At 67.0% G+C, this 219,941-nt stretch carries 184 protein-coding genes, 2 pseudogenes and 2 riboswitches; of the genes and pseudogenes, 93 read left to right on the top strand and 93 right to left on the bottom strand.

Features of this window, described 5'->3' with window-relative positions; genetic code table 11:
- Nucleotides 1–12,446 (bottom strand): non-ribosomal peptide synthetase (locus P0Y43_RS16105; RefSeq protein ID WP_275638270.1); only part of this gene is annotated, 12,446 nt, incomplete at its 3' end.
- A gap of 393 nt (nt 12,447–12,839) precedes the next feature.
- Between P0Y43_RS16105 and aac(6') the strand changes: the two genes are divergently transcribed.
- Nucleotides 12,840–13,292, top strand: coding sequence for an aminoglycoside 6'-N-acetyltransferase (aac(6'), locus tag P0Y43_RS16100; RefSeq protein ID WP_275638269.1), 453 nt, complete (start codon nt 12,840–12,842; stop codon nt 13,290–13,292).
- 344 nt (nt 13,293–13,636) lie between these two features.
- On the opposite strand, the gene P0Y43_RS16095 is transcribed toward aac(6'), so the two are convergent.
- Nucleotides 13,637–14,599 (bottom strand): SDR family NAD(P)-dependent oxidoreductase, encoded by a 963-nt coding sequence (locus tag P0Y43_RS16095; protein ID WP_275638268.1) that lies wholly within the window; start codon nt 14,597–14,599, stop codon nt 13,637–13,639.
- 124 nt (nt 14,600–14,723) lie between these two features.
- On the opposite strand from P0Y43_RS16095, the gene P0Y43_RS16090 reads away from it, so the two are divergent.
- A complete protein-coding gene (locus tag P0Y43_RS16090; RefSeq protein ID WP_275638273.1) occupies nt 14,724–15,635 on the top strand; it encodes an AraC family transcriptional regulator in 912 nt (303 codons plus the stop codon).
- Nucleotides 15,636–15,909: 274 nt separating this feature from the next.
- Here P0Y43_RS16090 and P0Y43_RS16085 read toward each other — a convergent pair whose 3' ends face one another.
- Nucleotides 15,910–16,809, bottom strand: coding sequence for a helix-turn-helix domain-containing protein (locus P0Y43_RS16085; RefSeq protein WP_275638267.1), 900 nt, complete (start codon nt 16,807–16,809; stop codon nt 15,910–15,912).
- Nucleotides 16,810–16,961: 152 nt separating this feature from the next.
- Here P0Y43_RS16085 and P0Y43_RS16080 point away from each other — a divergent pair, with 152 nt between their 5' ends.
- From P0Y43_RS16080 to P0Y43_RS16070, 3 genes are all read left to right on the top strand, one after another.
- Nucleotides 16,962–18,320, top strand: coding sequence for a glutamine synthetase family protein (locus tag P0Y43_RS16080; RefSeq protein WP_275638266.1), 1,359 nt, complete (start codon nt 16,962–16,964; stop codon nt 18,318–18,320).
- A 117-nt stretch (nt 18,321–18,437) separates the two neighbouring features.
- Nucleotides 18,438–19,526: a polyamine ABC transporter substrate-binding protein gene (locus tag P0Y43_RS16075; protein WP_275638265.1), complete on the top strand. Its 1,089-nt coding sequence runs from the start codon at nt 18,438–18,440 to the stop codon at nt 19,524–19,526.
- A 14-nt stretch (nt 19,527–19,540) separates the two neighbouring features.
- Nucleotides 19,541–20,836, top strand: coding sequence for an NAD(P)/FAD-dependent oxidoreductase (locus P0Y43_RS16070; protein ID WP_275638264.1), 1,296 nt, complete (start codon nt 19,541–19,543; stop codon nt 20,834–20,836).
- A 59-nt stretch (nt 20,837–20,895) separates the two neighbouring features.
- Here the strand turns inward: P0Y43_RS16070 and P0Y43_RS16065 are convergent, their stop codons facing one another.
- The gene (locus P0Y43_RS16065) at nt 20,896–21,213 is read right to left on the bottom strand and encodes an AtuA-related protein (RefSeq protein ID WP_275638272.1); all 318 of its coding nucleotides are present in this window, start codon (nt 21,211–21,213) and stop codon (nt 20,896–20,898) included.
- Between the two features lie 2 nt (nt 21,214–21,215).
- Nucleotides 21,216–21,440: pseudogene (locus P0Y43_RS16060) on the bottom strand (acyclic terpene utilization AtuA family protein); the annotation flags it as partial.
- Between the two features lie 311 nt (nt 21,441–21,751).
- Between P0Y43_RS16060 and P0Y43_RS16055 the strand changes: the two are divergent.
- Nucleotides 21,752–23,752 (top strand): peptidase U32 family protein, encoded by a 2,001-nt coding sequence (locus tag P0Y43_RS16055; protein ID WP_275638263.1) that lies wholly within the window; start codon nt 21,752–21,754, stop codon nt 23,750–23,752.
- Nucleotides 23,753–23,855: 103 nt separating this feature from the next.
- Here P0Y43_RS16055 and P0Y43_RS16050 read toward each other — a convergent pair whose 3' ends face one another.
- From P0Y43_RS16050 to P0Y43_RS16010, 10 genes are all read right to left on the bottom strand, one after another.
- Entirely contained in the window at nt 23,856–24,686 is an 831-nt protein-coding gene (locus P0Y43_RS16050) for a Ku protein (protein WP_275638262.1), read from the bottom strand.
- A 2-nt stretch (nt 24,687–24,688) separates the two neighbouring features.
- Nucleotides 24,689–24,829, bottom strand: a complete 141-nt coding sequence (locus P0Y43_RS26945) for a PSPA7_2676 family Cys-rich small protein (protein WP_345774566.1) — start codon at nt 24,827–24,829, stop codon at nt 24,689–24,691.
- A 79-nt stretch (nt 24,830–24,908) separates the two neighbouring features.
- Nucleotides 24,909–25,814 carry an SDR family oxidoreductase gene (locus P0Y43_RS16045; protein WP_275638261.1) on the bottom strand — a complete coding sequence of 302 codons (906 nt, stop codon included), beginning with the start codon at nt 25,812–25,814 and terminating at the stop codon, nt 24,909–24,911.
- Between the two features lie 131 nt (nt 25,815–25,945).
- Nucleotides 25,946–27,088: a carboxylate-amine ligase gene (locus P0Y43_RS16040; RefSeq protein ID WP_275638260.1), complete on the bottom strand. Its 1,143-nt coding sequence runs from the start codon at nt 27,086–27,088 to the stop codon at nt 25,946–25,948.
- Nucleotides 27,089–27,095: 7 nt separating this feature from the next.
- Entirely contained in the window at nt 27,096–28,049 is a 954-nt protein-coding gene (locus P0Y43_RS16035) for a class I SAM-dependent methyltransferase (RefSeq protein ID WP_275638259.1), read from the bottom strand.
- A complete protein-coding gene (locus P0Y43_RS16030; RefSeq protein WP_275638258.1) occupies nt 28,049–29,386 on the bottom strand; it encodes an iron-containing redox enzyme family protein in 1,338 nt (445 codons plus the stop codon). The genes P0Y43_RS16035 and P0Y43_RS16030 overlap by 1 nt, the downstream gene beginning before the upstream one ends.
- A gap of 248 nt (nt 29,387–29,634) precedes the next feature.
- Nucleotides 29,635–29,799, bottom strand: a complete 165-nt coding sequence (locus tag P0Y43_RS16025; RefSeq protein ID WP_275638256.1) for a general stress protein — start codon at nt 29,797–29,799, stop codon at nt 29,635–29,637.
- 156 nt (nt 29,800–29,955) lie between these two features.
- Nucleotides 29,956–31,233, bottom strand: a complete 1,278-nt coding sequence (locus P0Y43_RS16020) for an NTP/NDP exchange transporter (RefSeq protein WP_275638254.1) — start codon at nt 31,231–31,233, stop codon at nt 29,956–29,958.
- A gap of 4 nt (nt 31,234–31,237) precedes the next feature.
- Entirely contained in the window at nt 31,238–32,146 is a 909-nt protein-coding gene (locus P0Y43_RS16015) for an aldo/keto reductase (protein WP_275638252.1), read from the bottom strand.
- Nucleotides 32,147–32,261: 115 nt separating this feature from the next.
- Nucleotides 32,262–33,140 carry a Dyp-type peroxidase gene (locus P0Y43_RS16010; RefSeq protein WP_275638251.1) on the bottom strand — a complete coding sequence of 293 codons (879 nt, stop codon included), beginning with the start codon at nt 33,138–33,140 and terminating at the stop codon, nt 32,262–32,264.
- Between the two features lie 173 nt (nt 33,141–33,313).
- Between P0Y43_RS16010 and P0Y43_RS16005 the strand changes: the two genes are divergently transcribed.
- The gene (locus P0Y43_RS16005) at nt 33,314–34,204 is read left to right on the top strand and encodes a bile acid:sodium symporter family protein (protein ID WP_275638250.1); all 891 of its coding nucleotides are present in this window, start codon (nt 33,314–33,316) and stop codon (nt 34,202–34,204) included.
- Nucleotides 34,205–34,278: 74 nt separating this feature from the next.
- Here P0Y43_RS16005 and P0Y43_RS16000 read toward each other — a convergent pair whose 3' ends face one another.
- Nucleotides 34,279–34,743, bottom strand: a complete 465-nt coding sequence (locus tag P0Y43_RS16000; RefSeq protein ID WP_275638249.1) for a sterol desaturase family protein — start codon at nt 34,741–34,743, stop codon at nt 34,279–34,281.
- A gap of 450 nt (nt 34,744–35,193) precedes the next feature.
- Here P0Y43_RS16000 and P0Y43_RS15995 point away from each other — a divergent pair, with 450 nt between their 5' ends.
- Nucleotides 35,194–35,907, top strand: a complete 714-nt coding sequence (locus P0Y43_RS15995; RefSeq protein ID WP_275638248.1) for an MgtC/SapB family protein — start codon at nt 35,194–35,196, stop codon at nt 35,905–35,907.
- Here the strand turns inward: P0Y43_RS15995 and dksA are convergent, their stop codons facing one another.
- Genes dksA through P0Y43_RS15980 form a run of 3 tightly spaced genes read right to left on the bottom strand, consistent with a single transcriptional unit; the run spans nt 35,908 to nt 38,238 of the window.
- On the bottom strand, nt 35,908–36,312 hold the full coding sequence (dksA, locus tag P0Y43_RS15990; protein ID WP_275638247.1) for an RNA polymerase-binding protein DksA: 405 nt from the start codon (nt 36,310–36,312) through the stop codon (nt 35,908–35,910). It lies immediately after the preceding gene.
- Nucleotides 36,313–36,337: 25 nt separating this feature from the next.
- A complete protein-coding gene (locus P0Y43_RS15985; RefSeq protein WP_275638246.1) occupies nt 36,338–37,675 on the bottom strand; it encodes a dihydroorotase in 1,338 nt (445 codons plus the stop codon).
- Nucleotides 37,676–37,677: 2 nt separating this feature from the next.
- The gene (locus P0Y43_RS15980; RefSeq protein ID WP_275638245.1) at nt 37,678–38,238 is read right to left on the bottom strand and encodes a carbonate dehydratase; all 561 of its coding nucleotides are present in this window, start codon (nt 38,236–38,238) and stop codon (nt 37,678–37,680) included.
- Nucleotides 38,239–38,436: 198 nt separating this feature from the next.
- On the opposite strand from P0Y43_RS15980, the gene P0Y43_RS15975 reads away from it, so the two are divergent.
- Complete coding sequence (locus P0Y43_RS15975) at nt 38,437–38,937, top strand: GNAT family N-acetyltransferase (RefSeq protein ID WP_275638243.1); 501 nt, start codon at nt 38,437–38,439, stop codon at nt 38,935–38,937.
- Here the strand turns inward: P0Y43_RS15975 and P0Y43_RS15970 are convergent.
- Entirely contained in the window at nt 38,927–39,862 is a 936-nt protein-coding gene (locus P0Y43_RS15970; RefSeq protein ID WP_345774565.1) for a helix-turn-helix transcriptional regulator, read from the bottom strand. The two genes, P0Y43_RS15975 and P0Y43_RS15970, sit on opposite strands and share 11 nt — an antisense overlap.
- A 149-nt stretch (nt 39,863–40,011) precedes the next feature.
- Here P0Y43_RS15970 and P0Y43_RS15965 point away from each other — a divergent pair, with 149 nt between their 5' ends.
- Nucleotides 40,012–42,015, top strand: coding sequence for a TonB-dependent receptor (locus P0Y43_RS15965; protein WP_275638242.1), 2,004 nt, complete (start codon nt 40,012–40,014; stop codon nt 42,013–42,015).
- A 53-nt stretch (nt 42,016–42,068) separates the two neighbouring features.
- On the opposite strand, the gene P0Y43_RS15960 is transcribed toward P0Y43_RS15965, so the two are convergent.
- Both P0Y43_RS15960 and P0Y43_RS15955 read right to left on the bottom strand, forming a co-directional pair.
- Nucleotides 42,069–43,022: a helix-turn-helix transcriptional regulator gene (locus tag P0Y43_RS15960; RefSeq protein ID WP_275638241.1), complete on the bottom strand. Its 954-nt coding sequence runs from the start codon at nt 43,020–43,022 to the stop codon at nt 42,069–42,071.
- Nucleotides 43,023–43,033: 11 nt separating this feature from the next.
- A complete protein-coding gene (locus tag P0Y43_RS15955; RefSeq protein ID WP_275638240.1) occupies nt 43,034–43,876 on the bottom strand; it encodes a class I SAM-dependent methyltransferase in 843 nt (280 codons plus the stop codon).
- Nucleotides 43,877–44,119: 243 nt separating this feature from the next.
- Between P0Y43_RS15955 and P0Y43_RS15950 the strand changes: the two genes are divergently transcribed.
- The 11 genes from P0Y43_RS15950 (at nt 44,120) to P0Y43_RS15900 (ending at nt 70,177) form a co-directional block, all read left to right on the top strand.
- Nucleotides 44,120–45,901 carry an ABC transporter ATP-binding protein gene (locus P0Y43_RS15950; RefSeq protein WP_275638239.1) on the top strand — a complete coding sequence of 594 codons (1,782 nt, stop codon included), beginning with the start codon at nt 44,120–44,122 and terminating at the stop codon, nt 45,899–45,901.
- Complete coding sequence (locus P0Y43_RS15945) at nt 45,898–47,643, top strand: ABC transporter ATP-binding protein (protein ID WP_275638238.1); 1,746 nt, start codon at nt 45,898–45,900, stop codon at nt 47,641–47,643. Before P0Y43_RS15950 ends, P0Y43_RS15945 begins: the two co-directional genes overlap by 4 nt.
- A 59-nt stretch (nt 47,644–47,702) precedes the next feature.
- On the top strand, nt 47,703–53,792 hold the full coding sequence (locus P0Y43_RS15940; RefSeq protein ID WP_275638237.1) for a non-ribosomal peptide synthetase: 6,090 nt from the start codon (nt 47,703–47,705) through the stop codon (nt 53,790–53,792).
- On the top strand, nt 53,789–55,015 hold the full coding sequence (locus P0Y43_RS15935) for an MFS transporter (protein WP_275638236.1): 1,227 nt from the start codon (nt 53,789–53,791) through the stop codon (nt 55,013–55,015). Before P0Y43_RS15940 ends, P0Y43_RS15935 begins: the two co-directional genes overlap by 4 nt.
- Nucleotides 55,002–64,478 (top strand): type I polyketide synthase, encoded by a 9,477-nt coding sequence (locus tag P0Y43_RS15930; RefSeq protein WP_275638235.1) that lies wholly within the window; start codon nt 55,002–55,004, stop codon nt 64,476–64,478. The genes P0Y43_RS15935 and P0Y43_RS15930 overlap by 14 nt, the downstream gene beginning before the upstream one ends.
- Nucleotides 64,475–65,584 (top strand): Gfo/Idh/MocA family oxidoreductase, encoded by a 1,110-nt coding sequence (locus P0Y43_RS15925; protein ID WP_275638234.1) that lies wholly within the window; start codon nt 64,475–64,477, stop codon nt 65,582–65,584. Before P0Y43_RS15930 ends, P0Y43_RS15925 begins: the two co-directional genes overlap by 4 nt.
- On the top strand, nt 65,581–66,342 hold the full coding sequence (locus P0Y43_RS15920; protein WP_275638233.1) for a thioesterase II family protein: 762 nt from the start codon (nt 65,581–65,583) through the stop codon (nt 66,340–66,342). The genes P0Y43_RS15925 and P0Y43_RS15920 overlap by 4 nt, the downstream gene beginning before the upstream one ends.
- An 11-nt stretch (nt 66,343–66,353) precedes the next feature.
- A complete protein-coding gene (locus P0Y43_RS15915) occupies nt 66,354–67,925 on the top strand; it encodes a (2,3-dihydroxybenzoyl)adenylate synthase (RefSeq protein ID WP_275638232.1) in 1,572 nt (523 codons plus the stop codon).
- 13 nt (nt 67,926–67,938) lie between these two features.
- A complete protein-coding gene (locus P0Y43_RS15910; RefSeq protein WP_275638231.1) occupies nt 67,939–68,262 on the top strand; it encodes an isochorismate lyase in 324 nt (107 codons plus the stop codon).
- Nucleotides 68,259–69,677, top strand: coding sequence for an isochorismate synthase (locus tag P0Y43_RS15905; RefSeq protein ID WP_275638230.1), 1,419 nt, complete (start codon nt 68,259–68,261; stop codon nt 69,675–69,677). Before P0Y43_RS15910 ends, P0Y43_RS15905 begins: the two co-directional genes overlap by 4 nt.
- A gap of 287 nt (nt 69,678–69,964) precedes the next feature.
- A complete protein-coding gene (locus P0Y43_RS15900) occupies nt 69,965–70,177 on the top strand; it encodes a hypothetical protein (RefSeq protein ID WP_275638229.1) in 213 nt (70 codons plus the stop codon).
- Between the two features lie 37 nt (nt 70,178–70,214).
- On the opposite strand, the gene P0Y43_RS15895 is transcribed toward P0Y43_RS15900, so the two are convergent.
- The 15 genes from P0Y43_RS15895 to P0Y43_RS15825 all read right to left on the bottom strand — a co-directional run bounded on the left by P0Y43_RS15895 (nt 70,215) and on the right by P0Y43_RS15825 (nt 89,791).
- On the bottom strand, nt 70,215–71,066 hold the full coding sequence (locus P0Y43_RS15895; protein ID WP_275638227.1) for a DNA-binding protein: 852 nt from the start codon (nt 71,064–71,066) through the stop codon (nt 70,215–70,217).
- 209 nt (nt 71,067–71,275) lie between these two features.
- Nucleotides 71,276–72,073, bottom strand: a complete 798-nt coding sequence (locus P0Y43_RS15890) for a hypothetical protein (protein ID WP_275638225.1) — start codon at nt 72,071–72,073, stop codon at nt 71,276–71,278.
- A 44-nt stretch (nt 72,074–72,117) separates the two neighbouring features.
- Entirely contained in the window at nt 72,118–73,281 is a 1,164-nt protein-coding gene (locus P0Y43_RS15885) for an MFS transporter (RefSeq protein WP_275638223.1), read from the bottom strand.
- A gap of 60 nt (nt 73,282–73,341) precedes the next feature.
- Nucleotides 73,342–74,148, bottom strand: coding sequence for a hypothetical protein (locus P0Y43_RS15880; protein ID WP_275638222.1), 807 nt, complete (start codon nt 74,146–74,148; stop codon nt 73,342–73,344).
- 12 nt (nt 74,149–74,160) lie between these two features.
- Nucleotides 74,161–75,600, bottom strand: a complete 1,440-nt coding sequence (locus tag P0Y43_RS15875; protein WP_275638221.1) for a radical SAM protein — start codon at nt 75,598–75,600, stop codon at nt 74,161–74,163.
- Complete coding sequence (locus P0Y43_RS15870) at nt 75,600–78,254, bottom strand: glycosyltransferase (RefSeq protein ID WP_275638220.1); 2,655 nt, start codon at nt 78,252–78,254, stop codon at nt 75,600–75,602. The genes P0Y43_RS15875 and P0Y43_RS15870 overlap by 1 nt, the downstream gene beginning before the upstream one ends.
- A 690-nt stretch (nt 78,255–78,944) precedes the next feature.
- Nucleotides 78,945–80,282 (bottom strand): acetamidase/formamidase family protein, encoded by a 1,338-nt coding sequence (locus P0Y43_RS15865; RefSeq protein WP_275638219.1) that lies wholly within the window; start codon nt 80,280–80,282, stop codon nt 78,945–78,947.
- A gap of 137 nt (nt 80,283–80,419) precedes the next feature.
- The gene (locus P0Y43_RS15860; RefSeq protein ID WP_275638218.1) at nt 80,420–81,241 is read right to left on the bottom strand and encodes a LuxR C-terminal-related transcriptional regulator; all 822 of its coding nucleotides are present in this window, start codon (nt 81,239–81,241) and stop codon (nt 80,420–80,422) included.
- A 53-nt stretch (nt 81,242–81,294) separates the two neighbouring features.
- On the bottom strand, nt 81,295–82,707 hold the full coding sequence (locus tag P0Y43_RS15855; RefSeq protein WP_275638217.1) for an aminotransferase: 1,413 nt from the start codon (nt 82,705–82,707) through the stop codon (nt 81,295–81,297).
- A gap of 24 nt (nt 82,708–82,731) precedes the next feature.
- Complete coding sequence (locus P0Y43_RS15850) at nt 82,732–83,835, bottom strand: polyamine ABC transporter substrate-binding protein (protein ID WP_275638216.1); 1,104 nt, start codon at nt 83,833–83,835, stop codon at nt 82,732–82,734.
- Between the two features lie 192 nt (nt 83,836–84,027).
- Nucleotides 84,028–84,726, bottom strand: coding sequence for an NAD(P)H-dependent oxidoreductase (locus P0Y43_RS15845; protein WP_275638215.1), 699 nt, complete (start codon nt 84,724–84,726; stop codon nt 84,028–84,030).
- Nucleotides 84,723–86,372, bottom strand: a complete 1,650-nt coding sequence (locus P0Y43_RS15840) for an ABC transporter ATP-binding protein (RefSeq protein ID WP_275638213.1) — start codon at nt 86,370–86,372, stop codon at nt 84,723–84,725. Before P0Y43_RS15840 ends, P0Y43_RS15845 begins: the two co-directional genes overlap by 4 nt.
- A 2-nt stretch (nt 86,373–86,374) precedes the next feature.
- Nucleotides 86,375–87,202 (bottom strand): ABC transporter permease, encoded by an 828-nt coding sequence (locus P0Y43_RS15835; RefSeq protein ID WP_275638212.1) that lies wholly within the window; start codon nt 87,200–87,202, stop codon nt 86,375–86,377.
- Between the two features lie 3 nt (nt 87,203–87,205).
- Nucleotides 87,206–88,165 carry an ABC transporter permease gene (locus tag P0Y43_RS15830; RefSeq protein WP_275638211.1) on the bottom strand — a complete coding sequence of 320 codons (960 nt, stop codon included), beginning with the start codon at nt 88,163–88,165 and terminating at the stop codon, nt 87,206–87,208.
- A gap of 24 nt (nt 88,166–88,189) precedes the next feature.
- Nucleotides 88,190–89,791 carry an ABC transporter substrate-binding protein gene (locus P0Y43_RS15825; protein WP_275638209.1) on the bottom strand — a complete coding sequence of 534 codons (1,602 nt, stop codon included), beginning with the start codon at nt 89,789–89,791 and terminating at the stop codon, nt 88,190–88,192.
- A gap of 161 nt (nt 89,792–89,952) precedes the next feature.
- Here P0Y43_RS15825 and P0Y43_RS15820 point away from each other — a divergent pair, with 161 nt between their 5' ends.
- Nucleotides 89,953–90,393: an RrF2 family transcriptional regulator gene (locus tag P0Y43_RS15820; RefSeq protein WP_275638208.1), complete on the top strand. Its 441-nt coding sequence runs from the start codon at nt 89,953–89,955 to the stop codon at nt 90,391–90,393.
- Nucleotides 90,394–90,456: 63 nt separating this feature from the next.
- Here the strand turns inward: P0Y43_RS15820 and P0Y43_RS15815 are convergent, their stop codons facing one another.
- From P0Y43_RS15815 to P0Y43_RS15770, 10 genes and pseudogenes are all read right to left on the bottom strand, one after another.
- Nucleotides 90,457–91,650 carry a pyridoxal phosphate-dependent aminotransferase gene (locus P0Y43_RS15815; RefSeq protein ID WP_275638207.1) on the bottom strand — a complete coding sequence of 398 codons (1,194 nt, stop codon included), beginning with the start codon at nt 91,648–91,650 and terminating at the stop codon, nt 90,457–90,459.
- 12 nt (nt 91,651–91,662) lie between these two features.
- Nucleotides 91,663–93,270 carry a 5-guanidino-2-oxopentanoate decarboxylase gene (locus tag P0Y43_RS15810; protein WP_275638205.1) on the bottom strand — a complete coding sequence of 536 codons (1,608 nt, stop codon included), beginning with the start codon at nt 93,268–93,270 and terminating at the stop codon, nt 91,663–91,665.
- Nucleotides 93,271–93,280: 10 nt separating this feature from the next.
- Nucleotides 93,281–95,380, bottom strand: coding sequence for an acetate--CoA ligase family protein (locus P0Y43_RS15805; protein ID WP_275638204.1), 2,100 nt, complete (start codon nt 95,378–95,380; stop codon nt 93,281–93,283).
- Between the two features lie 18 nt (nt 95,381–95,398).
- A complete protein-coding gene (locus P0Y43_RS15800; RefSeq protein WP_275638203.1) occupies nt 95,399–96,559 on the bottom strand; it encodes an acyl-CoA dehydrogenase family protein in 1,161 nt (386 codons plus the stop codon).
- 33 nt (nt 96,560–96,592) lie between these two features.
- On the bottom strand, nt 96,593–97,375 hold the full coding sequence (locus P0Y43_RS15795; RefSeq protein ID WP_275638202.1) for an enoyl-CoA hydratase/isomerase family protein: 783 nt from the start codon (nt 97,373–97,375) through the stop codon (nt 96,593–96,595).
- A 227-nt stretch (nt 97,376–97,602) separates the two neighbouring features.
- Nucleotides 97,603–99,021 carry an amino acid permease gene (locus tag P0Y43_RS15790; protein ID WP_275638201.1) on the bottom strand — a complete coding sequence of 473 codons (1,419 nt, stop codon included), beginning with the start codon at nt 99,019–99,021 and terminating at the stop codon, nt 97,603–97,605.
- A gap of 164 nt (nt 99,022–99,185) precedes the next feature.
- Nucleotides 99,186–101,410: pseudogene (locus P0Y43_RS15785) on the bottom strand (ATP-binding protein).
- On the bottom strand, nt 101,407–102,180 hold the full coding sequence (locus tag P0Y43_RS15780) for a substrate-binding periplasmic protein (protein ID WP_275638200.1): 774 nt from the start codon (nt 102,178–102,180) through the stop codon (nt 101,407–101,409). The pseudogene P0Y43_RS15785 and the gene P0Y43_RS15780 overlap by 4 nt, the downstream one beginning before the upstream one ends.
- Before the next feature lie 3 nt (nt 102,181–102,183).
- Nucleotides 102,184–102,900, bottom strand: a complete 717-nt coding sequence (locus P0Y43_RS15775) for a response regulator (protein WP_275638199.1) — start codon at nt 102,898–102,900, stop codon at nt 102,184–102,186.
- A 135-nt stretch (nt 102,901–103,035) separates the two neighbouring features.
- Nucleotides 103,036–103,680 (bottom strand): TetR family transcriptional regulator C-terminal domain-containing protein, encoded by a 645-nt coding sequence (locus P0Y43_RS15770; RefSeq protein WP_275638198.1) that lies wholly within the window; start codon nt 103,678–103,680, stop codon nt 103,036–103,038.
- A gap of 96 nt (nt 103,681–103,776) precedes the next feature.
- On the opposite strand from P0Y43_RS15770, the gene P0Y43_RS15765 reads away from it, so the two are divergent.
- The 4 genes from P0Y43_RS15765 (at nt 103,777) to P0Y43_RS15750 (ending at nt 110,768) form a co-directional block, all read left to right on the top strand.
- A complete protein-coding gene (locus P0Y43_RS15765) occupies nt 103,777–104,523 on the top strand; it encodes an enoyl-CoA hydratase (protein WP_275638197.1) in 747 nt (248 codons plus the stop codon).
- 177 nt (nt 104,524–104,700) lie between these two features.
- Nucleotides 104,701–107,019 carry a putative bifunctional diguanylate cyclase/phosphodiesterase gene (locus tag P0Y43_RS15760; RefSeq protein ID WP_275638196.1) on the top strand — a complete coding sequence of 773 codons (2,319 nt, stop codon included), beginning with the start codon at nt 104,701–104,703 and terminating at the stop codon, nt 107,017–107,019.
- Nucleotides 107,020–107,124: 105 nt separating this feature from the next.
- Nucleotides 107,125–108,810, top strand: a complete 1,686-nt coding sequence (locus P0Y43_RS15755) for a VPA1262 family N-terminal domain-containing protein (protein ID WP_275638195.1) — start codon at nt 107,125–107,127, stop codon at nt 108,808–108,810.
- Nucleotides 108,810–110,768 (top strand): hypothetical protein, encoded by a 1,959-nt coding sequence (locus tag P0Y43_RS15750; RefSeq protein ID WP_275638194.1) that lies wholly within the window; start codon nt 108,810–108,812, stop codon nt 110,766–110,768. Before P0Y43_RS15755 ends, P0Y43_RS15750 begins: the two co-directional genes overlap by 1 nt.
- A gap of 14 nt (nt 110,769–110,782) precedes the next feature.
- On the opposite strand, the gene P0Y43_RS15745 is transcribed toward P0Y43_RS15750, so the two are convergent.
- Both P0Y43_RS15745 and P0Y43_RS15740 read right to left on the bottom strand, forming a co-directional pair.
- Nucleotides 110,783–111,931, bottom strand: coding sequence for a glycerate kinase (locus tag P0Y43_RS15745; protein WP_275638193.1), 1,149 nt, complete (start codon nt 111,929–111,931; stop codon nt 110,783–110,785).
- Nucleotides 111,932–112,083: 152 nt separating this feature from the next.
- On the bottom strand, nt 112,084–113,181 hold the full coding sequence (locus P0Y43_RS15740) for a sugar diacid recognition domain-containing protein (RefSeq protein ID WP_275638192.1): 1,098 nt from the start codon (nt 113,179–113,181) through the stop codon (nt 112,084–112,086).
- Between the two features lie 160 nt (nt 113,182–113,341).
- On the opposite strand from P0Y43_RS15740, the gene P0Y43_RS15735 reads away from it, so the two are divergent.
- Both P0Y43_RS15735 and P0Y43_RS15730 read left to right on the top strand, forming a co-directional pair.
- Nucleotides 113,342–114,670, top strand: coding sequence for an MFS transporter (locus P0Y43_RS15735; protein ID WP_275638191.1), 1,329 nt, complete (start codon nt 113,342–113,344; stop codon nt 114,668–114,670).
- A 155-nt stretch (nt 114,671–114,825) separates the two neighbouring features.
- Nucleotides 114,826–114,996, top strand: a complete 171-nt coding sequence (locus P0Y43_RS15730; protein ID WP_275638190.1) for a hypothetical protein — start codon at nt 114,826–114,828, stop codon at nt 114,994–114,996.
- Between the two features lie 20 nt (nt 114,997–115,016).
- Here P0Y43_RS15730 and P0Y43_RS15725 read toward each other — a convergent pair whose 3' ends face one another.
- From P0Y43_RS15725 to P0Y43_RS15715, 3 genes are all read right to left on the bottom strand, one after another.
- On the bottom strand, nt 115,017–115,271 hold the full coding sequence (locus P0Y43_RS15725; RefSeq protein ID WP_275638189.1) for a DUF6555 family protein: 255 nt from the start codon (nt 115,269–115,271) through the stop codon (nt 115,017–115,019).
- Between the two features lie 76 nt (nt 115,272–115,347).
- On the bottom strand, nt 115,348–115,899 hold the full coding sequence (locus tag P0Y43_RS15720) for an ATP-dependent Clp protease proteolytic subunit (protein ID WP_275638188.1): 552 nt from the start codon (nt 115,897–115,899) through the stop codon (nt 115,348–115,350).
- Between the two features lie 34 nt (nt 115,900–115,933).
- Nucleotides 115,934–116,314 (bottom strand): low affinity iron permease family protein, encoded by a 381-nt coding sequence (locus tag P0Y43_RS15715; RefSeq protein ID WP_275638187.1) that lies wholly within the window; start codon nt 116,312–116,314, stop codon nt 115,934–115,936.
- Nucleotides 116,315–116,494: 180 nt separating this feature from the next.
- Here P0Y43_RS15715 and P0Y43_RS15710 point away from each other — a divergent pair, with 180 nt between their 5' ends.
- From P0Y43_RS15710 to P0Y43_RS15690, 5 genes are read left to right on the top strand one after another with little or no spacing between them, the layout of a single operon-like run.
- Entirely contained in the window at nt 116,495–117,415 is a 921-nt protein-coding gene (locus tag P0Y43_RS15710; RefSeq protein ID WP_275638186.1) for a DUF72 domain-containing protein, read from the top strand.
- An 8-nt stretch (nt 117,416–117,423) separates the two neighbouring features.
- Nucleotides 117,424–118,197 carry an endonuclease/exonuclease/phosphatase family protein gene (locus P0Y43_RS15705; protein WP_275638271.1) on the top strand — a complete coding sequence of 258 codons (774 nt, stop codon included), beginning with the start codon at nt 117,424–117,426 and terminating at the stop codon, nt 118,195–118,197.
- The gene (gene clsB / locus P0Y43_RS15700; RefSeq protein ID WP_275638185.1) at nt 118,194–119,396 is read left to right on the top strand and encodes a cardiolipin synthase ClsB; all 1,203 of its coding nucleotides are present in this window, start codon (nt 118,194–118,196) and stop codon (nt 119,394–119,396) included. Before P0Y43_RS15705 ends, clsB begins: the two co-directional genes overlap by 4 nt.
- Nucleotides 119,396–120,355 carry a lysylphosphatidylglycerol synthase domain-containing protein gene (locus P0Y43_RS15695; protein WP_275638184.1) on the top strand — a complete coding sequence of 320 codons (960 nt, stop codon included), beginning with the start codon at nt 119,396–119,398 and terminating at the stop codon, nt 120,353–120,355. Before clsB ends, P0Y43_RS15695 begins: the two co-directional genes overlap by 1 nt.
- Before the next feature lie 15 nt (nt 120,356–120,370).
- Entirely contained in the window at nt 120,371–120,799 is a 429-nt protein-coding gene (locus tag P0Y43_RS15690) for a hypothetical protein (protein WP_275638183.1), read from the top strand.
- Between the two features lie 128 nt (nt 120,800–120,927).
- Here the strand turns inward: P0Y43_RS15690 and P0Y43_RS15685 are convergent, their stop codons facing one another.
- Nucleotides 120,928–121,098: a metallothionein gene (locus P0Y43_RS15685; protein ID WP_275638182.1), complete on the bottom strand. Its 171-nt coding sequence runs from the start codon at nt 121,096–121,098 to the stop codon at nt 120,928–120,930.
- On the bottom strand, nt 121,095–121,562 hold the full coding sequence (locus P0Y43_RS15680) for a phosphotransferase system, HPr-related protein (RefSeq protein ID WP_275638181.1): 468 nt from the start codon (nt 121,560–121,562) through the stop codon (nt 121,095–121,097). Before P0Y43_RS15680 ends, P0Y43_RS15685 begins: the two co-directional genes overlap by 4 nt.
- Before the next feature lie 240 nt (nt 121,563–121,802).
- On the opposite strand from P0Y43_RS15680, the gene P0Y43_RS15675 reads away from it, so the two are divergent.
- Nucleotides 121,803–122,222 carry an organic hydroperoxide resistance protein gene (locus P0Y43_RS15675; RefSeq protein ID WP_275638180.1) on the top strand — a complete coding sequence of 140 codons (420 nt, stop codon included), beginning with the start codon at nt 121,803–121,805 and terminating at the stop codon, nt 122,220–122,222.
- A 53-nt stretch (nt 122,223–122,275) separates the two neighbouring features.
- Here the strand turns inward: P0Y43_RS15675 and P0Y43_RS15670 are convergent, their stop codons facing one another.
- The gene (locus P0Y43_RS15670) at nt 122,276–122,683 is read right to left on the bottom strand and encodes a cupin domain-containing protein (RefSeq protein ID WP_275638179.1); all 408 of its coding nucleotides are present in this window, start codon (nt 122,681–122,683) and stop codon (nt 122,276–122,278) included.
- Nucleotides 122,684–122,905: 222 nt separating this feature from the next.
- Here P0Y43_RS15670 and ligD point away from each other — a divergent pair, with 222 nt between their 5' ends.
- The 10 genes from ligD (at nt 122,906) to P0Y43_RS15620 (ending at nt 132,586) form a co-directional block, all read left to right on the top strand.
- On the top strand, nt 122,906–125,383 hold the full coding sequence (gene ligD / locus P0Y43_RS15665) for a DNA ligase D (protein ID WP_275638177.1): 2,478 nt from the start codon (nt 122,906–122,908) through the stop codon (nt 125,381–125,383).
- Complete coding sequence (locus P0Y43_RS15660; RefSeq protein ID WP_275638176.1) at nt 125,383–125,631, top strand: hypothetical protein; 249 nt, start codon at nt 125,383–125,385, stop codon at nt 125,629–125,631. Before ligD ends, P0Y43_RS15660 begins: the two co-directional genes overlap by 1 nt.
- On the top strand, nt 125,628–126,668 hold the full coding sequence (locus P0Y43_RS15655) for an acyl-CoA dehydrogenase (protein WP_275638175.1): 1,041 nt from the start codon (nt 125,628–125,630) through the stop codon (nt 126,666–126,668). The genes P0Y43_RS15660 and P0Y43_RS15655 overlap by 4 nt, the downstream gene beginning before the upstream one ends.
- Nucleotides 126,665–127,420, top strand: a complete 756-nt coding sequence (locus P0Y43_RS15650; RefSeq protein WP_275638174.1) for a PIG-L deacetylase family protein — start codon at nt 126,665–126,667, stop codon at nt 127,418–127,420. Before P0Y43_RS15655 ends, P0Y43_RS15650 begins: the two co-directional genes overlap by 4 nt.
- Nucleotides 127,421–127,429: 9 nt before the next feature.
- On the top strand, nt 127,430–128,029 hold the full coding sequence (locus P0Y43_RS15645; protein WP_275638173.1) for a class I SAM-dependent methyltransferase: 600 nt from the start codon (nt 127,430–127,432) through the stop codon (nt 128,027–128,029).
- The gene (locus P0Y43_RS15640) at nt 128,026–128,757 is read left to right on the top strand and encodes a glycosyltransferase (protein ID WP_275638172.1); all 732 of its coding nucleotides are present in this window, start codon (nt 128,026–128,028) and stop codon (nt 128,755–128,757) included. The genes P0Y43_RS15645 and P0Y43_RS15640 overlap by 4 nt, the downstream gene beginning before the upstream one ends.
- 31 nt (nt 128,758–128,788) lie before the next feature.
- A riboswitch (cobalamin riboswitch) is annotated at nt 128,789–128,996 on the top strand.
- Between the two features lie 111 nt (nt 128,997–129,107).
- The gene (locus tag P0Y43_RS15635) at nt 129,108–129,884 is read left to right on the top strand and encodes an ABC transporter ATP-binding protein (RefSeq protein ID WP_275638171.1); all 777 of its coding nucleotides are present in this window, start codon (nt 129,108–129,110) and stop codon (nt 129,882–129,884) included.
- Nucleotides 129,881–130,849, top strand: coding sequence for an ABC transporter substrate-binding protein (locus tag P0Y43_RS15630; RefSeq protein ID WP_275638170.1), 969 nt, complete (start codon nt 129,881–129,883; stop codon nt 130,847–130,849). The genes P0Y43_RS15635 and P0Y43_RS15630 overlap by 4 nt, the downstream gene beginning before the upstream one ends.
- Nucleotides 130,849–131,871, top strand: a complete 1,023-nt coding sequence (locus P0Y43_RS15625) for a FecCD family ABC transporter permease (RefSeq protein WP_275638169.1) — start codon at nt 130,849–130,851, stop codon at nt 131,869–131,871. The genes P0Y43_RS15630 and P0Y43_RS15625 overlap by 1 nt, the downstream gene beginning before the upstream one ends.
- Before the next feature lies 1 nt (nt 131,872).
- A complete protein-coding gene (locus P0Y43_RS15620) occupies nt 131,873–132,586 on the top strand; it encodes a (2Fe-2S) ferredoxin domain-containing protein (RefSeq protein ID WP_275638168.1) in 714 nt (237 codons plus the stop codon).
- 31 nt (nt 132,587–132,617) lie between these two features.
- Here P0Y43_RS15620 and P0Y43_RS15615 read toward each other — a convergent pair whose 3' ends face one another.
- Nucleotides 132,618–132,821, bottom strand: coding sequence for a YbdD/YjiX family protein (locus P0Y43_RS15615; RefSeq protein WP_275638167.1), 204 nt, complete (start codon nt 132,819–132,821; stop codon nt 132,618–132,620).
- Between the two features lie 224 nt (nt 132,822–133,045).
- Between P0Y43_RS15615 and P0Y43_RS15610 the strand changes: the two genes are divergently transcribed.
- Nucleotides 133,046–133,273 carry a hypothetical protein gene (locus P0Y43_RS15610; RefSeq protein ID WP_275638166.1) on the top strand — a complete coding sequence of 76 codons (228 nt, stop codon included), beginning with the start codon at nt 133,046–133,048 and terminating at the stop codon, nt 133,271–133,273.
- A 107-nt stretch (nt 133,274–133,380) separates the two neighbouring features.
- Entirely contained in the window at nt 133,381–134,391 is a 1,011-nt protein-coding gene (locus P0Y43_RS15605; RefSeq protein WP_275638165.1) for an aldo/keto reductase, read from the top strand.
- 46 nt (nt 134,392–134,437) lie between these two features.
- Here P0Y43_RS15605 and P0Y43_RS15600 read toward each other — a convergent pair whose 3' ends face one another.
- The 6 genes from P0Y43_RS15600 to P0Y43_RS15575 all read right to left on the bottom strand — a co-directional run bounded on the left by P0Y43_RS15600 (nt 134,438) and on the right by P0Y43_RS15575 (nt 140,599).
- Entirely contained in the window at nt 134,438–135,301 is an 864-nt protein-coding gene (locus P0Y43_RS15600) for a pirin family protein (RefSeq protein WP_275638164.1), read from the bottom strand.
- A 107-nt stretch (nt 135,302–135,408) separates the two neighbouring features.
- The gene (locus P0Y43_RS15595; RefSeq protein WP_275638163.1) at nt 135,409–136,149 is read right to left on the bottom strand and encodes an AraC family transcriptional regulator; all 741 of its coding nucleotides are present in this window, start codon (nt 136,147–136,149) and stop codon (nt 135,409–135,411) included.
- A gap of 86 nt (nt 136,150–136,235) precedes the next feature.
- On the bottom strand, nt 136,236–137,744 hold the full coding sequence (locus tag P0Y43_RS15590) for an MDR family MFS transporter (RefSeq protein WP_275638162.1): 1,509 nt from the start codon (nt 137,742–137,744) through the stop codon (nt 136,236–136,238).
- Nucleotides 137,734–138,864, bottom strand: a complete 1,131-nt coding sequence (locus tag P0Y43_RS15585) for an HlyD family secretion protein (RefSeq protein ID WP_275638161.1) — start codon at nt 138,862–138,864, stop codon at nt 137,734–137,736. Before P0Y43_RS15585 ends, P0Y43_RS15590 begins: the two co-directional genes overlap by 11 nt.
- Nucleotides 138,865–139,089: 225 nt before the next feature.
- Nucleotides 139,090–139,956, bottom strand: coding sequence for an alpha/beta fold hydrolase (locus tag P0Y43_RS15580; protein WP_275638160.1), 867 nt, complete (start codon nt 139,954–139,956; stop codon nt 139,090–139,092).
- Nucleotides 139,957–139,978: 22 nt separating this feature from the next.
- On the bottom strand, nt 139,979–140,599 hold the full coding sequence (locus tag P0Y43_RS15575; RefSeq protein WP_275638159.1) for a LysE family translocator: 621 nt from the start codon (nt 140,597–140,599) through the stop codon (nt 139,979–139,981).
- 172 nt (nt 140,600–140,771) lie between these two features.
- Here P0Y43_RS15575 and P0Y43_RS15570 point away from each other — a divergent pair, with 172 nt between their 5' ends.
- From P0Y43_RS15570 to P0Y43_RS15525, 10 genes are all read left to right on the top strand, one after another.
- Complete coding sequence (locus P0Y43_RS15570) at nt 140,772–141,254, top strand: GNAT family N-acetyltransferase (protein ID WP_275638158.1); 483 nt, start codon at nt 140,772–140,774, stop codon at nt 141,252–141,254.
- A gap of 104 nt (nt 141,255–141,358) precedes the next feature.
- A complete protein-coding gene (locus tag P0Y43_RS15565) occupies nt 141,359–142,249 on the top strand; it encodes a LysR family transcriptional regulator (protein ID WP_275638157.1) in 891 nt (296 codons plus the stop codon).
- Between the two features lie 205 nt (nt 142,250–142,454).
- Nucleotides 142,455–143,591 (top strand): acyl-CoA dehydrogenase family protein, encoded by a 1,137-nt coding sequence (locus P0Y43_RS15560; RefSeq protein ID WP_275638156.1) that lies wholly within the window; start codon nt 142,455–142,457, stop codon nt 143,589–143,591.
- Nucleotides 143,588–144,532 carry a D-isomer specific 2-hydroxyacid dehydrogenase family protein gene (locus P0Y43_RS15555; protein ID WP_275638155.1) on the top strand — a complete coding sequence of 315 codons (945 nt, stop codon included), beginning with the start codon at nt 143,588–143,590 and terminating at the stop codon, nt 144,530–144,532. The genes P0Y43_RS15560 and P0Y43_RS15555 overlap by 4 nt, the downstream gene beginning before the upstream one ends.
- 22 nt (nt 144,533–144,554) lie before the next feature.
- Nucleotides 144,555–145,349 carry a class II aldolase/adducin family protein gene (locus P0Y43_RS15550; RefSeq protein ID WP_275638154.1) on the top strand — a complete coding sequence of 265 codons (795 nt, stop codon included), beginning with the start codon at nt 144,555–144,557 and terminating at the stop codon, nt 145,347–145,349.
- A gap of 140 nt (nt 145,350–145,489) precedes the next feature.
- Nucleotides 145,490–147,106 (top strand): ABC transporter substrate-binding protein, encoded by a 1,617-nt coding sequence (locus tag P0Y43_RS15545; RefSeq protein WP_275638153.1) that lies wholly within the window; start codon nt 145,490–145,492, stop codon nt 147,104–147,106.
- Nucleotides 147,103–148,053: an ABC transporter permease gene (locus P0Y43_RS15540; protein ID WP_275638152.1), complete on the top strand. Its 951-nt coding sequence runs from the start codon at nt 147,103–147,105 to the stop codon at nt 148,051–148,053. Before P0Y43_RS15545 ends, P0Y43_RS15540 begins: the two co-directional genes overlap by 4 nt.
- A 3-nt stretch (nt 148,054–148,056) precedes the next feature.
- Nucleotides 148,057–148,950 carry an ABC transporter permease gene (locus P0Y43_RS15535; RefSeq protein WP_275638151.1) on the top strand — a complete coding sequence of 298 codons (894 nt, stop codon included), beginning with the start codon at nt 148,057–148,059 and terminating at the stop codon, nt 148,948–148,950.
- Nucleotides 148,947–150,560: a dipeptide ABC transporter ATP-binding protein gene (locus tag P0Y43_RS15530; RefSeq protein ID WP_275638150.1), complete on the top strand. Its 1,614-nt coding sequence runs from the start codon at nt 148,947–148,949 to the stop codon at nt 150,558–150,560. The genes P0Y43_RS15535 and P0Y43_RS15530 overlap by 4 nt, the downstream gene beginning before the upstream one ends.
- A gap of 225 nt (nt 150,561–150,785) precedes the next feature.
- Nucleotides 150,786–151,880 (top strand): LLM class flavin-dependent oxidoreductase, encoded by a 1,095-nt coding sequence (locus P0Y43_RS15525; RefSeq protein ID WP_275638149.1) that lies wholly within the window; start codon nt 150,786–150,788, stop codon nt 151,878–151,880.
- 44 nt (nt 151,881–151,924) lie between these two features.
- Here the strand turns inward: P0Y43_RS15525 and P0Y43_RS15520 are convergent, their stop codons facing one another.
- Together P0Y43_RS15520 and P0Y43_RS15515 are read right to left on the bottom strand one after the other, a co-directional pair.
- Nucleotides 151,925–153,244 (bottom strand): LLM class flavin-dependent oxidoreductase, encoded by a 1,320-nt coding sequence (locus P0Y43_RS15520; RefSeq protein ID WP_275638148.1) that lies wholly within the window; start codon nt 153,242–153,244, stop codon nt 151,925–151,927.
- A gap of 108 nt (nt 153,245–153,352) precedes the next feature.
- A complete protein-coding gene (locus P0Y43_RS15515; protein WP_275638147.1) occupies nt 153,353–154,306 on the bottom strand; it encodes an ABC transporter substrate-binding protein in 954 nt (317 codons plus the stop codon).
- A gap of 302 nt (nt 154,307–154,608) precedes the next feature.
- Here P0Y43_RS15515 and P0Y43_RS15510 point away from each other — a divergent pair, with 302 nt between their 5' ends.
- The gene (locus P0Y43_RS15510) at nt 154,609–155,217 is read left to right on the top strand and encodes a cysteine dioxygenase (protein WP_275638146.1); all 609 of its coding nucleotides are present in this window, start codon (nt 154,609–154,611) and stop codon (nt 155,215–155,217) included.
- Complete coding sequence (locus P0Y43_RS15505; RefSeq protein ID WP_275638145.1) at nt 155,214–156,803, top strand: rhodanese-related sulfurtransferase; 1,590 nt, start codon at nt 155,214–155,216, stop codon at nt 156,801–156,803. The genes P0Y43_RS15510 and P0Y43_RS15505 overlap by 4 nt, the downstream gene beginning before the upstream one ends.
- 76 nt (nt 156,804–156,879) lie before the next feature.
- On the opposite strand, the gene P0Y43_RS15500 is transcribed toward P0Y43_RS15505, so the two are convergent.
- Together P0Y43_RS15500 and P0Y43_RS15495 are read right to left on the bottom strand one after the other, a co-directional pair.
- Nucleotides 156,880–157,788, bottom strand: coding sequence for a LysR family transcriptional regulator (locus P0Y43_RS15500; protein ID WP_275638144.1), 909 nt, complete (start codon nt 157,786–157,788; stop codon nt 156,880–156,882).
- Between the two features lie 12 nt (nt 157,789–157,800).
- Nucleotides 157,801–158,748: a GlxA family transcriptional regulator gene (locus tag P0Y43_RS15495; protein WP_275638143.1), complete on the bottom strand. Its 948-nt coding sequence runs from the start codon at nt 158,746–158,748 to the stop codon at nt 157,801–157,803.
- 103 nt (nt 158,749–158,851) lie between these two features.
- On the opposite strand from P0Y43_RS15495, the gene P0Y43_RS15490 reads away from it, so the two are divergent.
- The gene (locus P0Y43_RS15490; RefSeq protein ID WP_275638142.1) at nt 158,852–159,739 is read left to right on the top strand and encodes an SDR family NAD(P)-dependent oxidoreductase; all 888 of its coding nucleotides are present in this window, start codon (nt 158,852–158,854) and stop codon (nt 159,737–159,739) included.
- On the opposite strand, the gene P0Y43_RS15485 is transcribed toward P0Y43_RS15490, so the two are convergent.
- On the bottom strand, nt 159,706–160,278 hold the full coding sequence (locus tag P0Y43_RS15485; protein WP_275638141.1) for a flavin reductase family protein: 573 nt from the start codon (nt 160,276–160,278) through the stop codon (nt 159,706–159,708). The genes P0Y43_RS15490 and P0Y43_RS15485 overlap by 34 nt on opposite strands.
- A 155-nt stretch (nt 160,279–160,433) precedes the next feature.
- Here P0Y43_RS15485 and P0Y43_RS15480 point away from each other — a divergent pair, with 155 nt between their 5' ends.
- On the top strand, nt 160,434–161,867 hold the full coding sequence (locus P0Y43_RS15480; RefSeq protein ID WP_275638140.1) for a PLP-dependent aminotransferase family protein: 1,434 nt from the start codon (nt 160,434–160,436) through the stop codon (nt 161,865–161,867).
- Here the strand turns inward: P0Y43_RS15480 and P0Y43_RS15475 are convergent.
- Nucleotides 161,860–163,056 (bottom strand): cyanate transporter, encoded by a 1,197-nt coding sequence (locus P0Y43_RS15475; protein ID WP_275638139.1) that lies wholly within the window; start codon nt 163,054–163,056, stop codon nt 161,860–161,862. The two genes, P0Y43_RS15480 and P0Y43_RS15475, sit on opposite strands and share 8 nt — an antisense overlap.
- A complete protein-coding gene (locus P0Y43_RS15470; protein ID WP_275638138.1) occupies nt 163,053–163,511 on the bottom strand; it encodes a nucleoside deaminase in 459 nt (152 codons plus the stop codon). The genes P0Y43_RS15475 and P0Y43_RS15470 overlap by 4 nt, the downstream gene beginning before the upstream one ends.
- A gap of 221 nt (nt 163,512–163,732) precedes the next feature.
- Here P0Y43_RS15470 and P0Y43_RS15465 point away from each other — a divergent pair, with 221 nt between their 5' ends.
- Nucleotides 163,733–164,170, top strand: coding sequence for a carboxymuconolactone decarboxylase family protein (locus P0Y43_RS15465; protein WP_275638137.1), 438 nt, complete (start codon nt 163,733–163,735; stop codon nt 164,168–164,170).
- A 53-nt stretch (nt 164,171–164,223) separates the two neighbouring features.
- On the opposite strand, the gene P0Y43_RS15460 is transcribed toward P0Y43_RS15465, so the two are convergent.
- Nucleotides 164,224–165,234 carry an AraC family transcriptional regulator gene (locus P0Y43_RS15460; RefSeq protein ID WP_275638136.1) on the bottom strand — a complete coding sequence of 337 codons (1,011 nt, stop codon included), beginning with the start codon at nt 165,232–165,234 and terminating at the stop codon, nt 164,224–164,226.
- A gap of 170 nt (nt 165,235–165,404) precedes the next feature.
- On the opposite strand from P0Y43_RS15460, the gene P0Y43_RS15455 reads away from it, so the two are divergent.
- Genes P0Y43_RS15455 through P0Y43_RS15445 form a run of 3 tightly spaced genes read left to right on the top strand, consistent with a single transcriptional unit; the run spans nt 165,405 to nt 168,048 of the window.
- The gene (locus P0Y43_RS15455) at nt 165,405–166,589 is read left to right on the top strand and encodes an acetyl-CoA C-acyltransferase family protein (protein ID WP_275638135.1); all 1,185 of its coding nucleotides are present in this window, start codon (nt 165,405–165,407) and stop codon (nt 166,587–166,589) included.
- 13 nt (nt 166,590–166,602) lie between these two features.
- Nucleotides 166,603–167,451, top strand: coding sequence for a 3-hydroxybutyryl-CoA dehydrogenase (locus P0Y43_RS15450; RefSeq protein ID WP_275638134.1), 849 nt, complete (start codon nt 166,603–166,605; stop codon nt 167,449–167,451).
- 12 nt (nt 167,452–167,463) lie between these two features.
- On the top strand, nt 167,464–168,048 hold the full coding sequence (locus P0Y43_RS15445; RefSeq protein WP_275638133.1) for a TetR/AcrR family transcriptional regulator: 585 nt from the start codon (nt 167,464–167,466) through the stop codon (nt 168,046–168,048).
- Between the two features lie 72 nt (nt 168,049–168,120).
- Here P0Y43_RS15445 and nfsB read toward each other — a convergent pair whose 3' ends face one another.
- Entirely contained in the window at nt 168,121–168,771 is a 651-nt protein-coding gene (gene nfsB / locus P0Y43_RS15440) for an oxygen-insensitive NAD(P)H nitroreductase (protein WP_275638132.1), read from the bottom strand.
- 103 nt (nt 168,772–168,874) lie between these two features.
- Here nfsB and P0Y43_RS15435 point away from each other — a divergent pair, with 103 nt between their 5' ends.
- On the top strand, nt 168,875–169,792 hold the full coding sequence (locus tag P0Y43_RS15435) for a LysR family transcriptional regulator (protein WP_275638131.1): 918 nt from the start codon (nt 168,875–168,877) through the stop codon (nt 169,790–169,792).
- 26 nt (nt 169,793–169,818) lie between these two features.
- On the opposite strand, the gene P0Y43_RS15430 is transcribed toward P0Y43_RS15435, so the two are convergent.
- Together P0Y43_RS15430 and P0Y43_RS15425 are read right to left on the bottom strand one after the other, a co-directional pair.
- Nucleotides 169,819–171,033 carry a sugar transporter gene (locus P0Y43_RS15430; RefSeq protein ID WP_275638130.1) on the bottom strand — a complete coding sequence of 405 codons (1,215 nt, stop codon included), beginning with the start codon at nt 171,031–171,033 and terminating at the stop codon, nt 169,819–169,821.
- A gap of 277 nt (nt 171,034–171,310) precedes the next feature.
- Entirely contained in the window at nt 171,311–172,363 is a 1,053-nt protein-coding gene (locus tag P0Y43_RS15425; protein ID WP_275638129.1) for an NAD(P)-dependent alcohol dehydrogenase, read from the bottom strand.
- Between the two features lie 182 nt (nt 172,364–172,545).
- On the opposite strand from P0Y43_RS15425, the gene P0Y43_RS15420 reads away from it, so the two are divergent.
- Entirely contained in the window at nt 172,546–173,451 is a 906-nt protein-coding gene (locus P0Y43_RS15420; RefSeq protein WP_275638128.1) for an AraC family transcriptional regulator, read from the top strand.
- A 90-nt stretch (nt 173,452–173,541) separates the two neighbouring features.
- Here the strand turns inward: P0Y43_RS15420 and P0Y43_RS15415 are convergent, their stop codons facing one another.
- Nucleotides 173,542–174,138 (bottom strand): TetR/AcrR family transcriptional regulator, encoded by a 597-nt coding sequence (locus P0Y43_RS15415; RefSeq protein WP_275638127.1) that lies wholly within the window; start codon nt 174,136–174,138, stop codon nt 173,542–173,544.
- Nucleotides 174,139–174,228: 90 nt separating this feature from the next.
- Between P0Y43_RS15415 and P0Y43_RS15410 the strand changes: the two genes are divergently transcribed.
- Nucleotides 174,229–174,867, top strand: a complete 639-nt coding sequence (locus P0Y43_RS15410) for an NAD(P)H-dependent oxidoreductase (RefSeq protein ID WP_275638126.1) — start codon at nt 174,229–174,231, stop codon at nt 174,865–174,867.
- Here P0Y43_RS15410 and thpR read toward each other — a convergent pair.
- Entirely contained in the window at nt 174,803–175,351 is a 549-nt protein-coding gene (gene thpR, locus P0Y43_RS15405; protein ID WP_275638125.1) for an RNA 2',3'-cyclic phosphodiesterase, read from the bottom strand. The two genes, P0Y43_RS15410 and thpR, sit on opposite strands and share 65 nt — an antisense overlap.
- A gap of 124 nt (nt 175,352–175,475) precedes the next feature.
- On the opposite strand from thpR, the gene lpxO reads away from it, so the two are divergent.
- The 3 genes from lpxO (at nt 175,476) to P0Y43_RS15390 (ending at nt 177,452) form a co-directional block, all read left to right on the top strand.
- Nucleotides 175,476–176,375 carry a lipid A hydroxylase LpxO gene (gene lpxO, locus P0Y43_RS15400; RefSeq protein WP_275638124.1) on the top strand — a complete coding sequence of 300 codons (900 nt, stop codon included), beginning with the start codon at nt 175,476–175,478 and terminating at the stop codon, nt 176,373–176,375.
- A gap of 84 nt (nt 176,376–176,459) precedes the next feature.
- On the top strand, nt 176,460–176,804 hold the full coding sequence (locus P0Y43_RS15395; RefSeq protein ID WP_275638123.1) for a carboxymuconolactone decarboxylase family protein: 345 nt from the start codon (nt 176,460–176,462) through the stop codon (nt 176,802–176,804).
- Nucleotides 176,805–176,882: 78 nt separating this feature from the next.
- On the top strand, nt 176,883–177,452 hold the full coding sequence (locus P0Y43_RS15390) for a GNAT family N-acetyltransferase (protein ID WP_275638122.1): 570 nt from the start codon (nt 176,883–176,885) through the stop codon (nt 177,450–177,452).
- A 113-nt stretch (nt 177,453–177,565) separates the two neighbouring features.
- Here the strand turns inward: P0Y43_RS15390 and P0Y43_RS15385 are convergent, their stop codons facing one another.
- Complete coding sequence (locus P0Y43_RS15385; RefSeq protein ID WP_275638121.1) at nt 177,566–178,312, bottom strand: outer membrane beta-barrel protein; 747 nt, start codon at nt 178,310–178,312, stop codon at nt 177,566–177,568.
- A gap of 160 nt (nt 178,313–178,472) precedes the next feature.
- A riboswitch (cobalamin riboswitch) is annotated at nt 178,473–178,674 on the top strand.
- A 113-nt stretch (nt 178,675–178,787) separates the two neighbouring features.
- Here P0Y43_RS15385 and P0Y43_RS15380 point away from each other — a divergent pair.
- The gene (locus P0Y43_RS15380) at nt 178,788–180,914 is read left to right on the top strand and encodes a TonB-dependent receptor (protein WP_275638120.1); all 2,127 of its coding nucleotides are present in this window, start codon (nt 178,788–178,790) and stop codon (nt 180,912–180,914) included.
- A gap of 107 nt (nt 180,915–181,021) precedes the next feature.
- Here the strand turns inward: P0Y43_RS15380 and P0Y43_RS15375 are convergent, their stop codons facing one another.
- On the bottom strand, nt 181,022–181,324 hold the full coding sequence (locus P0Y43_RS15375; RefSeq protein WP_275638119.1) for a hypothetical protein: 303 nt from the start codon (nt 181,322–181,324) through the stop codon (nt 181,022–181,024).
- 197 nt (nt 181,325–181,521) lie between these two features.
- Here P0Y43_RS15375 and P0Y43_RS15370 point away from each other — a divergent pair, with 197 nt between their 5' ends.
- The 7 genes from P0Y43_RS15370 (at nt 181,522) to P0Y43_RS15340 (ending at nt 189,081) form a co-directional block, all read left to right on the top strand.
- Nucleotides 181,522–181,677: a hypothetical protein gene (locus P0Y43_RS15370; RefSeq protein ID WP_275638118.1), complete on the top strand. Its 156-nt coding sequence runs from the start codon at nt 181,522–181,524 to the stop codon at nt 181,675–181,677.
- A 37-nt stretch (nt 181,678–181,714) separates the two neighbouring features.
- Nucleotides 181,715–182,194, top strand: a complete 480-nt coding sequence (locus tag P0Y43_RS15365; protein ID WP_275638117.1) for a hypothetical protein — start codon at nt 181,715–181,717, stop codon at nt 182,192–182,194.
- A 161-nt stretch (nt 182,195–182,355) separates the two neighbouring features.
- Nucleotides 182,356–183,930, top strand: coding sequence for a GGDEF domain-containing protein (locus tag P0Y43_RS15360; RefSeq protein WP_275638116.1), 1,575 nt, complete (start codon nt 182,356–182,358; stop codon nt 183,928–183,930).
- Between the two features lie 123 nt (nt 183,931–184,053).
- The gene (uvsE, locus tag P0Y43_RS15355; RefSeq protein WP_275638115.1) at nt 184,054–185,064 is read left to right on the top strand and encodes a UV DNA damage repair endonuclease UvsE; all 1,011 of its coding nucleotides are present in this window, start codon (nt 184,054–184,056) and stop codon (nt 185,062–185,064) included.
- Nucleotides 185,065–185,188: 124 nt separating this feature from the next.
- Entirely contained in the window at nt 185,189–185,599 is a 411-nt protein-coding gene (locus P0Y43_RS15350; protein ID WP_275638114.1) for a DUF2946 family protein, read from the top strand.
- Nucleotides 185,600–185,665: 66 nt separating this feature from the next.
- The gene (locus P0Y43_RS15345; protein WP_275638113.1) at nt 185,666–187,819 is read left to right on the top strand and encodes a TonB-dependent receptor; all 2,154 of its coding nucleotides are present in this window, start codon (nt 185,666–185,668) and stop codon (nt 187,817–187,819) included.
- Nucleotides 187,820–188,157: 338 nt separating this feature from the next.
- A complete protein-coding gene (locus P0Y43_RS15340; protein WP_275638112.1) occupies nt 188,158–189,081 on the top strand; it encodes a pyridoxal-phosphate dependent enzyme in 924 nt (307 codons plus the stop codon).
- A 9-nt stretch (nt 189,082–189,090) separates the two neighbouring features.
- Here the strand turns inward: P0Y43_RS15340 and P0Y43_RS15335 are convergent, their stop codons facing one another.
- Nucleotides 189,091–189,993: a LysR family transcriptional regulator gene (locus P0Y43_RS15335; protein ID WP_275638111.1), complete on the bottom strand. Its 903-nt coding sequence runs from the start codon at nt 189,991–189,993 to the stop codon at nt 189,091–189,093.
- A gap of 112 nt (nt 189,994–190,105) precedes the next feature.
- Here P0Y43_RS15335 and P0Y43_RS15330 point away from each other — a divergent pair, with 112 nt between their 5' ends.
- The 3 genes from P0Y43_RS15330 (at nt 190,106) to P0Y43_RS15320 (ending at nt 193,071) form a co-directional block, all read left to right on the top strand.
- The gene (locus P0Y43_RS15330; RefSeq protein WP_275638110.1) at nt 190,106–190,501 is read left to right on the top strand and encodes a RidA family protein; all 396 of its coding nucleotides are present in this window, start codon (nt 190,106–190,108) and stop codon (nt 190,499–190,501) included.
- A gap of 195 nt (nt 190,502–190,696) precedes the next feature.
- Nucleotides 190,697–191,794 carry a carboxynorspermidine decarboxylase gene (locus P0Y43_RS15325; protein ID WP_275638109.1) on the top strand — a complete coding sequence of 366 codons (1,098 nt, stop codon included), beginning with the start codon at nt 190,697–190,699 and terminating at the stop codon, nt 191,792–191,794.
- 32 nt (nt 191,795–191,826) lie between these two features.
- On the top strand, nt 191,827–193,071 hold the full coding sequence (locus tag P0Y43_RS15320; protein ID WP_275638108.1) for a saccharopine dehydrogenase family protein: 1,245 nt from the start codon (nt 191,827–191,829) through the stop codon (nt 193,069–193,071).
- 83 nt (nt 193,072–193,154) lie between these two features.
- Here the strand turns inward: P0Y43_RS15320 and P0Y43_RS15315 are convergent, their stop codons facing one another.
- The 4 genes from P0Y43_RS15315 to P0Y43_RS15300 all read right to left on the bottom strand — a co-directional run bounded on the left by P0Y43_RS15315 (nt 193,155) and on the right by P0Y43_RS15300 (nt 196,088).
- A complete protein-coding gene (locus tag P0Y43_RS15315; protein WP_275638107.1) occupies nt 193,155–193,553 on the bottom strand; it encodes a RidA family protein in 399 nt (132 codons plus the stop codon).
- A gap of 123 nt (nt 193,554–193,676) precedes the next feature.
- Nucleotides 193,677–194,723: a class I SAM-dependent methyltransferase gene (locus P0Y43_RS15310; RefSeq protein ID WP_275638106.1), complete on the bottom strand. Its 1,047-nt coding sequence runs from the start codon at nt 194,721–194,723 to the stop codon at nt 193,677–193,679.
- Nucleotides 194,724–194,913: 190 nt separating this feature from the next.
- On the bottom strand, nt 194,914–195,768 hold the full coding sequence (locus P0Y43_RS15305) for a type 1 glutamine amidotransferase domain-containing protein (protein WP_275638104.1): 855 nt from the start codon (nt 195,766–195,768) through the stop codon (nt 194,914–194,916).
- Between the two features lie 14 nt (nt 195,769–195,782).
- Nucleotides 195,783–196,088, bottom strand: coding sequence for a putative quinol monooxygenase (locus P0Y43_RS15300; RefSeq protein ID WP_275638103.1), 306 nt, complete (start codon nt 196,086–196,088; stop codon nt 195,783–195,785).
- A gap of 98 nt (nt 196,089–196,186) precedes the next feature.
- Here P0Y43_RS15300 and P0Y43_RS15295 point away from each other — a divergent pair, with 98 nt between their 5' ends.
- The gene (locus tag P0Y43_RS15295) at nt 196,187–197,098 is read left to right on the top strand and encodes a LysR family transcriptional regulator (protein ID WP_275638102.1); all 912 of its coding nucleotides are present in this window, start codon (nt 196,187–196,189) and stop codon (nt 197,096–197,098) included.
- A gap of 37 nt (nt 197,099–197,135) precedes the next feature.
- Here the strand turns inward: P0Y43_RS15295 and mqo are convergent, their stop codons facing one another.
- Nucleotides 197,136–198,710, bottom strand: a complete 1,575-nt coding sequence (mqo, locus tag P0Y43_RS15290; RefSeq protein ID WP_275638101.1) for a malate dehydrogenase (quinone) — start codon at nt 198,708–198,710, stop codon at nt 197,136–197,138.
- Between the two features lie 243 nt (nt 198,711–198,953).
- Between mqo and P0Y43_RS15285 the strand changes: the two genes are divergently transcribed.
- Both P0Y43_RS15285 and P0Y43_RS15280 read left to right on the top strand, forming a co-directional pair.
- A complete protein-coding gene (locus P0Y43_RS15285) occupies nt 198,954–200,174 on the top strand; it encodes a putative DNA modification/repair radical SAM protein (protein ID WP_275638100.1) in 1,221 nt (406 codons plus the stop codon).
- Nucleotides 200,165–201,013: a TIGR03915 family putative DNA repair protein gene (locus P0Y43_RS15280; RefSeq protein WP_275638099.1), complete on the top strand. Its 849-nt coding sequence runs from the start codon at nt 200,165–200,167 to the stop codon at nt 201,011–201,013. Before P0Y43_RS15285 ends, P0Y43_RS15280 begins: the two co-directional genes overlap by 10 nt.
- An 8-nt stretch (nt 201,014–201,021) precedes the next feature.
- On the opposite strand, the gene P0Y43_RS15275 is transcribed toward P0Y43_RS15280, so the two are convergent.
- Nucleotides 201,022–202,539 (bottom strand): xylulokinase, encoded by a 1,518-nt coding sequence (locus P0Y43_RS15275; protein ID WP_275638098.1) that lies wholly within the window; start codon nt 202,537–202,539, stop codon nt 201,022–201,024.
- Nucleotides 202,540–202,579: 40 nt separating this feature from the next.
- On the bottom strand, nt 202,580–203,485 hold the full coding sequence (locus P0Y43_RS15270; RefSeq protein ID WP_275638097.1) for a LysR family transcriptional regulator: 906 nt from the start codon (nt 203,483–203,485) through the stop codon (nt 202,580–202,582).
- A 173-nt stretch (nt 203,486–203,658) separates the two neighbouring features.
- On the opposite strand from P0Y43_RS15270, the gene P0Y43_RS15265 reads away from it, so the two are divergent.
- A complete protein-coding gene (locus P0Y43_RS15265) occupies nt 203,659–204,198 on the top strand; it encodes a dihydrofolate reductase family protein (RefSeq protein ID WP_275638096.1) in 540 nt (179 codons plus the stop codon).
- Nucleotides 204,195–204,773: a TetR/AcrR family transcriptional regulator gene (locus tag P0Y43_RS15260; protein WP_275638095.1), complete on the top strand. Its 579-nt coding sequence runs from the start codon at nt 204,195–204,197 to the stop codon at nt 204,771–204,773. The genes P0Y43_RS15265 and P0Y43_RS15260 overlap by 4 nt, the downstream gene beginning before the upstream one ends.
- A 154-nt stretch (nt 204,774–204,927) precedes the next feature.
- Here the strand turns inward: P0Y43_RS15260 and P0Y43_RS15255 are convergent, their stop codons facing one another.
- From P0Y43_RS15255 to P0Y43_RS15230, 6 genes are all read right to left on the bottom strand, one after another.
- The gene (locus tag P0Y43_RS15255) at nt 204,928–206,115 is read right to left on the bottom strand and encodes a multidrug effflux MFS transporter (protein ID WP_275638094.1); all 1,188 of its coding nucleotides are present in this window, start codon (nt 206,113–206,115) and stop codon (nt 204,928–204,930) included.
- A gap of 47 nt (nt 206,116–206,162) precedes the next feature.
- Nucleotides 206,163–206,762 carry a thermostable hemolysin gene (locus P0Y43_RS15250; protein WP_275638093.1) on the bottom strand — a complete coding sequence of 200 codons (600 nt, stop codon included), beginning with the start codon at nt 206,760–206,762 and terminating at the stop codon, nt 206,163–206,165.
- Nucleotides 206,763–206,777: 15 nt separating this feature from the next.
- Nucleotides 206,778–208,259, bottom strand: coding sequence for an AMP-binding protein (locus tag P0Y43_RS15245; RefSeq protein WP_275638092.1), 1,482 nt, complete (start codon nt 208,257–208,259; stop codon nt 206,778–206,780).
- A complete protein-coding gene (locus tag P0Y43_RS15240; protein WP_275638091.1) occupies nt 208,256–209,188 on the bottom strand; it encodes a TauD/TfdA family dioxygenase in 933 nt (310 codons plus the stop codon). The genes P0Y43_RS15245 and P0Y43_RS15240 overlap by 4 nt, the downstream gene beginning before the upstream one ends.
- 129 nt (nt 209,189–209,317) lie before the next feature.
- Nucleotides 209,318–210,256: a LysR family transcriptional regulator gene (locus P0Y43_RS15235; RefSeq protein ID WP_275638090.1), complete on the bottom strand. Its 939-nt coding sequence runs from the start codon at nt 210,254–210,256 to the stop codon at nt 209,318–209,320.
- A 26-nt stretch (nt 210,257–210,282) separates the two neighbouring features.
- A complete protein-coding gene (locus P0Y43_RS15230) occupies nt 210,283–210,789 on the bottom strand; it encodes a MarR family winged helix-turn-helix transcriptional regulator (protein ID WP_275638089.1) in 507 nt (168 codons plus the stop codon).
- Nucleotides 210,790–210,915: 126 nt separating this feature from the next.
- On the opposite strand from P0Y43_RS15230, the gene P0Y43_RS15225 reads away from it, so the two are divergent.
- On the top strand, nt 210,916–211,728 hold the full coding sequence (locus P0Y43_RS15225) for an alpha/beta fold hydrolase (RefSeq protein WP_275638088.1): 813 nt from the start codon (nt 210,916–210,918) through the stop codon (nt 211,726–211,728).
- Nucleotides 211,721–212,896, top strand: a complete 1,176-nt coding sequence (locus tag P0Y43_RS15220) for an MFS transporter (protein WP_275638087.1) — start codon at nt 211,721–211,723, stop codon at nt 212,894–212,896. The genes P0Y43_RS15225 and P0Y43_RS15220 overlap by 8 nt, the downstream gene beginning before the upstream one ends.
- A gap of 3 nt (nt 212,897–212,899) precedes the next feature.
- Here the strand turns inward: P0Y43_RS15220 and P0Y43_RS15215 are convergent, their stop codons facing one another.
- Complete coding sequence (locus P0Y43_RS15215) at nt 212,900–213,802, bottom strand: LysR family transcriptional regulator (protein ID WP_275638086.1); 903 nt, start codon at nt 213,800–213,802, stop codon at nt 212,900–212,902.
- Between the two features lie 102 nt (nt 213,803–213,904).
- On the opposite strand from P0Y43_RS15215, the gene P0Y43_RS15210 reads away from it, so the two are divergent.
- Both P0Y43_RS15210 and P0Y43_RS15205 read left to right on the top strand, forming a co-directional pair.
- The gene (locus P0Y43_RS15210) at nt 213,905–214,975 is read left to right on the top strand and encodes an AbrB family transcriptional regulator (RefSeq protein WP_275638085.1); all 1,071 of its coding nucleotides are present in this window, start codon (nt 213,905–213,907) and stop codon (nt 214,973–214,975) included.
- A 121-nt stretch (nt 214,976–215,096) separates the two neighbouring features.
- A complete protein-coding gene (locus P0Y43_RS15205; RefSeq protein WP_275638084.1) occupies nt 215,097–215,366 on the top strand; it encodes a hypothetical protein in 270 nt (89 codons plus the stop codon).
- Between the two features lie 33 nt (nt 215,367–215,399).
- Here P0Y43_RS15205 and P0Y43_RS15200 read toward each other — a convergent pair whose 3' ends face one another.
- The gene (locus tag P0Y43_RS15200) at nt 215,400–216,305 is read right to left on the bottom strand and encodes a LysR family transcriptional regulator (RefSeq protein ID WP_275638083.1); all 906 of its coding nucleotides are present in this window, start codon (nt 216,303–216,305) and stop codon (nt 215,400–215,402) included.
- 112 nt (nt 216,306–216,417) lie between these two features.
- On the opposite strand from P0Y43_RS15200, the gene gcl reads away from it, so the two are divergent.
- From gcl to P0Y43_RS15185, 3 genes are read left to right on the top strand one after another with little or no spacing between them, the layout of a single operon-like run.
- Complete coding sequence (gcl, locus tag P0Y43_RS15195; RefSeq protein ID WP_275638082.1) at nt 216,418–218,193, top strand: glyoxylate carboligase; 1,776 nt, start codon at nt 216,418–216,420, stop codon at nt 218,191–218,193.
- A gap of 12 nt (nt 218,194–218,205) precedes the next feature.
- Complete coding sequence (hyi, locus tag P0Y43_RS15190; protein ID WP_275638081.1) at nt 218,206–218,988, top strand: hydroxypyruvate isomerase; 783 nt, start codon at nt 218,206–218,208, stop codon at nt 218,986–218,988.
- 59 nt (nt 218,989–219,047) lie between these two features.
- A complete protein-coding gene (locus P0Y43_RS15185) occupies nt 219,048–219,935 on the top strand; it encodes a 2-hydroxy-3-oxopropionate reductase (RefSeq protein ID WP_275638080.1) in 888 nt (295 codons plus the stop codon).
- Nucleotides 219,936–219,941: the final 6 nt, after the last annotated feature.

The following is a 219,941-nucleotide window of genomic DNA, read 5'->3' as shown; positions in this document are numbered from 1 at the left end:
TCGATGCGCAGGCCGCGGATCTTCACCTGGTCGTCGTTGCGACCCAGGTATTCCAACGTGCCGTCGGGCAAGTGCCGGGCCAGGTCGCCGGTGCGGTACAGCCGCGCACCGAGGCGTTGGCTGAACGGGTCGTCGAGGAAGCGCTCGGCGCTCAGTTCGGGGCGGTTCAGGTAGCCCCGCGCCACCTGCGCGCCGCCGATGTACAGCTCGCCGGCCACGCCTTGCGGCACCGGCTGGCCCTGGGCATCCAGCACGTACAGCGTGGTGTTGGCGATCGGCTTGCCGATCGGGGTGTTGTCCGGGGTCTCGGCCAAGGGCTCGGCGCAGTGCCAGGCGCTGACGTCCACCGCCGCTTCGGTCGGGCCGTAGAGGTTGTGCAGCTCGACCGTCGGCAACTGCGCCTTGAAGCGCCGCACCAGGCTGCCCGGCAGCGCTTCGCCGCTGCACAGCACGCGCTTGAGGCGCGCGGGCTCGGCATCGCCGTGACCCAGGAACACGTCCAGCATCGACGGCACGAAGTGCAAGGTGCTGATCCCTTCCTCAGCGAGGATGTCGCGCAGGTAGCTCGGGTCGCGGTGCCCGCCAGGGCGCGCCATGACCAGCCGCGCGCCCACTTGCAACGGCCAGAAGAACTCCCACACCGACACATCGAAGCTGAACGGCGTCTTTTGCAGGACCACGTCGTCAGCCGTCAGGCCGTAGGCGTCCTGGGTCCACAGCAGGCGGTTGACCACCCCGGCGTGCTCGTTCATCACGCCTTTGGGCAGGCCAGTGGAGCCGGAGGTGTAGATCACATAGGCCAAGTGGCGCGGGGTCAGGCCCTCGACACGCGGGTTTTCCGGCGACAGCGCGTGCCACACCGGCTGCTCCAGCTCCACCACGGGCACCTCGAAACTCGCCAGCAGCGAGCGGGTCGGCGCATGGCCAAGCACCACCAGCGGCGCACTGTCAGTGAGCATGTGGCGGATCCGCTCGGCCGGGTAGTCCGGGTCGACCGGCACATAGGCGCCACCGGCCTTGAGGATGGCCAGCAGGCCGACCACCATCGACACCCCGCGCTCGACGCAGATCGCCACCCGCGCATCAGGCTTCACGCCCAGGGCGATCAGGTGATGGGCCAGACGGTTGGCCTGGGCGTTCAGCTCGGCATAGGTCAGCTGCCCGGCCTCGGCACGCAGGGCGATGGCGTGCGGCGTGCGCGCCACCTGGGCCTCGAACAGGCCGTGCACGGTGCACTCCAGGTCGTAGTCCAGCGTCGTGTCGTTGAAACCGTGCAGCACACGCTCACGCTCCTTGGCCGGCAGCACCGGCAGTTGCAGCAGCGGCAAGTCCGGCTGGCGCTCCAAGGCCTCGGCCAGCGCTTCCAGCACCTGCCGCAACTGACCGCACACACGCTCGGCGCCCACCTCGGGGCTGACCTGCACGGTCAGGCGCAGGTCATCGCCCAGGTCGTCGACGTTCAGGCCCAGCGGGTAGTTGGTGCGTTCCTCGCTGGCCAGGGTGTCGATCCCCCGCCAGGCCTGGCGCTGGGCCTGCTCCTCGACGGCACCGGCGCTGTGCCGGTAGTTGAGCATGGCGCTGAACAGCGGCAGCGGCGCCGCGACGCCACTGCAACGCTGGGCCAGGGCCAGCGAGGCGTGTTCGTGGGCCAGCAGCGCGGTGAGCCGGGCGTGGGTGGCACGCACGCCTTCACGCACGCCCAGCCCGGCCAGGCCGACACGCAGCGGCAAGGTGTTGATGAACATCCCCAGGCCACGCTCGGCGCCGTCACTGCCCTGCATCCGACCCAGCAGCACGGTGCCGAACACCACGTCCTCGCGGCCGCTGGCCGCCGCCAGCAGGCGCGCCCAGGCCAGGTGCAACAGGCTGGCGGTGCCCACCCCGAGCTGGCGTGCCAGGCCGCGCAGGCGCAGGGCCAAGGGCCGCTCCAATAGCAACTGTGCCTGTTCGATGACAGGGCCATCGCCCTGGATATCGCGCAGGCCGAACGGCAGGGTCGGTTCGTCGATATCGCCCAGTTGTTCGCGGAAGAACGCCTCGTGCTCGGCCTCGCTGACGCCCAGCAGCGCCTGGGCCACGTAGTTGCGATACGGCACCGGCGGCTGCGCCGGGGCCGGGTGGCCATGCAGGTAGCCGAGCATTTCCTCGCGCACCACCTCCAGGGCGGTGTGGTCGAGCACCAGGTGATGGAACTGCAGGGTCGCCTCGAGGCGCGCACCCTCGCGGTACAGCAAGCGGATCAAGGGCGCCTGGGCGAGGTCCAGGGCATCGATGGCCTGGCCACGATCCTCCACCAGCGCAAGCCGGGCCTCGCGCCAGACCACCTGCACAGGTCGCGCCAAGCCCTCCCAGAGCACGGCGGTGCGCAAGATGTCATGGCGCTCGATCACCTGCTCCAGCGCATGGACGAAGGCGTGCAGGCGTTCGTGGCTGTCGAATGCCAGCTGCGATTGCAGCAGGTACGGGTCGGCGCCCTTGGCTGCGCTCAGGTGGTGATAGAGGATGCCTTCCTGCAATGGCGCCAGCGGGTAGATTTCCTGCACGTTGGCCGCGCCGCCCGGCACCGTGGCGACGATACGGTCGATGGCCGCCTGGTCCAGTTCGATCAGGCTGAGCATGGCTGGGGTGATGTGCGTGGCGCCGTCGGGCACGCGATTGACCGGCACTCGCAGCGCCCGTCCCTGGCCCAGGGCAGCGGCCAGCGCAGCCACGCTCGGGTGGCTGAACAGCAGGCGCACGTCGGCTTGCCGGCCCTGCTGGCGCAGGCGCTCGATCAGGCTCACCGCCAACAGCGAATGGCCGCCCAGTTCGAAGAAGTTGTCGTGCCGCCCGACCCGCTCCAGGCCCAGCACCTCGGCCCAGACCGCCGCCAGGGCGGTTTCGGTCTCGCCCAGGGGGGCTTCGTACTCCGCCACCGGCAGGTCGGTCGGGTCCGGGTCTGGCAGGGCCTTGCGGTCGAGCTTGCCGTGGTGGGTCAAGGGCAGCGTCGGCACTGCGATGAACGCTAGCGGCAGCAGGTGCGCTGGCAGCTGGGCTTTCAGCGCCTCACGCAGGGCATCGCCCGGCGCGCTGCCGGTGTACCAGGCCAACAGGCGTTCGCCGCGCACCAGCACCACGGCTTCATCCACGCCCGGTTGGGCGGCCAGGGTGGCCTCGATCTCGCCCAGTTCCACGCGTACGCCGCGGATCTTCACCTGGTCGTCGTTGCGGCCCAGGTAGTCCAGGGTGCCATCGGCGTTCCAGCGCACCAGGTCGCCGCTGCGGTACAGGCGTGCGCCCGAGGCTTGGCTGAACGGGTCGGCGACGAAGCGCTCGTCGGTCAGTTCAGGCCGCCCCAGGTAGCCACGGGCGACACCCGCGCCGCCAATGTACAGCTCGCCCTCGGCGCCCACCGGCACCGGCTGGCGCTGCGCATCGAGCACGTAGACCTGGGTGTTGGCGATGGGCTTGCCGATGTGCAGCGGCAAGCCCACCTGCACCTGGCCCGCGGTGGCGACCACGGTGGTCTCGGTGGGGCCGTAGTTGTTGATCACGGCGAAGCCCGGGTCACGCTCGAACTGGCGCAGGCGGTCGCCACCGATCAGCAGGGTGCGCAGCTGTGGGTGCTGGTCAGCGCGGCGCAGCGCATGCTCGGCCACCGGGGTGGGCAGGAAGCTCACCTGCAGCGGCTGCGCCAGCCACCAATCGATCAGCGCATCGACCTGTTCGTTGCCCAGTGTCGCTGGCGGCAGGTGCAGCACCGCCCCGGCGCACAGCGCTGGCCAGGTTTCCCAGGCCATGGCGTCGAAACCGAAACCGGCGACGCTGGAGGCATGGCTGCCAGCGCCGAGGGCGAAGGCGTCGCAGTGCCAGTGCACCAGGTTGGCCAGGGTGCGGTGCTCGACCATCACGCCCTTGGGCTGGCCGGTGGAGCCGGAGGTGTAGACCACGTAGGCCAACTGAGTAGCGTCCAGCCCAGGCACCTGCGGATCGTGCTCGGCGCCGGTGTTCCAGGTGGGGTGATCAAGATTCAAGCGCAGTACGGCCTCTGGCAATTGGGCATGGCCCGACTCGGCCAGCACCAACGCCGGCGCGCTGTCGGCCAGCAAGTAGGCGATGCGCTCCTGCGGGTAGGCCGGGTCGACGGGCACGTAGGCAGCGCCGGCCTTGAGCACCGCCAGCAGCGCCACCAGGCGTTCCGGTGTGCGCGGCAGGCACAGGGCGACCCGCGCTCCGGGGCGCACGCCCAGGGCAATCAGGTGGTGGGCCAGGCGGTTGGCGCGGCGGTTGAGTTCGGCATAGCTGAGCGCCAGGTCGCCCTGCACCACCGCCGTGGCGTCGGGCGTGCGGGCGGCCTGGGCCTCGACCAGGGCGTGCACGGTGTGGCCGCGCGGGTAGTCGCGCTGACTGGCATTGAAGCCGACCAGCAACTGCTGGCGCTCCGCCGCGCCAAGGATCGACAAGGTGTCCAACGCCGTCCCAGGAGCCTGCTCCAACGCCTGCACCAGCCGCGTAACGCTGTTGGCCATCCACTCGGCGACGCGCCCGGCGCCGATGCCGTGCAGGGCCAGCACGCTGAAGGTGAAGCCCTCGCCGAGGTCATCGACGCTCAGGGTCAGCGGGTAGTTGCTGCGCTCCTCGCCGCCGAGCAGGCGCACGCCCTGCCAGATACCCTCGCCGTCGCGCGGCGCGTCGGCATCACTGTGGCGGTAATTGAGCAAGGCGCTGAACAACGGCTGCCCCGCGGGCACGCCGCTGCAACGCTGGGCCAGGGCCAGTGGGGCGTGCTCATGGCCGAGCAGCGCCGACAACCGGCCATGGGTGGCATTCAAGGCCTCGCGCACGGCGGCACGGGTATCGATGCGCAGCGGCAGGGTGTTGATGAACACCCCCAGCGCCCGGTCGGCGCCCTCGCCGCCTTGCAGGCGGCCCATCAGCACGGTGCCGAAGACCACGTCGCAGCGGTTGGCCAGCACCCCGAGCACCCGGGCCCAGGCCAGGTGCATCAGGCTGGCGGCGCTGACCCCTTGCTGGCGGGCTTGTTCGCGCACGCGGCGGGCCAGGTCGAGGTCCAGGGTGTGGTGCGCTTCGTCGATGCCGTGGCCTTCACCCTGCACATCCTGCAGGCCGAAGGGCAAGGTCGGCGCCTCGACGTCGCCGAGCATCTCGCGGAAGAACGCTTCGTGGCTCGCGGGGTCGCTGGCCAGGCGCGCCTGGGCCACGTAGTTGCGGTAGGGCACCGGGGGCGCCAGGGGCTCGCCGTGGCCAAGCAGCAGGGTCTGCATCTCGGCGCCGACCACCGCCATGGCGGTGTGGTCCAGGGCCAGGTGATGGAACAGCAGGATGGCGACCACCTGCTGGTTGGCCGGGTCTTCGGCGTAGACCAGCTGCAACAACGGAGCCTGGTTGAGCTCCAGGCGGTGGTGGCGGGCATTGAATTGGGCGTGCAGGTGGTCGAGGACCGAGGTGGCCTCATCGCGGGGCAAGCCCGCGCCTACAGGCCCGGTATCGTCCGTAAGAACGCTGACGCCTGGGAAATCGACTTTGTTCACCCCAAGCCGAGCGTGGCGCCACACCACCTGCGCCGGCTCGGCCAGCCCTTCCCAGGCCAACGAGGTCCGCAGAATGTCATGCCGGTCGATCACCTGCTGCAGGGCACCGGCCCAGGCGTGCAGGCGCTCGACGCTGTCGAACGCCAGGCGCGATTGCAGCAGGTAGGGGTCGCCCTGGGCGGCACTCAGGTGGTGGTAGAGGATGCCCTCCTGCAGCGGTGCCAACGGGTAGATTTCCTGTACGTTGGCCGCGCCACCCGGCACCGTGGCGACGATACGGTCGATGGCAGGCGGGTCCAGGTCCACCAGGCTGAGCATCGCTGGCGTAATGCGCGTGGCACCCGCCGGCACACGGTTGTCTGGCACCCGCACCTCGCGGCCGCTGCCGACCGCCGCCGCCAGCGCGGCCAGGGTCGGCTGGGCGAACAGCACGCGCACGTCGGCGGCGAGCCCGGCCTTGCGCATGCGCTCGACCAGGCTCACGGCCAGCAGCGAATGGCCGCCCAGCTCGAAGAAGTGGTCGTGGCGCCCTACCCGCTCGACCTTCAGCACCTCGGCCCAGATCGCCGCCAGGGCAGTTTCCACCTCGCCCTCGGGCGCGGCGAAGGCGCGGCTGACCACGGCCTGTTGGTCCGGGGCCGGCAAGGCGCGGCGGTCGAGCTTGCCGTTGGCGGTCAGCGGCCACTCGGCCAGGCGCACGTACGCGGCGGGCAGCATGTAGTCCGGCAGCTGGCCTTGCAGGCGTTCGTGCAGCACGGCCAGTGCCGGGGCGGCGCCGTCGGTGGTGAAGTAGGCCACCAGGCGCTTGTCACCAGGCGCGTCCTCGCGTACCAGCACCACGGCCTCGCGCACACCGTCACAGGCGGCCAGGCGCGCCTCGATCTCGCCCAGCTCGATACGGAAGCCACGCAGCTTGACCTGCTGGTCGTTGCGCCCGTGGTAGCGCAGGGTGCCGTCGGCCTGCCAGCTGGCCAGGTCGCCGCTGCGGTACAGGCGCGCACCGGGCTCGTCGCCGAACGGGTCGTCGATGAAGCGTTCGGCGCTCAGTTCCGGCTGGTTCAGGTAGCCCAGGGCGACGCCGTCGCCGCCCAGGTACAGCTCACCCACCGCACCCACCGGCAGCGGTTGGCGATGGGCGTCGAGCACGTAGCAGCGGCTGTTGCCGATGGGCCGACCGATGGGGATGGCACCCTCGCCCACCGCGACGATGGCATGGGTGGTGCTGAACGTGGTCGCTTCGGTCGGGCCATAGCCATTGAGCAAGTGGCGCGGCGCACCGTCGCGCAGCACCCGGGCGATCACCTGCGGGTCGAGCACGTCGCCGCCGACCATCAGGTAGTTCAGCCTGCGCAAGGCCGGCAGCAGGTCGTCGGCGTACTGGTGGAACAAGCCAGCGGTCAACCACAGCACGGTCACACCGTGCTCCAGCAGCGCCTGCCCCAGGGCCTGGCGCGACAGCACCTGGTCCTGGTCGATCACCACCACGGCACCGCCATTGAGCAGCGGCGCCCAGACTTCCAGGGTGCTGGCGTCGAACGCCGGGTTGGAGGCGAAGGCCACCCGGTCGGCGGCGCCGAAGTCGGCGAAGCCGTTGGCGATCACCAGCCGCGCGATGGCCCGGTGCGGCACGCACACGCCCTTGGGCAGGCCCGTGGAGCCGGAGGTGTACATCACGTAGGCGGCAGCCGTCGCGTCCACGGCCAGGCCCAGGTCATGGCTGGGGTAGCCGGACAAATCCAGGCGGTCGAGGTCGACGCGCCGGGTGGCGGCCAGGCCCTGGTCGCTGTGACTGAGCAGCAGCACGGCCTGGCTGTCGTCGAGCACGAACGCCTGGCGCTCTGCCGGGGCGTTGGCGTCCAGTGGCACGTACTGCGCGGCGCACTTGCTCACCGCCAACTGGCTGGCCAGCAGGTCGAACGAGCGAGGCAGCAGCAACGCCACCCGGTCGCCTGGGCGCACGCCAAGCTCCAGCAGGTGACGGGCCAGTTGGTTGGCATGCTGGTTGAGCTGGGCGTACTGCCACTGACGCGCGCCATGGACCACCGCGATGGCCTCCGGCGTGGCCTGGGCGCGGCCCTCGAACAGCGCATGCACAGACTGCGTGCGCGGGTAATCGCGGCGGGTGGCGTTAAAGCCGTGCAATACCTGCTCGCGCGCCGCCGCCGACAGGCTGGAGACAGCATGCAGGGGTGTCTGCGGCGACTGTTCCAGGGCCTGGGCGAGGTGCTCCAAAGCGCTGCCGAGCAGGTCGCACACCTGCGCGCCATCCACCTGCGGCACGGCCTGCACGGTCAGGGCCAGGCCCTGACCGAGGTCGTCGACGTTGACCACCAGGGGGTAGTTGCTGCGCTCACGCGAGGCCAGCAGCTCGATGCCCGACCAACCCAGGCCGTCGCCCTGCCCGCTCGCGGCGCTATGGCGGAAGTTCAGCAGGCTGGTGAACAGCGCCTGGTTGCTCGGCACGCCACTGCAACGCAGGGCCTGCGCCAACGACGCCTGTTCGTGGCCGAGCAGTCGGGCCAAGCGCTGGTGGGTACGGAGCACACCGTCCAGGGCACTGGCGTCATCGACGCTGACCCGCAGCGGCAAGGTATTGATGAACATGCCCAGGGCGCGGTCGGCCCCGGCGCCGCCCTGCAAGCGGCCCAGCAGCACGGTGCCGAACACCACCTCTGGCTGCCCCGACAACTGCGCCAGCACCTGGCCCCAGGCCTGGTGCACCAGGCTGGCGACGCTCACACCGAGCTGCCGCGCCTGCTCGCGCAGGCGGCTGGCGAGGCGCTCGGGCAGCGCCAGGTGGCTGTCGCGCACCTCGACGCCGTCACCGTGCACGTCGCGCAGGCCAAAGACCTCGGTCGGTGTGTCGATGTCGCCGAGCAGTTCGCGGAACAGCGCCTCGTCCGCCGCCGGGTCCGCGCACAGCCGCGCGCGAGCCACGTAGTTGCGGTACGGCACGCTGTCGTGCGGCGCTGCCAGGCCTTGCAAAGCAGCGCCGATCTCGGCCACCAGCAACTCGACAGCCGTGTGGTCGAGCAGGATGTGGTGCAGCAGCAGGGTCGCCTCCAGGCGCTCACCCTGGCCATCGCGGGCCAGGTGCAACAGGGGGGCGCGGCTCAGGTCCAGGCGCCGTCCATCGACCGGGCTGTCGAGCTGCAACCGCGCCTCGCGCTGCACCACCTGCACAGGCTCGTCCAGCCCTTCCCAGTGCAGGCTGGTGCGCAGGATGTCGTGGCGGGCGATCACATGGTTCAGCGCGTTGACGAACGCGGCGAACTCGGCCTCGCCGGCAAAGGCGAAACGCGCGCGCAGCACGTAGGGGTCGGCGTCGGCGCTGGCCAGGTGGTGGTAAAGGATCCCTTGCTGCAAGGGCGCCAGGCCGTAGATGTCCTGGACATTGGCCACGCCGCCAGGGATGCGGGCCACCACGGCATCGATGGCGCTTTGCTCAAGGTCGGCCAACGGCAGCATCGCCGGGGTGATGCTCGCGCAGCCGACAGGGATACGGTTGGCCGGCACTTGGGCCGGGGCCTCGTCGCTCACCGCCGCGGCCAGCGCCGCCAGGGTCGGCTGGCCGAACAGCACGCGCACATCAGCGGCCAGGTCGTGCTGGCGCAGGCGTTCGACCAGCTTGACCGCCAGCAGCGAATGGCCGCCCAGCTCGAAGAAGTTGTCGTGGCGCCCCACCTGCTCGACGCCCAGCAGTTGCTGCCAGATCGCCGCGATGCGTTGCTCCACCTCGCCGTGCGGCGCCTCGAAGGCGCGGCGGGCGAAGGCCTGGCCGTCAGGCTCGGGCAGCGCCTTGCGGTCGAGCTTGCCGTTGCTCGTCAGCGGGAACGCCTCAAGGCGCACGAAGGCCGCCGGCACCATGTATTCGGCGAGGTTGCGCAGCAGCGCGTCACGCAGTTGCGCAGCCTCTGGTGGCGTGCCCGGGGCCGCCAGCCAATAAGCCACCAGGCGCTGCTCGCCCGCGCTGTCGCGGCGGGCGACCACCACCGCCTCACGCACCCCGGCGCAGGCGGCCAGGCGCGCCTCGATCTCACCCAGTTCGATACGGAAGCCGCGGATCTTCACCTGGTCGTCGTTGCGGCCCAGGTAGTCGAGGCTGCCATCAGCCGCCCAACGCGCCAGGTCGCCGGTCTTGTACAGGCGCCCGCCAGGGTTGAAGGGGTCGGCGATGAAGCGTTCAGCCGTCAGCGCCTCGCGGTTCAGGTAGCCACGGGCGACACCCGCGCCACCGACGTACAGCTCGCCGGCCACCCCGGCCGGCACCGGCTCGCGCTGCGCGTCGAGCACGTAGAGCTGCAGGTCGGGGATGCGCGCACCGATCGGGCTGACCCCAACCAGCTGCGCATCGGCGGCCTGCAACGGGCGGTAGGTGACGTGCACCGTGGTTTCGGTGATGCCGTACATGTTCACCAGGCGCGTGCCGGCATTGCCGATGCGCGCATACCAGGGCTTGAGCGAGGCGGGCTCCAGCGCCTCGCCGCCGAAGATCACTTGGCGCAGCGAGTGCTGCAGTTCGCTGCGGCTCTGGGCGGCGATCAGCTGGCGGAAGGCGCTGGGGGTCTGGTTGAGGATGCTCACGCCGGTGCGGCACAGCAGCGCGTAGCACTCGTCGGGCGACCGACTGATGCGCTGCGGCACGATCAGCAGTTGCCCGCCGAAGGCCAGCGCGCCCCAGATTTCCCAGACCGAGAAGTCGAAGGCGAAGGAATGGAACAGCGCCCAGATGTCCTGGCGGTTGAAGGCGAACCAGTCGTGGGTGGCCGCGAACAGCCGCGCGACGTTGCCGTGCTCGACCATCACGCCCTTGGGTTGGCCGGTGGAGCCCGAGGTGTAGATCACGTAGGCCAGTTGCGCCGACGATAGGCCGGCGATCTGTGGGTTGCTGTCAGGCTGCTGGCGCAGTGCAGGGTCGTCGAGGTCGATCGATGGCACCCGCGCAGCCCCCAGCCATTGCTGGCTGCCAGCCTCGACCAGTACCGCGCGTGGGGCGCTGTCGGCCAGTGTGAAAGCGATGCGCTCGGCTGGATAGGCGGGGTCGATCGGCACATAGCCGGCACCGGCCTTGAGCACGCCCAACAGCGCCACGAACATGCCGAAGCCGCGTTCCACGCAGATCGCCACGCGCTCGTCGGGGCCGATCCCGAGGTCGATCAGGTGGTGGGCCAGCTGGTTGGCACGGCGGTTGAGTTCGTCGTAGCTAAGGCTCTGCTGTTCGAAGATCAGTGCGGTGTCGTGAGGCCGGGCCTGAGCGTGGGCTTCGAAACGCTGGTGCACCAGTGGCGTCAGCGGGAACTCCAGCAGCGGGCGGTTGCGGCCGTAGGTGAGCAGTTCGCGCTCGGCCGCCGGCAGGATATCGATCCTGTGCAATGGCGTTTCGGGCGCGTGCTCCAAGGCATCGGCCAGTTGCCCGAGGGTGTGCGCCAGGTAACCGACGACCCGCGCGGCGCCGATGCTCCGACTGATCATCGCGGTGATGCGCAAGTCATCGCCGAGGTCGTCGATGTTCACGGTCAGGGGGTAGTTGGTGCGTTCCTCGGCGCCCAGGACCTGGATGCCAGGGGCCACATCGATCACCGCGGCGGCGTCACCGGCGTCGCTGTGGCGGTAGTTGAGCACGCTGTTGAACAGCGGTGTGGGCGCTGCCACGGCACTGCAACGTTGGGCCAAGGCCAGCGGCGCCTGCTCATGGCCGAGCAGCGCGCTCAGGCGTTGCTGGGTGGCCAGCAGGCCCTGGCGCACACCTTGGGCGCCGACGTCGATGCGCAGCGGCAGGGTATTGATGAACATGCCCAGGGCCTGCTCGCCGCCCTCGCCCGCCTCCATGCGCCCCAGCAGCACGGTGCCGAACACCACCGCCTCGCGCCCGGCCAACTGCCCCAGCACCCGTGCCAGGGCCAGGTGGGCGATGGCCGCCGTGCTGACCCCGAGCTGGCGCGCGAGTTGACGCAGCCGCAGGCTCAGCGGGCGTTCGAGCAGGGTCTTGGCCTCTTCGACCGGTTGCGGGTCGCCTTCGGCCAGGCCGAAGGCCAGGGTCGGTTCGTCGATATCGGCCAACATGCCCTTGAAGAACGCCTCGTGGGCGGGCACGTCGAGGGCCTGGCGGGCACGGGCGAGCAGGTCGCGAAACGGCACGGCGGGCCCCACCTGATCGGCCTGCCCGGCCAGCCACGCAGCGATTTCTTGGCGCACGATGTCCAGCGCGGTGTGGTCCATCACGGTGTGGTGGAACAGCAGCAGCGCGACCTGCTCCTGGCCTTGGCCCTGGGCATGCACCAGGCGCAGCAGCGGCGCCTGGCGCAGGTCGAGGCGATAGTGGCGGGCGGCAAAGCGTTCGCCCAGTTGGGCCAAGGCATCGCCCTCGCCGTCCAGCTCGACTGCTTCACGGGCCAGCGGTGCTTCGCGCCAGACCACTTGCAGCGGTTCGTCCAGGCGCTCCCAGCACAGGGCCGTGCGCAGGATGTCATGGCGCTGGATGACCCAGCCCAGCGCCTCGGCGAAGGCGTCCAGACGGCCGCGGTCGGCGAAGCGCAGTTGCGCTTGCAGCAGGTAAGGGTCGCCGGCGCTGGCCGAGAGGTGGTGGTAGAGCATGCCCTCCTGCAGCGGGGCCAGCGGGTAGATGTCCTGCACGTTGGCGGCACCGCCCGGTACGCTGGCGACGATGCGGTCGAGGGCGGCCTGGTCGAGGTCGACCAGGGGGAGCATCTGGGGGGTGATCTTGAAGGCGGGGCTTAGCCAGTCGTTGCCTTGGGTGGCGAGCATCTCCAGCACGGCGGGCTTGTGCTCGGCCAGGGCGTCCCAGAGGGTGTCGTCCAGGGCATCGTCGTCGCCGTGGACCACCAGGTCCTGGCCCTCGCGCTGGAGACGGATCGCACGGGTGGAGAGCACAGCCATCAGTTCGCTGAAGCGCATCGGTAAGCATCCTGCTTTTGCCAATCGGAAATGGCGCCAACGCTAATGGATTGGTGGGGGGTGGGGTGACATGGGAAGGGGGGACAAGGGGGGTCATTGTTTTACGCCTCCCGCACTATCCCACCTTTCGATTACGCACTTGCTATTGATCTTGATCTTCGTGCACGGCAGTTCAGACGCAGTGGATTACGACGTCAAGAGGCTGAGCAGGCGTCGGGAGGGCCACAGAACAGAACGCAACTTCGGCGTAGCCGAAAACGCCAGATTTAGCAAACCGCACTCCGTGTGGACCCGGAAGACCGCGCGGGGCGGATGCAAAAGCTAACTCACCTTCCAAACCTGACCGAGGATGACCTATGATTTTCGTGAGTTATTCTTTCGAGTACTCCCTCAATGATAAAACGCTGCACTGTGCTCGACCATGATGGCTGGCTACCCCTCCGTGTTGCCTTGTGGCCTGATTCCTCCTTGGATAATGAGCAAGACCATCAAGCCATACTGAGCGCACCAGAACGTTATGTGGTGCTGACCTTCGTTAGTGAGCGTGGCAATGCGATCGGGTTTGCCGAGGCATCGATCCGGGTGGACTATGTCAACGGTACCAGCTCATCGCCCGTGGCTTTTCTCGAAGGTCTGTACGTCCAACCTGCTAGTCGAAGCCAAGGTATTGCGCGGCAACTCGTCGCGGGAATCCAGCAGTGGGCTGAAGAAATGGGCTGCACTGAACTGGCTTCGGATGCGCTCTTGGATAACCAAGGAGGTCACGCCCTGCATGAGGCGTTGGGCTTCACGGAAACAGAGCGCGTAGTTTATTTTTTGAAGCCTTTGAGGCGTATCCAGACCTAGATTCGGTTACCAACGGTAATTCTAGCTTCATGAGCGGTTAGTTCATTTTTCTAGCGTGCAACGCATGCTGCCAAGACATTCAAGTGGAAGAAGACGGCGGCGACCATCATCTGCTCGGTGCATGCGGCAAAGCTGAGAGAAAAAGGTAACCGGCCAGCGAAGTCACCTTCCCGAACTCGTCCAATGCGAATGAACTACTGTCCGCCCAGGGTCTTTGTCTAGTTCTTCCGTCGTGCGCGACAGCGGCGGCGACTCGATGGACGGTTTCGCGATGCGCAGCCGATGTAGCGCTTTCTCGCCACGAACAAAGAGCAGCGCAGATATGGACGCTCTATTTCGATCACTCATTTCCTTTCAAAAGCGTCAATCCCGGTAAGTTGAGCGGATAGCGCCCAAAGACGTTCGGCTTGATCAGGGTCGGCGGCATAAGACCGGACGCCGACAAAGGATGGTGGTTCGCTTGCGTCCAGCGATGCGATCTCACAGTCCTCACAATACAAACCTCCCATGCCATTTAACTGCGGAGCGGTTGCGGTCCAAATTTGGGTGGCCGCGCCCTGCTGCGTCGTCTTGAAAGTCGGGTCGGCAAGGTGGCCGTTAACGTCTAGCCAGCCAGCGGCAATCATTTCGTCCTGCGCCAGATGACGCTGGAGCGGTGTGAGAATCTTGCCGGGATGAAGGGAGAAAGCACGGACACCCTCGTGCTGACCAAGCCGATCAAGGTGGACAGCAAACAATGCATTGGCCGTCTTCGACTGCCCATAGGCCAACCACTTGTCGTAGCCCTGCGTGAATTGCACATCGCTCCAGCGGATACCCGATTGGTGATGACCTGCCGATGACACTATTACCACCCTTGCACGCCCCTTGAGCGCAGGCCATAGCAAATTCACGAGGGCGTAGTGCCCCAGATGATTGGTAGCGAACTGTGCCTCCCAACCCGCGCCTACGCGGGTTTCCGGGCAAGCCATGATTCCCGCGCTGCCAATCAGAATGTCGATGTGTCGGTCGCTTGCCAGGAAACGGTGTGCGAAGTCATGCACGCTGGTCAGGTCGGAAAGATCCAGTCGCTCGATTTCCACATTAGGGATTCCGTTAGTCTTTGCGCGAGCAGCTTCAACATCACGTGCTGCGACAACAACGCGCGCGCCAGCATTGGTCAGTGCCCGTGTCGTCTCCAGGCCCAGGCCGGAATGGCCCCCAGTCACAATGGCGGTGGTGTTGGATAGATCGCACCCTTCAAGTATCTCTGCTGCGGTTGTTGCCGCTCCGAAACCCGAGTGGATGGGAGATTGTTTGCTGGTCATGGCGTGTCCTTGTGCATTTGACATGGAATAGGGGCAGAACCCACGACCACCATTGTCTAGACTAGACTTGGGACTGTGAATGCAGCAAAGTCCAATTATCTGTCGAGATCGTCCCATACATCTTATGGATCCCCTGTCCGAAGCCCTCTCCCTCCTAAGTACTCATAGCTCCTTTTTTGCAGGTCTGAAGGCTGGTAGAGACTGGGCCGTCGACTTTCCGCCACCCGACGGCATCAAGTTCAATGCAATCCTTGAAGGGACTTGTTGGCTAGTGGTGGAAGGCGTGGAGAAACCTATCCGATTGTCGGCCGGAGATTGCTTTCTTTTGCCACATAAGCGGGCGTTTTCGCTCCGCAGCGACTTGGCATTTCCGGCCATCCACTCGGATGCGATTTATCGCCATGCCGTCAATGGCATCGCCAGTTGTGGGACAGCCGACGCGTTTTTCCTGATCGGGGGACGTTTTGCCTTCGGTGAGGAAGCCCGCCTTTTATTTGACGGATTGCCTCCTGCCGCCATCATCAAAAGTGGTTCGGATCAAGCGTCCGTGCTGAATTGGGCCTTGCAGCGTATTGCTCATGAACTCACCCATCCGTCTCTTGGTCACTCGATTGTGGTTCAGCATCTCGGCCACATCATGCTAGTGCAGGTTCTACGAATTTACTTGATCCAAGAAGGGAATAGCGCGCCGAGCTGGTTGCTTGCTGTATCTGATCCACGTATCGGGGCGACCATTCAAGCCATTCATGCCGATCCGGCGCGTTCTTGGACGGTCGAGAACCTTGCAAAAATTGCGGGTGTTTCTCGCTCGACCTTCGCTTTGCGATTCAAGCAAAAATCTGGTGTCACCCCTTTAGAGTACGTCTTGCGCTGGCGCATGCAATTAGCCACGCGATTGTTGAAAACAAACCACACCACCATTTCGTCCATAGCACAAAAGCTGGGCTATGACTCCGACAGTGCATTTAGCCATGCTTTCAAGCGCATTATGACGTGTTCGCCTCGTGAATACAGAGATAGACTCGAACGGGGCTAACCAGTACATCCTTTTACTCCTTCATAGCCTATGCAATGCACTGAGTCTCTACATCGCTACACTGGAGTGGCGCTATGCGCAATGGCCTTCCACTCGGCCTTCCGACGTTGCAATCTAATGTGCCTGAACTGCCGCGCACGAAGAGCCAAATGGTTTACGAGGCGCTGCGCGCTCGTTGAAGCAAGCGCAAGAGCGGTGACAAGGCCATATGATTTGCTTCGGGCGCCGCGCCTATCGCGGGGTAAGCCCGCTCCTGCAGAGGGAAGGCGCTGCCCTAACGCCCACGCCTGAGCGTCTCGCTCGGCAACTCCCTGAACAACTGCCGATAACTCTCGGAAAACCGCCCCAGGTGCCAGAACGACCAGCGCATCGCCACCTCGGCCACGGTCTCCTCCGCCCCCCGCCGCAACAAATCCCGCCGGGCCCCATTGAGCCTGCGCAACCGCAACCAATGCGCCGGCGGCATGCCAGTGAACGCCTTGAACGCCTCCTGCAACTGACGCAACGACACCCCCGCCACCTGCGCCAGCTCCACCAGGTTCAGCGTTTCCTCCGGACAATCGGCAGCCCACTCGCTGACCCGCTGCATGATCGCCCGCTCCTCCCCCCGGCGCCCCAGCGCCTGCCCCTGCAAACGCTGGCAGGCGTTATCGAGGATGAACAGGCAATCATCGAGCAACTGCTCGGCCAGCGCCTGGCCCTGCAACGGGCAATCGGCCTGGGTCAGGCGCGTCAGCGTGGCGCTCAGCCAACTGCCGAACAGCGCGTTCTGCCCACTGCCCAACGGCACCATGAACAACCCCTGCAAACGCTCCAGGTCCAACCCATGGCGTTGCAGGAACGGCTGGTCGAACACCACCGCCACTTCCTCGTAGTTCTCCGGAGTGATCCAGATGTTGCGGCTCTGCTCATTGAGCAGGTACAGGCTGTTCTCGATGCGATCGAAGCAGAACGTCAGCGACCCGCTCGGTGCGCGGAAGAACTGCTCCACCCGGGTGTTCAGGCGCTCCTCGTACACCTCCACGCCATCAAGCCCCAGGCAACGCAGCTGGCCGCTGAAGTGCCCGGGGGACATCTGCCGGTACTGCTGCTGCCAACCGGGCGTGGCGCGAACCTGCTCGGTCACGTCGGTGGTGGTGTAGGCCTGGACCTGCAAGGCATTGTGCGTGTTCACGCGGGGTGTCCTTTATGCACTCTTTTGGTGCATTGATCGACGGAGAAAACGGATAGATCGCCCCGGGGGGCTGCGACCAAGATAGTCCTCAGCGCGCTTCAGGGGAAGCTCCCCTGGAACGAGCGCCGACAAAACCCAACCAAGAGGTCTGTATGAACGCCCCCTTCGATCAGCTGTCCACCTGGCTGAAAGAACACCGGATCACCGAAGTCGAATGCGTGGTCAGCGACCTGACCGGCATTGCCCGCGGCAAGATCGCCCCGACCGCCAAGTTCCTCAACGAGCGTGGCATGCGCCTGCCCGAGAGCGTGCTGCTGCAGACGGTCACCGGCGACTTCGTCGACGACGACATCTACTACGGCCTGCTCGACCCGGCCGACATCGACATGGTCTGCCGCCCCGATCCGGCAGCGGTGTATCAGGTGCCCTGGGCGATCGAACCGACCGCCATCGTCATCCACGACACCTTCGACAAGCACGGCAACCCCATCGAGCTGTCGCCGCGCAACGTGCTGAAGAAAGTGCTCAAGCTCTACGCCGACAAAGGCTGGCAGCCGATCGTCGCGCCCGAGATGGAGTTCTACCTGACCAAGCGCTGCGAAGACCCGGACTTCCCCCTGCAAGCGCCACTGGGCCGTTCGGGCCGTGCCGAGAGCGGACGCCAGTCGTTCTCCATCGAGGCCGCCAACGAATTCGACCCGCTGTTCGAAGACGTCTACGACTGGTGCGAGATCCAGGGCCTGGACCTGGACACGCTGATCCACGAAGACGGCCCGGCGCAAATGGAGATCAACTTCCGCCACGGCGACGCGCTGGACCTGGCCGACCAGATCGTGGTGTTCAAGCGCACCATGCGCGAGGCGGCGCTCAAGCACAACGTCACCGCCACCTTCATGGCCAAGCCGATCACCGACGAGCCGGGCAGCGCCATGCACCTGCACCAGAGCGTGGTCGACATCGCCACCGGCAAGCCGGTGTTCGCCAATGACGACGGCAGCATGAGCGAGCTGTTCCTGCACCATATCGGCGGCCTGCAGAAGTACATTCCCAAGGTGCTGCCGATGTTCGCCCCGAACGTCAACTCGTTCCGCCGCTTCCTGCCCGACACCTCGGCACCGGTGAACGTCGAGTGGGGCGAGGAAAACCGCACCGTGGGCCTGCGCGTGCCGACCTCCAGCCCCGAGGCGATGCGGGTGGAGAACCGCCTGCCGGGCGCCGACGCCAACCCTTACCTGGCGATCGCCGCGAGCCTGTTGTGCGGCTACCTGGGCATGGTCGAGAAGGTTCAACCCAGCGCCCCGGTGCAGGGCCGCGCCTACGAGCGACGCAACCTGCGCCTGCCGATCACCATCGAGGACGCGCTGCAGCACATGGAGGACTGCGCGACGCTGGAGCAGTACCTGGGCCGCCAGTTCGTCCAGGGCTACGTCGCGGTCAAGCGCGCCGAGCACGAGAACTTCAAGCGGGTGATCAGTTCGTGGGAGCGTGAGTTCCTGCTGCTGAGCGTCTGATTCGCCGGTCTCATCGCGGGGCAAGCCCGCCCCCACAGAGGAACGGGCTTGCCCCGCGATGAGGCCACCGCCAACACCGTCATTGCACAACCAGAAAAATTCCAACGAGGTGTCGACATGCGTCATTTGCAACCCCTGATCCCCGCGGCATTCGCCCTGCTGTTCGGCGCCGCCGCGCAGGCCCAGCCGACGGTCAGCGTGTACAACTGGACCGACTACATTGGCGACACCACCCTGGCCGACTTCCAGGCCAGCACCGGGATCAAGGTGGTGTACGACGTGTTCGACTCCAACGAAACCCTCGAAGGCAAGCTGCTGGCCGGGCGCACCGGCTATGACGTGGTGGTGCCTTCGAACCATTTCCTCGCGCGCCAGGCCAAGGCCGGCGCGTTCCTGCCGCTCGACCGCAGCAAGCTGCCGAACTGGCAGCACCTGGACCCGAAACTGCTCAAGCAGCTGGAGCAGAACGACCCGGGCAACCAGTACGCCGTGCCCTACCTGTGGGGCACCAACGGCATCGGCTACAACGTCGAGAAGGTCAAGGCGGCACTGGGCATCGACAAGATCGACTCCTGGGCAGTGCTGTTCGAGCCGGAGAACCTGAAAAAACTCAAGCAATGTGGCGTAGCGTTCATGGACTCGCCCGACGAGCTGTTCCCGGCGATCCTCAACTACCTGGGCATGAACCCGCGCAGCGAAGATGCCAAGGACTATGCCAAGGCCGAGGCACGCTTGATGGAACTGCGCCCGTACATCACCTACTTCCACTCCTCCAAGTACGTCTCGGACCTGGCCAACGGCGACGTCTGCGTGGCCTTCGGCTACTCCGGCGACGTGTTCCAGGCCGCCAACCGCGCGGTGGAAGCGAACAACGGCGTGAAGATCGCCTACAGCATTCCCAAGGAAGGCAGCAACCTGTGGTTCGACCTGCTGGCCATTCCCAAGGACGCCAACAACCCTGAGCAGGCCCTGGCGTTCATCAACTACCTGCTCGACCCGCAAGTGATCGCCAAGGTCAGCGCCACCGTCGGCTACGCCAACGCCAACCTGGACGCCAAGGCCCACATGGACAAGGCGCTGGTCGACAACCCCGAGATCTACCCGCCCCAGGAAGTGCTGGACAAGCTCTACATTTCCAGCACCCCGAGCCCGGCGATCATGCGCGTCATGACCCGCTCCTGGAGCAAGATCAAGTCCAACCGCTGAACCGAGCCTGAGCCATGCTTTCTACTTCCCAACACACCGCGTCCTATTACGCCGCCACGGCGCGCGACGCGGCCCCCTACCCCACGCTGGACGGCGAACTGAACGCCGACGTGTGCGTGGTCGGCGGTGGCCTGACCGGGGTCAACACCGCCCTGGAACTGGCCGAGCGCGGCCTCTCGGTGATCCTGCTGGAGGGCCGACGCATCGGCTGGGGCGCCAGTGGGCGCAACGGCGGCCAACTGATTCGCGGCATCGGCCACGACGTCTCGGGCTTTGCCCGCTACGTCGGCCAGGACGGCGTGCGCTACCTCAAGCAGGCCGGGCTGGATTCGGTCGCCCTGGTGGCCCAGCGCATCGAGCGCTATGGCATCCAGTGCGACCTGCGCTGGGGTTTCTGCGAACTGGCCAACACGCCCGCGCAGTTCGCCGCTTTCCAGGATGAGCAAGAGGACCTGGCGAGCCTGGGCTACCGCCATGAGACGCGCCTGGTGCAGCCTGGGCGCATTCATGAGGTGGTGGCCAGTGACCTGTATGCCGGCGGCCTGGTCGACATGGGCTCGGGCCACCTGCACCCGCTCGACCTGGTGCAGGGCGAGGCCCGCGCCGCCGCCGGGCTCGGTGTGCGGATCTTCGAGCAGAGCCCGGTGCTGCGTATCGAACATGGCGCCACCGTGACCCTGCACTGCGCGCGCGGCAAGGTCCGTGCGAAGAGCCTGGTGCTCGGCTGCAATGCGCACCTGGACGAGCTGGAACCGCGCCTGACCGGCAAGGTGCTGCCTGCCGGCAGCTACGTGGTGGCCACCGAGCCGTTGCCGGAGCACGTCGCACGGTCGTTGATTCCGCAGAACATGGCGCTGTGCGACCAGAAAGTCGGCTTGGACTATTACCGCCTCACCGCCGACCGCCGCCTGCTGTTCGGCGGTGCCTGCCACTATTCCGGGCGCGACCCGAAGGACATCGGCGCCTACATGCGGCCGAAGGTGCTCAAGGTGTTCCCGCAACTGGGCGATGTGCGCATCGACTTCCAGTGGGGTGGCATGATCGGCATCACCGCCAACCGTTTCCCGCAGGTTGGCCGCTTGAGCCAGTACCCGAACGTGTACTACGCCCAGGGCTATTCGGGCCACGGCCTGAACGTCACCCACTGGACCGCCAAGCTGCTGTCCGAGGCCATCGCCGTGGGCCACAGCCAGGGCCTGGACGTGTTCAGCGCCGTGCCGCACCTGACCTTCCCCGGCGGCAAAGCCCTGCGCTCACCGCTGCTGGCCTTGGGGATGCTGTGGTACCGGTTGCGTGAGGTGCTGGGCTAAGCGTGGCGACGCCAGCACGGGCCTTCCCGTGCCGGCGTCGGCCTTGCCGGCACAGCCCTTCAGCCCTCCTCCAGCGCCATGGCCAACAGCGCCGCCCCCAGGCACTTGCCATGGGCATCCAGCGCCAACGACCGGGTCACCCCGCCGCGCAGCAACCCCGGCAACACGAAATTCAGCGCGTTGAGCTGCGGTAGCGTATAGCGCTGCACCGGCCCCGCACCCTCATCACGCAGGTGGGCGAACCACGCCGCCACGCGCTCTGCCGTCACTAGCCGCTCCAACAGCGGGTAGTCCTCCGCCCGATACGCAATCAACGAAATATTCGACGTGTCACCCTTGTCGCCCGTGCGGGTGTGGGCGAGCTGTTGCAGGCGCAGGGTCATGGGCACACCTCCAGGTGGACACGGGGATCGGCCAGTTCGCGCGGCAGGTACAGGCTGGCCACCGCCAGCACTTCGCGGACCTGCCGGGTGGCGCCGCCACCACCCGCCGGGCCATTGGTGTAAAGGGTCTCTACCTCGTTGGCCAGCGCGTGGGCGAGCGCCAGGCGCTGTTCGACGATCTCCCCGGCCAGCCGCGCGCGGGCCAGGGCATTGGGGCCGCCCGCTGGACGAACCGGGGCTGGAGCGGGAGCTGGGGGTCATCACGCGCAGCGAGAGCAGCCTGTCGCCGGCGGCATCGCGGCTGGTGCAATGCCTGGGGCAGATACCGGCCTTGTAGGCCGCGCAACCGTCTTTGCTGTGCCTGTGCAGGCCAAATCGCGGGGCAAGCCCGCTCCGACAGGCTCACCACTGCTTCTGGGAACGGCGCTGTGCCCGCGATGAGGCCGGCGCGGATCGTCACCCCAAGGATGCCCCCACGCCATTTCACCGCTACAATGCGCACCTTGACCGTGACCAGCCCGACTATAACGACATGTCCCTTCCAAAGAACCACCTGGAACTGCTCAGCCCTGCCCGTGACGTGGCCATCGCCCGCGAGGCGATCCTGCATGGTGCCGACGCCATCTACATCGGTGGCCCGAGCTTCGGCGCCCGCCACAACGCCTGCAACGAGGTCAGTGATATCGCCGCGCTGGTGGAATTCGCCCGGCGCTACCACGCGCGGGTGTTCACCACGATCAACACCATCCTCCACGACAACGAGCTGGAGCCCGCCCGCCAGCTGATCCACCAGCTGTACGATGCCGGCGTAGACGCGCTGATCGTCCAGGACCTGGGCGTCATGGAGCTGGACATCCCGCCGATCGAGCTGCACGCCAGCACCCAGACCGACATCCGCACCCTGGAGCGGGCCAAGTTCCTCGACCAGGCCGGCTTCTCGCAACTGGTGCTGGCCCGCGAGCTGAACCTGCAGCAGATCCGCGCCATCGCCGCCGAAACCGACGCGGCCATCGAGTTCTTCATCCACGGCGCGCTGTGCGTGGCGTTCTCCGGCCAGTGCAACATCTCCCACGCGCAGACCGGGCGCAGCGCCAACCGTGGCGATTGCTCGCAAGCCTGCCGCCTGCCCTACACCCTCAAGGATGACCAGGGCCGCGTGGTGGCCTTCGAGAAGCACCTGCTGTCGATGAAGGACAACAACCAGACCGCCAACCTGCGCGACCTGGTGGATGCCGGCGTGCGCTCGTTCAAGATCGAGGGCCGCTACAAGGACATGGGCTACGTGAAGAACATCACCGCCCACTACCGCAAGGAGCTCGACGCCATCCTCGAGGACCGGCCGGCCCTGGCCCGCGCCTCCAGCGGGCGCACCGAGCATTTCTTCCTGCCCGACCCGGACAAGACCTTCCACCGCGGCAGCACCGACTACTTCGTCAGCGAGCGCAAGATCGACATCGGCGCCTTCGATTCGCCGACCTTCACCGGTTTGCTGGTGGGGGTCGTGGAGAAAGTCGGCAAGCGCGACCTGCAGGTCGTGACCGAGGTGCCGCTGACCAATGGCGACGGCCTCAACGTGTTGGTCAAGCGCGAAGTGGTGGGTTTCCGCGCCAACATCGCCGAGCCCAAGGGTGAGTTCGAGGAAGACGGCCAGACGCGCTACCGCTACCGCGTCGAGCCCAACGAAATGCCTGCCGGCCTGTACAAGCTGCGCCCCAACCACCCGTTGTCGCGCAACCTCGATCACAACTGGCAGCAAGCGCTGCAGCGCACCTCGGCGGAGCGGCGCATCGGCATCGAGTGGCACGCCGTGCTGACGGAGCAACGCCTGCTGCTGACGGCCAGCAGCGAAGAAGGCGTCAGTGTGCAAGCGGCGCTGGACGGCCCGTTCGGCGCGGCCAACAAGCCACAGCAGGCGCTGGAGCAGTTGCACGACCTGCTCGGCCAGCTGGGCACCACGATGTACCACGCCAACGCCATCGTGCTGGACGCCCCCCAGGCGTACTTCATCCCCAACTCGCAGCTCAAGGCCCTGCGTCGCGAGGCCATCGAGGCGCTGACCGAGGCTCGGGTCAAGGCCCACCCGCGTGGCGCGCGCAAGGCCGAGACTACGCCGCCGCCGGTGTACCCCGAGGCGCACCTGTCGTTCCTGGCCAATGTGTACAACCAGAAGGCCCGCGACTTCTACCACCGTCACGGGGTGAAGCTGATCGATGCGGCGTTCGAGGCCCACGAGGAGCATGGCGAGGTGCCGGTGATGATCACCAAGCACTGCCTGCGCTTCTCCTTCAACCTCTGCCCCAAGCAGGCCAAGGGCGTCACGGGTGTGCGCACCAAGGTCGCGCCGATGCAACTGGTGCATGGCGATGAAGTGCTGACGTTGAAGTTCGACTGCAAGCCGTGCGAGATGCACGTGGTCGGCAAGATGAAGGACCACATCATCGACCTGCCCACGCCGGGTAGCGCGGTGGGCCAGGTGGTGGGCCATATCACCCCCGAGGACTTGCTCAAGACCATCGTCCGCGCGCCGCATTGAGGCCGTAGGAGGCTCATCGCGGGGCAAGCCCGCTCACAGGCACGGCGCCGTTGCCAGAGGCAGCGGTGTGCCTGTGGGGCCGGGCTTGCCCCGCGTGAGGGCCTCACGACGCCTTGCGCGCGCGCTTCTTCTTGGGCCCCGTGCTTTTCCCGCCCGCCAGGCTGCGCTTGAGCAGCTCGGTGAGATCGATGATGTCCGCGCCTTTGGCCGCCTCACCCTCGCCCTTCTCGACCACGCTGATCTTGCCCTTGCTGGCCTTCTCTTCGACCAGGTCGAGGAGGGTCTGGCGGAACACATCGTGGTAGTCGGCGGGCGACCAGGGCCCGCTCATGTCGTCCACCAGCCGCTTGGCCATGTCCAGTTCGCGCTTGTCGAGCTTGGCCTCGGTGACGCTCTTGTCCAGCTCCAGGCTGTCGACGCCACGGACTTCGTCCGGCCAGCGCAGGGTGATCAACACCAGCGCGTCGTCCAGCGGCCTCAGCAGGGCCAGGTGCTGGCGGGTGTGCAGCACCACCGTGGCGAGCGCCACCTTGCCGGTCTTCTCCAGGGCCTCGCGCAGCAGCGCATACACCTTGCCACCGCGCTTGTCGGGGCTCAGGTAGTACGGGGTATCGAAATGCTGCAGAGGGATTTCACCGGCCTCGACGAAGGCGAAGATGTCGATGGTCTGGGTCGCCTCGGGCCGCGCCTTGCGGATCTCGTCTTCGCTGATGACCACGTAGCGGCTTTTCTCGTATTCCACGCCCTTGACGATGTCGTCCTTGTCGATGTCCTTGCCGGTGACCTTGTTGATCCGCTTGTAGCCCACAGGCTCCATGCTGCGCTTGTCGAGCCAGTCGAAATCGATACGCTCGCTGCGCACGGCCGTGTTGAGCGAGACGGGGATGTGCACGAGGCCAAAGCTGATCGCGCCTTTCCAGATTGCCCGGGCCATGTTCAGCTCCTGTCGAACGGTTCGCCGGGGCGGCGATAGCGCAACGCCCCGCAGCGTTCGCAGCACTGGCAGTGAAACCCAGCGAGTTCAGCGGTCAGGGTGCTGCGCCAGCGGCACCCCCGCAACAGGCAGAAGAACGTCATCAGCCACCTCCCTGGCCCCTTTTCTGGGGCACTTACTGGAGCAGACTGCGCGGTGCGGCGAAGGTTTACCCGGCCTGCCCTATGGCAGCGGGTTGCCGCCCGTCACGCCGAACACCTCGCCAGTGATGTAGCTCGACTCCTGGCTGGCCAGCAGCACGTACACCGGCGCGCATTCGGCCGGCTGCCCGGGGCGCTTCATCGGGGTGTGGCCGCCGAAATCCGGGATCTTCTCTGGCGGCTGGCCGCCGCTGGGTTGCAGCACTGTCCAGATCGGCCCCGGCGCCACCGCGTTGACCCGGATGCCGCGCTCGATCACCTGCTTGGCCAAGGCCTTGGTGAAGGCCACGATGGCGGCCTTGGTGGTGGCGTAGTCGAGCAACGTCGCCGAAGGCTGGTACGACTGGATCGACGCGGTGTTGATGATGGTCGCGCCGGCGGGCATCAGCGGCACCGCCGCCTGGCACAGCCAGAACAGCGCGTAGACGTTGGTCTTGAGGGTGTGGTCGAACTGTGCATGGCTGATCTGGCCGATGTCCTTGCGCGCCTCCTGCTTGCCGGCGATGTTGACCAGGATATCCAGCCCACCCAACTGCTCGTGGGCCTGCTCGACCAGTTCCTTGCAGAAACGCGGGTCCTTGAGGTCGCCGGCAATCGGCACGACGTGGTGGCCCTCGTCTTCCAGCAACTTGATCAACTCGCGGGCGTCTGGTTGTTCGATGGGCAGGTAGTTGATCGCCAGTGCCGCTCCCTCGCGGGCCAGGGCGATGGCCACGGCCCGGCCGATGCCGGAATCCGCGCCAGTCACCAGCGCCTTGCGCCCGACGAGACGGCCGAGCCCCTTGTAGGTGGCTTCGCCGTGGTCGGGCTTGGGTTGCATGTTCGCATCCAGCCCGGGGTCTTCCTGGTGTTGAGCAGGGAATGGCGGGTGCGGGTATTGGGTCAGCGGGTTTTGCATGGAGAACTGGTCGCGCGGCTTGCTGGGCATGGGGCCTCCGGAGGTAGGTCGGTTCCAACGACGACAGGACGTGTTGAGTTTTCGAGGCGTGCCCGCCGGTGAACGTTTGACCCTACCGACGGATGGTCGCCGCCGAACCCTTGGCCCTGGCCTCGACGGTTTCAAACGACATCTGCCGGGCTGCTCGTGGGCATCGCCCCCTGTGCCAGCACCTGGGCGACCACTTCAGCCAGCGCCCGCTGGCGGCCTACCCCCCTGCCCTGTGCCTGCGCCAGGCAGGCCAACTGATGATCGGCGCTGGTGCCCTCCTCGAGGATGCGCCGGGCCTGCAGGAACGCACGCTCGGCATCGATGGTCAGGGCCGGAAAGGCCCCTTGCAACTGCGCCAGCCACCCCTCGGCGGTAACCGGCTGTTGGTCGTGCAGCCCAATGAAGGTGGCATGCCGGCCATGACGCAGGGCGCGCCAATAGTTTTCCTGAATGACCCAACGCAGCTCTCGGCTCAGGAGCGCCGACGCAGGGCGGTCACTGACGCAGCACTCCACCAGGTGACGGAACAGCCCGGCAATGCCCAGGGCATCGTCCAGGCGCGGGCAAGCGTCGCAGATGCGCAACTCCACCGTGGGGAAGCGCTGCGATGGGCGAATGGCCCACCAGAACGCGCCATCGCTGGCCAAGGCGCCAGTGCGCTGCAACAGTGCCCGGTAGCGTTCGTAGGCCGGCCAATCGGCCAGTGGCTCCGGCAGGCCCATGTGCGGCCACTCGCCACAGATCACCCGGCGGTAGCTCATGTAGCCGGTGACCTGCCCCGCCCACAGCGGCGAAGACGTGCTCAGCACCAGCAGCAACGGCAGCCAGTACAGCACCCGGTTGATCAACTGGATACGGTCGCAGCCGCCCGGGACGCCGACATGCACGTGCAACCCGGACAACAGACTGCGCCGCGCCACGTGCTGGTAATCGTCGAACAGTTGCCGGTGATGCGCGCTGTTGCCGCCGTGCTGGCGCTGCCATCGCGCATTCGGGTGGCTGGCTGCGCAATACAGCCCCAACCCCTCTCCGGCGAGGGCCTCAGCCAGGCGCTGACGGCTGTCGAGAAAGAACTGGCGGGCTTGATGCGCGTTCTCGAATACCGGCGAGGCGACCTCGACCTGGCTACGGAACATCTCTTCCGCGAAGTACTCGCCCAGCACCTCGCGGCAGCGCCGGGTGACGGCCGCCGGCGGTGCCGCCATCACCTGCCCGCTGTCCAGGCGCACCAGCAGGTATTCCTCCTCGATGCCAAACGAACAGGGTCGGTGCACGCCGACCTCAGCCGCGGCGGGTGACGCTGAGCGCCACGGCGGCGATGCGTTCGACCTGTTCGTACCCAGGTTCGAGCAACTGCTCACCGAAGACATCCGGGTCCAGTTCGCGGTACACCCAGCTCCAGCCCGGCCCGGCCAGGCGCAGGCGCGCGGCTTCCAGCAACGGGTCACGCCCTTCGACCACGGCGACGCCGGTGTACAGCAGCAAGGTGCCGCCGGGGGCCAGGCGCTCACAGCCTTGCTCGAGGATGCGCAGCGACAGTCGCGCCCCCAGCGCGCCCCCGCCGTGGCGGTACTGCCGTTGCTGCTGATCGAGCATGTAGGGCGGGTTGGCCACGATCAGGTCGAAGCGGCCGCTGATGCCGTCGAGAATGTCGCTGGTCTCCACCGACAGGTTGGCGACCCCGGCCAGGGCGGCGTTGATGCCGGTGTAGTGCAGCGCCAGCGGGTTGATGTCCACGGCAGTGACCTGTGCGTGCTGGGCGGCACGGGCGATCAGCAATGCGCCCACGCCCGTGCCGCAACCGACGTCCACTGCGTGCTGCACAGGGCTCGGGCAGCGTTGCAGGTGGTCGTGGATGACCTGGGCGAAGCGGTAGCTGTCCGGGCCGAAGAACACCGCATCGCCAGCCTCGGTGGGATAGGCCGAATGCACCAGCAGCAGGTCATCGAGGTTGGACCAGCGCACCGTGCTACGCAGCAAGTCGCCCTCGTCGCGCAGCACGCCAGCGGCCCGCAGTTGCCCAAGCTCGTCGGCCGACAGCAACGACGGGGCGAATGGGCGGCTCCAGCCGAACACATCGCGCAGGGTATGCGCGCGTTCGGTGCCGGCGCGCGCGTTGTTGCGCGCATGCGTGGCGGGGGTGACGCAGGTGAAGCGGTAGCCATCGGCGCGCAGGCGCCTGCCCAGTTGCAGCAGGGCCTCGTCCGCGTGGTTCTGGTCGGGGTTCGGCAACATCAGTGGCAATCTCCTTGGCTGAGGCCGGTGGCGCGCAGATAGGCCCGGGTGGCCCACAGGCCCTGCGGGGAGGCATGACGGTTGCCTGCCATCGGGTCGATCAGCCCGGCGATGTCGGTACAGGCGTCATCGACCGACGCGGGCAGGTCCAACGCCAGGCCGGCCTCCCAGGAGCCGGGAAGCACTCGGCTGGGCGCCGGACCTTGCCATTCGGCGGCGATCCAGTCGTGCCAGAGCTGCTTCTCGTAGGCCGTGAAGACACCGAACATCGGCGCGCTCGGGCCGTCGATCAACGCCCAGAAACGGCTGCGGGCCGGGGCCTGGTTGCGGCATACCCAGCCCTGGGTTTGCAGCGCTTGGAGAAAGGCGTCCATCGGCCCGGGGGCGGACAACCACTGGTTGACCGTGCGCCCCTGCAACCGGCAGCGATCCGAGTGCATGAAGCGGCCGAATGGCCGCTTGCGCTCCAACGCCGAGCACAACTCCCGGTGCAGGTCGAAGCTGGCGGCAAGCGCCGGCGCGGCCGGCCCCAGGTCGTTGAGGCGATAGCCCCGCCGCACGCGCGCGTAGAACGCCTCGCCAGCTTGCCGGGGCCACAACTGCCGCAACGCTTCGCGCGAACGGCGGGCATGGCCGCTGGCGGCGTTGTCGATGGTCACGTGCAGCTGGAAATAATGCCCGTCGATGCCCAATTCGGCCAGCTCGAAGGTCGTGATCAGCAGGTGCAGCGGCGGTTGTTCATAACCCAGGTTGTAGCCGATCACCTCTGGCAGAACGGTGTCGACATGCCGCCCCAGGGCCAGCTGCAGACAGCCTTGCAGGTAGCGCTCGTCGGCAAGCGGCATAAGGTCGAGACAGCCGACACGGCTGAGCAGGCGCTGGTAGATCAGCACGTGGTTGCAGCGCGGATCGCCTTCGCCCAGTTCTTCGAGATAGGTGCGGATCAGGCCGTGGTAGCGCGGGTCCTGCCAGTGCCGCAGCGTACCGTGCAGCCAGGCCCCATCCACGGCCTTGGTCGGCGCGACCTGCTGCAGGAAGTACAGCGCCTGCGAGCGGTTGGCGAAATAGCGTCGCGCAGCGCCTTGCCGGCGCTCTCGCAGGTACTGGGCGTATTGCCCTGCAACCTGCTCGACGTGCCCCGCGCTCCAGCTGTCTAGCCGCTCAGGGCTGGCCGGCAGGTCGTCGGGCAGGCGGTCGGCGCGTTGCAGTTGCTCGCCGAGCCAGGCAAGGCTGTCGGTGGCCTGGTTTTCCAGTAGCGCCCGATAGCGCTGCTCGAGGCTGCCCGCGATGTTCAGGGTAGGCAGCACAGCGGGCACCGAGGTGATCTCTAACGTCATGCCTCACTCCTTGCGCGCTCAAGGGTTCTTGGGTTCAGGTGCGGCGGGAGGGTTAGCGGTGCCGGGCTGCTGCATTTGCAGCGAAGGTTTGCTGGGGTCGGCATCCTTGGCGGGATGGTCGGTGTCACGATCGAAACAGCCACCGAGCAGTGCCAGGCTGCCCAATAGGCAGATCACGGAAAGCCTGCGCATATCGAGCCCTCATCGTTTGACCGCCGTGCCGGTCACCCGGCACGGCGTTGCATCACTTACGAACGACCGCCCTTGCGGCCCGACTCCGTGGTCCGTTCGGTGCCCGACTGCTGGCCGCCCTTGCGGCCTGCTTCGGAGGCTTTCTGCCGGTCGTTGGCGAAGTTCCCAGGGTTCTTCTGACCTCCCTGGCTACCGGATTTATTGCCTTGTTTGTTCTCCATGATCTTTCACCTTTATGGCTTCAGGGTGCACGGCTCAAGCCGTACATAAGGTGGGAGTGCGGCGCTGCGGGGGGATTCGCTCGAGCAGGGCGCTTTCCGGATCGACGGCGCTAAAGACGCAGGCGAGGGATATTTGGCGCGGCGGGTGTTCGTGGCTCAGGCCGGCGGTTCCAGGCGCCGCTGGCGGCGCCCCAGCCACGCCCCGGTCAGGCCCCAGCACAGCGCGATGGCGGCACCGATCAGCATCGCCAACTGCGGATACTCGCCCAACAGGTCCAGGCCACGCTTGACCCAGCCGCTCAGGGCATCGCCGCCCCGGTAGACCACGGTGTCGATGAAGTTCTTGGCCTTGTACTTGTCCTCGGCCGGCAGCACGGTGAACAGCATCTCCCGCCCCGGGCGCACCAGCGCGTACTCGCCTGCGCGGCGCACCACCATCACCACTACGAACACCGCGAACACCGGCGCCAGTGCCAGCCAGACGAAGCCTGCGGCCATCACCAGCGGCACTGCCACCAACAACACGCCGACGCCCAGGCGCCGGGCCAGGCGGCCGGTGAGAAAGACCTGGGTGAGGATCGCCAGCGCCTGCACCACCGTGTCGATCAGGCCGAACACCTGGGTTTGCCGGGTACGGTCGGTGAAGGTTTCACTGACGATGCGCGCCTGCTCGAAGTACAGGAAGGTGCTGACGCTGGCCAGCAACACCACGAACAGCGCGATGCCCAGCAGGTACGGCGAGCGCAGCACCGCACTGGCGCCGGAGAACGGGTTGCCGCCCAGGGGCTTGGAAGCCGGGTGCTCGCTCATTGCCGGCAGCGGGTGGCGGTCGCGCCAGCGTTGCAGGCAGAGCGCCGCGCCCACGCTGCCGAGCAGGAACACCCCGGCCAGCACCAGCAGCCCGGCATGCCCCAACGGCGCCACCAGCAAGGTGCCGAGGATCGGCCCGCTCAAGCCCCCCAGGCTTGCGCCGGCGGCCAGCAGGCCGAACAGGCGCTTGCCTTGCTCGCTGGAGAACAGGTCGGCGAGCACGCTCCAGGCCAGGGAGATGGCCAGCAGGTTGAACACCGACAGCCAGATGTAAAAAGCCCGCGCATGCCAGAGGTCGTCCGGGTCGCGGGCAAAGAGCACAGCAAACGACAACAGGTTGCTGACGAAGAATACGTAGGTCCACGGCAGGATACGCCGGCGTCGCACCCGCGAGGCCAGCCAACCGAACAGTGGCAGGCAGGCCAGGGTGGCGAGGAAGGTACCGGTGAACAGCCATTGCAGGTTGTCCACGCCGCCAGCCACGCCCATGGTCTCGCGCACCGGGCGCAGCATGAAGTAGCCGGTGAACAGCAGGTAGAACAGCGCCAGCCCGGTGACCACCGCCGGGCCTTCGCCGGGCTGGATGTTCAAGCCTTGGTCAAGGCGCCGCCGCCAGCCGTTCATGCGCTCAGGCGAACTGCTTGATCAGTGCCTGCTGCTGGTCCGCGCTCAGCAGCGGCCCACTGCCGGCCTTGAGCTGGTCCAGTTGCCGGTCGGGGCGGCCCGTGGCCGGGATCACCGTGGTCACCGCCGGGTGGCTGATGGCGAACTTGAGAAACAGTTGCGCCCAACTGCCGATGCCGGCTTCGGCTGCCCAGCCTGGCAAGGGTCGATCCTTGACCTTGGCGAACAGCCGTCCATCGTCGAAGGCGCGGTTGATCAACACCGCCACGTCCCGGTCCTGGCACAGCGGCAACAGTTCGCGGGCGGCCTCGGGGGCGTTGACTGAATAGTTGATCTGGATGAAGTCCAGCGGCTCGTTGCGCACGATATCCGCCACCGCTTCATGACCGCTGGCCAGGTAGTGGGTAATGCCGATGTAGCGGGTCTTGCCTTGCTGCTTGAGTTCGCGGGCGTAGGGCAGTTGGGTCTTCCAGTCGCGCAGGTTGTGGATCTGCAACAGGTCGACCTTGTCGGTACGCAGGCTCTTCAGGCTCTCGGCCCATTGCTGGCGAGCGGCCTCGGGGCTGTCGGCGGCGATCTTGGTGGCGAGGAAGCACTGCCGGTGCCAACCGCCCTCCTCCAGCAACTGACCGAGAATACCGTCGGCGCCGCCGTAGTTCGGCGAGGTGTCGATGACCTTGCCGCCCCCCTTGAAGAACGCCTTGAGTACGTCCTTGAGCTGCTGGTATTGAGGGGTGCCGGTCTGCACCTCGAAACTGCCGGAGGTGCCCGCGCCGATCACAGGCAGGGCTTCGCCAGAAGAAGGGATTTTGCGGGTGAGCATGGCGCTGGAGCCTTCGGCGCGCAGCAGGGGGCTGGCGGCCAGCAGGCCCAAGGCGGCGCCAGCGCGCAGGACATCGCGACGGCCGTACATGGAAATCTCCCGATCGTGGTGGTGCCTATGGCCCAATCGCGGGGCAAGCCCGCTCCTACAGGCTAGTCGCGATGTCCTACACGGTCAGGAGATTCTGTATCTGGATATTTAGCGATCAGCCCAGCAGCAGGTTGACGTCCACGCCGCTCGCGCCCATCGGCGGGCACCAGTAGTAACCACCGGTCAACGGTCGACTGAAGCGGTACAGGGCGTCGGTCACGCCATCTTCCAGCCCGCTCATGCGCCGCAGTTGCACCTCGAAGGCGTCGAAGGAATGGCCCAGGGCGACGAAGGCCAGCCCCGCGCCGCGCTCGTCGGCCCAGGCCACCGAGCGGCGGACCATGAACGCCTCGGGGTCGAAGCTTTCCTGGGCGGTGCGCTTGACGTGGGCCGACTCAGGCGCGTCTTCGAGCTCTTCGTTGTCGCTCAGGCGACGACCGATGATGTCGTCCTGCTCGGCCTGTGGCAGCGCCTTGAAGTAACCCAGGTCATGCTTCCACAGCTGGAACGCGGCAAAACTGGAGCCGACCAGCCCTGGCACGTCGCCAGCGGTGATGGCGGCCTCAACGGCGTCGGCGTCCACCGGGTTCTCGGTGCCATCCTCGTAGCCGGTCAGGTCATGGCCACCGCGGTGCAGGAAGCCGTCGACGCTGTCGACCAGGCGCAACGCGGGCGCCAGCTGCGCCTCCAGCGCCTGTGCGCGCAGGAACAGCTCGCCACGCTCTGCGCCGCGCAGCCACAACCACAGGGCGTGTTGGGTGCTGGGGTTCTCGACCACAGCGTCCAGCTGCGGGAAGGCGCGCAGGCCCGGCACCTCACGGCCCAGGGCCTTGGCCAGGGGGGCGCCGACGCCGAGGATCAACTGCTGGCCATCGACCTGCGGCAGCAACGCGTCGAGCACGCCAGGCAGCGCCTCGATCGACTGAAGGGCAAAGAACAGGTGGCGGGCATGGGCCGGCACCGGGGTGGCAAGCAGACCTTGCTGGAACGGCATGACAGGCTAATCCTTGGCAAAAGCGCAAATGCTACTGCGCCCGGCAGCCCATCGCAACGCGGCACGCCGACGCTGGCGCTTAACAAAAAGTTACCAATAGCAGGCGTTGTGCCATTAGCGAAGCCCGGCGGGCCACCTACACTGCTCGAGATCCTTCGCCCAAGAGACCGCCGATGACCGCCTCCCCCCTGCTGACCGCCATCCTGCCCCTGGCCCTGGGCATCATCATGCTCGGCCTTGGCCTGTCGCTGACCCTGGCCGATTTCGCCCGGGTGGTGAAGTACCCCAAGCCCGTGCTGGTGGGGTTGGCCTGCCAGATCCTGTTGCTGCCGTTCGTGTGTTTCCTGATCGCCAACGGCTTCGGCCTGGAGGCGGCGCTGGCGGTGGGCCTGATGCTGCTGGCGGCCTCGCCGGGCGGCACCACGGCCAACCTGTTCAGCCACCTGGCCCATGGTGACGTGGCGCTGAACATCACGCTCACTGCGGTCAACTCTTTGATCGCCATCCTCACCATGCCGTTGCTGGTGAACCTGTCGCTGTCGTGGTTCATGGCCTCGGACCAGGCGATTCCGTTGCAATTCGCCAAGGTCATGCAGGTGTTCGCCATCGTCCTGCTGCCGGTGGCCCTGGGCATGCTGATTCGCCGTTTCGCGCCGGGGTTCGCCGCGCGCATGGAAAAACCGATGAAGCTGGTGGCGGCGTTGTTCCTGGCGTTCACCATCGTCCTGGCGCTGGCCAAGGACTGGCAGACGGTGGTGGAGTACGCGCCGCTGGTGGGCCTGGCGGCGCTGCTGTTCAACCTGCTCAGCCTGGGCGTGGGCTACTGGGTGCCACGCCTGCTGAAGATCCCGAAGCGCCAGGCGATCGCCATCGGCATGGAGATCGGCATCCACAACGGCACCTTGGCCATCGCCCTGGCGCTGAGCCCGAGCCTGCTGAACAACGCCACCATGGCGGTGCCGGCGGCGATCTACAGCCTGATCATGTTCTTTACCGCCGCCGTGTTCGGCTGGGCGGTGAGCCGGGGGCAGGTGGCGGTCAACGAACGGGAGACGGTGGGGTAATAGCGGGCCTCATCGCGGGGCGACGAGCCGGCTTGCCCCGCGAGGGGCGCGCCACCCCGCCCAATGGATACCGCCTACCCGCCCCGCCGCTCGCGCAACTGACGTTTGAGCACCCGCAAGGGCGGTGCATAGAAGAACCCGAACGACACACTGCCCTCGCGCCCCTTCACCGCGTGGTGCAACCGATGCGCCCGGTACAGCCGTTTCAGGTAGCGATGCACTGGACGTGGCTTGTTCGGCCAGTGACGGTGGAACAAGCCGTCATGGGCCAGCACATACAGCACCCCATACCCCGCGACGCCCGCGCCAACCCACTGCAACGGCGCATGCCCAGCCTTGCCCAGCGCCACCAGCGCGGCAGCCACCAAGGCCAGTGCCAGCAGATAAAGGTCGTTGGTCTCCAGCACGCCCAACTGCGGCTCATGGTGCGAGCGATGCAACCACCAGCCCCAGCCGTGCATGACGTACTTGTGGGCCAGCGTGCCGACACCTTCCATGGCCACCAGGGTGCCGAGCATGACGGCGATGTTGAACAGCATGTGATGGTCCGGCGCAGTGGGCGAAAGGCGCAAGGGTAACATTGCGTGGGAATGGGACGGAATCCACCCGGCATTTGCCGCGGTGAAGCAATTGTCATGCAGCTGCCCTTGACCCTGCCAGAACCTGGGCGTAAGGTCCGCGACGCAATTTCGCATCCCCAACAGGAGTCCTGCATTGGACAGTAGCCCCAGTCGATTGCGACAGGCCCACACGGCGAGCTAGTCCGGCAGCACCCCTGCCACTGTCTCGCCGAAACCGGTAGACGGTGGTTCATCTCTGGCCCTATGGCCGATGCCCTCCCTCTTTCCCCTGCCCCACTGCCGTGACGCGGTCGGGCCCGTGGTCCTGCGCATTCCCGTTTTCAAGTGCCGCGCATTCCCGTTTTCAAGTGCCGCGCTTTCGTGCTGAAAGCGCCTGTACGGGTCACGGCCCGTGGAAAGAGGTTTGCTATGGATTGGAAAGTATTTCTGCTGCGCGTCAGCGTGGCCCTGCTGCTCGGTGCGCTGATCGGTGCCGAGCGTCAACTGCGTCAGCGCCTGACTGGCCTGCGCACCAACGCGCTGGTCAGCACCGGGGCCTGCCTGTTCGTGCTGATGACCCAGGCCGTGCCCGGCATGGCCCCCAGCGATGCCTCGCGCATCGCCGCGTATGTGGTGTCCGGCATCGGCTTCCTGGGCGGTGGGGTGATCATGCGCGATGGCTTCAACGTGCGTGGCCTGAACACCGCCGCGACCCTCTGGTGCACCGCCGCGGTCGGCGTGCTGTGCAGCCTCGGCCTGCTGCTGGAGGCGACCCTGGGCAGCCTGGTGGTGCTGTGCGCCAACATCCTGCTGCGCGAGATCTCCCAGCGCCTGGACCGCCAGGACGTGGTGCCGGCCAGCGAGGTCGAGCAGCGTTTCGAGGTGCGCATCGTGTGCCGCGCAGAGGACGAGATCCAGGTGCGCAGCCTGATGCTGCACAGCCTGAGCGACCCGAGCCTGCGCCTGCAATCGCTGCACAGCGAAGACCTGCACGACCCGGCCCGCCTGGAAGTGCTGGCCGAACTGCTCGGCACGCCGCAGGCGCCAAACCTGCTGGAGCGCCTGGTCAGCCGGGTGAGCCTGGAGAAAGGCGTCAGCTCGGTGCGCTGGCAGCTGCTGGCCCAACCGTTGGCCCACGACTGATCAGTCGTCGCGCAGGTGCCGCTCCCTGAGTTCCTGGCGCTCCTTGGCCTCGATGCACAAGGTCGCCATGGGGCGCAGCAGCAAGCGGCGCAGGCCGATCGGCTCACCGGTTTCCTCGCACCAGCCGTATTCGCCACGGGCCAGGCGCTCCAGCGCCTGGTCGATCTTGTCCAGCAAGCGCTTTTCCCGCTCCAGCGAACGGAGTTGCCAGTGGCGTTCCTCCTCGGCGCTGCCCAGGTCGGCGGGGTCGCTGTGCACCTCCTGCTCACGCAAGGCGCGAAACTCTTCCTCGATGCGTGCCTGCAACGCCAGGCGCTGGCTCAGCAGCAGGTTGCGGAAGAACTGGCGCTGCGGCTCGTTCATGTAGGCCTCGGGAGGCTGATGGAGCAAGTCGTCTTCGGTCATGGGGCAACACTCGTGCAAAGGGGGGTCAACGGTCGAACATCAAGGGCAGGCCCTGGCAACGCACCTGCACCTGGCCGCGGTGCCAGGCCAGTTGGCCGCTGACCACGGTGCTGCGCACGGCATGGCTGAAATGCCGATGCTGGAAAGGGGTCCAGCCACAATGGGCGAGCACGGGCTCGTCAGCCACGGCACGCGGTTTGATCAAACGCTCGACCAGGGCGAAATCGGCCCAATAGCCTTCGCGCAGAAAGCCCCGCTCGCGAATGGCGAACAGCTCGGCCACCGCGTGGCTGGTCTTGCGCACCATCTGGGGCAGGCTCAGCACGCCCTCGCTCACCAGCTCCAGCGCCGCCGGCAGCGCGTGCTGAACCAGTGGCAGGCCAGACGGTGCACGGCCATAGACCCGGCATTTTTCCTCCAGGGTGTGAGGGGCGTGGTCGGTACCGATCACATCGATCAGGTCGGCGGCCAACGCCCGGCGCAGGGCATCGCGGTCAGCACGCGACTTGATCGCCGGGTTGCACTTGATCAGGTGGCCGAGCTGGGCGTAGTCGCGGTCATCGAACGACAAGTGGTGCAGGCATGCCTCGGCGGTGATGCGCTTGCCGCTCACCGGGCCTGGGGTGAACAGGGCCAGCTCCCGGTCGGTGGTCAGGTGCAGCACGTGCAGGCGCGTGCCGAAGCGCCGGGCCATCTCCACCGCCAGCGACGACGAGCGATAGCAGGCATCGGCATCGCGGATCAGCGGGTGCGCCGAGGCCGGGATGAATTCACCATGGCGCTCGCGGTAGCGCGCCTCGTTGGCGAGGACGCTCGGGGTGTGCTCGCAGTGGGCCAGCAGGATGGTGGGGCAATAGATGAACAGGCGTTCCAGCACCTGGGGGTCGTCGACCAGCATATTGCCGGTCGAAGCGCCCATGAACACCTTGACCCCGGCGACCTCGCGTGGGTCGAGGGCCGCGATGGTGTCGAGGTTGTCGTTGCTGACGCCGAAATGAAAGCCGTAGTTGGCCCACGAAGCGGACGCCGCGCGACGCTTCTTGTCGGCCAGCGCCTCGAGGGTCAGGGTTGGCGGGTTGGTGTTGGGCATGTCCATGAAGCTGGTGATGCCGCCGGCCACCGCCGCCCGCGACTCGCTGGCCAGGCTGCCCTTGTGCGGCGCGCCGGGCTCACGAAAATGCACCTGGTCGTCGATCATCCCCGGCAGCAGCCACTGCCCGGCGGCATCGATCTCGAGGCGCGCGCGCACCCCTTCGATGCTGCCGGCGATCTTGTCGATACGCCCGTGGACCACCAGCAGGTCGCCGTCGAACTCCCGTCCCTCATTGACCAACCGTGCGTTGCGCACCAAGAGCTCGGCCATGCTCAGAACTCGTTCTGCAAGGCTTTGTAACCCTGGACCAGGTCGATGTTGGTGCGCGCCACGTCTTCAGAGAACTCTGACGCCGAGACACTGACCGGAGGGTACCGCCCCAGGTCGGTGTGCGGGCCGATGTGCTCGGTGGGCGGCACGTAGAAGCGCTCGGGCAGGTCGCGGCCATCGACCACGGAGTTGTGCCGCACCACGCTGCCATCACCGACGCGGCAGTTGAACAGCACGCTGTTGAAGCCGATGAACACTCGGTCGCCCACGGCGCAGGGGCCATGCACGATGGAGCGGTGGGCGATGGAGGTGTATTCGCCGATGGTCACTGCGGCGCCGGACTTGGAGTGGATCACCACGCCATCCTGGATATTGGAGTTGGCGCCGATGACGATCGGCTGCATGTCGCCGCTGGCGTCCACCTCATCGGCACGGATGACGGCATAAGGGCCGACGAAGACGTTGTCCTTGATAACGACCTTGCCGCAAATGATCGCGGTCTTGTCGATGTAGGCCGACTCGGCGATTTCGGGGAGATGGCCGGAGGGGTTTCTGCGGATCACGGGGTGGTTCCTGGGCGGGGGCTGTCCTTTAAATGTTACGTTATAACAATTTACTTGCAAGCCCCGTTGCGTGACCCTGGCTGTTATGGTGTGGTTTTGCTGACGCCATCGCGGCGCAAGCCCGCTCACAGGGCTGCATCGTTTCCGATCGCTGTACGCGATGGCCTTTGCAGCAGGCCCGTAACGAGAAGATCCCGAATGCGCATCCGCCCTACCCTGTCCATCGACATCCCCTTGCTACCCGCCGTGGAGCGCTCCGCCGCCCAGGCGTTCCTGCAGCGCCCGGAACTGGCCTGGCTGGCCGACGGCGAGGTGCTCGACGAAACCGCGCACCTGGCATTTCTCGATCACGCTGGCAGTTGGGTCGCCGTCGACGATGACGAGCGGCCCCTGGGGTTTCTCTGCGCCGCGCCGGCCGGCAGCGCGCTGCACATCCACGAACTGTCGGTGCGCCAGGGCGCCCAGGGCCAGGGCATCGGCCGCGCGCTGCTGGACGAAGCGCTGCGTTGCGCACGCCAGCGCGGCCTTCGCCAACTGACCCTCACCACCTTCGCGCAGGTGCCGTGGAATGCGCCCTTTTACGAACGCTACGGGTTCGAGAACGTCAGCGAAAGGGATACACGGCTATCGGAACTGCTGCGTCAGGAGCAGGCGCAAGGCTTGAACGACCGCTGCGCCATGCGCCTGCTCATCCGCTGAGCGCCCTCGGCGCCGCCTCGCTCTGCTCCGTGAGCTGCGCGTGGTACTGCTGCGGGTTGACCCCGTGGTAACGCCGAAACACCTTGGCGAAGTGGCTGGCACTGGCATAGCCGACCGCGGCTGCCACCTCGTTGACCGAGCAGCGCCCGCCCAGCAGGCCCGCGGCGCGCTCGATGCGCACACGCTGCAAGTAGCCGTACACGCCGCTGTCATGCAACTGGCGGAAACCTTCCTTGAGCTTGCGCGTGTTGAGTTCCACGCACTGGGCCAGTGATTCGATGGTCCAATCGTGCTCCGGGCGCGTTTCGAGCAGTTGGCGCGCCCGCTCCAGGCGCACCAGGTCGCGGCCGCCCAGCGAGGCGCCGCTGTACAGCGCAAGCTTCTGGATATGCGCAGTGAGCTGGCCCAGCAGTTCATAGGCCTTGCCGCGCAGCAAGAGGTCGCGGGCCACGCCCTGCAAGCGACATCCCAGCATTTCCTGGCCGATCCGCCGTACCACCTGCGGCGCGGGAAATTGCGCCACACGTGCCGCCTGGTCTGAGGAGGCGCTCTTTTCCCATCCTCCCGACAGGTCGAACAACTGGGTAGCCAATTCCAGCATGCCCAAGCGCTCGGCGGCGAAACTGATGTTCACGCCACGCCAGCAGGTGCCTGCCGGCACGAACCCGACCCCTTCGACCGCCCGCGTCGAATGGAACAGGCTGCAATGGTCTTCACGCCAGCTCAGCGCCGGGGTATCGGCAAAGCGGCGCCAGCCGGCGCATGAGTGGTGGTAGGACACGGTCAGCGACGCTTCGCACGAGGCGTCGAGGTGGCTGTCCTGATCGACCTGCCAGTCGATCAGGCGGATGTCCAGTTCATCACCCTGCCCTTCGGTCAGCACCGTGGGCAGGTCCAGCTGCGAGTGGTAGTGATTGAGCGCCATGGCAACCGTCTCTGTCATGAATCGAATGCGAATGATAAATCTTATCAACAAAAGTACTGATCGCGCGCTTCCCGTGCCGATCGCACGCGCGCTTAATTGGCCATCTCCCGAAGATAGGGCCCATACCCTCCGACATAGGCCCTTGCCCCATGCAACGCTCTTTGCTCAGCCTGTCCATCGCCCTCGCCCTGCCCTGTCACGCCCTGGCCGCCGAGCCCGTGACCCTGCCCTCGATGGAGGTCACCGCGACCAAGCGCGTCCAGGCCCAGGACCAGACCGACCTGGCCCTGTCGGTGGCCAGCGCCGCCGACCTGGACCGCGCCAACGTCACCTATACCGGGGAGCTGGAGCGAGTGTTCCCCGAACTGCTGGTGCGCAATACCGGCGCGGGCGTGTTTCCCAGCTTGAGCTTGCGCGGCGTCTCGTCCTCCGACCCGTACAACGCGCCGGTCGGCATCTACGTCGATGGGGTGCCGCAGTACCTGGGCACCTTCAACCAGCAATTGCTCAACATCGAGCACATCGAACTGCTCAAGGGCCCGCAAGGCACGCTGTACGGCCGCAACGCCCAGGCCGGGGCGCTGAACATCATCACCAAGCGCCCGGACAACCAGCCCACCGCCACCTTGCAAAGCCGCTTCAGCAACCTGCACCAGCAGGTCGCAGCCACTGGCGCGACACCGCTGATCGAAGACCATCTGTACCTGCAGGCCAGCGCCTACCACGACGACACCGATGGCCAACTGACCCGCAGCCAGCACCATGGCGACAGCGACAACGGTGGCGGCAACCTGGCCCTGACCTTCACCCCCAACCAGGACCTGAGCCTCAAGCTGGCCTACGCACGCGACCGGCTGACCTCCTACAACGAGCAGTACCTGGCCGACGCCACCTACGAAAAACGCCGCGCGAGCGTGCCCTTCATGGAGTCGGTCTACGTGCGCCGCGTCGAAACCAGCAGCGCGACCGTCGACTGGAGCCTGAACGACTCGCTCAAGCTGACCTCCATCACCGCCCTGCAGAACTACCGTCATGAGCGCCTGTTCGGCGACCTGGGCTTCCTCTGGCCGGAGACGCAGCGCACCGTCAGCCAGGAGTTGCACCTGGCGACCCAGGGCGCGGACCGCGCCTGGGACATGATCGCCGGCCTCTACTGGCAGCGCAGCCGCAGCCACTCGCAGCGCGCCCCGGTCGCCAGCGCGCCGCTGGCCGGCGTGTTCGGCGCGGCCGACAGCCGTATCGAGAGCACCGAGAAAGCGGCCTTCGGTGAGTTCACCTGGCACCTTGCGCCGCGCTGGGACCTGACCCTGGGCCTGCGTCAGAGCCAGGAAAAGGCCGAGACCCGCTACGTGCAGGAAGACGCGGCATTCACTCCAGGGTTCGTCTTCGACGACCACGACACCTTCACCAGCACCACGCCGAAGATCGCCCTGGGCTTCCAGGCCACGGACGATACCCGCCTGTACGCTTCGGTCACCAAGGGCTTCAAGGCCGGTGGCTACAACCGCATCGGCGCAATCGTGCCGGGTGCCGTGGCCTACGCGCCGGAGAAGTCGCTCAGCACCGAAGTGGGTGTGAAATCGAGCCTGCTGGACAAACGCCTCTGGCTCAACGCCGCGCTGTACCGCATCGATATCGACGACGTGCAGCAGTTCATCGGCGCGGCCGGCACCGGCACCCAGTCGCTGGACAACATCGGCAAGGCACGCAGCGAGGGCGCCGAAGCGTCGCTGGACTGGCGAATCGGGGACGCTACGCAGGTGCACCTGGCCGGCACCGTCAACCGCAACCGCATGCTCGACTCCGAGCGCCAGGGCAACCACCTGACCTACACCCCGCAACGCACCTTGCGCGTAGGGGCCGAGCACAGCTTCTTCTTCGACGGCCTGCTGGGTGAAATACGCCCAAGCGTGGGGCTGAGCTACACCGGCAAGCACTACTTCGATGTCGACAACCAAGTGTCCCAGGGCGGCTACAGCCTGATCGACGCCCGCCTGGCCTGGCTGCCGACGCCGGACATCGAGCTGGCGCTGTATGGCAACAACCTTGGCGACAAGGACTACCGCACCTACTCCTACGTCTCGCAGGGCGCGCAATTCAGCCAGCCCGGGAGCGGCCGTGAGCTGGGCTTGAGCACACGCTTCACTTTCTAAGGGTTGAATGGGGCCGCGCCGCGGCCCCAATCGCTTCATCGCGCAGGCCCTGCTCACGTCTCACGAAACATCTTCGGCGACATGCCGTGCCGCTGACGAAACAGCCGTGACAGGTGGCTGCTGTGGGCAAAGCCGCAGCGCCAGGCGACGTCCTTCACCGGCAGGTCGCTTTCGCGCAGCAAGCGCACGGCATGCTCCAGCCGGCAATCGAGCACGTAGCTGTAGACGCTGGTGCCGAACAACTCATGAAACTGGCGCTTCAACGCCCCATGCCCCATGCCGATTTTCTGGCTGATGTCGGCGACCTGCAGCGGCTCCAGGCAGTGCTCCTGGATATACGCCCGCGCGGCCAGCAGGCGGCGGCGCTCCCGGCGGTTGATGCGTGGCGAGCCGCTGCCCTCCTCGACGGGCGCCAATGCCACGGCGTCGTCTTCACTCGACAAGCGTTGGGCGATGCCCCACAGCAACTCCATGGCCTGGGTGTGCACTTTCAATGCCTGCATGGCGTTGCCTGGAATGCCATCGCTCATCAATTGCTCGGCGACCGCCAGTTGCTGCCCGCTCATCGGCAGGCGCCGGACTCCCGCCCGGCGCTGTGGGTGGACGAACCAGCACTCGCCCTGCCCAACCCCCTCCATCAAGGGTGTGAACACCGCCAGCCATTCGAGGCTGAAGTGCACGATCACCAGCTTCAGGTCGTGATAGGCCGGGAAGAAGTCCATGCACGTGAAGGGTTCGGCCGCGCAGGTCAGATAGCAGAAGCCCGAATCGTAGGAGCACACCTGGGGCATCCCATCCATGAGAAAGTGCCCGCTGCCCTTGATCATCATCGCCAGCGACAAGTGCCGGTCGACGTTCACCTGGCGGCAGACATCCTGCCCCGGAAACCCGTCGACCAGGCCGATGCGCACGCCGTCGTGCAGGTCGGTCCAGTCGATGGCCGGCATGTGGGTGTTGTGTTGCTCCAGGGTCGGGGCGCTGGGGCGCAGGCTGCTATCGATCGCCATGAGGGGTCTCGTCAGTCAGGGGCGTGGAAACGACAGTGGACCAGGCCCGGCGCCACACGCTGGCGCAACGGCCTGATCCGCGACAGCCAGGCCAGCGCGCGCATGTAGCGCGGCCACGGCTCGGCGTAGGTCAAGGCTTGCACGAGTTCAAGGCCCGGCACCTGGGCGACGAAGCTGTCCAGTTCGCCCAGGGCGATGCCGAACGGCATGGGTGGGGTCTGGTACCGGGCGGTCATGGCCAGGCCCTTGAGGGTCTTGCGCGAATACCACGGCGGGATGCAGTCGAAGAACAGTTCACCCTCGCCAAGGCGTCGCACCAAGGTGCGCAACAGTGTCAGCACCTCCTCGCGCTGGAAGTACATGAACAGCCCCGCAGCGGTCACGAACACCGGCCCCTTGCGCCGCGCCGCGACTTCTTCGACCCAGGTTGGGTCCAGCGCCGAACAGGCCAGCAGGGCATTGCGCGGATGCGCCGGCAGCAAGTCACGGCGGGTATCGATGGCCTCGGGCAAATCCACCGAGTACCAGTTCACCAAGCCATCGTCGACGCGCCAAAGCTGGGTTTCCAAGCCCTCGCCCAAGGCCACCACGGAGGCGCCGGGGTGCTCGACGAGGAAGTTGCGCAGGCGCTCGTCGGCATAGCGTGAGCGGATCGCATGGGTTGGCGAGGGTTTACCGAAACGGCCCTGGAAGTCGTAGTCGATACGCCGCACCAGCTCCAGCAACAGCGGGTCGTCTAGCAAGGCATCGGCGCCTTGGACGAAGGCGGCGCGGTTCCACACCGTCATCAGCATGGTCTCGGGCACGCCGCTGAGGTTCGGCGCCAGGCGCTGGGGTTGCACGGCAGAATTCATCCATCTCTCTCCATTCGTGGCCCTTTTGCCTACAGGCCAGGGCGAGGGTCGGGGCTTTACCAGCCATTGCACCGACTCTATCGCGCGTATCACCTTCGGCATCAATGAGAATGGTAATTATTAACCCGATCATGCTCGCCGTAAACCTTTTGTGATCCTCCGCGCGCGGCCGCCCCCTTATGCTCGGCCCCGAAAGCGAAGCCGAGCCGACCAGGCAGGCCATGTCAGACGCAGGAGCGGTGGATGAACGAACGACCTGAAGCAGTCGCAGCCAAGGCCACCCGCCCGCTGACGCCCTGGAGACTGCTTGGCCTGGCCCCTGGGCTGTTCACTGTCGCCATTGCCTGTGCCGTGGCTTCGTCGCTGTTGGCGCTGGTGCCACTGTGGTGCGTCTACAAGGTTGCCGAGCACCTGCTGGCCTTGCCAGGCGATTCGAATGTGCTGTTCTGGGTCTCGCTCGCCCTGGCTGCGGTGCTGCTGCGCGCCGTCGCCCTGGGGGCCAGCCACGTCAGCGCGCACCTGGCTGCCTTCACCTTGCTGCGCCGCTTGCGGCTGAGCCTTGCGCGGCACCTGGGCAGTGTGCCGATGGGGTTTGTCAGCCAGCAGGACAGCAGCACCTTGCGCCGAACCCTCAACGATGATGTGCACGCCCTGGAAGGCTTCTATGCGCACCTGCTGCCGGATGCCATCAGCGCGGCGGTCACCCCGCCCCTGGCGCTGAGCGTGCTAGTGGCCATGGACTGGCGCCTGGCCTTGGCCGCCATCGTGCCGCTGCCGCTCGCGGTGCTGGCCCAGGTGCTGATGATCAAGGGCTCCAGCGCCCGCATGGCGCAATGGCACGCGCTGCAACAGCGCATCGCCAACAGCTTCGCCGAATACCTGCGCTGCATGCCGATGGTGAAGAGCTTCAACTTGACCAGCCAACGCTTCGGCACCCTGCGCCACGATATCAACGACGCGGCTGGCTGGGTCGCCGGTTTCGCCCGGCAAAGCTCGCTGTACTGGGTGGTGTTCGCCGGCCTGCTGGGCGCGAACCTGGTGGTCGTCGCGCCCCTGGGGGCCTGGTTGTGGCTCGAAGGGCAGGTGCCACTCGCCACCTTGATGCTGTTCCTGCTACTGGCCCCGGCCGTGCTGCACCCCTTGCTGCGCCTGACCTTCATGCTCGGCGAGCAGGTCCAGCGCAATGCCGCGCTGGCCCGCATCAACCGCGTGCTGACGACCCCGGCCCTGGCAGACAACCCCCACGCGCCAGTCCCCAATGCCGCGCTGGACCTGTGTCTGCACGAGGTGCGTCATGCCTACGGCTCACGCCAGGCCCTGGACGGCGTGAGCTTCTGCGCCAAGGCCGGGCAACTGACCGCGCTGGTCGGCCCCAGCGGCTCAGGCAAGAGCACCGTGGTGCAATTGGCCTGCCGCCTGTTCGACGCCGACAGCGGCACGCTCACCCTTGGCGGCGTGGCCCTGCGCGACTGGCCGCTGGATGCCCTGCTGGCGCGGGTCGGCATGGTCTTCCAGCAGGTGCACCTGTTCGACGCCAGCGTGCTCGACAACCTGCTCATGGCCCATCCCGGCGCCACGCGTGAAGCCGTCGAAGCCGCCGCCCGAGCCGCCTGCGCCCACGACTTCATCCAGCGCCTGCCGCAAGGCTACGACACCCGCATCGGCGAGCACGGCGCGCAGTTGTCCGGTGGCGAGCGCCAGCGCCTGTCGATCGCCCGCGCTTTGCTCAAGGATGCCCCCGTGCTGTTGCTCGACGAAGCCACCGCCTACGCCGACAGCGAGAGCGAGGCATTGATCCAGCAAGCGCTGTCGACCCTGTGCCAGGGCCGCACGGTGCTGATGATCGCCCACCGCCTGCACACCGTGATGGACGCCGACCGCATCGTCGTGCTCGCCAGCGGCAAGGTGGTCGGCAGCGGGCGCCATGCCCAGTTGCTACAGGACTGCGCGCTCTACCGCACGCTCTGGCACGACCATACCCAGACCCGCCACTGGCACCTGGCCCAGCGCGGTGTGCCGGCATGATCGCGCCACTGATCCATGCCGGTGAGCGCCTGGCGGGCAACCGCGACCCGCGCCTGACCCAGGGGCTGCGCCTGGCTGCGCTGGAAGGCGCGCTCGCCGCCGCGTTCGCGCTGCCACTCTATCTGCTGCTGCGCGGGCTGCTGGACGGCACATCGGGCCTTGGCCAGGTGCTGTGGCTGGCCCTGGCCATGCTCGTGTGCCTATTGGCGCGCATCGCCGCCGGCGCAGCGAGCATGCCGATGATCTTCACCGGCGCCTACGCCATGATGGCCAGCGCCCGGCTGCGCCTGATCGACCACTTGCAGAGCCTGCCCCTGGGCTGGTTCGGCCAACACCACAGCGGCGAAATCAGCGCGCGCCTGACCAGCGACCTGGAGTTGGTGGAAAACCTCTGGTCGCACTTTCTCGGCAGTTGCGCGCAATCGTTGGCGCACCTGCTGTGCCTGCTGGCGTTGCTGTTCTGGGTCGAACCGCTGCTGGCGACCACGGTGCTGCTGATGCTGCCGCTGGCGGGCCTGGCGGTGGCGGTGGCGATCCGCAAGAGCCTGGTGCAAGGCGAGCGCATGCTCGCCTGCAGTAACCAGGCCCAGGTCGCCTTGCAGGAATACCTCAAGGGCCTCGCGGTGATTCGCGGCTTCGGGCGCTTTGGCACGGCCCTGCGCCACCTCGAGCAGGCGATCGACCGCCAGCACCGGGCGATGGTCGACATCGAGCTCAAGCCTGCACCCTGGCTGGCGTTGGCCGGGCTGGTGATCGAGGCCGGCTACGTGCTCATGGTGCTGGCCGGCGTGCTGCTGCTCGGCCATGGCCAACTGGCGCTGCATGACGTGCTGCTGTTCTGCGTGCTGGCGCTGCCGCTGTACCGGGTGGCCGCCGAGCTGTGCTTTTCCACCCTGCTGCTGCGCTTCGGCCACTTGGCCTTGAGCCGTACCGAGCGCCTCCTGGAAACATCGCCCCTGGGCGAGCCCGAAACGGCGAAACGGCCCACGCGGCACGACGTCGAGGTGCGCGACGTCCACTTCCGCCACGGCCAGCGCGGCGAGGCGACCCTGAACGGCGTGTCCTGCACCTTGCCCGCCGGCAGCCTGACCGCGTTGGTCGGCCCCAGCGGTGCGGGCAAGACCACCCTGGCCCACCTCATCGCCCGGCTCTGGGACGTCGACAGCGGCGCGATCCGCATCGGCGGCGTGGACGTCCGCGAGATCGGCAGCCAGTACCTGTGCGAGCAGGTGTCGATGGTGTTCCAGGACGTCACCCTGTTTTCCGGCAGCGTGCTCGACAACCTGCGCATCGGCAAACCCGGCGCCACCGAGCAGGAGGTGATCCACGCCGCGCGCCAGGCCCAGGCCCACGCGTTCATCAGTGCCCTGCCCCAGGGCTATGCCAGCGACATCGGCGAAGGCGGCGGCTGGTTGTCCGGCGGTGAACGCCAGCGCCTGGCGATCGCCCGGGCGCTGCTCAAGGACAGCCAGATCCTGCTGCTCGACGAGGCGACCTCCAGCGTCGACCCCTCGTCGGCGGCCGCGATCCAGCAAGCCCTCGACACCTTGGTGCGTGAGCGCACGGTCCTGGTCATCGCCCACCACCTGCACAGCATTCAAGACGCCGACCAGATCCTGGTCATGGACCGCGGGCGCATCGTCGAGCGCGGGCGTCATCAGCAACTGCTCGAGCTCAACGGCCTGTACGCGCGCTTGTGGCACCAGCAGCGCCAGGCCCTGGATTGGCCCCTGCACACCTGAAACCTGCGCGCCGCGCCGCTTCCGGCGTGGCCGAGCACCTGTCTGGATGGAGTCTCACCATGCACACATCGAACAGTAGCGCCCCGCCCTCACCCCAGGCCCTCGCCGTCGACCCGAACACCCTGGGCCAGGCGCTGGCCGACCAGTTGCGCCTGCCGCTGGCCGAACTGGCCGAGGACGCCAACCTGCTCAAGCTCGGGCTGGATTCGATGCACCTCATGGCCTGGCTCAACCGCTTCCGGCGCCAGGGCTACACACTCACCCTCAGCGCGCTGTACGAACAGCCGACCCTGGCCGGCTGGCGCGCCTTGCTGCACGGCAGCGCCACGGCAGCCATGCCCGCCTGCGCCGCCAGCCCCTTGCCCACCCTGCGCGACGGCCAGCCCTTCGCCTTGACCCCGGTGCAGCACGCCTACCTGGTGGGGCGCTCCAAGGAGCAACCGCTGGGGGGTGTGGGTTGCCACCTCTACCAGGAGTTCGACGGCCATGGCCTGAGCGCCGAACGGCTGGAACCGGCGATCCACCGGCTGATCGAGCGTCACCCGATGCTCAAGGTGCGCCTGCTCGCCCACGGCGCCCAGCAATGGCACCCGCACAGCGCCTGGCCCGGCCTACAGGTGCACAACCTGCGCGCGCTGGCGACCGCCGAGCGCGAGCAGCGCCTGCTCGGCTTGCGCGAACAGCTCGGCCACCGCCGCCTGCACGTCGAACGCGGCGAAACCTTCGACTTTCAACTCTGCCTGCTGCCCGAGGGCCGCCACCGCCTATTGGTCAACATCGACCTGCTGGTGACCGACGCCGCCAGCTTCAACCAGCTGTTCGAGGAACTGATCGCCTTGCTCACGGGCAAGCCCTTGCCCGCCGTGGCCGACGACTACGACTTCGCCAGCTACCTGGCCGACCTGCAACGCCGCGACCAGGGCCGCGAAGCCGCCGCCCGGGACTGGTGGCTGGCCCGCCTCGACGACCTGCCCTTGGCGCCGCAGTTGCCCCTGGCCAAGGAGCCGGAGCGCATCGACCCGGTGCGCATCAGCCGTCGCCGGGGCCAGCTCGACGCCCTCCAGTGGCAAGCGTTTCGCGAACATGCCGGACGCTGCGGGGTCACCCCGACCATGGCCCTGGTCACCCTGTTCAGCGCCGTGCTGGCGCGCTGGAGCGGCCAGCAGCGCCTGCTGATGAACCTGACCCTGTTCGACCGCCAGCCGCTGCACCCGGCCGTGGCCGGCATGATCGCCGACTTCACCAACATCCTGCCGCTGCCCGTGGCGTGCGCCGGGGCGAGCTTCGCCGAACTGGCCCAGGCCAACCAGCGCAGCTTCGCCGAGGCACACGAACACAGCGCGTGGTCGGGGGTGCAGGTATTGCGCGAGCTGAAAAAACGCCAGCGCCACCCCCACGGCGCGCCGCTGGTGTTCACCAGCAACCTGGGCCGCCCGTTGTTCGGCGAAGCCGACGTCGACAGCATCGGCGCGCTCGGCTGGGGCATCTCGCAAACCCCGCAGGTGTGGATCGACCACCTGGCCTTCGAGCACCAGGGCCAGGTCTACCTGCAATGGGACAGCAACCTGGCGCTGTTCCCCGATGGGCTGGTCGACACCCTGTTCGACACCTATTTCGCCCAGGTGCTGGCCCTGACCGAAGACGTCGCGCACTGGACCTGCGCCCTGCCCGAACTGATGCCCCAGGCCCAGCGCGAGGTGCGCGCGCAGGTCAACGCCACGGCCTGCCCACTGCCCACCGGGCTGTTGCACGAAGCGGTGTTCGCCCAGGCGCGGCGGGCCCCCCAGGCCATCGCCTTGCTCCAGGAGCAACGCCAACTGACCTTCGCCCAACTGGCCGACCAGGCCCGGCGCCTGGCCGGGGCGTTGCAGGTCCGCGGCGTGAGTGCTGGCGACACGGTGGCGGTGAGCATGGGCAAGGACATCGGCCAGGTCATCGCCGTGCTCGGCATCCTGCATGCCGGCGCCACCTACGTGCCAGTGCCACCCGACCAACCGCTGGCACGGCGTTTGGGCATCTATCGCGGCGCGGGGGTCAAGTGCGTGATCGGCAGTGCCAGCGAGCCGTGCGATGCCGGCATCGACGACCTGCTGCACTGGCAGGACGCGATCCTCGCCGAACCCCAGGCAACCCCCGTCGCCGTGTCGGCGCAACAGCCGGCGTACATCATCTACACCTCCGGCTCGACCGGTGAGCCCAAGGGCGTGGTGATCAGCCACCAGAGTGCGCTGAACACCTGCGTCGACATCAATCGCCGCCACGCGATCACTGCGAGCGACCGGGTGCTGGCGCTGTCGGCCCTGCACTTCGACCTGTCGGTGTACGACATCTTCGGCGTGCTGGCCGCGGGTGGCGCCATGGTGCTGGTCAACGAACAGCAACGCCGTGACCCGGCGCTGTGGTGCGAACTGATCGAACGCCACGGCATCACCCTGTGGAACAGCGTGCCGGCGCTGCTCGACATGCTCATCACCTACAGCGAAGGTTTCGCCCTGAACGCCCCGGGGCGCCTGCGCCTGGCGATGCTCTCCGGCGACTGGATCGGCCTCGACCTGCCCGCGCGCTACCATGCCTACCGCGCCGATGGCCGCTTCGTCGCCATGGGCGGGGCCACGGAAGCGGCGATCTGGTCGAATACCCTGACCGTTGCCGAAGTACCGGCGCATTGGCGCTCGATCCCCTATGGCACGCCGTTGGACAACCAGTGCTACCGGGTGGTCGACGACCTGGGCCGCGACTGCCCCGACTGGGTGCCGGGTGAGCTGTGGATCGGTGGCGTCGGGGTCGCCCAAGGCTATTTCAACGACCCCGAGCGCAGCGCGCGGCAGTTCGTCGAGGTGGCGGGCGAGCGTTGGTACCGCACCGGTGACCTGGGTTGCTACTGGCCGGACGGTACGCTGGAGTTCCTGGGCCGCCGTGACAAGCAGGTCAAGGTCGGCGGCTACCGTATCGAGCTGGGCGAGATCGATGCCGCGTTCAACCGTCTCGAAGGCGTGAAGAGCGCAATCACCACCACCGTGGGCGACCGTGAAAAAGCCCTGGTGGCCTTCGTCGTGCCCCAGGGCGACGCACTGTGCAGCCCCCTGCTCGGTGACCCACGCACGCCGGCCCGTTACCACGACTGGCTGGCCGCGCACGCGCTTGACGAAGACCACGCCAGCGACGCCCTCGTAGCCGACTTTCTCGCCCAGCACCTGCGCCTCAACGGCGTGGCCCTGCCCACCAGCGTCGACCACATCATCCAGACGTATGGCTGCGCGCCGCAATGGCAGGGGTTGATCGGCCGCTGGCTCGAGCTGCTCGCCACGCCGCCGGCAACACCGGCACCCGCCCAGGGCGAGCTGGCCGAGGCACTGAACGCTCATCACGAAGGCCTCGGTGCGATCCTGCGGGGCGAGCGCGACGCCCGCCTGCTGCTCGAACACCCCTTCTGGTCGCCCGAACACCTGCTGCTGCAAGGCCCCGAAAGCGATGTGGCGCTGGCGCAACTGGCCGCCAGCATCACGCGCCTCAGCCAACAGTTGCAGCGCCCGGTGCGCCTGCTGCAAACCGACGCGCGCAGCGGCCTGGTCGGTGCCCGCCTGCTGCGCGCGCTGCCAGCCGGCCAACTGCACTACACCGCCCTCGACACTTCGCCCAGCCTGGTTGCCAAGGCCCGCGAGCGTTTCGTCAGCAACCCCAGCGCCCAGGCCCTGCGCGACGACGACAGCGCGCTGGCGGAGTTGCTGCACAGCGCCGACCTGTTGCTGATCAACAACGCCCTGCACCGGCTGGACGACCCGCTCGCCACGCTGCAACGCTGGCTCAAGTACTGCGCGCCGGGCGCGGCGCTGTGCGTGTGGGAACTGGCGCGTGCCTCGCACCTGGCGTTGGTCAGCAGCGACCTGATCGAACAGGGCCGCAGCACCGCCGAGCGCCTGCGTGACAGCGCCCACTGGCAAGCGCTGCTGGCTCAGGCCGGCGCCACCCTGGAGCAAGCCGACCGCTTGGGCGACCTGCAACGCCTGGTGCTGCGCGCCCCAGACCGCGTGCTGCGCCCTGACCCCGGCAAGTTGACCCAAGCCCTGGCCAATGAGCTGCCCAGCTACATGATCCCGCAGCGCCTGCACTTTCTCGCTGCCCTGCCGTTGACCGCCAACGGCAAGGTCGACCACCAGGCCCTGGCCCAGCGCTGCAAACCTTCGCCAGCGACTCAAGCGCAGCCCCAGGCGCTCGACGGCGAGGCCGAGCACCTGCTGGCGCGGCTCTGGCAAGCGCTGCTGGCCTGCGGCCCTCTGCACCGCGACAGCCAGTTCTTCCAGTTGGGCGGCGACAGCCTGCTGGCCACCCGCTTGATCGGCGAGCTGGCCAGCCAGGGCTACCGCGCCCAGCTCGACGACCTGTTCAACTTTCCGTCCCTCGGTGCCTTCGCCGCCACCCTGGCCGCCGACCCTCACGCGACGCCCACCGCCCTGCGCCACGACCCCGCCAACCGCTACCAGCCGTTCGCGCTGAGCGACGTGCAACAGGCCTACTGGGTCGGCCGCCAGCCCGGCTTCGCCCTTGGCGGCGTGGGTGCGCACTTTTTCGTCGAATTCGAAGTCCAGGGCCTGGACCACGAACGCCTGAACGCCGCCTGGCAGCGCCTGATCGCACGCCACGACAGCCTGCGCGCGGTGGTGCGCGACGGCCAGTTGCAAGTGCTCGAACAGGTGCCAGCCTTCGTGCCGCGCCGCCACCGGGTCGAAGCGCTGCACGGCGAGGTCGCCCAAGCCCTGCGCGAGCGCCTGTCGCATCAAGTGCTGGACCCCGCCAGCTGGCCGCTGTTCGACGTGCAGGTGGTCGAGGCTGACGGCCCAGGCAGCCGCCTGTTCGTCAGCCTCGACAACCTGCTGCTCGACGGCCTGAGCATGCAGATTCTGCTGGCCGAACTGGAAGCCCTGTACGTGCAGCCCGCGCTCGAACTGCCGCCCATCGACATCGGTTTCCGCGACTACCAGGTGCTGTTGGCCAGCCAGCCGCCGTCCGCCTCGGCCCTGGCCTACTGGCAACGCCGCCTCGACCGCCTGCCCCCGGCTCCCGCCCTGCCGCTGCTGCGCGACCCGGCGAGTGTCGGCACGCCACGCTTCGTGCGCCTGGCGGAGCGCCTGCCGGCCGCCACCTGGGAGCGTCTCAAGGCCCGCGCCCAGCAGCATCAGCTGACCCCCTCGGGCCTGCTGCTGAGCGCCTTCGCCGCCGTACTGTCGGCCTGGAGCCGCGAGCGCGAGCTGACCCTCAACCTGACCCTGTTCGACCGCCAGCCCCTGCACCCGCACATCGACCAGGTACTGGGTGACTTCACCTCGCTGCTGCTGTTGGCCTGGCACCCCGCCGAGCAGTGGCTGGACAGTGCGCAAGGCCTGCAACAGCGGCTGTGGCGCGACCTCGGCCACCGCAGCCACTCGGCGATCCGGGTGATGCGCGAGCTGGCGGGCCGCCAGGGCCGGGCGGCCGCGCAGATGCCCGTGGTGTTCACCAGCGCGCTGGGCTTCGACAAGGGCCGGTTCCTGGCGCAATCGTCATGGCTCAAGCCCGTGTGGGGCATTTCGCAAACCCCGCAGACCTGGCTCGACCATCAGGTCTACGAGTCCGAGGGTGAGCTGTGCCTGAACTGGGATGCCGTTCAGGCGCTGTTCGACCCGGCCGTGCTGCAGGCGATGTTCGACCAGTACACCGCCCTGTTGCGTCAACTGGCCGAGCACCCCGAGGCGTGGTCGCAAGCGCTGGACAACCTGGTGCCGCGCAGCCGCCACGCACCTTCGCTGCCGCTGCCTGGCGCCACGGCGCCGGTTGCCGCGCCCGACCCGACGGCACTGGCCGACGAAGGGCTGATAGAACGCATTCGCCAGGCGTTCCACGAGGTGGTGGGCACACCGCTGCGCGACAGTCGACAGAACTTCTTCGACGCCGGGGCCAGCTCGCTGAAGCTGGTGCAACTGCACATTCGCCTGACCCAGTCGGGCCACCCGCACCTTCAGGTGACCGACGTGTTCGGCTACCCCAACGCCCACGCCCTGGCCCTGCACTTGCAACCGTCCGCCCACGCGCCCTCGAGCCTGGAGCCTTCGCGCCAGGCCCAGCGCGAACTGCGCACGGCCCGGCGCCTGCGGCGCGCCGGAGGTGAGGCATGAAGCGCTACCTGCCGTATTGGTGCTACTACCTGCACCAAGGCATGCTGACCGCGCTGATGCTGCAGGGCGTGGTCGGCTACTTCCGCTATCAGGGCCTGGACCTGGCCAGCCTGAGCCTGCTGTCGCTGACCTTCCTGCCCTGGCTCGGCAAGTTCCTCTGGGCGCCCTGGTGCGAGCGCCACAGCATGACCCTGCGCGGCAACCGCTTCCTCGGCAGCCTGGTGCTGCTGCAACTGGCGATGGCCGCGACCCTGCTGGTCATCGGTTGCCTGGCGCCGGAGCGGTCGCTCTACGCCATTCTCGGGGCCTTGATGCTGCTGGCGTCGCTGTCGGCCAGCCACGATATCTATGCCGACGGCATCACCATCACCACCTGCGATGCGACGCAACGGCCCTACGCCAATACCGCGCAGGTCGGCGGCAGCTACCTCGGTATCGTCTTCGGCTCGTTCGTGTTCCTGTTCCTGGCCGAACGCTGGGGCTGGCAGGCCGGGTTCTTCGGCATGGCCGGGCTGTCGTTGGCCCTGTTGCTGCCCGCGACCCTGCTGACACGCCCGCACACCCAGGCCCCGCCGCAACAGCGTCCACGCCTGGGCCTGGCCAGCATCGCCAGCCTGTGGCCCGCCCTGGCCCTGACCGCCCTCTACTACCTGGCCATGCGCGGGCTGATGGCCGTGCAGACCGTGCTGCTGCTCGACCAAGGCCTGGCATTGGTGGACCTTGGCCTGGCGAGCAGCGTCTACGGCATCCTCGCCAGCGGCATCGGCGTATGGCTCGGCGGCTGGCTGGCGCGGCGCCTGGGCACCTGGCGCGTGCTGCTGCCGGCCATGGCGCTGCACGCAGCCATCGCCTTGGCGGCGGCCGTTGGCGCCCGGTTGTACAGCCTCGATGCCTGGCTGGCGCTGTTCTTCCTGGTCAACGTCGCGGCGGCGATCAGCTTCGTGGTGCTCTACAACCTGCTGATGGGCGTGGTGCGCCCGCACCAGCCCGCCTCCGACTACGCCTTGCTGCAATCGGTCGATGCCTCGGTGGCCATGCTCGCCTCGATGGCGGCCCTGCAAGTCGCCCACCACGCCGGCTACCCGCTGCTGCTGGCAGGCCTGGCGACGATCGCCTGCCTGAGCCTGTGGCCCGCCTACCACCTGCGCCGACGCCTGGAACGCGGGCTCGCTGCGCACACGTCTACCCAGACTGCCCAAGAGGTTCTCAATGCTCACGTCTGACGCCTTCTACGGCACCAGCGAACCCATCGCCGTGGTTGGCCTGGCCTGCCGTTTCCCCGAAGCCCACGACAGCCATCAGTTCTGGCTCAACCTGCTGGCGGGGCGCGAATGCAGCCGCCGGTTCAGCCGTGACGAGCTGCTGGCCGCCGGGTTGGACCCGGCGCTGGTCGACCACCCGGATTTCGTCAATGTCGCCTCGACCGTCGAGCGGCCCGAGTACTTCGATGCCACGCTGTTCGGCTACTCACCGCAGGAAGCCGAGTCGATCGACCCGCAGCAGCGCCTGTTCCTGCAAACCGTCTGGCACGCCCTGGAGCACGCCGGCTTCGCCCCGCGCGAGGTGCCGCACAAGACCGGCGTGTTCGCCTCGGGGCGCCTGAGCACCTACCCCGGCCGCGAGGCCATCCGCGTCACCGAGGTCGCCCAGGTCAAGGGCCTGCAAGCGCTGATGGGCAACGACAAGGACTACCTGGCCAGCCGCGCCGCCTACAAGCTCAACCTGCGCGGCCCGGCGATCACCGTGCAGACCGCCTGCTCCAGCTCACTGGTGGCCGTGCACATGGCCTGCGAAAGCCTGCGCAGTGGCGAGTGCGCGATGGCCGTGGCCGGTGGCGTGGCAGTGTCGTTTCCGCAACAGGCCGGCTACCGCTACCAGCCGGGCATGATCTTCTCGCCAGACGGGCGCTGCCGCCCGTTCGACGCCGACGCCCAGGGCACTTTCGCCGGCAACGGCGTGGGTGCGGTGGTGCTGCGCCGGCTGGACGACGCGCTGCGCGACAACGACCCGATTCTCGCGGTGCTGCGCGCCAGCGCGATCAACAACGACGGCAGCCACAAGGTTGGCTACACCGCCCCTTCGGTGCTCGGCCAGCGCGAGGTGATCCGCGATGCGCTGCTGCTGGCCGATGTCGAGGCGGCCAGCATCGGCATGCTCGAGGCCCACGGCACCGGAACCCCACTGGGTGACCCGATCGAGCTGCAGGCCCTGCGCGAAGCGTTCGCCGAACGCAGCGACATCGGCGGCTGCGCGCTGGGCTCGGTCAAGGGCAACCTGGGCCACCTCGACACCGCGGCGGGCATCGCCAGCCTGATCAAGACCGTGCTTGCGGTGCGCCATGGCAAGATCCCGCCGTGCGTGCATTTCCAGCGCCCCAACCCCGCGCTCAAACTTGAGCAGAGCCCGTTCCACGTGCCGCGCGAGGCCCTGGACTGGCCTGCCGGGCCGCGTCGCGCCGGGGTCTCTTCGTTCGGCATCGGCGGCACCAATTGCCACATGATCGTCGAGGCGCTGCCCGAGCCGTTGCGCCCCACCCTCGCCACGCCCCGGGCCGATGCGCTGCTGCTCAGCGCCGCCAGCGAAGCGTCGCTGCGCCGCTTGGCGGGCGCCTACGCCGAACGTCTCGGCTCAGGCGATGCGCCCGCGCACCTGGCGCACACCGCGTTGCACGCGCGCCAGCTCGACTTGCCGCAGCGCCTGGCCGTACCGCTGCACGAGGAAACCGCCCACGCCCTGCAGGCCTATGCCCAAGGCAGCGACGATGCCCTGTTGCACGTAGGCCTGCGCCACGATGGCCAGCAGCTGTGGTTGTGCAGCGGCCAAGGCAGCCAGTGGGCGGGCATGGGCCTTGACCTTTACGGCGTCGCACCGGCTTTCACCCAGAGCCTGGACCGCGCCTTCGCCTGTGCGGCGGGCCACCTGGACCCGCCCCTGCGCGAGGTGATGTTCGGCGAGCACGGCGCGCTGATCGACCGCATGGACTACGCCCAACCGGCCATCGTCGCCTTCACCGTGGCCATGGCCGCGCACTGGCGCGAGCAGGGCCTGAGCCCAGACCTGCTGATCGGCCACTCGGTGGGTGAGTTCGCCGCCTGCGTGATCGCCGGCCACTACCCCTTGGAAACGCTGCTGCCGCTGGTCATTCGCCGCGGCCAGCTGATGCACCAGAGCGGTGCCGACGGGCGCATGCTCGCGGTGTTCTGCACCCCGGCGCGGCTTGCCCCGTTGGCCGAGGCGCACGGCGTGGAAGTCGCCGTGTACAACGCCGAGGAGCACCTGGTGGCCTCGGGCGCCGCCCCCGCCATCGAAGCGTTGGCCCAGGCCCTGCAAGCCCGGCAGATCCGCTGCACGCCCTTGGGCGTGGCGGGCGCCGCGCACTCCCGGCTGCTCGAGCCGATCCTCGATGCCTGGCAGCACGCCTGTGCCTCCTTGCAGGCGGCCCCCGGCAAGACACCGGTGATCTCCACCCTCACCGGCCAGGTGCTGGCCCTGGAAACACTGGACCAGGCCGATTACTGGCGCCGCCACCTGCGCGAGCCTGTGCGCTTCCATCAAGCACTGCAAGCGGCGCTCGACCAGGGTATCGGCGTGGCGCTGGAAGTCGGTGCCGACGCGCCGCTCGCCAGCATCGGCAAGCGCAGCTTCCCCACGCGCTGCGCGTGGGTCGCCAGCGCTCGTCGCCACAAGGCCAGCACCGAGCTTCAACGCGAAGCCTTGCTCAAACTGTTCGCCGCCGGGCTGAACCTCGACTGGCGCAGCCTGCTGCCCAGCCGTGGCCTGCGCGGCGACGCGCCGCTTTACCCTTTCGACGAGCAACGCTATTGGTGTGCCGCCGCCCCTACCCAGGCAGCGCCCGCCCCGACCCAGGACTTGCTGCTGCAAGGCGGGCGTCTGGTCATCGAGCGTGAGGCCGCCGCCCTCGACCTGCCGCGCCTGGAGCGCCTGTATCGCTGCGTCACCGAGCTGCATGGCCTGTACGTCGATAAACTGGTGCGCCAGTGCGTGGGCGACGCGATCGACCACGGCGTGACCGCGTTGCAGGTCTTGCGCGGCGGGCGCTTGCTGCCGCGCCACCGGCAATTGCTCGAACGCCTGCTGCGCGCCTGCGCCGAGGACGGCTACTACCGCCTCGAGCACGATCGCTACCACAGCGCCGAAGCACTGCCGCACGCCCGCCATGCCGCGCTGCTCGTTGAGCTGCGCGGCTGCTGCGAAGGCCTGGAGGTGATTGCCGATACCGTCGAGCGTGCCGGTGAGCAGTTGTTCGCGATGATGAGCGGCAGCGTCGAGCCGGTGGCGGTGATCTTCCCGCAAAGCGCATCCAGCGGCGTCGAGGTGCTGTACCAGCAGTTCAGCTATGGCCGCTACTTCAACCAGATCGCCGCTGGCGTGGTGGCCGGCCTGGTGCGCCAGAAGCAGCAGGCCGGCGGCGCGCCGCTGCGCATCCTGGAAGTGGGTGGCGGCACGGGTGGCACCACCGCCTGGCTGCTGCCCGAACTGGCAGAGGTTGCCGACGTGCGCTATTGCTTCACCGACATCTCGCCGCTGTTCAGCCGCCGCGCACAAGAGAAGTTCGGCGCCTTCGATTTCGTCGAGTACCAACAGTTCGACCTGCACAAGCCTGCCGCCGAGCAAGGTTTCAGCGACGGTCACTACGATTTGATCGTGGCGGCCAACGTCATCCACGCCACTCAGCACATCGGCGACACGCTGGGCAACCTGCGCCCGCTGCTCAAACCCGGCGGCGCGCTGTTGATGCGCGAGATCACCCGGCCGATGCGCCTGTTCGACTTCGTCTTCGGGCCGCTGGTGCTGCCTCTGCACGACCAAGCCGCCCGGGGCGGCGAGCTGTTCCTGTCCACCGCGCACTGGCAGCGCCAGTGCCTGGAAAGCGGCTTCGAGCGTGTCGACTGGCTGCCCGACGATGGCACGCCAACCGCGCGCATCAGCGAGCACATCCTGCTGGCCCGCACCGCCGTCGCGGCGGCGACCACCGGTCTGGTCGGCCATGACAGCGGCAGCGCGCTGCTCGGCCGCCAGTTGGGCGAGCACCGCTACCAGGCCGACTGGCGCGATTGCCAGGGCGATAGCGTGCGCTGGCAGCGGCGCCTGGGCGAACTGTGTGCCGCGCTGACCGCCCGTCATGGCGATACCCGGCGCCCCCCCGTGTTCACCGAGGCACCGCCACTGCCGGCACGACTCGACGCCCTCGGCATCGAATGGCGCGCGGGCGCCTTCGGTGCGGCGCAGGTCGCCTTGAGCCAACGCGACGACGAAGGCCACTGGCGCCTGCTCGCCCAGACCGGCCCCGCCCACGGCGCACTGCCCCGTCTGCAAGCCGCGCCAGACACGCACTACCAATGGCACTGGCGCGCCCTGCCTGGCGCCGGCAGCGCCCCGCTCGCCCTGCGTGTCGAACCGCCACAGGCCCGCGAAGCGTTGGCGGCGGCGGGTATCGCGCACCACCCCGAGGCGCAGGCTTGCCTGCTGGTGGTGGAAGCGGCTGAACTGAGTGAAATGGCCACCCAGGTGCTCGACGCGCTGGGCCGTGATCGCCAGCAACCTTTGCTGGTGGTCACCCGGGGTGCCTGGCCCTTGGCCGCGAGCGACGCCGTAGCCCCCGAGCAGCGCGCCTTGTGGGGCCTGCTGCGGGTCGCCAGTGCAGAACAGCCCAACCGAGCGCTGGCGATCATCGACCTGGCGCAGCAGGCCCCCTGGCAAGCGCTGCTGCCTGGCCTAGGCGCCGCCCAGGCGGGGGAACGCTGGATCGCCGTGCGCGATGGCGTGGCCCAGGTGCAGGCCTTGGTGCCGCACGCCCATGCCGCTGCCGCGTTGCCTGCGGCCAGCCTGGCGTTGCCGGGCTGGCACCTGGTGACCGGGGCCTTTGGCGGCCTGGGCCGTCTCAGCGCGGCATGGCTTGCGCAACAGGGCGCGCGGCGCATCGCCTTGCTCGCGCCACGCCGCAGCGCGCAGGCCGAGCAGTGGCAGGCGCACTTCGCGCAAACCTGCGGCATCGAGGTGCGCTGGCTGGCCTGCGACGTCAGCGAACCGGCCGCACTGGCCGACGCCCTCGACAGCCTGCGCCGCGAAGGTGGCCTGGCCGGCGCGATCCATTGCGCCGCGCGGCTCGACGACACACCGCTGGCCAACCTCGACGCCGGGCGCCTGGGTCCGCTGCTGCAGGTCAAGTGCCAGGCCGCGCGCCAGTTGCAGGCTGCCCTGCAGGAAGGTGGCCGTTACCTGCTGCTGTACTCCTCCGCCGCCGCCAGCCTCGGCGCGCCGGGCCAGGGCGCCCATGCCTTGGCCAGCGCCTACCTCGACGGTTTGGCCGATACCCAGGCGCACGGTGCGCTGCGCACCCTGAGCATCGCCTGGGGCGCCTGGGGCGAAGTCGGCCGCGCCGCCGACGATGGCCTGCACGCCAAGCTGGCCCAGGCCGGCATGGGCACGCTGAGCACCGCCGAAGGGCTGTGGCACCTGGAGCAAGCCGTGGTGCGCGGCGCCCCCTGGCACCTGGCGATGCGCATCGAGCCGCAGCGGATCGACCCGTCGCGCAAGCTGTTCGCGCCCACCCCAAGCGCTGCCGCGTCCCCACACCCCACGGCACCTCGAATGGCCGAGCGCCTTCCCGCCCCCACGCTCACCGGCGACCCGGGCAGCGACCGCGAGGCCCTGCACGCCTGGCTCACGGCATCGATTCGCAGCCAACTGCGCCTGAGCGCCGAGCAGCCGCTGGCCGCGACCCAGGACTTGATGCAACGAGGCCTGGACTCGCTGCTGTTCCTCGAACTGAGCAGCACCATCCAGCGCGAGCTGGGCGTGCGCCTGGACGCCGAACGCGCTTATCGCGACCTGAGCATCCAGGGCCTGGCCAGCCTGCTGCTAGACACCGCGCCCACGGCGACAACGCGCCACCCCAGCGACCTGCAACCGAACCCAGCCGAGCGCTACGAACCCTTCCCGCTGACGCCGATCCAACACGCCTACTGGCTGGGCCGCACCGACCTGATCGACTACGGCGGGGTGGCCTGCCATGTGCTTTTCGAGTGGGACAAAGCGCTCGCCAGCTTCGACCTGGCGCGCTTCGAGCAGGCCTGGAACGCGCTGATCGCTCGCCACGACATGCTGCGCATGGTGGTCGACAGCGACGGTCGACAGCGCATTCTGGAGAACACCCCCTGGTACCAGTTGCCCCGCACCGACCTGCGTGGCCTCACCCCGCAGGCGCGTGAGCAACGCCTGGCGCACATCCGCGAGCAGATGTCCTACCGCGTGCCGCCCACCGACCGCTGGCCGCTGTTCGAAGTCACCGTCAGCGAACTGGACGACGGGCTGTGCCGCCTGCACATGAACCTCGACCTGCTGCTGTTCGACGTGCAGAGCTTCAAGGTGATGATGGATGACCTGGCACGGGCCTATGCCGGCGAGCGTCTCGAGCCCCTGCAACTGACCTTCCGTGACTACGTGATGGCCGAGCTCGCCCAGCGCGAGGGTGCCCAATGGCGCCAGGCCTGGCGCTTCTGGATGGACACCCTGGACTACCTGCCCGGTGCCCCCGAGCTGCCCATGGCCCAGGCGCCGGTCAACGGCCAGCCGCGCTTCCACACCTTGCAGGCCAGCCTCGACACCGCGCGCTGGAGCCGCCTGAAACGCCAGTGCCAAGACCTCGGCATCACCGCTTCGACCGCGTTGCTGACGCTGTTCGCCCATACCCTGGAAAGCGTAAGCCGCACGCCGGACTTCACCCTCAACCTCACTTACTTCAACCGCCGCCCGCTGCACCCGCAGGTGCAGCAGTTGATCGGCGACTTCACCTCGGTGCTGCTGGTCGACTTCCAGCTCGGCCGCGGCGCCAGCCTGCGCGAGCTGATGCAAGCGACCCAGGCGCGCCTGTGGCAGCGCCTGGCGCACACCGCGGTCAATGGCGTGGAGCTGATGCGCGAGCTGGGCCGGCGTCGTGGCCAGTCGCGCCAGCCGGCGATGCCGGTGGTTTTCACCAGCATGCTCGGCATGTCGCTGGAAGGCCAGGCCATCGACCAGGCCATGACCGCCACGCTGGGCGACCCGGTGCACGTGTTCACGCAAACGCCGCAGGTTTGGCTCGACCACCAGGTGATGGAAATCGACGGTGAGCTGGTGTTCAGCTGGTATTGCATGCGCGATGTGCTGGCCGACGGGGTCGAGCAGCGCCTGTTCGACGCCTACCGGCAGTTGCTTGAGGCCCTGGCCGACCAGCCGCAGGCCTTCGACAGCCTGCCGGCGCTGCCACGCCACGACTGGTCCGTGCACCTGGACGGCGAGCCACTGGACGTGCAGGCCTTGGAGGCCAGCCTGCGCCAGGTGCCAGGCGTGCTGGGCGCGCGCATCGACATCGACCGTGGCCAGTGCCGTCTGCTGGGCAACCTGCTCGCCGCGCCGCCACGCGACCAGAGCGACAGCCCAGCGGCCGTCTCGCCGCTGGCCGACAGCGACCTGCCGGGGCTGGACGCCTCCGAGCGCGAGGAAGTGCAGCAAACCTGGGCCGCCCTGGAGCAACGCGCGCGCGAGGGCGTGATCGCTACCTTGCGTGAGCACGGGCTGTTCACCGCCGCCGGGCAGGCCCACGACCTGCCCCAGGTCATGGCCCGCCTCGGCGCGCTGCCGCGCTTTAGCGGCCTGGTGCGGCGTTGGCTGGCATTGCTGTGCGACGAAGGCCTGGTGCGTCGGCAGGCGCAGGATTATGTCAGCGTGCGTGCGCTACCCGAACCTGCGCACGCCCTCGCCCCGCTGCCTGCCGCACCCTGGAGCCAGACCCTGGGCGATTACCTGCGCACCTGCATCGGCCTGCACGGTGAGTTGTTTCGCGGCGAGCGCTCGGCACTGGGCCTGCTCTTCGCAGGCGACGACCGCGTGGTGCGGGCCTTCTACAGCGAGAACCCGGTGCTGCGCTGCCTGAACCGCAGCGTGACCCAGGCGGCGCTGGCGCTCGCCGAAGGCCGCCGCGACCTGCGCGTGCTGGAAGTCGGTGCCGGCACGGGCGCCACCACCGCCGAGTTGCTGCCCGCGCTGGAACGTCACCTGCGTGAATACCGCTTCACCGACATCTCCAAGCTGTTCCTGGAGCAAGCGCGCGAGCGTTTCGCCGCCTGGCCCGCGTTCAGCGCCTCGGAACTGGACCTGAACCGGCCCATCGACCACGAGCAGCACCCAGGTTATGACCTGATCGTCGCGGTCAACGTCCTGCACGACGTGGTCAACGTGCCGCGCAGCCTCAGGCGCCTGCATGGCCTGCTGCGCGAGGGCGGGCACCTGTTGCTGGTGGAAGCCACCGAGCGCGACAGCGCCTTGCAGTTGGCGAGCATCGGCTTCATCGAGAACCTCAGCGACTTCGAAGATGCCCGCGCGGACGACGGCAAGGCCATGCTCGACCTGCCGCGCTGGCGCGAAGCCGTGCAACGCGCGGGGTTCAGCTGGGTGCTGAACTGGCCGCGGCAGGCCGACGACAGCATGCGCCAGCACTTCATGCTGGCCCGCGCCGAAGCCCCCGCGCACCTTGACCTGCCGGCGCTGGCCGAGCGTCTCGGCACCGGCAAGGCGGGCTGGCCACTGCGCCTGCGCCTGGTCGAGCAGGGCCAGGCGCAACGCATCGAGCCGGCGGCTACCGCTGCGACGGCGCCCCCGCGCAGCGCCGCTGTTGCCCCCGCCTTGCTCCGCCAGGTGGGAGAACTGTGGCACGAACTGCTCGGCCAGCCGGTGCACGAAGCCAGTGACTTCTTCGCCTGCGGCGGCGACAGCCTGATCGCCACGCGCATGATCGCCCGCCTCAACCGCCTGGGGTATGGCGGCAGCAGCTTGCGTAGCCTGTTCGACCACCCGCGCCTGGGCGATTTCTGCGCGACCCTGGCGCCCGCCAACGCGCCGCAGGACGACAACCCGCTGGCCCTGGCCCGGGGCCCGCACCCACAAAGCCTGTTCGTGTTCCACGCCTCCGATGGCGACATCAGCGCGTACCTGCCACTGGCGCGTGGGCTTGGCCTGCAAGTCTTTGGCCTGCAAGCCGACCCTGGACAGCCCGCCGCCTCGCTCGAGGCCCTTGCCCAGCGCTATGTGCAGGCGGTCCGTCGGCAGCAGCCACAAGGCCCGTACCTGCTGTTGGGCTGGTCGTATGGCAGTTTCCTCGCCGAGGCCGCCGCGCACCTGTTGCACGGTGCCGGCGAAGCCGTGCGCCTGGTGCTGCTGGACCCCGTCTGCCGCGCCGACTTCCAGTTCAGCCAGCGCGCCGAGCTGCTGCGTCTGATGGCCCAGGGGGCCAACCCGCTGCCCTTGCCCGAGGACTTCGAACAACGGAGCGAGGCGCAACAGCTGGCGACCTTCATCGAACTCGCCGTGCAGGCAGGCCTGCTCAAGCAGGCACCCGCCCCCGCCCAGGCCGAGGCGTGGCTGGCGCACATCGAACACCTGTTGCGCCTGCTCGCCGAGCACCGCCAGCCGCGCGCATTGGCGCTGCCGTGCCTGTGGCTGGAGGCCGGGCAGCGCCCCGCGCACTGGTGCGCCGCCGAACAGGACTGGGCCGCCTGGGCCACCCAGGCGCAGCGCCAGCGCCTGGCGTGCGGCCACTGGCAGTTGCTGCTCGACGACCAGCACCTGCCACACACCTGCCAGACCATCGCGGCGTGGATCGCCGCCACTGAAGAGGTTCGCCCATGACACATGCCGTTAAGCCCAACGCTCCCTTGAAGGTCCTGGTGGTCGGGGCCAAGTTCGGCGAGCTGTACTTGAACAGCTTCCTGGTCGAACAGCCCGGCCTGCAACTGGCCGGGCTGCTGGCCAACGGCAGCCCGCGCGCCCGGGCCCTGGCCAACGCCTTCGGCATCCCGCTGTACACCGCCATCGAGCAACTGCCGGGCGACCTGGACATCGCCTGTGTGGTGGTGCGCTCGGCGGTGGTCGGCGGTGCCGGGGGCGAACGGGTCGAGCAACTGCTGCGACGCGGCCTGCATGTGGTGCAGGAGCACCCCGTGCACCCCGACGAAATCGCCCGTCACCAGGCGCTGGCCCAGGCCCAGGGGCGCCTGTACCTGGTCAACGGCTTCTACCCGCACACCCCGGCCGGGCGTTGCTGGGTCGATACGGCCCGGCGTGTCCGCGCCCTGCTCGGTGGCAGCTCGCCGAGCCTTGCGCAACTGACCACCAGCCGCCAGTTGCTCTACTCCAGCCTAGACCTGCTGCTGCAAGCCCTGGGTGATGACGGGCAGGCGCCCGCGCCGGTCAGCCTGGCGCAGCGCGATGCGGACTTCGACACGCTGGCCCTGGCGCTGCCCGGTCAGACCGTGTTGTTGCGCCTGCAACGCTGGATGAGCGCGGACGACCCGGACCTGCACAGCCTGGTGATGCACCAGATGACCCTGGGTTGGCCCAACGGCTACCTGTCGCTGGACGCCAGCCACGGCCCGGTCAACTGGACACCGGCGCTGCACGCCGACAGCCACGCCGATGACCGCCAGACCCTCTACGCCAGCCTCGGCGGCTACCAGGACCGCCCCACCGCCACGCCGCTGCTGCCGGCCGCGCGTGACTGGCGCAGTGCCCACGAGGTGGAGGGGCCGGCAGGCGTGGCCTGGCTGCTGCAGCGCCTGCGTGAGCACGTCGAACACGCCAAGCCACTGCCGTCGGGGCTGGACGGCGGCTACCAACTGGCCCTGGCGCGGCTGTGGCAGGACGTGCTGCGCTGCGCGGGGCCCGCCGAGCAGCGCCAGGTGCCGGCGCCACGGCCACTGGACCTCGACCTGCTGCGTGGGGAGGCAGCGGTATGACCGTGCTGCGCCCCTGCCTGCGTGCCGAGCAGGCCGAAGCGCACCTGCTGCTGTGCCCGTTCGCGGGCGGCAGCGGCGGCGCCTTCCACGGCTGGCGCGGCCTGGAGCACCTTGGGCTGGACCTCACCCTGGCGATCTACCCGGGCCGCGACCAGCGCATGCACGAGCCTTGCGCGCGCCAGGTATGGCCGCTGGCCGAGCAACTGGCCGAGACGATCCTGGCCTTGCCCGCCACCGATGTGCCGTTGTTGCTGGCCGGCCACAGCATGGGCGCGCAGGTGGCCTTCGAGACCTGCCTGCTGCTGGAGCAGGCCGGCGCGCCGCCGGACGGCCTGGTGCTGTCGGCGTGCCACGCGCCGCACCTGACGGGCCGGCGCCTGCTCAGCCACCTGGACGACACGCGATTCATCGAGCAGTTGGTGGCCATCGGCGGGTGCAGCGAAACCCTGCGCCAGGACGCCGCGCTGCTGCAGGTGTTCATGCCGCTGCTGCGCGCCGACTTCCAGGCCACCGAGGGCTACCACCGCGCGCTGCAACCGGGGCGCCCGAACGTGCGCACCCCGACCCTGCTGCTGCACGGCAGCCACGATGCCGAGGCCAGCGCCGACGAGGTCGCCGCTTGGGCCCATTGGCTGGATGGCCCTTGGCAGCAACAGGCCGTCGCGGGCGATCACTTCTACCTGACCCAGCGTCCCCGTGCCTTCGCCTCGCACCTGCACACCTTCATCGATCACAGCATCCGCCTTTTCCAACCTTGACGAGACCGCCCATGAACCGCGCACGCCCCCCTATCGTCGACCCCTTGCACCCCTTCATGAACATGACGCTGGCCCAGCGCCTGGCGCACTGGGCCAGCGTCCACGGCCCGCGTACCGCCCTGGTCGCCGGCGACCTGCGGCTGAGCTACAGCGATCTCGACCGGCGCGTTTCGCGCCTGGCAGGCGGGCTTGCCGCCCTGGGCATCCAGGCCGGTGACCGGATCATGCTGCAACTGCCCAATGGCATTGGCTTCGTCACAGCCCTGTTTGCGGTGATGCGCCTGGGCGCGCTGCCGATCCTCGCGATGCCGACCCAGCGCGCCCAGGACATCGAAGCCCTGTGCCAACTGGCGCAGCCGGTCGCCTACCTGATTCCCGACCGGGTACGCGATTTCGACTACCGCGACATGGCCGCCGACCTCCAGCGGCGCCAACCGTCGCTGGCCCATGTGCTGGTCGATGGCGAGCCGGGGGCCTTCGTCGCGCTGGCCTCGCTGGACGGCGAGTGCCCCGCCGCGCCACCGGTGTCGCCGGCGGACACCGCCGTGTTGCTGCTCTCCGGCGGCACGACCGGCACGCCGAAGCTGATCCCGCGCAGCCACGCCGCCTACGCCTACAACTTCGCCCATTCCGCCGAACTGTGCGCCCTTGGCCCAGACAGCGTGTACCTCACCGTGCTGCCCTGCGCGCACAACTTCACCCTGGCCTGCCCTGGCGTGCTCGGCAGCCTGTCGGTCGGGGCCACGGTGGTGCTGGGCGACAGCCCCAGCGTCGAGGTGGCGATGCCGCTGATCGCCCGGGAACGCGTCAGCCATGTCGCCTTGGTGCCGCCCCTGGCGCAGCTGTGGGCACAGGGCCGCGAGTGGGAAGACAGCGACCTGTCGAGCCTGAGACTGCTGCAGGTCGGTGGCTCGCGCCTGGACCCGCAACTGGCGCGCCACCTGGTCGAAGACCTCGGCTGGCCCTTGCAGCAGGTGTTCGGCATGGCCGAAGGCCTGCTCTGCTATACCCGCCCGCACGACCCGCTCGACATCGTGCTCGGCAGCCAGGGCCGGCCTTTGTCGCCGCATGACGACGTGCGCCTGGTCGATGCCGACCTGGCGCCGGTCGCGCCTGGCCAGGTCGGTGAGCTGCTGGTGCGCGGGCCCTACACCATCGCCGGCTACTACCGCGCCGCCGAGCACAACGCGCACAGTTTCACCGCCGAGGGTTACTACCGCAGCGGCGACCTGGCGCGCTGGCGCGAGGACGGCAACCTGGTGGTCGAGGGCCGAATCAAGGAGCAGATCCAGCGCAGCGGCGAAAAGATCTCCGCCGCCCTGATCGAAGCCCATCTCAATGCCTTGCCCGACATCGAGGCGGCGGTCGTGGTGGCCGTGCCCGACAGCCTGCTGGGTGAGCGCATCTGCGCCTTCATCCTCGGCGAGCCGCCGCGCGGCGAAGGCCAGGCGCTGCGTGAGCGCCTGCGCGCGGCGGGGTTGGCCGACGACAAGCTGCCGGACCAGTTCGAGTGGCTGGCGGCCTGGCCGCTGACCGCCGTGGGCAAGATCGACAAACAGCGCCTGAGCGCCCTGGCGCAGTGAGAGGAGCACCGCGATGACCATCATCAGAACCGCCGCCGAGTGCCAGAGCCTCGACGATATCCGCCAAGGCATCGACCGCCTCGACCAGCGCCTGGTCGCGCTGCTGGCAGAGCGCCTGACCTACGTGCAAGCGGCGACCCGCTTCAAGGCCGATGTGCACGCCATCCCCGCCCCCGAGCGCGTCACCGCCATGCTCGAGGCCCGGCGTCAGTGGGCCAAGGCGGCAGGCCTGCCCGTGGATGAAAGCGAAGCGTTCTTCCGCGACCTGATCCACTGGTTCATCAACCAGCAGATCAACCATTGGTATCGCCTGCACCCGCAGGAGACACCGGCATGAGCCCGCGCCTTTGCATCGACACGCTGTTGCTGTGCCTGGAGCGCGCCCAAGCCCGCAGTGGCGCGCACGGGCCGGTGCTGGCCTCCTGTTCCCAGCCCTGGCAAACGCTTGACCCTCTGACGCTGTTCGCCGCCAACCGTGAGCACTTGCAACCCGCCTGCCTGTGGCAGCAGCCCGCGCACGACGAGTACCGCGTCGGCCTGGGCCAGGCGTTCGAACTCAACGGCATCGACACCGCAACCTGGCCGAGCCTGCAAGCGCGTTGGCAAGCGATAGCCGCAAGCGCCGAGGTCCAGGGCGGGCATCGCCCGACGCTGCTCGGCGGCTTCGCCTTCGACCGGCACAAGGCCCGCACCCGCCTGTGGCGTGACTTCCCCGATGCCGCGCTGACCCTGCCGCGCTTCGAGCTTCGCCAGGCGGCAGGCCAGACGACACTGGTGATCAACGCGTTGGTCAATACCCACAGCGATTGCCGGCACCTGGCCTGGAGCCTGGCCAGGGAGTGGGCCCAGGCCCTCGACCGCCCGGCCCCGCGAACGCTGCCCGCGCGCGCGCCGTACCAACGCCAGCCACTGCCGCACCTGTGGACACAGGATGTGCGCAACGCCGTGCACACGCTGCGCCACGGTGACCTGGACAAAGTGGTGCTGGCCCGCTGCCAAGCGCTGCATGTGCGCGAACCGGTGCAACGCATCCTCGCGCGCCTGGGCGAACGCCAGCCCAACGCCTACCTGTTCGCCTTCGCCCGGGGGCGCAGTTGTTTTCTCGGCGCCACCCCCGAGCGCCTGCTGCGTGTGAAGCAGCGCACGCTGCACACCATGGCCCTGGCCGGTACCGCGCCACGCGGAGGCGACAGCGAGGAGGACATCCGCCTCGGCGCGCAACTGCTGGCCAGCCTCAAGGACAACGCCGAACACCAAATGGTGGTTGCCAGCCTGCGCCAACATCTGGCGCCTTGCTGCACAGCGCTGGAGATCGCCAGCCGTGCGCAACTGCACCGACTGCCCAATGTCCAGCACCTGCTCACCCCGGTGCAGGGCGAGCTCAAGCCAGGCATGGGCCTGCTCGAAGTGCTCGAGCGCCTGCACCCGACGCCCGCCGTGGGCGGCTTGCCACGCCAGCAAGCGCTGGCGTACATCCGCCAGTGCGAGCAGCTCGACCGGGGCTGGTATGCCGGGCCCGTGGGCTGGCTAGACGACCAGGGCGACGGCGAGTTCGCCGTGGCGCTGCGCTGCGCGCTGCTCAAGGGCGACCAGGCGACGCTGTTCGCCGGGTGCGGGCTGGTGAGTGGCTCGGACCCGGACAGCGAGTACCGCGAAAGCGTGCTGAAAATGCGCACCATGCAGGAGGCCCTGATGCCGGGCTCGCCGGTGAGTAGCGCGCTGGGGCCGGCGTCGCTGCCACGCTCGGGGTGAGCGAGAAGCCGGGCGAACAACCTGCCCGGCCTCTCATCTCGTCCATCGATCTCTATCGCACCGATTAGCCTTCTCAATAATCAGGCTCATCGATAATCTGAATCGCTGAACATCGTTTCTCGGCACTGTTCGACTTCGCCATGCTTGGCCTCACAAGCAACCTGTGGAGCTGCCAGCATGGCCACCGCCCTTCTCACTTCATTCAAGCAAGGCGCCTACGTCGCGATCCTTGGCTACATCGTGTTCATGCTTTCGCTCACGGCCATCAACGCCGAGGGGCTGGTGTCATGACCTGCGGGAAGTTCTGGGTGATGGCCTTCTTCGTGCTGATCAACAACGGCTGCTCGTTGCTGGGTTTCGGTGATCGTTCGGTGGGCGGCGTGGCCAGGAGTATCGAGTCACGCTCGGAAATCGCCAGTGCCGCGGCATTGCGCTGGGCGCAGAAGGCCAATGCCTCCGACTCGCCGCCGGATGTGAAGCGGATGCTGGCGTTTCTCTGAGGGCCGCCAGAGAAGCACCAAAGACCGTGAGCCCCCCTCAATCAGTCGAGGCCCGCCCCAGGCATCGGGACAGACGCTCCTGCAAGCGCTCGACCTGACGCGCCTGCTCGACGCACGCCTCGCGCTTCGCTTCCAGTTCCTGGGTGCAGACCTGTAGCTGCCGGCGCATTTCATCGCTGGCGCCCTGGGCCTGGGCCAGGATCGAGCGCAGCCCCTGCACTTGGGCATCACGCTGCTCCAACTGCTCTTGCAGCACCTTGCGCGCTTCTGCGCCCTGGCGGCTTTGCGCTTGCAGCCGTTCGTTGTCGCGGTGCAGGCGCGTGGCCTCCTCCTGCCTGAACGCCAGGCCTTGCTGCAAACGCTGGATCTCTGCCTGCAACTTCTGCATCTGCTCGTCCTTGTCGGCCACGCGCAACTGCAAGTCGCCCACGGCCTGGTTGAGGGTGGCGTTGCGCAGTTGTTCGGCCTGGAGACTGTTCTGGGTGGCCGCGAGGCGCTCCGATTCAGCGGCCAAGGCGTTGGCCTGGACCTGCTGCTGTTGGTGCGCGGCGGCCAGTGCTTGCCGGGCCAGCTCCACCTGGGCCTGAAGCTGCTCGCGTTGCTCTTCGAAGGCGGCTTCGGCGGCGTCGATGCGGGCCTGGGCCTCCTCTTGCAGTTGGGCCGCCAACTGTTCGACCAAAAGGGTCAAGGGCGCGCTCAACGCAGCACTGCCCAGTTGTGCCTGGGACGGCTGGGCCTCCAGCTCCTTGAGGTAGCGATGGATGGTGGTTTTCGAACCTGTGTTGCCTAGTTCAATACGTACCGCATCGATACTGGGATGTTCACCACGGGCAATCAGCGCCTGGCGTGCGTGCCGCACAGCTGCCTTGTCTACACCGCCACGGGGCATTAGGAACTCCTTGGGTTTCGTACTGTGGTATGTACCATGTAACCAAGGCGCGATTCTGCCCTTGAAAACGCGTCGAGGCAACGCCCGAAGCATTCAAAGGGGCGAGGGTCGGAGGTGGGGTCCAGAAACCGGTGTGCCTGTGAGCCGCTGACAGCGCTCATCGCGGCCCCATCTTTGGCGGGGTTCGCGATGAGCGCGGGCGGCTACCCTCAGTCGCCGTTGCCCGCGATGGCGATGTAGTCGGTGTACAGCTGCGGCGCGCCCGAGAACGATGCCAACTGCCGCCACTCGTCGTACATACGCTCGCTTTCGGGGTGCTCGCGCACGAACGTCAGGGATTTTTCGGTGGCCACGTCCATCCCGGGGTGGAAGGCGTTCAACGACGCGAGGCTCTCGATTTCCAGCATCACCGCGTACTGGTCGATGCGGCTACCGCCCTGCCCTTTGAGCATATGGAATTTCCAACCGGGGTAGTCGTCGATGCGCTGGACATTGCCGGTGATGAAGGCGTCGAAGGCTTGTGTCGTCACTCCAGGGCGCAGCGCCAGGTTATGGATGCCCACCACCCGTGCCTGCGGTGGCTGACCAGGGGCCGCGCGGTAGTTGGGGCCTTCGGCCAGTGAGCTTTTGTCGTTCTGCGCCAACAAGGCGTAGGTGGAGAAGATCGTCGGTCGCTCGGCGTAGGTGGCAAAGGTCTTCCATTCGGCAATCAGCGCCAGGGCCTGGTCATGCTGCTGCCAGAAGTCACGCGCATGGGCGGTCGGGTCGCCGTTGCTGTCGATATAAAAGGCGTAGTCTTCGGCGCTGGGGGCTTCGAACAGCATCAGGTACTGGTTTTCCCGCTCGCCGCGCAGGCCCTTGAGCAAGGTCCAGCGCCAGCCTGGGTAGGCCGGGATGCCTACCCCACGCTCGCGCACGAAGGCTTCGAAATGGCTGGCCGTCACACCCTTTTTCAGGTTGAGGCCAATGTAGTGCAGGCTGAACACCGCCGCGGTTGCTTGACTCATGATGACTCCAGGGGTTGATGACGTCAGGGACGAGGCGCCAGGCCTCAGCGAAGGATGCGTCGAGCACTGGCGCACACCGCCAGCATGACCACCCCACCCGCGCCAAAGGCAGCGGTGAGGCTCGCGTGCTGGGCAATGAAACCGATCAGCGCCGGGCCACTGAGCAGGCCGGTGTAGCCAATCAGGGTGACCGCCGACAAGGCGAAGCCAGGCGCAAAGCCGGGATGGTTGCCGGCGACGTTGAACAGGATCGGCACGATGTTGGACAGGCCGACGCCCACCAGGATGAACCCGCCCAGGGCCAGGGCCGGCTGCTGCAGCGTGACGATCGACAGCAGGCCGATCGCCGCACAACCGGCGCCAAGCATCAGCAGGCGGGGTCGACCGATGGCGTCGACCAGGCGATCGCCCTGCAAGCGGCACAGCGCCACGGCAATGGCGTACAGGGTGAAACCGAAGCCGGCATGGCGCTTGTCCAGGCCACGCTCGGCGTGCAGAAACACCGCCGACCAGTCGAGCATCGCGCCTTCGATCATGAAAATGAAAAAGCACAGCAGCGCGATGAGCAGGATCCCGGGCTGGGCCAGTGCCTGGAACGTGCCACTGGCCTCGCGGGCTGCCTGCGGGCGCCGGCGCAGCAGGTGGCCGGCCGCCTGCCAGGCCAGCAACGCCATCACCGCGACAACCAGCGTGATCGCTTGCAAGGGTGCCAGCCCGGCCCACAGCAGCAGGCTCACGCCACCGGCCCCGGCGACGCTGCCAATGCTGTAGAAACCATGGAAGCCGGACATCTTCGCTTGGCCGCTGTCGCGCTCGACGATCACCGCCTGGGCATTCATCGACACATCCAACAAGCCATTCACCGCACCGAAGGCCAGCAGGGCGATGCCGATCTGCACGGGGGAGTCGGCGTGCATCATGAACGGCAGCACCAGGCAGAACACCGCTGCACAGGCCAGGATCAGGCTGCGGCAACCGAAGCGGTCGATGGCCCGGCCGGCGAACGGCATCACCAGCATGGACCCCGCGGCGATGCAGAACAGCAACAGGCCCAGGAGGCCATCGTCGACGCCCAGCCGCGCCTTGACGTAGGGAATCAGCGGCGCCCAGCACGCCATGCCGAGCCCGGCGATGAAAAAGATACGGCGGGTAGCCCCCTGCTGGCGCAGGTTCGTCGCCAGCAGGGGGTCGAGCACTCGGGTATTCACGACAAGAAACCTCGTAGGGTTGCAACGGCCCGCGCACGCGTCACGGGCCGGGGAATCACCTCAGCTCAGGCTCTGCGCCACCGCCAGGTAGTCGGTGTAAAGCTGCGGCGAGCCGGAAAACGACGCCAGTTGCTTCCACTCCTCGTACATCTGTTTGGTGTCGCGGTGTGCCTGGGCGAACTTCGCCGCCTCGTCGGTGGCGATGTCCGGCTCCGGGTAGAACACGTCGAGCGCCTCGAGGCTGGCGATCTCCATCATCACCACGTAGGGATCCAGGCGGTTGCCGCGCTCGCCCTTGAGCAGGTGGAACTTCCAGTCCGGGTAGTCTTCGATGCGCGCGTGGTTCTCGGCGATGAACGTCTCGAAGGTGTGGGCCTGCACATCCGGGCGCAGGGCCAGGGTGTGCAGGCCGATCACCCGGGCGATCGGCGCCTGCCCGGGCCGCGCCTGGTAGCGCGGCCCCGGCGGCACGGTGCTGTTGCGGTTTTCCGCCAGCAGCCGGTAGTCGGTGAAAATCGTCGGCAATTCGCTGAAGGTGCCGTAGCGCTTCCACTCGGCGAGCAGTTCCAGCGCCTGCGGGTGATCGCGCCAGAATCGCCGGGCCTGCTCGGTCTTGTTGCCGTCCGCGCCGATGTAGCGGTCGCGTTGCTCGACGCTGTCGATTTCGAACAGCATCAGGTACTGCCCGGTTCGCTCGCCGCGAAGGCCGCGCAACAAGGTCCAGCTCCAACCGGGGTAGCAGGGAATGTGCACTCCCCGCTCACGCACGAAGGTCTCGAATTGCGTCGGCGTGACGCCAGCCTCGGTGTCGATGGCGATGTAGTAGAAGCTGAAGACCCGTGTAGATGGTGTGTCGTGCTGTGGCATCGATGCTCTCCTTCAGGCCTCGGGCGCGGCGAACTGGGTGTTGATGATCGCCTCGACCAGCGTCACGCCATTGGCCGTCAGCGTCACTCGATCGCCTTCGATGCCGACCAGGTCCTTTTCGACCAAGGCCTGCAGGGTGCGGGCGATGATCGGGTTGTCATGGAAGCTGCGCCCGTCGAAGCGTTGCCGGAACACCGCGTCGTCCACCGGCACCAGGGTCGAGAGCGCCATCTTGAAGGCGTTCACTTCGCGCTGCAGGGGCGACACCCCGCGGCTCTCGTCGATCGGTAGGCGGCCTTCGTCCAGGGCCTGCTTGTACTTGGCGTAGCCGGTGATGTTGATCGCCTCGGCGCGCGTGCACTTGGAACTGCCGCCCAGGCCGATCGCCACTTCCGGGTACTGGGTCGGCAGGTCGGTGATCAGGCCTTTCCACTTTTCCGCCGGCAGGTCGTTCTGGTGGAAGTACATCGTCGGGTGCTCGCGGTAGCTGGGCGCAAGGTATTGCTCGACCAGTTCGCGCATCTGGTACTGCTTGCCCAGCCCCGGGAAGGTCATGTCGTTCATGCTGATCAGGCCCTTGCGCTGCCAGTGGCTCTGCTTTTCGCCGGAGACACCGGTGCGGGTCTTCATGAACTCTTCCATGTGCAGCTTGCTGATCACCACGTGCGACAGCTCAAGCTCCAGGGCCCTGTGCATGTCGTACTTCACGTCGTCGACGCTCTGGCCGAGCATGCCGTAGATCAGGTCGACACTGACCCAGTCGAGGCCGATCGAACGGGCGTGGTGGATGGTCTCCACGCACTCCTCGGCCGAATGCATGCGCCCGCAGGCCGCAATGATGCGGTCGTCGAAGGATTGCGCGCCGAAGCTGATCTTGGTGAAGCCCAGCTCCTTGAGCAGCGACAGGTACGGCTTGTTCAGCGTGCCGGGCTCGCCCTCGAAGCGCAGGGTGGCGGCCGAGAAGTTGAAGTGGCTGCGGTAGAACGCCATCAGGCGACGCAGCTCCGACTCCGGCAGCAGCGACGGCGTACCGCCGAAGATATTGAATTCACCGACCTCGGCCTTGGCCAGGCTGGGCACCTTCTGCAGCCACAGGCTCGCTTCCTTGATGTTGTAGTCGACCACGTCGCGGAACACGGCCTGCGACGAGGCCGCCTTCGGGTTGAGGATCACCGTCGGGTATTGGCAGAAATGGCAGCGGTAGCGGCAGGTGGGAATGTACGCCCACAAATGAATCTGCTTGGCCTGGGCGAGTTCGCGGTCCATGTCGGCGAAGAACGAAGCCAGGGGGTAGTCGGGTAGGTCGCCCGGGAACACATGGCAGCCGAACGGGTCGTTGTGCACATACTCCAGAAAGTCGCGGTTGTCCGGGTGCGCGAGGAACTCATGGACCCGCGGGACCGGGTAGTTCGGGTCGATATCATTGAGTGAATGCAGTGCTTCGCCGCTCATCAGAACACCCCGCCGTTGGCAAAATAGTTGTGTGCTTCGCCCGACTCGCGGTCTTCGGCGAAATAGTGAACGAAGCGCTGGAAGTCGTCGGGCTCGACGTCGTCCAGGCAGGTGGGCAACGGCGGCGGGAAGCCGATGTCATCGCCGACGGCGCGACGCAGGGCGCTGAAGATGTCCTCACGGAACTCGAAATACAGGCGGTACGACGGTGTCTTGTAGGCATGGATCGGCTTGAAGTCGATCACCCGGCTCTGCTGCTTGATCTCGTGGATGCGCTGGTAAAGGCGGTCGGCCACCGGCTCGCCGAAGAAGGCGCGCACGGCGGGGTTTTCCAGCAGGATCTGCGGGTTGAGCAGCGCCGGCAGCACGATGTTCTTGGGCACGTAGTCCTTGATCGAGTATTCCCAGGCCTGCCGCGATTGCTCGGGCGTGGTGTCACGCAGCGTCGGGGTCTGCTGTTCGACGTCCGGGCGCACGTCCTTCATGATGATGATGCCGTCCTGCCCATAGGCGTTGCCGGTGATCACCTCATCGAGGATGGTGTCGACCCGCCGGCTGTTGATCTCGATGCGCGAGTCATGGGCGTACACCGGCTTGCCACCCCAGGCGATCACACGGATGCCGAAGTCCCAGTCATCGGACAGGTGCTCGACGAAACGGCCCTTGTCCAATTGGTAGAAGATCTCGATACCGCCGACCCGGTCGTACAGTTGCCGCTCGACGGCGAAGCCCTTGCCGTCGGGAAATCCGCCGAACAGGGAAAACGACATTTCACGGCAGCGCAGGGTTTTCTGGATCTCGTTATACAAGTTTGGCCGTTTGCCAAAGTGCGCCTCGTTGTAATAGTAGTTGCACGTCCCCAAGTCGCCGTTTTCCACCACCATCTTGTCGATCAAGGCATGCAGCCAATACGGGTCGACCGTGCAATCGGCATCGGCGGAGGCAATGTAATGACGATTATTTACACCCAGGCGTATATCGCGTTCCTTCGAACGCAACGAGGCGTAGTCCATGCCGCGCTTTCTCGCCGAAGACACGCCCTGGACAGTTTCCGTAATCACATGAATATCCAGGGACGGGTTGCGCTCACGAAAGCGCTCGATCTTCGCCACCGAGTCGTCGGTTGAGTTGTTATCGACAATGATCAACTCGTAAGTGGCGTGGGTGACCAACCCCGCGTGGCTGCGTTGATTGAACAGCGACTCCAGCACGGCATCGATCCGGTCGCTTTCGTTATAGACCGGCAGCACCACCGACACAAATACAGCATCACGCATAATTCCTCCGGAAACACTCAAGTCCAACATATCCATTACGTTATTGGAGAGCACTCGCTTGCCAATGTCGAAATTATGTCGCGCCACAGCCTCCCGGCGCGCGCTATCATTAAGCAGTTGGTAGACCTGTTCGACGAACCCGTCATCGGGCAAGCCATCATGCGCCTGGGAAGTTTGCAGGATCGGCGCCTGGAAGCCGTGCTGCCCATACACTTCCTGGTAATACTCGTAGTGACTGGTTATATAGCAGCGCTGGCTGCTGATGGCTTCGCCGATGGGGTTGCCATAACTGTCGTAGCCCCACGACGTCAGAAAAGAAACCACGTCACAGGCGTGATACAAGTCTTCGACGGTAAATGACGCTTCGGTGCAGGGCATGTCGTCATGCGATAACGCGCCGAGAAACTTCACGTAGGGCTCTACTTGCAAGTCACTGATCAAGTTCACCAGTTGCGCGGCGTAGCCAGGTTGTTCGTGCGGGTCGCCAGCGAGCGCGAGGTAAACCCGCGTGTGCTTGCCTTCATCGATGAAGCGTCGATTCAAGGCATGCACCAGGTGAATGTCCCGGTCCGGGCGTTTCTGGGCGATGAGACGCGTGGTGCGGGCGATCAGCAGGTCACTGGCGCGGATGTCCAGGCGCTCCTTGATATCCGGCCGTGGACGCAGGTCGGCGAAGTCATAGGTGTTCTTGCGCACCTGCACCTCCACCTGGTGATCGCACCACGCCTCGAGCTTGCGCTTGAGGTCTTCGTTCAGCGTCACGTAGGTGATATGCGCCGACCTGACAGGCTTGATCGCATGCGGGTAAGGCTCCGGGCCGTACTTCATCACGGTTTTTTCGCTGCTCCACATCAGGTCGTGATCACGCCAGATGACGAAGCGCCCCAGGGCATGGCGGTTGCCGTAGGCCTCGATGGCCAGGTACAGCGCGCGGGTGTAGATGATGTTTTCCGGCAGCGTGCCGTTCTCGACGATGACGTGACGGATGTCGAGCGACTCCCACAGTTGCACGATGCGCTGGGACAACGCCTGCGCCGAGGTTTCCATGGCGGCCAGCAGCGCGTCTTTCTCGTGCTCGGGCACTGCAAGGGTTTGCGCGATCAGGGCACTGTGCAAATACGCGATGAACTCGACGTTGTAATAAGGCAGCGTATCGACCGCCTCGACCCGCACCAGGTTGAACAGGCCGTTATAGAGGTCTTTTTCCTGGTCGTAAGGCTTATTGAAGTTGCCCTTGTCGATCTTGATTTCATAGCCCAGGTCAAGGTGCGAGACAATTCCCTGGTGCAGGAGTTTCTTCGCAAGTTTCAGGGCTTCGACGGTAATACCCGACACCGCGACGGCGTCGAACGATATGAATATAGCGCCAGCAGGCATGGCAATACCTCTCTAACCAATAAGCATGTATTGATCATCACGGACTCGGATGGCCAGCTTCTTATAATGGGCGGTGGGGTGGATGACGGCAGGTCATCTCAACACTGTCGAATAGGCGACACGCCTCTTTTTCAAGGATTGATTATTTATCGGACGAACGCCTCCCTCGGCAATGGCTCAGCCACGACACGTTAGTATTCATTGAGCACGAACGCACGCTTCAGCCAACACTGAGTTGGCCGTTCCTAGCGTGAATAAAGTAAGACCGAGCGCTGACTGGGCGTTCGCTCAGTACTTCGCAGTCAGTGCAGGGAGTAATCGACAACATCGGGGCATAGTGTGCCCACGACAATGAAAGGCCGTTGAACATGAACCCAAGGTCAGTTCATTCCAACTTGCCATCATGCAAGGTTGTAGCAGGGCGGGCTGTTCACGGCTGTAGCGACCACCGAGGTTGTGCAGCGTCCCGCTGTCAATCTTCGAATAATCGAGGCTCATGTGCTTTGTCTTTGTGGTTTTTATAGCGCTGCTTGGGTAACAACTTGTAAAGAAAATACTCGTCTGTACGAGTTAAAGCAACAGCCCTACAGACGAGTCTGAAAAATTTGCTACGTATGCACGGTACGGCCAAAAAACGCACAAAGTGGGTACTGAAGTGCCATCGCCTGGTGCAGCCAGGCCCCGTGCAGGTCAGTCGAGCAAGTATTTCTCACGCACCAGGTGGCCAATACCCATCCGGTCCAGCACTGCCATCGGGCACAGGAAGGTCACCCGGACCGTGCCCGGCAACCGGCTGATCTCGATGGAACCGGTGATCGTCGCGCGGTTCAGCACCTCGTCATACGGCAGCCCGGTCACTGCGGCGGCGCGTTGCAGGCCATTCTTGGTCGCGACGTTGAGGTCTTCGCCACTGCCGATGAAGGTGATCGGGCCGTTGTGTTCGATCTCCCGTTGCCCCCAGCGCTCGCCCAGTTCACGCACCCGCTGGCGCTGCTCGGCGGTCATCGGCCGGGCCATCGGCGGCAGGTCGTCGAGGTTCTGCAGCAGGATCGGGCCGTCGAGGGTCAGGTGCTTGATCACCTCTACCGTAAGCTCAGTCTCGCCCGACACGTCGGTGGCGTGGCCGGCGATCTCGCCGTTGCCCTGCTGGGCGTGCATGTCGCCCATGTACACGCCGGCACCGGGCACCTTCACCGGGCAGATCAGGATGCAACCCTCGCGCACCGAGTTGGTGTCCATGTGGCCGTCGGTCTTGGCGGCGTGCAGGGCTTCACGGGTGAGGCTGAAACGGTGCGGGGCGTCGATCAGGTGCTGGCCGAAGTCGGCGCAATTGTGCGAGTCGGGCATGTCCACGGCGGGCGTGGTGCCGATGTTGCCGAGGAACGGACGCATGTGTGCGGCCACGCCGGGCATGTCGGCGCGGGCCAGAGAAAGGATCGAGTGTTGCGCCGCAAGCTCCGGCAATACCGACATCTGCGCGGCATCGCCAGCCAAGGTGTTGGCCACGTCCTGGTTGACGGTGAGGCTGACCTGGTGCTCCTGATCGAGGACGATCACGTAGCCATGGCTGAAGCGGAAGGCATTCACCTCGGCGCCGCAATGGCTGCAGCGGATCGCCTCCTCGCCAATGCCATCGACATGGCTGGCCGGGTGCTCGGTGCCGCAGGCGGCGCAGAACTTGGCCACGAACGGGTCGCCGTGGTAGCGCCCTTCGACGAACTGCATGACCCCGGACGAGGTCGCCAGCGAGGTCACGCGCATGCGCTGGATCTTCAGCGCCACGGCATCGCCGACCTCGGCGCCCTCGATCGCCACCGGTTGGGTCACCTCATGGCCGCCCTCGAATGCCGGGGTGATCATCGGCCCCCAGCAGCCCGGCGGCGTGCCGGTCACCAGCGTGCCACCGTCGGCCAGCGGGCCGAGCATGGCCTGGCTCGGGCCGATGATGCCGTGGGTGTAGCGGTCTACCCGCAGGTGGCGCACGGCAGTGTGCGCGGTGGGTGCATCAGGCAGGTTCTTTATTGTCATGGTCAGGCCCCTGGAACGGATGAGCGCCATCGAACGTGGCGATCAATGCAGTTCAGCAGAGGTGTGTATCCAGCGTGTCAGTGAATCGCGTCCGTCTGTATCCCAGCCCAGGCTGGATACACGGCGGTACAACGCGCCTAGCCTTGGCGCAACCAGTCGATGAACAGCGCGAACAGCTCCGACTGCGAATTGATCGCCAATTTCAGGTACAGGTTCTTGCGGTGCATGCGCACGGTTTCCGGCGAGATGCCCAGCTCGATGGCGGTGGATTTCACCGAATGCCCGCGCAGGATCATGTGCGCCACTTCGCGCTCGCGGTCGGTGAGCACCTGGCAGCCGAAACTGTCGAACGCGGCCTGGAGGCTGCCGCGCTCGACGCTGGCGGTGCCGGGTTCCAGGTTGTGGCGGGCATAGCGGCCGAGCAGCTCGCGAACCATCGGCTCGACGGCCCGCAGCAGGTCGATCTGGCCCTGGCTCAGGCGCGCTCCGCTGCAGCCCTGGAACAGGCTCAGGGAGATCTTGCGACCGTCGCTGAGGTCGACGATGTAGTAGCTGTCTTCACTGCAACCGGTGCCCAGGTAATAGGCCTTGTAGTAATCGCTGTCGAAGAAGTTGTCCGGGGCGATGTCCTGCAGGTGGTAGAAGCCTTCGGCCAGACCGCTCTGCACCGCCAGGCAGAACGGGTCGAGCAGGTAGCCGGCGGCAAAGTAGCGGTTGAGCACCGCGTCGCGGTGGCGCTCGGGAATGCCTTGCTGGTACAGCAGGCGCGGCGCCCTGCCCTGGCATTCGAGGCTGATCATCATCGACTCCACCGCCACCAGGTGACTCAGCGCCGCCGCCAGTTGCGCCAAGGCGTCCGGAGTATCGCTATGGGCCAGGGCGCGTTGCAGCGCCGCGTGCCATTGCTGCAAGGCACCAAGGGTGAGGGTCAGGGGCGTGTCGGGGGTCGCATGGGTCATGCCCGGCAGTCTAGCCTGCCGGGCACGCCCTCGCACAGCCCGTTGCAGGCTGCTCATCGGCCGTCGTACAGGCCTTGCGCGCTGAGTTCACGCGCGGTCTCGAGGATGCACTGGCGCAGCGTGTCGACGATCTCGTCCACCTGTGCGCGGGTAATGATCAGCGGCGGCGACATCACGTTCAGGTGCATGATCGGCCGCACCAGCAGCCCCTTGGCCTGGGCCTTGCTGTGGATGCGCTCGCCGATGTTGACCGCATCGGGGAACAGCGCCTTGCTGGCCTTGTCGGCGACGAACTCGACGCACGCCATCAGCTTCATGCAACGCACGTCGCCCACCAGCGGCAGCTCGCGCAAGGTCTGCAGGCGCTGCTCCAGGTAGCCGCCGACGTCATTGACGTGGGCCAGCAGGTTCTCCCGTTCGATGATCTCGATGTTCTTCAGCGCCGCGGTGCAGCACACCGGGTGGCCGCTGTAGGTGAAGCCGTGGGTGAAGCAGCGGCCCTTGCCGGGCTCGGCGATCACCTTCCAGATGCGCTCGGAGAAAATGCACGCGCCCAGCGGCAGGTAGGCCGAGGTCAGGCCCTTGGCGGTGGTGATGATGTCCGGCTGCACGCCGAACAGCTCTTCACTGGCGAAGAAGGTGCCGAGCCGGCCAAAGGAGGTCACCACTTCGTCGGCGACGAACAGGATGTCGTAGGTCTGGCACAGCTGCCACATGCGCAGGAAATAGCCCTTGGGCGGAATGATCACGCCCCCCGAGCCCATGATCGGCTCGGCGAAGAACGCCGCCACGTTGTCGGCGCCCAGCGAGAGGATCTTGTCTTCGAACTCGGCCACCAGGAAGTCGAGGAACTCGGCTTCGTCCATGTCGTCCGGGGCACGGTACGGGTTGGGGTTGGAAACGTGGCTGATCAGGTCGTTGGCGTAGTCGAACTCCGGCACCCGGTCGGCGGCCTTGTTGCCGATCGACATGGTCAGGGTGGTGGAGCCGTGGTAGGCGTTGTAGCGGGCGATGACGTGCTTCTTGTCCGGCTTGCCACGGCAGTTCTGGTAGTACTGGATCAGCCGGTAGGCGGTGTCCACGGCGGTGGAGCCGCCGGTGGTGAGGAACACGTGGTCCAGGTCGCCCGGGGCCAGCTGCGCGAGCTTCTGGCACAGTTCGATGGCGACGTCGTTGGCCATGTCGGAGAACGGGTTGGAGTACGCCAGCTTGCGCACCTGGTCGGCGATGGCCAGCGCCATCTCCTCGCGGCCCAGGCCGATGTTGGTGCACCACATGCCACCGACGGCGTCGAGGAAGCGGTTGCCGTGGGTGTCACGGATGTAGGCGCCGTCGCCCTGGACGATGTTCAGCGCACCCTGCTCGCGGTGCTCGTCGAACACGTGGTAGCCGTGCATGTAGTGGGCCTTGTCAGCCTCCACCAGCGGGTCATGGGTCGGGGCGAAGGCTTTGCTTGGGATGGCCATGGGCAGCTCCTTGGGTGAATGGGTTCAGAAACCGGTCTTGACCGAGCTCCAGACCCGCGTGATCGCGCGCATGTCCTTGGGGCTCTGGGTCTTCTGCGCGAACAGGCGCTGGCGGGTCTGCTCGTCGGGGTAGATCGCCGGATCCTGGCGGATATCGGCCTGCACCAGCGCCGTGGCCGCCGCGTTGCTGTTGGCGTAGTGGATGAAGTTGGTCACCTTGGCCATGGTCTGCGGCTGCAACAGGAACTCGAGGAAGCGGTGGGCGTTGCCGGCGTTGGGCGCGTCCTTGGGGATGTACAGGTTGTCGAACCAGATCAGCGAGCCTTCCTGGGGGATGAAGAACGACAGCTTGATGTCCTTCTTCGCTTCCACCGCGCGGGCCTGGGCGGTGGCATAGTCGCCGGACCAGGTCAGGGCCAGGCACACGTCGCCGTTGGGCAGGCTGGTGAGGTAGTTGACCGAGTCGAACTTGCGGATGTAGGGGCGGATGTTCAACAGCAGTTGCTCGGCGGCCTTGAGGTCGGCAGGCGCGGCGCTGCGGGGGTCCTTGCCCAGGTATTGCAGGGCCAGCGGGATGACTTCGGTGGGCGCGTCCATCAGGGTCACGCCGCAGTCGGCGAAGCGCGAGACGACCTTGGGGTCGAACAGCATGGCCAGCGAGCCGATCGGCGCGTCGGGCATGCGTGCCTTGATCTTGTCGACGTTGTAGGTGACCCCGGAGCTGCCCCAGGTATAGGGCGCCGAGTACTTCAGCCCCGGGTCGTAGCCTTGCAGGTTGCGCACCACCTGCTCATCGAGGTTGTGCCAGCTGGGCAGTTGCTGCTTGTCCAGTGGCTGGAACACTCCGGCCTGGATCAGCGGCGGCACCAGCGAGGCATTGAGCATGACCAGGTCGTAGCCGGAACGGCCGGTGAGCAGTTTGGTCTGCACGGTCTCGTAGCCGTCGAAGGTGTCGTAGACCACCTTGATACCGGTGGCCTTCTCGAAGTCGGCCAGGGTGGTTTCGCCGATGTAGTCGGTCCAGTTGTAGAGCCTGAGCGTGTTGCCGGTATCCACCTCTGCGGCCTGCGACAGCGTGGCGGTGGACGCCAGCAGCAGACTGCCAATCACCTTCAGTGCCTTGCGCATAGCAACTCCGTCGTGTGAGTGCTCTGGGTCGAGCTGACGAGGTCACTATCGGCGCATTCGACGGGTCGAGACATACCCCGAATGTGTGGGTGGTCGTTTTTGGGCAGGTCGCTGGTTATCGCGGGCCCTTCGCGCGGCAAGCCCGCACCTACAGGGGCGGTGTGGCCCGTGTGCGGGCTTGCAGCGACGACGTCACAGCGGATACAACGCCTCGTCGAACTGTTCCAGACGCGGGAACACCAGCGGCTGATCATCCGCCAGGTGCTCCAGGCGCTCGCGGTACTGCCCGAGGAAATCCCGGCGCGCCTCGTCACTGATGTACGGCACATGCCAGGCCACGAACGGTGGCAACACCTCGAAACCGACATACGCCAGGGTGCCGCGCAGAATCGGCCGGAGCATGTCCTCCAGCGGCCCATGGATGGCCCCCTCGCCGAACATGTGCTCACGCCCACCCAGGGTCACGGTCACCAGCGCCTTCTTGCCCACCAGGCCACCCTGGTCGTAGAAGCGCTTGCCGCCATAACACACCCCCGACACCAGCACCCGGTCGATCCAGCCCTTGAGCATGGCAGGCGCCGAGAACCAGAAGATCGGGAAGTTCAGCACCAGCAGGTCCGCCCATAGCAGCTTGTCCAGCTCCTGCTGGATGTCCGCGGCGATCGAGCCACTCTTGACCCCCAGGCGCTGCTCCAGCGCATACACCAGGTAGCCGGGGTTCTCGCGGCGGCTGAAATCCTCGGCGCTGGCCACCGGGTTCCAGCCCATGGCGTACAGGTCGCTGACCTGAACCGGGTGGCCCTGGGCGCGGAAGGTCTCGACGGCCTGGTCGCGCAGGGCGGCGGTGAAGGACTGCGGTTCGGGGTGGGCGTGGACGATCAATACATTCATGAAGGTTGTCCTTCGACAGGTTGCGGGGAAGAAGCGCTGGCGCGCCGGGCCAGCAGGCGGTCGAGCCAGTCCGGGTCCATCTGCGGCTCGGAGGAGAACAACAGGCCCGTGTAGGGCTGGTGCGGCGGGGTGAAGATCGCCTCGCGGCTGCCGTGGTCGACCACTCGGCCGCGCTGCATCACCAGCACCTGGTCGGCGATGGCGCGCACCGTGGCCACGTCGTGGGTGATGAACAGGTAGGCCACGCCCAACTGGCGTTGTAGACGGTCGAGCAACTTGAGCACGCCTTCGGCCACCAGCTGATCGAGCGCCGAGGTGACCTCGTCGCAGATGATCAACTCAGGCTCGGCAGCCAGGGCGCGGGCGATGCACACCCGCTGCTTCTGCCCGCCGGACAGCTCGCGGGGCTGGCGGTCCATGAACGTCGCCGGGTCCAGTTCGATCATCTCCAGCAACTCGGCCACCCGTGCGCGCAACGCCTTGCCCTTGAGGCCCAGGTAGAAGGCCAAGGGGCGCCCGATGATGTCGGCGATGCGCTGGCGCGGGTTAAGTGCGGTGTCGGGAATCTGGTAGATCATCTGGATGCGCCGCAGCTGCGCCTTGCTGCGCCGCCGATAGTCCGCCGGCAGCGCCTCGCCGTCGTACAGCACCTGGCCGCTGGAAGGCGGCAGCAAGCCGGTGATCAACCGCGCGCTGGTGCTCTTGCCACTGCCGGACTCGCCGATCACCGCCAGGGTCTGGCCGCGCTGCACGCTCAGCGACACGTCATGCAGCACCGGCTGCGCGCCATAGCTGGCCGAGGCGTTGCGCACCTCCAGCAAGGGCCGCTGCTCGGGCTGGCTCGGCTTGGGCGCAGTGTGGAAACTGCGCACGGCCCACAGCGACTTGGTGTAGTCCTGGCTGGGTGCGTCGAGCATGGCGCGGGTGGCGGCCTCCTCCACCAACCTGCCGTGGCGCAGCACCATGATGCGGTCGGCGATCTGCGCCACCAGCGCCAGGTCGTGGCTGATGTAGAGGGCCGCGCTGCCGAAGCGCTTGACCGCATCGCGGATGGCGGCGATCACCTCGATTTGCGTGGTCACGTCCAACGCCGTGGTGGGCTCGTCGAAGATGATCAGGTCCGGGTGGCAGGCCATGGCCATGGCCGTCATCACCCGTTGCAGTTGCCCGCCGGAGACCTGGTGCGGGTAGCGCTGGCCGATACGCTCCGGGTCGGGCAGGCGCAGCACGCGGTACAGCTCGACCGCTTCGGCCTCGGCGCGGGCGCGGTCGATGCCGCCGTTGATCACCGCGGTTTCCACATGCTGGTCGATCAGCCGGTGCGCCGGGTTGAACGACGCCGCCGCGCTCTGCGCGACATAGGCAATGCGCAGGCCGCGCAGCCGGCGCAGGGCGTCGGGATGGGCGCCAACCAGTTCCTGGCCATCGAAGCGCACCGAGCCGCCGCTGATGCGGCAACCGTCGCGCACGTAGCCCATGGCGGCCAGCCCCAGGGTGGACTTGCCGGCCCCGGACTCGCCGATCAGCCCCAGCACCTCGCCGCGTTGCAGGGTCAGGTCGACGCCCCGCACCAAGGGGTGCCAGGTGTCGTCGGAATGGCCTTCGATGTGCAGGTCGCGGATCTGCAACAGCGGGGTATCGCTCATGCTCAGCACTCCTTCAGGCCGCTGGACTGGTGCAGTACCCAGTCGACGACGAAATTCACGCTCACGGTGATCAGCGCCACCGCCAACGCCGGCAGCAGCGGGCTGATGTCGCCGAAGGTGATCAGCACCGCGTTGTCGCGCACCATGCTGCCCCAGTCGGCGGTCGGCGGCTGGAGGCCCAGGCCGAGGAACGACAGCGCGCTGATGAACAGGAAGACGAAACAGAAACGCAGGCCGAACTCAGCGACCAAGGGCGCCGCGGCATTGGGCAGCACCTCGCGGGTGACCAGCCACCACAGCCCTTCCCCGCGCAGCCGTGCGGCCTCGACGAAGTCCTGCACCACCACGGTCATCGCCACCGCTCGCGCCAGGCGAAACACCCGGGTCGCGTCGAGCAGCGCGATCACCAGCACCAGCGAAGTGGTGGTGGTGCCGACCACGCTGAGGATCAGCAAGGCGAAGATCAGTTGCGGGATGGCCATGAGGATATCCACCACGCGCGACAGCCCCTGGTCGACCCAACCGCCGCGGATCGCCGCCATCAGGCCGCAGAAACCGCCCACGGCGAACGCCAGCAGCGTGGTCAGGAAGGCGATGCCGAGGGTGTTGCGCGCGCCGTACACCAGGCGGCTGAACATGTCCCGGCCCAGGTTGTCGGTGCCCAGCAGGAACTGCCCGCCCCACGGCGCGAAGCCCTCGCCGACCACCTCGGTCTCGCCGAACGGCGCCACCAGCGGCGCGAACAACGCCACCATCACGTACAGCAGGATCACCAGCAGGCCGAACTGCGCGCTCAGCGGTGCGCGACGCAAATGCTTGAACAGGCTCATGGGCTACCCCTTCGGATGCATCAGGCGCGGGTTGCTGGCGATCGACAGCACGTCGGCACTGGTGTTGAGCAGGATGTAGGTGGCGGCGAAGATCAGGCTGCACGCCTGCACCACCGGGATGTCGCGCTTGGCCACCGAATCGACCAGCAGTTGGCCAAGGCCGGGGTAGACGAACACCACCTCGACCACCACCACGCCGACCACCAGGTACGCCAGGTTCAGCGCCACCACGTTGACGATCGGCGCCAGGGCGTTGGGCAAGGCATGGCGGAAGATGATCCGCGCCTGGCCGATGCCCTTGAGCCGGGCCATCTCGATGTACGGGCTGGCCAGCAGGTTGATCAGCGAGGCGCGGGTCATGCGCATCATCTGCGCCACCACCACCAGGCTCAGGGTCAGCACCGGCAGCAGCGATCGCTCCAGCACCTCGCCCAGGGTCGCGTCCGGGGCCAGGTTGGAGAGGCTCGGCAGCCACGCAAGCTTCACCGCGAACACCAGGATCAGCAGATAAGCGACGAAGAACTCGGGAAACGACACCGCGCTCAGCGCGCTGGTATTGAGCAAGCGGTCGAACCCGCTGTTGCGGTATAGCGCCGCCAGCATGCCCAGCAGCAACGCCAGCGGCACCGAGATCAGCGCCGCCAGCACGGCCAGGCTGAAGGTGTTGCCCAGGCGCGCGCCGATCAGCTCGGCGATCGGCCGCTGGTTGGCCAGCGACACGCCCAGGTCGCCGTGCAGCAGTTGCCAGGCCCAGTGGAAGAAGCGCGCCAACGCGGGCTGGTCCAGGCCCAGCTGGGTCCGCAGCGCGGCCACGGTTTCCGGGGTCGCGGCCTGGCCGAGCATGGCCTGGGCCACGTCGCCCGGCAGCATGCCCACGGCCAGGAAGATGATCACCGACACCGCCAGCAGCGACAGCAGGCCCAAGGCCAGGCGCTGGGCGAGCAGTTTGCAGAGACTATTCACCGTGCAGTCCTCGACGAAAGGGGTTTACGCCTGCCACCAGCGTTCGATCAGCCGCAGGCCATCGAGCTCGCCATAGGGCGCGGTGGCGCCACCGTGGGTCACGCGCCGCGAGCGCGCGGCCACGGAGCTGGCGAACAGCGGCACGATGGCCCCGCCGTCGTCGCGGCACAGGGCCTGCATCTCGTTGTACATCTCCTGGCGCAGCGGCGCGTTCATCTCGCCGCGGGCGGCGTTGAGCAACTGGTTGAAGCGCGGGTTGTCCCAGTGCGTCTCGTTCCACGCCGCGCCTTTCGCGTAGCCGATGCTGAACATGCGGTCGGCGGTGAGGCTGGAGTACCAGAACGAGGTGGTGAACGGTTGCTTCATCCATACGTTGGTGAAGAAGCCGTCGGCCGGCTCGCGCACTACGTCGATATCGATGCCGGCCTTGCGCGCCTGCTCCTTGAACAGCACCGAGGCGTCCACGGCGCCGGTGTAGGCGGCGTCAGAGGCTTGCAGGCGCACCTTGAGCGAATCGAGGCCGGCCTGCTTGAGGTGGAAGCGCGCCTTGTCGGCGTCATAGGCGCGTTGCTCCAGGGCGGCATTGATGAAGCGACTGCCAGGCTGGATTGGGTGGTCGTTGCCGACCTGGCCATAGCCGTACAGCACCGAGGTCAGCAGGGCCTGGCGGTCGATGGCGTGCTTGAGTGCCAGGCGCACGTTGTTGTCCTTGAACTGCGCGGCGTCGCAGAGCATCGGGAAGGTGTAGTGCTGGGCGCCCTTGGTTTCCTCGATCACCAACTGCGGGTTGCGCTTGAGCAGCGCCACGGTCTTCAGGTCGACCTTGTTGATCACGTCGACCTGCCCGGTGACCAGCGCGTTGACCCGCGCCGCGCCGTCGGCAATGGCCAGCAGCTCGGCGCTGGCGAAGTGCGCCCTGCCCGGCTTCCAGTAGTCGGGGCTGCGCTCCAGGTCCATGCGCACGCCGGGTTCGAAGCGTTTCAGGCGATAACCGCCGGTGCCGGTGCCCGCCTGCCAGTCGGCCACGCCGTCCTTGGCGGGCATGATAACCAGGTGGTAGTCGGCGACGACGTAGGGGAAGTCGGCATTGCCCGAGTGCAGCTCGAACACCACGGTGGCGGCATCCTCGGCGCGCACCTGGGCGACGTCGCCGAGCACAGTCTTGGCCGCCGAGGTGGATTTCTCGCCCAGATGATGCTGGATCGACGCCACCACGTCGCTGGCGTCGAGGGTCTTGCCGTCGTGGAAGGTCACACCCTGGCGCAGGAAGAAGGTCCACACCCGCGCGTCCGGGCTGGATTCCCAGCGCTCGGCCAGCTCCGGGATGGCGCTGCCGTCCACGCCGATCTCGCTCAGGGTGTTGTACACCGCCGAGAAGCCGACGAAGGTGAAGGTGTCGCTCCAGGAACCGGGGTCGCGCGAGTCGGTGGTGCTGCCACCGGCCAGGCCCATGCGCAGCACGCCACCGGCTTTCGGCGTGGTGCCTTCGGCCCAGGCCGGCAGCGACAGGCCCAGCGAGAAGGCGCCGGCGACGGTGGCCGCCGCCGCGCCGAACTTGAGGAACTCCCGACGCGGCAGGCCGCCGTCGGGCATCGCTTGAGTGATCTTGTTGTTGTTATCGCTCATGGCATTGCCCCTGTTGAACCGCAAGGAAAGGAACGCAGGCAGCGATGACGGCATATTTGTAATTGTCATCGTGACAAATACATTAGACTCATTGCCACGCCCCTGCCAAGATGGATTTTCACAGGGCCCACACTTTCGGTTTCCACCAGGGATTCTTGCCGATGAGCCAATCGACTCGCCTGATCACCGCCTCGTACATCCTCTCGTTCGTGGCCGCCAACGCGCCGCAGAAGTTGCGCACCGACACCATCGCCAAGTGGGTCAAGGTGCACCCGGCGCGGGTGCGCAACCTCGCCTCGCAGATGGTCAAGGCCAATATCCTCAAGTCGTGGCGGGGAGCGCACGGTGGCTTGACGCTGGCCAGGCCGGCCAGCGAGATCACCTTGCGCGAGGTGTATGACGCGGTGCAGGAGAGCTCGCTGATCGCCGAGAAGATCGACAACCCGTTTTCCGGGATGGAGGATCACTGCAAGGTGTTCGAGGTGTTCACCCAGTTGTTCGCCCTGTTGGAGGCGAACATGCGCCTGGACCTGGGCGCGATCACCGCCGACCAGCTGTTCGTGGCGTTCGAACGGCCGGTGGAGAAGGTTGTGGAGGGTTGAGTGACAGGGCCGGCCCTATCGCAGGGCAAGCCCCACAGGTGCCCCGCGATAGGGCCATCCGCCTCACCCGGTGACCGCCCTGCCCTCCAGCGCCTGCGCCGCACACCGGGCAATGCGCCGGCAGGCCTCGGTCAACGCCTCGGCCCCCAGCACCAACCCCAGGCGGATATGCCCCGCCGCGCTCGGCCCGAACGCCTCCCCGGCCAGCACCGACACGCCATGCGCCTCCAGCAACCGGCTGGAAAACGCCTGCGCGCTGAGCCCGGTCTCACGGATATCCACCATCACGAACATCCCACCGTCAGGCTTGAGCGCCTTCACGCCCGGGCAACCGGCCAGGCAGGCGCACACCAGGTCACGGCGCTGGCGATAGGCCTCGCGCATCGCCTGCAATTCCGGCAAACGCTGCTCCAATGCCACCACCGCCGCGTCCTGGATGAAATCCGGCGAGCCATACAGCATGCACAGCGCCAGGTTCTCCAGGTGCTGGGCCAGTTCCACCGAGCCCACCACCCAGCCAATGCGCCAGCCGGTCATGGCGTGGGACTTGGACAAGCTGTTCAACGTCGCCGTACGCCCCGCCATGCCCGGCAGGCTAGCGGGGCTGATGTGCTCGCCCTCGTACAGCAGCTCGCTGTACACCTCGTCGGAGATCAGCCACAGGTCATGCGCCACGCACAGCTCGGCCAGCGCCTCCCAGGTGCCGCGTGGCAGGCTCGCCCCGGAGGGGTTGTGCGGGCTGTTCAGGGCCAGGGCGCGGGTGCGCGGGGTGATGCGCGCGGCGACGTCCTCGGCCTGCACGCGAAACCCATGCTCCGGGCGCACCGGCACGGGGACGACCTTCGCGCCACAGGCGCCGAACACCGCTTCGTAGGTGACGTACATCGGTTCGGCGACGATCACCTCGTCGCCGGGGTCGAGCACGCACTGGGCCACGCAGAACAACGCGCACTGGGCACCGGCCAGCACCGTCACCTGGTCGGCATCGATCACCTGGCCGCTGCGCTGCTGGTGACGCCGGGCGATGGCCTGGCGCAGGGCCAGCTTGCCGCGCACGTCGGAATAGTGGGTGTGGCCGTCCTGCAGGCTGTCGATGGCGGCCTGGACGATCGGCGCCGGGGTGTCGAAGTCCGGGTCGCCCACCGACAGCAACAGGATGTCGCGGCCCTGGGCCTTGAGCGCCAGGGCACGGTAGTGAATGTCCCAGGCGGCGGCGCCGTCACCGGCGATGCGCTGGGTCAGCTGGGAAAAACGCATGGCAGTCCTCCATCAGTGGGCGCAGGCGTGCTTGAGTTCGATCAAGGTCACGCCGTTGCGCGTGAATCCATTCTTCAACTCGCGTTGCAGGTCATCGAGGCTGCGCGGCTGCGCCACGCTGCAGCCGAAGGCACGGCCGAGCGCGGCGAAGTCGGGGTTGCGCGGCAGCACGCCGATGGGCTCGATGTCGAGGCCGAGCATGTCGTCGCGGATCTGCCCCAGTGCGTCGTTGTTCCACAACAGCACTACCAAGGGACGCTCCAGCTCCTCCACGGCCGTGGCCAGTTCCTGGGCGGTGTAGAGGAAGCCACCGTCGCCGACCAGCACCAGCCCAGGGCGGTCGGGGCTGGCGAACATGCCGCCGATGCCTGCTGGTAAACCATAGCCCAGGGTGCCGTAGCCGGTGGGGTGCAGCCAACTGCGCGGGGCCTGGCTGGCGAAGGCGTAGTTGCCGGTGTAGGCCAGCTGGGTCATGTCGGTGCTGATGAAGGCGTTGCCCGGCAGCACAGCGTCGATACGGTCGAGGATCGCTTGGTGAATGGCCTGCAACGGGCCGTGCCCTGCCCTCACTTGCTCGCGCAACGCCGCCACCTGCGCCTGGGCGGCGCCAGCGTCACGCTGCACGCCGGGCAGGCGTTCGAGCAGGCCGGCCACGGTGTGCCGCGCGTCGCCGCGCAGGGCGACGGCGCAGGGGTAGAAGTCGTTGAACTTGCGCGGATCGATGTCCACCCGCAGCAACTCGCCGCTCAAAGGCAGGCGCTCGCGCCAGAAGTCGGTGTCGGCCATCTCGGTGCCGACCGCCAGCACCACGTCGGCTTCGGCGATCAATGCCCAGCCCGGCGCCACGCACAAGCTCGCACCGGCGTTGAGCGGCGCATCGGGCGCCAACAGGCCTTTGCCCGCGACACTGGTGAACAGCGGCGCGGCCAGGCGGGTGCTGAGCTGGGCGAGCTCAGCGGCGGCCCCCAGGGCGCCGCCGCCGGCGATGATCATCGGGCGCCGGGCGTTGGCCAGCTTGGCGGCGGCCTGCGCCAGCACCTCGGGGGCCGGCACGCCGCGCGCGGGTCGGCGCACCACCTCATGGCTCCAGTCGCGGGCCACGGGCGCGGCCAGCACATCCAGCGGGACCGAGATATGCACCGGGCGCGGTCGTTCGCTGTCGAACACCGCCCAGGCGCGGGCGACCAGCTCGGGCAGGTCCTCGGCGCTCAGGGCCAGGGCCGAGAAGGCGGTGATCGGCGCGGTCATGGCGCGCTGGTCCTGGGTTTCGTGCAGGCAACCCCAGCCTTTGCCCAGGCTCGCGCTGTGGTTGACGCTGGAAATCACCAGCATCGGGATCGAGTCGGCATGCGCCTGGCCAATGGCGGTGGCGGCGTTGGTCACGCCGGGGCCGGTGATGACAAAGCACACGCCGGGCTTGCCGCTGATCCGCGCATAGCCGTCGGCCATGAAGCCGGCGCCCTGCTCGTGGCGGGTCAGCACATGACGGATGCCGCTGCCGGGCAGGCCACGGTACAGCTCCAGGGTGTGCACGCCGGGAATGCCGAACACCGTGTCGACACCGTAGTTGGCCAGCAGGCGCACCAATGCCTGGCCGCCGGTCAGGGGTTTGTCTTGCATGTTCATCTCCTCAGGCCTGGCCCAGGCGGATCAAGGCATCCACCGCAATGCTGCGCTGCGCGCCGACCATCAGTGGGTTGACGTCCAACTCCACTAGGTTGCCGGCGTTTTCGCAGGCGTAATCCGCCACCGCGCGCACCGCCGCCACCAGCGCGTCCAGGTCGGCCGCCGGGCGACCGCGGAAGCCTTGCAGCAAAGCGGCGCTGCGCAGGCTGAGCAGCGCTGCGCGGATGGCGCCGTCGTTGGTCGGCAGCAGCAGGCTGACGCTGTCCTTGAGCAGCTCCACCAGCACCCCGCCAGCGCCGATCACCAGGGCCAGGGCGAAATCGTTCTCGCGCTTGACCCCGACGATCAGCTCGGCCAGCGGCGCCTCGGCCATGGGTTCGAGCAACACCTGGTCAAACGCCACCTGCGGCGCATACGCGGCGATACGGGCGCGCATGCGGTCGAGGGCGGCCGCGACGGCCTCGCCGTCACGCAGGTTCAGGGCCACGGCGCCGGCTTCGGTCTTGTGCGGCAATTGCACGCTGACCGCCTTGAGCACCAGCGGGTAACCGACCCGTTCGGCAGCGGCCCGCGCCTGCGCGGGGGTACTTAGTTGCCCGTCGGGCACGGGCAGGCCGAACGCCCGCAGCGCCTGCTTGGACTGCCACTCATCCAGCCACTGCGCCTCGCCAGCCAGGGGCGGCGGGCTCAGCGGCACCAGGGCCGCTTCATTGAGGTCGAGCAGGCGCTGGCGGTTGGCCTGATAGGCGACGACCCGCCCCCAGGCGGCCAAACCGTCTTCGACGCCTTGCAGCGCCGGGATGCCGTGGGCGTGCAAGCGCTCACGGGCGGCGGCCGGCAGCAGCTCGGGAAACGCCGAGGTGACGAAGCCGCGCTTGCCGTGACGCGCCAGGGCCTGGCAGTACAGCGCGAGCAGCAGGTCGCATTCCTTGCGCTCGCCGGTGAATTCGGCTGGGTAATCGAGCACCAGCATCGCCGCGTCGGCATCGCTTTGCAGGGCGGTGTCGAGCATGCGTTGCAGGGCTTGGCCGTCGCCCCAGATGGCCGTGGTGAAATCCAGCGGGTTGACCAAGTTGGCGTAGGCCGGCAGCACCTCGGCCAATGCATCCACCTGCCCTTGCGCCAACGTGGGCAGGCCCAGGCCATTGCGCTCGGCGTAGTCGGCGATCAACCCGGCGTCGCCGCCGGAGCAGGCCAAGGCGATCAGCCGGCCGCCCTCGGGCAAGTGCCCGCAGGCGGCGGCCTTGAGGGTTTCGACGAAACTCACCGGGCCGCTCACGCGGATCACCCCAAGACGCCGGAACAGCGCGTCGTACAGGGCGTCCGAGCCGGACAACGAGCTGGTGTGGCTGAGCGCCAGTTCCGCGCCGATCTGCGAGACGCCGGTCTTCAAGGCGATGATCGGCGTGCCCTGCTGCAGCGCCTTGTAGGCGGCGCGGGCAAAGCCCGGCACGTTCTTCAGGCCCTCCAGGTGCAAGCCGATGGCGGTCACCCGCGGGTCGTCCAGCAGCACGTCCATCAGCTCGGCCACGCCCAGTTGCGCCTGGTTGCCCACCGAGGCCATGTAGGCCACCGGCAGCGAGCGGTCGCTCATCGACAGGTTGTAGGCGAAGTTGCCACTCTGGGTGAGGATCGCCACGCCGCGCTCCACCGTCTTGCCGCCGTGGGCCACCGGCCACAGCGCGGCGCTGTGCAGGTAGTCGAGCAGGCCATAGCAGTTGGGGCCGAGCAAGGCCATGTCGCCTGCCGCCTCCAGCAGTTGACGTTGCAGGGCCTGGCCCTCGGCGCCGCTCTCGGCGAAGCCCGAGGCGTAGCAGATCGCCCCGCCGGCGCCGTGCGCGGCCAGTTGCGCCACGCACTCTAGGGTCAGCTCGCGGTGGGTGGCGATGAACACCGCGTCCGGGCCGCACGGCAGCTCGGCGACACTGGCCACGCACGGCACGCCCTCGATGCTGGCGTGCTGCGGATTGACCAGCCACAGGGGCCCGGCGAAACCGCCCTCGGCGCAGCGCTTGAGCGCGCGGGCCATGCTGCGGCCACCGACGAAGGCCAGGTGCCGGGGCGCCAGCAGGCGCTTGAGGTTGTCACGAATCGACTGCGACATAGGGAGTCTCCAGGCCGCTCAGCGCAGCAACGGGCGCAGCAGTTCGCGGGAAATGATGTGCCGCTGGATCTCCGAGGTGCCCTCCCAGATCCGCTCGATGCGCGCGTTGCGCCAGATTCGCTCCACCGGCCCCTCGTCCATCAGGCCCATGCCGCCGAAAATCTGCACCGCCTCGTCGGCGACCTTGCCCAGCACCTCGCTGGCGAACAGCTTGGCCATGCCGGCTTCGCCGTCGGTCATGCTGCCTTGGTCCATCTTCCAGGCGGTGTGCAGGGTCAGCAGCTCGGCGGCGCGGATCTGCGTGGCCATGTCGGCGAGCTTGAACGACACGCCCTGGTAGCTGCCGATCGGCTGGCCGAACTGCTTGCGGTCGGCCGCCCATTGCAGCGACAGGTCCAGCGCGCGCTGGGCCTGGCCGACGCAGTTGGCGGCGACCATCACGCGGCCGGCGGTGAGCCAGGCGTTGGCCACTTCCCAGCCCTTGCCGACCTCGCCCAGCACCTTGCTGGCCGGCACGCGGCAGTCGTCGAAGAACAGCTCGTAAGTGTGGTAGCCACGGTTGCTCACGCATTTGGGGCCGCGGCGGATGGTCATGCCAGGGGTGTCGCGGTCGACCAGGAAGGCGGTCACGGCGTTGCGCTTGCGGCCGTTGTGCTCGTAGGTGTCGGTCACGGCGAAGACGATGGCGAAGTCGGCGTGCCCGGCGTGGCTGATGAAGTGCTTGCTGCCGTGGATGACGAAATCGTCGCCCTGGCGCACGGCGCGGGTCTTGATGGCGTTGGCGTCGGAGCCCGCGCCCGGCTCGGTGAGGGCGAAGCAGTCGATTTTCTCGCCTTGCACGCAGGGCAGCAGGTAGTCGTTGACCTGCTCGTCCTTGCAGGCCATGAGGATCTTCGAAGGGCGCGCGACGAACACGTGCACGGCCCAGGAGACCTTCGACAGCTCGCGCTCGATCAAGGCCTGGGACAGGTAGTCGAGGCCCCCGCCGCCAACCTCCTCGGGCATGTTGAAGGCGTAGAAACCGGCGGCGATGGCCTTGCCGCGGATCTGCGCGGCCAGCTCCGGCGACACCGCATCGGCGCGGTCCACCGCTTCCTCGTGGGGCAGCAGCTCCTTGGCGACGAAACTGCGTACCGCTTCCACCAACATTTCTTGTTCTTGGGTCAGTTGGAAATTCATCTGGAATGATCCTGAAGAAGTGGCTGTAACTACTTATTTACCAACGAAAACAGCAGGCCGGCGCTGCACCGAGGCGAGCAGCGCTTCGGCGCCATCCTCGCTGCGACCGCAGAGCAGCCCAGCGGCGAGCTCGGCCTGCAACTGCTCGCCCAAGGTGCGCTGGGCGCCGTCGCGGATCAGCCGCTTGGTCTGGGCGTAGGCGAAGGTCGGGCCCTGGGCCAGGCGTGCGGCCAGCGCCGCAGCGCTGGCCAGCAGTTGGTCGTCGGCGCACACCTCGCCCACCAGGCCCGCCGCCAGGGCGCGCTCGGCGCCCCACAGTTCGTCGAGGAACAGCAGGCGCTTGGCCTGTTCGCTGCCGATCAGCCGCGGCAGGTGCCAGCTGGCCCCGGCGTCGGGGCTGTAGGCCATGCTGGTGTAGCCGGCCTTGAAGCGCGCCGAGGCGGCGGCGATGCGCAGGTCGCAGCACAGGGTCAGGTCCATGCCGGCGCCGACGGCGGTGCCATTGATGGCGGCCAGGGTCGGTTTGTCGAGGCTGTGCAGGCGCTGCATCAGGGCGTGGGCGGTTTCGGTCCAGCCGTAGCTTTCCAAGGCCCCACGCGCTTCGGCCTCGGCCCATTCGGCAAGGTCGGCGCCGGCGCAGAAGCTGCGCCCGCTGCCGGTGAGCACCACCACGCGCACGGCGGGGTCGGCGTTGAAGCCTTCGAGCAGGCTGTGCAGGTGCTTGAGGGTGGGAATGTCGAGGGCGTTGCGCTGGTCGGGGCGGTTGAGGGTGATCCAGGCGACACCGGCTTCGAGCGTGGTCAACAGGCTGGTCATGGGGAGCCTCGAATGGTTGTTGTTGGGGTGGGGCCTGGACGGATACTAAACGAGTGTTCAACAAGCCGGCAATCGGGGGGATTGAGCTGTTACAACTTCGAACAAGTGGGGGATTTGGGTTGCCAGGGAGGCGGCAATCGCGGGGCAAGCCCGCTCCACAGACACACTGCCGCCTCCAAAAACGGTGGTGTATTTGTAGGAGCGGGCTTGCCCCGCGATAGGGCCGGTCAGTTCGCCGAAGGGCTCAGCACGGCCCCCGCCCGCCGCCGATTGACCAGGAAGTACGCCGCATAGCACAGCGCAATGAAGCCAAAGCCCCAGTACAGCGACGGCCGCTGGGTCTCATCCAGCGCCAGGAATACGAACAGCGAGCTGCACAGGGTGATGCACAGCAACGGCACCAGCGGGTACAGCGGCGCACGGTACTTGATGTCCTCCAGGCGCCCGCCCTCGCGCAGGAACGCGCGGCGGAAGCGGTACTGCGCCAGGGCGATGACGATCCAGGTCACCGTGCCGGACATGCCGCTCACCGCCATCAGCACCATGAACAGCGTGTCGGCGGCGATGAAACTGGTCATCAGCGAGACCAGCGCGAACAGCAGGGTGATGCTCAGCGCGCGCAGCGGCACGCCCCGCGCGCTGAGCGGCGACAGGCTCTTCGGCGCCATGCCGCTCTTGGACATGGCCCAGAGGATCCGCGTGGAGGCATACAGCCCCGAGTTGCCCACCGACAGGATCGCCGTGAGAATGACGAAGTTCATCAGGTCTGCCGCGTAGGGGATGCCGACCCGGTCGAACACCTGCACGAACGGGCTTTCCATCAGCCCCGCCTGCTGCCACGGCACGATCGCCGCCAGCACGGCAATGGCCAGCACGTAGAAGATCAGCACGCGGAACACCACGTTGCGCACCGCGCGGGGGATGCTCTTCTCGGGCTGGTCGGTCTCGCCAGCGGCCACCCCCATGATCTCGCAGCCCTGGAAGGCGTAGACCACGGTCATCATCACCGCGAACACCGCCGGCAGGCCATTGGGGAACAGCGAGTCGCCGACCAGGTTGCTCATCATCGGCGCCGGCGCCCCGTCGCTCAGGGGAATGGCGCCGAAGATCACCAGGATACCGACGATGATGAAGCCCAGGATGGTCGCCACCTTGATCCCCGAGAACCAGTATTCGGCCTCGCCGAAGGCGCGCGTGGCCAGGGCGTTGAGGCCGAACAGCACCGCGACGAACAGCGCCGACCAGTACCAGATCGGCACGTCGGGGAACCAGCGGGTCATCAGCATGCCGGCGGCGGTGAACTCCAGGCCCACGGTGGTGGCCCAGCTCATCCAGTACACCCAGCCGATCATGAAGCCGGTGGCCGGGCCGATGTATTTCGTGGCATGGGCCTGGAACGAACCGGACACCGGCATCTGCACCGACAGCTCGCCGAGGCAGACCATCACCAGGTACATCAGGAACCCGGCCACCAGGTAGGCGAGGATCGCGCCCATCGGCCCGCCCTGGTTGATGGTGACCCCGGAGCCCATGAACAGCCCGGTGCCGATCACACCGCCCAGGGACAGCATGAAGATGTGCCGGCTTTTCAGGGCGCGGGTGAGGTGGATGCCTTGCCTCGGACTATCAGCATTACGGCCTTTCATTATTGTTATCTCCAATAAGCCTGACGGACCGCGAACCGCACGGTTGCCCTGGATTATTGGAAGGCGATGTAAGCGGGCGTTGACGCCCAGGATCGAAGATGTAAAAAGTCGTAAGGATTTTGTTTCAACGGTGTTTTTGCCCGCGATCAGGGCCTCCCCTGCTCTCAGCGGCTCAACTGCTGCAACAGCGCCAACGCCTGCCCCACCGCCTCATCCACCTCCCCCGCCAGCGCCTCCAGCCCGCCGCCATCGCGCGCAAGCCCAACCTCCTCGACCCGCCGCAACACTTCGGCCAACCCGCGCAACCCCAGCGAATCCGCACTCCCCGCCAGCCGATGCGCCAAGTCCACGGCCTGCGCGCAATCCCCTGCCGCCAGCGCCTCGCGCAATGGCCCCCGCTGCTGTTCGACAGCCCCGCGCAGCACCGCCAGCAACCCCTGCACCTTCTGCTCCCCCAGCAACTGTCGATGCGTCTGCAACAGGGCCCAATCCACCGGGTCCCCCACCTCGACGACATCAGGCTCGCGCTGGGCCAGGGCCTGCCGCAGGCTCTCCAGCCGCAACGGTTTGGACAATACCCCTGCATGCCCGCCTCCAGATACCCGCGCACCACGCTCGGTTGCACCCCGGCCGTCAGCGCGAGGATGCGACTGTGCTGGTTCGGCCCGGGCGCCGCACGCAGTTGCCGACACAGCGCCACCCCGCTCATGCCCGGCAGGTGCACATCGAGCAGCAGCAGGTCGAAGCGCCGCGCGGCACACAGCGCCAACGCCTGCGCGGCATCCTCGGCAAAGCTCACGCGGTGGCCGTCACGCGCCAGCAAGCCTGCGGCCACCTCGCGGTTCAGCGCCACGTCCTCGACCACCAGGATCTCCAAGGGCGCCAGGGGCTCGCAGTCAACCGCCAGGAGTGCCGGCCTCACGCCCCATGCCAGGTCCAGCTCGAACCAGAAGCGACTGCCCTGCCCCTCGGCACTGTCCACGCCAATGCGCCCGCCCAGGCGCTCGACCAGGTGCTTGCAGATCGCCAACCCCAGCCCTGTGCCGCCATAGCGCCGCGCCACCGCCTCGCTGGCCTGGGTGAAGCGCTCGAAGATCCGCGCCTGCACCGCCGGGGCGATGCCGATGCCATCATCGCTGACCGTCACCCGCACCCGCTGGCCTTCGTCCGCTTCGCCCAGCACTTGCGCCTCGACGCTCACCCGCCCGCCTTCGGTGAACTTGATGGCATTGGCCAGCAGGTTGCTCAGCACCTGGCGCAAGTACTGTTCGGCGCCGTGCTGCACCTCGCCCAGGCGCGAGTCGACACGGCACGCCAGGCGCGTGCCGTTGGCCGTGGCGCGGGGTTCAAGCAAAGTGATGACTTCCTCGCACAACTGGCGCAAGGAGAAGTCCACCCGTTCCGGGCGGCTTTCGCCCTCTTCCAGGCGGGCGAAGAACAACACTTCGTTGAGAATCGCCAGCAAGCCCTCACCGGCCCTGTGCAGCGCCGCCAAGCGCTTGTGGCCCAGGGCATCCAACGGGCTTTCGCGCAGCAGTTCGGCCATGCCGAGGATGCCGTTGAGCGGCGTGCGCAGTTCATGGCTCATCGTCGCCAGGAAGCGCGACTTGGCCAGATTCGCCGCCTCGGCTTCGTCCTTGGCCCGGGCCAGGCTTTCGGTGCGTCGCTCGACCAGGCCCTGCAAGGCTTGGCGGTCCTGCTCGCGGCGCTCGATATCGCTGAGGATGGCCCGGCGCATGTCATCCAGGGCGTGGGCCACGGTATCGAGCTCATCGGGGCGGACCGAGCGGCGCTTGTCCAGGCGCAGCGGCTGCTGCCACTGGCCCGAACCGATGCGCCGAGCGAAATCGGCCATCACCTGCAAATGGCGCGTCACCAGGCGGTAGAACAGGCCCGACAGCGCCACCGCCAGGCCGCAGAGGAATACGCTCATCCACAGCAGGCTGGTCAAGCCGGTGGCGAACAAGCGCCGATGCACCGCGCCCAGGTCGGTGCTCACCTCCAGTTCACCCAAATGCCGCGGCGGACCGGAAGGTGGCTGGAAATCCAGCGCGAAACGCTCGATGCGCAGTGGCCCGACGGGCGCGGGCTGGCCTTGCAGCAACTGGAAGTCGGGGCTGTTCAGGCGTACCCGGGCCACGTCGGAGAAATCCACCAGCCCGCGCAACTGCACGTTCAGTTGCTCCTGGTCCAGATCCCACAGGCTGCGCTCCAGGCTCGCCAGGTAGCCGGCACGGATCAGCGCCATGCGCGCGTCGATGTCGCGCATTTCGCGGCGGTACTCGAAATACAGCTGCACGGCGCTGGCCAGCACGGTGAAGCACAGGCTGAACAGCAGGATGAACAACAGCAGGCGGCGCAGCAGGCCGTCGGCGCGCAGGCGGATCATGGCGCCTGCGCTGGCAGGTTGACCATGTCACGGTAGGTGACCTCGCTTTCGTGCAACCAACGGGCGATCTCGCCGCTGTCGGTCATACGCTGCAACTGCGCGTCGATCTCGTCCATGCGCTGGCTCAGCGGGCTGTGGCGCGACACCGCCACCCGCAGGTAGTCGACGCTCAGCGCCCGGGGCAGCGCCTGAATATCGGCAGCGCCGGGCAGGTGTTCGACCAACAGCTCGCCCGTGCGCCGCTCCTGCACCACGAAGTCGATGCGCCCGCGCACCAGCTTGCCGAAGTTCTGCTGGCTGGACGACACCCACTCGATGTTCTGGTGACGAGCGACGAAGTGGTCGAACGCAGGCCCATAGCTTTCCCCGAACAGCAACCCGCCGCGGTAGTTGGCCAGGTCTTCCAGGCGCTCGAAGCGCACTGGCCGCTGGCGGCTGTAGAACACCGCGACCTCCTCACGCAGCACCGGCACCCGGGAAAAGCGCATGCCTTGGTCGCGCTGGTCGCTGCTGTAGGCCAGCACCACGTCGACCTGGCCTTCGGCGGCATCGAGCAGGCAGCGCTTCCAGTTGCCCAGCACGACGATCTCCACCGGTAGCCCCAGCCGGGCGAACAGCTCGCGCACCACGGTCGGCGCCAGGCCGCGCACTTGCTTGCCGTCGCTCCACGACACCGGCGGGTACACCGGGTAGTCGCAATAGCGCACCGGTTCGACGGCCAGCGCCGGCAGGCTCGACAGCAGCAGCGCCAGGCCCGCCAGCGCGCGCATGGCTCAGGCCGCCACGCTGGCGGTGAACAGGTAGCCAGTGCCGTGGATGGTGATGATCAGTTGCGGCTCGGCCGGATCGTCGTGCAGCTTGCGCCGCAGGCGGCCGACCAGCACGTCGATGGAGCGGTCGGTGGGCACCCATTCGCGGTTGCGGATCTGGTCCATCAGTTGGTCGCGGCTGAGGGTGTGGCCGCTGTTGCGCAAGAACACGCTGAGTAGCTGGAACTCGCCATGGGTCAGCAGGGTTTCACCACCCTTGGGGTCTATCAGGCGGCGGCGGTCGGTATCCAGCGCCCAGTCGGCGAACTGCTTCAGGGCCGGGCAACCAGGGCTGGCGGGGCGTGCGGCCTGGGCGTGGCGCACGCGGCGAATCAGGTTCTTGGCGCGCGACACCAGCTCGCGCGGGTTGAGCGGCTTGATCACGTAGTCGTCGGCGCCGCACTCCAGGCCGACGATGCGGTCGATGTCGTCGTTGCGCCCGGTGATGAGGATGATGCCCACCTCCGAGCGCACACGCAGCTCACGGGTCAGGGTCAGGCCGTCCTTGCCGGGCAGGCGGATGTCGAGCATCACCAGGTCCACCGGTTGGCTGGCCAGGCAGCGCTCGGCCGCCTCGGCGGTGTCGGCGCAGCGCACGTCATAGCCTTCCTGGGCCAGGTAGGCCTGCAACAGGTCACGAATCAGCGGGTCGTCGTCGACGATCAGTACCCGAGGTGTCATGGCGTGTGGTCTCTTCTAGGTTCTTGTTCTGGAAACCATTCGTCTTGCCCCGCGATGAGGCCGGCGCGGATACAGCAAATGGGAGCGGCCTTGCACCCCGAAGCTTCAGCAGCCTAACCCGTACTGAACGACCGATCAACACGCCCCAGGCAAGGTGAAACGCTTCCGCCCACCGGCCTGCAGGCCGTCGACCCAGGCCTCGCAGATCTGCACGCCCTGCTCCGGGGTGAAGGTGCTGGGGTTGAGGCCCGACTCCAACCACAGGCCATCCAGCAGCGCACTCAGGCTGATGGCCGCGAGGTCCGCGTCGAACGCCTGCCAGCCCTCCTCCGCGGCCAGCCCTGCCAGCAACCCGGCCAGCTCGTTGCGGTACTCGCCATAGGAGTGATCGTGGGCCTTGTTGATCGCCTCGGCGGTCTTCACCGCGCCCCAGAACGCCAGCCACGCATCGAGCAGTTGCGGGTCGAGCAGTTCGGCGCAGAACGAGCCACGGAAGAACGCCGACAGCCGCTCGCGAGCGCTCGGCGCGGCCTGGGCCATGGCCTCGCGCAGCAGCCCCATGACCCGCCCGGTCACCGCCATGTAGGCCTCGGCCACCAGTTCGTCCTTGCCCGAATAGTGGTGGCTGATCAGCCCCACCGACACGCCCGCCTCGGCGGAGATCTTGCGAATCGACGCACCCTGGAAGCCATCGCGCTTCAGGCAGGCAAGCGTCGCCTGGACCAGGATGGCCTTGCGTTCTTCCGGCACCATGCGGCTGTAGCGGGCTTCCTGACTCATGACGGTTCTCTGCTGAATGGACTGGGCTGAACGACTGTACAACAAGGCGAACGCCATGATAAACCCTGCCCTCCGGCCCATAACAAGAACACCGCCATGACCGACCTGATCACCCGCGACCTCGACCAGGGCCTGCTGACCCTGGCCTTCAACCGCCCCGACAAGCTCAACGCCCTGAACACGGCGATGTATCGCCTGCTCGGCGAGCACTTGCAGGCGGCCCAGGACGACCCTGCCGTGGAGGTCATCCTGCTGACCGGCAATGCCCAGTGCTTCAGCGCCGGCAACGACCTCAAGGACTTCCTCGAGCACCCACCCGCCGACCAGGACAGCCCGGTGTTCCGCATGATGCGCACGGTGCTGGCGATCGATAAGCCGGTGATCGCCGCCGTCAGTGGCCCGGCCATCGGTATCGGCTGCACCCTGCTGCTGCATTGCGACCAGGTGCTGGTCAGCCGCTCGGCGAAGCTGCGCATGCCCTTCGCGCCGTTGGGGTTGTGCCCGGAGTTCGGTTCCAGCCTGTTGTTGCCGCAGTTGCTCGGGCAGGCCCGTGCCGCGCGGTTGCTGCTGGCGAATGACGTGCTGACGGGCGAACAGGCGGTGGCCTGGGGGCTGGCCAACGAGCTGCACGAGGATGGCGAACAATGCCTGGCTGCGGCGCAGGCACTGGGGCGGCGTTTGCAGGCGATGCCCCAGGCGGCGCTGCGGGTGAGCAAGCGGCTGCTCAAGGACGGCCAGCGCGCGGTGCTGGCCGAGACCGTGCGGCGCGAGGCGACGCTGTTCATCGAGCGGCTGCACACCCCTGAAGCCAAGGCCGCGCTGCGCGCCCTGAGCAAAGACTGACCGTTGCAGGAGCGGGCTTGCACCGCGATGGCGGCTGGCCTGCGAACGCTGGTGGCGCGGTTGACGCAATCGCGGGGGAACGATGCGCCCGAATGAAGGCGACTCGCCACTAGTCATTCCCCTGTCATCTTGCTGACTTAATTTTCCAGTTCCCACCCCGGCCGGGAACCGCCGCCTGTGAACCGCCGCTCGCCGTCCTCCGCAGGGCTGCTGCCCCTGCTGCTGTTGCTGCTGTGCAGCGTGACCCTGGCGTTCCTCTGGGGGCTGCACGTCACCCAGAAATCCGCCGCCCGCCACGACGCCCTGGCGGCCAAGGCCGCCGAGCACCTGAACCTGGCGAGCATCGTCGGCGAAAGCCTGCGTCAGTTGGTGGACCGCGCCCAGGCCGTAGGCCGGGTGACCCAGGACGACATGAAAAGCCTGCGCCAGGGCAACCTCAACCTGGCCCGTCTGCTGGTCGAAGACCCGGTATTCAAGCGCATGAGCCTCTACGACAGCCAGGGTCGGCTGCGCTCCGCCAGCCATATCGACGAAGCGCCACAGCTGCCCCGGGACTGGATCGAGCAACTGCAACAGCACGTCGCCCGCCATGGTTTCAGCGCCTTCCTGCCCAGTATCGCTGCCCCGCCTTCGACCCGGCCCGCCTGGCGCCTGCCCTTTTTGCTGCCGCTGACCGACCCGCGCGGCCGCGAGGTCGAGAACATCCTCGTGGTGCAGCTGGATATCGGCTACCTGGCGGTGCTGTTCCAGCACATCGACCTGGGCCGCAGCGGCCTGATGCGCTTGCTTCAGGACGACGGCCAGGAACGCCTGCGCATCGACAGCAGCGGTGTGGTGGCGGCCGGCGACGCCTTGATGCCGGCACTGCCTGACAGCCCCGATGAATCGGGACAGTTCACCCAGTACGCCTACGACGGCGCCTACCAAAGCCTGTACCGGCACATGGCCGAGCGCGGTTTCAGCGTGGTGGTCAGCCAACGCCAGGACGACATCCTCGCCGCCACCCACCTGGCCTACGCCCGGCAGTTCGGGCTGAACCTGTGCATGACCGTGCTCACCCTGGCCGGCCTGGCCGGTTGCCTGGGCCTGCTGCGCAAGCGCCAGGAGGCGTTCAGTGCCCTGGAGCACGCGCAGCAGGTCAATGGCCAGTTGATCGAGCGCCTGGAGGACGAGCACCGGCGCAGCAGCCACGCCGCCGCCACCGACCACCTGAGCGGCCTGCACAACCGGCGTCAGTTCGTCGAAGTGGCCACCCAGGTCCTCGCCCGGCAACGCGCCAAGCGTCGGCTGACGGCGATCCTGTTCATCGACATGGACCGTTTCAAGTCGATCAACGACTCGCTTGGCCACAAGATCGGCGACTTGCTGCTGCAAGCCGTGGCCGGGCGCATCCAGCGCCTGCTGGAGCCGGGCGATGAAGCCTCGCGCTTTGGCGGCGACGAGTTCGTGGTGGTGCTGGCCGGCGCGCGCAGCGAGGAACAGATCGACGCCTGGGTGCGCGCGCTGGTGGAAAAGCTCTCGACCACCTATGCCCTCGACGGCCAGGAGGTCAACACCAGCCCCAGTGTCGGCGTCAGCATCGCCCCGCGCGATGGCCAAGACACCGACATGCTGATCCGCTGCGCCGATGCGGCAATGTATTCGGCCAAGCAAGCCGGGCGTGCCCAGTACCGCTTCTTCGACCCGTCGCTGAACCTCTCCGACATCCAGGCCTTCACCCTCGAGCAAGCCTTCGGCAATGCCCTGGCCGAACGCCAGTTCGTCCTCCACTACCAGCCGCAGATCCGCCTCGACACCTTGCAGGTGCTGGGCTACGAAGCGCTGGTGCGCTGGCATCACCCGCAGTTCGGGCTGCTCTACCCGGATCGTTTCATCGGCGTGGCCGAGCGCAGCGGGTTCATCGTCGAACTGGGCTGGGAGGTGCTGCGCCTGGCCTGCGAGGCGCTGGTGCAGTGGTCGACGCTTGCCCCCAAGGCGTGCCTGGCGGTGAACGTGTCGGCGCTGCAACTGCGCCAGGTGGACTTCAGCGAACGCCTGCTCGATGCCTTGTACCAACACGGCATCGCCCCGCAGCGGCTGGAACTGGAGATCACCGAGACCACCGTGCTCGACCCCGAGGGCACGGCCGTCGACCACCTGCACCGCCTGCGCGCGGCGGGCATCGGCATCAGCCTGGACGACTTCGGCCGCGGTTACGCGGGCTTCGCCCACCTGCAATCGTTGCCGCTGTCCAAGCTCAAGATCGACCGCACGCTGATCGCCACGCTGTGCAACAGCCACGACGACAGCCCGATCGTGTCCTCGACCATCATCCTGGCCAAGCGCCTGGGGCTGGCGGTGGTCGCCGAGGGCGTGGAAACCCGCGAGCAGGTGGTGTGTTTGAAGCTCGCCGGTTGCGACATCGCCCAGGGCTACCACTTCAGCCGGCCTTTGTCGGCCGAGCAGTTGCACCAGTACCCGCCCTTCGTCGGCGCCGAGGCGCCCGCGTACCTGTAGCGACTGACCGATGCCCGCCAGTGGCGAGGGCGGAAGGCGCTAGTGACCGCTGAGCCGAAGCTGCGCATAATCGCGCCTCGCCCGCCACCAGGACCCAAGGACGAAATGCCTGCCTCCCCCTACAACAGCGCAATCATCGACGGCGATTATCGGCATGCGGTGGTGCAGATGGTCTGCCTGTTCCACGAGAAGCGCTGCCACCTGGTCTTCGCAGCGGCGCAACTGCTCCCTGCCGAGCTCTGCGAACCGGCAAAGGAAGAACCAACAAGCTTCCAAGCGAGAAAGATGAACGGCAGCCGCCCTAGGCTGATCCACCAGCGCTATCTCATGAGTGCCGACGCCGCATTAGGCTGGTATCAAGACTGCATCGACGGCCGCGTGCGACTGTTGCAGGGGGACGCAACATACCAGGTGCACCATGATCCGCTACTGCAAGAGCCCGCTTGGCCGCACTTGGTAACGCTGGAGAAGTTCGCCGTAACAGGCGATATCGACGGGCCTTCGCGCGCCCATCACCTGTTGCCGCTTGAGTCTGCGGCGCTCCTATCCAAGCTCTTCGAAAGTGACCCGGGCGCCAAGGACTGGTTCGAGGCTGAAACCCGAATCGATGCCTACACCCACCCCGAGCTGCTGGGCTCGGTGCACTTGCTGTTGCCCGATCCGATCCTGCGTAGTCTGAAGACCCGGCTGCATGTGGCTGAAAGCGGTGAAGAGAAGACCATGATTCGCTTCTCCACCCGGGCCAATCGCTCCACGCAGGGGCTGCAGGTCACCCTGATCGAGCATCGGCCCACCGGCATCGCAGCCCTTTGCACCGGTGAAGCTCAAGGCCCGTACCTGGCGCTGGCCCATGCGGGAGCGAGCGAAAAGGTCGAACTGATCATTCGCTGCCCAACAAGGGGAATCCTGTTCTGGCAGCCCCCCTGTCACTACACGCGGCAGGCAAACGTCGCCGTCGATGTGATCGGCTCGCAGAAGGCCATCGAGGTGCCTGGCAAGGACAGTCATGCCTACACCGTCCCCATTCATGAACGGGTCTCGCAGAACACATTCCGTGGCGCAGGCGGCCCAAATGGCATCCCCGCAAAGCTGCGCAAAGGCCAATTCGACCGCCAACGTGTCGCAGAAGCCGAACGCCTGGGGCAGAAATGGCTGCACCGGGACAGGCAAGGCGCCACGACCTTCGTGCGCAGCCTTATCCATAAAGCCCAACATCGAGTCTGGATCATCGACCCGTACTTCACGACGGTCGAGCTGTTCAGCTTCGCCGCCGCCACGGGCCGATTGCACACCCAGGTCATGATCCTCACCGGTGGCAGCACCGCGCTGGCCAAACCCGACGAAACCGAGCCGGAAAAGGAAGTCGGGGAAACACTGCTGGCGAACATCAGCGTGGAGGCGATGAAGCATATGAAGGTTCGCGTCATGACCGGAGGCATGCCAACCGTGCACGATCGATTCCTGATCATTGACGATGATGTGTGGTTCACCGGCAATTCGCTGAATTCGATCGGTGAGCGCGCCGGCATGATGATCAAGCTCCCGGCGCCCGAACTGGTCATCGAAAAGATCGAAGCGCTGGTCAACGACAACGAACGCACCAAGGACCTGGCCGAATGGGTGAGAAACCGGCTGGCTGCACGCCCACCGGCCCCTTCGCGATTCGTCAGGCTCTGGCGCTGGGTGCGTAAGTTCCTGTGCGACGCCTGCTGCGGCACGCCGTTGAAACAGGCCGCGGCGGGTGAAAACCTGGAGCAGGTTCAAGGCGAAAACCGCAAGGAGCGTGCGTGATGCTGGACCAACGTATCGTGCGCAGGGACTACCACTTGACGGAACTGCACCGCGCGCACGCGCTGGCACGGGTAGTCTGCGAACAGCCCTGGGTGAGTGCGGCGCGAACGGCCACCGCGCGATTGCTGACGCGCTTTTTCACCACGGCCAATCTGGCCGACCCTGACATTCCGGGCCTGCTGCGCGATTTCTGTTTGCAGCACCCTCGGGAAATGGACGATCAAGGCCTGCCTGAACAGACCGTGCGCAACCTCTACGTGGCGCTGCAAGACAGCGAGGAGCGTGCGTCACTGGATACCGAGGAGCGGATCATCGGGCTTGCCTTGGGCGATATGCTGATCGCACGCGGGCAATTCACTGCCGACATCGTCGCCGTTGCCAGGTTGTCCGCTCGCAATCCACTACGAAGAGCGGGTATCGCCGATGCGACGCACGCCCTCCTCCAGGCTTCGGACAGTGCGTTACTGGAAGCCATGGCGGCGTTGGTCGACTATGAAAATCGCTTCCAGCGCTCGCCAGCGTATTACGCGCATGAGGAACGCAATCGGGCGCTCGCGGGCTGGCTTGAAGAAACCGACCCGGTGCACGTCTGGCAAGGGCATGGCTGGAGCATGAGTTGCCTCATCCCGGAGGTCGTAGCGCTGCTCGATATCCTGCGAACACCCTGCCCTGCGCTGTTCGTCGAGCTGCACGAGCGCCTGCAGTTCCCGTCACTCGCCAAACAGCTGATGTATTTCAGCGATATCGCACACGATTTCGAGTGCCTGTCGCTACTGCTTGAAAAAGCACCGGTCGTTTTCGATGACGCTGGGCATTGGAATCACAAAACGATGGCGCTACAGCTTTTGGAGGTCGCCTTCAGGCATTTGCAAACCTTGGCGGTACCGCAGAACCGCGAGGAGGCCCCGCTGGCCGACCTCGCCGAGGTCACCGCAAAGGCGCGCTCGATCATGGCGGTGCTGCTGGCACGGGCTGATGGCCGCGTTATCGCGCAACACTGGATGAGGCACCGGCTGAGCAGGCTGCGAGATCGCCACGTCGATCCCTTCGAAGACGCGATGATCGAAGCGTGCGTTGCCGAACTGGTTCGCGATGAGTTTCCTCTCCAGCAGTTGTTGACCCTCGAAACAGAGCCTCCGGCCATCTCACTGGCGGCGATCACCGCTCTCGAGCGGGCGTCGGACGAAACACAGCGCGCCTACTACCACTTCTTCATCGCACTGCTGCTGACGCGTGAACAGCCGGACGCAGCAGACCTGCGCGCCACCTTCGAGAAGCTTCTGATAGAGGCCCGCAGCGAGTTCAAGCCAACGCGTAATTATCGAAGCCATTGGCAGCATGCCTTGGTCGGCGAGCTCTACCTGGACGCTGGGCACCCGAGCGTAGAGCGATGGCGTGGCACCTTCGAGCGCTTCGCCAGCCTGTGCCGGAACGCTCGACACGGCTCACGCGCCAAGGACCTCGGCGCACCGAGCCTGTTCATGGCGGGGGTCGCTGTCGCCATGCTTCGCAAAGGTCTGGCACAGGACGTCACCGCCGAGTCCGCCACACGGTGGGCGCCGTTATGGGACGCTATTTTCGAGGCTGCTTTCTGCGCCTATGCATGCTCTGCCTCAGACAAAGACTGGGCAGGGATCCTTGACGATTTGTTCGGCTTTTACCCCAGGATCAGGAAAGCCGTGGGCGATGCGCAGCAAGCGCCGCCCCCGATTCAGGTGATTGCGAGACTGGGCGGTGACGAACGATTGCTGACCCATGCCGTGCTCATCTGGGGCCTGCACGGCATGGACCTGACGGATATCACATCCGACGTTGGCCAACAAAGCGAGCTGGCCAACCGCATCACGGCCTATATCGACTGGAGCATCAAGTACGAGGCAAAACCGGTTCCACCTTCCCTGCGTGGTTATTGGCACACCCGGCAACAACGCCAGCGCGCACGCGCTACAGCCACCTAGCAGGGCGTGAGCCTCTACCTTGCCCGCGCCTTGCGGGCAAGGTTCCACACCCGTGCGATATCCCCCGCCCGCGCCTTGAGCAACGCGCCCGCCTCGGCACAGGCCCGCTCCAGGCTCATCGGCCCACTGGCCAGGGCGAACGCCGCATCGATGCCATGCGCATACAACTGCTCGTACCCCTCCCCCAATGTCCCGGCCAGCACCACCACCGGCACGCCATGACGCTTGGCGACCCGCGCCACGCCCAGCGGCGTCTTGCCGCGCAGGGTCTGGGCATCGAAGCGCCCCTCGCCGGTGATCACCAGGTCCGCGCCCTGCACCAGGGCATCCAGCCCGGCCAGCTCCGCCACCACCTCGACCCCGGGGCGGAAACGCGCGCCCATGAACGCCTTGGCCGCAAAGCCCATGCCACCCGCCGCGCCACAACCGGGGTAATCACGCACATCCTCGCCCAGCAACTGCGCGCAGTGGTCGGCGAAGTGGCCCAGGGCCTGGTCCAGCGCCGCCACCTGCGCGGGGCTCGCGCCCTTCTGCGGGCCAAAGATGGCCGAGGCGCCGTTCGGCCCGCAGAGCGGGTTGTCGACATCGGCGGCCACTTCCACCTGCACCTCGGCCAGGCGTGGGTCCAACTGGCTGGCGTCGATGCGCGCCAGTTGCGCCAAGGCCAGGCCTCCTTCGGCCAGCGGCTGGCCGTCGGCATCCAGCAGGCGCAGGCCGAGGGCGCGCAACATGCCGCTGCCGCCGTCGTTGGTCGCGCTGCCGCCAATGGCCAGCACGATGCGCCGCGCCCCGGCCGACAGGGCCGCGGCGATCAGCTCGCCGGTGCCCCAGGTGCTGCTGCGGCAAGCATCGCGCTCGGCGCTGGCGAGCAGTTGCAGGCCACTGGCCTGGGCCATCTCGATGATCGCCGTGCGGCTCTCGGCCAGCCAACCCCAGCCGGCCTCGACCCCCGCGCCCAACGGGCCACGCACCTGCTGGCGGCGCAGTTCACCGTGGCTGGCGGCGAGAATCGCCTCCATGGTGCCTTCGCCACCGTCGGCCATCGGGCATTCGATGCGTTCGGCTTCGGGCCACACCTCGGCCAGGCCGGCGGCGATGGCACGGGCCACGCCAGCGGCGTCGAGGCTGTCCTTGAACGAATCGGGGGCGATGACGACTTTCATGGGTGATTCTCCTGTGCAGATACCCGGCATGCTGACAGCTGCGCGCCAGAGCGGCTTCTGTCGGATGCACAAAGGCATCGGGGTGGAGATTGGGCAAATGCCTTTCGTCCGCGATCAAGCCACGCCTGCCGGCGATGGTGCCCGTCTGTGCATCAGTCGGCGGGCAGCAACTGCAGGCCAAGGTACAGGCTGAGCATGCCTTCCAGTCGCAGCGGGTCCACCTCGCCCAGCTCGGCGATGCGTTCCAGGCGATAGCGCAGGCTGTTACGGTGGATGCCCAGGGCATCGGCGCAGGCCTGGCTCTGCCCGTCATGGGCGCACCAGGCGCGCAGCGTGGCCAGCAGTTGGCCGCTGGCATCCTTGGCGCGGATGCGTTGCAGCGGTTCGAGCAGTTCATCCAGCGCGTCGTCGTTGCGGTGGCGCCAGAGCAAGGCCGGCAGACGATAACGCGCCAGGCTCAGCAGGCGCTCGCCAGGCAGCACTTCGCGGCCGTAGGCCAGCAGGTCGCGCACCCGTCGGTAGCCACGGCGCAAGGGCTCGACGCCTTGGACCGGGCTGCCCAAGGCCAGCCGCTGCACCTGCCAGCCATGGCGCTGAAGACGTTCGAGCAGACGCGCCTCATCCAGCGCCAGGGCCGCCGGGCGGCACCACAACAGCGACTGGCGCGCGGGGCTGACGCACCAGCTGTCCGGGTAGCGGCTCATCAGCCAGGCCGACAGGGCTTCGGCGGGCGGGCCAGACTCCAGCTCGAACAGGCACGGGGTGCGGGGCAACTGCGGCTTCAGGCCCAGTTGCTGGGCCTCGTCCACCAGCCGAGGCGATTCGCCGCTGCCGCCGAGCAACAAGGCCAGCAAGTCGTCGCAACGCTGGCGCCGCCACTGCTGCTCCACCTGCAGGTGACGCTGGGCCAGGAGCATCTCGGCGGTCATGCGCACCAGCTCGCCGTAGGTGCGCAGTTGCTGCGGGTCGCCGGTAAGGCCGAGCACGCCGATCAGCCGGCCATCGAGCAGCAGCGGCAGGTTCACCCCCGGCTGCACGCCTTTCAGGCACTTGGCCGCCTCGCCGTCGAGTTCGACGATGCGCCCGTTGGCCAGCACCAGCTGGGCGCCTTCATGGCGGGTATTGATGCGCTCCGGCTCTCCGCTGCCGAGGATCAGGCCCTGGCTGTCCATGACGTTGACATTGCACGGCAAAATGGCCATCGCCCGGTCGACGATGTCCTGCGCCAGGTCGTGGTCCAGTTCGAACATGCGGGGATCCTTACGGTGATAGGCTTTTGTTCGGCGGCACAGCCTCACTGGCCAGACGCTGTGCAAAAGCACAAAGACAGCCGCGCCGCGCTCGCCGAGACTCGTTCAAGCGCGCCGGGACAGGCGCTGCGACACAACCATAACAACAGAGATTTTCATCATGGCACACAGCCCTGCCCCTGACCAAGGCAACGACGTCACCCGCGACGCGCTGTACCGGCGCATCACCCTGCGGCTGATTCCGTTCATCTTCATCTGCTACCTGTTCAACTACCTCGACCGCGTCAACGTCGGCTTCGCCAAGCTGCAGATGCTCGACGCGCTGAAGTTCAGCGAAACCGTGTACGGCCTCGGCGCCGGGATCTTCTTCATCGGCTACGTGCTGTGCGGCCTGCCCAGCAACCTGGCGCTCAACCGCTTCGGCCCACGGCGCTGGATCGCGGTGATGATGATCGCCTGGGGCAGCTTGTCGACCTGCCTGCTGTTCGTCACCACGCCGATGGAGTTCTACGGGCTGCGCCTGCTCACCGGCGCTGCCGAGGCAGGCTTCTTCCCCGGCGTGGTGCTGTACCTTTCGCGCTGGTTCCCGGCCGACCGCCGGGGCCGCATCATGGCCCTGTTCATGTCGGCGATCCCGGTCTCGGGCCTGCTCGGTGGGCCGTTCTCCGGTTGGATCCTCGCCCACTTCGCCGCCGGCCAGCATGGCCTGGCGGGCTGGCAGTGGATGTTCCTGATCCAGGGCCTGCCGACCGTCGTGCTTGGCTTCCTGGCCGTGGCGCTGCTCAGCGATGGCTACCAGAAGGCCGCGTGGCTGTCGCCGAGCGAGCGCCGCCTGATCGAGACCGACCTGGCCCGCGATGCCGCGCGCAAACCCGCCACCCACGGCGACAGCGTGCTCGCGGTGCTGACCAACCCGCTGATCTGGACCTTCGGCTTCGTCTATTTCTGCATCCAGAGCGGCGTGTACGCGATCAACTTCTGGCTGCCGTCGATCATCAAGAACCTGGGCTTCGACAGCCCGCTGCTGATCGGCTGGTTGAGCGCCATCCCGTACCTGCTGGCCGGGGTGTTCATGATCCTCGTCGGCCGTTCGGCGGACCTGCGCAACGAGCGGCGCTGGCACCTCGTGGTGCCGATGCTGATGGGCGCCGTCGGCCTGCTGATCGCGGTGAACTTCGCCAGCAACCCCGCCATCGCCATCCTCGGCCTGTCGATCGCCACCATGGGCGCCCTCACCGGCCTGCCGATGTTCTGGCCGATGCCCACCGCCCTGCTCAGCGCCAGCGCCGCAGTGGCGGGCCTGGCGATCATCAACTCGGTGGGGCAGATGGCCGGTTTCCTCAGCCCATACCTGGTGGGGTTCATCAAGGACCAGACCGGCTCGACCGACGCGGCGTTGTACTCGCTGGCGGCGGTCATCGTGCTCGGCAGCCTGGTGGCGTTGCGGGTCTCGCGCGCCGGGGCCTTGAACGCCGCCACCGCGCGTTGAACGCTGCGACCGTTGGTCGGTGCCCAGGCACATGAGGTGGACCCTCGCGCACCGGTAGGCACTCAGAGCTGATGAGGGGTGGTCAATGGCTTCGCCTCTCACTCCTGTGCTTGGCCCGCCCCAGGGCGGGCCCTTTTACTCGCGAGGGCGTGACGATGAACGACAGTGTGCGAATGGGCGGCGGTGATGCCCAGAACGACTGGCCGGAACTGGACCCCGACCGACGCAACGACCGGGCGGATGACCCCGATGCCGACCCCAACCTCACCGATGAAGAACAACCACGGCCGGGCGTGCCGGCCAGCGACCCGGAATCCGGGGCCTGAAACCTGGCGGGCGCCCTGCTTTATTGGGTGCTCGCCACCCCTGAGCGGCCACCCGACAACCGCCACTGCACCTCCGTGATGCCGTACCGTTCGGCCATGGGCCGGCTGATCTTCCTGATCTTCTCGCGCCCGAACTTGGGAATGATCCCGATCCCCGCATCGCAACTGGCCCAGTGCCAGGCCTCGGCGTTGTCCAGGCGTTCCAGGCGAATGATGAAGCTGCGCGGCGCGCCATGCAGACGATAGTCGATGATGTAGAGCTGTGGGGCTGGCATCTCGGGCCTTCTCCTCTCCGTGGATGACATGTGATTGATCAAGGGTTTGCCGGAAGATTCAAAAAATCAGCGCACCTCAGGCGTGCACGCTCCACTGCACGGCGTCGGCGGGCACCGGCATCTCGTCGATGGCGTCTATCAACCCGCTGCCCAGCGCCTCCTGCGGGCCCAGAATGCGTGGGTAGGCCATCAGGTAGCGCGTCACGTCGAGCACCTCGCTCGCCCCTTGGGTGCGTTCGGCGACGATCTCGGCATACAGCCGCAGGTCGTAGTCCAGGCTCATGGCGTACTCGGCCATGCGCGCATGGTCCACCGAGCCGTGCAACGTCCAGTGAAAAGGGTGGAACAGGAACTTGCTGCACGCGCAGGCGGTGCGATGGCTGCCGGCCAGGAACAGGATATTGCCCATCGACTCCACCGTGCCCAGGTTGTGCGTGTGCACCGGCACCGGCAGGCTGCGCAGGAAGTTGTAGAGGGTGAAACCGTAGCTGCATTCCCCGCCCATGGTGGCGATGTTCAGTTGCAGCAGCTCGGCCCCCTGCTGCAAAGCCCGGGAGCTGGTGGTGATCAGGTTGCCGCAGGTGGATGAATTGATCGGGCCGGTGAAGTGAATGATGTGTCTGGCCATGCCTGCCTCCCATTGCCTTGGCGGTCGCGGGCGTTCATTCGCCCTGGTCCTTGGGCGTCGGCCGGTCGCCGTGCTCGCCCAGTTTCTGGTACTGCTTGCGCAATGCATGCAGCTGCGCCGGGTCCATGTCTTCAAGGTCGAGCAGCGCCTTGTGAGCCTTGCGCGTCGTGCGCAGCAACTCGTCGATCTTGATGTGCAACTCGTCGTTGTCGCGGTTCTGGGTGTTCTGGATCAGGAACACCATCAGGAACGTGATGATGGTGGTCGAGGTATTGATCACCAACTGCCAGGTGTCGTTGAAGCCGAACAGCGGACCGCTGACCGCCCACAGCACAATCACCAGCAAGGCCAGGGCGAAGGTCGGCGGACGGCCGGTCCAGTTGGCCAGCCATTGGGCGAAACGGTCGAATTTCATGGCAGTGCTCCGCGCCTACAGGTAAGCGGTGGAAAGCGCCAGCGCCGGCAAAGTTCCGCAGGGCCTCACTCGCAAGCCGCCCGCCCATTGACTGTGCGCCTCACCCCCACTCGTCAACCCCACTGAACCCCTGCCCAGCGCCTCGGTCGCAACTCCATCAACCCGGCGAAGGAAGGCACCGTGAGCGATATCCGTATCGGCATTTCCGGCTGGCGCTACGGCCCCTGGCGCAAGGACTTCTACCCCCAGGGCCTGCGCCAGGATGACGAGTTGGCGTTCGCCTCGCGCGCGGTCAACAGCATCGAGATCAACGGCTCGTTCTATGCTTTGCAAACGCCCGAACGCTACCGTCGCTGGCGTGAGCAGACGCCCGACGACTTCGTGTTCGCGGTCAAGGCCCCGCGTTACATCACCCATGTGCGCAGGCTCAAGGAGGTCGAGGAGCCGCTGGCCAATTTCTTCGCCTCCGGGCCGCTGCACCTGGGCGACAAGTTGGGGCCGATCCTCTGGCAGTTCCCGCCGACCTTGAAGCTCGACCTCGACCGTTTCAGCCGCTTTCTCGACCTGTTGCCCCGCGACCGCAAGGCCGCCCACGCCTGCGCCGCCCATTGCGCCGAGCCCCTGAAGGGCCACGATGATGGCGCCGCGGTCAAACGCAATGCCCGCCTGCGCCACGCCGTGGAAGTGCGCCATCCGAGTTTTCTCTGCGGCGCCTTCGTCGACCTGCTGCGCGCGCACAACGTCGCGCTGGTGGTGGCCGACAGCGCGGGCAAGTGGCCCTATGCCGAGGACCTGACCGCCGATTTCGTCTACCTACGCCTGCACGGGGATGTCGAGCTCTACAGCAGCGGCTACACCGCCAAGGCCTTGCGCCACTGGCGGCTGCGCATCCAGGCGTGGAGCCGGGGCGGCCAGCCGGAAGATGCCCAACTGGTCGTGCCGCGTGCGCCGCGCCGACGGGCCACGCGTGACGTGTACTGTTATTTCGACAACGACCAGAAAGTGCATGCCCCTTACGATGCCCGTCGCCTGCTGGGCAAGCTGGGGCTGGACGGCGAGCTGGTCACCGAACCTGGCGTGGCGCCGGAGGTGCAGCTGTGACCCAGAGCATGCCCGCCCCCGCCAGCATCACCGCCCAGGCCGCCACCGTGCAGCGTCTGAGTGTGCTGACCCTCAACGTGCACAAAGGCTTTACCCTGTTCAACCGCCGCTTCATCCTGCCCGAGTTGCGTGAGGCGGTGCGCGCCACGGGCGCCGACCTGGTGTTTCTCCAGGAGGTGCACGGCAGCCACCAGCAGCACGCCCGGCGCCACCCGCACTGGCCCCAGACACCCCAATACGAATTCCTCGCCGACAGCATGTGGCCGCAATTCGCCTACGGACGCAATGCGGTCTACCCCCACGGCGACCATGGCAACGCACTGCTGTCGAAGTTTCCCATCGTCGAGTACCGCAACCTCGATGTCTCGATCCATGGCAACGAACAGCGCGGCCTGCTGCATTGCCAGCTGGACGTGCCCGGCCATGAGCAGGTGCATGCGGTGTGCGTGCACCTGGGCCTGCGCGAAGCCCATCGCCAGCGCCAGGTGGCGCTGTTGCTGGAGCTGCTCGACAGCTTGCCGGCCAAGGCGCCGGTGATCGTCGCCGGGGATTTCAACGACTGGCGCCTGAAGGCCGACAGCGTGCTGTCGGCGCGGCTGGTCGAGGCGTTCGGCGACCGTACCGGCAGCCCCGCGCGCAGTTTCCCGGCCCGCCTGCCGCTGCTGCGCCTGGACCGCATCTACCTGCGCAACGCCGCCCCGTGCTCGGCCCAGGTGCTGTCCAGCTACCCCTGGTCGCACCTCTCCGATCACGCACCGTTAGCCGCGCAGGTCGCCCTATGAACAGCCCATGGGTCGAGGACAACCAGGTCGAGCTGCTGATCAACGGCGAGCAGTACTACCCCCGGGTGTTCGAGGCCATGGCCCAGGCGCGCCAGGAGATCCTGCTGGAAACCTTCATCATCTACGATGACAAGGTCGGCCAGCAGTTGCGCCAGGTGCTGATCGACGCGGCCCGGCGCGGGGTGTGCGTGGACGTGGCGGTGGACGGCTACGGCACCGCCGACCTGCCGGACGCCTTCGTCTCGTCGATGACCGAGGCCGGGGTGCGCTTCCATGCCTTCGACCCGCAGCCGCGCCTGGCCGGCATGCGCACCAACCTGTTCCGCCGCCTGCACCGCAAGATCGTGGTGGTCGACGGTCAGCAGGCGTTCATTGGCGGTATCAACTACAGCGCCGACCACCTTGGCGATTTCGGCGCCATGGCCAAGCAGGACTACGCCGTATGCGTCAGCGGCCCGGTGGTGGCGCAGGTGCATGCCTCCAGTCGGCGCATGCTCGCGCCCGTGCTGGAGGCCCCCAGCCCGGTGCCACCGGCGACTGCGCCGGCCGGCACCGCCACCGCGATGCTGGTCGAGCGCGACAACACTCGCCACCGCACCGACATCGAAGCCCAGTACCTGCAAGCATTCCGCGCCGCACGCCGGCGCATCGTGGTGGCCAACGCGTATTTCTTTCCCGGCTACCGCTTGCTGCGCGAACTGCGCAATGCCGCCCGGCGTGGCGTCGAGGTCACGCTGATTCTCCAGGGCCAGCCGGACATGCGCTGGGTGCGCGCACTGTCGCGGCTGCTCTACAACTACCTGCTGCGTGACAACGTGCATATCCATGAGTATCGCCAGCGTCCGCTGCACGGCAAGGTGGCGCTGGTCGACGAGGCATGGGCCACGGTGGGCTCGAGCAACCTCGACCCGCTGAGCCTGTCGTTCAACCTGGAGGCCAACCTGCTGATCCGCGACCGGGCGTTCAACCAGCAGTTGTACGCGCACCTGAGCGAACTAACGGGCGAGCACTGCAAGGCCGTGACCCTGGAGCGCATGATCCGTGGCTACTGGTGGCGGGCGCCGCTGATCTTCCTGGGCTTTCACATCACCCGTTACTTCCCGCGCATCGCCGGGTGGTTCCCCGCGCACCGGCAACGGCTGCGCTCGCTGCAACCCACCGCCCACGCCCACGGCGACATTCACGAGGGCCAGACCTGATGGCGCGCACGACATGGCAAACCTGGGCCAAGCGCCTGTTGACGGTGGTATTCCTGCTGCTGGTGCCCACGCTGCTGTACCTGCTGGCGCGCAACCTGGACTGGAACGAGGTGCGCCAGTCTCTGTTGGCGTACAAACCCGGCACCTTGCTGGTCGGCCTGGCCCTGGCGCTGGCCAGCTACCTGGTGTTCGCCAGCTACGACCTGCTCGCGCGCGCCTATACCGGGCACCCGCTACCCGCGCGGCAGGTGTTGCCGGTGGCGTTCGTCTGCTATGCCTTCAACCTGAACTTCACCACCTGGGTCGGCGGTGTCGCCCTGCGTTACCGGCTGTACAGCAGGCTGGGGCTGGACACCGCGACCATCACCAAGATCCTGACCCTGGGCCTGCTGACCAACTGGATGGGTTACCTGCTGCTGGCCGGCACGGTGTTCGCCTTGCGCCTGGTGCGCCTGCCGGACAACTGGGCGCTGGGGGCCACCGGGCTGCAACTGGTCGGCGGCCTGATGATCGCCGTGGCGCTCGGCTACCTGCTGGCCTGCGCCTTCGCCAAGCGCCGTACCTGGACGCTGCGCGAGCACGAGATCACCTTGCCGTCGCTGCGCCTGGCGCTGTGCCAGGTGGCCTTGGGGGCGAGCAACTGGGCCCTGATGGCAGCGCTGATCCACTGGCTGCTGCCGGGCGATCTGTTCTACCCGTCGGTGCTCGGGGTCCTGCTGATCAGTTGCGTGGCCGGGGTGGTGGCGCATATTCCCGCCGGCCTTGGCGTGCTCGAAGCGGTGTTCCTCGCTCTGCTGCATGGCCAACTCGGCCAGGGCAGCCTGGTGGCCGCGCTGCTCGGCTACCGCACCTTGTACTACCTGATCCCCCTGTTGCTGGCGGTCGTCACCTACCTGGTCCTGGAAAAGCGCGCCAGGGCTATGCGCCAGCGCGGCAAGGCAGCCTTGCGCAAGACCTGACTCCGGAGGTGTGCCATGCGTATCCGAACCCTGCTGTTGCTCCTCGCCTGCCTGCATGGCAGCGCGGCCCTGGCCGATGCCTGCGACGTGATCACCCGCTCATCCAGCGACGCCATCACGCCGGTGGAGCGGCACAGCTGCTACAGCTACGGCAACATGCCGGCCGAGGCCATCGCCTGGTCGTGCAGCAACGAAAGCAAGGACATGCTCAGCACCGAAAAAACCCGCGTGCCGCGCTGCGCCGATGGCAGCGTGGGCAGTTGCATCGCGCCGCTGACCCAGGAATCGCTGGCCAACCCCAAGGCCGCCGGCCGCAGCGAACCATCCACCCGCCCGGCGTTGCCCAAGGATGCACGGGTGATCACCTACTACTACGACACCCCGAGCCTGGGCCAGGCGCGAAACGACTGCGAACGCAGCAATGGCATCTGGCAGACCCATTGAAACCGCAGCTTGGGTGGGCTGTATCGACCCTATCGCGGGGCCAGCCCGCTCCCCTCAGGCTCTTCAGGGCCAGCGGTGAGCCTGTGGGCTTGCCCCGCGATAGGACCGGTACAAACGCCCTGATGCGGTCAATCCGGCCTCGGCCCCTCGGCACACTTGCACTGCCCCCTCTGGCACGGCTCGCCGTTACGATGCCCATTGGCACAGGCTTCACAGCAATACAGCTTGCCCTCGCGCACCACCGCGCTGGCGTCCACACGACACCCGCACTGCGGGCAGGCACAACGTTGTTCGTTCATGGCTGCGTGCTCCCGTCGTCATCGTCGATCACCTGATCGGTCCATGGCTCGCCGTCCAACGGCGCGGAACGGGCCAGTTCGGCCTCGTCCAGCCCGATACCACCGCCGATCTCGTCGGCATCGACCCGCCGCAGGCTGCGATCGAGCGGCCCTTCGCCGCCGGGCTCCCGCGGATCGCGGGCGCCGGTCTGGTCGTAGAGGGTGTCGGGGCTGAGGTCGTCGAGGGTGACGTTGTCTTCGTGCAGGCTGTCGGTCAGGGCTTCGCCACCACTCAGGCCACTTTGCGCGACACGTTGGGGCGGGTACTCCTTGGCGTCCTCGCGCGCAGGGCGTTCGTCGCCGATGCGACCGCGACGCTCATCGTTGCGCTCACTGAAATCCAGCTCGCGCACGCTGCCCATGCGGTCTTCGGTGTCGTCGATTTCTGCCGGGGTCGGGCTCCTGGGATCGTCTGGCTGGGCCATGTCGGCTCTCCATCAGGTGGGTTCATGCGGTCGACTGCGCTGCACGGGGGAAAATTCACATTTCTGGCCGCAAGGCGCCCGGCATGTATCGCTGTGTATCTGCCCCGGCGCCGCTTACACACGCTTGCACAAGCGCGCCTGCGTCGACACATGCCGCCTACATGAGCCACGCAAAGTAGCCGCCGTCGGGGCTGCCATCCGCAGCCCCTCCAGCGCCCTGACTTGCAGAGGAATCGTTCCATGCTCAACCCGATCGACCACGTGATCTACACCGGCCGTACCCACACCACCGGCGGGCGCAATGGCGCGGCCCACAGCGACGATGGCCGCCTCGACGTGCAACTGTCCGCCCCCGGCTCCTCCGGCCCCGGCACCAACCCCGAGCAACTGCTGGCCGCCGGCTGGTCGGCCTGCTTCATCGGTGCCTTGGGCAAGGCCGCAGTCGCGGCCAAGGTGGCCCTGCCCATGGACCTGGCCGTCGACGCCGAAGTGGACCTGGGCACCGCCGGCCCGGCCTACTTCCTGCGCGCACGGCTCAACGTCAGCCTGCCTGGTCTCGACCCGGCCACCGCTCGCGCGCTGATCGACACCGCGCACAGCACCTGCCCGTATTCGAAGGCCCTCAGCGGCAACATCGACATCGCCCTCAACCTGGTCTGACGCCAACGGCAAATGCCTCGCGCCTGCGAGGCATTTGCCTGCAACGGTGGCGCTCACTCCTCGAGCTTCAGCAACGGGTCGCGCTTGCTGACGATGTAGGTCGCCAGTTCCGACGCCTTGGTCGAGCCGATATTGGCGGCCACATGCGCGGTGCCCGCCGGAATGAACAGCGAATCCCCCGCCTTGAGCGTCACCGGCGCCCGCCCGGCCAACCGGTACTCGAACGTTCCCGCGATCACATAGGCCACTTCCGCCCCTGGGTGGGAGTGCTTGGGCGACGCCACGCCCGGGTCGAAATCGACCCGCACCTGGATGACCTCCTGCCCAGGGACGTGCAGGTCGCTGCGCGTCAGGTCGGTGCGATGGATGCCCTGCTGCCAGGCCTTGGCGTCCTGAGCCTGGGCCAGGCCGGTGAAGGCGGCGAACACCGCGGCGCTGGCAATCAGATGGGTATGGCGCATGTGTCGGAACCTCGCTGCGATGGATGTGAAGGCCCTACCCTATCGCCCCTGCGTCGCGTGGATGTGTCGGCCAACCGTGGGTTTTGCATGTACATGCGTAGGGTCGCTGCCGCGATACACAGGCATACAAACCGCCCCCCTCAGCGGAGCAAAGTCTTTTGAACTCTGCCGCTGCCAGCCCCCTCCATCTCTGAGAGACCTGTGATTCTCCCGGAGCCCGTCATGGCCAAACCCCTGCAGGCGTACCAGCGCAAACGCGACTTCGACGCCACGCCCGAACCGCGTGGCACATCGCGCCGCCGCGCACAGCCCCACGCCTTGCAGTACTGCATCCAGAAACACGACGCCAGCCACCTGCACTACGACTTCCGCCTCGAGCTGGACGGCACCCTGAAGAGCTGGGCCATCCCCAAGGGCCCGTCCCTGGACCCCAAGGTGCGTCGCCTGGCCGTGCACGTGGAGGACCACCCGCTGGACTACGCCAGTTTCGAAGGCACCATCCCCGAAGGCCACTACGGCGCAGGCGATGTGATCGTCTGGGACCGCGGCGTCTGGGAGCCCGACGGCGACCCGCGCCAGGCCTACGCCAAGGGCAAGCTGCGTTTTCGCCTGCGAGGCGAGAAGCTTTCCGGGGTGTGGAACCTGTTTCGCACCCACCTGGCCGGCAAGAAAGAGCAGTGGATGCTGGTCAAGTCCCACGACGGCGAGGCGCGTAGCGAGGCGGACTACAGCATCGTCCAAGCCCTGCCCGACAGCGTGCTCAGCGACCGCAGCCTGGCGCCGAAGAAGGCCAAGGCGGCCCGCGCGCCAGCCGCACGCCCGGCACGGCGCAAGAAGGCCGCCCTGCCCGAGCACCTGCAACCGCAACTGGCCACGCTGGTCGACTCGCCGCCTGAAGGCGACTGGCGCTACGAGGTCAAGTTCGACGGCTACCGGATCCTCGCCCGCCTCGACGGTGGCGACGTGCGCTTGTTCACCCGCAATGGCCACGACTGGACCGCCAAGCTGCCCCACCAGGCCAAGGCCCTTCGGGCGCTCGCGCTCGACGGCACGTGGCTCGACGGCGAGGTGGTGGTCGCCGGGGAAAACGGCGTGGCCGACTTCCAGGCATTGCAGAATGCCTTCGACACCGCCGATGACCAAGCCATTACCTACTACCTGTTCGACGTGCCGTTCCTAAACGGGCAGGACCTGCGCCAGGTGCCGTTGGCCGAACGCCGCGAAACACTGCGCCAATTGCTGGCAGACCCTGCGTCCGACACCCTGCGCTACTCCGCCGACTTCGACCAGCCCTTGGCGTCGTTGCTCGACAGCGCCTGCCGCCTGCAACTGGAGGGGCTGATCGGCAAGCGCGCCGGCAGCCCCTACGTGGGCCGGCGCAGCAGCGACTGGATCAAGCTCAAGTGCCAGCAACGCCAGGAGTTCGTGATCGTCGGCTACACCGACCCCAAGGGCAGCCGCGCGGCGTTCGGCGCCCTGCTGCTGGCCCTGCACGACAACGACAGTGGCCAATTGAAGTACGCCGGCAAGGTCGGCACGGGCTTCAGCACCACTACCCTGCAATACCTCCACGACCGCCTCGCGCCGCTGCAAACCGCCCAGCCGGCCCTGGCCAACCCACCCACGGGCGCCGAGGCGCGTGGCGTGCACTGGCTCAAGCCGCAGTTGCTGGCCGAGGTGGCCTACGCCCAGATGACCCGCGACGGCGTGGTGCGCCATGCCGTGTTCCATGGCCTGCGCGACGACAAGCCAGCCACCGCCATCGGCCGGGAGCGCGCCATGCCCAAGCACGCCGTCAAACGACCGAGCCCCGAACCACAAGCCCTCGGCACGCTGCACCTGACCCACCCCGAGCGGGTGATCGATGCCACCACCGGCACCACCAAGCGCCAGGTGGCCGAGTACTACGCCGAGGTGGCCGAGTGGATCCTGCCCCAGCTGAAAAATCGCCCGGTGGCTCTGCTGCGCGCCCCGGACGGCCTCGCCGGCGAGCTGTTCTTCCAGAAGAACGCTGGACAACTGCACATTCCCCGGGTGCTCACCTACGACAAGGCCCAGGCCGGCCAGGCGGCGATGGTGCTCAACCGCGCCGACAGCCTGCTGGGCGCGGTGCAGATGAACATGCTCGAACTGCACACCTGGAACGCCACCGACAAGGACTTCGACAAGCCCGACCGCTTCGTCCTCGACCTAGACCCGGACCCGGCACTGCCCTGGAAGGCCATGCTCGAAGCCACCCAACTGACCCTTGCCCTGCTCGATGAGCTGGGCCTCGAGGTCTTCCTCAAGACCAGCGGCGGCAAGGGCATGCACCTGGTCGTGCCGCTGACCCGGCGCGCCGGCTGGGACGAGGTCAAGGCTTTCAGCCACGCCATCGTCGAGCACCTGGCCGGGCTGTTTCCCGATCGGCTGTCGGCGGTGTCGGGGCCCAAGAATCGCATCGGGCGGATCTTCATCGACTACCTGCGCAACGGCAAGGGCGCCACCACCGCGTGTGCCTACTCGCTGCGCGCCCGTGACGGGCTGCCGGCGTCGGTGCCGATCTGGCGCGAGGAGCTGCCGCAGCTCAAGGGCGCCAATCAATGGCACCTCGGCAACCTGCGCGACCGCCTGATCGAGGTGGACGACCCGTGGGCAGCGATGGCCCAGACCCGGCAGTCGATCACCGCGCGCATGCGCAAGCAGTTGGGGCTGGTCTGATGGAGCGGCTGATCGACCTGCTGCAATGGCCGGCCATGCTGCTCACGGTGCTGGCAGCCTGGTGCATCGGCTCGCGCCACCCGCGGCGGCGCAAGGTCGGCTTCTGCTGCTTCCTGGCCAGCAACCTGCTGTGGGCGCTGTGGGGTTGGCAAGCCCAGGCCTGGGCGCTGATCGTGCTGCAATGCTGCCTGGCCTTGATGAACCTGCGCGGCTGGAAGAAAAACACCGCCATGGAGTCGCCCTCATGAGCATCATCCAGGACTTCGACCTGACCACCCTAGACCGCCTGCTGCGCAGTTTCACCGAGCGCCCCCAGGCGCTGAACCTCGACACCCAGCTGCCACTGTTGATGCAAGCCCTGCAGGCCGACCACCTCGACCTGCTGCCGCTGCCTGGCCAGGGTCATACCCTGCAACGCTGGCAGACCCTGGCCCGCGTCGCCGGTTGCGACCTGGCGTTGGCCAAGCTCTACGAAGGCCACACCGATGCATTGGCGATCCTCGCCGAATGTGGCGCGGCGCATCGGGTCGGCGATGGCATTTGGGGGGTGTGGGCGGCCGAGCCGCCGGAGGCCCGGGTGCGTATCGTCGCGCGTGACGCCGACACGGTGCGCCTGGCCGGCGTGAAGGCCTGGTGCTCCGGGGCCTTGCAGATCGACCGGGCGCTGATTACCGCCTGGGCCGACGACCAGCCGCAGTTGGTCGCCATCGAGCTGGATGCTCCCGGCCAGCACCTGCAGGTGGAGCGTTGGCAGGCCGTGGGCATGGCCACCACCACCAGCGTCGAGGTCGCCTTCGACGATGCGCCCGGCATCGCCATCGGTCAGCCCGGCCAATACCTTGACCGCCCCGGTTTCTGGCAGGGCGGCGCAGGCATCGCCGCCTGCTGGTATGGCGCCGCCGAAGCCTTGGCCGACTACCTGCGCGAACACTGCCGCAAGCCGTGCCCCGACCCGCACGCCGATGCCCACCTGGGTGCGGTGGACGCGGCGTTGTACGGTGCCTGTGCGGCGTTGCGCGAATGCGCCGCATGGATCGACCGCCACCCCGGCGCCGATGCCAGCTTCGAAGTCCGCCGCAGCCGCGCCCAGGTCGAACAGGCCGTGGACCAGGTGATCCACCACGTCGGTCGCGCCCTGGGCGCCACGCCGTTCTGCCGCAGCGCCCATTTCGCCCGGCTCAGCGCGGACCTGCCGGTATTCCTGCGCCAGAGTCACGCCGAGCGTGACCTGGCGGCCCTTGGACGACAGCTGGCCCAGGTGCCGGCCGGAGCCTGGCAACTATGAACCTGGACTTGATCACCTCCAGCCAGGGCACCCCCTGGCGTGACTGGCAACAATCGGCGCACCTGGCCCGCGCCACCTGGATCAGCCCTGCACAGCTGTGCCCTACCGGTCGCCGCCTGGTGCTGGTGGCGCCGCACCCGGACGACGAGATCCTCATGGCGGGCGGGCTGCTCAGCCACTTTCAGGGCCGTGAGCACGACCTGCTGCTGCTCTCGGTCACCGACGGTGAAGGCAGCCACCCCGGCTCTGCGCAGTGGACCGAACATCGCCTGCGCCACCAACGCCCCCTGGAAAGCCGCCACGCCCTGCAACAGCTGAAGCTGGACCTTGCCGCGCTCGACTGGCGCCGGCTCAACCTCAAGGATGGCGCCGTGCCGCGCGATGAAGCCTTCCTGGTCAACCACCTGAACCAACTGCTGCAACCCGGCGACCTGCTGATGTGCCCCTGGCGCGCTGACGGCCATGCCGACCATGAGGCGGTAGGCCGGGCCTGCGCACAGGCCGCGCAGGCCCGCGGTGCACAGTTGGCCGAAGTGCCGGTCTGGGCCTGGCATTGGGCCAGCCCCGACGACCAGCGCCTGCCCTGGCCCCGCGCCCATCGCGTGCAACTCAGCGACGCCAGCCTCGCACGCAAGCGCCTGGCCCTCGCGGCCCATGCCAGCCAACTGGAGAGCGACGACGGCCGGCCCCCGGTGGTGCCTGCGCAGTTGCAAGAGTGCCTGCTGCAACCCTTCGAACTGGTCTTTCTTTGAGCCGCCGCCATGAGCCTAGATGCCCGCTATTTCGCCGACCTCTACGCCCGCAGCGACGACCCGTGGGCCATGCGCACCCGCTGGTACGAGCAGCGCAAGCGCGACCTGCTGATGGCCTGCCTGCAGCGCCAGTACTACGCGCGCGTCTTCGAGCCGGCCTGCGCCAATGGCGAACTCAGCGCCCGCCTGGCCGAGCGCTGCAACACCCTGCTGTGCCAGGACATCGACGCCAACGCCGTGCGCCTGGCCCGCCAGCGCCTGGCGCACGCCCCGCATGCCACGGTAGAGCAGGCCCGCCTGCCGAACGACTGGCCGGGCGGGCGCTTCGATTTGATCGTGCTCGGTGAAGTGGGTTACTACCTCGACCCGACCGACTGGCTCCAGGTGATCGAACGCTCGGCGGCCAGCCTCACCGACGACGGCGCGCTGCTCGCCTGCCACTGGCTTCACCCGATCGCCGGTTGCCCGCAAGACGGGCGCGAGGTTCACGCGCTGCTGGCGCGACACCTGCCGCTGTACCCCGTGTCGCGCCACGAAGAAGCGGACTTCCTGCTCGAATACTGGTCGTGCCAGCCCCGCGTGGTCGACCTCGACGAGACCTGCCCATGATTGCCGTGGTGATCCCCGCGCACAACGAGGCCCAACACCTGGGCCACTGCCTGAAAGCGGTGCTGGCCGCCGCCGCCCACACCGAACGGGCCGGTTACCAGGTACAGGTATTGGTGGTGCTGGACCGCTGCCACGACCGCAGCGAGGCCATCGCCCGGCGCCATGGGGTTCAGACCTTGAGCGTGGAGGCCGGCAACGTTGGCAGTGCGCGCCGCGCCGGTGCCGACTTGATGCTCGCCCAAGGCGCCCGCTGGCTGGCCTGCACCGACGCCGACAGCCGCGTGCCGCCGCACTGGCTGCTGTGGCAATTGCAGTGCGCCAGCGACGCGGTGTGCGGCACGGTGCACATCGAGCGCTGGCAACCCTGGCAAGACGCCGCCTTGCGCCAGCTGTACCGCAGCCGCTACACGGCCTGCGAAGGGCATCGCCATGTGCATGGCGCCAACCTCGGGGTGTCTGCCGACGCCTACCGGGGCGTGGGCGGGTTCCAGCCGCTGGAAGCCCATGAGGATGTGCAACTGGTGCGTGACCTGGAGGCCAGTGGCGCACAGATCACCTGGACCGCGCGGCACAGCGTGGCCACCAGCAGCCGCGCACATAGCCGCGCGCGGGAGGGGTTTGGCGACTATTTGACGGGGTTGCGTGCGCTGTGCGAACCAGACGCACAACCATGGCCTGGCAGACAAAGGTGCGTTGCAACCGTTGTGTCAGTGCGTGCACCGCGATGAGCCGGTTGACTCACTACCCCATAAATGCTCAGATGCGCCCCTTGTTCCAGGTGTCCCCCGCCGCCGCGTGGGGGGTTAAACGGGAAGCCGGTGCCGCGCCTCGCGCGACCAGTCCGGCGCTGCCCCCGCAACGGTAAGCGAGCGAAGCATTCAGTGCGCCACTGTGCCAATCGGCATGGGAAGGCGAATGCCTCACGCCCCTCGCAAGCCCGGAGACCGGCCTGGCACTGCAATTGGCAACTCCCGCGGTGGGCGGGGCGCGGGCCGGTCTTCGGGGCAACCACGTGCCCGCGATCCCTCCAGGCGCCTCTTCCGTTCGGGTTCTCTCCACCCTGCAACGGCGCTGATCCATGTCTTCCCCCACCCTGCGCATCGACGGCCTGCACTGGGCGCCGAACCCCGGCGCTACCCGGCTGCTCGACGGCATCGACCTCGAAGTCCGCCCCGGCGAGTTCGTTGGTCTGATCGGCCCCAACGGCAGCGGCAAGACCAGCCTGCTGCGCTGCGCGTACCGCTTCAACCGGCCGCAAGCCGGGCGCGTGACCCTCGAGGGCGAGGACATCTGGCAACGCCCGCCACGCTGGGTGGCACAGCGCCTCGCGGTCATGCTGCAGGAGTTTCCCGAAGACTTCGGCCTGAGCGTGCGCGATGTCATCGCCATGGGGCGCACGCCACACCTGGGCTGGTTCGAGGGCGACCGCGAGCCGGCGCTGATCGACGCCACCCTGGCCCGCCTGGGCCTGCAAGCGCTTGCCGACCAAGGTTTCAGCCGCCTCTCGGGCGGTGAAAAACAGCGCGTGCTGCTGGCCCGCGCCCTGGTGCAGCAACCGCGCTTGCTGATCCTCGACGAGCCGACCAACCACCTCGACCCGCGCTTCCAGCTGGCCCTGCTGCAACAACTACGCGGCACCGGACTGAGCCTGCTGGCCAGCTTCCACGACCTGAACCTGGCCGCGGCGTTCTGCGACCGCCTGTACGTGATCGACGCCGGGCGCATCGTCACCCACGGCACACCGCACCAGGTGCTGACCGAAGACTGCCTGGCCGAGGTGTTCGGCGTGCAGGCACTGGTCGATCGCCACCCCCTGGCCTCCCATCCACGCATCACCTGGATCACCCCCGCATGAAAGCGCTGTTGCCCTGCCTGGCCCTGCTCACCGCCCTGCCCTTTGCCGCCCACGCCGGCAGCTACCCACTGACCGTGCGCAGTTGCGAGCGCGACGTGACCTTCACCCAGGCGCCGCGCCACGCGGTCAGCCACGACATCAACCTCACCGGCATGCTGCTGGCCCTGGGCCTGCGCGATCACATGGCGGGCTACAGCGGCATCAGCGGCTGGAAAACCCTCGACCCGTCGCTGCGCGAAGCGCTCGAGGGCCTGCCGGAAATCGCCCCGCGCTACGCCTCGGTGGAGAACCTGCTGGACGTCGGCGCCGACTTCTTCTTCGCCGGCTGGAGCTACGGCATGCGCATCGGCGGGCCGGTCACGCCGCAGACCCTGGCACCGTTCGATATCCCAGTGTACGAGCTGAGCGAGTCCTGCTCGTGGATCATGCCCCAGCGCATGGCGAGCCTCGACGACCTGTACCGCGACCTGGACAACCTCGGGCGCATCTTCGATGTGCACGAGCGTGCCCAGGCGTTGGTTGCCCAGTTGCGCCAGCGCATCGCCCAGGTGAGCGCGGCAGTGGCCAAGACCGCTGACAAACCGCGGGTGTTCCTCTACGACAGCGGCGAAGACCGCCCCACCACCTCCGGCCGCCTGGGCATGCCACAGGCGCTGATCGCCATGGCGGGCGGCGACAACGTGATGGCCGACGTGGCCGCCAGCTGGACCCAAGTCAACTGGGAAAGCGTGGTGGAGCGCGACCCCGAGGTGATCGTGATCGTCGACTACGGCCCCACCTCGTGGCAGCAAAAGCGCGACTTCCTGCTGCAGCATCCGGCCCTGAGCGGCGTCGAGGCGATTCGCAAGCAGCGCTTCGTGGTGCTGTCGTACCTGCAAGTCACACCCTCGGTGGAGAACGCCGCCGCCATCGAGACCCTGGCCGCCGCGCTGCACCCTGGGCTGATCGCCAAGGCGGGCCATTGATGCCGATCCGCAACCCTGCGGGTTACCGCCTGCTGCTCGCCGGCCTACTCGCCGCGCTGCTGCTGTCTGGCCTGCTGTCACTGGGCTTCGGTGCGGCGCAGGTGCCGCTGGGCCAGGTGACCGGGATCGTCCTGCAACAGCTGGGCCTGGGCGGTGCGGGCGATTGGAGCCGGGGCCAGGCGCAGATCGTCTGGCAAATCCGCGCCCCGCGCGTGCTGCTTGGCGCGCTGGTGGGCGCGGGCCTGGCGCTGGTCGGCGGTGCGCTGCAGGCGGTCACGCGCAACCCATTGGCCGACCCGCATCTGCTGGGCGTGAGTTCGGGCGCGGTATTCGGCGCGGTGATGGTGGTGCTGTTTCTCGGTCCCTTCGCCGGCGTCTTCAGCTTGCCGCTGGCAGCCTTCCTCGGGGCCTTGGGCAGCATGCTGCTGGTGCTCGGCGTGGCCAGCCGTGGCGGGCGCCTGGAAAGCGACCGCCTGCTGCTGGCCGGGGTGGCCGTGTCGTTCGTGGTCATGGCGGCGGCCAACCTGCTGCTCTACACCGGCGACCCGCACGCCGCCAACTCGGTGATGTTCTGGATGCTCGGCGGGCTGGGCCTGGCGCAATGGTCGCTGCTGTGGCTGCCGGCGCTGTGCGTGCTGGCGGGCTTCCTCTTGCTGATGAGCCTGGCGCGGGCGCTGAACGCCTTGATGAGCGGCGAGCAGACCGCGGTGAGCCTGGGCTTCGATACGCGCCGGGTGCGCGCCCAGGTGTTCGTCGGCACCGCGCTGCTGACCGGCGTGCTGGTGTCGTTGTCCGGCGCCATCGGCTTCGTCGGCCTGATGCTGCCCCATGTGGCACGGCGCCTGGTGAGTGCCGAGCACCGTCGTCTGTTGCCGGCGTGCGCGCTGCTGGGCGCATTGTTCATGGTCTGGGTGGACGTGGGTGCGCGCACGCTGATCGCGCCGCAAGACCTGCCCATCGGCATCGCCACTGCGGCCATAGGCGGGTTGTTCTTCATCGTGCTGCTGCGTAGGAAGGCCTGAGATGACGTATGAACGTGTGCTGTTCGTCGGCCCTGACCTCAGCGAAGGCTCGTCAGCCCAGGCGTTCCGCCAGCAGCTCCAGGCCCTGCGGGGCGCGGGCGTGATCGATGACTTGATCGACACCGCCACGGGCTTCGAGGGATTGTGGACGGCGGCCGCCGACTTTCTTGGCAACGGGCACGGCAAGCTGCTGCTGATCGACCTCGACCCCGGCGCCGACAGCGCCTACCTGGACTGGCTGCGCAGCGAGCTGCAAGCCTTGCCTGGCAGCGCTGGCCGGTTGTTCGTCAGCAGCGCCCTGCTGGGGCGGCATGCCCTGTCGGCGGAAAAGGCCTGTGCGCTGATCGAGCAGCACGACGATCACCTGCCCTGCGAAGGCGCCGCCAGCATTCCGGCCAAGCCGAACTGGTCGCTCATCCCTGCGCATCGCCACCAGTTGTTCCTGTGCATCGGTGCGCGCTGCGTGCGCCGCGGGGCGCTGCCGCTGTGGAAACGCCTGCGCCAGCGCCTGGCGGCTGCCGAGGCGATCGAGACCGAGGATGGCGTGCTGATCACCCGTACCTACTGCCAGTACCCCTGCAACCGTGGGCCGATCGCCACGGTGCACCCGGCGGGGCACTGGTACCGGGTGGCCTGCGAGGCGGATGTGGATCGGCTGGTGGATGAGCAATTGCTGGGGCACAGGGTGGCGCAGGGGCAGCTGATTCAGCGCTGAATTCATCGCGGGGCAAGCCCGCGATGCGCGCTCAACAGCACCGCGTATTGCACTGGCGCTTGCCATACCGCGCATCCTGCCGCTCGCGGAAGAACGCCTGGTAGCTCATCACCGGCGCCCCCGGATGGCTGACCTGGCGCCGGGCCACGTACTGCTCGTAGTCCGGCATGCCCACCGTGAGGCGGCTGAACTGACGCAACCATTGGATGCCACGAACGAGTATTGGCTTGGACATGGGCAGTGCTCCGTATGCACGTGGGTAGGGCAAGAACCATCTAACCCCTGCTTTGTATCGGCAATGTGTCGGCAAACCGGGGTTTTGTATTTTCCTGTAACAACCCGCCACGATCCACGCGCATCGCTGTTAATCCTGGGAAAATCCTGGGTTCTCATCATCGCTCTCGATCAGGTCGCCACTGCCGCGACCACCCTGACCCGCCCTTGATGGAGACCTTACCCATGAAAGCCCTGTCCTTCGCCCTGGCCCTGTTGGCCACCACCACCGTCACCTCGGCCTTCGCCGAGGGCGGCGCCGACCGTCTGCTGGAGCGCCAGGCGCAATGGGCCTTGCAGATCCAGCAACAACAGGAAGTCGTGGCCAAGCGCGACAACCTGCAAGCGCCCCAGGAGCGAGCCCAGAGCAACCGGGCCGCCGGCACCGACAGCCGCAATACGCCGGCCTCCTGAAGCCCCCGAAGCACCCCGCGCCGCCGGGCGCGGGTCACCACCTTTCAAAGCGCGGTGGATGTGTGTAAAACACCTCAATCACTCCCCGCGCAAGAAAGGATTTCCGCATGCTCTACCGCCCTCTCGGCCGTTCCGGCCTGCAAGTCTCCGCCCTGACCCTGGGCACCATGATGTTCGGTGAACAGACCAGCACCGAGGATTCGCTGCGGATCATCGACAAGGCCTGGGACCAGGGCATCAACTTCATCGACACCGCCGATGTTTACAACGCCGGGCGCTCCGAGGAGATCGTCGGCGAGGCGGTGGCGCGCAACCGCCACGACTGGATCGTCGCCTCCAAGGCCGGCTATGGCCCGGTCGACGGCGTGCCGAACCGCAGCGGGCTGTCGCGCAAGCACCTGTTCAATGCCCTGGAAGCCTCGCTGACGCGCCTGGGCACCGACTACCTGGACATCTACTACCTGCACCGCGAAGACCACAAGGTGCCGCTGGAAGAAACCGTGCGCGCCATCGGCGACCTTCTGCAACAGGGCAAGATCCGCTACTGGGGCGTGTCGAACTTCCGTGGCTGGCGCATCGCCGAGATCTGCAACCTGGCCGAGCGCCTGGGCGTGGCCAAGCCGGTGGTCAGCCAGCCGCTGTACAACATCGTCAACCGCCAGGCCGAGCCCGAGCAATTGACCGCCGCGGCCTACCATGGCCTGGGCGTGGTGCCGTTCAGCCCGCTGGCCCGTGGCGTGCTCAGCGGCAAGTACGCGCCGGGCTCGACGCCGGATGCCGGCAGCCGCGCCGGGCGCCAGGACAAACGCATCATGGAGGTGGAATGGCGTCAGGAGTCGCTGGCCATCGCCCAGAAGATCCACGCCTATACCGAGGCCAAGGGCGTGGGTATCGTCGAATTCGCCATTGCCTGGGTGCTCAACAACCAACTGGTCAGCTCGGCCATCGTCGGGCCGCGCACCGAGGAGCAGTGGTCGACCTACAGCGGTGCGCTGGAGGTGAAGATCACCGCCGAAGACGAAGCGTTCATCGATTCGCTGGTCACGCCGGGGCATGCCTCGACGCCTGGCTTCAACGACGTGGCGCACTTCGTGACCGGGCGCCTGCCGCGCGGCTGACCGGCGGTCGGCGTGGGCGCGACCTCGCCGGGTCGCGCCCACGGGCTCACTGCATTGCCATCTGCCCAAACCGCCCGGCATAGAAATCATCGAACGACTCGGCGATTTCCGCCTGGCTGTTCATCACGAACGGCCCGTAGCCGACGATGGGCTCATCGATCGGTTCACCGCTGAGCAGCAGTACGCTCACCTCCTCCAACACCTCGATCCGCACATTCGCCCCATCGCGCGCCAGCAATACCAGGCTGGACGCTCCCGCCTCGCGCTCGCCGTTCACCCGCAGGTTGCCGCGCAGCACCACCAGCGCCGCGTTGCGCCCTTCGGCGACCGGCAATGTGAGCGTCGCCCCGGCCTTCAGGCGCAGGTCCCACACATCCATGTCGGTGAACGTCCGCGCCGGGCCGCGATGGCCCTGGTAGTCGCCCGCGATCACCCGCAGGCTGCCAGCCTCCAGTGCGACCTCGGGGATGTTGCCCGCCAGCAGCGTCTGGTAGCCCGCTGCGGCGCGCTTGTCCCGCGCCGGCAGGTTGACCCACAACTGCACCATCTCCAGCGTGCCGCCGCTGTGGGCGAACGCGGGCGAGTGGAATTCTTCGTGGATGATGCCGCCCGCAGCGGTCATCCATTGCACGTCACCCGGGCCGATCAGGCCGCCGGCGCCGGTGGAGTCGCGGTGCTCCAGTTCGCCCTGGTAGACGATGGTGACTGTCTCGAAGCCACGGTGCGGGTGCTGGCCGACGCCGCGGCGGGCGCTGGTCGGCGTGAAGTCGTGGGGGCCGGCGTAGTCCAACAGCAAGAAGGGGCTGATGTGCCGGGCCAGGTGGTCGTAGGTGAACAGGCTGCGCACCGGGAAGCCGTCACCGACCCAATGGGCTTGGGGGCTGCGGTGGATACCCAGAATCGTTTTCATGAGCAGTCTCCTCTTTTGGCTGGCGCTCACTTTACCTGTGAGACGAATTAGCCGTTAGTAGGAGGAAATGGCTTTGTTCGTTCCACCAATAGAACGATGTGGCCGTACTAGCCGCGGCCAAAGTAGGCCGATGGCGACACACCCAGGGTACGCCTGAACATCGCGGTGAACGCGCTGGGGCTGTCGTAGCCCAGGTCCAGGGCCACGTCGAGCACCGAAACGCCCGCAGCCAGGGCGTCGAGCCCGGCCAGCAGGCGCATGCGGCGCACCCACTGCACGAAGCTCAGCCCGGTTTCGCGCTGGAACGCACGGGTCAAGGTGCGCGGGGTGATGCCGCTGTGGGCGGCGGCACGGGCCAGGTTCCAGTCCTCGGCCGGTGCCTGCCGTAGGGCCTCGCACAAGCCCAACAGTTGCGCGCTTTCAGGGCTGGGGACATGCAAGGCCATTACCGGCAGCACCCGAATCTCGTCGAGGATCAACTGCACGATGCGCGCCTCGCGGCCCTCGGGTGCGTGCATGGGCGGGATGTCCATGGCACGCACGATCAGTTCACGCAGCAACGGGGAGATCTCGATCACCTGGCATTCACCCGGCAGGTCGGGGCGTGCCTCGGGGTCGACGAACAGCGTGCGCATGCGCACCACGCCGGAGAGCCGGAGGTCATGCTCGACCGCCGCCGGCACCCATACCCCGCGCCCAGGGGGCACCACCCAGCTACCCTGGCGCGAGTTGACGGTGATCACACCGGTCAGGGCGTGAATCAACTGGGCGCGGTCGTGGCAGTGCGGGGCGATGCGCTCACCGTGGCGGTAGTTCTCGGCGAGCGGGACGATGGCGGGTCGGGTCATTACAGGTGCCGGGTGGAGTCGATAGCAACGCATGATGCCAGCCCCTTCAATGCAAAAACAGCGCAGCCCCCTCCTGTAGGAGGGAGTCACCGGCTGCGCAACAGCAACGACGCCACCGCGCAGCCCAACAACGCCACGCACGACAGGTAGAACGCATCCGAGTACGCCATCAGGTAGGCCTGCTCACGCACGCCCTGATCGATCAACGCCAGCGTCTGCATCACCTGTGGCGACTGTGGCTCGACCAGGCCGCCCGGCAAGCGCGCCTGCAACGCGCCATCGAACATCGTCAGCCCTTCCCCCACCCGCGCCGAATGAAAGCGCTCGCGCTGAGACACCAGTTGCGTCAACAGCGCCGTGCCCAGCGCCCCACCGAGGTTGCGCAGCATCGAGATCAGCGCCGACGCCGAGCCCGCCTGGGCCTTGTCCAAGCCCTTCACCGCCAGCACCGACAGCGCCACCATGATCAACGGCTGGCCGATGCCACGCACCACGGTGGACGGAATGATCACGTTGCTGCCGGCATCCACCGTCAGGTGCGCGCCCAGCCAGCACCCCAGGGCCATGATGGCGAAGCCCGTGGCGACCAGCACCTTGGCATTCAGCCAGCGCATCAGGCGCGGCAACAAGGGCGCCAGCAACAGTTGCACCAGGCCATAGGCGATCAAGCTCTTGCCGATCTCGCTGGCGCTGTAGCCCTGCACCAGCGACAGATAATTCGGCACCAGGAACACCAGCCCGAAGGTCGCCGCGCCGAACACGGCCATCGCCAGGCTCGACACCCCGAAGTTGTAGCTGCCCAGCAAACGCAGGTTGATGAACGGCCGCGCGCCCCACAGCTGGCGCTGGATGAACAGCGCCAGGGCGAACACCGCGACGATGCTGAAGCCGATGATGAAGCGCGAATCGAACCAGTCTTTGCGCCCGCCCTCCTCCAGCACCACCTGCAACGCGCCCAGGCCCAAGGCCATGGCGCCAATGCCCAGCCAGTCGGCGCGGCGCAGGGCGCTGCGGTCGCCCGCCTGGCCCTTGATCGACCAGGCCACCGCCGCCAGCAATGCCAACCCCGGCGGCAGTTGCAACAGGAAGATCCAGCGCCAGGAGTACAGGTCGGTGAGCCAGCCGCCAATCGACGGCCCCGCCGCCTGGGCCACGCTGTTGGCCAGGCTGAACAGCGCCATGCCCAGCGGGATCCGGCTGGCCGGCAGCTCGGTGATGATCAGTTGCATCGACAGCGGAATCAGCACCGCCCCCGAGGCGCCCTGGATCACCCGCAGGGCGATCATCGCCTCCAGGCTCGGCGCCAGCGCGCAACTCACCGAACTGACCAGAAACACCAGGGAGCCGGTGAGCATCACCCGGCGCAGGGAAAACACCTGCACCAGCCAGGCGGTCAGCGGGATCATGCTGATCTCCGCCACCAGGTAGGCGGTGGAGATCCACGAGCCTTCCTCGAAGCTTGCCCCGAGCGCACCTTCGATTTCCGGCAAGGCGGCGCTGGTGACGTGCACGTTCATGCCGGCCATGAAGCAGCCGAACAACCCACCGATCACCGCGACCCAGGCGCGCGCCGAGACGCTCTCTTCAACCGCCATGGGCCGGCCCCCGGGTGTCGACGGTAGCAATCACCGACATGCCCGGCAGCAGGCGCGGCGTGTCGTCGGGCAGCGCATCGAGGCGGATGCGCACCGGGAAACGCTGGACGATCTTGGTGAAGTTGCCGGTGGCATTGTCGGGCGGCAGCAGCGCGAAGACCGCCCCGGAGCCGGGGGACACGCTGTCGACCGTGCCCTGCCAATGCTGGCCGAAGGTGTCGACTTCGAGGGTGACGCGCTGGCCGGGGCGCAGTTGGGCGAGTTGAGTCTCCTTGTAGTTGGCGACCACGTAGGCCTGCTGCACCGGCACCACGGCCAGCAACGGCAAGCCAGGGGTCACGTACTGCTGCTGGCGCACCTTGCGCTGGCCGACCACACCGTCGAACGGTGCGCGCACCTCGGTATCGGCCAGTGCGCTGTGGGCCAGCGCCAGCTCGGCGCGTGCCTGCTCGAGGTCGGCCTGGCGCTGTTGCAGCTCGGCCTGCAACTGGCCGCCCTGCTGGCGCAACACCCGCTGGCGGGCCTTCTGCTTTGCCAGCTCCGCGCTGGCGGCGCGCTCCAGGGCGCGGGCCTGGGTGCGCGTGGCCTGGGCCTGCTCCAAGCGCTGCACGCTCGCCGCCTGCCACTGGGCCAGATGCTGGTAGCGTTGCCAGTCGGCCTCGGCGCGCTGTGCCTCGCCGCGGCTGCCGCCCTGCTCGGCCTCGGCCCGCGCGATGGCCTGGACCTGCTCGTCCTGCTCGGCGGCGAACGCCAAAAGCCGCGCCTGCTGCACCTGCACCGCCGCCTCGCTCACCGCCAGGCGTGCCTCGGCCTTGCGCAGGTGATCGTGGAAATCGCGGGCATCCAGGCGCACCAGCAGGTCGCCGGCCTTGACCTGGGCGTTGTCGGCCACCGCCACCTCGGCCACGTAGCCACTGACCCGGGCGCTGATCGGCGCCCAGTCGGCGCGCACGTAGGCATCGTCGGTCTGTTCGAGGAAGCGGCCGTCCAGCCACCAGTGGCCGCCGTAGCCGAGCAGCGCCAGCCCCGCGCACCCGGCCAGGCCCAGGCGCAGCAGGCGTTGCCGGTGGGAAGTCGTGGGCTGGGTGATCTGCGGGTCGGGGGTGACCGCCTGGTTCATGGGCTGGGCTCCTTGGGGTGGAAAGGAGCGTCAGGTTAAGCAATCCAGTGGGTGTCGTTCGCGCGTGAATCAGCGGGAGATCGTCGAGAAATGGACAGGCCTTGGGTTTTTGCTGGTTTTTCCGGCCCTATCGCGGGGCAAGCCCGCTCCTACGCGTGCCGCGCCGTTCGCAGCACCTGTGGCGGGCTTGCCCCGCAATAGGGCCGGCACTGACAACCCTTACCCTTACAGAAACGCCAACACCTGCTGCGCCGCCGCAGCCGGATCCTCCTGCATGAAACAATGCCCGCCCGGCACCTGCTGCTCGCTGATCTTGCCATTGAGCGCCGCCAGGCGTCGCACCGAGCGGGGTACGAAGGGGTAGGTCTGCTCGCCATGCAAGATCAACGTCGGCGTGTCGATCGTCGCCAGGGTCGGCCACATGCGCGTGGGGAACGAGCTGAAGATCTCCACTTCACGGCTGGGCCGGCACTTGAGCACCACCCCTTCACCGCAATCACCGATCGCATGCTCGATATAGGCATGCAGCGCCGTCTCGCTCCAGCCCTTGAAGATTCCCCGCCCCTGCAGCGACGTCAGCGCCGCCTCGCGGTCCGGCCAGTGGCTGCGCCGGGTAGCAGCCTTGCGGGCCAGGGCATGGCGGCGGTGCAGCCCGACCATCGCCGCAGCCCCCATCACCCCGAGCATACGCCGGCTGAACAGCACCGGGTCGAGCAGCACCGCACGCTGGAACAGACGCGGCTCGCTGGCCAGGATCAACCCCGTCAGCACACCACCGAAACTGTGCCCCAACGCCACGCGCGGCACCTCGCCATACTCGCCGCGCCCCGCCTCGAAGGCTTCCACCGCCAGCGCCGCGGTACGGTTCCAGCCACGGAATGGGCCGCCGTGGTCGCTGTCGCCATGGCCCTGGACATCACTCAGCCAGAGGTCGAAATGCTCGCCCAGGCGCAGCAACAGCGGCTGGTAGGCCAGGCTGCAAAAGCCGTTGCCATGCAGGAAGTGCAACAAGGGCCTGCCCGTCGGCTCGGTGCGCCAACCGCGCAGGGTGAAACCTTCGGAGCAAGCATGTGACCAGGGAATGAACTGCATTGATTTGTCGGGCTTTTCGTACTTATGAGAACGAGGATTCTACAAACAACAACGGGTATAGCGAAATCACCAGCAGCACGGCCATCAGGACATTGAACAGCATCAACCAGCGTGGGTTCTGCAACACCCGGCGCAAGGCACTGCCGAACATCACCCAGATGCCCACGCTGGGCAGGTTGACCAAGGCGAACAGCGCCGCGATGACGATCACGTTCATCACGTAGCCCTGCGCGGGGGTGTAGGTGGTGATCGCGCCAATGGCCATCACCCAGGCCTTGGGGTTGACCCACTGGAACGCCGCTGCGCCAAGGAAACTCAGGGGCTTGCGGGTGCCGGCGGTATCCGCGGACATCGGCCCGGACGTGGCGATCTTCCACGCCAGGTACAACAGGTACGCCGCGCCGACATAACGCAACACCGTGTACAGCGGCGGCCAGGCCTTGAACAGCTCACCCAGGCCGAAGCCCACCCCCAGCACCAGCACCATGAAGCCGATGCTGATCCCCAAGGCATGCGGGATAGAGCGACGCACGCCGAAGTTGACCCCGGAGGCCAGCAACATGGTGTTGTTCGGCCCGGGGGTGATGGAAGACACGAACGCGAAGAGCACAAAGGCAGTGAGTAGATCGTATGAGCCAAGCATGGCGAAATTTCCGGCAGGTTCTGGTTATCGTTTTTACACACTAACGGAGCCGCACGGCTTCGCGACCGATACAGTGACGTTAAATTATTCCCATACACCTGACTGTACCGGCGAAAATCGCGCGGCAAACCCCTAAGATGGTCACCCGCACGCTGACTTGGAAATCCGCCCCATGAGCCTGACCCTCCGCCCCGCTCAACGTAGCGACGCCGCGCAGATCCTTGCCTTCATCACCGAACTGGCCGACTACGAACGCGCCCGCCACGAAGTGGTGGCCAGCGTGGCCGACATCGAGCACAGCTTGTTCGACGAAGGCAGCACGGTGCACAGCCTGATCTGCGAGCGTGATGGCCAGGCCATCGGTTTCGCCGTGTATTTCTACAGCTACTCCACTTGGCTGGGGCGTAACGGCATCTACCTGGAAGACTTGTACATCACCCCCGAGCAGCGCGGTGGCGGCGCCGGCCGCCAGGTGCTGCAGCACATCGCGCGGGAAGCGGTGCGCAACGGTTGCGGGCGGCTGGAATGGAGCGTGCTGGACTGGAACGAACCGGCGATCGGTTTCTACCGCGCGCTGGGGGCCGAAGCCCAGGATGAGTGGGTGCGCTTCCGGCTGGATGGCGAGCGCCTGAAGCAGTTCGCAGCTGGCCAATGATCCGTCGCACTGGCGCAGGCGTGACAATCGCCCTGTGACAAGGGCCGCCATCAGGATTATTCTCCTCAGGCATGTCCCTCCGTCTCAATATGTGAGCGCCGAATATGAAAATCGATGACATGGACGCCTTCGTGGCGGTCATTCGTTGCCAATCGACCAACCTCGCCGCCGAGGCCCTGCAGCTTACCCAGCCGGCCATCACCCGGCGCGTGCAGAACTTCGAGGAAGACCTCGGCGCCACCCTGCTGGATCGCAACACCAAACCGCTCAAGCCCACGCCCATGGGCCTGCGGGTATACGAGCAGTGCAAGGCCATCCTGCGCGAGATCGATGCCCTGCGCGAACTGGTGGCCAACGATGGCGCCCCCTCCGGCACCCTGCGCCTGGGCGTGCCGCAGACCCTGGGCGACGTGGTGCTGCTCGACGCCCTGGCGCAGATTCGCGAGGCCTACCCCGAACTGCGCACCCAAGTCACCAGCGGCTGGGGCAGCAGCCTGATCGCGCGCATGGAGAACGGCGAGCTGGACGCCGCTGCGGCGCTGTTCCCACCGGGCAAGATCTTCCCCGAGGGCATCGCCAGCCACTCCATTGCGCGCATGCCGCTGCGCGTGGTGGCGGCCAAGGGCAGTGCCGGCAAGCGCAGCTATAAACTGCGCGACTGCTACACCCGTGGTTGGGTGCTGAACCCCGACGGCTGCGGCTTTCGTGCAGGCTTGCAGCGGGCGCTGAGCGAACAGGGGCTGTCGCTGTCGATCAACCTGGAGACCTTCGGCACCGAGTTGCAGTTGGGCCTGGTCGCCAATGGCCAGGGCCTGGGACTGGTGCCTGAGCCGCTGTTGCAGAACAGCCGGCACCGCGACCAGTTGGAGGTGTTGAACATCACCGACTTCAAGCCGCAGGTGGATTTGTGGCTGTTCCATCCGCGTTACCTGGGCAATTTGCAAGAGCCGGTGGAGTTGTTCGGGGAGATCGCCGGCAATCGACTACTGGGCTGACGAAAGCCCCCGCTCCTGTAGGAGCGGGCTCGCCTCACGATCCGTGGCGCAGCCTCGGCCAGCCGATAAATAAACAATCCGCATAACAACAAATAAAAATAATTCCTCAAACAAATAATTAGCATAGAACAAAAAAGACTTTTACAGCGCTCATTCAGACGAATACGGTCTTAGCCAACCTCCTGTATTCCATGGACGAATGCCGATGAGTCACCCCCTTTCCGAGCGTGCGCTGGCTGGGCTCACCCAGGCCCTGGCCGCCAACGCCGAGGGCTACGACCGTAGCGCTCAATTCCCCCAGCGCAACTTCGACCTGCTGCACCGCCACGGCCTGCTCGCCCTCACCGTGCCCCGCGCCCTGGGCGGCGGCGGCGCAGACCTGGCCAGCGCACGTCGAGTCATCGCCGCCGTCGGCAAGGGCTGCCCTTCCACCGCACTGATCCTGGCCATGCAATACCTGCAACATTCCCGCCTGCAGGAAGATGCCCGCTGGCCAGAACACCTGCGTCACCGCGTAGCCCGCGATGCCGTGGCGCACGGCGCATTGATCAACGCCCTGCGCGTCGAGCCCGAGCTGGGCACGCCAGCCCGTGGCGGCCTGCCCGCCACCCTCGCCCGCCGCAACGCCGACGGCTGGCGTCTGTCGGGACGCAAGCTGTACTCCACCGGCAGCCATGGCCTGAGCTGGTACCTGGTATGGGCACGCAGCGACGACACCGACCCGCTGGTGGGTGGCTTCCTGGTGCACAAGGACACCCCCGGTATCACCATTGTCGACGATTGGGACCATCTCGGCATGCGCGCCACCTGCAGCCACGAGGTACGTTTCGACGACGTGCGCATCCCCCTCGACCACGCTGTCAGCGTCAGCCCCGCCAGTGCGCCACGCGCCGAACTCGATGGCCAAGGCCTGCTATGGATGGCCGTGCTGCTGCCGGCGCTATACGACGGCGTGGCCCAGGCCGCGCGCGACTGGCTGGTACGGTTTCTCAAAACCCGCACACCCTCCAACCTCGGCGCGCCGCTGGCCAGCCTGCCGCGCTTCCAGGACGTGCAAGGGCGCATCGACACGTTGCTGTTCGCCAACCGTGGGCTGCTCGATGCCGCCGTCGGCGGCCAGGTCGAGCCGTGCCACGCCGGCCAGCTCAAGCACGTGGTCAGCGCTAACGCCATTCGTGCCGTGGAGCTGGCTATCGAAGCCGCTGGCAACCCAGGCCTGTCGCGGCGCAACCCGTTGGAGCGGCACTACCGCGACGTGCTGTGCAGCCGCATCCACACCCCGCAGGACGACACGGTGCTGACACAGGCAGGTCGCACAGCCTTTGCCGAGGTCGCCCCATGAGCCACTCGATCATCGCCAGCCAACTCGACGCCAAGGCCAATCAATTCCTGCGCGAACGCCTGCCCGACCATCAAGTGCTGGACATCCCCTACGGCCAGCTCACCCTGGAGGCGCCCGCCGACGTGTTCATCGTGCGCCCGATCAACGTGCGCGGGCAGCGCGTCGACACGCCGCCACCGGGCTGGCCTGGGTCGCTGCGCTGGGTGCAGTTGGTGTCGTCAGGCATCGACTTCTACCCCGACTGGGTCTTCCAAGGCCCGCCAGTGACCAGCGGCAAGGGCGCCAACGCCGAGCACGTGGCCGAATTCGCCCTGGCCTTGGTGTTCGCCGCTGCCAAGCAGTTGCCCGGGCTGTGGGTCAAGGACGCCGAGTGGCGACTGACCCCGCTGGCGCCGGTGCAGGGCCGCACCCTCGGCATCCTCGGCTTCGGCAACATCGGCCAGGCGCTGGCGCGCAAGGCCATCGCCCTGGGCATGCGGGTGATCGCGCTGAACCGCCCCGGCCAGCCGATTGCCGAGGTGCCAGGCGTGACCCGCGTTGAGGACCTGCACCCATTGTTCGCCGGCAGCGACCACCTGGTGCTTGCCGCCCCGCTGACCCCGGCCACCCGCCAGTTGATCGACCGCCAGGTGCTGGCCAGCGCCCGCCCCGGCCTGCACCTGATCAACATCGCCCGTGGCGGGCTGCTCGACCAGGATGCCTTGCTCGAGGCCCTGGACCGCGGCCTGGTCGGCCGCGCCAGCCTCGATGTGACCGAGCCCGAGCCGCTGCCAGCCGATCACCCGCTGTACCGCCACCCTCGCGTATTCCTGTCACCGCACACCTCGGCGATTTCCGAGGACGGCTACCCGCTGCTGCTCGAACGCATCCTCGACAACTTCACCCGCTACCGCGAAGGGCAGCCGCTGCGACACCTGGTCGACCCCCAGCGCGGCTACTGACCCCTACCCCATGGAGAACAACATGAGCTCATTGTCCGTCGTCCCCAACCACCCAGGCACCGTGCGCCAGCGGGTCAGCGCCGAGGAATGGGAAGTGCGCGTCAAACTCGCCGCCGCCTACCGCCTGGCCGCGCTGTTTCGCTGGACCGATCACATCTACACGCACTTCTCGGCGCGGGTGCCCGGCCCCGAGGAACATTTCCTGATCAACGCCTTCGGTTTGCTGTTCGACGAGATCAACGCCTCCAACCTGGTGAAGGTCGACGTCGACGGCACGATCATCGACGACCCGCTGGGCCTGGGCATCAACCAGGCCGGCTACGTGATCCACAGCGCCATCCACCGCGCCCGCCCGGACCTCCAGGCGGTGTTGCACACCCATACCCGCGATGGCGCGGCGGTGTCGGCCCAGCGGGCTGGCTTGCTGCCGATCTCCCAGCATGCGCTGGCCTATTACAGCCGGGTGGTCTACCACGACTACGAAGGCGTCGCCCTGGACCTGGACGAGCAGCAACGCCTGGTGGCCAACCTGGGTGACAGCAACATCCTGATCCTGCGCAACCATGGCCTGCTGACCGGTGGGATCAGCGTCGAGCATGCGTTTCGCGAGCTGCATGGGCTGGAGCGCGCCTGCAATATCCAGGTCGCTGCGCAAGCCGGGGGCAACGATCAGTTGCAGCATGCCTCGGCGGCGGCTATCGCCAAGGTGCACGAGCAGTCCAAGCGCTTTTCCGATGGGCGTGGCGAGGGCATTCAGCGGCACTGGGATGCGCTGATCCGCCAGTTGGACCGCGAGGGCCGGGATTACCAGGAATGAGCTGATCGCTGCGTCGTCTTTACCGGCCCTATCGCGGGGCGAGCCCACTCCTGGAAACACCCCTGCGCCCAAAGAGCAACGGGGTGGCTGTGGGAGCGGGCTCGCCCCGCGACAACCCCCAACAGACCCAGGAACCCACCATGACGCCCTACCGCCTACTGGCCGCCTGCGCCCTGTCCGCAGCCCTCGCCGCCTGCTCGCCCGCGCCTGAAACCAGCGCCGGCAAAACCCTGAACATCGCCTTCTGGGGCGACAACACTACCCTGGTCAGCGTCGACCCCTTCCAGGTCTACTGGCTCGAACACCGCGTGCTGCTGCGCAACGTCGCCGAATCCCTGACCGACCAGGACCCCGAGAGCGGTCGCATCATCCCGTGGCTTGCGAAAAGCTGGGAGGTCAGCGACGACGCCCTGGCCTACACCTTCCACCTGCGCCAGGACGTCACCTTCAGCAACGGCGAACGCTTCGACGCCCAGGCCGTGAAGACCGCCTTCGACAGCAACAAGGCCTTCGCCACGGCCCTACCCGCTACCTTCGGCGCCACCTACCTGGCCGGCTACGACCACGCCGATGTGCTCGACGACTTCACCGTGCGCCTGGTGCTGTCGCGCCCCAACGCAGGCTTCCTGCAAGCCACCTCCACCACCAACCTGGCGATCCTCGCCCCAGCCTCCTACGCGCTGGACGCCAAGCAGCGCTCGCTGGGCAAGATCATCGGCACCGGGCCGTTCACCCTCGACCACTACACCCCCGAAGTCGGCGCGCGACTGGTCAAACGCGCCGACTACGCCTGGGCCTCGGCCAACGTCAAGAACCAGGGCGCGGCCTACCTCGACGCCGTGGACATCAGCTACATCCCCGAGCAAAGCGTGCGCAACGGCCTGTTCCTGCAAGGCAAGGCCGACGTGCTGTGGCCGCGCAGCCCCTTCTCGGAAGTGGACCTGAAGCTGCTGCAATCGAAGGGTGCGACCATCCAGAGCCGTTCCCTGCCCGGCCCCGCGCTGAACCTCTACCCCAACACCCGCAACGACCGCCTGCTCGCCGACCGCCAGGTACGCCTGGCCTTGCAGAAGGCCATCGACCGCACCAGCTATGCGCACACCGTGTACAACGCGCAATTCCCAGTGGTGAGCGGGGTGTACGACGTCACCACGCCGTACTTCAAGGCCCAGGCCGACAAGCTCGCCTACGACCCGCAGGGTGCCGAGCGCCTGCTCGATGCCGCCGGCTGGCACAAAGGCGACGACGGCTACCGGCACAAGGACGGCAAGCGCCTGACCCTGCGCTACAACCTCACCCCGGCGGAGAGCGCGGGCGACGTGTTGGTCCAGGACCAACTGCGCAAGGTCGGCATCGACCTCAAGCTCAACGTACTGACCCGCGCCGAGTGGGTGGCCGGCAACGCCTCGGGCAACTACGACCTGACCTCCACCTACATGACCCGCGCCGACCCGATCATCCTGCAGACCATCCTCGACCCACGCACCGCCAACAGCGCCACGCTGGCCACCAACACCTACGAGCCCCACACCCTGGCCAAGGCCCAGGCGCTGTTCGACCGCGGCCTCACCGCCACCGCCGACGCCCAGCGCGCCGAGGCGTATGGCGCGCTGCAGGACCTGCTGGTCGACGAGGCCTCGGCCTTCCCGCTGTACGAACGGGTCTGGCAGGCCGCCACCTCGGCGCGGGTCAAGGACTTCCGCTGGACCGCCGAAGGCTTCGCCTTCCTCAGCGACATCCAGGTCGCCCAGCCATGAGCCGCTACCTGGTCGGCCGCATCGGTCAGGCGCTGCTGGTGCTGTGGGGCGCCTACACCCTCGCCTACCTGATCCTCTACCTGCTGCCAGGCGACACCCTGGCGATCATGCTCAGCGCCTCGGGGCTGGAGGCCGACGGCCTGTCACCCGAGGACCTGGCCAAGGCGCGGGCCTACTATGGGCTGGACCAGGGCCTGTTCGAGCAGTACTTCGGCCTGCTCTGGCAGGCCCTGCACGGCGACCTGGGCCAATCGCTGTCGCTCAACCGGCCGGTCACCGCGCTGCTCGCCGAGCGCCTGCCGCAAACCCTGGCGCTGGCGGGCCTGGCGATCGTGCTGTCGTTGCTCGGCGGCGTGGGCCTGGCCTACCTCACCGCCTACGTGCAGTGGCGCCCGCTCAAGGCTGCGCTGACCCGCCTGCCGTCGCTGGGCTTCTCGGTGCCGGTGTTCTGGATGGGGCTGCTGCTGATCCAGGTCTTCGCCTTCGCCCTGGGCTGGTTCCCGGCCACCGGCAGCCAGGGGTTCGACAGCCTGGTGCTGCCGGCGATCACCCTGGCGATCCCCAGCTCGGCCGTGTACGCGCAGGTCTTGCAGCGAGGCTTTCACGGGGTGTGGCAGGAGCCGTACATCGCCACGGCGTTCGCCAAGGGCCTGAGCCGTGGCCAGGTCCAGGCGCGCCACGGGCTGCGCAACGCCGCCTTGCCGATCCTCACCTTGGTCGGCCTGCAGGTGGGCAACACCGTGTCCGGTGCAGTGCTGGTGGAAACCATCTTTTCGCGCAACGGCGTCGGCCGTCTGGCCCAGGAGGCCGTGCTGCGCCAGGACATCCCGGTGGTGCTGGCGATCGTCGCGGTCTCGGCCGCAGCGTTCGTGCTGGTGAACCTGGTCGTCGACCTGCTCTACCCCTGCCTAGACCCGCGCATCACCCACTCACCCAAGGTGTCGTAAGCCATGACCACCGATACCCGCTACCTGCCCCTCGATCCCCCTTCCCGCCCGGCCTGGAGGCGCCGCAGCCGCTGGCAGCGCGCCGCCCAGGCGGTTGCCCCGCTGCTGCGCCGCCCGGGCTTCTGCCTGGCCCTGCTGGTGGTGCTGTTCGCCCTGCTGGCGGCCGTGGCGCCGCACTGGCTGAGCGGCTTCGACCCGTATGCCACCTCGCCGGCCGACAAGCTCATCGCGCCCAACGCCGTGCACTGGTTCGGCACCGACGAACTGGGCCGCGACCTTTACACCCGGGTGGTGCATGGCGCGCGCCTGTCGGTGCAAGCGGCGCTGCTGGCGGTGGCCATCGCCCTGGCCGCAGGCCTGGGCCTGGGCGTGCTGGCCGGTTTTGCCGGCGGGCGCCTGGACGCGCTACTGATGCGCCTGGTCGACGTGCTGCTGGCCCTGCCCGGCCTGCTGCTAGCACTGGCCATCGTCACCGCCATCGGCTTCGGCACGGTGCCGGTGGCCATCGCCGTGGGGGTCGGCATCATTCCCGGTTTCGCCCGTACCACCCGTGCCGAGGTGCTGCGGGTCAAGACCTTGCCCTACGTCGAAGCCGCGCGCTTGGCGGGGGCCAGCTGGACACGCACCCTGCTGCGCCATGTGCTGCCCAATGCCTGGGGGCCGGTGGCGGTGCTCGCCACCCTGGATTTCGGTGCGGCGATCCTGGCCACCGCGGGCTTGAGCTTCCTCGGTTTCGGCGCCGCGCCGCCCGCTGCGGAATGGGGCACGTTGATCGCCAACGGGCGGCATTTCCTGGTCACCGCACCCTGGGTGTCGCTGCTGCCAGGGCTGTTCGTGGTCGCCGTGGTGTTCAGCCTCAACCATCTCGCCCGCACGTTCGAGGAGATCCAGCGATGAGCACGCCAAGCCTGGTCGAGGTGCGCGACCTCAGCATCAGTTACCGCTTCGCCGGTCACGTCACCCAGGCGGTCAAGGGCCTGTCCTTTGACATCGAAGAGGGCGAGACCGTGGCCATCGTCGGTGAGTCCGGTTCGGGCAAGTCGACCCTGGCCAATGCCCTGCTCGGCCTGCTGCCAGGCAATGCCCGCGTCGACGCCGGCCAACTGCGAGTCAACGGCATCGACCTGGCCCACGCCAGCGAGCGTGAAAAACGCCATTTGCGCGGGCGCACCGTCGGGTTGGTACCGCAGGACCCGATGGTCAGCCTCAACCCGACCTTGCGGGTCGGCCAGCAGGTCGCCGAAGCACTGGTGCTGGCCCGTGGCCGACGCTACCCGGCGCTGGACGCCGATGTCGTGGCCCTGCTCGAACAGGTCGGCCTGGACCAACCGCGGCTGCGCGCCCGCCAGTACCCCCACGAGCTGTCCGGCGGCATGCGCCAGCGGGTACTGATCGCCATCGCCCTGGCCGGCGAGCCACGCCTGATCATCGCCGACGAACCCACCAGCGCGCTGGACGTGACGGTACAGCGCAAGATCCTCGACCACCTGCAACGGCTGGTGGCCGAACGCGGCATCTCGTTGCTGATCATCACCCACGACTTGGGCGTGGCCAGCGACCGCGCCGATCGCTTGCTGGTGATGAAACAGGGCGAGCTGGTGGAGCACGGCCCGCCCAGGCAGATTCTACAGGCGCCCGCACACCCCTACACCCGCGCCCTGCTCGCCGCCGCCCCGGCCTTCGCCGCGCGCAGGGCGCCCCGGGCGACACCGGCCAGCCCCCCACTGCTGCGCCTGGAGAACGTCGGCAAGCGTTTCAGCTTGCCGCGCGTCAAAGGCCAACCTGACCACTTCATCGCCCTCGACGGCTTGAACCTGGAAGTGCATGCCGGGCAAACCCTGGCCATCGTCGGCGAGTCCGGCTCGGGCAAGAGCACCGCCCTGCGCATCGCCCTGGGCCTGGAGGCGCCAAGCCAAGGCCGCGTGCGCTTTGCCGGCGAAGACATCACCGGGCGTGGCTGGCGGGCCTTGCGCCCGTTGCGTCGGCGCATGCAACTGGTGCAGCAGAACCCGTTCGCCGCCCTCGACCCACGCTTCACGGTGTTCGACAGCATCGTCGAGCCGCTGGTGGCGTTCGGTCTGCTCAAGGGTGAGGCGCTGGAACACGCCGCGCGCGAGCTGATCAGCCGCGTGCGCCTGCCGCTGGAGTATCTGGACCGCCTGCCCCGCGAGCTGTCCGGTGGCCAGCGCCAACGCGTGGCGATTGCCCGGGCATTGGCGTTGCAGCCGGAACTGCTGTTGCTCGACGAGCCCGTCAGTGCGCTGGATGTGTCGGTGCAGGCACAGGTGCTGGCCTTGTTGCAGGAGCTGCAGCGGGAATTGGGGATTGCCTACGTGCTGGTGTCCCATGACCTGGCAGTGGTGGCGAGCATGGCCGACCAGGTGCTGGTGCTGCGTCAGGGGCAGGTGGTCGAACAAGGGCCAGCGGCGCAGGTGTTCGAACGGCCGGCGAGTGAGTACACGCGCGAACTGATCGCGGCGATTCCCGGTAGAAAGGTAGTGGCCTGAAGGGCCCTATGGCGGGGCAAGCCCACCCCGACAGAGGCGAGAGGGCCAGGGTAAACAACTCAAAATGCATTTTTAAAATATTAAAAACAAATCAAATGCACATTTCACATAATTAGCTTAGAACCACAAAGCCTTTCACAGTCGCTCATCCGACCGCTAAGTTCTATCCAGGCCGACCCCAAACCTGGCGGAGGCGACCTATCCAGAGTCATTCAGGAGCACCCCATGAGCCTCGAATTCATCGGCCTTATCGGCCCCCAGGAAGGCAGCGAATCCCAGGCCCCGCGCGGCCCCGTGGTCGACCTCGACTTCATCAAGGCCTTTGCCCAGGCCCAGGAGTACGGCGGTTTCGACAAAGCCTTGCTGGCGGTCAACACCAGCGCGCCGGATTCACTGGTCCTGGCCACCTACGTCGCCGCGCTGACCGAGCGCATCGGCCTGCTGGTCGCCCACCGCCCCGGCTTCCAGGCCCCGACCTTCGCCGCCCGCCAGTTCGCCACCCTCGACCACCTGAGCCGTGGCCGCGCCTCGATCAACGTGATCACCGGCGGTGACAGCGGCGACCTGCAGCGCGACGGCGACTATCTCGACAAGGATGCCCGCTACGTCCGCACCGGCGAATACCTCGACGTGCTGCGCAAGACCTGGACCGAAACCCAGCCCTTCGACCACCAGGGCACGCATTACCGCGTCGAGGACAACCTCACCCTGGTCAAACCGTTGCAGAAGCCTTTGCCCATCTACTTCTCCGGCGCCTCGGACGCCGCCGTGGAGGTCGCCGCCCGGCATGCCGACGTGTACATGATGTGGGGCGAGCCGCTGGAGCAAGTGCGCGAGCGCATCGCCAAGGTGCGCAAGGCCGCCGCCCGGTATGGACGGGACAAGCACATCCGCTTCAGCCTGTCGCTGCGGCCGATCCTGGGGGCTACCGAGGAGCAAGCCTGGGCGCGTGCCGAACGCATTCTGGCCGATGCCCGCGAACGCATTGGCATCCGCCAGGGCAACCGCCGCGAGAAGAACTTCGGTACCAGCAACGCCGGCTCCGAGCGCCTGGTGCAACTGGCCAGCCAGCGCAAGGTGCACGACACCCGGTTGTGGACCGAGATCGCCGCTTTGGGCGGTGGCGCGGGGAATTCCACGTCGCTGGTGGGGACGGCGGACCAGGTTGCCGAGGCCGCCCTGGCGTACTACGACCTGGGCGTGAGCACCTTCCTGTTCCGCGGCTTCGATCAACTGCGCGACGCGGTGGAGTATGGGCAGGACCTGCTCCCGCGCATCCGTGCGCTGGTCGCCCAGCGTGAGCAGGCCCAGAGCGCCTGAGCGTGGCTGCCGGCCCCGCGACAGGGCCGGCACTCACACCGTCGTTACCCCAGGAACCGAGGAATCCGCAACCCCAGGCTCTCACGCAGCGTGGTCCCTTCATACGCGGTGCGATAAACCCCACGTTCCTGCAACAACGGCACCACTTCCTGGGTAAACCGGCGGAACTGCCCTGGGTGGCCAATGTAGATATTGAACCCATCCAGCGCCCGCGCCTCGAACCACTCGGCCATCTTCGCCGCCACCGTCTCGGCACTGCCGACGAACGCCCCCGGCCGCAACTGGCGGCCGAACTCCACGGCCTGGCGCAGGCTGAAGCCCTTTTCCCGCGCCTGGTCGGCGATGCGCTTGGCGTTGGTGAAGAAACTGCTGCGCGCAAACTCCAGGCTCTGCTGCGGGAACGGCGCGTCCAAATCGTACTGGCTGAAGTCATGCCAGCCGAAGTTGCGCCCGAACTCCTTGAGCGCCAGCTCGAAACTGTGGTCGGCCTGGTGGTAATGGCGCTCGATCTCGCGCGCATGCGCGTCGGTATCGCCCACGTAGATCTCCGCCCCCGGCAATACCAGCAGTTGCTCCGGGTCACGCCCCAGGCGTTCGGCGCGGCCCTTCACGTCACGGTAGAACGCCTGGCCCTGTTCGATGCTGGCGGCGTGGGTGAAGACCACGTCGGCGGTGGCCGCGCCCAGCTCACGCCCCTGCTCGGAATCGCCGGCCTGGAAGATCACTGGCTGGCCCTGGGGCGAGCGCTGGAGGTTCAGTGGGCCGACCACCGAGAAGTGCTCGCCCTTGTGGTGCAGCGCGTGCAGCTTGCTCGGGTCGAGGAACTGACCGGTGGCGCGGTCGCGCACGAAAGCATCGTCCTCGTAGGAGTGCCACAGGCCCTGCACCACCTTGACGTGTTCCTGGGCACGGGCGTAACGGGTGTCGTAGTCGTAGTGCTCGTCCAGGCCATAGTTGCCGGCGGTGCCGGCGTCGCCGCTGGTCACCACGTTCCAGCCGGCGCGACCCTTGCTGATCAAGTCCAGCGAGGCCAGGCGGCGGGCGACGTTGAACGGGGCGTTGTAGGAGGTGGTGAGGGTGCCGACCAGGCCGATGTGGCGTGTGCTCACGGCCAAGGCCGACAGCAGGGTCAAGGGCTCCAGGCGGTTGAGGTAGTGCGACGGCGAGCCGGGGGTGATGAACTGGCTGTCGACGATGAACATCAGGTCGAACAGCGCGGCCTCGGCCTGGCGAGCGATGTCGATGTACCAGTCGATATTGACGCTGGCATCGCTGGGCAGCTCCGGGTCCAGCCACAGGTTGTGCCGGCCGGGGCCGCCGCAGCCCATGGTCAGGGCGCCGAGCTTGATCTGTCGTTTACTCATGGGGGGAGTCCTGTGTGATTGTTTCGGGCCCTATCGCGGGGCAAGCCCGCGCCCACAGGGAGCGCGAAATCCCCTGTGGGCGCGGGCTTGCCTCGCGCTGAGGCCGACTCAGTTCTGACTGACCGCCGGCGCCTGCAACGCCGCCGAGAACGAGGTATCGAACAGGCTGCTGGCCGGGTACGCCTTGATCAGCCCAAGCCCGGCGAAGAAGTCCACGGTCTTCTGCGCATCCACCACCACCTGCGGGTTCAGCGCCGCCAGGTCGGTGCGCGCCTGGGCGAACCAGGTACGGGCGATTTCGCGGTCGGCGCGGCTGCTCTTGGCCCAGGCATCGGCGTAGGCCTCGGTGTTGGCCGGGTCGCTCAGGGTCCAGTCGCGGGCTTTCTTCAGCCGTTGGAGGAAGTCGGCGATCTGCGCACGCTTGTCGTCCACCGACTTGGCGTTGGCGACCACGAAGCTCTGCGCCGGGATCAGCCCCTGGGCAGTGGCCAGCACCCGCGCGCCATTGCGCTTCTGCTGGGTGACATAGGGCTCCCAGGTGGCGATCACGTCCACCGAGCCGCCGTCCAGCGCGTGGGAGGCGTCCAGCGCGCTGAGGTAGCGCAGCTCCAGGGCATCGCGCGGCACGCCGGCCTTGTCCAGGGCGCTGAACAACAGTTGCTGGCTCCAAGAACCCTTCCAGATCGCCGCGCGCTTGCCCTTGAGGTCGGCCAGGCTATGAATGTCGGAATCCTTGCGCGCCAGGATGGCGATGCCGTCGAGGTTCTGCCGCGACACGGCGATCACCTTGATCGGCGCGCCCAGGGCGCCGAGGAACAGCGGCGGCGCATCACCCAGCAGGCCGAGGTCGAGGCTGCCGACGTTGAGCGCCTCGGCCACCGGAGAGCCGGCGGTGAACTGCTTCCATTCCAGGGTGTACGGCAAGTCGTCGAGCACGCCGGCTGCTTCCATTACAGCGCGGGCATTGTAGCTCTGGTCGCCGACCACCAGGGTCTGCGCGGCGGCGGCCAGGCTCAGGGAGGTGGCCAGCACACCGGCGGCCAGTTGCTTGAGGTAACGCACGTTCGTCTCCAGATGCCGTAGCGGCATGTCGGGGCGATCCGCGCGTGCGGTCTCGGAAAGGCTCGGATGAGTTTTATAGCGTTTGCATCTAACGCGACGCTTGCTTATACGCTAATGATTTGTCTTGACGCTGTGAAATTCGTTTTAGGCATAACGTCATGCCTTCGACGGCGGCTATTGGAGAATAAATCGCTTAGCGTGTAAATGCAGTTTTTGCATATTAGCTTATGAACATTTTGAATTTTGAGAATATTCAAGGCATTGCTAGGGTGTGCTCGTGACCGTCAGCCCGAGCCCGAACCATGAGCCAGACCCCGCGCCTTGAGCGCTTGCGCCACTTCATCGGCGAACTTTCCGACCTGCTGCAGCGCGGGCCCGAGGAAGCCGCCCTGCTCGACCACGGCCAGAACCTGCTGCGCAGCCTGGTCGCCCATGACGACTGGCTGCCCGAGGCGCTGGCCCAACCCGACCCCGAGCGCTACCAGCAATACCTGCTGCACTGCGACTCACGCCAGCGCTTCTCGGTGGTCAGCTTCGTCTGGGGCCCAGGGCAGCGCACACCGATCCACGACCATCGGGTCTGGGGCCTGATCGGCATGTTGCGCGGCGCCGAGTACTCCCAAGGCTACGCGCGCAACGAACAGGGCGCCCTGCTGCCGGCCGGCGCGCCGGTGCGCCTGGACCCTGGCCAGGTGGAAGCGGTGTCGCCACGCATCGGTGACATCCACCAGGTCAGCAATGCCTTCGACGACCGCGTGTCGATCAGCATCCACGTGTACGGCGCCAACATCGGCGCGGTGCGCCGCGCGGTGTACCTGGCCGACGGCAGCGAAAAACCCTTCATCTCCGGTTACTCCAATACCCGCCTGCCCAACATCTGGGACCTGTCCAAAGAGAACGCCGCCCCATGAGCACCTTCACCACCCGCAGTTACCAAGACCTGCGCCGCGCCCTGCTGGCCGGCGAGGAAGTCGCCCTGCTCGACGTCCGCGAGGAAGACCCTTTCGCCCAGGCCCATCCGCTGTTCGCCGCCAACATCCCCCTGTCGAAACTGGAACTGGAGGTCTACGCCCGGGTGCCACGGCGTGACACCGCGATTACCGTCTACGACGACGGCGAGGGCCTCGCCAGCGTGGCCGCCGAACGCTTGCTCGCGCTCGGCTACAGCGACGTGGCCGTGCTCGCTGGCGGCCTCGGCGGCTGGCGTGACGCGGGCGGTGAACTGTTCCGCGACGTCAACGTGCCGAGCAAGGCGTTCGGCGAGCTGGTCGAGAGCGTGCGCCACACCCCGTCGCTGAGCGCCGAAGCGGTGCAGGGCCTGCTTGAGGACAAGGCCGATGTGGTGGTGCTCGACGCCCGGCGCTTCGACGAATACCAGACCATGAGCATTCCCGGTGGCATCAGCGTGCCGGGCGCCGAGCTGGTGCTGCGGGTCGCCGAGCTGGCGCCGAACCCGGCCACCCAGGTGATCGTCAACTGTGCCGGGCGCACGCGCAGCATCATCGGCACCCAGTCGCTGGTCAACGCGGGCATCCCCAACCCGGTGGCAGCGCTGCGCAATGGCACCATCGGCTGGACCCTCGCGGGCCAGTCGCTGGCCCACGGCCAATCGCAACGCTTCACCGAGGTCACCCAGAGCACCCGCGACCACGCGGCCCAGCGAGCCCGATCCGTGGCCGACCGCGCCGGGGTGCTGCGCCTGGACCGCGAAGGCCTGGCCGCCTGGCAGGCCGAGGCGGCTCGCACCACTTACCTGTTCGACGTGCGCACCCCGGAGGAATACGCCGCCGGCCATCTGCCGGGCAGCCGCTCCACCCCTGGCGGCCAGCTGGTGCAGGAAACCGACCACAACGCCAGCGTGCGCGGCGCACGCCTGGTGCTGGTAGACGACGACGGCGTGCGCGCCAACATGAGCGCGTCGTGGCTGGCGCAGATGGGCTGGCAGGTGGCGGTGCTCGACGGGCTGTCGGCGGCGGACTTCAGCGAGACCGGCGACTGGCAGGCGCCGTTGCCGGCCTTGCCTTCGGTCAGCGAAATCAGCGCCGAACAGCTCGACACCTGGCTGGCTGAAGGCGGCACCGTGGTGCTGGACTTCACCGCCAGCGCCAACTACGTCAAACGCCACATCCCCGGCGCCCACTGGGCGATCCGTGCCCAACTGCCCCAGGCACTGGAGCGTCTGCCGGTGGCCGAGCGCTACGTGGCGACCTGCGGCAGCAGCCTGTTGGCGCGCTTCGCTGCCCTCGACCTGCAGGCCCTGACGCGTACCCCGGTGTACCTGCTCACGGGCGGCACCGCCCGCTGGGTAGCCGCCGGCAAGCCGGTGGAAAGCGGCGAGACGCACCTGGCGGTGCCACGCAGCGACCGCTACCGCAGGCCGTATGAAGGCACCGACAACCCGCGTGAGGCCATGCAGGGGTATCTGGATTGGGAGTTCGGGTTGATCGCGCAGCTGGAGCGCGACGCTACCCATGGCTTCGTCGTGCTGGAGGATTGAGGCGACCCCATCGCTCCTACGAGGGTGAGAGATTCCTTGTGGGAGCGGGCTTGCCCCGCGATGAGGCCGATCACCGCTACCCCAGATACGCCTCCAGGCGCGCCAGCAGAAAACCCTGCAACAAGCGGATCGCCGGCGTCAGCGAATGCCGATGGGGACACACCATCTGCAACGGCGCCGGTTGCCCCAGGTAACCCGGCAGAAGCTCCACCAAGCGTCCGGCGCGGATATCCTCCAACACATCCAAGCGCGACTTGTACACCACCCCCAGCCCCGCCACCGCCCAGCGCCGGACGATATCGGCGTCGTCGCAGCAACGGTCGCCCTCGACCTGCACTGTGCTCACCCCCGACGCCCCCTGGAAACTCCAGCGGTCATGGGTCTGTTCGCCCATCACGTAGCGCAGGCAGTTGTGCCCGGCCAACTGCGCGAGGGTCTGGGGTACGCCATGTCGGGCGAGGTAGGCCGGCGCGGCACACAGGGTGCGGCGATTGGACGGTGCCAGGGGCAGCGACACCAGGCTCGAGTCGGCCAGCAGCCCATAGCGGATGCTGGCGTCGAGGTGCTCGCTGAACAGGTCGGCCACCTGGTCGCTGATGCGCAGTTGCAGCTGCACCTGCGGGTACGCCGCCTGGAAAGCATCCAGCCACGGCAACAGCACATTGCGCCCCAGGTCCGACGGCAGCGACAGGCGCAGCGGCCCGGCCGGCCCATCCCGTGCCTGCTCCAGCGCCATTTCGCCTTCGCCCAGCGCCGCCAGGGCCTGGCGCGCGTGCGGCAGGTAGCGTTCGCCGTCGTCCGACAGGCGTAGACGCCGGGTCGAGCGCACCAGCAGACGAATGCCCAATGCCCGCTCCAAGCGCTGCAACGCCGCGCTGGCCAGCGCTGGGGAGATGTCCAGTTGGCGCGCGGCGGCGGACAACCCACCAGCCTCGACGGTGCTGACGAACACTTGCAGGTCGTCCATGCGGACCCGTTTCTTCATCGCCACGCCCCCTCAGCCCACCCGCCGCGCGTCCCGGCGCACCGCTTGCGGCGGTATGCCAAAGCCCCGCAGGAAGGCCTCGCGCAGGTGACGGCGGTCACGAAAACCGGTCTGCCGGGCGACCACGTCGAGGCTGTGCAGGCTCTGCTCGATCATCAACCGCGCCGCTTCCAGGCGCAGGCCCTCGATGGCGCGTGCCGGCGACTGCCCGGTCTCGGCGCTGAACACTCGGCTGAACTGACGCGGGCTCAGGTGCGCGACCTCGGCCAGTTCCTCGACGCTCAGGGGCCGTTGCAGGTGCTGGCGGGCATAGTCGAGCACTTCCTGCATGCGCTCGGTGCGCGGCGCCAGGTCGAGCAACTGCGAGTGCTGCGACTGCCCGCCGGAGCGGCGCTGGTGCATGACCAGGCGATGCGCCACGGCGCGCGCGAGCTCAGGGCCGAGGTCCTGCTCGAGCATGCCCAGGGCCATGTCGATGCACGCGGTCATCCCGGCCGAGGTCCAGATCGGGCCATCGGCGATGAAGATGCGGTCCTCGTCGACCTGGATGCCGGGGTAGTGCTGGCGCAAGGCTTGGGCGTAGGCCCAGTGGGTGGTGGCGCGGCGCCCGTCGAGCAGCCCAGCGGCGGCCAGGGTGAAGGCACCGGTGCAGATCGCGGCGGTGCGCCGGGCATGGCGGCCAAGCACGCGCACTTGCTCGACCGTTGCCGGGATGGCCGGTGTATCCAGCGGCGACAAGGTGCCAGCCACCAGCCAGGTGTCGGCATGGCCCGGCGTGCCGACGGCCAGCGTCTGCACCTGCATGCCCAGCGACGACGTCAGGGTGCCGCCGGCCACGCTGTAGTTGCCCAAGGCATAGAAGGGTTTGCCGAGCAGCACGTTGGCGAACTCGAACACCGATTGCGAGGCCAGGGCCATGACCTGGAAACCCTCGCACAGCAGATAACCGACCCGATGCATGAACGTCTCTCGGTAAATGTCTCGAAAACGTACTATATGCGTCATTTGAGCCATAGGCAAAACCGCGCATCATCGCAGCATTCCAACCCACGGAGCTGCAACCATGTCGCAACCTGGCACTGCCCTCATCACTGGCGCCTCGACCGGTATCGGCGCGGTCTACGCCGAACAACTGGCCCGTCGCGGGCACGACCTGATCCTCGTCGCACGCAGTCAAGCGCGCCTGAACAGCCTGGCCACACGCCTGGCCGAGCAGACCGGTCGGCGCATCGAGGTGCTGCCTGCGGACCTCGCCGCCCGCACTGACCTTGCGCGTGTCGAGCAACGCCTGCGCGAGGATCCGAGCATCACCCTGCTGGTGAACAATGCCGGCATCGGCACCCATACACCGCTGCTGGACAGCGATGTCGAGCAGATGCAGCAGATGATCACCCTGAACATCACCGCCCTCACCCGCCTGACCTACGCCGCGGTGCCAGGCTTCGTCGCCCGAGGCCACGGCGCGGTGATCAACATTTCCTCGATCGTGAGCTTGCAGCCGGAGTTGCTCAATGGCGTGTATGGCGCCAGCAAGGCCTTCGTCACCGCCTTCAGCCAGTCGCTGCAGCATGAGCTGGGTGACAAGGGTGTGCGCATCCAGGCTGTGCTGCCGGGCGCCACGGCCACTGATTTCTGGGCCACGGGCGGGTTGCCGATCGAACATCTCGACCCGGGCATCGTCATGAGCGCGCAGGACCTGGTGAGGGCGGCGTTGCAGGATTTCGACGCCGGGCGGCGGGTGTCGATTCCGCCGCTGCATGAGCTGGAGCGTTATGAAGCGCTGGAGGCGAGCCGCCAGGCGTTGGCCGGGCACCTGTCGAACCAGCGGTTGGCGCCGCGCTACAATACCGGCGTTGCTTCTGGGACGTCCCTATCGCGGGGCAAGCCCGCGATAGGGCCACCACAACCGCCGCCTGCCTACTCCACCACCACCGCCTCGCCAATCGCGTAGAAATGCCCGCCCGCCACGTAGTGCAAGCTGCGCAGCTGCGGGTCGGCATGCTCGAACCCCCAATGCCCGTCGCGGAACACCCGATCATCCGCCCAGGCCGCGACCACCTCGCCGATGAACAGGTCGTAGGCCTGCTGGTTGTGCGGCTCGTCGATCACCCGGCACATCAACCAGGCGGAACACCCCTCCACCAAAGGCGCCGGGTAACCCTCGACCCGCGCCAGGGTCACCCCGATCGCCGCCAGCTTGCCCGGCTCCTCGAGCAGGCTGCGGTGGCCGACCTGGTGGGTCAGGCGCGCCTGGGCGGCGGTGGGGATCTGCAGCACGAACCAGCCGCTGCCCTCCACCAGTGGGCGGGTGCCGGTGGCCTTGTCGAGCACCACCGTGACCTTGGGCGGGTCAAAGTCCAGCGCACAGGCCCAGGCGGCGGCCATCACGTTGTCGACCCCGGCGTGGCTGGCCGAGACCAGCACGGTCGGGCCGTGGTTGAGCAGGCGGTAGGCTTTCTTCAGCTCGACGGGCTGGACATGGCTGTTCATCAGGACTCCTCGGTCATGGCAGGTGGTGCGGCGATTTTGCCGCAGCCCCTGGCGCATCGGCCAGTGAAGTCGTGGCCATGCCAGGCGAATGCGTTGCACTTGCGACAGCCAGCGCGAAACCGGAAGCTAGGTCATCCCCCGATTCGGACCGCCCCATGGAACTCCACATTCGTTTGCAGGGCCGTAAAGGTTTGGTTGACCAGCTTTACCAGCAACTTCGCGCCGGGATCGACAGCGGCCACCTGGCCGCCGGCACCCAACTGCCACCGACCCGGCTACTGGCCGAGCAGTTGGGCGTGTCGCGCAAGACCGTGGCCGAAGCCTATTCGCGCCTGACCTACGACAACCTGCTCAGCGGCGTGGTTGGGCGCGGCACCTTCATCACCCCGCGCAAGCCCGTGCAAGCAGACACACCGTCCTCCCTGCCCTTGGCCGGCGCTGCCTCGCTAGAACGCTGGAGCCAACGCACCACCGTGCTTGGGCACCCCGCGCTGCCCGGGCCTTCGCGCTACGACTTCGTCGGTGGCGCCTCGAACAAGCTGCAATTTCCCTTCGACCAATGGCGCAGCTGCCTGCAATACGCGCTGCGTCGCTGCCAGCGTGAAGCGAGCCTCAAGTACCCACCCCAGGGCCTGCCCGAACTGCGCGAGGCCATCGCCCACCATATCGCCTTCACCCGCGGCGTGCACTGCGAGGAAAGCGAGGTCATGGTGTGCAACGGCGCGCAACAGGCCTTGGACCTGATCGCCCGGGTGCTGATCGAGCCAGGCAGTCGGGTGGCCATGGAAGATCCCGGCTACCCGCCCGTACGCCAGCTGTTCCTGGCCCTGGGTGCGCAGTTGCAGGACGTGCCAGTGGACGACGAAGGCCTCTGCGTGGAGCAGATCGCCGAGGGCACCCGGTTGATCTACGTCACCCCCTCGCACCAGTTTCCCTTGGGCATGCCCATGAGCGAGCGGCGCCGCCATGCCCTGCTGGCCCGCGCCGCCGAACTGGGCGCAGTGGTCATCGAGGACGACTACGACTGCGAGTTCCGCTACCAGGGCCCCGCTGCCGATGCGCTGCGCCGCCTCGACCCGCATGGCCTGGTGGCCTACGTGGGGACGTTCTCCAAGACCTTGCTGCCGGAGCTGCGCCTGGGCTACGCCGTGCTGCCACCGGCCCTGCTGCGCGCGGCCCGGGTAGCCAAGCAACTGACCGACTGGCACACCCCGCCGTTGTCGCAATGGGCGTTGCAGCGGTTCATCACCGAGGGCTATCTGCTCAAGCACATCCGCCGCAACCACGAGGTCTACAGCGCCCGCCGCGAGCGCATCCTGGCCCGCCTGCAAGGCGACCTGGCGGCATGGTTGGAGGCCGTGCCGACTGCGGCCGGCTACCACCTGAGCGCCTTGGCCCGGCCGGGGGTCGATGTGCAGCGCTTGATCGAGCAAGCGGCCAAGCTCGACGTCGGCCTCTACTCACTGGCGCCGTTCTTCAGCCACGCGCCCGTGCGCCAGGGCCTGCTGCTGGGTTTCGGCGCCATCGAGCTGCTGGACATCGACCCGGCGCTGGACCGGGTCGAGGAGACCCTGCGGCGCCTCAACTGACCGACGTGACGCCCGCCTGGTGGCGCGGGCGGGCCATGGCAGCGGTGTAACCCTTGGGGGCGAAACGCACGGTCACCAGCAGCATGGCCAGCACGCTGAAGGCCAGCAGCGTCCAGGAGGCCTGGAAATCGCCGCTGGCCTCTCGCAGCCAGCCCGTCACGTAGGGCACGGTGCCGGTGATGATGAAGCCGATGCCTTGCACGAACGCGGCCAGGCTGCCGGCCTCGGCGGGCGTCGCGAGGTGTTCCAGGGTCAGCGTCAGGCTCAGGCTGAAGCAGGCGCCCAGACCCAGGCCGATCATCGCCACCCAGAGGCCCATCGCCTGGGTCGGCGCCAGCAGCAGGCCGAGGAAGCCCAGCAACTGGATCGCCAGGGCCAGCCATAGCCCTGGGCGCCGGTCGAGCAGGCGCCGCAGCAACAGCGGCAGGCCTAGCGCGCCACAGACCTGGAACACCGTCATCAACCCGACCAGCTCACCGCCGCCCTGGGCCGTGCCGCCCTGTTCCAGATGGTAGGCCGGCAGCCAAGCGACCATGCTGGTGTAGCCACCGTTGATCAACCCGAAGTACAGCGCCAGCAGCCACGCCCGGCGATTGCCAAACCAGTGCCCACCAGCGCCTGCGGCCAGGCTTGGCGCACCCTGGCGCGGGCGCAGCAGTGCCCAGGCCAGCACTGCGACCAATGCCGGCAGCGCCCACACCCCAAGCCCCGCCTGCCAGCGCCCGGCCCATTCGCTGACGTGCGGGCCGAGCACCGCGGCCAGTCCACCACCGCTCATCAGCGCCGCCGAGTACAGGCCCATGGTCGCTGCCAGGCGCGTGGGAAACCAACGATTGACCAGCCCCGGCATCATGCCCTGCACCACCGCCACGCCCAGCCCTGCGAGCACCGCACTGGCGATCAGCGCCCAGGCGCTGCCCAGTTGCAGGCGCCACAGGCACGCCAGGGCGATGGCCGCCAGCCCCGCGAGCATGCCGCCGTGCTCGCTCAGCCAGCGCCGCAGCCAGGGTTGCAACAGCGGCACCAGGCCCATGCACAGCACCGGCAGCGCCGTCAGCAACGCCGCCTGCTGGTAGCCCAGGCCAGTGCCCTGGCGCATGGGTTCGAGCAGCGGGCCTATGCTGGTAAGGATTGGCCGCAGGTTCAGTGCCAGCAGCACCACCAACAGCAGGTTCAGCGCGTTCCTCATGCCGGGTTCGCCTGGCGCCATTGCCGGTACAGGTCGGCCTCGCCCTCAGGCTTGAGCGGGCGCAGCGCCAGGCTCTGCTGCTGCGGTGGCCGGGCCATTTGCGCATAGATGTCAGCCGTCGACAGGCCATACGGCTCGCCCTCGTCATTGCCGTAGGCGAACCAGGCGCGCTGGATGCCGCACAAGTGCATGGCCGCCAGGCACATCGGGCAGGGATGGCCGCTGGCGTAGATCTCCGCGCCGTCCAGACGCGGGCGGCCAAGCGCCTGGGCGGCCTGGCGGATGGCCTGCAGTTCAGCGTGGGTGGTCGGGTCCTGGGTGCTGTGGATCTCGTTGACCGCGCGGGCGATGACCTGGCCCTGGTAGACCAGCACAGCGCCAAAGGGGCGGCCACCGGCCTGGATATTGGCGCGCGCCAGGTCCAGGGCTTCGCGCATGAAACGGGGGTCGGACATGAATCGGTCTCCTCAAGGCAATGCCGCGATTATCCCGGCTCGCGCCGCGCGGCAGAAATGAAGAGATTGGATGCAGGTCAGTGGCGGGGCGAATGGGCGCGATTGGTCTCCTGGCAATGCCTGGGATTGGCTATCGGGCGTCGCCCTCTGGAGCAGTAAGGTAGCGCCACACGCACCGCCCCTCTCGGGCGATGTCAACGTTGCGAGCTGTGGAGATCACCATGCACAACCGTATCGAATGGGGCAAACACGCACCGGAAGCCTACAAGGCGATGCTCGGCCTGGAACAGGCCCTGGCCAAGTCCGGGCTGGAAGGCTCGCTGTTGGAGCTGGTGCGCCTGCGCGCGTCGCAGATCAACGGCTGCGCCTACTGCGTCAACCTGCACGCCAATGATGCGCGCAAGGCCGGCGAAACCGAGGCACGCCTGCAAACCCTGGTGGTCTGGCAGGAGACCACCTTTTTCACCCCGCGTGAACGTGCCGCGCTGGCCTGGTTGGAAAGCCTGACCCGCCTGCCGGAGCGCGGCGCGCCGCAAGCGCAGTACGAGGCGCTGATGGAGCACTTCGAGCCGGCGGAGGTGGTCAACCTGACCTTGGCGATCGCCACCATCAATGCCTGGAACCGGTTCGGCGTCGGCTTTGCGATGACCCCGGCCTGACCGCGAATGCAGCGGCGCCCGCTCCTACAAGGGCGGTGGTGCCTCGCGATGGCCTAGCCTGGCTTCAACCGCGCCCGGTAGCTCCCCGGGCTGTAGCCGGTCCATTTCTTGAACGCCCGGTGAAACGCGCTGGGCTCCTGGAACCCGGTCTGCTCGGCGATTTCGGCAATGCTCAGGCTAGCGTCGCGCAACCGCTCGAAGGCCATCGCCCGGCGTACTTCGTCCTTGATCTGCTGGTACGAGCGCCCTTCGCGCTCCAACTGGCGGCGGAAGGTGCTGGCACTGAGCCCCTGGCGCTCGGCCATGGCGTTGAGCGTCGGCCACTGCCCATAGCGCCGTGCGCGCAGGTGCCGATAAACCTCGGCCACCAGGTCGCCCTGGTTGCGAAAACGGATCACCAAGCCCTGCGGCGCACTGCGCAGGAAGGTCTTCAGCGCGGCCAGGTCCTGCACCACCGGCAGGCGCAGCCAGGCACTGTCGAACTCGACCTCGGTGCGCCCGCTGCCCAGGCGCAGGTCCGGGCCCCACAGCAGCGTGTCGTCATCCTGCGCCGGACGGCTCAGGGCCAGTTCCGTGCGGTCGATGGCGATGCGCCGCCCGGCCAGCCAGCACAGCAACCCGACCACCAGCACCAGGAAGGTTTCCTCGGCGTACACGCGTGTGAGCGGGTCGGCGATGCTCGACTGCACGCTGATCACCGCCCGACCACCGCGCACCGTGAAGCTGCCACGCACATCGCGCAGGAACAGGGCGAAGTTGCCCAGGCATTGGCGCAGCGCCTTCTCCAGGGTCGGCTCCTGGATCAGCCCGCGGCAGATCAAGGCGAAGCTGCCCAGCGGCATGCCGTGGCGGTCGAGGCGGAAGAACTCGTCGTCCAGGTCGTGGATCAACGCCAGCCACAGCTGGGCGAAGGCCTTGGCCGGCACCCGCGCCTGGGGCTGGGCCAGCAGCGCCGGGTCGATGCCCACCGCGCGCAGCTGCGCGTCGCGCTCGGCTGGGCGTTCGCGCAAGGCATGCAGCATGGCATTGAGGAAGTACACGGCGACCGAATCGCTATCGCGCATGGCGGGTTTTCGCTGTCTATGCTGAGTGGCAAAAAATGCCAGGTTGACTGAACAGTTTCGGCATAGGCCCGCCCCTGGCCTTTGCCTAGACTCGGGACCCATCCGCAAGCGGCGGTCATTCTCGCAGAGCCTGGCCCCGTCCCGCCATGCCTTCGCTATTGGAGCCCTTTATGAGCCGTACAGAAATCTACGTCGTGAGTGCCGTCCGTTCCGCCATCGGCGGCTTTGGCGGCTCGCTCAAGGACCTGCCCCTGGCCGACCTCGCCACCACCATCAGCCGCGCCGCGATCGAGCGTTCGGGCGTGGCCGCCGAGCAGATCGGCCATGTGGTGATGGGCAACGTGATCCCCACCGAGCCACGCGATGCCTACCTGGGCCGGGTGGCGGCGATGAACGCTGGCATCCCCAAGCAAACCCCGGCCTTCAACGTCAACCGCCTGTGCGGCTCGGGCCTGCAGGCCATCGTCTCGGCCGCCCAGGGCCTGTTGCTCGGCGACACCGACGTGGCCCTGGCCGCCGGCGCCGAATCCATGAGCCGTGGCCCGTACCTGCTGCCGCAAGCCCGCTGGGGGGCGCGCATGGGGGACTTGCAGGGCATTGACTACATGGTCGGCATCCTCCAGGACCCGTTCGAACACTTCCACATGGGCATCACCGCCGAGAACGTCGCCGCCAAGCACGGCATCACCCGCGAAATGCAGGATGAACTGGCCCTGACCAGCCAGCGCCGCGCCGCCCGCGCCATCGCCGAGGGGCGCTTCGACGGGCAGATCGCGCCGATCGAGCTGAAAACGCGCAAAGGCAGCGTGCAGTTCGCCATCGACGAGCATGTGCGCGGCGACGTCAGCGCCGAGCAACTGGCGGGCATGAAGACCGTATTCAAGAAGGACGGCAGCGTCACTGCCGGCAACGCCAGCGGCATCAACGACGGCGCCGCCGGCCTGGTGCTGGCCACCGGCGATGCGGTGCGCCGCCTGGGCCTGAAGCCCCTGGCGCGCCTGGTGGCCTACGCCCACGCCGGCGTCGAGCCTGAATTGATGGGCCTGGGGCCAATCCCGGCCACGCAGAAAGTGCTGGAAAAAGCCGGTTTGTCGGTCCGCGACCTGGACGTGATCGAGTCCAACGAAGCCTTCGCCGCCCAGGCCTGCGCGGTGGCCCGCGCGCTGGACTTCGACCCGGAGAAGGTCAACCCCAACGGCTCGGGCATCTCCCTCGGCCACCCGGTGGGCGCCACCGGCGCGATCATCGCCACCAAGGCCATCCATGAGCTGCAACGCATCCAGGGTCGCTATGCCCTGGCGACCATGTGCATCGGCGGCGGCCAGGGCATCGCCGTGGTCTTCGAGCGCGTTTGAGGAGAGCACCTGCATGAGCATTCAACACATCGCCGTGATCGGCGCAGGCACCATGGGCAACGGCATCGCCCAGGTGTGCGCGGTCGCGGGCTACCAGGTGCTGGTCATCGACGTGTCGGACGCCGCGCTGGAACGCGGCGTGGCGACCCTGGGCAAGAACCTCGAACGCCAGGTCGGCAAAGGCACCCTCGACGCCGACAAGGCCGAGGCGGCCAAGGCGCGCATTCGCACCAGCACCGACTACGGCCAGCTGGCCGGGGTGCAACTGGTGATCGAGGCCGCCACCGAGAACCTGGCGCTCAAGCAACGCATCCTGCAGCAGGTGGCGGCCAACGTCGCACTGGACTGCCTGATCGCCACCAACACCTCGTCGCTGTCGGTGACCCAACTGGCCGCGAGCATCGAGCAGCCCGAGCGCTTCATTGGCGTGCACTTCTTCAACCCGGTGCCGATGATGGCGCTGGTCGAGATCATCCGCGGGCTGCAAACCAGCGACGCGACCTACGCCCAGGCCCTGCTGGTCACCGAAAAGCTCGGCAAGACCCCGATCACCGCCGGCAACCGCCCAGGCTTCGTGGTCAACCGCATCCTGGTGCCGATGATCAACGAGGCGATCTTCGTGCGCCAGGAAGGCCTGGCCAGCGCGCAAGACATCGACACCGGCATGCGCCTGGGCTGCAACCAGCCGATCGGCCCGCTGGCCCTGGCCGACCTGATCGGCCTGGACACCCTGCTGGCGATCATGGAGGCCTTCCACGAAGGCTTCAACGACAGCAAGTACCGCCCCGCCCCGCTGCTCAAGGAGATGGTTGCCGCCGGCTACTTGGGGCGCAAGAGCGGCCGCGGCTTCTTCACCTACTGAGGAGCACGGGCCATGCCGGTCACCGCCGCGCTGCGCTGCGCCAACTTCGAGGAACGCCGCGACAAGGCCATGGCCTTGTTCGCCGAGAAAGGCTTCGGCCAGGTGAGCATGCGCGAACTGGCTGCCCATGTGGGGCTGACGGCGGGCTCGCTGTATCACCATTTCCCGAGCAAGCAGGACTTGTTGTTCGACCTGATCGAGGAACTGTACGAGGAACTGCTGGCGGCCCTGGAACAGGGGCGGCGCGCCTTGGCCCGGGGCAAGCCGGCGGTGCCGTGCCTGATCGCCGCGCACTGGCACTTGCATGCCGAGCGGCCGCTGCAGTTTCGCCTGGCCGAGCGCGACCTGTGCTGCCTGGGCGAGGCGCAACAAGCGCGCCTGGGTGAGCTGCGCGAGCGCTACGAAGCCGGGTTGTTGCGGCTGGTGGCGCCGCATGCGCGGTTTTCCGGGGAGGTGCTGGGGGCCACGGGGCACGTGCTGGCGACGTTGCTGAACCAGCTGCCGGGCGTGCTGCAGGGGCGCGGGGTGGACGAGGCGCAGGGCGTTGGGTTGATCGAAAGCCTGCTGCTGGGGGGCATCGAGCGGGCGTTGCGCTGATCGTGCCGGCCCTATCGCGTGACAGCCGAGTCCCTGTGAGCGGGCTTGCCTCGCGAGAGGGCCGGCAAACCCTCAAAGGAAGGTAAAGACCTCAGCCGCCGGCAACCGCGACTTGCTCAGCCCGGCATTGAAATCCTCCTCGCTGCGATACCCCAGGCACAGCACCACCACACTGCTGAAGCCCTGCTCGCGCAGCCCCAGCTCGGCATCCAGCGCCTTGCTGTCGAAGCCTTCTATTGGCGTCGCATCCAACCCATGGGCCACGGCGCCCAGCAATGCGGTGCCCAGGGCCAGGTAGGTCTGCTTCTCGGTCCAGTGCTGCAGGTCCTTCTGGTCGAAGCGGTGCAAATTCACGTAGAAGCGGCGGGTCTGGTCCTGCGTGGCGCGGGCCTGGTCGTTGCGGAAACGTCCATCGGCGGCCTCCTGGGCCAGCACGGCGTCGAGGTGCGCATCAGGCATGTCGGTGCGCGCGGCGAAGACGATCACATGGGACGCATCGAGGATCTTCGGCGTGTTGTAGGCGAACGCCTCGGTGGCCTTGGCGATACGCGCCTTGCCTTCGGCGCTGTCGGCAACGATGAAGTGCCAGGGCTGGGAGTTGACCGAGGACGGGCTGTGGCGCAGCTGTTCGAGCAGCGCATCGACGGTGGCCTGGGGGATCTTGCGGCTGGCGTCGTAGGCTTTGGTGGTGTAGCGGCGCTTGGCCAGGGTAACGGTATCCATCGGTGCGGCTCCTGTGGGGGATGGTGATGGGTGCGTATCTTATCTTTCCTGCGAAAAAGAAAAACCGGCACAATGCAGCAACACTTTCACACCTGGAGTGAAAATGCTGCGCATCACCGACCTCGAACTGTTCATCCGCTCCAGCGCCCTGGGCAGCTTCACTGCCGCGGCCCATGAAGCCGGCCTGCTGCCGGGCCAGGTGGCGGCGGCGATCAAGCGCCTGGAGCGCGACCTCGACGTGCGCCTGTTCGCCCGCACCACCCGCAGCCTGCGCCTGACCGCCGAGGGCGAGCTGTACCTGCCCACCGCCCACAGCGTGCTGGAGACCCTGCGCCAGGGCCGCGAGAACCTGCACGGCAGCCACAGCACCCTGCGCGGCATCCTGCAGGTGTCGGCGCCGTCGGACCTGGGGCGCAACATCGTCATGCCGTGGCTGGTCGACTTCCGCCGCCAGCACCCGGAGCTGAGCCTGCGCTTCTTTCTGTCCGACCAGATGGCCGATCTCTACCGCGATCCGGTGGACGTGGCCATCCGCTACGGCGGCGACGAGCAAGCCAATTACGTCGCCCTGCCGCTCGCGCCCCGCAACCGCCGCGTACTGGTGGCCTCGCCCACCTACCTGGCACGACGCGGACGCCCGCACACCCCGGACGACCTGCAGCACCACGACTGCCTGCTGTACCAGCAGAACGAACGGGCCTTCGACCGTTGGCAACTGGGCGAACGCTCGGTGCAGGTCAGCGGCCCGTTGTTCTGCGACGACGCCGACGTGGTGCGGCGCTGGGCCCTGGCCGGCGAAGGGATTGCCTACAAGTCATGGCTGGATGTCAGCGCCAACGTGGTGGCTGGCGAATTGGAGCTGCTGCTGCCCGACTACCCCGGCGACCTGCGCCCGGTGGCGCTGGTGTGCCCGCACCGCAAGCAGGTGTCGCCGACAGTGGCGCAACTGCACTTGTGGTTGCGCGAGCGCTTCGACAGGCTGCAACCGCACGCCACCGGTCAGGCTGCGCATTCGTTCTAAACCGCAGGCGGGCTTGCCCCGCCGCCTTACGAATGCCCTGGTGCGCTGCCCAGCGACTCCCGGAACCGCTGGGTGCTGCCCACGGCCAAGCCCAACCCGACCAATGCCACCGCGCCACCCACCAGGCCGATGTTGGCCACGCCCAGTTGGCTGCTGACGATGCTCCCGAGCAACGCCCCGCCACCGATGCCGATGTTGTAGATCCCGGAAAACAGCGCCATCGCCACGTCAGTGGCATCCGACGCCAGCTTCAGCGTCTTGGACTGCAACGACAGGCTGAAACTCAGGATCGCCACGCCCCAGAACATGCTGAGCACGGCGAACACCGGGAAGCTGCCCGACAGCGGCAGCAACAGCAGCAGGCACGCCGCCAGGCAACCGATCGACCCCACCAGGAAGCCATGCGGGAAGCGGTCGCTGTAGCGGCTGAACAGCACCGAGCCAAACACCCCGGCGCCGCCGAACAACAGCAACAGCATGGTGGTGCGCTCACCACCGATCTGCGCCACGTGCAGGGCGAACGGTTCGATGTAGCTGTAGGCGGTGAACTGCGCGGTGATCACCAGCGTCACCAGCACGTAGGTGATCACCAGCGCCGGGCGCCCGAACAGCACCGGCAGGCTGCGCAGCGAACCGGAGTTCTGGCTGGGCAGCAATGGCAGCGACTTCATCAGGCACAGCATGGTCACCAGCGCCACCCCAGCGATGCTCAGGAAGGTGATGCGCCAGCCCAGCGCCTCGCCCACCACACGCCCCAGGGGAATGCCCAGAACCATCGCCAAGGTGGTGCCGGTGGCCAGCAGCCCCAGCGCCTTGGCCTGTTTGCCCGCGGGCGCCACCCGCACGGCGAGCGAAGCGGTGATGGCCCAGAACACCGCATGCGCCAGCGCGATGCCGATACGGCTGACCAGCAGCATCGCGAAACTCTGCGACAACCACGACAACAGGTGGCTGACGATAAACACCAGGAACACGAACAGCAGCAACCGGCGCCGTTCGACGTTGCGCGTCAACAGCATCATCGGCAGCGAGGCCAGGGCCACCACCCAGGCATAGATGGTCAGCATCAGCCCGACCTGAGCGGTGCTCATGTCAAAGCTGCGGCCAATGTCGCTGAGCAAGGCGACCGGTACGAATTCGGTGGTGTTGAAGATGAAGGCGGCCAGGGCGAGCGCGATCACGCTCAACCAACTGCCGCCGCCCTCGGGGGCGGGCAAGGGGGTGGTGATGGGTCCATTCATGGAGGCCAATGCAATCTCCGCAGGCAAAGCGACAGGACGCACTCCACCGCCCAGGCTGGGGCAGCGGATGCACGGTTCTTATTGGAAGGAATGCCCGGCATGGTACGCGTCAAGGTCGGGCCTCACAACCGCGGACATAACCGGAGTACCCTCCCCGCACTGTAGTACATGCCGAACAAGGCGTGTGGTGCGGGGGATGGGTGACGATGGCCGCGAACAGTGGCGGCAGGTGGTGGGTGCGGCGGATGGCGGGAGATTCCGGTTGAGGCCGGCGCGGTCAGCCCTTCAACGTCGCCATGTCGATCACGAAGCGGTATTTCACGTCCCCGGCGATCATCCGCTCGAACGCCTGGTTGATGTTACGGATGTCCAGCATCTCGATATCACAGCGAATCCCATGCTCGGCACAGAAGTCCAGCACCTCTTGGGTCTCGGCGATACCGCCGATCAACGAGCCGGCCAGCACCCGGCGCTTGAGCACCAGGCTCGCCGCGTGCACCGGAGGCTCCACCGGCTCGATCAGGCCCACCAGGATGTGCACGCCATCGAACTTCAGCGTCTCCAGGTACGGGTTCAGGTCGTGCTGCACCGGGATAGTGTCGAGCAGGAAATCGAAATGCCCGGCGGCGGCGCGCATCTGCTCGGCGTCGGTCGACACGATCACTTGGTCGGCGCCCTGGCGGCGGGCTTCCTCGGCCTTGGCCTGGGAACGGGTGAACAGGGTCACTTCGGCGCCCAGGGCCTTGGCGAACTTGATGCCCATGTGCCCCAGGCCGCCCATGCCAAGGATGCCGACCTTGTGCCCAGGGCCGATGCCGTGGTGCTTGAGCGGCGAGTAGGTGGTGATGCCGGCGCAGAGGATCGGCGCGGCGCTGGCCAGCTCCATGCCCTCGGGGATGCGCAGCACGAAGTGCTCGCTGACCACCACGCTGTTGGAATAGCCGCCCAGGGTGATGCTGCCGTCGATGCGGTCGGGGGTGCCGTAGGTCTGGGTCATGCCCTCCAGGCAGTACTGCTCCAGGTCCGCCCTGCAGGCCTCGCAGTGACGGCAGGAATCGACCATGCAGCCGACCCCGACCAGGTCGCCGACCTGGTAGCGGGTGACCTGCCCACCCACCGCCGTGACCCGGCCGACGATCTCGTGGCCCGGCATCAGCGGGTAAGTGGAAAAGCCCCATTCGTTACGGGCCTGGTGGATATCGGAGTGGCACACGCCACAGTAGAGAATCTCGATGGCGACGTCGTCCGGGCGCGGGCTGCGGCGCTGGAACGTCATGGGCGCCAGGGGGCTGGCAGACGACTGGGCGGCATAACCGATGGCGGTATACATACTGTGGGCCTCGCAGGTTTGAAACGATTCAGGCCGTGCATTCTGCGCAGTGCGCGCGCCCTCTCCCACCGACGATCCTCCGGGATTCGTGCCTGATTCTCCGGACTTGCCCTGGCCGATATGGCGCCGTGCGGCCAATCTGAGAAGATGCCAGTATCCGTTTCTCTGCCTTTGGTTTCCCCATGCAACTGACCCGTCACGTCGATGCCAACGCCACCCTCTGCACGCTGATCAGCGCCCTCGCCACCCGCCCGGGCTTCGTGCCCACCCACCTGCCCCAGGTGCAGGTGATGTCATGGGACCAGTACGTGGCCAGCAGCCCACAGATCTACGAGCCGAGCCTGATCATCCTGGCCCAGGGCAGCAAGCTGGCGCGCCTGGGCGCGCGCACGCTGGAGTACGGGGCCGGGCATTACCTGGTGCAGGCGCTGTCGGTGCCGTTCATGTGTGAAACCTTCGCCACCCCCGAGGCGCCGATGCTCGGCGTGGCGGTGGACATCGACCGGACCCTGCTCAGCGAACTGGTGCAGAGCATGGCCCTGCCACCGGACCCCGCGGTTCAGGCGCAGACCCCGCAATCGATGAGTTCGGCCGCGCTGGATGCGCCGATGCGCGACAGCGTCGAACGCCTGCTGCATTGCCTGCAAAATCCACTGGATGCCAAGGTGCTGGGCCCCGCGCGGGTGCGCGAAGTGCTGTATGCGGCGCTGCGCGGCTCACAAGCCGGGGTGTTGCGCGCACTGGTCGAACAGCAGGGGCACTTCGCCCGTATCGGGGCGGCGCTGAGCTACCTGCGCGAACACTATGCCGAACCCTTGAACGTGGAGATGCTGGCCAGCCGCGCCAACATGAGCGTGTCGACCTTCCACGAGCACTTCAAGCGCAGCACCGACCTGGCACCGATGCAGTACTTGAAACGCGTACGCCTGCTCAAAGCCCAGCAGATGCTGATCGGCGAACGCCTGGGTGTGGCGCAAGTGGCGCACCGGGTGGGCTACCAGAGTACGTCGCAGTTCAGCCGCGAGTACAAGCGCCAGTTCGCGCGCAGCCCGGGCGACGAGCACGGCTACCAGAGCCTGCCAGCCTGAGGCGGGCGGTGGAGGGCAAGGGCTTGGCCCTTGATCGCGTGACCAGCCCGCGATGAGGCCAGCACTGACAAGACCAAGACCGGCGCGCCGCTATTGCCGGGCGATCATCGCGGTGATCGCGGCGCTCAATTCGGCCTTGGCCTCGTCCGCCCCCAGCTCCCCCGCCGCCGCGGCCTGCGACAACCCTTCGGCCGCGCCGACCAGCAGGCGCATCCCCGCCGCACTGATCTCGCCCCTGGCCACGAAGGGCACCAGCGCCTCCCGGCACTTGCCGAGAAACGCCCACTCATAGCGGCGCTTGAGCGCTTCCAACTCTGGCGAGCCTTCCAGCGCCGCGCTCAACCCCGGAATTTCCCGGCCCATGGTCATCACACAGTCCACATAGGCCTGGGCGATCACCCCGGCACGGCTTTGCAACGTCGCCTCGCACCCCGCCAGGGCGGTGTCGAGCATCGCCGTCTGGCGCGTGTCGTACTCCTCGTACAAGGCCGCCAGCAAGCCGGTGCGGGTCTCGAAATGGTCGTACACCACGGGCTTGGTGACGCCGGCCTGCTCGGCCAGACGGCCCAGGCTCAGGGCATCGGTACCCTCCTCGCGCACCAGTTGCCAGGCCACGTCGAGCAGCTGGCGGCGACGCTCCTCGCGGGACAGCCGCTTGCGCGGCACGGCTTTTTCATCGCTTGACATCGATTACCTACCAAAAGTAACTTACTAAACGTAACTTACTGCGAGTATATAACGCTCGTGATAACCCTGCACCCCTCTTGGAGAAGCGCCATGCATGCCTTGATCGTCGTCGGCCATCACGACTCCACCTCCCTCACCCATGCCCTGGCCCACCAGGTCGCCAGTGGCCTGGCCAGCGCCGGGCACACCAGCGAAATCGCCGACCTGGCCGCGGAAGGCTTCGACCCGCGCTTCAGCCTCGCCGACCACGCGGTGCACCGTCGCCTCGCCGCGCCGCCGGCGGACGTGCTGGCCGAGCAGGCGCGCCTCCAACGGGCCGATGCCGTGGTGCTGGTCTACCCCATCTACTGGTGGTCGCTACCCGCATTGCTCAAGGGCTGGGTCGAACGGGTGTTCAGCAACGGCTGGGCCTTCGACTACTACGACGATGGCCGGCTGATCAAGAAGCTGCAGGGCATGCGCGTACAGCTGGTGGGTGTCGCCGGCGCAGATGCGGGCACCTTCGAGCGCCATGGCTATGGCGCGGCGATGCGCGTGCAGATCGAGCACGGCATCTTCGACTACTGCGGCGCCCAGGTGCTGGGCTCGACCCTGCTGGCCGACAGCGAGACCCTTGACCCGCAGGTGCATTTGCAGGCCGCGCGGGCGTTGGGCGCAGGCGTGTTCAATCGGCCAGCGACCACTCGGCCAACGGCCAGTAGCGCCCCTTGCGCGACTCATACAGGGTGAACTGGCGGGCACTGAGGAGGAAGTCAGGCGCCACTTGAGCCTCCGGCGCCTGGCCACGAAAGTCCCGCGACAGGGTCAGGTGCGGGCGGTAGTCGCGAGCCTGCTCGCCGCCGATGCCCAGCGGCAGCACCGCCTGCTGCAGGGCGTAGGCAAGCTGGCGCAGGGCGGGCGGCGTGTCCCCAGGGGCGAGCACCAGCACGCCAGGGCGCGGCCACGCCTGCAGGCGGTCGAGCACCAGGCGCAATGGCGCGCCGGGGCGCTTGAGGTTGTCGACGGCGGCGCACAGGGCCGGCACCTGGGCGGCGTCGACGTCGCCGAGGAACAGCAGGGTCAGGTGAAAATTCTCCGCGGGCACCGGCTTGCCACTACGCAGACCAAGGCCACGGCGCCACTGCGCCAAGGCGCGGCGCTGGGCGTCACCGACCGACAACGCGAAGAACAGGCGCTTGAAAGGGGCGTCGTTGGGGCGGGCATCCTGAGGCATGGAGAAGTCCTGGGTGGGGTGGGTGGGTGCGCGTAACAATAGGTACAAACTGCAAGCACGATTGTTTATGCTGGCGGGCATAGGCCATGGCGCATGGCCATTTTTCTTCGACAAGTATCCGTCCATGAAAATCGCACTCGTACTGATCTTCGCCCTTTCGATCGCTTATGTTCACCTGCGCGGTCGTGTTCGTCACAAATTCACCCGCCAGCTGGGCGATCACTCCAGCTTCCTGGCCCCGGTCAACAGCTTCCTCTACCTGTTCTCCCGCCACCCGGCCAAGCCGTACCTGCCGGTCGAGGCGTTTCCCGAGCTGCAGACGCTGAAGGACCATTGGCAGGAAATCCGCGTCGAGGCCCAGCAACTGCTGCACGCCGGCGAAATCAAGAAATCCGACAATTATGACGACGTCGGCTTCAACTCGTTCTTCAAGACCGGCTGGAAACGTTTCTACCTCAAGTGGTACGGCGAGAGCCACCCCTCGGCGATGACTCTGTGCCCACGCACCACCGAGCTGTTGCAGGGCATTGGCTCGGTCAAGGCCGCCATGTTCGCCACCCTGCCACCGGGGGCCAAGCTGGTGCGCCACCGTGACCCGTATGCCGGCTCCTACCGCTACCACCTGGGCCTGGACACGCCCAACGACGACGGCTGCTACATCGACGTGGACGGCGAGAAATACGCCTGGCGCGATGGCGAGGCCGTGATGTTCGACGAGACGTACATCCACTACGCCGCCAACACCACCGAGCACAACCGCATCATCCTGTTCTGCGACATCGAACGCCCGCTCAAGTACCGCTGGGCGACCGCCTTCAACCGTTGGTTCAGCCGCAACGTGATGGCCGCGGCAGCCGCGCCGAACGACGCCAACGACAAGACCGGCGGCATCAACCGCCTGTTCACGCGCATCTACAAGATTCGCGAGCGCGGCAAGGCAATGAAGAAACGCAACCGTGCCCGCTATTACCTGGAGAAGTGGGCGGTGGTGGCCGCGTTGGTCCTGGTGTTCATCTATATCTGAGCTGCCGCGATGACGCCCGCCAACGTCGTCGCGATCTTCGTCTAGCCTGAAAGCTCCTGTTGCCAACCTGACAAGGTGAAGACGATGAGCATGATGGACTGGGACGCCTACCGTAAGCAGTTGATGGCCGGCATCGGCGATCTCAAGCAACTCTCCCCCGACACCGTCGCTGGCTACATGACCGCCAGCGGCGCGGGCGCCAAGACCCACCACCTCGACGCCAAGACCCGTGAACTGATATCCCTCGCCGTGGCGGTGACCACCCGCTGCGACGGCTGCATCGCCGTGCATTCGCAGCAAGCGGTCAAGCAGGGCGCCACCCGCGAGGAGATTGCCGAGGCGCTTGGCGTGGCGGTGGCGATGAATGCTGGCGCCGCGCTGGTGTATTCAGCACGGGCACTGGATGCGGTGGGCAAGGCCGGCAGTTGAGCCCAGCGGGCGCCGCCACCCTTGCGCGGCGGCGCCACTGCACCCAGACTGGCCGGCCACACCCGCGCAGGAACCCGCATGATCCACATCCGCCCCATGACCCCGGACGACTTCGAGCGCTTCTGGCCGACCTTCCAGGCCATCGTCCAGGCCCGTGAAACCTACGCCTTCGACCCCGAGCTGAGCCGCGAGCAGGCGCGCCTGCTGTGGCTGGAATCGCCGCTGCGCACGCTGGTGGCCGAGCAAGAGGGCGAACTGCTCGGCAGCTATTACCTAAAGGCCAACGCCGCCGGCCCTGGCGCGCATGTCGGCAACTGCGGCTATATGGTCGCCGATGCTGCCCGTGGGCGGGGGGTGGCGCGGTTGATGTGCGAGCACTCGCAGAAGCTGGCGCGCCAGGAAGGTTTCCTGGCCTTGCAGTTCAACTCGGTGGTGGCCAGCAACACGGTGGCGGTGGCGTTGTGGCAGAAGCTCGGGTTCGAGACAGTCGGGCGTTTGCCCAAGGCGTACCGCCATGCCCGGCTGGGGCTGGTGGATTGCCTGGTGATGTACAAGTGGCTGGCCGATGAGCCCGTGGTGGAAAAGCCACCACTGCTGATCGGGCGCAAGAACATCGAGGCAAGGGTGTCGCGCCGACGTGGCCGCTGAAGCCCCAGAAGACAGCGCATTTCCTGTAGAGCGGGCTTGCCCCGCGATTGCGTCGGTGTGGCCACCATCGCTATCGCGGGGCGAACCCGCTCCTACAGGGCTTCAGCCATGCTTTAGAAGGCCAACCCGACCTTCACGCCAAACTCGTCACGCTTGAGCTTGTTGTTGTCGACCACTGGCGAATCCTCGTCGACCTTGTACTCGGTACGGGTGTAGTACACCCCCGCCTGAATCGGCAGCCCGCCTTGCTGGTTCATCAGCAGCGTGACCTCGGCGTAGGGGTTGGTGCGGTCCTTCATGTCCACACTGTCGCTGCCGAAATCATCGACCTTCAGCCGCGCACGGCCGTCGAGGGTGTGGCGGGCACCCACCTCCACGCGCAGGGTCGAAGCATCGAACTGGTGGTTGTAGCCCAGCGCCGCCTTGGCGAACGGCGACTTGTAGGTCAGCTTGGTGTCCAGGTCGTTGATCTCAGGCTCGAAGCGCGTCCAGCTGTAGCCGCCGCCCACGACCACATCGACGAAGTTGCGCGCATCCAGCGCCGCGCGCCAGCCGAGGTCGAGGTCGGCCTGGGCTTCCTTGAGCTTGTTGTCACTCTTCTTGCCGTACTTGGCTTCAGCCCCGAGCTGGTAGATGAAGCCGGACTCGGCGGTCATCTTGTTGCCGAAGTTGGCGAACACGCCACCCTGGCCCATGTGCTCCTTGTCGGAGTCATCGCCACCTTCGAACTTGAAGGTGTCGTAGGCGCCGAGCAGGCCGAAGGTGAACAACGGCTCGGTGCTGGGCGCGGCCTTCACCGCCAGAGGCGCACCCAAGAGGGCCAGGGCGCAGGTGTGACGCAGCAGTTTTCCAGTGAACATTCGCAAAAGTCTCCATGACGTTGATAAATAAGGCGAACGAACGGTTCGAGACAACGCCTGGCGAAAAAGTTCGAAAAAATTCAGATAGAACACGCAACCCTACGACTTATCACAGTTTTTCGCCCACCCGAACGATTGACTCCCCACCCGTTCGGTGGTCATATGCGCGCCAGTTTCAGGTGTCCTGCGCCGCCGCGCGCAGGGTGAAACGGGAAGCCGGTGCGTCTTCACGACCAGTCCGGCGCTGCCCCCGCAACGGTAAGCGAGCGAACCCTTCGACACACCACTGTGCATGCGCATGGGAAGGTGAAGGCTTCATGACCCTCGCAAGCCCGGAGACCGGCCTGGAACGCTCGTTGGCAAACCCGCGGTGGGCGGGCGCAGGCCGGTGTTCGCGTGCGCGCCTGCGTGCGTGGTTGCTTGTCTTTGCGTTGTTTCCACCGGGAACCATTCCTTCCTGCGACAGTGGAACGACATGTCCCGACTTCACACGCTTCACACCCTGGCGGCCTGCCTGGCCGTCTCGTTGCCGGCCCTGGCCGAAGAACCTGCCAGCAAGGTCCTGGCCCTGCCCTCGACGGCCATCACCGACACCCTCGATGAACAGAAGATCGACCTGGCCACCCCGACCGCGGCCGGCTCGCGCCTGAACCTCAGCGCCCTGGACACCCCTGCCAGCACCAGCAGCATCACCGCCGAGCAGATCCAGCAGCGCAACAACCTCACCGTACAGGACGCCGTGACCCGCTCGCCGGGCATCACTTCCATCGGCACGCCCGGCAACGGCAACACCGCCCTCTCCGCCCGCGGCTTCACCGGCCACAGCTCGGTGATGACCCTGTTCGACGGAGCACGCCTGTACACCGGCGCGGGCACCCAGACCTTCCCGGTCGACCCGTGGATGGTCGAGCGCATCGACGTGATCCGTGGCCCGGCCTCGGTGCTGTATGGCGAGGGCGCCACGGGCGCGGTGATCAACGTGATCCCGAAGAAACCTTTCGCCGGCGAGATCCGCAACCACGTGCGCCTGGGCTACGGCTCCTGGGACCGCCAGCAACTGGGCCTGGACAGCGGCGGCAGCCTGAGCGAGCGCCTGAGCTACCGCGTGACCCTGAACAAGCAGGAAGGCAACGGCTGGGTCGACCGTACCGATTCACGCGGCCTGGCCCTGAGCGCAGCGCTGCGCTTCGACGCCACCGACGACCTGAGTTTCACCCTGGCCCACGAGCGCGGCGACCTGGAGCCGGCCAACTACTTCGGCACCCCGCTGATCGACGGCCACTACCGCGACAGCCTGCGCAAGAAGAACTACAACATCCAGAACGACGTGCAGCGCTACCACGACGAATGGACCCGCTTCAACACCGACTGGACCCTGAGCGACAGCGTCAGCGCCAGCAACCAGCTCTACTACATCAAGAGCCGCCGCCACTGGCGCAATGCCGAGGACTACAGCTGGGACCCGGCCGAAGAACAACTGCTGCGTGAAAGCTACCTGGAGATCAAGCACAACCAGGAGCAGATCGGCGACCGCCAAAGCTTTACCTTCGATCACTCACTGTTCGGCCTGGCCAGCAAGACCGTGGTCGGCGCCGAGTACAACAAGATCCGCTTCAACGTCGACAGCAACTCGCCCTACGTCGACGTCGGTGGCGACTACATCGACCCCTGGAGCCCAGCCCCGGGCTGGTTCCAGAGCCAGTCGGCGCTACGCCCGCAGACCCTCTCCACCACCCACACCTTCGCCCTGTTCGCCGAGAACCGCACCCAACTGACCGAGCGCCTGTCGCTGGTCACCGGCGTGCGCCGCGACCAGAACCACATCGACCGCGACAACCTGGTCAACGGCAGCCGTGCCGACCGTAGCCTGCAGGGTGGCAACTGGCGTGCGGGGCTGGTGTTCGCGCTGACCGACGAGCTGTCGCTGTACGGCCAGTACTCCACCAGCGAAGACGGGGTGAGCAACCTGATCAGCCTGAGCCCGGCGCAGATCAACTACGACCTGACCGAGGCCAGGCAGACCGAGCTGGGCCTCAAACAACGCTTCTGGGAAGGGCGTGGCGAGTGGACCTTGGCGGCGTACCACATCGTCAAGAAGAAACTGCTGGTCTACGACCCGGCGTCCAAGACCCAGCAACAGGCCGGCCAACAGACCTCCGATGGCCTGGAGGCGACGCTGGAGCTGGCGCTGGGCAACCAGTGGCAGCTGTCGGCGAACGCGGCACTGGTGCGGGCCAAGTACGATGAGTTCGAGGAGAACACCTCGGCGGGCGTGGCCGACCGTGCTGGCAACCGCCCGGCCAATGTACCGCGCCGCACCGCCAACCTATGGTTGAGCAAGGGGTTCGGCCAGGCGGTCGATGCCGGCATCGGCCTGCGCTACGTGGACGAGCGTTACGCCAACACCGCCAACAGCCAGAGCGTGCCGGGGTATACGGTGGTCGATGCCAACGTCGGCTGGCAGGTGTTGCCCGATGTGCGCCTGGGGTTGCAGGTGAACAACCTGTTCAACCGCGATTACGTGGTAGCCGCGCACAGCGGCGAACAATGGTTGTTCGGCGCACCGCGCTCGTACTTCGCGACGGTGGACTACAGCTTCTGATTGCGGTGTAGGCACCGGCCCTATCGCGAGGCGAGCCCGTTCCCACAGGAGGATGGGGCCCTTGTAGGAGCGGGCTCGCCCCGCGATTGCGCCGGTGCAGACAACCGCTACTCCAACTGCCAGTGCTGACGCTCCTGCGGCGTCAATGTCGCCACTACCTGATCGAAGATCGCCTGCAATTCGCCGCTGACATTGCCGAACACCTTGAAATTGGTCAGCAGGTAGCGCTTGACCGTATTCGGCCAACTGCCCGCCTGGTAAGCGGCGTTGAGGATGCCCTTGGCGTCCTGGTAGTTCGCCGCTGGCTTGACCTCGCTCAGGCGACGGTCGAATTGCGCAAACGTCCACTGATCCTCGCGGGCCTCGAATTCGTCGAGCAGTTTCACTTTGTAAAGGGCCATGTCAGGCATCGGCTTGCTCCTTCGGATACGCTCCGGTGTTGAGTACGCCAACCACGGTAAGCAAAGGCGGTGTCGATGAAAATGAACGCGATGCCTCGTTCAAGGGCCAACCGGTAGGAGCTTTCCGAGCGCCCCGGCAAGCCAGCACTCGGCGAACGCCGACCGTTTCGTTTAACATCGCGGCCTTTGCCTTCGGAGCACACGAGATGAACAGAATGATCCAGTTCGTGGCGGTGGTGGTGCTGTGCACGATCATCGGCGTGGCCTGCGAACGCTACGGCGTGAACCAGTACCTGAAATGGCTGCTGATGGCGCTGCCGGCGATCATCTGGGTGCGCCTGCGCGGCCCCAAAAAACCCTGACACCCGCCCCTTCCCACCCCAGCCAAGGCCCCTTCCCATGCCGCGCCTGCCCAAGCTGCTGTTGCCCCTGCTGCTGCTCACCGCCCTCGTCGCCTGCGACCAGAAGCCCACCCGCGAGGAAAAGATCCTGGCCAACCTGCCACTGCAGGAAGCCTACGACCACAACATCGCGCGCATGGCCACGCTGTTGGCGATGACCCACCCGCAGCTCTCCGAAGCGCAGATCAAGGACGTGCTGCGCAAACACCTGACCGTCGACGACCAGCGCAAGGACCTGTTCAAGCTCTACAGCGAGAAGAACTTCAGCGACGCCGAGTTCGACACCATCGTCGCCGCCACCCACGACCCGCAGAAAGCCCGCGAACTGGGCCAGAGCGAGGAAGGCAAGCGCCTGAGCGAGAAACTCACCGGCCTGATGCGCGAGAGCGCGCGCGACGAGAAGGTCCAGGCGCTGGCCGAGGAGCGCATGCAGCAGGTCGAGGACGAATTGGCCGCGCTCGGCAAAGCGGGCGCTTGAAGCACTCCCCGCAAGGGGCCGAACATTGGCTCCTTACAGGACATTTCTGACAGATAGCAACAGCAAGCGCAGTCACCCCATTCCTGATTCCCACCAACCCGTAGCCGCAAGCGCACATAGCGAGTAAGGTTTATCCCATTGCACTGTCAGTGAGGTCAGGATTGCCACACGCCAAGCAAGGCCTGCGCCTGGACCTGCGCACGCTCATTCTCGTTCTCTCGGCGCTCACTGCGGTGGTGATGCTGCTGACCAGCTACTTCGCCAGCTACCGGGTGCAGCGTCAGCTGCTGATCGACCACTCGCTGGAGTCCAACCGGGTGTACGCGGCGAAGCTGGCCTCGATCACCGAATTGTTCATCGGCAACGCCCTCCAGCAACTGGCCTTCAGCGCCCAGGGCCGGGCGCGTCGGATGGGCCACACCGCGGCGCTGTTGGCGGAGACCGACCGCCTGCTGCGTCAGGGCAACGCCTTCAACTCGACCTTCATCGTCAACGCCCAGGGCGTGCTGCAGGCCATTTCCCCGGCGCCGCTGCGCAAGGTGCTGGGCCAGCGCCTGGACTCCCCGGGCGCGGTGGAAGCCTTGCGCGAACGCCGGGCACTGGTGTCGACGCCATTCCTGTCGGTGGCCAATAACCTGGTGGTAGTGCTGTCGCAGCCGATCTTCGCCGCTGACGGCAGCTACCTCGGTTACGTCGGCGGCACCCTCTACCTGCGCGAACACAACATTTTCAACAGCCTGCTGGGCGAGCACTTCTACAAGGACGGCTCGTACCTCTACGTGATCGACCGCAACCGACGCCTGCTCTACCACCCCGACCCGCAGCGAGTGGGCACGGTGGTGGAAGACAACGCCCTGGTCGAGCAACTGGCCAGCCGCAACAACGGCACCCAGCGCCTGTTCAATAGCCGTGGCGTGGAAATGCTCGCCGGCTTCGCCACGGTGCCAAGCACCGGCTGGGGCGTGATCGCGCAACAACCGCTGACGCTGACCGTAGCCCCGTCACAGGGGCTGATGCTCAACGTCATGGCCATCTCGGTGCCCTTGGCATTGCTCGGCGGCCTGCTGCTGTGGTGGCTGGCGCTGACCATCACCCGCCCGCTCTGGCAACTGGCGGCCGGGGCCCGCGAGATGGACCGCGCAGGCACCCTGGAGCGCATCCGTGCGGTGCGTGCCTGGTACTTCGAGGCGGCCGAGCTCAAGCGCGCGCTGCTGTTCGGCCTGAACCTGCTGCAAGAGCGCATCGGCCGCCTGCACCGCGACGTGCAGACCGACCCGCTGACAGGCCTGGGCAACCGCCGCGGCCTGGACGTCACCCTGTCGCTGTTGCAGGCCGAAGGCCGGGCGTTCTGCGCCATCGTGCTGGACGTGGACCACTTCAAGCGCATCAACGACGGTCATGGCCACGACATGGGCGACCAGGTGCTGCGGGCCCTGGCCGAGCTGATGCGCAGCTGCTGCCGCGAAGGCGACGTGCTGTGCCGCACCGGTGGCGAGGAATTCCTCATGCTGCTGCCCGATGCGCCCCTGGACCGCGCCGCCACGGTGGCCGAACGCCTGCGCCTGGTGGTGCAGGACACGCCGATCGAACCAGTCGGCGCGGTAACCATTTCCCTGGGCGTGGCGTGGTGGCGAGGGGGTGACGAAGACCCGCAGGAAACGCTGAACAAGGCTGACCGCGCGCTGTATGTGGCCAAGCAGGCGGGGCGCAATCGGGTCAGCGTTGTGCCGGCTTGAGAAGGGGTGTCCATACCGGCCTCATCGCGGGCTCGCCGCGATGAGGCCCCTCGATCCTGGCGCATGGATCGATCACCACGCTAACGCTGTCCAACCCGCATCCGCTCCATCAGGAACACACACATGCCCCGCCTAGGCTTCGCCTGCCAATACCGCCACCCCCACCGCGACCTGTCGATCAAGGACCTGGAGGCCATCGAGCGCACCTTCAACCCACGCACCACCACCCTGCGCTGGCTTTCCAGCGCGAGCGAAGCGGCCGCCGCGGCCAAGCTCCAGGAACTCGTCGAACACAACCTCGATGCGCAGATGCAACTGCTGACCTACGTCACCAGCCTGCCGCCGATGCTGCGCATGCTGCGTCTGTCCAGCGACCTGCTGCCGCTCTACAGCCACCCCAACATCGCCCCCTTCTACCAGGCGCCAGCGATCCAGGCCCTGCTGCACACGCGCTTCGCGCAGCTTGGCGACTTCGCCCGCAGCCACGATATTCGCCTGTCGTTCCACCCCGGCCAGTACTGCGTGCTCGGTTCCGACCGCCCCGACGTGGTGGAGAACAGCCTGGCCGAATTCGAATACCACGCCGACATGATCCGCATGATGGGCTACGGCCAGCGCTTCCAGGACTTCAAGTGCAACATCCATATCGCCGGGCGCCTCGGCGCGGCGGGTGTGCGCGCGGTGTGGCCGCGCCTGTCGGAGGTGGCGCGCAACGTCATCACCTTCGAGAACGACGAGAAGACCTACGGCGTCGACGACTGCCTGGCACTGGCCGACCTCGCGCCGGTGGTGCTGGACATCCACCACTGCTGGATCCACGAGAACGACTACCTCGACCCGCACGATCCCCGGGTGCAGCGCATCATCGACAGCTGGCGCGGGGTGCGCCCGGTGATGCACTACTCGCAGCCACCGGAACGGCTTCAGGACCTGGGCTTTGCCGCCGACCAGAAGCTGACGATTCCCGCGTTGCTGGAGCAGGTCAACAAGCGCGACCTCTACCAGCACAGCGAGCGCATGTGGAACGACTGGACCAACCGTTATGCGCTGGGCTTCGTCGAGCGCTTCGACATCATGTTCGAGGCCAAGGACAAGAACCTGGCGACCTTGGCGTTCTTCCAGCGCTACCTCTGACACCTCTGGCGGGCCTCATCGCGGGGCAAGCTCGCTACAGGAAGAGGCCGCGTCATCAGAACTGCGACAATCCACCGCGCCCCGCCCCTACCCGGCGATCCATCCGGATGATAGATTCGCCGCCATGAAAACCACCCGCCGGACACGCTCGCTGACCGCCTGGACGCTCTACGCCAGCGTCCTGTTCAGCCTATTGCTGTGCGGCCTGCACCACGGCCAGATGAGCGGCCTGCGCCTGTCGGGCCTGGAGGGCGGGTTCTGTTCCCTCGACAGCAGCGGCCACGGCCCGGCCATCGACCTCGACGGCGCCGGTGGCGACCCGCACATGGCCCAGCTCGACTGCCCGGTGTGCTCCTCCTTCGCCCTGGCGGTGCCGCTGGCCAGCAGCGGCTGGTCGTTCGCCCCGGCCACCGGCCACAGCGTCTCGCCGATCGTCGTGCGCAGCTGGGCGCAACCGCCGCCCCGCTTGCTGCGCCCCCACGTCCCGCCCCGCGCCTCCCCCGCGTCCTTCCCCGCAGCCGCCTCTTTCGCCTGACCCCGGCGGGCACGCCCCTGCGCGCTCGGCCAAGGGTCAGCCATGACCTTTGCGTGGAAGCAACCCATGATCCGCAACACCTCCCTGGTGCTCCTGATGAGCACCACCTGCACCTTCGCCTGGGCCGATGCCGCCCCTGTGCAACTGGACGCCACCACCATCGACGGTGAACGCGAAGCACCCTCGGGCGTGCAACTGGACGAGCCGATCCGCACCGGCTCGCGCCTGGGCCTGACTGCGCGGCAGACGCCGGCCTCGGTGAGCGTGTCGAACCGCCAGGTGATCGAGCAGCGCGACGCCAAGGACAGCCAGGACGTGATCAACGCCATGACCGGCGTGAACGCCTCGGCCAACCCCGGCTACGGTGGCTTCGTCGCCTACCGCGGCTTCACCCAGAACCAGGTCACCCAGTTGTACAACGGCATCAACCTCGGCTACAGCAGTGCCACCCGGCCGGTGGACGCCTGGGTGCTGGACCGCGTCGAGCTGATCGGCGGGCCGTCGTCTTTCCTGCATGGCGCCGGCGCCGTGGGCGGCTCGATCAACTACATCAGCAAGCTCGCCAGCCGAGATGCGCAAACGCTCGACGGGCGCATTCGCTACGGCAGCTACGACGACTCGGAAGTGGCCTTCGGGATCAACCAGGCGCTGGCCGACAACCCCGCCGACGCCCGCCACTTCGCGCGCCTGGACTTCAGCCACAGCCGGGGCAACGGCTACGTCGACCGCAATGAGCGCAAGACCGACAGCCTGGCCTTTTCGGTGCTCAGCGACCTGACCCCGGACCTCACCCACACCCTGGCGCTGGAATACCAGGAAGACAGCGAACACAGCCCCTACTGGGGCTCGCCGATCCTGCCCGGGCGCAGCACGATGAAGATCGACAAGCGCCGGCGCTTCGAGAACTACAACGTCGCCGACGGCCGCTACGAGCAGCGCGTGCGCTGGCTGCGCTCGATCCTCGACTACCGGTTGAGCGACAGCACCAGCGTGCAGAACACCCTCTACCACTACAACGCCCAGCGCGACTACCGCAACCTCGAAGGCTACCGCTACAACGGCGCCGGCGACGTGGCGCGCGCCAGCCCCTACCTGCAACGCCACGACCAGAACGTGCTCGGCGACCGCGTCGAACTGCGCCACGACAACACCCTGCTGGGCCTGGCCAGCCAGTGGTCGGTGGGCCTGGACTGGTCGCGCCTGCGCCAGACCCTGTACCCGACCTCGGGCAGCTACAGCGACGTGGTCGACCCGGACCATTTCGACCCTGGCAGTTTCTACGACATCCCCGGCGTCAACCGCGGCCTGACCAAGCAGCGCCGCCACGAAGTCACCACCCGTGCGCTGTTCGTCGAGAACCGCCTGGAGCTGACCGACCGCCTGGCCCTGCTCACCGCCCTGCGCTACGACTACCTGGACATGGAGGTGACCAACTACGGTGCCGTCACGCCGACCTCCCCGGCGTTCTTCGAGCGCCGCTGGGAACCGCTGTCCGGGCGCGTGGGCCTGACCTACGAACTGACCCCGTCGGCCAGCCTGTACGTGCAATACAGCACCGCCGCCGACCTGCCGGCCGGCTCGCTGGCCTCGGCCACCTACTCCAACGTGGGTTTGTTCGACCTGTCCAAGGGCGAGCAGTGGGAGGCCGGCAGCAAGTTCGACTTCCTCGACGGACGCGGCGCGGCCACGCTGGCGGTGTACCAGATCGTGCGCAAGGACTTCGCCGTGCGCGACTCGCGCGACCCCAACGTCACGGTGCAGGCCGGTCAGCAGACCTCCCGCGGCATCGAGTTGTCCGGGCGCTTGCAGGTCACGCCGAAGCTGCTCGCCGAGGCCAACTACGCCTACGTCGACGCCGCGTACGATGAGTTCAACGAATCGGTGGGTGGCGTGTCGGTGTCGCGCAAGGGCAATGCGCCGGTGAACGTGCCGGCCAACGTCGGCAACCTGTGGCTGACCTACGGTTTCACCCAGGACTGGTCGGCGGGGGTGGATGCGCGTTACGTCGACTCGGTGTATGCCGACAACGCCAACACCCTCAAGGCACCGGCCTACACCCTGTTCGGCGCGTTCGCCCGCTACCGGGTGGATGAGCACACCACGCTGACCGCACGGGTGCGCAACCTGACCGACGAGGTGTATGCCAAGCAGGCGTATGGCTTGCAGTACTACATGGGGGCGCCACGCACCTTCGAGGTGGCCATGGACGTGAGGTTCTAACCTCACTGGCCCTATCGCGGGACAAGCCCGCCCCTACAGGGAATTGCGCAGTCTCTGTAGGAGCGGGCTTGTCCCGCGATAGGGCACTCACAGCCCCGAAAATGATGAGTAGCGCGCTGGGCCGGGACCTGCTCGCGGCCAGGCCCTGGACCTCCAGCTACCCGGCTTCGCGTCAGCCCCGCAAGGCGGTATCGAAGGCTACAGCATGGTCGAGCATGCACCCTGGAAAGTGAGCCAAGAGAGAGGACCAGGGCCGGGTCGCGCCCGATCGCGGCACAAGGCCGATCCCCCTTTCTTCGAATAGGTCTACAATCGCGGTCTCACCCCCGGAGCCCGCCATGCCCCTGCATATCGCCACCCCGCTGCTCGAATCCCGTCCACTGTCGATAGCCGCCGGTCGCGCCATCCTGCTGAAACTAGAAGCCTTGCAACCCTGCGGCTCGTTCAAGCTGCGCGGTGTCGGCCATGCTTGCGAAACCCACCATGCCCGTGGCGCCCGCCACTTCGTCTCCTCGTCCGGCGGCAACGCCGGCCTGGCGGTGGCCTATGCCGGGCGTCGCCTGGGCGTACCGGTCACCGTGGTGGTGCCCGAGACCACCACCGCGCGAGCCATCGAACTGCTGATGCTCGAAGACGCCAACGTGGTGGTGCACGGCAGTTCCTGGCAGGAAGCCAACGAACGGGCGCAAAGCCTGGTCGGGCCACAGGACGCCTTCATCCATCCGTTCGACGACCCGCTGCTATGGGCCGGCCATGCCAGCATGATCGACGAAGTGGCCCAGGCCGGCATCAAGCCTGATGCGGTGGTGCTGTCGGTGGGCGGTGGCGGCCTGCTCAGCGGTGTGGTCGCCGGCCTGCAACGCAATGGTTGGCAGGACGTGCCGGTGCTGGCAGTGGAAACCGAAGGCGCCGCTTCGTTGCGGGCGGCCATGGACGCCGGGCACACGGTGGAGCTGGAGCGCATCGCGTCGGTGGCGACGTCGCTGGGTGCCAAGCGTGTAGCCGAGCAGGCGCTGGCGTGTACGCGCCAGCATGCGGTGCACAGCGTGTTGGTGAGCGACCGTGAGACGCTGGACGCTTGCGAGCGCTTCCTGCTCGACCACCGACTGCTGGTCGAGCCGGCCTGCGGTGCGGCACTGGCCCTGGCCTATGACCCCAAGCGACTGGGGGCTTATCGGCAGGTGCTGGTGATCGTGTGCGGGGGCGCGACCGCGACGCTGGAGCAGATTCGCGCCTGGCACGCGCAAACGGGTGAACGCTGATCACGGCGCTCATCGCTCCCGAGCCATGACCTCGACCACCCAGTCGATGAACACCCGCAACTTCGCCCCCACATGCCGATTGGGCGGATAGGCCACGTACAACGGCATCGTCTCCAGTTCCCAGCCCTCGAACAACCGCACCAGTGCGCCGCTGGCGAGGTGCGGCAAGGCCATGTAGTCCGGCAGCCAGAGCACGCCCAACCCCGCCAGGCCGGCGGCCAGGTAAGCGTTGCCGTCGTCCACCGCCAGCACCGGCCGGCCCTGCACCTGCAAGCGCTCCGTCCCTCGACTCAAGGCATAGGGCATGGGCTTGCCGGTGCGCGCCCAGAGAAAGCCCACCACACGGTGCCGCGGCCCCTCCAGCTGCGCAGGATGCTCGGGGGTGCCCAGACGGGCCAGGTACGCGGGCGCCGCATACACCCCCAGGCCCAGGTCGGCGACCTTGCGCGCCATCAGCGATTGGTCCAGCAGCTCGCCGCCGCGCACCACGCAATCCACGTGTTCGCCGATGATGTCGACGATACGGTCGCTGACGCCCATGTCGATCTGGATGTCCGGGTAGCGCGCGTGAAAATCCGCCAGCGCCGGCACCAGCACCATGCTCGCCAGAGGGCTGGGCACATCGACCCGCAGCTTGCCGCGGGGCAGAGTGGCAGCGCCGGTCAGGCTGCCTTCGGCGTCCTCGAGGTCGGCCAACAGGCGTACCACCCGCTCGTAGAACAGCGCGCCGTCGTTGGTCAGGTGCACCCTGCGCGTGGTGCGGTTGAGCAGTCGCACGCGCAAGCGCGCTTCCAGTTGCTGAACCAGCTGGGTAACGCTGGTGCGGCTCATGTGCAGGGTGTCGGCGGCCTTGGTGAAACTGCCCGCCTCCACCACCCGGGCAAAGGCACGCATTGCGTCGAAACGGTCCATCGGCAGCCTCTATTGTTTGGCAATGGCAAACAATGATAACCAGACTTGCACGTTTATCGAGGGGTGACGGGTTCGTAGAGTGGTGTCATCACCCACCTGATGGAGACCTTCAATGACCCAACGAGACGTCGTGTTCCCGCCTGGCCGCCAGGCGCTGTACGAAATCAACCATTATTCCCCGGCGGTGCGCAGCAATGGCTTGCTGTTCGTCTCCGGGCAGGTGGGCAGCCGCGAGGACGGTTCGCCCGAACCGGGCCTGGAAAACCAGGTGCGCCGGGCCTTCGCCAACCTCAACGCGATTCTCGCCGCAGCGGGCTGCAGCTTCGCCGATGTGCAGGATGTAACGCTGTTCATCGTCGACCCGCAGAACAAATTCCAGGCCATCTGGGATCTGGTGCGGGCGGAATTCTGGGGGCCGGCGCCCTACCCGAGCGTGACGGCGATCGGGGTGACCTGGCTGTATGGGTTCGATTTCGAGATCAAGGCGGTTGCGCGACTGCCGCAGTGATGTAGATGGCCCCGCGAGAGGGCCCTCTGCCCCAGCACAACGATTAAGACAGTCACATTCCCCTGCTCTACTCCCCCACACGCGCCACGCAGCCTGCGAGCTCGGACGAAATGCGCCTCACGCCCTTTCGATATGCGACAAGTGAAGGCACAATGCGTGTCCTTTTTTTGGCCGGCCTGGCCGGGGGCCTTTGAAATGATCAAGACGCCGTACTACCTCATCGACAAACAGAAACTGCTGGGCAACCTGGAGAAGATCGCCTACGTGCGCCAGCAGTCCGGGGCCAAGGCCCTGCTCGCCCTCAAGTGCTTCGCCACCTGGTCGGTGTTCGACCTGATGCAGCAGTACATGGACGGCACCACCTCTTCCTCGCTGTACGAGCTCAAGCTCGGCCGCCAGAAGTTCGCAGGCGAGACCCACGCCTACAGCGTGGCCTGGGCCGACGATGAAGTCGAGGAGATGCTGGAGAACTGCGACAAGATCATCTTCAACTCCATCGGCCAACTGCAGCGCTTCGCCGCGCAGTCCGAGGGCAAGGTCCGCGGCCTGCGCGTCAACCCGCAGGTGAGCAGCTCCGACTACCTGCTGGCCGACCCCGCCCGTCCGTTCAGCCGCCTGGGCGAGTGGGACCCTGCGAAGATCGAACAGGTGATCGAGCAGATCTCCGGCTTCATGTTCCACAACAACTGCGAGAACGGCGATTTCAGCCTGTTCGACAAAATGCTCGCGCACATCGAGGAGCGCTTCGGCCACCTGCTGCACAAGGTCCAGTGGGTCAGCCTGGGCGGCGGCATCCACTTCACCGGCGAGGGTTACGCGCTGGACGCCTTCTGCGCACGCTTGAAAGACTTCTCGCAGAAGTACGGCGTGCAGGTCTACCTGGAGCCAGGCGAAGCGGCGATCACCAACAGCGCCTCGCTGGAAGTGACCGTGCTCGACACCCTGTACAACGGCAAGCACCTGGCCGTGGTCGACAGCTCCATCGAAGCGCACATGCTCGACCTGCTGATCTACCGCCTCAACGCCAAGATGGTCCCAAGCGACGGCGAGCACACCTACATGGTCTGCGGCAAGTCGTGCCTGGCCGGCGACATCTTCGGCGAGTACCCATTCGATCGCCCGCTGGCCATCGGCGATCGGCTGTCGTTCATCGACGCGGCAGGCTACACCATGGTCAAGAAAAACTGGTTCAACGGTCTGAAGATGCCGGCCATCGTGGTCAAGCAGCTCGACGGCAGCGTCGAGGTGGTGCGCGAGTTCGGTTTCGAAGACTACGTTTCCAGCCTGTCCTGACGGCAGGCTTTCAGTGAGGAGCAAGGGATAAATTGAAGAAGAACGTTCTTATCATTGGTGCAGGAGGTGTCGCCAAGGTGGTGGCCCACAAGTGCGCGCAGCATAACGACGAACTCGGTCGTATTGCCATTGCGTCGCGGAACATCTCCAAATGCCAGGCCATCATCGACAGCGTCAAGGCCAAGGGTAGCCTCAAGGTACCCGCCGACATCCAGGCCTTCTCGCTCAACGCCCTCGATGTCGAGGCGACCAAGGCGCTGATCCGCGAGACCGAATCGCAGATCGTGATCAACGTCGGTTCCGCCTTCCTCAACATGTCGGTGCTGCGTGCCTGCATCGATACCGGTGTCGCCTACCTGGACACCGCCATCCACGAAGAGCCGGGCAAGATCTGCGAGACCCCGCCGTGGTACGGCAACTACGAGTGGAAACACCTCGAAGAGTGCCAACAGAAGAACATCACCGCCATTCTCGGCGTCGGTTTCGACCCGGGTGTGGTGAACAGCTACGCGAAGCTCGCGCAGCAACAGTATTTCGACCGCATTGATTCGATCGACATCCTCGACGTCAATGCCGGCTCGCATGGCAAGTATTTCGCCACCAATTTCGACCCGGAGATCAACTTCCGCGAATTCACCGGGCAAGTCTGGAGCTGGCAGAACAGCCAGTGGACCAGCAACACCATGTTCGAGGTCAAGCGCACCGACGACCTGCCCGTGGTGGGTTCGCAGAACCTCTACCTGACCGGCCACGACGAAGTGCACTCGCTGTCGAAGAACCTCGACGTGCCGAACGTGCGCTTCTGGATGAGCTTCGGCGAGCACTACATCAACGTGTTCACCGTGCTGAAGAACCTCGGCCTGCTCTCCGAGCAGCCGGTGCGCACTGCCGAAGGCCTTGAAGTGGTCCCGTTGAAAGTGGTCAAGGCCGTGCTGCCCGACCCAGCCTCGCTGGCCCCGGGCTACACCGGCAAGACCTGCATCGGCGACCTGGTCAAGGGCACCAAGGATGGCCAGCCACGCGAAGTGTTCATCTACAACGTGGCCGACCACGAAGAGGCCTACGCCGAGACCGACAGCCAGGGTATCTCCTACACCGCGGGCGTACCGCCGGTAGCCGCAGCGCTGCTGGTCGCCCGTGGCGAGTGGGACGCCGGGCGCATGGTCAACGTCGAGGAACTGCCGGCAGAGCCGTTCCTCAAGGCGTTGGACGTGATGGGCCTGCCGACCCGCGTCAAAGACGAGAAAGGCGACCGTCCTTGGGACGCTGAAGCCTAAGCCCCAACAGGCCCGCTCCTCCCGTAGGAGCGGGCTTGCCCCGCGATGAGGCCAGCCCAGGCACTACACCTCCCCTCCCCGCATCACCCCTGCCGCACCACCGCCACGCACTTGATCTCCACCAACAACCCTGGATGCGCCAGCTCGCTCACGCCGATGCAGGTCCATGGGCAGTTGCCGCGCGGAAACAGCTCATCCTTGACCACGCGAAACACCGGCATGTGCTCGCGCAGCCCGACGTGGTAGGTGGTCAGGTCGACCACATCCTCGAACCCGCAACCAGCCGCTGCCAGCACCTCACGCAGGTTTTCCCAGGCGGCGCGAAATTGCTGCGCCGGGTCGGCGATCACTTCCAGGTCGGCGGTGCGGCCCACTTGCCCGGCGCAGTACACGGTGGCCCCGACCTTGACGGCGGGCAGGTAGCCGGCGCGTTCGGCCAGGGCTTGCTGGGCGATGGGGATAATGGCTTGGCGATCGGTCATTGCGGGCCTCCTGATGGGCGTTGGAAGCCTCTATCTTAGGGCATCAGTTTTTTTGAGGACGAGCGCCGCTGTCGCAGGGCAAGCCCGCGCCCACAAGGCCGGGGTGGGCGCGGGGCGGCGGTTCTACTTGCGGGCCTCCAGGATCAGGTTGAACGGTGTCTGCGTCGCCCGCCGGAAACGGGTGAAGCCAGCTTCCTCGAACACCGCCCTCAAGCGCGCCTCGCCGGCTTGTGCACCCAGGCCCAACCCCACTTCCTGGGACAGCGAATTGGGCGTGCAGATAAACGTCGAAGCCGCATAGAACAAACGGCCCACGGGGTTCAGGTTGCCGTCCAGGGCGTCCTCGGCGTAGGGCTCGACCAGCATCACCGTGCCGTCGTCCTTCAACGCCCGATGGGCATGCCGCGCAGCGCCCACGGGGTCACCCATGTCGTGCAGGCAGTCGAAGAAACACACCAGGTCGTGGTCATGCCCAGGGTAGTCCTTGGCAGACGCCTGCTCGAACCGTACCCGCTCGGCCACCCCCGCATCATTGGCACGCTCGCGGGCGGTGGCGATCGACGGCGCATGGTAGTCGTAACCGAAGAAGCGCGAGGCCGCGAAAGCCTCGGCCATCACCAGGGTCGAGGCGCCATGGCCGCAGCCGACGTCCGCCACCTTCGCTCCGGCCTGCAACTTGGCCACCACGCCGTCCAGCGCCGGCAGCCACTCGGCGACCAGGAAGGTGCGATAGCCGGGCCGGAAGAAACGCTCGGTGCCACTGAACATGCAGGGGTGATGGTCGCCCCAGGCCAGCCCACCGTCGCCGCGCATGGCCGCCACCAGCTTGTCCTTGTCGTGGAACAGCGCCGCGACCACCGCCGCGCCGCCGGCCATGTAGGCGGGCGAATCCTCCAACGCGAGGGCCATGGCCTGCTCCTCAGGCAGCCGGAACGTGCCGTCGTGGTGCTCCATGTAGCCCGCCGCGGCCTGGGCGCTGAGCCATTCGCGCACCAGGCGCGGGTGGCAGCCGGTGCGTTCGGCGAGGGTCTTTGGGGTGACCGGCTGGCTGTCGGCCATGGCCCGGTAAAGGCCCAGCTCGTCACCCAGGATGACGTTGGCCAGGGTCGCGGCGGCGCCCATGTCGCCGACCAGCTTGCCCATGAACTCGTGAAGCCTTGCCTCGTCCATGACCTGCCCTCCTCTGCGAGAGGCCACCGTCGAGGGGAAGTCCGGTCCAGGGGGCGGTGGTCGGATGGATGATGGGGCCAGCGTCCCTTGGGTTCGAGCGCTGGCCCAGGGTTTAAGTCTAGTTCCCGGTAAGTTGTGGTGGGGATGGCCGATGAAGGGTGGTGCCCTGCGAGGGCGTCACCTCAGGCGATCACTGAGCCTGCTTCCCTTGGCTGTCCAATCGCTCCACCAGCACCTTGGCCAACGCCTTGTCGGAGAACGGGTTCTGCCCGGTGATCAACTCGCGGTCGACCACGACGTTCGGCGTCCAGGCTTTGGCGTAGCTCATCGCGCCACCCGCACCGGCCATGGCCTTGGCCGGGTAGAACAGCAGGCGCTCATCCTTCAGCGAACCTTCGAACACCTGCTCCTCAGGGTCGGAGAAGATGGTCATGCGATAGCCCTGGTATACCCAGTCACTGGCCGCCGGCGTTTCGCCGCGGGCCAGCGCGGCCTGGTAGGCGGCTGGGTCCTTCTGCGCCGAGAGCAAGGCGATCGGGCCGTGGCAGATGGCGGCGGTGGGCTTGTCGGCCTGGTTGAAATGGCGCAGCAGCGCGCCGACGTCGGGGTTGTTGGCCAGGTCGATCAGCGGCGCATGGCCACCGGGGATGAACAGGCCGGCATAGCGGTCCAGGTCACCGGCGAGCACTTCCTTGACCGACAAGGTGTCGTGGATATCCGGCAGGCCCTGCACCACCTTCTGGATGCGCTGCATCTCATCTGCGTCGCCGCCGAAGTACTGCGGGTCGACCGAGCGCTGGTCAACGGTCGGCGCGTTGCCTTTGGGCGTCACAAGCACCAACTTGTAGCCGGCCTTGAGCAACTGGTCGGCCGGTACGCCGAACTCGTTGAGGTAGTAGCCGGTGGCGTACTGCTTGCCGGCCTGCAGCGGCAACTGGTTCTCGCTGGACAGCAGCACCAGCACTTCGCCCTTCGGCGCGGCGATGGCGCCGGTGCTCAGCAGGGCGCCGGCCAGGGCCAGCGCCACAGGGGTGGTCTTGTTCATGGGGGAACTCCGTATCAGTTGAAAGGGGCGATATCCAGCGGGCGGGCCAGGTGAACCTGGGTCGGTGCAGCCAGCCATTCGGCGGTGGCGGCACGGTAGGCCTGGTAGTGCGCGCTCTGGCGATGGGCCTCGACTGCGCCGGCGTCCACATAGAGTTCGAACAGGTCGAATGCCAGTACGTCGCCTTCGCGCAGAAACAGGTCGTAACGCAGGTTGCCGGGCTCGGCGCGAGAGTGACGCACCATCTCGCGCAGCGCCTGTTCCACCGCATCGCGGTGCTCGGGCCTGGGGCTGATGGTGGCGAAGATGCTGATGGGCATTGCGGGCCTCCGGTGGTACTGCGATTTGAAGTGGGCCCATCCTAGCCATTGCGCTAGGATTCGATAATTCGAAAGGTCTTATTTCTGCGATCGAAAAAATGAATATCGCTAACAAGGACATCAACCTGCTGCTGGTCTTCCACGTGCTCTACCAGGAGCGCAACGCCACCCTGGCCGCCGAGCGCATGGCCCTCAGCCAGCCGGCGCTGAGCCACAAGTTGAACAAACTGCGCCACCAGTTCGGCGACCCGCTGTTCGTGCGTGCCCCGCGCGGCCTCACGCCCACGCCGCGGGCCCATGAGCTGGCGCCCGAGGTGCAGCGCTTGGTGGAGGAACTGGAGAGCTTCTTCGAGCGCTGCGACGGCCAGGACTTCCTCAACCGCCCTGCCCGCCTGCACCTGTACAGCACCGACTACATGGAGCAGACCCTGCTGCCGGGGTTGCTGCCGATTCTGCGCCGCCAGGCGCCGAACCTGACGCTGATCACCCACAATACCCGTGGCCAACTGCCCCGTGAGGCGCTGGAGAAAGGCACCTGCGACCTGGCCATCGCCGGTTTCTTCACCGACCTGCCCGACACCTTCCACCAGCAGCGCCTGCTCAGCGAGGATTTCGTGGTGCTGGCCTCGCGCAGCAACCCCTACCTGGCCGATGGCCTGGACTTGTCGCGCTTCCTGGCTTGCGAGCACTTGCTGACCACGCTTACCGGGGACCTCGACGGCTTGGTCGACCGCGCGTTGCGCGCCCAGGGGCACAGCCGACGAGTCACTGCGGGGTTGTCGAGCTTCCTGGCGCCGACCCGGCTGGTGCGTGGTACCGACCTGCTGCTGACGTGCCTGCGCTCAGTGGCCGAAGAAGCGGCGCTGCGCGATCAGGACCTGTGCGTGCACGCGCTGCCGCTGGAGCTGCCGCGCGTGGAGGTGATGCAGATCTGGCATGAGCGTACCCATGCCGATCCGCTGCGCCGCTGGTTCAGGCAGCAGCTGTGGGAAGTGGCGGCGGGGCTGTAGCACCACCGCGCGATGGGCCGGCATTGAAACCCGCGAATCACCCGCCTGGCGCGCTCAACGGCGCCAATTGCAACACCTCGTTGGTATAGGCCCACTCCTGCTCGACCTTGTCCGGGTGCTCGTTCAGCCGCGTGCCATAGCTGGGAATGATCTGCTGCAGCTTCTGCTGCCAGGGTGCCGAGGCGACCTTGTCCTTGAACACCTTGTGCAGCAGGTCAAGCATGATCGGCGGTGCGGTCGAGGCACCCGGTGAGGCGCCCAGCAACCCAGCGATGCTGCCATCGGCCGAGGTCACCACCTCGGTGCCGAGCTTGAGCACGCCACCCAGGTTCTCGTCCTTCTTGATGATCTGCACCCGCTGGCCGGCCTGCCACAGGCGCCAGTCTTCCTGCTTGGCGTTGGGGAAATAGGTCTGCAAGGCGGCGAAGCGGTCATCGTCGGACTGCATCACCTGGCCGATCAGGTACTGCACCAGGTCGAACTCACGCACCCCCACGCGCACCATCGGCCAGGTGTTGTGCAGGGTCATGCTGCCGAACAGGTCGAGCAGCGAGCCCTCCTTGAGGAATTTGGTCGAAAAGGTGGCGAACGGGCCGAACAGGATCACCCGTTTGCCATCGAGCACTCGGGTGTCCAGGTGCGGCACCGACATGGGCGGCGCGCCGGTCGAGGCGATGCCGTAGGCCTTGGCCATGTGGCGGTCGGCGATGGCCGGGTTTTCCGTCACCAGGAACGAGCCACCCACCGGGAAGCCCGCGTACTCCTTGGCCTCGGGGATACCGGACTTCTGCAGCAAGGTCAGCGCCGCGCCACCGGCGCCGATGAACAGGAACCGGGTGTCGGTGGTCGTGCGGGTGCCGTCCTTGAGGTTCTTGAACGCGACACGCCAGGTACCGTCGTCGTTGCGGGTGATGTCCTGCACTTCGCTGGAGAGCTTCAGGTCGAAGTTCGGCCGCGTTTGCAGGTAGGCGACATACTGGCGGGTGAGCTCACCGAAGTTGACGTCGGTGCCGATCGGCGTCCAGGTCACCGCAAGCCTCTGGTTCGGGTCGCGCCCTTCCATCATCAGCGGCACCCACTTGGCGATCTGCTGTGGGTCTTCGGAGTACTGCATCGGGCGGAACAAGGGGCTTGCCTGCAGCGCCTCATAGCGCTTCCTCAGGAAGCGGATGTTGTCATCGCCCCACACGAAACTCATGTGCGGGGTGCTGTTGATGAACGAACGCGGGTTCTTCAGCACACCCTGCTTGACCTGCCAGGCGAGAAACTGCCGGGTGACCTGGAACGCCTCATTGATTTCAACGGCCTTGCTGATGTCGATCTTGCCGTCCTTTTCCGGCGTGTAGTTCAGCTCCGCCAGGGCGGAGTGGCCGGTGCCGGCGTTGTTCCAACCGTTGGAGCTTTCCTCGGCGACCTTGTCCAGGCGCTCGACCATTTCCATCGACCAGCCCGGCTCCAGCTCATTGAGCCAGACGGCCAGGGTCGAACTCATGATGCCGCCGCCCACCAGCAGAACGTCCACCCGCTTGGTCTCGGCCGCCTGCGCGCTGGCCAGGCCGAAGACCAGCGCCAGGCCGAGCAAGGCCGGTTTCAGTGTGATCGTGATGTTCATGTGCTCTCCAACGAGGCCGAACGCGCCTCGATATGATCCTTGCGTGGGCTCCTGGCGAAGCCGACCCCCTAGAGTAGTTAGCGCAACTTTGTCGATACCTCCAGTCGCCGGGCGTTTATAGCCGGAAAACCCGCCGCTGGACGTCGCCCCCGCGATGACGCCCGTCGCGCCAACGGTTACCTCTTGCCAGACGCCGCAACTCGAAATACTGTATAGATAACCAGCACCCTGAGACACGCCCTCATGCAACTCATCGCCAAACTCGGCATCCTCGCCGACGCTGCCAAATACGATGCCTCGTGCGCCAGCAGCGGCGCGCCCAAGCGCAGCTCGCGCGGCCGCGACGGGCTTGGCGCCACCGACGGCATGGGTATCTGCCACAGCTTCACCCCCGACGGGCGCTGCGTGTCGCTGCTCAAGGTGCTGCTCACCAACTTCTGCCTGTACGACTGCCAGTACTGCGTCAACCGCCGCTCCAGCAACGTGCCCCGGGCACGCTTCAGCCCCGAGGAGGTGGTGCGCCTGACCTTGGACTTCTACCGCCGCAACTGCATCAGTGGGTTGTTCCTGAGTTCGGGGATCATCCGTTCGGCCGACTACACCATGGAGCAATTGATCCGCGTCGCACGGCTGCTGCGCGAGGAGCACGGCTTTCGGGGTTACATCCACCTCAAGACCATTCCCGATGCCGACCCGCTGCTGATCGAGGAAGCCGGGCGCCTGGCCGACCGCTTGAGCGTCAACGTCGAGCTGCCTACCGATGCCAGCCTCAAGCGCCTGGCCCCGGAAAAACAAGCCCACACCATCCGCCAGGCCATGGGCATCATCCACAACGGCCAGCAGGCGGTGGCCGGCGAACCCCGCGCGCCACGCTTCACGCCTGCCGGGCAGAGCACCCAGGTGATCGTGGGCGCCGACGCCACCGACGACCGCACGCTGCTGCGCAACGCCGAATCGCTGTATCAAGGCTATGGCCTCAAGCGCGTCTACTACTCCGCCTTCAGCCCCATCCCCGACAGCCCCGGCAGCGTGCCCCTGGCCGCCCCGCCGCTGCTGCGCGAGCACCGCCTGTACCAGGCCGACTTCCTCATGCGTGGCTACGGCTACAAGGCGGGTGAACTGCTGGGCCAGGCTGGCAACCTGGCGTTGGACATCGACCCGAAGCTGGCCTGGGCATTGAGCAACCGCGAGGTGTTCCCGCTGGACGTCAACCGTGCCGAGCCGGCACTGCTGGCGCGCATCCCAGGCATCGGCCTGCGCAGCGTGCAGCGCCTGGTGGAACTGCGCCGGGAGCGGCGGGTGCGCTACGACGACCTGATCCAACTGCGCTGCGTGCTGGAAAAAGCCCGCCCGTTCATCGTCACCAGCGACTACCGCCCGGCCCAGGCCGAGTTGCGCAGCGGGTTGTTGCGCGAACGCCTGCGCGAACCCCAGGCCCCGCAGCAGATGGGCCTGTGGGGATGATCGCGCTCGACTGCGACGACCTTTTCGCCACCTGGCGCGACCAGGCGCGGGTGCTGCTTGGCCACGGTATCGACCCGGCCGAGGTGACCTGGGGTCACGGCCCGATGGACGATTTGCTGGCGCAGCCCGCACCGCTGCCCGAAGGCCCTGGGCCGTTCCGCGCACGCGTGCCGGCGGTGCTGCTCGCGCAGCTCGAACAAGCCGCGCGCTACCGCGGCGAGCAGCGCTGGAACTTGCTTTACGAAGTGCTCTGGCGCGTCGCCCATGGCGACCGCACCGCCATGCTCGCGGGTGACCGGCTGGGCAGTGAGCTGCAACGGCGCATTCGCCAGGTGGGCCGTGAAGCCCACCACCTGCACGCCTTCGCGCGCTTCGTGCCGTTGCCTGAAGCGCTGGCCGAACGCCTGCAACTGGACCTGGTGGCCTTCCACGAACCGGCGCATGACATCCTTGAAAGTGCCAGCGGACATTTCGCCGATCGCCTGGGTCGTCAACGCTGGTTGATCGCCACGCCCGGCGAGGGCATTCGCTACGATGGCCAAACCCTGGACTATCGGCGCGATTGCCCTGAGGACTGGCGCCAGTGGGCGCGCCATGCTGAAGACCCTGGCGCGGAACTGTGGCGCACCTACTACCGCTCGACCTTCAACCCGGCGCGCCTTAACTCAGATGCCTTGCGCCTGCACATGCCTGGGCGGTTCTGGCGACACCTGCCCGAGGGCATGCTGATCCCGCAGTTGGAGGGGTTGGCGCGCCAAGGCAAGCAGCGTGATGGCCAGGCCATCGAGGTGAGCCTGCAGCCTGGCAAGCAAATCCCTCAGCGCTCCTACAGGAGGTGATGTAAACCTTACATCCAGGGCAACTGCGCCATCTCACCGAACACCGGCTGCAACGCCGCCACCATCTGCCGCTGCACCACCAACCGCTGGCGATACAGTCCATGCCGCCGCGCATCCGGCACACTCACCCCGCTCACCGTCCCGGCCACCTGACACGCCACCTCAGGCAAGTCATCGAACACCCCCGCGCCTTGCCCCGCCAGCAATGCCGCCCCCAGTGCGGCCGCCTCGAACGCCCCATGCCGCCGGTACGGCAACCCCAGCACATCAGCCTTGATCTGGTTGAACACTTCGCTCGACGCCCCACCTCCAACCACCAGCACACCACCCTCCAGCGGCGTCAGCCCCGTGTCGCGCATCGCATCGAGAAACCCCGCGTACTCGTAGGCGGTGGCCTCGACCATCGCCCGCTGTAAGTCAGCCAGCCCATGCTGCCAGGTCAACCCGACGAAGGCGCCGCGCAGGTCCGCCGCCAACGGCAGGTGACGCCCGCCCATGTGCGGCAGGAACAGCAGCGGCGGCACCGGCGTCGGCTCGCGCAGTGCCGCGCTGATGTCATGGGGCGGCCATGCCTCGGCCCGCAGCGACTCCAGCCAGTCACGGTTCAACCCACCACCACCGACATAGCCGGCACTGTAATAAAGCCCCGGCAGACAATGGCGCAACGTCAGCAACGTGCGCTGGCGCTGGTCGACGGCAAAGTCGCCGCGCACCGCGCAAAACACCGAGCCGGTGCCAGCGATATCCACCAATTGCCCCCGCTCGAACACGCCGCTGCCCAGCAGTGTCGCAGCCACGTCACCACAGCCAGCGAACACCGGCGTGCCCTGACGCAAGCCCAGCAGCCCGGCGAACTCGGCCGTCAGCCCACCGATGTGCTCCCAGGGCTCGACGATGCGCGGCAACTGCCCCACCTCCAACCCCAACGCCCGCACCAGCGCAAGGTTCCAGGTGCCGGCCGTCACATCGGCGAAGGCGTTGAAACCCAGGTGGGTGGTATCGATGAACGCCTGCTCCCCAGCCAACCCCGCCAGACGCCCGGCCACCAGCGCCGAGGGTGTGGTCAGCTTGCACAGACGCCGGTACAGCGCCGGCTGCGTCTCGCGAATCTGCAGCCAGCGCGCCCCTTGGCTGGCGATCAGTTGGCTGCCCGAGCGCCGCACGATATCCGCTTCATGAGCCCGCAGCGGCCCAAGGTACGCGGCACAATCGAGGTCCAGCCATGAGTCGCCAGACACCATCGCCCGCCCCTGGGCATCCACCGCGCACAACCCAGCCATCTGCCCGCACACCGCGATGCCCGCAACCTGTCCAGGGCTCGCGCGAGCTTCATCGAGGGCCTGGCGGGCCGCCGCCAGCGCCCTGTCGAGAAACCCCTCGCGCGCCCCGTCCGGTCTGCTTCGCCGCCCCACTGGCACGGCGCCCATGCATGCAGCACCGCGCAGCGTGCCCTGGGCATCCAGGGCCACTGCGCGGGTGCTGGAGGTGCCCAGGTCGACACCCACTACAATCGTTTGACGGCTCACCGCGCGCACCTCGAAGGCCATGCCCGAAGCACGGCCACGCTCATTCGACGTGCACGTGCTCGACGAGAAAATCCAGCACCGCGCGCACCCGCAGCGGCACATGGCCGTCCTGGCCGACGAACACCGCGTGAACCTCCTCCAGGTCCCCAGGGTTGAACGCTTCCATCACGGGCACCAGACGCCCCTGGGCGATGTCCTCGCGCACCCGGAACGCCGCCAACCGCGCCAGCCCCGTGCCGTTCAGCGCCAGGCAGCGCAGCGCCTCGCCATCGCTGGCCTGCACGCTGCCGCTGGTGGCGATCTTCACCACCTGGCCGCCGTCCTGCAGCGGCCAGCCATTGAACGCGCGCACGTAGTTGGCGGTGAGCAGGTTGTGACACTGCAATGCCGCAGGGCTGTCCGGGGTGCCGTAGCGTTGAAGATAGTCCGGCGCGGCGACGATCACCATGCGCGTCTGCCCAAGCTTGCGGGCGACCAGGTTGGAGCTCTTCATCGGACCTGCGCGCACGGCAATGTCGGTGCGTTGGCCGACCACGTCGATCACCTCGTCGGTAAGCACCAGGTCGAGCTTGACCTGCGGCAGGTGCGCGGTGAGCCGCGGCACCAACGGCAGCAGGTAGTGGTAGCCGAAAGCCAGGTTGGCGTTGATCCGCACCCGGCCACGCGGGGCATCTTGCGAGGCGACGTTGCGCTCCAGCTCGTCCAGGTCGGCGAGCACGCCCATGCCGCGCTCGTAGTAGGCGCGGCCCTCCTGGGTAAGACTGAGCTGGCGGGTGGAACGGTTGAACAGGCGCGAACCCAGCCGTGCTTCAAGGCGCGCCACCAGCTTGCTCACTGCCGAAGGGGTCATGCGAAAGTCCCGCGCCGCCGCGGAGAAACTGCCGGTCTGCACCACACGCACGAACACTTCCAGTTCACCGGAGCGGTTGATATCGAGTCGGGCCATTGCTGCTCCGTATTCACAAATAGCTCAAGGTTAGCCGCCCCCTCCTCCCTCGGGCAGTCGGCCGCGGGTGAAAACACTTTTCAGTGTCGGCGAAAACCTGAGTGGCAAGCCTCGCTTGCATGGGCACTTGGCCTGACATTAAATATACGACGTATATTTAATGGAGCTTCCCCATGACCACCGCACACGTGTTCATCGCCACCAGCCTGGATGGTTTCATCGCCCGCCCCGACGGCCACCTCGACTGGTTGCCGATGCGCCCCGCCGAAGGCGAGGACTTCGGCTACGACACCTTCATCGCCGATATCGACCTGCTGGTGATGGGCCGTGGCACCTTCGACAAGGTCGTCGGCTTTGACCCCTGGCCCTACCATGTACCGGTGCTGGTGCTGTCGCGCCAACTAGCCGGCACGGCGGTGCCCGAGAGGCTGCACGGCAAAGTGCGCTTCGCCGAGACCCCGCCCGCGCAGTTGATGCGCGAGCTGGAACAGCAAGGCGTACGCCGGGTCTACGTGGATGGCGGGCAGTTGGTGCAGTCGTTCTTGCGCGAGGGGCTGGTCAGCGATCTGGTGATCACCACCGTGCCGGTGTTGATCGGCGCGGGCCGACCGCTGTTCGGTGCGCTGGCGCGGGATGTCGCGCTGGAGCTGGTGGCCAGCCGCGCACTACCGGCCTCCGGCATGGTCCAGTCGACCTACCGGGTGCGCGGATGAGCCGGCCGCGCGGGCGGCCGAGCCAAGGGCAAGGCCTGACGCTTGCGGAAATCCTCGCCGCGGCGTTCAGCCTGCTGGAGGCTGGCGGCGAACGCGGCCTGACCTTGCGCAGCCTCGCCGCGCGCCTGGGTGTCACGCCCATGAGCCTTTACCACCATGTCGAGAACCGCGCCGCCCTGCTGCGCGCGATGGCCGAGCAGGTCTACGCGCAGGTGCTGGAGGCCCCAGCCTGTGCGCAAGCACCGCGTGCGCAGGTGCGTGCGTTGCTCGAGCGCTATTTCGAGGCGGTAACCTGCCACCCGCAGCTCACCCTGGCGCTGTTCGGGGAGCCACAAGCGTTCGCTGGTGCCCCCCAGCGCATCACCGAACGGTTGACCACGTTGCTGGCGGCGCTGACCGACGAGGCGGCGTTGTGGCGGGACATCCTGGTCGATCATGCCCATGGCTGCGGGATCGCCGTGGCGATGTGCGCGTGCCATGGCGAGGCGCACGACGTGGTGGCTATGCAGGCGCAATACCCACGCGCGCTGGAGCGATTGCTGGCACAGGCGCCGGGGGCTCGGCTTACCGGGTAAGGGGCTGTCCCGACGCTATCGGGACAGCCCGCGACAGGCTCGCCCGCTTCTCTTGGAGTCACCAATGCCCCTGTAGGAACGGGCTTGCCCCGCGATAGTGCCAGGCCTGGCACAGAGGTTGTCCAGCCGGGCGCCATCGCGGGGCAAATCTGGCTCAGGCTACCGACACCCGCCGCCCTGCCCTGGCCGTCACCATCCCCGACAGCGACACCAGCAACAGCACGAAGAACACCCCTGCAATCGCCAGGTTCGAATTCAGCGGCAACGCACTCACCACCCCCGAGGCCACCGAGCCGAACACCAGCATCAGGCAGCCCTGCAAGCTCGCCGCCACCCCGGCGCGGTCGGGGAACAACGACATCGAACGGGCCATGGCGTTGGAGAAGATGAACCCCTGGCCGAAGGCGACCAGCATGATCCCACCCAGGATGTTCGCCAGGCTCAAGCCAGGCACCACGGCGATGCTGAGCACCCCGAGCAGGAACAGCACGATCCCCCCCCACATCAGCGCATCGGCGGCGACGAAACGGATCAGCATTCGGTTGACCAGTGTCCCCACCAGGTAGCAGCTGCCCACCCCCAGCGCCGTGGTGCCGAAGTACTGGGCGCTGTGCCCCAGGCGCTCCTGGACGATGTGCGGGCCGAACACGTTCCACAGCAGGAACGCCGAGAAGCTCGAGCCCAACACGATCACCGAGGCGCGGAATCGCCGATCACCCAAGATGCAACCATAGCCGGCCAGGGTCTGCAGCGGGCTGCGTCGGGCGGTCGGCGCCAACGACTCCTTCAGCCCCGCCAGCACGAAGGCCAGCACGACCACCGCGTAGACCGCATACAGCACGAAGTTGTAGCGCCAGCCCAGGTGCACCTCGATCACCCCGCCCACGTAGGGCGCCACCACCGGGCCGAGACCGAAGGCCAGGCTCAGGTAGATGATCGCCACGTAGAAGCGCGGGCCCTTGACGATGTCCACCAGCAGCGCGCGCGCCACCACCTGGCAGGCGCCGATGGCGAAGCCTTGCAAGGCGCGAGCCGCCAGCAGCATCTCGATCGAGGTGGCGACGGTGGCCAGCACGCTGCCGGCGAGGAATACCAGCAGCCCCAGCAGCACCGCCGGGCGACGGCCACGGGCATCGGCCATGACGCCGAAGAACAGCTGGCCGATGGCATAGAACAGCAGCGTGATGGTGATGGTGTTCTGCATCAGCGAGGGCCCAGCCCCCAGTTCATGGCCGATGGACGGGATGCTCGGCGCATACAGGTCGATGGCGATGCCACCGAGGCTGTTGATCAGCGGCGCGAGGAAGACGATGAAATTCTCGTAACGCTTGGTCGCGTTCATGGTTACCTCCGGCGGCCGGGCACAGCGGTGCCCGGCGCGTGATGGGGTCAGGCCAAGGCCTGACGGGCGAATGGATGCGGGTTCAGCGACAGCGCCGGGGGCAACAGCCAGGCACTGGGCGACGACAGGCGCGAGACCACCACCCGCGGCGCCTGGTCGTAGTAAGTCCCCCAATTGACACTGGGGTCCTTGACCCGGCCGCGGTCGGCCACGCCCAGGTCGTCGAGGTTGTCGACGATGGGCCCGAGCAACTGGCGCACCTGCTCGGTGGCGGTCAGTACCACCAGCCCGAAGTTGCGCAGGGCCAGGGTCTTGATGACGTTGTTGAGCAAGTACTTGCCCGCTCCACTGCCGCTCTGGAACGAGGCGAACGCGCCGACTTCGGCGATGCGCGCGCGGTCGATGCCGTAGCGCTCATCCAGTCGCTCACCCAGGTAGTACTCGCTGAACAGCTTGCCCGAGTCGCCGTAGCTGATGCCCGCGCAGGCGTAGCCGGGGGCGCCGCCGTTGGAGCCGGTCAGGCAGACGAACAGGTCCGGCTCGGGTTCGGGCGTGGCGCCGTAGCACTTGAGGTAGTGGGCCCGCACCGACTCCTGCAGGCAGCGGTAGCCGGGGCGGCCCTTGTAGAAATTGCGCACGATGTACATGGCATTGTCCCGTCCTTAGGCGTACATCTGGTCGATGAAGCGTGCTTCGATTTCGGCGCGACGCGGCCGGCCGGTGACGGTGTAGAACTGGTCACGGAACGCGGCGATGTCGTCGATCACCCGGATGTGCCGCACCCGCGCGAAGTCCGCCAGGCGGTGCTCCAGGCGCGCCATCTCGTGCTGCACTTCGGCCTTGCCGGCGCTGCTGAGCACGATCGCGCAGGGTTCGTCCTTGCCCTCGCCCATGACGATCATGTCGTCGACCAGCGGGCTCTCCTTGTAGACGTTCTCCACCCATTCCGGCGAGATGTTGCGCGCGGTGGAAAGGATGATCACGTGCTTCTTGCGCCCGGTGATGTACAGGAAGCCATCGCGCAATTCGGCGATGTCACCAGTGTGCAGGTAGCCGTCGGACAGGTCGCAGGCGGTGTCGTCGGCGTTGTAGTAGCCGGCGCACAGGGTCGGTGTCTTGACCAGCAGCTCGCCATCCACCAGCTTCGGCTCGATGCCGTCGAGCAACTTGCCGGCCGAGCCCACGCGCCGCTCGGCGGGCGAGTTCAGCGAAATGATCGAGGAGTTCTCGCTCAGGCCGTAGGCCTCGAACACCTGCACGCCACGGGCATCCAGTGCCTCGAGCACGGTGGCCGGGATCTTCGCGCCACCGGTGATGATGTGCGGGCGCGCCGGGCCGAACAGGTCCTGGACCGAGCAATGTTCGAGCAGCAGATTGGCCTCTTCCAGCAGCTTGGGCGGCAGGTAGAGGAAGTTCGGCTGGTTCGGCGCGATCAGTTCCAGGTACTGGCGTGCGTTGCCGCTGGCCGCGCCGTACTCGGTCACCCCTTCGGGCATCAGGGTCAGGGTGCCACCGGAGAGGATCGGGATGAACACCCCCAGCACCTGCTCGATCAGCAGGCTCATCGGCACGATCGAGAAGTAGTGCAACGGCTGCTGCGGCAGGCGCTTCATCACGTTGTCGACCAGCAGGCTCACCGCCTCGTCGCGGATCATCACGCCCTTGGGGCGCGAGGTGGTGCCAGAGGTGTGGATGATCGAGACGATGCCCGCCGAGATCAGCTCGTCGTCCTGGCGCCATTCCCCGCCCACGGCCTGGTTCATCAGCTCGCCGGGGATGAAGCTGGGTTTGTCCGGCAGGATGCGGTGCAGGCGCCGGGCGGTCTTGTCGTCGCTGACGAACACCGCTGCGGCCTTGCCCAGCAGGCTGCCGATCTGGTCGTCGGAGAACTCGATCGGCACCGGCAGCAGCACGCCGCCGACCTTCTGGATGGCCAGCAGGGTGTACACCCATTCGTAGCACGAGCGCATGGCGATGCCGAAGACCTTGCGTTCGCAGCGGCCCACGCGCCCTTCCAGGGCCGAGGCCAGGCGCAGCACGTCGCGGCGCAGCTCGTGCAGGGTGTAGGAGCGGCCGTTCATTTCGCGGATGACCACGCGGTCGGGCGTGGCGGCCAGGTAGTCGTGCATTTTCTGGCTGATCATTGGCCGTTACCCCCGATGCGGTAGCTCTGGGCGCCGAAGATGCGCCGCGCGGTGTCGTCCAGGCGACGACGGCCGTGCATCACGCGGGTGTTGTCGATGACCACGATGTCACCTTGTTTCCAGAAGTGGCTGTAGGTATTGCGCGCGGTGACTTCCTTGATCTCGTCCCAGATATCCAGCGCGATGTCTTCACCGTCGGCCCAGGTGATCAAGGGCGGTTCATAGTTCACGCTGGGGCCGAGCATGGAATTGCAGAATGCTTTGCGGCCACTGAAGCAACTGGTTTCCACGGCGGAGATAATCAACTCCGAGGCAATCAGGTTCTGGTCGATACGGCGGTAGGTCTGGCCTTTGACCCGGTCATTGACCCAGTGCAGGTGTTCATCGGTGATTTCATCGATTGGCAGTTGCAGTTCGATACTCAGAAAACGCCTGACATTGGCCCACGGAATACGCCGTGCATAACGGATGTCCCGGGTTTCGAAACTCTTGCGGGTTTTCGACGACAGGTCGAAGAGCACGCGCTGGCCATCGCACATCGTGGTTTCAGAGCCCACCGACGCCGGCGCCAGGCAATAGAACCATTGCAGGTCGGGGTTGAACGGCAGGTTGCCGTTTTCGCGGTGCAGGCCCATCTCGTGCACGCCCGCCTCGATCTCCGCGGTGTTGGACGTGGCGGCCTTGCGCGCCGGGTCGAAGGTCACCCGCGCGGAGTGGGCGCTGACGAACTCGTTGAAGTCTTCGAGGGTGTCGGCAAAGTCGCGGTAGATGACGGCGCCACTGTGGGCCAAGTCGTCATACAGTGCAGCGGTGCTCATCGACTCGACAACTTTAAGCTGCGGTTCTACCGCATACACACATTCAAAGCCGTAGCACGGGGTGGGCTGACGATAGAACGGGAACACCACCGATTGCACTTGAGCCAACATCGAACATTCCTCCTTGGATTGTGGGGCCGGGCAGAACCATCCGCTGCCCGATGAACCCACAGTAAGGGAAATGCCGAAGGGGCTGGTTTTAAGAAATCTAAATGCACTCAGAAAATTTAAAAGTGCCAGTCATCGCTCGTTCAACATGGCCCCGGCCACGTCTTGCACCAGGTTGCGCAAGCTGGCGATGTCGCGGCTCTCGCTACGGTCGCGGGCCCAGATCATGTCCAGGGTGAAGGTCGGGAAGCCCAGCGGCGGCTGGCACACCTGCACGGTTTCGGGGATGCGCAGGCACGGCAACAGCCGCGCCGGCAGCGCCAGGGTGGCAGGCACGGCGGCGACGATGTTGACGCAGGCCTGGTAGCCGTTGGCGCGCACCAGCATGTTGCGCGAGCGGCCGACCTTCTCGAGCCAGCTGTCGACCATGTTCTTCTCGGAGATCCACGGCGTGGGGAACACATGCGGCGAGGCGCAGAACTCATCCAGGCTCATGGCCCCGGGGGTGGCCAGCGCGGCCTGGCTGGTCAGGCAGACGAAATCGTCGTTGAGCACCGCCTGCCATTGCAGCTCGGGGTGCATCTGGTGGTAGCCAGGGCCGAAGCCGATAGCGATGTCGATGTCGCCGCTGATCAACTTGTCCACCGGCAGGTCGCGGCTAAGACGCTCCAGGTGCAACGAGGTGTTGGCCTGGGTGCGCGCCAGCACGGCCAGGGCCTGCGGCAGCACCGACAGCTCGAAGTACTCGGGGGCGCACAGGCGCCAGGTCTTGCGCAACGCCAGGGGCGAGGCGCCGCTGTCATCCTCGGCGCAGCGGTTGACCGACTCGACCACCACGCGCAAGTAGGGGGCGATCTTTTCGGCCTTGGTGGTCGGCAACAGCACGCCTTGGGACGAGGCGAACAGGGTGTCGTCGAAGCATCCACGCAGGCGCTTCAAGCAGTAGCTGACGGTGGGTTGGCTGACGCTCATCAGTTCGGCGGTGCGCTTGGCACTGCGCTGTTCGAGCAGGTTGAGGAAGACCACGATGTCTTGCAGGTCCAGTTGCTTCAGGTAATTGCTGTGAAGCATGAAAATTCCTCCTGAATTTTCGGGGTTCAATCTTGCGGGGCGCCCTCGCCCGGCAGGCTGGCCAACACCTGCTTGAGCAGCGTGGCCAGGCTTTTGCGCTGTTGCGCGTTCAGGGACGCCAGTACCAGTTCCTGGATCTCAGTATGGGTAAACACCGCCTGTTCGATCAACGCCTTGCCCGCGGCGGTGAGCGCCACGTGGGAGCTGCGCTTGTCGTGGTGGTCGGCCACGCGCTCGACCATGCCGGCGCTTTCCAGCCGTGCCAGGCGGTTGGTCATGGCTCCCGAGGTGACCAGCAGCGAGCGGTACAGCTCGGTGGGCGTGAGCCGGTACGGCGCCCCCGCGCGGCGCAAGGTCGCCAGCACGTCGAACTCGCCCTCCTTGAAGCCATATTGCGCCAAGGCCTCCACACGCAGGCGCTCCAAGTGCTTCTGGATGCGCACCATGCGCCCGAAAACCTCCATGGACGAGGCGTCCACGGACGGCATCGCCTGCGCCCACTGCGCGACGACGAAATCGACATGATCGTTCATAGCTGGTATCGCCCGTTCAAACTGGAAGATCCGTGAATCGCTTCACCTACCTGAACCTTGAGGCTTTCAAAATATCTTAACGTTAAGCTATCTTGATGGGCACGACATGATGGATCAGGAGTAAACATGGCGTTCTTCGAACACGGACGGAATCGTTACTACTACTTCGACGCAGGCGCCGGCACCCCGGTCGTGCTGCTGCACGGCCTGGGCAACAGTGGCCGCGCCTGGTCAGACCAGGTGGCCGCGCTGCTGCGCCTCGAGCACCGCGTCATCGTACCTGACCTGCTCGGCCACGGCGCGTCCAGTGACGCTCCGGCATCGATCAGCGCGCGCGGCCAGGCCCTGGGCATCCTCGCCTTGCTCGACCACCTGGGGCTTGAAAGTGCCCAGTTGGTGGGCCTGTCGCTGGGTGGCATGGTCGCCCTGGAACTGGCCTGCGAAGTGCCGGCCGCGGTGGAAAGCCTGGCGGTCGCCGGCACGTTCCTGACCATGAAGGCTCCGCACCGCGCACAGATGCTCGACGAGTGGATCGACGCCCTCGCCCAGCCCGACGGCTGCCTCAAGCGTTTCAAGGCGACCTGGCCAGCCCTGGTGGGCGAAAGCTTCGCCGCCTCGCCCCAAGGCCAGCGTTTGTACCAGGCCTGGCACGCCCAAGCGGCGACCCAGGGCGCGCAGAACCAGATCAACTGGTGCCAGGGCATGAAGCACTACGACCTGAGCGAGCGCCTGCAACGGATCGATGCGCCAACCCTGGTGCTCGCCTGCGAGCACGATCGCATGAGCCCCGTCGCGGAGGCCGACGAAATCGCCCGGCGCATCGCCCGCTGTCGCCGGGTCACTCTCACTGGCGAAGGCCATGTGTTCAACGTTCCCCACGCCCTGGCGTTCAACTACGAGCTCGCGTTTTTCTTGCAGGAGCACCCTCAGCATGCGTAACCCCATTCACGCCGACGGCCCGTCGAAGGCCTGCGTCGTCCTGCTGGCCGTGCTGGTCGGCATCAACCTGCGGCCGATCATGGCTTCGATCGGCCCATTGCTCGACCTGCTGCAGCACGACCTGGGCCTGAGCAATGCCCAGGGTGGGCTGCTGACCACCTTGCCGGTCATGATGATGGGCCTGTTCGCCTTGAGCGGGCCCTGGTTGCTGCGCTTGATTGGAGAGGTCAAGGGCGTGGCCCTGGGCATCGCGCTGATCGCTGCCGCCTGTGCGGCGCGCAGCTATGTCGAGTCGGCCGGCACGCTGATCGCCAGCGCCGCCCTGGGCGGTATCGGTATCGCCGTGATCCAGTCGCTGATGCCAGCCTTCCTCAAGCGCAACCACCCAGAAAGCGCGGGCATGCTGATGGGCCTGTTCACTACCGGCATCATGGGCGGCGCGGCCATTGCCGCCGCAGCGGCGGCACCGAGCGCGGCCGTGCTGGGCTGGAAGCTGACCCTGGGCTACGCGGCCATTCCGGCGCTGGTCGCCTTGCTCGCCTGGTTGCTGGCGGCGGGCCCGCAACCGGCCTACCCCGCTGCCGCACGCTTGCCGTGGCGCCAGGCAAGGGCCTGGTTGCTGCTGCTGTTCTTCGGCATCGGCACCGGCGCCTACACCCTGGTGCTGGCATGGCTGCCGCCGTTCTACGTGGAGCTGGGCTGGACGGCCAGCGAAGCAGGCTACCTGCTGGGTGCGCTGACGGTCACCGAGGTGTTCGCCGGCCTGCTGGTGTCGGCGCTGATCCAGCGCTTCCCCGACCGTCGCCAGCCACTGACCCTGGTGATCCTGCTGCTGATCGCTGGGCTGCTGTGCCTGCTGAGCGCGCCAGGCGAACTGGCGATCGTCGCCACCCTGTGCCTGGGCCTGGGCATCGGCGCGCTGTTCCCACTGTCGCTGATCGTCACCCTCGACCACGCCCACTCCCCGGCCGAGGCCGGCTCGTTGCTGGCCTTCGTGCAAGGCGGCGGCTACCTGATCGCCGCCAGCATGCCGCTGGTGGCCGGGCTGGTGCGCGACCATCTGAGCTCGCTGCACTGGGCCTGGGGGGTGATGCTGGTGGGCGCGCTGGTGCTGCTGGGCCTGGCCACGCGCCTGCGTCCACCCGCCTACCAGGCATCGATGGCCTGACGGTCAATCGTTGCGAAAGAACCCGGGGCCGGCGTCGCGCAGCAGCTCGACCATCGCCCCGACCGCTGGCGGCAGGTAGCCCTCGGCACGTACCGAAACCGCCACCGTGCGGCTCATGGTGGTCTCGGCCAGCGACACTTCGCGCAGCCACGAAGTGCCCAGGCCGTGCTCGAGGGTTTCCCGCGCGGCGAAGCTCAGCAGTCGGGTCTGGGCGATCAACCGCGGCAACAGCGAGATCGAGTTGGTCTCGATCTGCACCTGCGGCGGCGGCAGTTGGTGTTCGACGAACACGTTGTCGATCCAGCGCCGCGCAGTCACTGTCGGCCCGCCCAGCACCCAGCGGTATTGGCACAGGTCCTTGAGCGCGATGGGACCATCGAACACCGGGTGCTCGGCGCTGGCCACCACTACCGCCTCGTCTTGCAGGATGGGGTAGGAACGGAACTTCGGGTCTTCGACGATCAAGGTGCAGATGATCGCATCCAGCCGGCCCGACACCAGCGACTCCTTGAGCACGTCATCCTGGCCGATGGTCAATTTCAGGGTCAGTTCCGGCGCGCGCTCCAGCAGCGCTGCGGCCAACTGCGGCAACAGGTGCTCGGCCATGCTCGCGGCGCAGCCCAAGCGGATGTTGCCCACCAGCCCGCTGGCGAAATCTCGCACCTCGCGCTCGGTCTGGGCGATGTCCAGTTGCAACTGCTTGCCCCGCGCCAGCAACAGCGCACCGACATCGGTGAGCTTGATGCGCCGCCCGTCACGCTGGAACAACCGCGTGCCCAGGGATTCCTCCAGGCGCTGAATGCTCTTGCTCAGCGCCGGCTGGCTGCGGTTGAGCTTTTCCGCGGCGCGGCCCAGGTGGCCAATCTCGGCGATGGTCTGAAAATAGGTAAGGTCTCGAAGGTCCATGATTCATGAATTTCAGTTATCGATTCATCGAAAGTAGAAAATAGACTTGATGAATCACGGCGTCGATAATTTTCTCCATCCGCCGTACAGGGAGATCCGACGTTGCCCACTTTGCCTTCCACCCCACCCTACCCCCCTATCCTGCAATGGCTGGCCCTGGCGCTCTGCGCCGGCACCGCCGGGCAGTTGCTGCATGCGCTGGCCGTGCCGGCCGGGCTGTTTCTCGGCCCGATGCTGGTCGCCATCCTGTTTGGCGTGGCTGGTGCGCGCCTGCGCCTGCACCGCCATGTGTTCCGCTTCGGCCAGGGCTGTGTCGGCCTGTTGGTCGCGCACTCGGTGACCTGGCCGGTACTGGCCTCGCTGGCGCAATCCTGGCAGTTGATGCTGCTGGCCACGCTGATCACCGTGTTGCTCAGCGCCGTGGTCGGCTTGGGCACGGTGCGCTTTGGGGGTATCCCCGGCAATACCGCGGCTTGGGGTACCGCGCCGGGTGCCGCCTCGGCGATGGTCTCGATGGCCGAGGACAACGGCGCCGACGGCCGCGTGGTGGCGACCATGCAGTACGTGCGAGTGGTGTGCGTGGTGATGATCGGTTCGCTGGTCAGCCACCTGCTCGGTGCCAGCGAGCTGGTCAGCGAGACGGCCAACGTGCCCTCTTCCGTGCAGGCGATGGCACCCCTCGACCTGCTACTGGGGTTGATGGTGGTGCTGGTCGGCGTGTTCGCCGGCAGCCGCCTGCCCGCCGGCGCGCTGCTGCTGCCGTTGCTGCTGGGCGCGGCGTTGCAGCTAACAGGGGTGTTGCAAATCAGCCTGCCAAGCGGGCTACTGGCCTTTGCCTACGGCGCCATCGGCTGCTACATCGGCCTGCGTTTCGACCGGCAGACCGTGCGCTACGTGTGGAAGCGCCTGCCGACCATGATCGCCGGCGCGGTGGCACTGATCGTGCTGTGCGCGGCCTGCGCCTGGTTGCTGGCACGTGCCACCGGCATCGACTTCCTGTCCCTGTACCTGGCCACCAGCCCAGGCGGGCTGGATGCGATGGCGATCATCGCGGTGGAGACCCACGCCGACGTCGGCATGGTGCTGGCGATGCAGACCCTGCGGTTGTTCGGGGTGATCCTGACAGGGGCGTATATCGCCCGGCAGATCATTCGCCTGACCCAGGCTCGATAACGACGCATCCCCTGCAGGCGCGGGCTTGCCGTAGAGGGTTGGCGTGGTTGGCGGCTTGATGATCGCAAGTGGCCAGCTAGAATCCTGCGAGGTGTCGACGTTTCCTTCCTTGGGGGTTCAAATGAAGAAGAAACTCTGGTTCCTGTCATCGACCTTGCTGGTGAGTGCCTTACCTGCCCTGGCGGAAGAGGGTTATATGTGCAGCACCTACTACGAGGCGGTGCAGCGCAAGGAAAAGAACATCAAGGACTACGGAAGCGACCTGGCCACACTCGCGAGGAACAAGCTGTTCGACGACCTGAAATTCGACACACGCCAGTGCATCTCACAGTGCGAGGGGCAGAAGTTCAAATACTGCAATGAAATCGCCAAATGGATCTCCAAGGAATGATCAGGGCAAGATCCAAGCGGCTGACGGGGGCTGTCAGCGCTCCCAATAACCGGGGCTGCGGTACACCGTCTTCAGGTACTCGATGAAATAGCGCACCTTCGCCGGCAGGAAGCGCTGCTGCGGGTACACCGCCTGGATGTCGTAATCCGGCAAGGCGAAATCATCCAGTACCGTCACCAGTTCCCCGCTCATCAGCTCGTTATGGATCTCCCAGGTCGAGCGCCAGCCGATACCCAACCCCTGCCTCATCCACGAAAACAGCAGCTCACCATCGTTGCACGCCAGGTTGCCGGTCACCCGCATCGCCACCTGGCGACCGTCGCGCTGGAAGGTCCAGCCGCGCTGCTGGCCGCCTTGCAGGGTGAATGCCAGGCAATTGTGTTCAGCCAACTGCTCCAGCGTGGTCGGCCGGCCGTGCCGGGCGAAATACTCAGGCGTGCCGCACACCACCCGGCGGTTGCCGAACAGCTTCACCGCCACGTAGTTCGGGTCGGTCACCCCGCCGATGCGGATGCTCATGTCGTACCCCTCGCTGACCAGGTCGACCAGGCTGTCGGTGAGGTTGAACGACAGTTTCAGGTTGGGGAACTGCTGGTGAAACCCAAGTGCATGCGGCGCGACGTGCAAGCGGCCGAACGAGGCCGGCGCCGACACCAGCAGGTTGCCCTTGACCATCGAACCACTGGCGCTGATGTCCGCCTCCATGTCGTCGAAGTCGCGCAGCAGCTGCTTGGCGCGCTCGAGCAACTGCTCGCCCAGTTCGGTCAGGCGCAAGCCGCGCGTCGAGCGGTGCATCAGCTTCACCCCCAAGCGCCGTTCCAGCGCATCCAGGCGCCGGCCAAGGATCGCCGGCGTCACCCCTTCACTGAGCGCGGCGGCGGCGAAGCTGCCTTTCTGCGCGACCTGGACGAAGCTGTGCAGTTCTGTGTACCGGGCCATTCGATACCTTTTATATCGACAGAAAACAATTTTCAGGTGTTCTACCGTACGCAAGCCTAATCCAGACTGGCAGCCACTACAAAAATTATCGACCCGTGCAAAGGAGTTCCCCATGGCCAGAATGAGAGCGATCGAGGCCGCCGTGCTGGTGTTGCGCCGCGAAGGCATCGACACCGCGTTCGGCATCCCCGGTGCCGCCATCAACCCCTTCTACGCCGCGCTGAAGAAAGTCGGCGGTATCGACCACGTGCTGGCGCGCCACGTGGAAGGCGCCTCGCACATGGCCGAGGGCTACACCCGCGCCAACCCGGGCAATATCGGCGTGTGCATCGGCACCTCGGGCCCGGCCGGCACCGACATGGTCACCGGCCTGTACAGCGCCTCTGCCGACTCCATACCGATCCTCTGCATCACCGGCCAAGCGCCGCGCGCCCGCCTGCACAAGGAAGACTTCCAGGCCGTCGACATCACCAGCATCGTCAAGCCAGTGACCAAGTGGGCTACCACCGTGCTGGAGCCGGGCCAGGTGCCCTACGCCTTCCAGAAGGCCTTCTTTGAAATGCGCAGCGGCCGCCCGGGCCCGGTGCTGATCGACCTGCCATTCGACGTGCAGATGGCCGAGATCGAGTTCGACATCGACGCCTACGCGCCGCTGCCGGTGCACAAGCCCCAGGCCAGCCGCGTGCAGGCCGAAAAAGCCCTGGCCCTGCTCAACGCCGCCGAGCGCCCGCTGCTGGTGGCCGGTGGCGGCATCATCAACGCCGACGCCAGCGACAAGCTGGTCGAATTCGCCGAACTGACCGGCGTGCCGGTGATCCCGACCCTGATGGGCTGGGGCACCCTCCCCGACGACCATCCGCTGATGGCGGGCATGTGTGGCCTGCAAACCTCGCATCGCTATGGCAACGCCACCCTGCTCGAATCGGACCTGGTGTTCGGCATCGGCAACCGCTGGGCCAACCGCCATACCGGCTCCGTCGAGGTCTACACCGAAGGCCGCACGTTCATCCACGTGGACATCGAACCGACGCAGATCGGCCGCGTATTCACCCCGGACCTGGGCATCGTCTCCGACGCCGGCGCCGCCCTGGACGTGTTCCTGGAGGTCGCCCGCGAGTGGCAGGCCGCCGGCAAGCTGAAAGACCGCAGCAGTTGGGCCGAAGCCTGCCGCGAACGCAAGCGCACCCTGCAGCGCAAGACCCATTTCGACCAGGTGCCGGTCAAGCCACAGCGGGTCTACGAGGAAATGAACCGCTTCTTCGGCAAGGACACCTGCTACGTCAGCACCATCGGCCTGTCGCAGATCGCCGGCGCGCAGTTCCTGCACGTGTACAAGCCACGCCACTGGATCAACTGCGGCCAGGCCGGCCCCTTGGGCTGGACCATCCCGGCCGCCCTGGGCGTGGTCAAGGCCGACCCCGAACGCCAAGTGGTGGCGCTGTCGGGCGACTACGACTTCCAGTTCATGATCGAAGAGCTGGCGGTGGGCGCGCAGTTCAACCTGCCGTACCTCCACGTGCTGGTGAACAACGCCTACCTGGGCCTGATCCGCCAGGCCCAACGCGGCTTCGACATCGACTACTGCGTGCAGCTGTCGTTCGAGAACGTCAACGCCCCGGAACTCGGCAGCTACGGCGTCGACCACGTCGCCGTGGTCGAGGGCCTGGGTTGCAAGGCACTGCGCGTGTTCGACGCCAGCCAACTGCCGGCCGCTTTCGCCCAGGCGCGCGAGCTGATGCGCACCTTCCGCGTGCCGGTGGTGGTGGAAGTGATCCTGGAGCGCGTGACCAACATCGCCATGGGCACCGAGATCAACGCCATCAACGAATTCGAAGCACTGGCCGATAGCCGCGCCGATGCCCCCACCGCCCTCATGCCACTGGACTGACAGGAGCCGACCATGCCCCGTTTTGCCGCCAACCTGTCCATGCTGTTCACCGAGGTGGACTTCCTGGACCGCTTCAACGCCGCCGCCCAGGCCGGGTTTCGTGGCGTCGAGTACCTGTTCCCCTACGACTACCCGGTCGAGGAACTGCGCGACCGCCTGGACGCCAACCAGTTGCAGCAGGTGTTGTTCAACCTGCCTGCCGGTGACTGGGCCAAGGGCGAGCGCGGCATCGCCTGTCACCCTGACCGGGTGGAGGAATTCCGCGCCGGAGTCGACAGCGCCATCGCCTACGCCAAGGTGCTGGGCAACACCCAGGTCAACTGCCTGGCCGGCATCACGCCGCAAGGCGCGGACCCGTTCGTGGTGCGCAACACCCTGCTCGACAACCTCGAGTACGCCGCCAACCGCCTCGAAGCCGTGGGCATCCGGCTGGTAATGGAGATGATCAACACCCGCGACATCCCCGGTTTCTACCTCAACACCACGAAACAGGCGCTGGAGATCCGCGAGCAGGTCGGCAGCCCCAACCTGTTCCTGCAGTACGACATCTACCACATGCAAGTCATGGAAGGTGACCTGGCGCGCACGATGGAAGCCAACCTGGGCGCGATCCAGCACATCCAGCTGGCCGACAACCCAGGGCGCCACGAGCCGGGCACAGGTGAGATCAACTACCGCTTCCTGTTCGAGCACCTGGACCGTATCGGCTACCAGGGCTGGGTGGGCGCGGAGTACAAGCCGCTAGCCAGCACCAAGGCCGGCCTCGGCTGGCTGAAGTCCCATAACGCCATTTAACGCGCACGGCGGCTCCCACAGGGTCCGCGCCCCCTAGTAAGAAAAGAGGCACATTTCTCATGGCTAAAATCGGTTTCATCGGCACCGGCATCATGGGCAAGCCCATGGCCCAGAACCTGCAAAAGGCAGGTCACCAGCTGTTTATCTCCACCCACCACGACCCGGCGCCCGTCGACCTGGTGGCCACCGCCCTGCCCACGCCCAAGGCCGTGGCCCAGGCCGCCGAGTTCATCATCGTCATGGTCCCGGACACCCCGCACGTCGAAGACGTGCTGTTCCGCGCTGACGGCATCGCCGAGGGCGTCGGCGAAGGCCAGGTGGTGATCGACATGAGCTCGATCTCCCCCACCGCCACCAAGGCCTTTGCCGAGAAGATCAAGGCCACCGGCGCCAGCTACCTCGACGCCCCGGTCTCCGGCGGCGAAGTCGGCGCCAAGGCCGCGACCCTGAGCATCATGGTCGGCGGCTGCCCGAACGCCTTCGAGCGCGCCCTGCCGCTGTTCCAGTCCATGGGCAAGAACATCACCCGCGTCGGCGGCAACGGCGACGGCCAGACCGCCAAGGTGGCCAACCAGATCATCGTCGCCCTGAACATCCAGGCCGTTGGCGAAGCGCTGCTGTTCGCCGCCAAGAACGGCGCCGACCCGGCCAAGGTGCGCGAGGCGCTGATGGGCGGCTTCGCCTCGTCGAAGATCCTCGAAGTGCATGCCGAGCGCATGATCAAGGGCACCTTCGACCCGGGCTTCCGCATCAACCTGCACCAGAAGGATTTGAACCTGGCGCTGCAAGGGGCCAAGGAACTGGGCATCAACCTGCCGAACACCTCCAACGCCCAGCAGGTGTTCAGCACCTGCGTGGCGCTGGGCGGCGGCAACTGGGACCACTCGGCGCTGATCAAGGGCCTGGAGCACATGGCCAACTTCTCGATCCGCGGTGACGACGCCTGATTCGCC

The sequence above is a fragment of the Pseudomonas entomophila genome, assembly GCF_029193575.1.
GTDB classification, from domain to species: domain Bacteria; phylum Pseudomonadota; class Gammaproteobacteria; order Pseudomonadales; family Pseudomonadaceae; genus Aquipseudomonas; species Aquipseudomonas entomophila_G.
Note: the sequence above shows the minus strand (reverse complement) of the source record. Positions and strands in the feature narration are given on the sequence as shown.

Coding starts and splice junctions, on each gene's coding strand:
- P0Y43_RS15585 (WP_275638161.1), bottom strand. CDS start 138,864: ATGAACCAGGCGGTCACCCCCGACCCGCAGATCACCCAGCCCACGACT.
- P0Y43_RS16010 (WP_275638251.1), bottom strand. CDS start 33,140: ATGCCGTTCCAGCAAGGTCTGCTTGCCACCCCGGTGCCGGCCCATGCC.
- clsB (WP_275638185.1), top strand. CDS start 118,194: ATGAACAGCCCATGGGTCGAGGACAACCAGGTCGAGCTGCTGATCAAC.
- P0Y43_RS15285 (WP_275638100.1), top strand. CDS start 198,954: ATGCAACTCATCGCCAAACTCGGCATCCTCGCCGACGCTGCCAAATAC.
- P0Y43_RS15950 (WP_275638239.1), top strand. CDS start 44,120: ATGAACGAACGACCTGAAGCAGTCGCAGCCAAGGCCACCCGCCCGCTG.
- P0Y43_RS26945 (WP_345774566.1), bottom strand. CDS start 24,829: ATGACGTTCTTCTGCCTGTTGCGGGGGTGCCGCTGGCGCAGCACCCTG.
- P0Y43_RS15930 (WP_275638235.1), top strand. CDS start 55,002: ATGCTCACGTCTGACGCCTTCTACGGCACCAGCGAACCCATCGCCGTG.
- P0Y43_RS15875 (WP_275638221.1), bottom strand. CDS start 75,600: ATGAGCGGCGAAGCACTGCATTCACTCAATGATATCGACCCGAACTAC.
- P0Y43_RS16090 (WP_275638273.1), top strand. CDS start 14,724: ATGGATCCCCTGTCCGAAGCCCTCTCCCTCCTAAGTACTCATAGCTCC.
- P0Y43_RS15625 (WP_275638169.1), top strand. CDS start 130,849: ATGCCGATCCGCAACCCTGCGGGTTACCGCCTGCTGCTCGCCGGCCTA.
- P0Y43_RS15580 (WP_275638160.1), bottom strand. CDS start 139,956: ATGCAGTTCATTCCCTGGTCACATGCTTGCTCCGAAGGTTTCACCCTG.
- P0Y43_RS15600 (WP_275638164.1), bottom strand. CDS start 135,301: ATGAAAACGATTCTGGGTATCCACCGCAGCCCCCAAGCCCATTGGGTC.
- P0Y43_RS15905 (WP_275638230.1), top strand. CDS start 68,259: ATGAGCCCGCGCCTTTGCATCGACACGCTGTTGCTGTGCCTGGAGCGC.
- P0Y43_RS15340 (WP_275638112.1), top strand. CDS start 188,158: ATGCCCCTGCATATCGCCACCCCGCTGCTCGAATCCCGTCCACTGTCG.
- P0Y43_RS15315 (WP_275638107.1), bottom strand. CDS start 193,553: ATGACCGATCGCCAAGCCATTATCCCCATCGCCCAGCAAGCCCTGGCC.
- P0Y43_RS16000 (WP_275638249.1), bottom strand. CDS start 34,743: ATGCTGTTCAACATCGCCGTCATGCTCGGCACCCTGGTGGCCATGGAA.
- P0Y43_RS15245 (WP_275638092.1), bottom strand. CDS start 208,259: ATGATCAGCCAGAAAATGCACGACTACCTGGCCGCCACGCCCGACCGC.
- P0Y43_RS15435 (WP_275638131.1), top strand. CDS start 168,875: ATGCTGCGCATCACCGACCTCGAACTGTTCATCCGCTCCAGCGCCCTG.
- P0Y43_RS15345 (WP_275638113.1), top strand. CDS start 185,666: ATGATCCGCAACACCTCCCTGGTGCTCCTGATGAGCACCACCTGCACC.
- P0Y43_RS15505 (WP_275638145.1), top strand. CDS start 155,214: ATGAGCACCTTCACCACCCGCAGTTACCAAGACCTGCGCCGCGCCCTG.
- P0Y43_RS15845 (WP_275638215.1), bottom strand. CDS start 84,726: ATGAATGTATTGATCGTCCACGCCCACCCCGAACCGCAGTCCTTCACC.
- P0Y43_RS15395 (WP_275638123.1), top strand. CDS start 176,460: ATGAGCATGATGGACTGGGACGCCTACCGTAAGCAGTTGATGGCCGGC.
- P0Y43_RS15745 (WP_275638193.1), bottom strand. CDS start 111,931: ATGAAAGTCGTCATCGCCCCCGATTCGTTCAAGGACAGCCTCGACGCC.
- P0Y43_RS15635 (WP_275638171.1), top strand. CDS start 129,108: ATGTCTTCCCCCACCCTGCGCATCGACGGCCTGCACTGGGCGCCGAAC.
- P0Y43_RS15670 (WP_275638179.1), bottom strand. CDS start 122,683: ATGCGCCATACCCATCTGATTGCCAGCGCCGCGGTGTTCGCCGCCTTC.
- P0Y43_RS15480 (WP_275638140.1), top strand. CDS start 160,434: ATGGAACTCCACATTCGTTTGCAGGGCCGTAAAGGTTTGGTTGACCAG.
- P0Y43_RS15805 (WP_275638204.1), bottom strand. CDS start 95,380: ATGTCGCAGTCGATTCGTGACAACCTCAAGCGCCTGCTGGCGCCCCGG.
- P0Y43_RS15740 (WP_275638192.1), bottom strand. CDS start 113,181: ATGTTCGAACTGGACCACGACCTGGCGCAGGACATCGTCGACCGGGCG.
- P0Y43_RS15610 (WP_275638166.1), top strand. CDS start 133,046: ATGAAAGCCCTGTCCTTCGCCCTGGCCCTGTTGGCCACCACCACCGTC.
- P0Y43_RS15765 (WP_275638197.1), top strand. CDS start 103,777: ATGACCGACCTGATCACCCGCGACCTCGACCAGGGCCTGCTGACCCTG.
- P0Y43_RS15920 (WP_275638233.1), top strand. CDS start 65,581: ATGACCGTGCTGCGCCCCTGCCTGCGTGCCGAGCAGGCCGAAGCGCAC.
- P0Y43_RS15890 (WP_275638225.1), bottom strand. CDS start 72,073: ATGAGTCAAGCAACCGCGGCGGTGTTCAGCCTGCACTACATTGGCCTC.
- P0Y43_RS15545 (WP_275638153.1), top strand. CDS start 145,490: ATGACGCCCTACCGCCTACTGGCCGCCTGCGCCCTGTCCGCAGCCCTC.
- P0Y43_RS15965 (WP_275638242.1), top strand. CDS start 40,012: ATGCAACGCTCTTTGCTCAGCCTGTCCATCGCCCTCGCCCTGCCCTGT.
- P0Y43_RS15240 (WP_275638091.1), bottom strand. CDS start 209,188: ATGTTGGCTCAAGTGCAATCGGTGGTGTTCCCGTTCTATCGTCAGCCC.
- P0Y43_RS15535 (WP_275638151.1), top strand. CDS start 148,057: ATGACCACCGATACCCGCTACCTGCCCCTCGATCCCCCTTCCCGCCCG.
- P0Y43_RS15255 (WP_275638094.1), bottom strand. CDS start 206,115: ATGAACGCGACCAAGCGTTACGAGAATTTCATCGTCTTCCTCGCGCCG.
- P0Y43_RS15575 (WP_275638159.1), bottom strand. CDS start 140,599: ATGCTTGGCTCATACGATCTACTCACTGCCTTTGTGCTCTTCGCGTTC.
- P0Y43_RS15705 (WP_275638271.1), top strand. CDS start 117,424: ATGCCCGCCCCCGCCAGCATCACCGCCCAGGCCGCCACCGTGCAGCGT.
- P0Y43_RS15420 (WP_275638128.1), top strand. CDS start 172,546: ATGCAACTGACCCGTCACGTCGATGCCAACGCCACCCTCTGCACGCTG.
- P0Y43_RS15695 (WP_275638184.1), top strand. CDS start 119,396: ATGGCGCGCACGACATGGCAAACCTGGGCCAAGCGCCTGTTGACGGTG.
- P0Y43_RS15820 (WP_275638208.1), top strand. CDS start 89,953: ATGAGCCAATCGACTCGCCTGATCACCGCCTCGTACATCCTCTCGTTC.
- P0Y43_RS15465 (WP_275638137.1), top strand. CDS start 163,733: ATGCACAACCGTATCGAATGGGGCAAACACGCACCGGAAGCCTACAAG.
- P0Y43_RS15330 (WP_275638110.1), top strand. CDS start 190,106: ATGACCCAACGAGACGTCGTGTTCCCGCCTGGCCGCCAGGCGCTGTAC.
- uvsE (WP_275638115.1), top strand. CDS start 184,054: ATGCCCCGCCTAGGCTTCGCCTGCCAATACCGCCACCCCCACCGCGAC.
- P0Y43_RS15325 (WP_275638109.1), top strand. CDS start 190,697: ATGATCAAGACGCCGTACTACCTCATCGACAAACAGAAACTGCTGGGC.
- P0Y43_RS15510 (WP_275638146.1), top strand. CDS start 154,609: ATGAGCCAGACCCCGCGCCTTGAGCGCTTGCGCCACTTCATCGGCGAA.
- P0Y43_RS15935 (WP_275638236.1), top strand. CDS start 53,789: ATGAAGCGCTACCTGCCGTATTGGTGCTACTACCTGCACCAAGGCATG.
- P0Y43_RS15470 (WP_275638138.1), bottom strand. CDS start 163,511: ATGTCCGACCCCCGTTTCATGCGCGAAGCCCTGGACCTGGCGCGCGCC.
- P0Y43_RS15895 (WP_275638227.1), bottom strand. CDS start 71,066: ATGCCCCGTGGCGGTGTAGACAAGGCAGCTGTGCGGCACGCACGCCAG.
- P0Y43_RS15520 (WP_275638148.1), bottom strand. CDS start 153,244: ATGAGTAAACGACAGATCAAGCTCGGCGCCCTGACCATGGGCTGCGGC.
- P0Y43_RS15560 (WP_275638156.1), top strand. CDS start 142,455: ATGAGTCACCCCCTTTCCGAGCGTGCGCTGGCTGGGCTCACCCAGGCC.
- P0Y43_RS15910 (WP_275638231.1), top strand. CDS start 67,939: ATGACCATCATCAGAACCGCCGCCGAGTGCCAGAGCCTCGACGATATC.
- P0Y43_RS15310 (WP_275638106.1), bottom strand. CDS start 194,723: ATGGACGAGGCAAGGCTTCACGAGTTCATGGGCAAGCTGGTCGGCGAC.
- P0Y43_RS15850 (WP_275638216.1), bottom strand. CDS start 83,835: ATGCGCAAGGCACTGAAGGTGATTGGCAGTCTGCTGCTGGCGTCCACC.
- P0Y43_RS15215 (WP_275638086.1), bottom strand. CDS start 213,802: ATGGACCTTCGAGACCTTACCTATTTTCAGACCATCGCCGAGATTGGC.
- P0Y43_RS15540 (WP_275638152.1), top strand. CDS start 147,103: ATGAGCCGCTACCTGGTCGGCCGCATCGGTCAGGCGCTGCTGGTGCTG.
- gcl (WP_275638082.1), top strand. CDS start 216,418: ATGGCCAGAATGAGAGCGATCGAGGCCGCCGTGCTGGTGTTGCGCCGC.
- P0Y43_RS15995 (WP_275638248.1), top strand. CDS start 35,194: ATGGATTGGAAAGTATTTCTGCTGCGCGTCAGCGTGGCCCTGCTGCTC.
- P0Y43_RS15985 (WP_275638246.1), bottom strand. CDS start 37,675: ATGGCCGAGCTCTTGGTGCGCAACGCACGGTTGGTCAATGAGGGACGG.
- P0Y43_RS15590 (WP_275638162.1), bottom strand. CDS start 137,744: ATGGCGGTTGAAGAGAGCGTCTCGGCGCGCGCCTGGGTCGCGGTGATC.
- thpR (WP_275638125.1), bottom strand. CDS start 175,351: ATGCCTCAGGATGCCCGCCCCAACGACGCCCCTTTCAAGCGCCTGTTC.
- P0Y43_RS15975 (WP_275638243.1), top strand. CDS start 38,437: ATGCGCATCCGCCCTACCCTGTCCATCGACATCCCCTTGCTACCCGCC.
- P0Y43_RS16035 (WP_275638259.1), bottom strand. CDS start 28,049: ATGTTGCCGAACCCCGACCAGAACCACGCGGACGAGGCCCTGCTGCAA.
- P0Y43_RS15500 (WP_275638144.1), bottom strand. CDS start 157,788: ATGAAGAAACGGGTCCGCATGGACGACCTGCAAGTGTTCGTCAGCACC.
- P0Y43_RS16080 (WP_275638266.1), top strand. CDS start 16,962: ATGAACGCCCCCTTCGATCAGCTGTCCACCTGGCTGAAAGAACACCGG.
- P0Y43_RS15715 (WP_275638187.1), bottom strand. CDS start 116,314: ATGAAATTCGACCGTTTCGCCCAATGGCTGGCCAACTGGACCGGCCGT.
- P0Y43_RS15725 (WP_275638189.1), bottom strand. CDS start 115,271: ATGCCAGCCCCACAGCTCTACATCATCGACTATCGTCTGCATGGCGCG.
- P0Y43_RS15305 (WP_275638104.1), bottom strand. CDS start 195,768: ATGAACAAGACCACCCCTGTGGCGCTGGCCCTGGCCGGCGCCCTGCTG.
- P0Y43_RS15825 (WP_275638209.1), bottom strand. CDS start 89,791: ATGAGCGATAACAACAACAAGATCACTCAAGCGATGCCCGACGGCGGC.
- P0Y43_RS15375 (WP_275638119.1), bottom strand. CDS start 181,324: ATGCCTGACATGGCCCTTTACAAAGTGAAACTGCTCGACGAATTCGAG.
- P0Y43_RS16025 (WP_275638256.1), bottom strand. CDS start 29,799: ATGGAGAACAAACAAGGCAATAAATCCGGTAGCCAGGGAGGTCAGAAG.
- P0Y43_RS15550 (WP_275638154.1), top strand. CDS start 144,555: ATGAGCTCATTGTCCGTCGTCCCCAACCACCCAGGCACCGTGCGCCAG.
- P0Y43_RS16045 (WP_275638261.1), bottom strand. CDS start 25,814: ATGCCCAGCAAGCCGCGCGACCAGTTCTCCATGCAAAACCCGCTGACC.
- P0Y43_RS15295 (WP_275638102.1), top strand. CDS start 196,187: ATGAATATCGCTAACAAGGACATCAACCTGCTGCTGGTCTTCCACGTG.
- P0Y43_RS15460 (WP_275638136.1), bottom strand. CDS start 165,234: ATGCGCGATAGCGATTCGGTCGCCGTGTACTTCCTCAATGCCATGCTG.
- P0Y43_RS16015 (WP_275638252.1), bottom strand. CDS start 32,146: ATGTACGGCCGTCGCGATGTCCTGCGCGCTGGCGCCGCCTTGGGCCTG.
- P0Y43_RS15525 (WP_275638149.1), top strand. CDS start 150,786: ATGAGCCTCGAATTCATCGGCCTTATCGGCCCCCAGGAAGGCAGCGAA.
- P0Y43_RS15870 (WP_275638220.1), bottom strand. CDS start 78,254: ATGCCTGCTGGCGCTATATTCATATCGTTCGACGCCGTCGCGGTGTCG.
- P0Y43_RS15230 (WP_275638089.1), bottom strand. CDS start 210,789: ATGAACGATCATGTCGATTTCGTCGTCGCGCAGTGGGCGCAGGCGATG.
- P0Y43_RS15815 (WP_275638207.1), bottom strand. CDS start 91,650: ATGCGTTTTTCCCAGCTGACCCAGCGCATCGCCGGTGACGGCGCCGCC.
- P0Y43_RS15880 (WP_275638222.1), bottom strand. CDS start 74,148: ATGCCACAGCACGACACACCATCTACACGGGTCTTCAGCTTCTACTAC.
- P0Y43_RS15300 (WP_275638103.1), bottom strand. CDS start 196,088: ATGCCCATCAGCATCTTCGCCACCATCAGCCCCAGGCCCGAGCACCGC.
- P0Y43_RS15660 (WP_275638176.1), top strand. CDS start 125,383: ATGGAGCGGCTGATCGACCTGCTGCAATGGCCGGCCATGCTGCTCACG.
- P0Y43_RS16030 (WP_275638258.1), bottom strand. CDS start 29,386: ATGACGTTAGAGATCACCTCGGTGCCCGCTGTGCTGCCTACCCTGAAC.
- P0Y43_RS15450 (WP_275638134.1), top strand. CDS start 166,603: ATGAGCATTCAACACATCGCCGTGATCGGCGCAGGCACCATGGGCAAC.
- P0Y43_RS15955 (WP_275638240.1), bottom strand. CDS start 43,876: ATGAATTCTGCCGTGCAACCCCAGCGCCTGGCGCCGAACCTCAGCGGC.
- P0Y43_RS15205 (WP_275638084.1), top strand. CDS start 215,097: ATGAAGAAGAAACTCTGGTTCCTGTCATCGACCTTGCTGGTGAGTGCC.
- P0Y43_RS15685 (WP_275638182.1), bottom strand. CDS start 121,098: ATGAACGAACAACGTTGTGCCTGCCCGCAGTGCGGGTGTCGTGTGGAC.
- P0Y43_RS15680 (WP_275638181.1), bottom strand. CDS start 121,562: ATGGCCCAGCCAGACGATCCCAGGAGCCCGACCCCGGCAGAAATCGAC.
- P0Y43_RS15855 (WP_275638217.1), bottom strand. CDS start 82,707: ATGGCCATCCCAAGCAAAGCCTTCGCCCCGACCCATGACCCGCTGGTG.
- P0Y43_RS15335 (WP_275638111.1), bottom strand. CDS start 189,993: ATGGACCGTTTCGACGCAATGCGTGCCTTTGCCCGGGTGGTGGAGGCG.
- P0Y43_RS15265 (WP_275638096.1), top strand. CDS start 203,659: ATGACCACCGCACACGTGTTCATCGCCACCAGCCTGGATGGTTTCATC.
- P0Y43_RS15835 (WP_275638212.1), bottom strand. CDS start 87,202: ATGAGCCTGTTCAAGCATTTGCGTCGCGCACCGCTGAGCGCGCAGTTC.
- P0Y43_RS15800 (WP_275638203.1), bottom strand. CDS start 96,559: ATGAATTTCCAACTGACCCAAGAACAAGAAATGTTGGTGGAAGCGGTA.
- P0Y43_RS15270 (WP_275638097.1), bottom strand. CDS start 203,485: ATGGCCCGACTCGATATCAACCGCTCCGGTGAACTGGAAGTGTTCGTG.
- P0Y43_RS15615 (WP_275638167.1), bottom strand. CDS start 132,821: ATGTCCAAGCCAATACTCGTTCGTGGCATCCAATGGTTGCGTCAGTTC.
- P0Y43_RS15645 (WP_275638173.1), top strand. CDS start 127,430: ATGAGCCTAGATGCCCGCTATTTCGCCGACCTCTACGCCCGCAGCGAC.
- P0Y43_RS15730 (WP_275638190.1), top strand. CDS start 114,826: ATGAACGACAGTGTGCGAATGGGCGGCGGTGATGCCCAGAACGACTGG.
- P0Y43_RS15690 (WP_275638183.1), top strand. CDS start 120,371: ATGCGTATCCGAACCCTGCTGTTGCTCCTCGCCTGCCTGCATGGCAGC.
- P0Y43_RS15425 (WP_275638129.1), bottom strand. CDS start 172,363: ATGTATACCGCCATCGGTTATGCCGCCCAGTCGTCTGCCAGCCCCCTG.
- P0Y43_RS15350 (WP_275638114.1), top strand. CDS start 185,189: ATGAAAACCACCCGCCGGACACGCTCGCTGACCGCCTGGACGCTCTAC.
- P0Y43_RS15220 (WP_275638087.1), top strand. CDS start 211,721: ATGCGTAACCCCATTCACGCCGACGGCCCGTCGAAGGCCTGCGTCGTC.
- P0Y43_RS15235 (WP_275638090.1), bottom strand. CDS start 210,256: ATGCTTCACAGCAATTACCTGAAGCAACTGGACCTGCAAGACATCGTG.
- P0Y43_RS15555 (WP_275638155.1), top strand. CDS start 143,588: ATGAGCCACTCGATCATCGCCAGCCAACTCGACGCCAAGGCCAATCAA.
- P0Y43_RS15970 (WP_345774565.1), bottom strand. CDS start 39,862: ATGGCGCTCAATCACTACCACTCGCAGCTGGACCTGCCCACGGTGCTG.
- P0Y43_RS15390 (WP_275638122.1), top strand. CDS start 176,883: ATGATCCACATCCGCCCCATGACCCCGGACGACTTCGAGCGCTTCTGG.
- P0Y43_RS15915 (WP_275638232.1), top strand. CDS start 66,354: ATGAACCGCGCACGCCCCCCTATCGTCGACCCCTTGCACCCCTTCATG.
- lpxO (WP_275638124.1), top strand. CDS start 175,476: ATGAAAATCGCACTCGTACTGATCTTCGCCCTTTCGATCGCTTATGTT.
- P0Y43_RS15795 (WP_275638202.1), bottom strand. CDS start 97,375: ATGACCAGCCTGTTGACCACGCTCGAAGCCGGTGTCGCCTGGATCACC.
- P0Y43_RS15775 (WP_275638199.1), bottom strand. CDS start 102,900: ATGACACCTCGGGTACTGATCGTCGACGACGACCCGCTGATTCGTGAC.
- P0Y43_RS15810 (WP_275638205.1), bottom strand. CDS start 93,270: ATGCAAGACAAACCCCTGACCGGCGGCCAGGCATTGGTGCGCCTGCTG.
- P0Y43_RS15640 (WP_275638172.1), top strand. CDS start 128,026: ATGATTGCCGTGGTGATCCCCGCGCACAACGAGGCCCAACACCTGGGC.
- P0Y43_RS15445 (WP_275638133.1), top strand. CDS start 167,464: ATGCCGGTCACCGCCGCGCTGCGCTGCGCCAACTTCGAGGAACGCCGC.
- P0Y43_RS15565 (WP_275638157.1), top strand. CDS start 141,359: ATGAAAATCGATGACATGGACGCCTTCGTGGCGGTCATTCGTTGCCAA.
- P0Y43_RS15570 (WP_275638158.1), top strand. CDS start 140,772: ATGAGCCTGACCCTCCGCCCCGCTCAACGTAGCGACGCCGCGCAGATC.
- P0Y43_RS15260 (WP_275638095.1), top strand. CDS start 204,195: ATGAGCCGGCCGCGCGGGCGGCCGAGCCAAGGGCAAGGCCTGACGCTT.
- P0Y43_RS16095 (WP_275638268.1), bottom strand. CDS start 14,599: ATGACCAGCAAACAATCTCCCATCCACTCGGGTTTCGGAGCGGCAACA.
- P0Y43_RS15185 (WP_275638080.1), top strand. CDS start 219,048: ATGGCTAAAATCGGTTTCATCGGCACCGGCATCATGGGCAAGCCCATG.
- P0Y43_RS15780 (WP_275638200.1), bottom strand. CDS start 102,180: ATGCGCGCGCTGGCGGGCCTGGCGCTGCTGCTGTCGAGCCTGCCGGCG.
- P0Y43_RS15385 (WP_275638121.1), bottom strand. CDS start 178,312: ATGTTCACTGGAAAACTGCTGCGTCACACCTGCGCCCTGGCCCTCTTG.
- P0Y43_RS15655 (WP_275638175.1), top strand. CDS start 125,628: ATGAGCATCATCCAGGACTTCGACCTGACCACCCTAGACCGCCTGCTG.
- P0Y43_RS16020 (WP_275638254.1), bottom strand. CDS start 31,233: ATGAACGGCTGGCGGCGGCGCCTTGACCAAGGCTTGAACATCCAGCCC.
- P0Y43_RS15755 (WP_275638195.1), top strand. CDS start 107,125: ATGCCTGCCTCCCCCTACAACAGCGCAATCATCGACGGCGATTATCGG.
- dksA (WP_275638247.1), bottom strand. CDS start 36,312: ATGACCGAAGACGACTTGCTCCATCAGCCTCCCGAGGCCTACATGAAC.
- P0Y43_RS15720 (WP_275638188.1), bottom strand. CDS start 115,899: ATGGCCAGACACATCATTCACTTCACCGGCCCGATCAATTCATCCACC.
- P0Y43_RS15790 (WP_275638201.1), bottom strand. CDS start 99,021: ATGAAAGGCCGTAATGCTGATAGTCCGAGGCAAGGCATCCACCTCACC.
- P0Y43_RS15900 (WP_275638229.1), top strand. CDS start 69,965: ATGACCTGCGGGAAGTTCTGGGTGATGGCCTTCTTCGTGCTGATCAAC.
- P0Y43_RS16050 (WP_275638262.1), bottom strand. CDS start 24,686: ATGGCCCGGGCAATCTGGAAAGGCGCGATCAGCTTTGGCCTCGTGCAC.
- hyi (WP_275638081.1), top strand. CDS start 218,206: ATGCCCCGTTTTGCCGCCAACCTGTCCATGCTGTTCACCGAGGTGGAC.
- P0Y43_RS16075 (WP_275638265.1), top strand. CDS start 18,438: ATGCGTCATTTGCAACCCCTGATCCCCGCGGCATTCGCCCTGCTGTTC.
- P0Y43_RS15770 (WP_275638198.1), bottom strand. CDS start 103,680: ATGAGTCAGGAAGCCCGCTACAGCCGCATGGTGCCGGAAGAACGCAAG.
- P0Y43_RS16070 (WP_275638264.1), top strand. CDS start 19,541: ATGCTTTCTACTTCCCAACACACCGCGTCCTATTACGCCGCCACGGCG.
- P0Y43_RS15750 (WP_275638194.1), top strand. CDS start 108,810: ATGCTGGACCAACGTATCGTGCGCAGGGACTACCACTTGACGGAACTG.
- P0Y43_RS15860 (WP_275638218.1), bottom strand. CDS start 81,241: ATGACCCATGCGACCCCCGACACGCCCCTGACCCTCACCCTTGGTGCC.
- P0Y43_RS15620 (WP_275638168.1), top strand. CDS start 131,873: ATGACGTATGAACGTGTGCTGTTCGTCGGCCCTGACCTCAGCGAAGGC.
- P0Y43_RS15865 (WP_275638219.1), bottom strand. CDS start 80,282: ATGACAATAAAGAACCTGCCTGATGCACCCACCGCGCACACTGCCGTG.
- P0Y43_RS15415 (WP_275638127.1), bottom strand. CDS start 174,138: ATGTCAAGCGATGAAAAAGCCGTGCCGCGCAAGCGGCTGTCCCGCGAG.
- P0Y43_RS15430 (WP_275638130.1), bottom strand. CDS start 171,033: ATGAATGGACCCATCACCACCCCCTTGCCCGCCCCCGAGGGCGGCGGC.
- P0Y43_RS15945 (WP_275638238.1), top strand. CDS start 45,898: ATGATCGCGCCACTGATCCATGCCGGTGAGCGCCTGGCGGGCAACCGC.
- P0Y43_RS15250 (WP_275638093.1), bottom strand. CDS start 206,762: ATGTACATCGTGCGCAATTTCTACAAGGGCCGCCCCGGCTACCGCTGC.
- P0Y43_RS15475 (WP_275638139.1), bottom strand. CDS start 163,056: ATGAGGAACGCGCTGAACCTGCTGTTGGTGGTGCTGCTGGCACTGAAC.
- P0Y43_RS15455 (WP_275638135.1), top strand. CDS start 165,405: ATGAGCCGTACAGAAATCTACGTCGTGAGTGCCGTCCGTTCCGCCATC.
- P0Y43_RS15410 (WP_275638126.1), top strand. CDS start 174,229: ATGCATGCCTTGATCGTCGTCGGCCATCACGACTCCACCTCCCTCACC.
- P0Y43_RS15380 (WP_275638120.1), top strand. CDS start 178,788: ATGTCCCGACTTCACACGCTTCACACCCTGGCGGCCTGCCTGGCCGTC.
- P0Y43_RS15530 (WP_275638150.1), top strand. CDS start 148,947: ATGAGCACGCCAAGCCTGGTCGAGGTGCGCGACCTCAGCATCAGTTAC.
- P0Y43_RS15630 (WP_275638170.1), top strand. CDS start 129,881: ATGAAAGCGCTGTTGCCCTGCCTGGCCCTGCTCACCGCCCTGCCCTTT.
- P0Y43_RS15370 (WP_275638118.1), top strand. CDS start 181,522: ATGAACAGAATGATCCAGTTCGTGGCGGTGGTGGTGCTGTGCACGATC.
- P0Y43_RS15960 (WP_275638241.1), bottom strand. CDS start 43,022: ATGGCGATCGATAGCAGCCTGCGCCCCAGCGCCCCGACCCTGGAGCAA.
- P0Y43_RS16055 (WP_275638263.1), top strand. CDS start 21,752: ATGTCCCTTCCAAAGAACCACCTGGAACTGCTCAGCCCTGCCCGTGAC.
- P0Y43_RS15490 (WP_275638142.1), top strand. CDS start 158,852: ATGTCGCAACCTGGCACTGCCCTCATCACTGGCGCCTCGACCGGTATC.
- P0Y43_RS15735 (WP_275638191.1), top strand. CDS start 113,342: ATGGCACACAGCCCTGCCCCTGACCAAGGCAACGACGTCACCCGCGAC.
- P0Y43_RS15495 (WP_275638143.1), bottom strand. CDS start 158,748: ATGCATCGGGTCGGTTATCTGCTGTGCGAGGGTTTCCAGGTCATGGCC.
- P0Y43_RS15925 (WP_275638234.1), top strand. CDS start 64,475: ATGACACATGCCGTTAAGCCCAACGCTCCCTTGAAGGTCCTGGTGGTC.
- P0Y43_RS15675 (WP_275638180.1), top strand. CDS start 121,803: ATGCTCAACCCGATCGACCACGTGATCTACACCGGCCGTACCCACACC.
- P0Y43_RS15485 (WP_275638141.1), bottom strand. CDS start 160,278: ATGAACAGCCATGTCCAGCCCGTCGAGCTGAAGAAAGCCTACCGCCTG.
- P0Y43_RS15605 (WP_275638165.1), top strand. CDS start 133,381: ATGCTCTACCGCCCTCTCGGCCGTTCCGGCCTGCAAGTCTCCGCCCTG.
- P0Y43_RS15595 (WP_275638163.1), bottom strand. CDS start 136,149: ATGACCCGACCCGCCATCGTCCCGCTCGCCGAGAACTACCGCCACGGT.
- P0Y43_RS16005 (WP_275638250.1), top strand. CDS start 33,314: ATGACCGCCTCCCCCCTGCTGACCGCCATCCTGCCCCTGGCCCTGGGC.
- P0Y43_RS15365 (WP_275638117.1), top strand. CDS start 181,715: ATGCCGCGCCTGCCCAAGCTGCTGTTGCCCCTGCTGCTGCTCACCGCC.
- P0Y43_RS15940 (WP_275638237.1), top strand. CDS start 47,703: ATGCACACATCGAACAGTAGCGCCCCGCCCTCACCCCAGGCCCTCGCC.
- P0Y43_RS15650 (WP_275638174.1), top strand. CDS start 126,665: ATGAACCTGGACTTGATCACCTCCAGCCAGGGCACCCCCTGGCGTGAC.
- mqo (WP_275638101.1), bottom strand. CDS start 198,710: ATGAACATCACGATCACACTGAAACCGGCCTTGCTCGGCCTGGCGCTG.
- nfsB (WP_275638132.1), bottom strand. CDS start 168,771: ATGGATACCGTTACCCTGGCCAAGCGCCGCTACACCACCAAAGCCTAC.
- P0Y43_RS15200 (WP_275638083.1), bottom strand. CDS start 216,305: ATGGCCCGGTACACAGAACTGCACAGCTTCGTCCAGGTCGCGCAGAAA.
- ligD (WP_275638177.1), top strand. CDS start 122,906: ATGGCCAAACCCCTGCAGGCGTACCAGCGCAAACGCGACTTCGACGCC.
- P0Y43_RS15840 (WP_275638213.1), bottom strand. CDS start 86,372: ATGAGCGATACCCCGCTGTTGCAGATCCGCGACCTGCACATCGAAGGC.
- P0Y43_RS15225 (WP_275638088.1), top strand. CDS start 210,916: ATGGCGTTCTTCGAACACGGACGGAATCGTTACTACTACTTCGACGCA.